Source organism: Nonomuraea sp. NPDC050383 (assembly GCF_044459125.1).
Classification (GTDB): Bacteria; Actinomycetota; Actinomycetes; order Streptosporangiales; family Streptosporangiaceae; genus Nonomuraea.
In genome coordinates this window covers 73,050-298,819 of record NZ_JBITIP010000005.1, presented here as the reverse complement: position 1 = coordinate 298,819, position 225,770 = coordinate 73,050, and the positions used below count along the sequence as shown (strand labels likewise).

At 72.3% G+C, this 225,770-nt stretch carries 210 protein-coding genes and 2 tRNA genes (2 of these 212 cut by a window edge); 119 read left to right on the top strand and 93 right to left on the bottom strand.

Going from position 1 to position 225,770, the window contains the following annotated elements; translation table 11 throughout:
- On the bottom strand, positions 1-78 hold the start of the coding sequence (locus tag ACIBG4_RS15525; protein ID WP_397202322.1) for an acyl-CoA desaturase. The gene continues 861 nt to the left of window position 1, outside the view; 78 of the gene's 939 nt are visible here — the first part of the coding sequence; the start codon lies at positions 76-78; its stop codon lies off the left edge, out of view.
- A 294-nt stretch (positions 79-372) separates the two neighbouring features.
- Between ACIBG4_RS15525 and ACIBG4_RS15520 the strand changes: the two genes are divergently transcribed.
- From ACIBG4_RS15520 to ACIBG4_RS15465, 12 genes are all read left to right on the top strand, one after another.
- Positions 373-444: transfer RNA gene (locus ACIBG4_RS15520), tRNA-Gln, on the top strand.
- Positions 445-567: 123 nt separating this feature from the next.
- Positions 568-2,061: a bifunctional UDP-N-acetylglucosamine diphosphorylase/glucosamine-1-phosphate N-acetyltransferase GlmU gene (glmU, locus tag ACIBG4_RS15515; protein WP_397202321.1), complete on the top strand. Its 1,494-nt coding sequence runs from the start codon at positions 568-570 to the stop codon at positions 2,059-2,061.
- A gap of 64 nt (positions 2,062-2,125) precedes the next feature.
- Positions 2,126-3,103 carry a ribose-phosphate diphosphokinase gene (locus tag ACIBG4_RS15510; RefSeq protein WP_310709653.1) on the top strand — a complete coding sequence of 326 codons (978 nt, stop codon included), beginning with the start codon at positions 2,126-2,128 and terminating at the stop codon, positions 3,101-3,103.
- A gap of 132 nt (positions 3,104-3,235) precedes the next feature.
- Positions 3,236-3,841, top strand: coding sequence for a 50S ribosomal protein L25/general stress protein Ctc (locus tag ACIBG4_RS15505; protein ID WP_310709654.1), 606 nt, complete (start codon positions 3,236-3,238; stop codon positions 3,839-3,841).
- 124 nt (positions 3,842-3,965) lie between these two features.
- Positions 3,966-4,550 (top strand): aminoacyl-tRNA hydrolase, encoded by a 585-nt coding sequence (gene pth, locus ACIBG4_RS15500; protein WP_310709655.1) that lies wholly within the window; start codon positions 3,966-3,968, stop codon positions 4,548-4,550.
- A 113-nt stretch (positions 4,551-4,663) separates the two neighbouring features.
- Positions 4,664-6,103: a sugar transferase gene (locus ACIBG4_RS15495; protein ID WP_397202501.1), complete on the top strand. Its 1,440-nt coding sequence runs from the start codon at positions 4,664-4,666 to the stop codon at positions 6,101-6,103.
- Positions 6,103-6,942 carry a 3'(2'),5'-bisphosphate nucleotidase CysQ gene (locus tag ACIBG4_RS15490; protein WP_397202320.1) on the top strand — a complete coding sequence of 280 codons (840 nt, stop codon included), beginning with the start codon at positions 6,103-6,105 and terminating at the stop codon, positions 6,940-6,942. The genes ACIBG4_RS15495 and ACIBG4_RS15490 overlap by 1 nt, the downstream gene beginning before the upstream one ends.
- Before the next feature lie 18 nt (positions 6,943-6,960).
- The gene (gene cysD / locus ACIBG4_RS15485; RefSeq protein WP_310709658.1) at positions 6,961-7,875 is read left to right on the top strand and encodes a sulfate adenylyltransferase subunit CysD; all 915 of its coding nucleotides are present in this window, start codon (positions 6,961-6,963) and stop codon (positions 7,873-7,875) included.
- 4 nt (positions 7,876-7,879) lie between these two features.
- A complete protein-coding gene (gene cysN / locus ACIBG4_RS15480) occupies positions 7,880-9,142 on the top strand; it encodes a sulfate adenylyltransferase subunit CysN (RefSeq protein ID WP_397202319.1) in 1,263 nt (420 codons plus the stop codon).
- Positions 9,143-9,327: 185 nt separating this feature from the next.
- Complete coding sequence (locus tag ACIBG4_RS15475) at positions 9,328-10,209, top strand: sulfotransferase (RefSeq protein ID WP_310709660.1); 882 nt, start codon at positions 9,328-9,330, stop codon at positions 10,207-10,209.
- Positions 10,206-11,144, top strand: a complete 939-nt coding sequence (locus ACIBG4_RS15470) for a glycosyltransferase family 2 protein (RefSeq protein ID WP_397202318.1) — start codon at positions 10,206-10,208, stop codon at positions 11,142-11,144. The genes ACIBG4_RS15475 and ACIBG4_RS15470 overlap by 4 nt, the downstream gene beginning before the upstream one ends.
- 56 nt (positions 11,145-11,200) lie before the next feature.
- The gene (locus ACIBG4_RS15465) at positions 11,201-12,043 is read left to right on the top strand and encodes a WecB/TagA/CpsF family glycosyltransferase (RefSeq protein ID WP_397202317.1); all 843 of its coding nucleotides are present in this window, start codon (positions 11,201-11,203) and stop codon (positions 12,041-12,043) included.
- On the opposite strand, the gene ACIBG4_RS15460 is transcribed toward ACIBG4_RS15465, so the two are convergent.
- From ACIBG4_RS15460 to ACIBG4_RS15435, 6 genes are read right to left on the bottom strand one after another with little or no spacing between them, the layout of a single operon-like run.
- The gene (locus ACIBG4_RS15460; protein ID WP_397202316.1) at positions 12,030-12,929 is read right to left on the bottom strand and encodes a sulfotransferase; all 900 of its coding nucleotides are present in this window, start codon (positions 12,927-12,929) and stop codon (positions 12,030-12,032) included. The genes ACIBG4_RS15465 and ACIBG4_RS15460 overlap by 14 nt on opposite strands.
- Positions 12,926-14,230, bottom strand: coding sequence for a lipopolysaccharide biosynthesis protein (locus tag ACIBG4_RS15455; protein ID WP_397202315.1), 1,305 nt, complete (start codon positions 14,228-14,230; stop codon positions 12,926-12,928). The genes ACIBG4_RS15460 and ACIBG4_RS15455 overlap by 4 nt, the downstream gene beginning before the upstream one ends.
- Complete coding sequence (locus ACIBG4_RS15450; protein ID WP_397202314.1) at positions 14,218-15,072, bottom strand: sulfotransferase family protein; 855 nt, start codon at positions 15,070-15,072, stop codon at positions 14,218-14,220. Before ACIBG4_RS15450 ends, ACIBG4_RS15455 begins: the two co-directional genes overlap by 13 nt.
- Positions 15,069-15,992 carry a hypothetical protein gene (locus ACIBG4_RS15445; RefSeq protein ID WP_397202313.1) on the bottom strand — a complete coding sequence of 308 codons (924 nt, stop codon included), beginning with the start codon at positions 15,990-15,992 and terminating at the stop codon, positions 15,069-15,071. The genes ACIBG4_RS15450 and ACIBG4_RS15445 overlap by 4 nt, the downstream gene beginning before the upstream one ends.
- Positions 15,989-17,257: a hypothetical protein gene (locus ACIBG4_RS15440; protein ID WP_310709667.1), complete on the bottom strand. Its 1,269-nt coding sequence runs from the start codon at positions 17,255-17,257 to the stop codon at positions 15,989-15,991. Before ACIBG4_RS15440 ends, ACIBG4_RS15445 begins: the two co-directional genes overlap by 4 nt.
- Positions 17,254-19,770 (bottom strand): Wzz/FepE/Etk N-terminal domain-containing protein, encoded by a 2,517-nt coding sequence (locus ACIBG4_RS15435; RefSeq protein WP_397202312.1) that lies wholly within the window; start codon positions 19,768-19,770, stop codon positions 17,254-17,256. The genes ACIBG4_RS15440 and ACIBG4_RS15435 overlap by 4 nt, the downstream gene beginning before the upstream one ends.
- A gap of 406 nt (positions 19,771-20,176) precedes the next feature.
- Between ACIBG4_RS15435 and ACIBG4_RS15430 the strand changes: the two genes are divergently transcribed.
- Positions 20,177-21,277, top strand: coding sequence for a glycoside hydrolase family 26 protein (locus tag ACIBG4_RS15430; protein ID WP_397202311.1), 1,101 nt, complete (start codon positions 20,177-20,179; stop codon positions 21,275-21,277).
- Here the strand turns inward: ACIBG4_RS15430 and ACIBG4_RS15425 are convergent.
- The 3 genes from ACIBG4_RS15425 to ACIBG4_RS15415 all read right to left on the bottom strand — a co-directional run bounded on the left by ACIBG4_RS15425 (position 21,222) and on the right by ACIBG4_RS15415 (position 24,100).
- Positions 21,222-22,103 carry a sulfite exporter TauE/SafE family protein gene (locus ACIBG4_RS15425; RefSeq protein ID WP_310709670.1) on the bottom strand — a complete coding sequence of 294 codons (882 nt, stop codon included), beginning with the start codon at positions 22,101-22,103 and terminating at the stop codon, positions 21,222-21,224. The two genes, ACIBG4_RS15430 and ACIBG4_RS15425, sit on opposite strands and share 56 nt — an antisense overlap.
- Positions 22,100-23,314, bottom strand: coding sequence for an adenylyl-sulfate kinase (gene cysC, locus ACIBG4_RS15420; RefSeq protein ID WP_397202310.1), 1,215 nt, complete (start codon positions 23,312-23,314; stop codon positions 22,100-22,102). The genes ACIBG4_RS15425 and cysC overlap by 4 nt, the downstream gene beginning before the upstream one ends.
- 69 nt (positions 23,315-23,383) lie before the next feature.
- On the bottom strand, positions 23,384-24,100 hold the full coding sequence (locus ACIBG4_RS15415) for a class I SAM-dependent methyltransferase (protein ID WP_397202309.1): 717 nt from the start codon (positions 24,098-24,100) through the stop codon (positions 23,384-23,386).
- A 100-nt stretch (positions 24,101-24,200) separates the two neighbouring features.
- Here ACIBG4_RS15415 and ACIBG4_RS15410 point away from each other — a divergent pair, with 100 nt between their 5' ends.
- From ACIBG4_RS15410 to ACIBG4_RS15320, 19 genes are all read left to right on the top strand, one after another.
- Complete coding sequence (locus ACIBG4_RS15410; RefSeq protein WP_310709673.1) at positions 24,201-24,593, top strand: signal peptidase I; 393 nt, start codon at positions 24,201-24,203, stop codon at positions 24,591-24,593.
- Positions 24,594-24,658: 65 nt separating this feature from the next.
- Entirely contained in the window at positions 24,659-28,147 is a 3,489-nt protein-coding gene (gene mfd, locus ACIBG4_RS15405; RefSeq protein ID WP_397202308.1) for a transcription-repair coupling factor, read from the top strand.
- A 29-nt stretch (positions 28,148-28,176) separates the two neighbouring features.
- A complete protein-coding gene (locus ACIBG4_RS15400; RefSeq protein WP_397202307.1) occupies positions 28,177-28,812 on the top strand; it encodes a hypothetical protein in 636 nt (211 codons plus the stop codon).
- Positions 28,813-28,815: 3 nt separating this feature from the next.
- On the top strand, positions 28,816-29,751 hold the full coding sequence (locus tag ACIBG4_RS15395; RefSeq protein ID WP_397202306.1) for a MazG family protein: 936 nt from the start codon (positions 28,816-28,818) through the stop codon (positions 29,749-29,751).
- A gap of 91 nt (positions 29,752-29,842) precedes the next feature.
- Positions 29,843-32,047 (top strand): WD40 repeat domain-containing serine/threonine protein kinase, encoded by a 2,205-nt coding sequence (locus ACIBG4_RS15390; RefSeq protein ID WP_397202305.1) that lies wholly within the window; start codon positions 29,843-29,845, stop codon positions 32,045-32,047.
- 41 nt (positions 32,048-32,088) lie between these two features.
- Positions 32,089-33,366 (top strand): phosphopyruvate hydratase, encoded by a 1,278-nt coding sequence (eno, locus tag ACIBG4_RS15385; RefSeq protein WP_397202304.1) that lies wholly within the window; start codon positions 32,089-32,091, stop codon positions 33,364-33,366.
- Between the two features lie 89 nt (positions 33,367-33,455).
- Positions 33,456-33,878, top strand: a complete 423-nt coding sequence (locus ACIBG4_RS15380; protein ID WP_310709679.1) for a septum formation initiator family protein — start codon at positions 33,456-33,458, stop codon at positions 33,876-33,878.
- Positions 33,865-34,389: a DUF501 domain-containing protein gene (locus tag ACIBG4_RS15375; RefSeq protein WP_397202303.1), complete on the top strand. Its 525-nt coding sequence runs from the start codon at positions 33,865-33,867 to the stop codon at positions 34,387-34,389. Before ACIBG4_RS15380 ends, ACIBG4_RS15375 begins: the two co-directional genes overlap by 14 nt.
- Positions 34,380-35,324 (top strand): Ppx/GppA phosphatase family protein, encoded by a 945-nt coding sequence (locus ACIBG4_RS15370; protein ID WP_310709681.1) that lies wholly within the window; start codon positions 34,380-34,382, stop codon positions 35,322-35,324. The genes ACIBG4_RS15375 and ACIBG4_RS15370 overlap by 10 nt, the downstream gene beginning before the upstream one ends.
- Positions 35,325-35,497: 173 nt before the next feature.
- On the top strand, positions 35,498-36,958 hold the full coding sequence (locus ACIBG4_RS15365; protein WP_397202302.1) for a hypothetical protein: 1,461 nt from the start codon (positions 35,498-35,500) through the stop codon (positions 36,956-36,958).
- Positions 36,959-37,061: 103 nt separating this feature from the next.
- Positions 37,062-37,388, top strand: a complete 327-nt coding sequence (locus tag ACIBG4_RS15360; RefSeq protein WP_310709683.1) for a PadR family transcriptional regulator — start codon at positions 37,062-37,064, stop codon at positions 37,386-37,388.
- A complete protein-coding gene (locus ACIBG4_RS15355) occupies positions 37,385-38,359 on the top strand; it encodes a hypothetical protein (protein ID WP_397202301.1) in 975 nt (324 codons plus the stop codon). The genes ACIBG4_RS15360 and ACIBG4_RS15355 overlap by 4 nt, the downstream gene beginning before the upstream one ends.
- Before the next feature lie 18 nt (positions 38,360-38,377).
- Positions 38,378-39,172 (top strand): uracil-DNA glycosylase, encoded by a 795-nt coding sequence (locus ACIBG4_RS15350; RefSeq protein WP_310709685.1) that lies wholly within the window; start codon positions 38,378-38,380, stop codon positions 39,170-39,172.
- A 92-nt stretch (positions 39,173-39,264) separates the two neighbouring features.
- Complete coding sequence (locus ACIBG4_RS15345) at positions 39,265-40,581, top strand: NAD(P)/FAD-dependent oxidoreductase (protein ID WP_397202300.1); 1,317 nt, start codon at positions 39,265-39,267, stop codon at positions 40,579-40,581.
- Positions 40,582-40,663: 82 nt separating this feature from the next.
- On the top strand, positions 40,664-41,176 hold the full coding sequence (locus ACIBG4_RS15340; protein WP_310709687.1) for an ACT domain-containing protein: 513 nt from the start codon (positions 40,664-40,666) through the stop codon (positions 41,174-41,176).
- A 261-nt stretch (positions 41,177-41,437) separates the two neighbouring features.
- Positions 41,438-41,510: transfer RNA gene (locus tag ACIBG4_RS15335), tRNA-Leu, on the top strand.
- 169 nt (positions 41,511-41,679) lie between these two features.
- Complete coding sequence (locus tag ACIBG4_RS15330) at positions 41,680-42,471, top strand: Bax inhibitor-1/YccA family protein (RefSeq protein ID WP_397202299.1); 792 nt, start codon at positions 41,680-41,682, stop codon at positions 42,469-42,471.
- 174 nt (positions 42,472-42,645) lie between these two features.
- Positions 42,646-42,879: a DUF4287 domain-containing protein gene (locus tag ACIBG4_RS15325; protein ID WP_310709768.1), complete on the top strand. Its 234-nt coding sequence runs from the start codon at positions 42,646-42,648 to the stop codon at positions 42,877-42,879.
- A gap of 61 nt (positions 42,880-42,940) precedes the next feature.
- On the top strand, positions 42,941-43,351 hold the full coding sequence (locus tag ACIBG4_RS15320) for a PPOX class F420-dependent oxidoreductase (protein ID WP_355439860.1): 411 nt from the start codon (positions 42,941-42,943) through the stop codon (positions 43,349-43,351).
- Between the two features lie 52 nt (positions 43,352-43,403).
- On the opposite strand, the gene ACIBG4_RS15315 is transcribed toward ACIBG4_RS15320, so the two are convergent.
- The 3 genes from ACIBG4_RS15315 to ACIBG4_RS15305 form a co-directional block, all read right to left on the bottom strand.
- Positions 43,404-44,621: an acetyl-CoA C-acetyltransferase gene (locus ACIBG4_RS15315; protein ID WP_397202298.1), complete on the bottom strand. Its 1,218-nt coding sequence runs from the start codon at positions 44,619-44,621 to the stop codon at positions 43,404-43,406.
- Positions 44,622-44,733: 112 nt separating this feature from the next.
- Positions 44,734-46,101, bottom strand: coding sequence for a PQQ-binding-like beta-propeller repeat protein (locus ACIBG4_RS15310; protein WP_397202297.1), 1,368 nt, complete (start codon positions 46,099-46,101; stop codon positions 44,734-44,736).
- Positions 46,102-46,160: 59 nt separating this feature from the next.
- Positions 46,161-47,144 carry an SGNH/GDSL hydrolase family protein gene (locus tag ACIBG4_RS15305; protein WP_397202296.1) on the bottom strand — a complete coding sequence of 328 codons (984 nt, stop codon included), beginning with the start codon at positions 47,142-47,144 and terminating at the stop codon, positions 46,161-46,163.
- Between the two features lie 128 nt (positions 47,145-47,272).
- On the opposite strand from ACIBG4_RS15305, the gene ACIBG4_RS15300 reads away from it, so the two are divergent.
- Positions 47,273-48,643, top strand: a complete 1,371-nt coding sequence (locus ACIBG4_RS15300; protein WP_397202295.1) for a cystathionine beta-synthase — start codon at positions 47,273-47,275, stop codon at positions 48,641-48,643.
- Between the two features lie 97 nt (positions 48,644-48,740).
- On the opposite strand, the gene ACIBG4_RS15295 is transcribed toward ACIBG4_RS15300, so the two are convergent.
- Positions 48,741-49,601 carry an NAD(P)-dependent oxidoreductase gene (locus tag ACIBG4_RS15295; protein ID WP_397202294.1) on the bottom strand — a complete coding sequence of 287 codons (861 nt, stop codon included), beginning with the start codon at positions 49,599-49,601 and terminating at the stop codon, positions 48,741-48,743.
- Between the two features lie 66 nt (positions 49,602-49,667).
- Here ACIBG4_RS15295 and ACIBG4_RS15290 point away from each other — a divergent pair, with 66 nt between their 5' ends.
- Positions 49,668-52,736 (top strand): AfsR/SARP family transcriptional regulator, encoded by a 3,069-nt coding sequence (locus tag ACIBG4_RS15290; protein ID WP_397202293.1) that lies wholly within the window; start codon positions 49,668-49,670, stop codon positions 52,734-52,736.
- 12 nt (positions 52,737-52,748) lie between these two features.
- Here the strand turns inward: ACIBG4_RS15290 and ACIBG4_RS15285 are convergent, their stop codons facing one another.
- Positions 52,749-53,891: a sensor histidine kinase gene (locus tag ACIBG4_RS15285; RefSeq protein WP_397202292.1), complete on the bottom strand. Its 1,143-nt coding sequence runs from the start codon at positions 53,889-53,891 to the stop codon at positions 52,749-52,751.
- 139 nt (positions 53,892-54,030) lie between these two features.
- On the opposite strand from ACIBG4_RS15285, the gene ACIBG4_RS15280 reads away from it, so the two are divergent.
- Together ACIBG4_RS15280 and ACIBG4_RS15275 are read left to right on the top strand one after the other, a co-directional pair.
- Positions 54,031-54,267 carry a hypothetical protein gene (locus ACIBG4_RS15280; RefSeq protein ID WP_397202291.1) on the top strand — a complete coding sequence of 79 codons (237 nt, stop codon included), beginning with the start codon at positions 54,031-54,033 and terminating at the stop codon, positions 54,265-54,267.
- A gap of 35 nt (positions 54,268-54,302) precedes the next feature.
- Complete coding sequence (locus ACIBG4_RS15275) at positions 54,303-55,442, top strand: cystathionine gamma-synthase (RefSeq protein ID WP_397202290.1); 1,140 nt, start codon at positions 54,303-54,305, stop codon at positions 55,440-55,442.
- 75 nt (positions 55,443-55,517) lie between these two features.
- On the opposite strand, the gene ACIBG4_RS15270 is transcribed toward ACIBG4_RS15275, so the two are convergent.
- Positions 55,518-55,946, bottom strand: coding sequence for a DUF2269 family protein (locus ACIBG4_RS15270; protein WP_310709699.1), 429 nt, complete (start codon positions 55,944-55,946; stop codon positions 55,518-55,520).
- A 10-nt stretch (positions 55,947-55,956) separates the two neighbouring features.
- On the bottom strand, positions 55,957-56,091 hold the full coding sequence (locus ACIBG4_RS15265) for a hypothetical protein (RefSeq protein WP_397202289.1): 135 nt from the start codon (positions 56,089-56,091) through the stop codon (positions 55,957-55,959).
- Positions 56,092-56,240: 149 nt separating this feature from the next.
- On the opposite strand from ACIBG4_RS15265, the gene ACIBG4_RS15260 reads away from it, so the two are divergent.
- On the top strand, positions 56,241-56,663 hold the full coding sequence (locus ACIBG4_RS15260) for a DUF6292 family protein (protein ID WP_310709701.1): 423 nt from the start codon (positions 56,241-56,243) through the stop codon (positions 56,661-56,663).
- Between the two features lie 23 nt (positions 56,664-56,686).
- Here the strand turns inward: ACIBG4_RS15260 and ACIBG4_RS15255 are convergent, their stop codons facing one another.
- From ACIBG4_RS15255 to ACIBG4_RS15245, 3 genes are all read right to left on the bottom strand, one after another.
- Complete coding sequence (locus tag ACIBG4_RS15255) at positions 56,687-58,654, bottom strand: hypothetical protein (RefSeq protein ID WP_355439831.1); 1,968 nt, start codon at positions 58,652-58,654, stop codon at positions 56,687-56,689.
- Positions 58,655-58,684: 30 nt separating this feature from the next.
- Entirely contained in the window at positions 58,685-59,452 is a 768-nt protein-coding gene (locus ACIBG4_RS15250) for a hypothetical protein (protein ID WP_397202288.1), read from the bottom strand.
- A gap of 63 nt (positions 59,453-59,515) precedes the next feature.
- Positions 59,516-60,937, bottom strand: coding sequence for a sigma 54-interacting transcriptional regulator (locus ACIBG4_RS15245; RefSeq protein WP_397202500.1), 1,422 nt, complete (start codon positions 60,935-60,937; stop codon positions 59,516-59,518).
- 141 nt (positions 60,938-61,078) lie between these two features.
- Here ACIBG4_RS15245 and ACIBG4_RS15240 point away from each other — a divergent pair, with 141 nt between their 5' ends.
- Positions 61,079-62,272 carry an FIST N-terminal domain-containing protein gene (locus ACIBG4_RS15240; protein ID WP_310709770.1) on the top strand — a complete coding sequence of 398 codons (1,194 nt, stop codon included), beginning with the start codon at positions 61,079-61,081 and terminating at the stop codon, positions 62,270-62,272.
- A 90-nt stretch (positions 62,273-62,362) separates the two neighbouring features.
- On the opposite strand, the gene ACIBG4_RS15235 is transcribed toward ACIBG4_RS15240, so the two are convergent.
- Entirely contained in the window at positions 62,363-63,409 is a 1,047-nt protein-coding gene (locus tag ACIBG4_RS15235; RefSeq protein ID WP_397202287.1) for a hypothetical protein, read from the bottom strand.
- A gap of 162 nt (positions 63,410-63,571) precedes the next feature.
- Here ACIBG4_RS15235 and ACIBG4_RS15230 point away from each other — a divergent pair, with 162 nt between their 5' ends.
- Together ACIBG4_RS15230 and ACIBG4_RS15225 are read left to right on the top strand one after the other, a co-directional pair.
- Positions 63,572-64,123, top strand: a complete 552-nt coding sequence (locus ACIBG4_RS15230) for an RNA polymerase sigma factor (protein WP_397202286.1) — start codon at positions 63,572-63,574, stop codon at positions 64,121-64,123.
- Positions 64,120-64,707: a hypothetical protein gene (locus ACIBG4_RS15225; RefSeq protein ID WP_397202285.1), complete on the top strand. Its 588-nt coding sequence runs from the start codon at positions 64,120-64,122 to the stop codon at positions 64,705-64,707. The genes ACIBG4_RS15230 and ACIBG4_RS15225 overlap by 4 nt, the downstream gene beginning before the upstream one ends.
- 44 nt (positions 64,708-64,751) lie before the next feature.
- Here ACIBG4_RS15225 and ACIBG4_RS15220 read toward each other — a convergent pair whose 3' ends face one another.
- Both ACIBG4_RS15220 and hppD read right to left on the bottom strand, forming a co-directional pair.
- The gene (locus ACIBG4_RS15220) at positions 64,752-66,191 is read right to left on the bottom strand and encodes a M1 family metallopeptidase (RefSeq protein ID WP_397202284.1); all 1,440 of its coding nucleotides are present in this window, start codon (positions 66,189-66,191) and stop codon (positions 64,752-64,754) included.
- Between the two features lie 99 nt (positions 66,192-66,290).
- Positions 66,291-67,373, bottom strand: a complete 1,083-nt coding sequence (gene hppD, locus ACIBG4_RS15215; protein ID WP_310709708.1) for a 4-hydroxyphenylpyruvate dioxygenase — start codon at positions 67,371-67,373, stop codon at positions 66,291-66,293.
- A 130-nt stretch (positions 67,374-67,503) separates the two neighbouring features.
- On the opposite strand from hppD, the gene ACIBG4_RS15210 reads away from it, so the two are divergent.
- Both ACIBG4_RS15210 and ACIBG4_RS15205 read left to right on the top strand, forming a co-directional pair.
- Positions 67,504-68,001 (top strand): Lrp/AsnC family transcriptional regulator, encoded by a 498-nt coding sequence (locus ACIBG4_RS15210; RefSeq protein WP_310709709.1) that lies wholly within the window; start codon positions 67,504-67,506, stop codon positions 67,999-68,001.
- An 87-nt stretch (positions 68,002-68,088) separates the two neighbouring features.
- Complete coding sequence (locus ACIBG4_RS15205; protein ID WP_397202283.1) at positions 68,089-70,227, top strand: transglycosylase domain-containing protein; 2,139 nt, start codon at positions 68,089-68,091, stop codon at positions 70,225-70,227.
- Here ACIBG4_RS15205 and ACIBG4_RS15200 read toward each other — a convergent pair.
- Complete coding sequence (locus ACIBG4_RS15200) at positions 70,213-72,192, bottom strand: thioredoxin domain-containing protein (RefSeq protein WP_397202282.1); 1,980 nt, start codon at positions 72,190-72,192, stop codon at positions 70,213-70,215. The two genes, ACIBG4_RS15205 and ACIBG4_RS15200, sit on opposite strands and share 15 nt — an antisense overlap.
- 103 nt (positions 72,193-72,295) lie before the next feature.
- Here ACIBG4_RS15200 and ACIBG4_RS15195 point away from each other — a divergent pair, with 103 nt between their 5' ends.
- Positions 72,296-73,474 carry a hypothetical protein gene (locus ACIBG4_RS15195; protein WP_397202281.1) on the top strand — a complete coding sequence of 393 codons (1,179 nt, stop codon included), beginning with the start codon at positions 72,296-72,298 and terminating at the stop codon, positions 73,472-73,474.
- A gap of 23 nt (positions 73,475-73,497) precedes the next feature.
- On the opposite strand, the gene ACIBG4_RS15190 is transcribed toward ACIBG4_RS15195, so the two are convergent.
- From ACIBG4_RS15190 to mca, 3 genes are all read right to left on the bottom strand, one after another.
- Entirely contained in the window at positions 73,498-73,788 is a 291-nt protein-coding gene (locus tag ACIBG4_RS15190) for a GNAT family N-acetyltransferase (protein ID WP_355439802.1), read from the bottom strand.
- Entirely contained in the window at positions 73,789-73,959 is a 171-nt protein-coding gene (locus ACIBG4_RS15185; protein ID WP_397202280.1) for a hypothetical protein, read from the bottom strand. It abuts the gene before it with no gap.
- Positions 73,960-74,046: 87 nt separating this feature from the next.
- Entirely contained in the window at positions 74,047-74,934 is an 888-nt protein-coding gene (gene mca, locus ACIBG4_RS15180) for a mycothiol conjugate amidase Mca (RefSeq protein ID WP_310709715.1), read from the bottom strand.
- Between the two features lie 134 nt (positions 74,935-75,068).
- Here mca and ACIBG4_RS15175 point away from each other — a divergent pair, with 134 nt between their 5' ends.
- From ACIBG4_RS15175 to ACIBG4_RS15135, 9 genes are all read left to right on the top strand, one after another.
- Entirely contained in the window at positions 75,069-75,488 is a 420-nt protein-coding gene (locus tag ACIBG4_RS15175; RefSeq protein ID WP_310709716.1) for a DUF4307 domain-containing protein, read from the top strand.
- Positions 75,489-75,593: 105 nt separating this feature from the next.
- Positions 75,594-76,094 (top strand): transcription elongation factor GreA, encoded by a 501-nt coding sequence (greA, locus tag ACIBG4_RS15170; protein WP_049557273.1) that lies wholly within the window; start codon positions 75,594-75,596, stop codon positions 76,092-76,094.
- Between the two features lie 191 nt (positions 76,095-76,285).
- Positions 76,286-77,443: a C40 family peptidase gene (locus tag ACIBG4_RS15165; RefSeq protein WP_397202279.1), complete on the top strand. Its 1,158-nt coding sequence runs from the start codon at positions 76,286-76,288 to the stop codon at positions 77,441-77,443.
- A 68-nt stretch (positions 77,444-77,511) separates the two neighbouring features.
- Positions 77,512-78,033, top strand: coding sequence for a hypothetical protein (locus ACIBG4_RS15160; RefSeq protein WP_310709718.1), 522 nt, complete (start codon positions 77,512-77,514; stop codon positions 78,031-78,033).
- A gap of 250 nt (positions 78,034-78,283) precedes the next feature.
- Complete coding sequence (locus ACIBG4_RS15155; RefSeq protein WP_397202278.1) at positions 78,284-80,077, top strand: phosphoenolpyruvate carboxykinase (GTP); 1,794 nt, start codon at positions 78,284-78,286, stop codon at positions 80,075-80,077.
- Positions 80,078-80,182: 105 nt separating this feature from the next.
- On the top strand, positions 80,183-81,010 hold the full coding sequence (locus ACIBG4_RS15150; RefSeq protein ID WP_397202277.1) for an amidohydrolase family protein: 828 nt from the start codon (positions 80,183-80,185) through the stop codon (positions 81,008-81,010).
- Between the two features lie 142 nt (positions 81,011-81,152).
- A complete protein-coding gene (locus ACIBG4_RS15145; RefSeq protein ID WP_397202276.1) occupies positions 81,153-81,674 on the top strand; it encodes a hypothetical protein in 522 nt (173 codons plus the stop codon).
- Between the two features lie 55 nt (positions 81,675-81,729).
- Positions 81,730-82,491, top strand: coding sequence for an isoprenyl transferase (locus ACIBG4_RS15140; RefSeq protein ID WP_310709722.1), 762 nt, complete (start codon positions 81,730-81,732; stop codon positions 82,489-82,491).
- 207 nt (positions 82,492-82,698) lie between these two features.
- Positions 82,699-84,018, top strand: coding sequence for a PhoH family protein (locus tag ACIBG4_RS15135; RefSeq protein WP_310709723.1), 1,320 nt, complete (start codon positions 82,699-82,701; stop codon positions 84,016-84,018).
- 15 nt (positions 84,019-84,033) lie between these two features.
- On the opposite strand, the gene ACIBG4_RS15130 is transcribed toward ACIBG4_RS15135, so the two are convergent.
- From ACIBG4_RS15130 to ACIBG4_RS15120, 3 genes are read right to left on the bottom strand one after another with little or no spacing between them, the layout of a single operon-like run.
- Positions 84,034-84,597 carry a hypothetical protein gene (locus ACIBG4_RS15130; RefSeq protein WP_310709724.1) on the bottom strand — a complete coding sequence of 188 codons (564 nt, stop codon included), beginning with the start codon at positions 84,595-84,597 and terminating at the stop codon, positions 84,034-84,036.
- Positions 84,594-86,030 (bottom strand): ATP-binding protein, encoded by a 1,437-nt coding sequence (locus ACIBG4_RS15125; protein WP_397202275.1) that lies wholly within the window; start codon positions 86,028-86,030, stop codon positions 84,594-84,596. Before ACIBG4_RS15125 ends, ACIBG4_RS15130 begins: the two co-directional genes overlap by 4 nt.
- Positions 86,027-86,701, bottom strand: a complete 675-nt coding sequence (locus ACIBG4_RS15120) for a response regulator transcription factor (RefSeq protein WP_175603042.1) — start codon at positions 86,699-86,701, stop codon at positions 86,027-86,029. Before ACIBG4_RS15120 ends, ACIBG4_RS15125 begins: the two co-directional genes overlap by 4 nt.
- A gap of 273 nt (positions 86,702-86,974) precedes the next feature.
- On the opposite strand from ACIBG4_RS15120, the gene ACIBG4_RS15115 reads away from it, so the two are divergent.
- Positions 86,975-87,676 carry a lytic transglycosylase domain-containing protein gene (locus tag ACIBG4_RS15115; RefSeq protein ID WP_397202274.1) on the top strand — a complete coding sequence of 234 codons (702 nt, stop codon included), beginning with the start codon at positions 86,975-86,977 and terminating at the stop codon, positions 87,674-87,676.
- A 71-nt stretch (positions 87,677-87,747) separates the two neighbouring features.
- Positions 87,748-89,745, top strand: coding sequence for a glycosyltransferase family 2 protein (locus ACIBG4_RS15110; protein WP_397202273.1), 1,998 nt, complete (start codon positions 87,748-87,750; stop codon positions 89,743-89,745).
- Between the two features lie 7 nt (positions 89,746-89,752).
- On the opposite strand, the gene ACIBG4_RS15105 is transcribed toward ACIBG4_RS15110, so the two are convergent.
- Genes ACIBG4_RS15105 through ACIBG4_RS15085 form a run of 5 tightly spaced genes read right to left on the bottom strand, consistent with a single transcriptional unit; the run spans position 89,753 to position 95,970 of the window.
- Positions 89,753-90,949, bottom strand: a complete 1,197-nt coding sequence (locus ACIBG4_RS15105) for a tannase/feruloyl esterase family alpha/beta hydrolase (protein WP_397202272.1) — start codon at positions 90,947-90,949, stop codon at positions 89,753-89,755.
- Positions 90,949-91,971, bottom strand: coding sequence for an alpha/beta hydrolase (locus ACIBG4_RS15100; protein ID WP_355439770.1), 1,023 nt, complete (start codon positions 91,969-91,971; stop codon positions 90,949-90,951). The genes ACIBG4_RS15105 and ACIBG4_RS15100 overlap by 1 nt, the downstream gene beginning before the upstream one ends.
- Complete coding sequence (locus tag ACIBG4_RS15095) at positions 91,968-93,239, bottom strand: MFS transporter (RefSeq protein ID WP_397202271.1); 1,272 nt, start codon at positions 93,237-93,239, stop codon at positions 91,968-91,970. The genes ACIBG4_RS15100 and ACIBG4_RS15095 overlap by 4 nt, the downstream gene beginning before the upstream one ends.
- Before the next feature lie 54 nt (positions 93,240-93,293).
- A complete protein-coding gene (locus tag ACIBG4_RS15090) occupies positions 93,294-95,198 on the bottom strand; it encodes a helix-turn-helix domain-containing protein (RefSeq protein ID WP_397202270.1) in 1,905 nt (634 codons plus the stop codon).
- Between the two features lie 10 nt (positions 95,199-95,208).
- Positions 95,209-95,970, bottom strand: a complete 762-nt coding sequence (locus ACIBG4_RS15085) for a 3-hydroxybutyrate dehydrogenase (RefSeq protein WP_397202269.1) — start codon at positions 95,968-95,970, stop codon at positions 95,209-95,211.
- A 245-nt stretch (positions 95,971-96,215) separates the two neighbouring features.
- On the opposite strand from ACIBG4_RS15085, the gene trpD reads away from it, so the two are divergent.
- Positions 96,216-97,247, top strand: a complete 1,032-nt coding sequence (gene trpD / locus ACIBG4_RS15080) for an anthranilate phosphoribosyltransferase (protein WP_397202268.1) — start codon at positions 96,216-96,218, stop codon at positions 97,245-97,247.
- A 10-nt stretch (positions 97,248-97,257) separates the two neighbouring features.
- Here trpD and ACIBG4_RS15075 read toward each other — a convergent pair whose 3' ends face one another.
- From ACIBG4_RS15075 to ACIBG4_RS15065, 3 genes are read right to left on the bottom strand one after another with little or no spacing between them, the layout of a single operon-like run.
- Positions 97,258-98,652 carry a class II fumarate hydratase gene (locus ACIBG4_RS15075; RefSeq protein WP_397202267.1) on the bottom strand — a complete coding sequence of 465 codons (1,395 nt, stop codon included), beginning with the start codon at positions 98,650-98,652 and terminating at the stop codon, positions 97,258-97,260.
- Positions 98,653-98,706: 54 nt separating this feature from the next.
- Positions 98,707-100,281 (bottom strand): protein kinase, encoded by a 1,575-nt coding sequence (locus tag ACIBG4_RS15070; RefSeq protein ID WP_397202266.1) that lies wholly within the window; start codon positions 100,279-100,281, stop codon positions 98,707-98,709.
- A 34-nt stretch (positions 100,282-100,315) separates the two neighbouring features.
- The gene (locus ACIBG4_RS15065; protein ID WP_397202265.1) at positions 100,316-101,446 is read right to left on the bottom strand and encodes a serine/threonine-protein kinase; all 1,131 of its coding nucleotides are present in this window, start codon (positions 101,444-101,446) and stop codon (positions 100,316-100,318) included.
- A gap of 689 nt (positions 101,447-102,135) precedes the next feature.
- On the opposite strand from ACIBG4_RS15065, the gene ACIBG4_RS15060 reads away from it, so the two are divergent.
- Positions 102,136-102,327 carry a DUF5999 family protein gene (locus tag ACIBG4_RS15060; RefSeq protein ID WP_310709737.1) on the top strand — a complete coding sequence of 64 codons (192 nt, stop codon included), beginning with the start codon at positions 102,136-102,138 and terminating at the stop codon, positions 102,325-102,327.
- Between the two features lie 90 nt (positions 102,328-102,417).
- On the opposite strand, the gene ACIBG4_RS15055 is transcribed toward ACIBG4_RS15060, so the two are convergent.
- Positions 102,418-104,070 (bottom strand): fumarate hydratase, encoded by a 1,653-nt coding sequence (locus tag ACIBG4_RS15055; protein WP_397202264.1) that lies wholly within the window; start codon positions 104,068-104,070, stop codon positions 102,418-102,420.
- 70 nt (positions 104,071-104,140) lie between these two features.
- Positions 104,141-105,037, bottom strand: coding sequence for a DMT family transporter (locus ACIBG4_RS15050; protein ID WP_397202263.1), 897 nt, complete (start codon positions 105,035-105,037; stop codon positions 104,141-104,143).
- A gap of 67 nt (positions 105,038-105,104) precedes the next feature.
- Between ACIBG4_RS15050 and ACIBG4_RS15045 the strand changes: the two genes are divergently transcribed.
- A complete protein-coding gene (locus tag ACIBG4_RS15045) occupies positions 105,105-106,505 on the top strand; it encodes a PLP-dependent aminotransferase family protein (RefSeq protein WP_397202262.1) in 1,401 nt (466 codons plus the stop codon).
- A gap of 49 nt (positions 106,506-106,554) precedes the next feature.
- On the top strand, positions 106,555-107,514 hold the full coding sequence (locus ACIBG4_RS15040; protein ID WP_397202261.1) for a Gfo/Idh/MocA family oxidoreductase: 960 nt from the start codon (positions 106,555-106,557) through the stop codon (positions 107,512-107,514).
- On the opposite strand, the gene ACIBG4_RS15035 is transcribed toward ACIBG4_RS15040, so the two are convergent.
- Together ACIBG4_RS15035 and ACIBG4_RS15030 are read right to left on the bottom strand one after the other, a co-directional pair.
- Positions 107,511-108,668: an MFS transporter gene (locus ACIBG4_RS15035; protein WP_397202260.1), complete on the bottom strand. Its 1,158-nt coding sequence runs from the start codon at positions 108,666-108,668 to the stop codon at positions 107,511-107,513. The genes ACIBG4_RS15040 and ACIBG4_RS15035 overlap by 4 nt on opposite strands.
- A gap of 45 nt (positions 108,669-108,713) precedes the next feature.
- Positions 108,714-109,361 carry a DUF998 domain-containing protein gene (locus ACIBG4_RS15030; RefSeq protein ID WP_397202259.1) on the bottom strand — a complete coding sequence of 216 codons (648 nt, stop codon included), beginning with the start codon at positions 109,359-109,361 and terminating at the stop codon, positions 108,714-108,716.
- Positions 109,362-109,641: 280 nt separating this feature from the next.
- Between ACIBG4_RS15030 and ACIBG4_RS15025 the strand changes: the two genes are divergently transcribed.
- On the top strand, positions 109,642-110,289 hold the full coding sequence (locus tag ACIBG4_RS15025) for a DUF1707 domain-containing protein (protein WP_310709744.1): 648 nt from the start codon (positions 109,642-109,644) through the stop codon (positions 110,287-110,289).
- 23 nt (positions 110,290-110,312) lie between these two features.
- Here ACIBG4_RS15025 and glpX read toward each other — a convergent pair whose 3' ends face one another.
- On the bottom strand, positions 110,313-111,347 hold the full coding sequence (gene glpX / locus ACIBG4_RS15020; protein ID WP_397202258.1) for a class II fructose-bisphosphatase: 1,035 nt from the start codon (positions 111,345-111,347) through the stop codon (positions 110,313-110,315).
- An 82-nt stretch (positions 111,348-111,429) separates the two neighbouring features.
- Between glpX and ACIBG4_RS15015 the strand changes: the two genes are divergently transcribed.
- The 3 genes from ACIBG4_RS15015 to ACIBG4_RS15005 are packed head-to-tail and all read left to right on the top strand — an operon-like array spanning position 111,430 to position 112,867.
- The gene (locus tag ACIBG4_RS15015) at positions 111,430-112,041 is read left to right on the top strand and encodes a TetR/AcrR family transcriptional regulator (RefSeq protein ID WP_310709746.1); all 612 of its coding nucleotides are present in this window, start codon (positions 111,430-111,432) and stop codon (positions 112,039-112,041) included.
- Between the two features lie 11 nt (positions 112,042-112,052).
- A complete protein-coding gene (locus tag ACIBG4_RS15010) occupies positions 112,053-112,583 on the top strand; it encodes a DUF4245 domain-containing protein (RefSeq protein WP_397202257.1) in 531 nt (176 codons plus the stop codon).
- Positions 112,584-112,630: 47 nt separating this feature from the next.
- Positions 112,631-112,867: an exodeoxyribonuclease VII small subunit gene (locus ACIBG4_RS15005; protein ID WP_310709748.1), complete on the top strand. Its 237-nt coding sequence runs from the start codon at positions 112,631-112,633 to the stop codon at positions 112,865-112,867.
- A 37-nt stretch (positions 112,868-112,904) separates the two neighbouring features.
- Here the strand turns inward: ACIBG4_RS15005 and ACIBG4_RS15000 are convergent, their stop codons facing one another.
- Complete coding sequence (locus ACIBG4_RS15000) at positions 112,905-113,318, bottom strand: nitroreductase family deazaflavin-dependent oxidoreductase (protein ID WP_397202256.1); 414 nt, start codon at positions 113,316-113,318, stop codon at positions 112,905-112,907.
- Positions 113,319-113,411: 93 nt separating this feature from the next.
- On the opposite strand from ACIBG4_RS15000, the gene ACIBG4_RS14995 reads away from it, so the two are divergent.
- Positions 113,412-114,041 carry a TetR/AcrR family transcriptional regulator gene (locus ACIBG4_RS14995; protein WP_397202255.1) on the top strand — a complete coding sequence of 210 codons (630 nt, stop codon included), beginning with the start codon at positions 113,412-113,414 and terminating at the stop codon, positions 114,039-114,041.
- A 9-nt stretch (positions 114,042-114,050) separates the two neighbouring features.
- Here ACIBG4_RS14995 and xseA read toward each other — a convergent pair whose 3' ends face one another.
- Positions 114,051-115,403: an exodeoxyribonuclease VII large subunit gene (xseA, locus tag ACIBG4_RS14990; protein WP_397202254.1), complete on the bottom strand. Its 1,353-nt coding sequence runs from the start codon at positions 115,401-115,403 to the stop codon at positions 114,051-114,053.
- 26 nt (positions 115,404-115,429) lie between these two features.
- A complete protein-coding gene (locus ACIBG4_RS14985; RefSeq protein WP_397202253.1) occupies positions 115,430-116,581 on the bottom strand; it encodes a hypothetical protein in 1,152 nt (383 codons plus the stop codon).
- Between the two features lie 100 nt (positions 116,582-116,681).
- On the opposite strand from ACIBG4_RS14985, the gene ACIBG4_RS14980 reads away from it, so the two are divergent.
- Positions 116,682-117,641 (top strand): 4-hydroxy-3-methylbut-2-enyl diphosphate reductase, encoded by a 960-nt coding sequence (locus ACIBG4_RS14980; RefSeq protein WP_355452100.1) that lies wholly within the window; start codon positions 116,682-116,684, stop codon positions 117,639-117,641.
- A 133-nt stretch (positions 117,642-117,774) separates the two neighbouring features.
- Here the strand turns inward: ACIBG4_RS14980 and ACIBG4_RS14975 are convergent, their stop codons facing one another.
- Both ACIBG4_RS14975 and ACIBG4_RS14970 read right to left on the bottom strand, forming a co-directional pair.
- Positions 117,775-118,296 (bottom strand): DUF6542 domain-containing protein, encoded by a 522-nt coding sequence (locus tag ACIBG4_RS14975; RefSeq protein WP_310709754.1) that lies wholly within the window; start codon positions 118,294-118,296, stop codon positions 117,775-117,777.
- 13 nt (positions 118,297-118,309) lie between these two features.
- Positions 118,310-119,566 (bottom strand): DNA recombination protein RmuC, encoded by a 1,257-nt coding sequence (locus tag ACIBG4_RS14970; RefSeq protein WP_397202252.1) that lies wholly within the window; start codon positions 119,564-119,566, stop codon positions 118,310-118,312.
- An 80-nt stretch (positions 119,567-119,646) separates the two neighbouring features.
- Here ACIBG4_RS14970 and ACIBG4_RS14965 point away from each other — a divergent pair, with 80 nt between their 5' ends.
- The gene (locus ACIBG4_RS14965) at positions 119,647-120,381 is read left to right on the top strand and encodes a hypothetical protein (protein ID WP_310709756.1); all 735 of its coding nucleotides are present in this window, start codon (positions 119,647-119,649) and stop codon (positions 120,379-120,381) included.
- A gap of 82 nt (positions 120,382-120,463) precedes the next feature.
- A complete protein-coding gene (ychF, locus tag ACIBG4_RS14960; protein WP_310709757.1) occupies positions 120,464-121,540 on the top strand; it encodes a redox-regulated ATPase YchF in 1,077 nt (358 codons plus the stop codon).
- A 13-nt stretch (positions 121,541-121,553) separates the two neighbouring features.
- Here the strand turns inward: ychF and ACIBG4_RS14955 are convergent, their stop codons facing one another.
- Both ACIBG4_RS14955 and ACIBG4_RS14950 read right to left on the bottom strand, forming a co-directional pair.
- Positions 121,554-122,690: a tyrosine-type recombinase/integrase gene (locus ACIBG4_RS14955; RefSeq protein ID WP_397202251.1), complete on the bottom strand. Its 1,137-nt coding sequence runs from the start codon at positions 122,688-122,690 to the stop codon at positions 121,554-121,556.
- Between the two features lie 3 nt (positions 122,691-122,693).
- A complete protein-coding gene (locus tag ACIBG4_RS14950; protein WP_397202250.1) occupies positions 122,694-123,314 on the bottom strand; it encodes a hypothetical protein in 621 nt (206 codons plus the stop codon).
- A 68-nt stretch (positions 123,315-123,382) separates the two neighbouring features.
- Here ACIBG4_RS14950 and ACIBG4_RS14945 point away from each other — a divergent pair, with 68 nt between their 5' ends.
- From ACIBG4_RS14945 to ACIBG4_RS14915, 7 genes are all read left to right on the top strand, one after another.
- Positions 123,383-123,577: a helix-turn-helix transcriptional regulator gene (locus ACIBG4_RS14945; protein ID WP_397202249.1), complete on the top strand. Its 195-nt coding sequence runs from the start codon at positions 123,383-123,385 to the stop codon at positions 123,575-123,577.
- 118 nt (positions 123,578-123,695) lie between these two features.
- The gene (locus ACIBG4_RS14940; RefSeq protein WP_397202248.1) at positions 123,696-126,143 is read left to right on the top strand and encodes a phage/plasmid primase, P4 family; all 2,448 of its coding nucleotides are present in this window, start codon (positions 123,696-123,698) and stop codon (positions 126,141-126,143) included.
- Positions 126,144-126,325: 182 nt separating this feature from the next.
- Entirely contained in the window at positions 126,326-126,811 is a 486-nt protein-coding gene (locus ACIBG4_RS14935) for a hypothetical protein (RefSeq protein ID WP_397202247.1), read from the top strand.
- A gap of 4 nt (positions 126,812-126,815) precedes the next feature.
- Positions 126,816-127,235: a hypothetical protein gene (locus ACIBG4_RS14930; RefSeq protein ID WP_397202246.1), complete on the top strand. Its 420-nt coding sequence runs from the start codon at positions 126,816-126,818 to the stop codon at positions 127,233-127,235.
- 2 nt (positions 127,236-127,237) lie between these two features.
- On the top strand, positions 127,238-127,921 hold the full coding sequence (locus ACIBG4_RS14925) for a hypothetical protein (RefSeq protein ID WP_397202245.1): 684 nt from the start codon (positions 127,238-127,240) through the stop codon (positions 127,919-127,921).
- A gap of 99 nt (positions 127,922-128,020) precedes the next feature.
- A complete protein-coding gene (locus ACIBG4_RS14920; protein ID WP_397202244.1) occupies positions 128,021-128,371 on the top strand; it encodes a hypothetical protein in 351 nt (116 codons plus the stop codon).
- Between the two features lie 19 nt (positions 128,372-128,390).
- Positions 128,391-131,888, top strand: a complete 3,498-nt coding sequence (locus ACIBG4_RS14915) for a hypothetical protein (protein WP_397202243.1) — start codon at positions 128,391-128,393, stop codon at positions 131,886-131,888.
- Positions 131,889-131,972: 84 nt separating this feature from the next.
- Here the strand turns inward: ACIBG4_RS14915 and ACIBG4_RS14910 are convergent, their stop codons facing one another.
- Together ACIBG4_RS14910 and ACIBG4_RS14905 are read right to left on the bottom strand one after the other, a co-directional pair.
- Positions 131,973-132,212 (bottom strand): hypothetical protein, encoded by a 240-nt coding sequence (locus tag ACIBG4_RS14910; protein ID WP_397202242.1) that lies wholly within the window; start codon positions 132,210-132,212, stop codon positions 131,973-131,975.
- The gene (locus ACIBG4_RS14905; RefSeq protein ID WP_397202241.1) at positions 132,209-132,409 is read right to left on the bottom strand and encodes a hypothetical protein; all 201 of its coding nucleotides are present in this window, start codon (positions 132,407-132,409) and stop codon (positions 132,209-132,211) included. The genes ACIBG4_RS14910 and ACIBG4_RS14905 overlap by 4 nt, the downstream gene beginning before the upstream one ends.
- A gap of 182 nt (positions 132,410-132,591) precedes the next feature.
- Here ACIBG4_RS14905 and ACIBG4_RS14900 point away from each other — a divergent pair, with 182 nt between their 5' ends.
- Positions 132,592-132,840 (top strand): winged helix-turn-helix domain-containing protein, encoded by a 249-nt coding sequence (locus tag ACIBG4_RS14900; RefSeq protein ID WP_397202240.1) that lies wholly within the window; start codon positions 132,592-132,594, stop codon positions 132,838-132,840.
- On the opposite strand, the gene ACIBG4_RS14895 is transcribed toward ACIBG4_RS14900, so the two are convergent.
- From ACIBG4_RS14895 to ACIBG4_RS14875, 5 genes are all read right to left on the bottom strand, one after another.
- Positions 132,837-133,022: a hypothetical protein gene (locus ACIBG4_RS14895; protein ID WP_397202239.1), complete on the bottom strand. Its 186-nt coding sequence runs from the start codon at positions 133,020-133,022 to the stop codon at positions 132,837-132,839. The two genes, ACIBG4_RS14900 and ACIBG4_RS14895, sit on opposite strands and share 4 nt — an antisense overlap.
- A 129-nt stretch (positions 133,023-133,151) precedes the next feature.
- Positions 133,152-134,942 carry an FtsK/SpoIIIE domain-containing protein gene (locus tag ACIBG4_RS14890; protein WP_397202238.1) on the bottom strand — a complete coding sequence of 597 codons (1,791 nt, stop codon included), beginning with the start codon at positions 134,940-134,942 and terminating at the stop codon, positions 133,152-133,154.
- Positions 134,939-135,808, bottom strand: a complete 870-nt coding sequence (locus tag ACIBG4_RS14885) for a hypothetical protein (protein ID WP_397202237.1) — start codon at positions 135,806-135,808, stop codon at positions 134,939-134,941. The genes ACIBG4_RS14890 and ACIBG4_RS14885 overlap by 4 nt, the downstream gene beginning before the upstream one ends.
- Positions 135,802-136,149, bottom strand: coding sequence for a hypothetical protein (locus ACIBG4_RS14880; protein ID WP_397202236.1), 348 nt, complete (start codon positions 136,147-136,149; stop codon positions 135,802-135,804). Before ACIBG4_RS14880 ends, ACIBG4_RS14885 begins: the two co-directional genes overlap by 7 nt.
- A 74-nt stretch (positions 136,150-136,223) precedes the next feature.
- Positions 136,224-136,706: a DUF6907 domain-containing protein gene (locus ACIBG4_RS14875; RefSeq protein WP_397202235.1), complete on the bottom strand. Its 483-nt coding sequence runs from the start codon at positions 136,704-136,706 to the stop codon at positions 136,224-136,226.
- Between the two features lie 172 nt (positions 136,707-136,878).
- Between ACIBG4_RS14875 and ACIBG4_RS14870 the strand changes: the two genes are divergently transcribed.
- From ACIBG4_RS14870 to ACIBG4_RS14815, 12 genes are all read left to right on the top strand, one after another.
- Positions 136,879-137,127 (top strand): hypothetical protein, encoded by a 249-nt coding sequence (locus tag ACIBG4_RS14870; protein ID WP_397202234.1) that lies wholly within the window; start codon positions 136,879-136,881, stop codon positions 137,125-137,127.
- Between the two features lie 213 nt (positions 137,128-137,340).
- Complete coding sequence (locus ACIBG4_RS14865; RefSeq protein ID WP_397202233.1) at positions 137,341-137,991, top strand: flavin reductase family protein; 651 nt, start codon at positions 137,341-137,343, stop codon at positions 137,989-137,991.
- Between the two features lie 128 nt (positions 137,992-138,119).
- Positions 138,120-138,437 carry a hypothetical protein gene (locus ACIBG4_RS14860; RefSeq protein ID WP_310709759.1) on the top strand — a complete coding sequence of 106 codons (318 nt, stop codon included), beginning with the start codon at positions 138,120-138,122 and terminating at the stop codon, positions 138,435-138,437.
- An 847-nt stretch (positions 138,438-139,284) separates the two neighbouring features.
- Positions 139,285-140,001, top strand: coding sequence for a conjugal transfer protein (locus ACIBG4_RS14855; protein WP_310709760.1), 717 nt, complete (start codon positions 139,285-139,287; stop codon positions 139,999-140,001).
- A gap of 81 nt (positions 140,002-140,082) precedes the next feature.
- Entirely contained in the window at positions 140,083-140,328 is a 246-nt protein-coding gene (locus ACIBG4_RS14850; protein ID WP_205303807.1) for a hypothetical protein, read from the top strand.
- A gap of 55 nt (positions 140,329-140,383) precedes the next feature.
- Positions 140,384-143,584 carry a TcpE family conjugal transfer membrane protein gene (locus tag ACIBG4_RS14845; RefSeq protein WP_397202232.1) on the top strand — a complete coding sequence of 1,067 codons (3,201 nt, stop codon included), beginning with the start codon at positions 140,384-140,386 and terminating at the stop codon, positions 143,582-143,584.
- A 47-nt stretch (positions 143,585-143,631) separates the two neighbouring features.
- Complete coding sequence (locus ACIBG4_RS14840; protein ID WP_397202231.1) at positions 143,632-146,106, top strand: ATP-binding protein; 2,475 nt, start codon at positions 143,632-143,634, stop codon at positions 146,104-146,106.
- The gene (locus ACIBG4_RS14835; RefSeq protein WP_397202230.1) at positions 146,103-148,547 is read left to right on the top strand and encodes a type IV secretion system protein; all 2,445 of its coding nucleotides are present in this window, start codon (positions 146,103-146,105) and stop codon (positions 148,545-148,547) included. Before ACIBG4_RS14840 ends, ACIBG4_RS14835 begins: the two co-directional genes overlap by 4 nt.
- Before the next feature lie 2 nt (positions 148,548-148,549).
- A complete protein-coding gene (locus ACIBG4_RS14830) occupies positions 148,550-149,182 on the top strand; it encodes a hypothetical protein (protein ID WP_397202229.1) in 633 nt (210 codons plus the stop codon).
- Complete coding sequence (locus ACIBG4_RS14825; protein ID WP_397202228.1) at positions 149,179-150,267, top strand: NlpC/P60 family protein; 1,089 nt, start codon at positions 149,179-149,181, stop codon at positions 150,265-150,267. Before ACIBG4_RS14830 ends, ACIBG4_RS14825 begins: the two co-directional genes overlap by 4 nt.
- On the top strand, positions 150,264-150,656 hold the full coding sequence (locus tag ACIBG4_RS14820; RefSeq protein ID WP_357631933.1) for a (deoxy)nucleoside triphosphate pyrophosphohydrolase: 393 nt from the start codon (positions 150,264-150,266) through the stop codon (positions 150,654-150,656). The genes ACIBG4_RS14825 and ACIBG4_RS14820 overlap by 4 nt, the downstream gene beginning before the upstream one ends.
- A gap of 120 nt (positions 150,657-150,776) precedes the next feature.
- Positions 150,777-152,075 (top strand): hypothetical protein, encoded by a 1,299-nt coding sequence (locus ACIBG4_RS14815; protein ID WP_397202227.1) that lies wholly within the window; start codon positions 150,777-150,779, stop codon positions 152,073-152,075.
- A gap of 81 nt (positions 152,076-152,156) precedes the next feature.
- Here the strand turns inward: ACIBG4_RS14815 and ACIBG4_RS14810 are convergent, their stop codons facing one another.
- From ACIBG4_RS14810 to ACIBG4_RS14780, 7 genes are all read right to left on the bottom strand, one after another.
- Positions 152,157-152,909, bottom strand: coding sequence for a succinate dehydrogenase/fumarate reductase iron-sulfur subunit (locus tag ACIBG4_RS14810; RefSeq protein ID WP_310712822.1), 753 nt, complete (start codon positions 152,907-152,909; stop codon positions 152,157-152,159).
- A complete protein-coding gene (locus ACIBG4_RS14805) occupies positions 152,906-154,792 on the bottom strand; it encodes a fumarate reductase/succinate dehydrogenase flavoprotein subunit (RefSeq protein WP_397202226.1) in 1,887 nt (628 codons plus the stop codon). Before ACIBG4_RS14805 ends, ACIBG4_RS14810 begins: the two co-directional genes overlap by 4 nt.
- Positions 154,793-154,801: 9 nt before the next feature.
- Positions 154,802-155,593: a hypothetical protein gene (locus ACIBG4_RS14800; protein ID WP_310712825.1), complete on the bottom strand. Its 792-nt coding sequence runs from the start codon at positions 155,591-155,593 to the stop codon at positions 154,802-154,804.
- 195 nt (positions 155,594-155,788) lie between these two features.
- Positions 155,789-156,238 carry a response regulator gene (locus ACIBG4_RS14795; RefSeq protein ID WP_397202225.1) on the bottom strand — a complete coding sequence of 150 codons (450 nt, stop codon included), beginning with the start codon at positions 156,236-156,238 and terminating at the stop codon, positions 155,789-155,791.
- Positions 156,235-157,389, bottom strand: a complete 1,155-nt coding sequence (locus ACIBG4_RS14790) for an ATP-binding protein (RefSeq protein ID WP_397202224.1) — start codon at positions 157,387-157,389, stop codon at positions 156,235-156,237. The genes ACIBG4_RS14795 and ACIBG4_RS14790 overlap by 4 nt, the downstream gene beginning before the upstream one ends.
- Positions 157,386-158,522, bottom strand: coding sequence for a PP2C family protein-serine/threonine phosphatase (locus ACIBG4_RS14785; protein ID WP_397202223.1), 1,137 nt, complete (start codon positions 158,520-158,522; stop codon positions 157,386-157,388). The genes ACIBG4_RS14790 and ACIBG4_RS14785 overlap by 4 nt, the downstream gene beginning before the upstream one ends.
- Positions 158,523-158,557: 35 nt before the next feature.
- Positions 158,558-159,487, bottom strand: coding sequence for a LysR substrate-binding domain-containing protein (locus ACIBG4_RS14780; RefSeq protein WP_310712832.1), 930 nt, complete (start codon positions 159,485-159,487; stop codon positions 158,558-158,560).
- 134 nt (positions 159,488-159,621) lie between these two features.
- Between ACIBG4_RS14780 and ACIBG4_RS14775 the strand changes: the two genes are divergently transcribed.
- From ACIBG4_RS14775 to ACIBG4_RS14760, 4 genes are all read left to right on the top strand, one after another.
- Complete coding sequence (locus ACIBG4_RS14775) at positions 159,622-160,386, top strand: succinate dehydrogenase cytochrome b subunit (RefSeq protein ID WP_397202222.1); 765 nt, start codon at positions 159,622-159,624, stop codon at positions 160,384-160,386.
- Positions 160,383-162,308 (top strand): fumarate reductase/succinate dehydrogenase flavoprotein subunit, encoded by a 1,926-nt coding sequence (locus ACIBG4_RS14770; protein WP_397202221.1) that lies wholly within the window; start codon positions 160,383-160,385, stop codon positions 162,306-162,308. The genes ACIBG4_RS14775 and ACIBG4_RS14770 overlap by 4 nt, the downstream gene beginning before the upstream one ends.
- Positions 162,305-163,045, top strand: a complete 741-nt coding sequence (locus ACIBG4_RS14765) for a succinate dehydrogenase/fumarate reductase iron-sulfur subunit (RefSeq protein ID WP_355449561.1) — start codon at positions 162,305-162,307, stop codon at positions 163,043-163,045. The genes ACIBG4_RS14770 and ACIBG4_RS14765 overlap by 4 nt, the downstream gene beginning before the upstream one ends.
- Before the next feature lie 194 nt (positions 163,046-163,239).
- A complete protein-coding gene (locus tag ACIBG4_RS14760) occupies positions 163,240-164,607 on the top strand; it encodes an ATP-binding protein (protein WP_397202220.1) in 1,368 nt (455 codons plus the stop codon).
- Here ACIBG4_RS14760 and ACIBG4_RS14755 read toward each other — a convergent pair.
- Positions 164,604-165,236, bottom strand: a complete 633-nt coding sequence (locus tag ACIBG4_RS14755) for a phosphotransferase (protein WP_310712840.1) — start codon at positions 165,234-165,236, stop codon at positions 164,604-164,606. The two genes, ACIBG4_RS14760 and ACIBG4_RS14755, sit on opposite strands and share 4 nt — an antisense overlap.
- 135 nt (positions 165,237-165,371) lie before the next feature.
- On the opposite strand from ACIBG4_RS14755, the gene ACIBG4_RS14750 reads away from it, so the two are divergent.
- Together ACIBG4_RS14750 and ACIBG4_RS14745 are read left to right on the top strand one after the other, a co-directional pair.
- Positions 165,372-167,060, top strand: coding sequence for an ABC transporter ATP-binding protein (locus ACIBG4_RS14750; RefSeq protein WP_397202219.1), 1,689 nt, complete (start codon positions 165,372-165,374; stop codon positions 167,058-167,060).
- A 2-nt stretch (positions 167,061-167,062) separates the two neighbouring features.
- The gene (locus ACIBG4_RS14745; RefSeq protein ID WP_397202218.1) at positions 167,063-168,820 is read left to right on the top strand and encodes an ABC transporter ATP-binding protein; all 1,758 of its coding nucleotides are present in this window, start codon (positions 167,063-167,065) and stop codon (positions 168,818-168,820) included.
- 45 nt (positions 168,821-168,865) lie between these two features.
- Here ACIBG4_RS14745 and ACIBG4_RS14740 read toward each other — a convergent pair whose 3' ends face one another.
- The 4 genes from ACIBG4_RS14740 to ACIBG4_RS14725 form a co-directional block, all read right to left on the bottom strand.
- Entirely contained in the window at positions 168,866-169,999 is a 1,134-nt protein-coding gene (locus ACIBG4_RS14740) for a winged helix DNA-binding domain-containing protein (RefSeq protein WP_397202217.1), read from the bottom strand.
- A gap of 25 nt (positions 170,000-170,024) precedes the next feature.
- The gene (locus ACIBG4_RS14735) at positions 170,025-171,005 is read right to left on the bottom strand and encodes a helix-turn-helix transcriptional regulator (RefSeq protein ID WP_397202216.1); all 981 of its coding nucleotides are present in this window, start codon (positions 171,003-171,005) and stop codon (positions 170,025-170,027) included.
- Positions 171,006-171,103: 98 nt separating this feature from the next.
- Positions 171,104-172,225, bottom strand: coding sequence for an epoxide hydrolase family protein (locus ACIBG4_RS14730; protein WP_397202215.1), 1,122 nt, complete (start codon positions 172,223-172,225; stop codon positions 171,104-171,106).
- A 58-nt stretch (positions 172,226-172,283) separates the two neighbouring features.
- Positions 172,284-174,350 carry a prolyl oligopeptidase family serine peptidase gene (locus ACIBG4_RS14725; RefSeq protein WP_397202214.1) on the bottom strand — a complete coding sequence of 689 codons (2,067 nt, stop codon included), beginning with the start codon at positions 174,348-174,350 and terminating at the stop codon, positions 172,284-172,286.
- A gap of 45 nt (positions 174,351-174,395) precedes the next feature.
- On the opposite strand from ACIBG4_RS14725, the gene mshB reads away from it, so the two are divergent.
- The 3 genes from mshB to ACIBG4_RS14710 are packed head-to-tail and all read left to right on the top strand — an operon-like array spanning position 174,396 to position 176,263.
- Positions 174,396-175,301 (top strand): N-acetyl-1-D-myo-inositol-2-amino-2-deoxy-alpha-D-glucopyranoside deacetylase, encoded by a 906-nt coding sequence (gene mshB, locus ACIBG4_RS14720; protein WP_310712854.1) that lies wholly within the window; start codon positions 174,396-174,398, stop codon positions 175,299-175,301.
- An 11-nt stretch (positions 175,302-175,312) separates the two neighbouring features.
- The gene (locus tag ACIBG4_RS14715; protein WP_310712856.1) at positions 175,313-175,750 is read left to right on the top strand and encodes a DUF6113 family protein; all 438 of its coding nucleotides are present in this window, start codon (positions 175,313-175,315) and stop codon (positions 175,748-175,750) included.
- Positions 175,751-175,759: 9 nt separating this feature from the next.
- Entirely contained in the window at positions 175,760-176,263 is a 504-nt protein-coding gene (locus ACIBG4_RS14710; protein WP_397202213.1) for a flavin reductase family protein, read from the top strand.
- A gap of 254 nt (positions 176,264-176,517) precedes the next feature.
- Here ACIBG4_RS14710 and ACIBG4_RS14705 read toward each other — a convergent pair whose 3' ends face one another.
- Entirely contained in the window at positions 176,518-177,519 is a 1,002-nt protein-coding gene (locus tag ACIBG4_RS14705) for a hypothetical protein (protein ID WP_397202212.1), read from the bottom strand.
- A gap of 75 nt (positions 177,520-177,594) precedes the next feature.
- On the opposite strand from ACIBG4_RS14705, the gene ACIBG4_RS14700 reads away from it, so the two are divergent.
- The gene (locus ACIBG4_RS14700; protein WP_397202211.1) at positions 177,595-178,017 is read left to right on the top strand and encodes a hypothetical protein; all 423 of its coding nucleotides are present in this window, start codon (positions 177,595-177,597) and stop codon (positions 178,015-178,017) included.
- A gap of 82 nt (positions 178,018-178,099) precedes the next feature.
- Positions 178,100-179,128: an MBL fold metallo-hydrolase gene (locus tag ACIBG4_RS14695; RefSeq protein ID WP_397202210.1), complete on the top strand. Its 1,029-nt coding sequence runs from the start codon at positions 178,100-178,102 to the stop codon at positions 179,126-179,128.
- Here ACIBG4_RS14695 and ACIBG4_RS14690 read toward each other — a convergent pair.
- Positions 179,117-180,547: an MFS transporter gene (locus ACIBG4_RS14690; protein ID WP_397202209.1), complete on the bottom strand. Its 1,431-nt coding sequence runs from the start codon at positions 180,545-180,547 to the stop codon at positions 179,117-179,119. The genes ACIBG4_RS14695 and ACIBG4_RS14690 overlap by 12 nt on opposite strands.
- A gap of 149 nt (positions 180,548-180,696) precedes the next feature.
- Between ACIBG4_RS14690 and ACIBG4_RS14685 the strand changes: the two genes are divergently transcribed.
- Positions 180,697-181,329: a TetR/AcrR family transcriptional regulator gene (locus ACIBG4_RS14685; protein WP_397202208.1), complete on the top strand. Its 633-nt coding sequence runs from the start codon at positions 180,697-180,699 to the stop codon at positions 181,327-181,329.
- A gap of 43 nt (positions 181,330-181,372) precedes the next feature.
- Here the strand turns inward: ACIBG4_RS14685 and ACIBG4_RS14680 are convergent, their stop codons facing one another.
- From ACIBG4_RS14680 to ACIBG4_RS14645, 8 genes are all read right to left on the bottom strand, one after another.
- The gene (locus ACIBG4_RS14680; RefSeq protein WP_397202207.1) at positions 181,373-183,907 is read right to left on the bottom strand and encodes a penicillin acylase family protein; all 2,535 of its coding nucleotides are present in this window, start codon (positions 183,905-183,907) and stop codon (positions 181,373-181,375) included.
- 166 nt (positions 183,908-184,073) lie between these two features.
- Positions 184,074-185,273, bottom strand: coding sequence for a cysteine--tRNA ligase (locus tag ACIBG4_RS14675; RefSeq protein WP_397202206.1), 1,200 nt, complete (start codon positions 185,271-185,273; stop codon positions 184,074-184,076).
- 84 nt (positions 185,274-185,357) lie between these two features.
- Entirely contained in the window at positions 185,358-187,202 is a 1,845-nt protein-coding gene (locus tag ACIBG4_RS14670; RefSeq protein ID WP_397202205.1) for a sigma factor-like helix-turn-helix DNA-binding protein, read from the bottom strand.
- 48 nt (positions 187,203-187,250) lie between these two features.
- Entirely contained in the window at positions 187,251-189,071 is a 1,821-nt protein-coding gene (locus ACIBG4_RS14665) for a UvrD-helicase domain-containing protein (RefSeq protein WP_310712875.1), read from the bottom strand.
- Between the two features lie 6 nt (positions 189,072-189,077).
- The gene (locus tag ACIBG4_RS14660) at positions 189,078-191,186 is read right to left on the bottom strand and encodes a hypothetical protein (RefSeq protein WP_397202204.1); all 2,109 of its coding nucleotides are present in this window, start codon (positions 191,184-191,186) and stop codon (positions 189,078-189,080) included.
- Positions 191,187-191,338: 152 nt separating this feature from the next.
- The gene (locus ACIBG4_RS14655) at positions 191,339-192,142 is read right to left on the bottom strand and encodes a class I SAM-dependent methyltransferase (protein WP_397202203.1); all 804 of its coding nucleotides are present in this window, start codon (positions 192,140-192,142) and stop codon (positions 191,339-191,341) included.
- Between the two features lie 74 nt (positions 192,143-192,216).
- The gene (locus ACIBG4_RS14650) at positions 192,217-193,275 is read right to left on the bottom strand and encodes an ABC transporter substrate-binding protein (protein ID WP_355444838.1); all 1,059 of its coding nucleotides are present in this window, start codon (positions 193,273-193,275) and stop codon (positions 192,217-192,219) included.
- A 17-nt stretch (positions 193,276-193,292) separates the two neighbouring features.
- Entirely contained in the window at positions 193,293-193,523 is a 231-nt protein-coding gene (locus ACIBG4_RS14645; protein ID WP_310712881.1) for a hypothetical protein, read from the bottom strand.
- A gap of 105 nt (positions 193,524-193,628) precedes the next feature.
- Here ACIBG4_RS14645 and fdxA point away from each other — a divergent pair, with 105 nt between their 5' ends.
- The 3 genes from fdxA (at position 193,629) to ACIBG4_RS14630 (ending at position 195,909) form a co-directional block, all read left to right on the top strand.
- Entirely contained in the window at positions 193,629-193,955 is a 327-nt protein-coding gene (gene fdxA, locus ACIBG4_RS14640; protein ID WP_310713081.1) for a ferredoxin, read from the top strand.
- A gap of 110 nt (positions 193,956-194,065) precedes the next feature.
- A complete protein-coding gene (gene dapC / locus ACIBG4_RS14635; protein WP_397202202.1) occupies positions 194,066-195,136 on the top strand; it encodes a succinyldiaminopimelate transaminase in 1,071 nt (356 codons plus the stop codon).
- 119 nt (positions 195,137-195,255) lie between these two features.
- Positions 195,256-195,909: a DUF4178 domain-containing protein gene (locus ACIBG4_RS14630; RefSeq protein WP_397202201.1), complete on the top strand. Its 654-nt coding sequence runs from the start codon at positions 195,256-195,258 to the stop codon at positions 195,907-195,909.
- 15 nt (positions 195,910-195,924) lie between these two features.
- Here the strand turns inward: ACIBG4_RS14630 and ACIBG4_RS14625 are convergent, their stop codons facing one another.
- Positions 195,925-196,746, bottom strand: a complete 822-nt coding sequence (locus ACIBG4_RS14625; protein ID WP_310712887.1) for a hypothetical protein — start codon at positions 196,744-196,746, stop codon at positions 195,925-195,927.
- Positions 196,747-196,783: 37 nt separating this feature from the next.
- On the opposite strand from ACIBG4_RS14625, the gene ACIBG4_RS14620 reads away from it, so the two are divergent.
- The 4 genes from ACIBG4_RS14620 (at position 196,784) to ACIBG4_RS14605 (ending at position 200,354) form a co-directional block, all read left to right on the top strand.
- Complete coding sequence (locus ACIBG4_RS14620; protein WP_397202200.1) at positions 196,784-197,617, top strand: 2,3,4,5-tetrahydropyridine-2,6-dicarboxylate N-succinyltransferase; 834 nt, start codon at positions 196,784-196,786, stop codon at positions 197,615-197,617.
- Entirely contained in the window at positions 197,617-198,672 is a 1,056-nt protein-coding gene (gene dapE / locus ACIBG4_RS14615) for a succinyl-diaminopimelate desuccinylase (RefSeq protein WP_397202499.1), read from the top strand. The genes ACIBG4_RS14620 and dapE overlap by 1 nt, the downstream gene beginning before the upstream one ends.
- Positions 198,673-198,960: 288 nt before the next feature.
- Positions 198,961-199,758 (top strand): TIGR00730 family Rossman fold protein, encoded by a 798-nt coding sequence (locus ACIBG4_RS14610; RefSeq protein WP_397202199.1) that lies wholly within the window; start codon positions 198,961-198,963, stop codon positions 199,756-199,758.
- 11 nt (positions 199,759-199,769) lie between these two features.
- On the top strand, positions 199,770-200,354 hold the full coding sequence (locus tag ACIBG4_RS14605; RefSeq protein ID WP_310712893.1) for a TIGR00730 family Rossman fold protein: 585 nt from the start codon (positions 199,770-199,772) through the stop codon (positions 200,352-200,354).
- Positions 200,355-200,496: 142 nt separating this feature from the next.
- On the opposite strand, the gene ACIBG4_RS14600 is transcribed toward ACIBG4_RS14605, so the two are convergent.
- Positions 200,497-200,778 carry a hypothetical protein gene (locus tag ACIBG4_RS14600; protein WP_310712895.1) on the bottom strand — a complete coding sequence of 94 codons (282 nt, stop codon included), beginning with the start codon at positions 200,776-200,778 and terminating at the stop codon, positions 200,497-200,499.
- Between the two features lie 28 nt (positions 200,779-200,806).
- Between ACIBG4_RS14600 and ACIBG4_RS14595 the strand changes: the two genes are divergently transcribed.
- Positions 200,807-201,622 carry a hypothetical protein gene (locus ACIBG4_RS14595; RefSeq protein WP_397202198.1) on the top strand — a complete coding sequence of 272 codons (816 nt, stop codon included), beginning with the start codon at positions 200,807-200,809 and terminating at the stop codon, positions 201,620-201,622.
- Positions 201,619-202,194 carry a DNA-3-methyladenine glycosylase I gene (locus tag ACIBG4_RS14590; RefSeq protein ID WP_355444811.1) on the top strand — a complete coding sequence of 192 codons (576 nt, stop codon included), beginning with the start codon at positions 201,619-201,621 and terminating at the stop codon, positions 202,192-202,194. The genes ACIBG4_RS14595 and ACIBG4_RS14590 overlap by 4 nt, the downstream gene beginning before the upstream one ends.
- Here ACIBG4_RS14590 and ACIBG4_RS14585 read toward each other — a convergent pair.
- Positions 202,181-202,957 carry an enoyl-CoA hydratase-related protein gene (locus ACIBG4_RS14585; protein WP_397202197.1) on the bottom strand — a complete coding sequence of 259 codons (777 nt, stop codon included), beginning with the start codon at positions 202,955-202,957 and terminating at the stop codon, positions 202,181-202,183. The genes ACIBG4_RS14590 and ACIBG4_RS14585 overlap by 14 nt on opposite strands.
- Positions 202,954-203,730, bottom strand: coding sequence for a PaaX family transcriptional regulator C-terminal domain-containing protein (locus ACIBG4_RS14580; RefSeq protein WP_310712904.1), 777 nt, complete (start codon positions 203,728-203,730; stop codon positions 202,954-202,956). The genes ACIBG4_RS14585 and ACIBG4_RS14580 overlap by 4 nt, the downstream gene beginning before the upstream one ends.
- 181 nt (positions 203,731-203,911) lie before the next feature.
- Here ACIBG4_RS14580 and ACIBG4_RS14575 point away from each other — a divergent pair, with 181 nt between their 5' ends.
- A complete protein-coding gene (locus ACIBG4_RS14575) occupies positions 203,912-204,079 on the top strand; it encodes a DUF3117 domain-containing protein (RefSeq protein ID WP_020545024.1) in 168 nt (55 codons plus the stop codon).
- Positions 204,080-204,158: 79 nt separating this feature from the next.
- Positions 204,159-205,568, top strand: coding sequence for a leucyl aminopeptidase (locus tag ACIBG4_RS14570; RefSeq protein ID WP_397202196.1), 1,410 nt, complete (start codon positions 204,159-204,161; stop codon positions 205,566-205,568).
- A 54-nt stretch (positions 205,569-205,622) separates the two neighbouring features.
- On the opposite strand, the gene ACIBG4_RS14565 is transcribed toward ACIBG4_RS14570, so the two are convergent.
- On the bottom strand, positions 205,623-206,261 hold the full coding sequence (locus ACIBG4_RS14565; protein ID WP_310712916.1) for an O-methyltransferase: 639 nt from the start codon (positions 206,259-206,261) through the stop codon (positions 205,623-205,625).
- Between the two features lie 161 nt (positions 206,262-206,422).
- Between ACIBG4_RS14565 and sigE the strand changes: the two genes are divergently transcribed.
- From sigE to ACIBG4_RS14545, 4 genes are all read left to right on the top strand, one after another.
- Positions 206,423-207,079 (top strand): RNA polymerase sigma factor SigE, encoded by a 657-nt coding sequence (sigE, locus tag ACIBG4_RS14560; RefSeq protein ID WP_310712919.1) that lies wholly within the window; start codon positions 206,423-206,425, stop codon positions 207,077-207,079.
- Between the two features lie 22 nt (positions 207,080-207,101).
- The gene (locus ACIBG4_RS14555) at positions 207,102-207,608 is read left to right on the top strand and encodes a zf-HC2 domain-containing protein (RefSeq protein WP_355444796.1); all 507 of its coding nucleotides are present in this window, start codon (positions 207,102-207,104) and stop codon (positions 207,606-207,608) included.
- Positions 207,609-207,790: 182 nt separating this feature from the next.
- Complete coding sequence (locus tag ACIBG4_RS14550) at positions 207,791-209,851, top strand: trypsin-like peptidase domain-containing protein (RefSeq protein ID WP_397202195.1); 2,061 nt, start codon at positions 207,791-207,793, stop codon at positions 209,849-209,851.
- A gap of 144 nt (positions 209,852-209,995) precedes the next feature.
- Entirely contained in the window at positions 209,996-210,355 is a 360-nt protein-coding gene (locus ACIBG4_RS14545) for a sec-independent translocase (RefSeq protein WP_310712924.1), read from the top strand.
- A 156-nt stretch (positions 210,356-210,511) separates the two neighbouring features.
- On the opposite strand, the gene ACIBG4_RS14540 is transcribed toward ACIBG4_RS14545, so the two are convergent.
- The gene (locus ACIBG4_RS14540; protein WP_397202194.1) at positions 210,512-211,651 is read right to left on the bottom strand and encodes an Mrp/NBP35 family ATP-binding protein; all 1,140 of its coding nucleotides are present in this window, start codon (positions 211,649-211,651) and stop codon (positions 210,512-210,514) included.
- A gap of 171 nt (positions 211,652-211,822) precedes the next feature.
- Between ACIBG4_RS14540 and ACIBG4_RS14535 the strand changes: the two genes are divergently transcribed.
- The gene (locus ACIBG4_RS14535; protein WP_397202193.1) at positions 211,823-212,287 is read left to right on the top strand and encodes a MarR family winged helix-turn-helix transcriptional regulator; all 465 of its coding nucleotides are present in this window, start codon (positions 211,823-211,825) and stop codon (positions 212,285-212,287) included.
- On the opposite strand, the gene ACIBG4_RS14530 is transcribed toward ACIBG4_RS14535, so the two are convergent.
- Both ACIBG4_RS14530 and ACIBG4_RS14525 read right to left on the bottom strand, forming a co-directional pair.
- Positions 212,271-212,738, bottom strand: a complete 468-nt coding sequence (locus ACIBG4_RS14530; RefSeq protein WP_310712930.1) for a DUF1003 domain-containing protein — start codon at positions 212,736-212,738, stop codon at positions 212,271-212,273. The genes ACIBG4_RS14535 and ACIBG4_RS14530 overlap by 17 nt on opposite strands.
- 43 nt (positions 212,739-212,781) lie before the next feature.
- The gene (locus tag ACIBG4_RS14525) at positions 212,782-213,987 is read right to left on the bottom strand and encodes a magnesium transporter MgtE N-terminal domain-containing protein (RefSeq protein ID WP_397202192.1); all 1,206 of its coding nucleotides are present in this window, start codon (positions 213,985-213,987) and stop codon (positions 212,782-212,784) included.
- A gap of 96 nt (positions 213,988-214,083) precedes the next feature.
- Here ACIBG4_RS14525 and ACIBG4_RS14520 point away from each other — a divergent pair, with 96 nt between their 5' ends.
- Complete coding sequence (locus ACIBG4_RS14520) at positions 214,084-215,064, top strand: EamA family transporter (protein WP_397202191.1); 981 nt, start codon at positions 214,084-214,086, stop codon at positions 215,062-215,064.
- Between the two features lie 132 nt (positions 215,065-215,196).
- Here the strand turns inward: ACIBG4_RS14520 and ACIBG4_RS14515 are convergent, their stop codons facing one another.
- From ACIBG4_RS14515 to ACIBG4_RS14505, 3 genes are all read right to left on the bottom strand, one after another.
- The gene (locus tag ACIBG4_RS14515; RefSeq protein ID WP_355444777.1) at positions 215,197-215,568 is read right to left on the bottom strand and encodes a hypothetical protein; all 372 of its coding nucleotides are present in this window, start codon (positions 215,566-215,568) and stop codon (positions 215,197-215,199) included.
- 67 nt (positions 215,569-215,635) lie between these two features.
- Positions 215,636-216,835, bottom strand: a complete 1,200-nt coding sequence (locus tag ACIBG4_RS14510) for a cytochrome P450 (protein ID WP_397202190.1) — start codon at positions 216,833-216,835, stop codon at positions 215,636-215,638.
- 118 nt (positions 216,836-216,953) lie between these two features.
- Positions 216,954-217,523 (bottom strand): biotin transporter BioY, encoded by a 570-nt coding sequence (locus tag ACIBG4_RS14505; protein ID WP_397202189.1) that lies wholly within the window; start codon positions 217,521-217,523, stop codon positions 216,954-216,956.
- A 159-nt stretch (positions 217,524-217,682) separates the two neighbouring features.
- Here ACIBG4_RS14505 and ACIBG4_RS14500 point away from each other — a divergent pair, with 159 nt between their 5' ends.
- The gene (locus ACIBG4_RS14500) at positions 217,683-218,621 is read left to right on the top strand and encodes a CoA ester lyase (RefSeq protein ID WP_355444768.1); all 939 of its coding nucleotides are present in this window, start codon (positions 217,683-217,685) and stop codon (positions 218,619-218,621) included.
- A 6-nt stretch (positions 218,622-218,627) separates the two neighbouring features.
- Here the strand turns inward: ACIBG4_RS14500 and ACIBG4_RS14495 are convergent, their stop codons facing one another.
- Positions 218,628-219,176: a DUF6529 family protein gene (locus ACIBG4_RS14495; protein ID WP_397202188.1), complete on the bottom strand. Its 549-nt coding sequence runs from the start codon at positions 219,174-219,176 to the stop codon at positions 218,628-218,630.
- A complete protein-coding gene (locus ACIBG4_RS14490) occupies positions 219,173-219,907 on the bottom strand; it encodes a hypothetical protein (protein ID WP_397202187.1) in 735 nt (244 codons plus the stop codon). Before ACIBG4_RS14490 ends, ACIBG4_RS14495 begins: the two co-directional genes overlap by 4 nt.
- A 100-nt stretch (positions 219,908-220,007) precedes the next feature.
- Here ACIBG4_RS14490 and ACIBG4_RS14485 point away from each other — a divergent pair, with 100 nt between their 5' ends.
- Both ACIBG4_RS14485 and ACIBG4_RS14480 read left to right on the top strand, forming a co-directional pair.
- Positions 220,008-221,144: a lysostaphin resistance A-like protein gene (locus ACIBG4_RS14485; protein ID WP_397202186.1), complete on the top strand. Its 1,137-nt coding sequence runs from the start codon at positions 220,008-220,010 to the stop codon at positions 221,142-221,144.
- Positions 221,145-221,649: 505 nt separating this feature from the next.
- Entirely contained in the window at positions 221,650-224,724 is a 3,075-nt protein-coding gene (locus tag ACIBG4_RS14480; RefSeq protein WP_397202185.1) for a hypothetical protein, read from the top strand.
- A gap of 30 nt (positions 224,725-224,754) precedes the next feature.
- Here ACIBG4_RS14480 and ACIBG4_RS14475 read toward each other — a convergent pair whose 3' ends face one another.
- On the bottom strand, positions 224,755-225,147 hold the full coding sequence (locus ACIBG4_RS14475; protein ID WP_397202184.1) for an NUDIX domain-containing protein: 393 nt from the start codon (positions 225,145-225,147) through the stop codon (positions 224,755-224,757).
- 46 nt (positions 225,148-225,193) lie between these two features.
- On the opposite strand from ACIBG4_RS14475, the gene ACIBG4_RS14470 reads away from it, so the two are divergent.
- On the top strand, positions 225,194-225,770 hold the 5' portion of the coding sequence (locus ACIBG4_RS14470; RefSeq protein WP_355444751.1) for a DUF6758 family protein. The gene runs 77 nt beyond the window's last position; only the first 577 of its 654 coding nucleotides appear in the window; its start codon is at positions 225,194-225,196; the stop codon falls past the right edge of the window.

Below are 225,770 nucleotides of genomic sequence, written 5' to 3'. Positions count from 1 at the left end.
GAGCTCTGCCTTGCTTCGCGGTTCGGGTTCGGCGTCGGGCTTCGGTCCGGGGGTGGGACGTTCGGCGAGAACTGTCATGGGCTACCTCTCACGACCTGTATGACAATGAATGTCCGAGCTACGCAACCGTAACCTACGCCATCGTAAGTAAGGAAGTCCTAAGCCGCGAATGTGCGATGGGCAACGGTTCCTCGCCCGAGGTGAGTGGATTCCGTGGCTTGCGCGTTTTCGGTACATCTGCTAGCACCACGCTCTACCCGGGGCGGGTGGCCTCAATCGGGCGAGCGTGATCCAGGCGTTGCCCATGCGGGCGCGCGACGGGGGGCGGGCTCGGTATCGTAGGTGTGTCGGATGCCACGCGCGTCCGATTAGTCCCGGATCGTCTAATCGGCAGGACAAGTGGTTTTGGTCCACTTTGTAGGGGTTCGAGTCCTCTTCCGGGAGCATTGAGGCACGCCCCTGCGCGGTGGACCGGGAGGCGGGCAGGTATCCTCGCGGTGTCGGGAGGGTAGCGGTGCGGTAGCCGCATCCAGCCCTGATCCGTCCAGCCACAGGGAGCCTCAGTCCGTGAGTGTGCCGCGCCCGGCAGCCGTCATCGTCCTCGCCGCAGGCGAGGGCACCCGGATGAAGAGCCAGACCCCGAAAGTCCTCCACGAGGTGTGCGGCCGAGCCCTGCTCGACCACATGCTCACCGCCGCCCGGGACCTCGGTCCCGAGCGCCTGATCGTCGTCATCGGCCACGCGCGTGAGCGCGTCGGCGCCCACCTCGCCGAGACCAGCCCCGACGCGCTGGCCGTCGTCCAGCGCGAGCAGCGCGGCACCGGCCACGCCGTCCGCACCGTGCTCGACGAGGTCGGCGCGATCGACGGCACGGTCCTCGTCACCTACGGCGACGTGCCGCTGCTGCGCGCCGAGACCCTCGCCGCGCTGCTGGCGCGCCACGCCGCCGACCGCAACGCCGTCACCGTCCTCACCGCCGAGGTGCCCGACCCGACCGGGTACGGCCGCATCGTCCGTGACCCGGCGGGCGCCGTCCTTGCGATCGTCGAGGAGAAGGACGCCACCGACGAGCAGCGCGCCATCAGGGAGATGAACTCCGGCATCTACGCCTTCGACGGAGCCCTCCTGGCCGACGCCGTCAAGCGGGTGTCCACCGACAACGCCCAGGGCGAGGAGTACCTCACCGACGTGCTGTCCATCCTCCGCGAGGACGGCCACCGGGTGGGCGCCCACACCGCCGCGGACTTCGCCGAGGTCGAGGGCGTCAACGACCGCGTCCAGCTCGCCCAGGTCCGCAAGCTGCTCAACCAGCGGTTGCTGGAGCGGCACATGCGCGCCGGCGTCACCGTCGTGGACCCGGCCAGCACCTGGATCGACGCGGACGTGGAGATCGAGCCCGACACGGTCGTCCACCCCGGTACCCAGCTCCACGGCCGCACCGTCATCGAGTCCGGCGCGGAGGTCGGCCCCGCCACCACGCTGACCTCCACCCGGGTCGGCGCGGGAGCCGTCGTGCGCAACGCCGTCTGCGACTCCGCGGTCGTCGGCCCGGGGGCCAGCGTCGGGCCGTACGCCTACCTGCGCCCCGGCACGGTCCTCGGCCGCGGCTCCAAGGCCGGCACGTTCGTGGAGATGAAGAACACCCAGGTCGGCGAGCGCTCCAAGGTGCCCCACCTGTCCTACGCGGGCGACGCCACGATCGGCGACGACGTCAACATCGGCGCGGCCGTGGTGTTCGTCAACTACGACGGCGTCAACAAGCACCGCAGCACCGTGCGCGACGGCGCGTTCGTCGGCTGCGACAGCATGCTCGTGGCGCCGGTGACCATCGGCGACGGCGCCTACACGGCGGCGGGCTCGGTGATCGACGGCGACGTGCCGCCGGGCGCGATCGGCGTGGCCCGCGCCCGCCAGCGCAACATCGAGGGATGGGTCCTGCGCAGGCGCGCGGGCACGAAGTCGGCCGCGGCGGCACAGCGCGCCCTGGCCGAGCAGGAGCAGGTCGGCCGGGCGCCGGGCGACCAGCAGCATCAGCAGCATCAGCAGGAGAGTGGGGCATGACCGAGCTTGTCGAGGTCATCAACGAACACAGCACCGTGGTCATGAGACCGACGAAGGAGAGCTCGTGACCAGCATCAAGCAGCCCGGCGAGAAGAACCTCATGCTTTTCTCCGGCCGGGCCTACCCGGAGCTGGCCGAGGAGGTCGCCGAGCACGTCGGCGTCTCGCTCACGCCGACCAAGCTGATCGACTTCGCCAACGGCGAGATCTACGCCCGCTACCTCGAATCCGTCCGCGGCTGCGACGCCTTCGTGATCCAGAGCCACACCGGCCCGATCAACAAGTGGATCATGGAACAGCTCATCATGGTCGACGCGCTCAAGCGGGCCTCCGCCAAGCGCATCACCGTGGTCATGCCGTTCTTCGGCTACGCGCGCCAGGACAAGAAGGGCCGCGGGCGCGAGCCCATCACCGCGCGCCTGATGGCCGACCTGTTCAAGACCGCGGGCGCCGACCGGCTCATGTCGATCGACCTGCACACCTCGCAGATCCAGGGCTTCTTCGACGGCCCGGTGGACCACCTGTTCGCCATGCCCGTCCTGGAGAGCTACCTGAAGAACAAGCTCGACCTGGCCACCACCACGGTCGTCTCGCCCGACACCGGCCGCGTCCGGCTGTCGGAACGCTGGGCCGACACGCTGGGCACGCCGCTCGCGTTCATCCACAAGCGGCGCGACCTCGACGTGGCCAACTCCGTGAAGGTCAACGAGGTCGTCGGCAAGGTCCGGGGCCGCACCTGCGTGCTCATCGACGACATGATCGACACCGCCGGCACGATCTGCAAGGCGGCCGACGCCCTCTACGAGCAGGGCGCCACCAACGTGATCGTCGCCGCCACCCACGCGGTCTTCTCCGACCCGGCCGTCGACCGGCTGAAGAACTCCCGCATCAGCGAGGTCATCGTGAGCAACACGCTCCCGCTGTCGCAGGCCGCCCGCTTCGACAAGCTCACCGTGCTGTCCATCGCGCCGCTCATCGCACGGGCCATCACCGAGGTCTTCACCGACGGCTCGGTCACCAGTTTGTTCGAGGGCGACACCTGAGGTGCCCCGCCGGGCGGAGCCCGGCCTGTTTCAACACGGTAAGCTGAGTCGGTCGCGCTCGTAACGCCTTCCGCTAGGGCGGGTGAGGGTGAGCGCCACAGATCCGATTCCCATGCATCCCTAGGAGATGTCGTGTCCGAAGTACGTATTGCCGCCGAGCAGCGCTCCACGTTCGGCAAGGGCGCCGCCCGCAAGATCCGCCGCGCCGCCAAGGTGCCGGCCGTCCTCTACGGGCACGGCATCGAGCCCAAGCACCTGACCCTGCCCGGTCACGAGGTCCTCCTCGCCCTGCGCACGCCCAACGTGCTGATCCGCCTCCACGGCGAGGGCGTGGACGAGCTGGCCCTGCCCAAGGGCGTGCAGCGCGACCCGATCAAGGGCTTCGTCGAGCACGTCGACCTGCTGCTGGTCAAGCGCGGCGAGAAGGTCACCGTCGAGATCCCGGTCACCACGATCGGCGACGTCAACTCCGAGGGCATCCTGGACCTCCAGATGACCTCCGTCGCCGTCGAGGCCGAGGCCACCCACATCCCGACCGGTGTCGACGTCGACATCGAGGGCCTGCAGGTCGGCACAGCCATCACCGCCGGTGAGCTGAAGCTGCCCAAGGGCGCCACGCTGATCGCCGACCCGGAGGCCGTCATCCTCCAGGTCAGCGCCAAGCAGGCCGAGGCCCCCGCCGAGGAGGGCGCCGAGGGCGAGGCCGCCGAGGGCGAGAGCGCCGAAGCCGCCGAGTAGTCGCCGGTCGACGGGGCGGCCGGCGCGTCCGGCCGCCCCGTCCCGCGCCTCGACCCCGATCCCCGAGCCCCGAGCCGGGGGCGTCCCCGCGCCCGCAAGCCGTGTTCGCGCCTGAGGAGACTTCATGGACCGCTGGCTCATCGCCGGGCTGGGCAATCCCGGCGCCGAATACGCGGGCAACCGGCACAACGCCGGCTTCATGGTGCTCGACGAGCTGGCCGCACGGGCCGGCGGCAGGTTCAAGGCGCACAAGAGCCGGGCCGAGGTGCTGGAGACCCGCGCCGCGATCCTGGCCAAGCCGCTCACCTACATGAACCTGTCGGGCGGTCCCGTCAAGGCGCTGTGCGACTTCTACAAGATCGGCCCTGACCGGCTGATCGTCGTCCACGACGAGCTGGACGTGCCCTACGGCGCGCTACGCGCCAAGCTCGGCGGCGGCGACAACGGCCACAACGGCCTCAAGTCCATCACCAAGTCGCTGGCCACCCGCGACTACCTGCGCGTCCGCTTCGGCATCGGCCGCCCGCCGGGCCGCATGGACGCCGCCGCCTTCGTCCTCCGCGACTTCGCCACCGCCGAGCGCAAGGACCTCCCCTTCCTCGTGGACCGCGCCGCCGACGTGGTCGAGTCGCTCATGGAACGCGGGCTCGAAGTAACCCAGAACGAGTTTCATCGGGCAGATCTCAAGATTTCCGGCCCTCCACGCTGATCCCCACATAGGTCCGTTCGCGACACTGCCCAGGTGCCTGGCGCTACTATCTGGTGACTGTCGGTTACGGACGCATCACGGGGAGGCGCGAGGTGAGCGACGGCGAGGGGCTGCTGACCGTCGTCGGGTTCGGGCCTGACTCCTCGTGGAGGGTGAGCCCGCGGCTGCCCGCCTGGGTGCGGGCCTACCGGGCGCGGGCCTTCGCGGCCGATCTGCTGGGCGCCGCCGCGGGCTCGGCCGGGGCCTTCTTCCTGCGCTTCGGCGAGCTGACCCCCTACGCCGCGCCCTACCTCCTCGTCAGCGCGCTGCTGCCCGGGCTGTGGATCTGCGCGGTCGCGCTCAACCGGGCGTACGAGCCGCGCATGATCGGCATCGGCTCCGACGAGTTCCGCCGCGTCGTGCAGTGCGGCGTCGCGCTGACCGCCGCCACGGCCATCGGCTCCTACCTCACCAAGACCGACGTCGCCCGCGGCTACGTCGTCCTCGCGCTGCCCCTGGTCACGCTGTTCACGCTGCTGCTCAGGTACGGCCTCCGCCGCTCGCTGCACCGTCGCCGGGCCCGGGGCTCCTGCATGCGCAGGGTCGTCGCCGTGGGCCACGCCGCCTCGGTCGCCGAGCTGGTGCAGCTCTTCCGGCGCGAGCGCTACCACGGCATGGAGATCGTCGCCGCCTGCCTGCCGGCCGAGGTGCCGGGTGGCCGGGTGGCCGGGGTGCCCGTCGCCGGCGACTTCAGCGACGTGCCCATCGTCGTCGACCAGGCCGCCGCCGACACGGTGGCCGTACTGGCGTGCCCCGAGATGGACGGGGTGGCGCTGCGCCGGCTGGCCTGGCGGCTGGAGCGCACCCACACCGAGCTGGTGGTCGCGCCGGCGCTGATGGAGGTGGCCGGGCCGCGCACCACGATCAGGCCCGTCGCCGGGCTCCCGCTGCTGCACGTCGAGCATCCGGAGCTCACCGGCGCCCGCCAGCTCGTCAAGAACGCCTTCGACCGGCTGGTGGCCGCGGCGCTGCTCGTCCTGCTGTCCCCGCTGCTGCTCACGCTGGCCGTGGCGGTCCGCGCCACCAGCCCGGGTCCGGCGCTGTTCCGGCAGACCCGCGTCGGCAGGGACGGCAGGCCGTTCACGATTGTGAAGTTCCGCACGATGCGGCGCGGCTCCGAGCGCCAGAAGATCACCCTCGTCAGCGACGCCGACGGCGTGCTGTTCAAGATCCGCAACGATCCGCGGGTCACCACGCTGGGCTCCCTCATGCGCCGCCACTCCCTCGACGAGCTGCCCCAGCTCGTCAACGTGGTCCTCGGGCACATGTCGCTCGTCGGCCCCCGCCCGCCCCTCCCCGAAGAGGTCGACCGTTACGGCGACGACGTGCGCCGCCGGCTGCTCGTCCGCCCCGGACTCACGGGCCTGTGGCAGGTGAGCGGCAGATCCGACCTGTCGTGGGAGGAATCCGTCCGCCTCGACCTGCGTTACGTGGAGAACTGGTCCCTCATGCTCGACCTCCAGATCCTGTGGAAGACTTGGTCGGCCGTCGCCCGCGGGCAAGGAGCTTACTGATGACGATTCGCGACGACCACGCCCTCGCCGCTGACCTGGCCACCGAGGCGGGCGAGCGGCTGCTGGCGCTCCGCGCCCGCGAGGGCTTCGACGACCCCGCGGGGTTGCGCGCCCTCGGCGACCGGGCCTCCCACGTGTTCCTCATGGAGTCGCTGGCGCGGCTGCGCCCGAGCGACTGCGTGCTGTCGGAGGAGTCCAGCCGCGAGGACCGGCTCGACCCGCGCCGGCTGAGCGCGCCCCGCGTGTGGATCGTGGATCCGCTGGACGGGACACGGGAGTTCTCGGAGCGGCGAGCCGGCCCCGGAAGCGGCAGCTTGCGTGACCAGGACGGGGCCGAAGGGAGCGCGACCATCAGCCCGGAGGAGGGCAGGTCAGACTGGGCCGTGCACGTCGCTCTCTGGGAGGGTGACCGGCTCACCGCCGGCGCCGTGGCGCTGCCCGCCCAGGGCCGCACGCTCAGCACCGCCGAGCCGCCCAAGCTGCCCACCCTGGAGCGCGGCAGGTTCCGCATCGCGGTCAGCCGCACCCGCCCGCCGGAGTTCGTCCAGAAGCTCGCCTACCTCGTCGGCGCCGACCTCGTGCCCATCGGCTCGGCCGGGGCGAAGATCTCCGCGGTGCTCACCGGCGACGTCGAGGCGTACGTCCACGCGGGCGGTCAGTACGAGTGGGACTCCGCCGCCCCGGTGGCCGTCGCACAGGCCGCAGGAGCTCACACCAGTCGCATCGACGGCACGCCGCTCACCTACAACAGGGCGGACCCCTCGCTACCGGATATTCTTGTTTCCCTACCGGACTTGGCGTCAACCCTGCTCGCCGGGATCCGGGACCTGCACCGCTAACCGCCGGAGGAAGCTCCCATGCTCCAGCGCGACTACACGACGTCGCAGCTCGACGTGCTCGAGGCCGAAGCCATCCACATCATGCGCGAAGTCGCGGCGGAGTTCGAGCGTCCCTGTCTGCTCTTCTCCGGCGGCAAGGACTCCATCGTCATGCTGCGCATCGCCGAGAAGGCGTTCTGGCCGGCGGCGATCCCGTTCCCGCTCATGCACGTCGACACCGGTCACAACTTCGACGAGGTCATCGAGTTCCGCGACCGCCGCTCCCAGGAGCTCGGCGCGCGGCTCATCGTGGCCAGCGTGCAGGACTCGATCGACGCGGGCCGCGTGGTCGAGGACACCGGCCGGCGCGCCTCGCGCAACCGGCTGCAGACCACCACGCTGCTCGACGCCATCGAGGAGCACGAGTTCGACGCGGTCTTCGGCGGCGCCCGGCGCGACGAGGAGAAGGCCCGGGCCAAGGAGCGGGTGTTCTCCTTCCGCGACGACTTCGGTCAGTGGGACCCGAAGAACCAGCGCCCCGAGCTGTGGAACCTCTACAACTCCCGCATCCGCAAGGGCGAGCACATCCGCGTCTTCCCGCTGTCCAACTGGACCGAGCTCGACATCTGGGACTACATCCGGCGCGAGGGCATCGAGATCCCGTCGATCTACTTCGCCCACACCCGCAAGGTGTTCGAGCGCGACGGCATGCTGCTGCCCGACGCCGACGTCGTCCAGCGCGGCGACGACGAGGCGCTGTTCGAGGCCGTGGTGCGCTACCGCACCGTCGGCGACATGACCTGCACCGGAGCGGTGCAGTCCACGGCCGCCACGGTCGAGGAGATCATCGAAGAGATCGCGGCCACCCGGATCACCGAGCGCGGGGCCACCAGGGCCGACGACCGCGCCTCGGAGGCCGCCATGGAGGATCGCAAGCGGGAAGGCTACTTCTAGACCGATGGACATTCTGCGTTTCGCCACGGCGGGAAGCGTCGACGACGGCAAGTCCACCCTGATCGGGCGCCTGCTCTTCGACTCCAAGGCCATCTTCGAGGACCAGTTGGAGGCCGTCGAGCGCACCTCGCGCGACCGCGGCACCGAGTACACCGACCTGTCGCTGCTCACCGACGGCCTGCGGGCCGAGCGCGAGCAGGGCATCACGATCGACGTGGCCTACCGCTACTTCGCCACGCCGCGCCGCAAGTTCATCATCGCCGACACGCCCGGGCACATCCAGTACACCCGGAACATGGTCACCGGCGCCTCCACCGCCGACCTGGCGATCATCCTCATCGACGCCCGCAAGGGCGTGCTGGAGCAGTCGCGCCGCCACGCCTTCCTGACCTCGCTGCTGCGGGTGCCGCACCTGGTGCTGGCGGTCAACAAGATGGACCTGGTCGACTACTCCGAGGAGCGGTTCGACGAGATCCGCGAGGAGTTCACCGCGTTCGCCTCCAAGCTCAACGTGAACGACCTGACGTTCATCCCGATCTCCGCGCTCAACGGCGACAACGTCGTCTCCCGGTCGGAGAACATGCCCTGGTACAACGGCTCGTCGCTGCTGCACCACCTGGAGAACGTGCACATCGCCTCCGACCGCAACCTGGTCGACGTGCGCTTCCCCGTCCAGTACGTCATCCGCCCGCAGCGGGCCACCGACCATGCCTTCCACGACTACCGGGGCTACGCCGGCCAGGTCGCGGGCGGCGTGCTGAAGCCGGGCGACGAGGTCGTGCACCTGCCCTCGGGCCTGAGCACCCGGATCGCCTCCATCGACACCTTCGACGGACCGGTGGAGGAGGCGTTCCCCCCGATGTCGGTCACGCTGCGCTTCGAGGACGACCTCGACATCTCGCGCGGCGACATGATCGCCCGTCCGAACAACCAGCCGCACGCGGCCCAGGACCTCGAAGCCATGGTCTGCTGGATGGCCGACACCGTCAAGCTGGCGCCCCGCAGCAAGCTCACCATCAAGCACACCACCCGCACAGCGCGGGCGCTCGTGCGCGACCTGCACTACCGGCTCGACGTCAACACGCTGCACCGCGACGAGGAGGCCACCTCGCTCGGCCTCAACGAGATCGGCCGCGTGACACTGCGGGTGACGCAGCCGCTGTTCGTCGACGACTACGCGCGCAACCGGCTGACCGGCGGCTTCATCCTGGTGGACGAGGCCACCAACGGCACGGTGGCCGCCGGCATGATCATCGACGCCCACTGATCCACCGGCTGCCTCCGGCCCCCGCCCGCACAGGCGGGGGCCGGTGCCGTCTCCGGGCCCGGTTAGATCTTTTGGGCTTTCACTGACGCTACCGTTACTCTCCGCGCTAGTCTCGCCACGTTCCGTGTAACGACTAGTACAGGAAAGCCCATTCCCCCGTGACTCACCCTTCGACAGCCCCCCGGGTGGTCTTCCTGGGAGGCCTCGGCCGCAGCGGCACCACGCTCCTGGAGAGGCTGCTGGGAGAGCTGCCCGGCGTGGCGCCCCTCGGTGAGGTGGTCCACCTGTGGGCCCGTGGCGTCCTGGCCGGCGAGCTGTGCGGCTGCGGCCGGCCCTTCGGCGCCTGCCCGTTCTGGACGGCCGTCGGCGACCGGGCCTTCGGCGGCTGGACGCGACCGCTCGCCGAGCGGGTGCTCTCCCTGCGCCACCGCATCGACCGGACCCGCCGCGTCCTCAGCATCGGCCACCCCGACCTCGACGAGTACGTCCGCGCCTACCGCCGCGTCCACGACGCCGCCGCGCAGGTCGCCGGCGCGAGCGTCGTCATCGACTCCAGCAAGCACGCCTCCCTGGCCCACTGCCTGGCCGAGGGCGGGGCGAGCATCCACGTCGTCCACGTGGTGCGCGACCCCCGGGCCGTCGCCCACTCCTGGCGCAGGGCCGTACGCCGGCCCGAGGACGGGCGACCGATGACCCGCTGGGGCCCCGCCCGCACCGCCTTCCACTGGACCGCCCAGAACATCGCCCTGGACCTTCTCGCCCGCCGGGGCGAGCCGGCCGTCCAGGTCACCCGGCTGCGCTACGAGGACCTCGTCGCCGCGCCGGAGGCCACGCTGAAGGGGCTCGCGCAGCGGCTCGGCCTGCCGGCAGAGTTCCCGTTCGTCACCGGGTCCACGGCGCACATCACGACGGCCCACACGGTGTCGGGCAACCCCATGCGGTTCGCCGTGGGGCCGGTCGGGCTGGCGTTCGACGACTCGTGGCGCTCCGGCGCCCACCGCGGGCTGGTCGCCGCCCTCACCTGGCCCCTGCGATCCCGGTACGGCTACCACGGGGTGACCGCGTGACCCGGCCGCCCGCTCCCGGCGGGACCCCCACCGGGACGCCGTCGGTCGGCGTGGTGATCCCCACGCGCGGCGACCGGCCCGGACACCTGTTCGCCGCCGTACGGGCGGCACTGGCGCAGGACCACCCGGGGCGGATCTCGGTGGTCGTGGTGGCCGACGGCGCGAACCCGGAGACGGTCCTCGACGGGCTCGCCGGCCTTCGCGACGCTCACGACCTCCGGGTGCTCCCCAACGGCCTCACTCCTGGCCTGCCCGGCGCCCGCAACACCGGCATCGCCGCCTCCGACACCGATCTCGTCGCCTTCTGCGACGACGACGACCAGTGGCTGCCCGGCAAGCTCACCGCCCAGATCCGCCTCCTCGCCGAGACGGGGGCCGAGTTCGCGAGCTGCGGCATCGAGGTCGAGCACGGCGGGCACCGGGTGCCGCGGCTGGCCGGCACCACCACCGTGACCGAGGCCGACCTGCTCCGCTCCCGCATGGTGATGGTGCACTCCTCCACGTTCCTGTTCAGGCGGGGCGGGCTGTGGGTGGACGAGAGCGCCCCCGGCGGCCAGAACGAGGACTGGGACCTCGCCCTGCGCGCCGCCCGCCGTCATCCCATCGCCCACGTCGACCGACCCCTCGTCCGCGTCCACTGGGGCGCGTCCCACTACGTGGCCCGCTGGAGCGAGCGCATCGCCGGGCTGGAGTGGATGCTGGCCCGGCACGCCGGCCTGTCCGCCGACCCGCGCGGCGCGGCCCGGGTCTACGGGCAGCTCGCCTTCCACCACGCCGCCCTGGGTCACCGGCGCGAGGCCGGGCGCTGGGCCATGCGGGCGTTCGGCGCCCGGCCGGCCGAGCCGCGCGCTCCCATCGCCCTCGCGGTGGCGGCCGGGCTCATCCCGGCGGCGACGGTGCTGACCCTGCTGCACGGCCGGGGGCACGGCATTTGACGGGCGGTGACGGCGTACCGCGGGTGCCCGGCAGGGTGGCCGTCGGAGGGGTCACGGTGGACGCCCTCAGCGAGTCGCAGGTCGTCGCCAGGGTGGTGGCCGGGCTGGCGGCGGGGCGGGGCGGGCGCATCGTCACGCCCAACGTCGACATCTGCCGCTCCGCCGCCGCCGACCCCGCGCTGAGAGACCTCGTCAACAGCGCCGACCTGGTCGTGGCCGACGGGATGCCCCTGGTGTGGGCGGCCCGGCTGCTGGGCACCCCGCTGCCCGAGCGGGTCACCGGGGCCGACCTGATCTGGTCGCTGAGCGGGCCGGCCGCCGAGCACGGGTGGCCGGTGTACCTGCTCGGAGGGCCCCCGGGCGTCGCCGTGTCGGCGGCGCGCGCCCTCGTGCGCCGCCTTCCCCGGCTGCGGGTCTGCGGGGTGGAGTCCCCGCCGTACGCCTTCGACCGCACCGCCGCCGGGCGGGCCCGCGTGCTGCGCAGGGTGGTGGCGGCGCGACCCCGGATCGTGTTCGTGGGGCTCGGCTTCCCGCGCCAGGACCGGCTCGTCTCGCTGCTGCGCGAGCGGCTCCCGGACGCGTGGTTCGTCGGCTGCGGGGCGGCCATCGCGTTCGCGGCGGGCGCGGTGCCGCGGGCGCCGGGCTGGATGCGGACCGCCGGGCTGGAGTGGACGTTCCGCCTGCTGACGGAGCCCGGCCGGCTGGCACGCCGTTACCTGGTCGACGACCTGCCCTTCGCCGCCCGCCTCCTCGCGGGGAGCCTCCTCGCCCGCCGCCCGCCAGCCTCCTCGCCGGCAGCGCCTTCGCCGGCAGCGCCTTCGCCGGCGGGGTCCTCGCCGGCCGCCCGGCCGCCTGACGACCCGGCACGCCTGGCGGGCGGGGTCGTCAGGCGGTGGTGAGGGCGCGGACGCGGGTCACGTCCTCCGGCGTCAGCCCCTGGGCGGCCCTGGACAGCGCCTGGCGGGAGTCCATCCTGCGGTACGCCGTCCGCGACAGCCCCGACCAGGCGAACCCCCGCTCCCGGCCGCCGCCCCCGGTGCAGGCCCGCGCCACCCGGCGCTCCACGGCCGGCGACCAGGTCAGGCCCGCGTGCCCGTACAGGCGCCGGAAGCCCGCCACGGGATCGGCGGCCAGCGACTCGTACGTGACGACCAGGATGCCCGGCATGCGGGCGAGGATCCGATGCGTCGCCCGCCACAGCGCGGCGGCCCGGGCGACCCGGTCCGGCGAGCCGGCGAGCGGGCCCAGCTCCAGCAGCTCGGGATGGTCGCGGACGAGGAGCGGCTGGCCGAGGAGCTCGTGGAAGGAGACCGTCCAGCCGAGCCGCTGCCAGCTCGCCACGAAGGAGACCGGGTCGCGTTCGAGCGCCACCACCGTGCAGCCGAGCCGCGCGGCGAACCAGGCCGCCGACAGCACCGCGAACGGGTCGTCGAGCAGCGCCCGCCGCCCCGCCAGGCGGCCCAGCGTGAACGCCGTGCCGTACTTGAGCATCCGCGCCAGGTCGTACGGCGAGCGGTTGGCGCGCAGCTCGGCGCCGAACCGGTAGCGCAGGGCGACCGTGTCGCGGAAGGCGGGCAGCCAGTCGTGGGCGTTGTCGTCGCAGATGTACTGGAACCGGTGCGTGACCGTGGCCCGCAGGACGCCGGGGGAGTGCCCGGGCGGGTGCTGGGGGTTGAGCGGCTCGTTGACGTAGACCGCCCCGCGACCGGCCGTGAGCATCTTGCCCGTCCAGCTCGTGCCGCTCCTCGGCAGGCCGGTGACGAGGATCGGCGGCCCGGCCGTCACGCGGCGGCCCAGGAGCGCACCCGCAGGGCGGTCAGGGTGTGGCGGCCGAAGGGGTGCAGGCCGTAGCGGCGGTGGAGCCGCCACAGCGGCAGGAGGTTCTTCACCAGCGTGCCGCCCGACCAGCCGAGGGCCGCCCCGAGCGCCCCGTGACCGGGGATCAGCGCCACGTCGAGGGCGATCGTCACGGCCGTGGCGGCGACCAGGTTGACCAGGCTGGCCGTGGTGTGCCCGGCGGCGGTCAGTACCACGTCCACCATGCCGCAGGCCGTCGCCACCATCATCGTGGCGGCCAGCACGAGCGCGACCGGCACCGCCGAGGAGTACGCGGGGCCGAACAGGCCGAGCGCCCACGGCGCGAGCGCCGCGTACCCCAGCCAGACCGGCCACGTCACCAGCACCAGCCACGCCGTCGTCGCCTGGTACAGCTCCCGGGCGCGTGCCAGCTCGCCCTCGGCCATCGCCCGCACCAGCCGGGCCTGTACGGCCTGCGCCATGCCCTGGCCGGCGAGCTGGCCGACGACCTTGAACCGGGTGGCGGCGGTGTAGACGGCGGCCTGGGCGGGACCGCCGAGCAGGGCGACGACCACGATGTCGAGCCGCTGGAACACCGCCTGCACCGCCCCGGCCACCGCCCGCGGCGCCGTGTGCCGCCACAGGTCGCGGGCCGTGCCCGGCAGGTACGGGGTGCGCGGCGCCCGACCGCGCACCCCGAACGCGGACAGGACCAGCACGGGGGCGTACGGAAGCGCCCACGCGAGCGGCAGCCAGCCGGGAGCGGCGGCGAGGGCGGCGGCGGCCACCAGCGTGAGCTGGGCGACCGGCAGCATGAGGCCGTCGAGGAGCACGGTGGGCCGCATCGCGCCGAACCCGCGGGTGGCGGCCAGCAGCACGTCGCCCGCGACGATGACCGGGAGCGCCAGCGCGAGAAGCCCCAGCCGGGGGAGCAGGACGGCGGCGGCGAGAGCGGACACCACCGCGCACGGCACCAACGCCGCCCGGATATATCCGGATATGCCGCGGTAGTCGTAGGTCGCGGCCCGGGCGATGAAGAACACCAGCCCGTTGCCCGCGTCCAGCTTGGCCATCCCGGCCGCCATGAGGGCCAGCGCCGTGGCAGTGAAGAACGCCCCGGCCTGCTCGGCCGTGAACGCCCTGGTGACGATCACGACGAGCAGGAACTGGGCCAGCGCGCCCGCGGCGGCCCCGGCCAGGCCCGCGGCGCCCGCCCGCGCCACCCGCCCCATCGGCGACGCCCCGCCCAGCCGGGGACGGCCGACGGCCTGCGGTGTCAGCGACGCCACGACGGGTCACCGCCCAGCCAGCGCACGAGCCGCGTGTCGTACACCTCGAAGTGGTCGAGCAGCCGCCGCCGCACCGACTCGGGCAGGGACTTGGGCCTGGACCGGCCGTTGTGCCGTTCGAAGACCGGATAGCCCAGATGCGGCACCTCCAGGAACTCCAGCACCCGCTCGTAGGTGCGCTCCGGCTCGGCGAAGAACTCGTGGCTGTCCAGCACCAGGATCCGCTCGCGCCCGAGCAGCGGCTCCAGCCGGTCGAGCTGCTCGGCGTAGCGGCCCCGGGCCAGGTAGGCGTGGTGGCGGTGCGAGTGGTGGACGGAGTACGGCCGCGCCCGCAGGCTCTCCTCCGCCCCGGCCAGCCGCCCGGCCTCCAGCTCCACCGCGTACTCGAAGTGCGACTCCGTCTCGAACCCCCGCGCCAGCTCGTGCGCGTGCGCCGAGCAGGCCCGCTCGACCGGGTCGCGCACCAGGACGACCAGCTTCACGCCGGGCAGGTCGGCGGCGATGCGCTCGCCGGCCAGCGGATGGAACAGGTAGTACGGCGACGACTCGAACGCCCTGGGCCGGCCGCCGTACCTGCCGGCCAGTACGGCCGCGCCGGCCCGCAGCGGGAAGTGCGCCCGGTACCACGCCAGGCCGCGATCGTAGCCGACGTCGAAGTAGTGGACGCCCTTGTGCAGCACCGGCTTGAGCAGCAGCGGGTGCTGCGCCAGCGCCCGGTACAGGGACGTGGTGCCGCACCGCTGCGCCCCCACGACGAGGAACGACGGCAGCAGCCGCGCCCCGGCCGTCAGCCGGCCGGCGGTGCGCGACACGGCCAGTACGGCCTGCTTCCCGGTCTTCACGGCAGCAGCTCCTGGTGGTCGACGAGCGGGCTGAGCCACGCGTCCGGCGGGCCGAGCGGGCTGTGGCCGTCGGCGGCGTGCCGGTCGGCCAGCTTGATGAGGTACAGCAGCGCCGTCCGCCGTGCCTGCGCGCCGGACAGGCCGTACGGAGCCAGCAGCCGTACGGCCTGCGCCAGGCAGGCACGCGCCGCCGTCGCCGGGTCCATGCGGCGCAGGGCCCGCTGGAAGAAGTGGTGGACCGCGTCGAACCCGTACGGCACGCCCACCTCGTACCGCTCCCAGTCCCACACCAGGAGCCGCCCGTCGGCGGAGGGCGCGATGTTCCACGGCGACAGGTCACCGTGCCAGGCGGCACCCTCCGTGGCGCCGGTGGCGGCGATCTCCTGGACGGCGTCCCGGAGCAGCTCCCCGGGCACCCGCCCCCGGCCGGGACGGAGCGCCGGGCCCCGGCGCACGGGCAGCGGGGAGACGGCGAGCAGCTCCAGGCAGCGCCAGCGACCGTGGTGCAGCACGGTGGGCGCGACGACGGTCTTGAGCGGCACGGCGGCCAGCTTCCGCAGCGCCGCCGCCTCGTTGGCGACGAGCGCGGCGGTCCGCTCGGTGTCGCCCACCTTCACGTACGCGAGGAGCTCGCCGCCGGAACGGGCCTCCAGGACCGGCTTGCGGTTGGCCCGCCGGGCGGGCCGCACGTGCAGCACCGTCTCGACGGGCACGCCGAAGACCTCGCCCAGATGGGCCGAGATCGACCCCTCGACGGACACCACCAGCCGCCGGCCGACGTGCCACCAGCGGCGGGGCGCCAGGCGGCGGGGCAGCAGCGGATGGGGCAGCAGGCTGTGGGCCCGGGGGGAGCCGGAGCCGGGGTAGAGCAGCCGGACCGTCTCGTCGAGGTAGCCCAGGCGCATCTTGGCGTCGTTCACGAGGTGTTCCTCCACAGCAGGGCGAAGGAGATGAGATAGAGGATGAGGGGGGTGACCAGGCCGTCGTAGACGAGCATGTAGAGCAGGACCAGGGCCATGACCAGCACCCCGGCCAGGCCGACGGGGCTTCGGTCGGTCCAGTGGCGGCGGATCGCGCCGACGAAGAACGCCACGTACAGGGCCGCCCCGGTGAATCCCTGCGTGATGACGAGCAGCCAGAGCTGCCCGTCGCTGCCTAACGGCGGATGGCCGCAGTCCGTGCACCAGGCGGTCCTGCCGGTCGTGATCGTGCGGTGGTTGCCCAGGGCGTTGCGGGTGTTGCCGTAGCCGATGACGGGGGAGTGGGCGGCGGCCCTGATCGTCGCCGTCACCGTGAATGCCCGGATGTCGTTGGAGTGGGGGTTGTCCAGCCGCTGGCTCACCAGCCCCGACAGCGGGCTCAGCGCGAACACCAGCGCCCCGGCCACCGCGGCCCCGCACAGCGCCGGCCGGGCCCGGCCGCCCACGCGCAGGATCACGTACAGGGCGGTCACGCCGAGCCCGATCCACAGGCCCCGGTTGAGCGAGTAGACGATGGGGACGGCGGCCAGCGCCACCAGCGCCACAGCCGCCACCCTGCGGGCCCGGCCGCCGTTCACCCACCAGCCGACCACGAACCAGATCAGCAGCACCGACACGTTGCTGCCCCAGGCGTTGGCCCACTCGAACGGCGCCTCCGGGCGCGGCGAGGCGTAACCGAGCACCTTCTGGGTCTGGGCGGCGGTGGGGTGGACGAGGTTCTGGACGAACGCGTTGCCGCCGATCCAGTCGGGCAGCAGCAGCTCCACCGGCGAGGTGAACGCGAACCCGGGCGCGAGCACGCCCAGCAGCCCGCCCGCCACGGTCACGACGAACAGCACGCCGAGCATCCGCACCAGCCTGAGCTGCGGCAGCTCCCGCTCGGTGAGATTGCCCAGGTAGAGCACCATGACCAGCAGGGCGAGGTAGAGGGCCAGCCGCATCACGTACCCGACGACCCGGCCCGCGCCCAGTTCGCCGTAGGTGCCGGGGGGCGACTCGGACAGCATGAGGGCGCTGAGCCCGTAGCCGGCGAGCAGCAGCAGCCACAGCCCGAACCCGCGTGGCACCCGGATCGGCCGGCGCCGCCACAGGATGACGGCCATCGGCACGGCCAGCACGACCACCGAGAGCCCGCCGAACCCCAGCGCCCACCACACGGGATAGCCGAGCAGCAACGCGCCGACGGGCCACGCGGGCCCTCTCACGAGGACAGGCCGGGCGGACGGGGCCGCTCCCACGGGGGCCCGGCGTCGGCCACCACACCCGGCTGGATCCCCTGCTCGGTCCCGCGCTGGATCCCGTGCTCGGCCACGTGCCGCATCCCGTGCTCGGTCATGTGCTGGGTCATGTGCTCGGGCGCGTGCTCGGAGGTCGGTCCGGTCTCGCGCTCCGCCGAGTGGCGGGAGACGCGGTCCGTCAGGCGGTCCGTCCATCGGTCGGCGGCCGGCCCGGTCGCGTGGTGGGCTCCCGGACGCCGGTCGGCCGCTCGGGGGTCCGGTTTCGCCCGCCGGTCCGCCGCCGCGCCCGGGTCGACGGCCTCCGGGCCCCCGAAGGGGGTCGTACCGGGGTCGGTCGCCCACGGCCGAGGCAGGGGCGCCGGGCGGAGGTGGGGCATGTCGGGATCGGTTGCCCCGGGTTGCCGCAAGCTCGCCGCGCCCGGGTCGGGTGCTCCTCCCGGTCCCCGGCGACCGGACGGGTCAGGGTCGGTCGTGCCCGGCCGGCGCAGGGGTGTGACGCTCCGGTCGGTCGTTCCGCGCTGCCGGATGCCCCCCACACTCGGGTCGGTCGTCCCTCGCTGCCGGATGCTCGGGGCGCTCGGGTCGGTCGCTCCCAGCCGTCGGAGGCCGGATGGGGCGGAGCCGGGCGGCTCCGGGCGGCGGAGGACCGTCGCGTCCGGGTCGGTCGGAGGGCCGCCGTCGGTGAGGGCCGACGGTGAGTCACTCCTGGAGCCCGCGACCAGCTTGCCGAGTGCCGTCCGCGAGTCGGCCGGAGCGGGCGCCGGGGACGCGGGCTCGCCGGGTGTCGTCACCACGCCGATGACCGGCACCTGGTGCCTGCCGAGGTGGCGCGCGGCGTCCAGCACCTGTGCCGAGGTGGTCCGGCCGAGCGCGACCAGCAGCAGCGCGGCGTCGGCCCGGGCCAGGTCGCCCGTGTCGGACCCGTCGAGGACCGACAACAGCGTGCTCGCCGACAGGGAGGACGTCACGGTCGTCGTGGAGAGTCCGGCGGGGACGGCGCGTACCAGGAGCCGCTTGCCGGGGCACGCGGCGACGGCGGCGGAGGCCAGCTCGTGCAGCGCGTCGGCGAGCTCCGTGCCGTCCCCGTCCTCGCCCTGCCTCCCGGCTCCGCCTCCGGCCCGCTGCCCGCGCGCCCCTTCCGCACCTCCGCGGCCTGCACCTCCGCGGTCCGCACCCCTGCGGTCCGCGCCGCCATGGTCGGCATTCCTCCGGTGGGTGCCTTCTCCGGCGGCGCCGTGACCCGCGCTCGCCCGACGTGAGTTTTCGAAGGCCGGGCCCGTTCCGGCGCCGCCGTCGTCGTCGGCCCACATGCCCCGGTCCGTGCCGGCACGGCGGCTGCCTCCCACGCCCCTGCTCCGCCCCGTGCCGGTACGGCGGCTGCTCTCCGTGTCCCGGTCCGGGCCGGTGCGGCCGTCGCCGTCCGCCCACATGCCCCGGTCCGTGCTCGTGCGGCGGCCGCTCTCGGTGTCCCGGCCCGGGCCGGCGCGGCGGCTGCTCTGCAAGCCCGTGCTCCAGTTCGCGCCAGGGCGGGCGGCGTCCTCGGACCCCGTGCCCTCCGCCCCCGCGGAGTCCGTGCCCGCGCGGCGGGTGCCGTCCGGGCTCGTGCGGCCCGCGTGAGGCAGCGCGGCGACCACCGGGAGGCCCGTCAGGCGCTCGACGTCGGCCGGTGTGCGCAAGCGCGTGTCGAGGCGGTCGCGGGCCGTGGCGGCGCCCGCCCCCAGCAGGAGCCCGAGCATGAGGCCCGTCCCCAGGAACAGCGGCAGGCTCGGCCACGCCGGGTCGGTGGGCGGCACGGCTTCGCTGATCACCGAGCCGGGCGTCACGGTCGTCGTCTTCAGCCCGTCGTACTTGAGCGTCAGGGTGTACGCCTGCCGGTTGAGCACGCTCTGCCGGTGGCTCGCCAGGGTGTGCTCGGCGGTGCCCTTGCGGAGCGTCGCCAACTGCCTGGTGACGACGGCGAGCGAGGAGTTGACCTGCTTGAGCTTGGCCAGCATGGCCTTCTGCTGGAGCGCCAGCGCGGCCTGTGCGGTGGCGGCGCGGTTGGCGAGGTAGGCCTCGGCGTAGGCGCGCGACTGGGCCGCCGCGGCGGCCGGGGTTCCCGCGGTGACGGACAGCGACAGCACGGCGGAGTTGGGCGGCACGGCCACCTCGACCGGCTCCAGCGCGGGGGCCTTCAGCAGCCCGGCGGCCCGGGCGGCGACGACGGCGGAGCCGGCGACCTGGGCCTCGGTGTCGAGGTTGAGCGGCTCGCGCTGCCGGTTGGTCACCTGGTTGCCCTGCTCCTGGAGGCCGACGGCGGCGACGAGCACCTGCGTGGTCGCGTTGTAGGCGGGCGGGGTCAGCCGCATCAGCCCCAGCCCCGCCGTGCCGCCCGCCAGCACGAACCCGGCGAAGATCAGCCGGCGTCTGCGCAGCAGCGACAGGTGCTCCCCCAGATCGGTGCCGGACCGGCGGGCCGGGAGATCCGGCGGCAGGCTCATGAGGCTCCCTGGAATGAGTGCTGTGCGTGGTGGCGCGGAGACGGTGCGTCACGGCCGGAGGGGTGTGTCCACTATAGGCGGGACGAATTCCCCCCAAGTCGAATACGCAAGATTTCCTGCGTTACAGCGGGCGATTCGCCCCTCTATAAAGCGATATATGGCATCTAAATGACGGGCTGATACCTGGGATCACCAGCGGGAACGCCCGCACCGGCTGACGTTCATGAGAATCACATGGCATGGTTCAGGTTTGATGTGTCGGGGGTCTTCCGGGGAGAGGGGGCGTACGGTCGTGCTGCCAGCTGGCATTTCGCGTATTTCATGTATTTCGCGGGTTTTCTCGTATGAATGGCGAAGAACGGGCACCGGGAGGGGTAAGGGGGGCGGCGCTGGGACCCGTGCCGGCGTGGTGGTGCTGCTTGCGGTGATCCTGGCCGCCTGCTCGGGTACGGGGACGGGCTCGGGGGCGCGCACGGCCGGGGACCCGGTCATGACCGCCGGCACGAGTACGGCCGGTACGGACGCGGGCGGCACATCGGCCGGTCCGGCCTCGCCCCGGGCCGGGGCGACCCCGGCCTGCGCGGTGACCGACAAGCTCATCCCGTCCTGCGGCGCCTGGTGGGGCGTGGCGCCGGAGATCTTCACCGGCGCGCCCGTGGACAAGGCGCTGCACGGCGCGGAGACCCGCATGGGCGCCAGGGCGGACGTGGTGCACGTCTACCACCGGGGCAAGGACCTGTTCCCCACGGAGCGGGAGATCCGGATGGCCCGCGACCCGGCCGGCCCCCGGCTGCTGCTGGTCAACTGGAAGCCGTCGGTGGACCGCACCTGGGCGGAGATCGCCGACGGCGCCATCGACGGCCGGATCGACCGGCTGGCGGCGCACATCCGGCGGGCGTTCCCCGAGCGGTTCTTCCTGACCATCCACCACGAGCCGGAGGACGACGTGCGGCCCGGGCCGGGGTCGGGGATGGAGGCGGCCGACTACGCGGCCATGTACCGCCACGTGGTGCTGCGGCTGCGCGAGAAGGGGGTGCGCAACGCGGTGACGGTCATGACGTACATGGGGGCGCCGAACTGGGCGGCGAAGCCCTGGTTCGAGGAGCTGTACCCGGGCGACGACGTGGTCGACTGGGTGGCGATGGACCCGTACGCCGACGACCGGGTGCGCGACTTCGACGGCCTGGTCAACAAGACCCGGCCGGAGTACTCCCGCTGGCCGGGCTTCTACCGGTGGACGCAGCTGCGCTTCCCGGGCAAGCCGGTGATGGTGGCCGAGTGGGGGGCGTTCCTGCGGGGCGAGGACCGGGCGTTCCAGCGGGCCTTCTTCGAGTCCGTACGCGCCCAGGTGTGGCACTACCCGCAGATCAAGGCGCTGGTGTACTTCGACTCGCCGCGGGCGCCGCGCGGGGACACCCGCTTCGACGCCGAGCCGGCGGCCGCCCGGGCCTTCAGCGAGCTCGCGCGAGATCCGCACTTCCGCTCGACGCCCGTGCCGCCGCTCTGACCTGCCACACCCGGCCGCCGACCGTGACGGCGACGGCGGCGGCCAGTGCCCAGAGGGTGGCCACGTTGCCGACGTTCAGCAGCTTGAGCGCGGAGGCGAGCAGCACGATCGCGAGCAGGGCCCTGATGAGGCCGCCGGGCGCCCGGGAGGAGATCCGGGCGCCGAGGTAGACGCCGGGGATCGAGCCGATGAGCAGCGAGACCGTGAGGTGGAGCTGGAAGTCGCCGAAGAGCAGATGGCCGACCGCGGCCGAGGTGACCAGCGGCACGGCCTGCACCAGGTCGGTGCCGACGAGCTGGTTGGCCTTGAGCATGGGGTAGAGCGCGATGAGCGCCACGATGATGAGCGACCCGGATCCGACCGACGACACGCCGACGATCAGGCCACCTACCGTACCGACCAGTAGGGTCGGGATCGGGCGTACGACGATCTCGTTCGCCTCGGCCGCGCCGCCCCGGCCGCCCATCAGCGTCTTGGCGGCCAGGCCCGCGACCGCGAGCAGCAGCGCGACACCGAGGGCGTACTTCACCCCGTCGCCGACCGCGAACGCCCGCGCCACGAACACCCCGGCGAACGCCGCCGGCACCGACCCGGCGCACAGCCAGCCGACCAGGCGCAGGTTGACCGTGCCGCGGCGCAGGTGCACGACGCTGCCGACCGGCTTCATCACCGCCGAGGCCACCAGGTCGCTGGAGACCGCGGCGAGCGGCGGCACATTGAAGAAGAGCATCATCATCGGGGTCATGAGGGCGCCGCCGCCCATGCCGGTCAGGCCGACGACGACGGCGACGAGAAAGGATCCCGCGATCAGGGGAAGGTCGATCAACGGACCCATCCTCCGCTCCGCAGCGCTCCCAGCACCTGGGAGACGGCCGCCTCGATCGAGATGTGCGTGGTGTCGATGGCGAGGTCGGCGTCGTCCGGCTCCTCGTACGGGTCGGAGACGCCGGTGAACTCGGGGATGATCCCGGCCCGGGCCTTGGCGTACAGGCCCTTGCGGTCGCGCCGCTCGCACTCCTCCAGCGGGGTGGCGACGTGGACGAGCAGGAAGTCGGCGCCCACGGACTCGACCATCTCCCGCACCTCCTCGCGGGTGGCCGCGTAGGGGGCGATGGGGGCGCAGATGGCGAGGCCGCCGTGGCGGGCGGCCTCGGCGGCGACGAAGCCGATGCGCCGGATGTTGAGGTCGCGGTCGGCCTTGGAGAACGTCAGGCCCTTGGACAGCAGCGAGCGCACCACGTCGCCGTCGAGGTGGGTGACGGTGCGGCTGCCGAGCTCCAGCAGCGCGTCGCGCAGGCCGCGCGCGATCGTGGACTTTCCGGAGCCGGACAGGCCGGTGAAGAAGACCACGAGACCGCGCCGGTGCGGCGGCCCGGGAATGCTCACCGGCTCGGGGCCGGCCAGGTGCTCGGTCGCGCCGTAGGCGGTGGCGACGTGCTCGCGCAGCTCCAGGTCGAGCTCGGGCTCCTCGCGCGGCGCGAGCGGCACCGGCACGACGAGCGTGTCCTCGGGGAGCCGGTCCTTGGCCTTCAGCGCCGCCCGGACCACGGCGGGGCCGGGCTCGCCGTACGCGAGAGGGAGGAGCACGATCACCGCGTCGAGCTCCTTGGCGGTGGCGGTCACCTCGGCGAGGTCGTCGAGCGGCCCGCGCATGGTGACGACCAGCGACGGACGGCCGCCGAGCAGCTCGCGCACCTCCGCGGGAGTGCGCCGCAGCCGGGCGAACGGGCCGTGCTCGGCGGCGCCGAGACCGCGGAGCGGACCGGCGGCCAGGCCGTCGTGACCGCGCTCGGTCACGGTCAGCACGGCGAGTGGCGCGCCTTCCGGGTCGAGCAGCGTGACCTCGTCACCCGGGGCGACCTCGTCGGGCAGGTGCAGCGTGACGGGCGCCGGCCAGGGGGTGCCGTCGGCCAGGGTGCCGCGCTCGTGGACGGCGTGCAGGTCGTCGTGGCCGAGGAAGCCCGTCAGCGGCTCGAACGCCCCCGACAGCAGCAGCTCCAGGTCGGCCAGCTCCCGCGCCCCGGGGGTCCACTCCACGTCTCCGCCATCCCAACTATTCCGATTGAATTGGTAGGAAAGGAGTCTAGCGGGTGTCCGCGTGCGTCGCTAGATGAGCCGGGCGAAGTGGTTCTGCGGCTTCTTGATGACCATGGTGATCTCGTCGTGCGCCGAAGGGCAGCGACCCCGCGTCAGCCTGTCGGCCAGCGCCACCGCACCGCGTCCGAAGGCGTTCATCGCGGGCGCGCTCGTCGCCGTCTCGTCGTCGGTGATCATGAGCCCCCGGCTGAGGCAGAAGGCGTGGATGCCGTCGCGCGAGGTCAGCGGCTCGTACACGGCCGGCAGCGGACCCGGCGTGCCGTCGGCCACCAGGTGGCGCCACAGCGGACGGCGCAGCCACCCCGGGGTGAGGCGGTCGCACAGGCCGTAGGCGGAGCGGCGGTCGCGCATGCGCAGCAGGATCAGCCCGCCCGGCCGCAGGGCCTGGAGCAGCCGGTCGAGCACCAGCTCGGCGTGGTGGATGCGCTCCAGCAGGAACGAGACCCGGACGACGTCGAACGACCTCGGGCGGATCGGCGCCGAGCGCAGGTCGCCCAGCACGCACGTGGACAGGTCGGCGCGCTCCGCGGCCGCGCTCCTGATCACCGGCAGGTCCTCGTCGATCCCGGTGAGACGCGCCTCGATCCAGTCGGGCGCCGCCGCCTCGTCGCGCAGGCAGCCCGCCACCAACACGTCGAGGCGGCGGCCGAGCTGCTCGGCCCACAGCTCGCGCAGGCGCTGGTCGAAGACGTCGCGGCGCGGGGCGACCGGCCGCAGATCAGACATGCTACTCACAGTAGTCATCATATGACGCGTGGTGGCGGGCCCGGCGTTCCCCCACCTCGCCCCGCCGTGCCGCCCGGGGGCGCTGCTAGCGTGCCGCTCCATGGGGGACGAGGTGTACGTGGGGAACGCGGGCGTCGACGGGGCGGCGGACCACGGCTGGCTGCTCGGCCACTTCAAGCCGTACGGCGACCCGCGGCACAGCGAGGACGTCGAGATCAAGTGGGGCGTCCACCCGGCCGGCGAGGAGCGGGCCTCGTGGGTGACCGGGGAGCGGCGCACGGCGCTGCTCGTCCTGATCAGCGGCAGGTTCCGGGTGGAGCTGCCCGGCCGCAGCGTCCTGCTGGAGCGCAGGGGCGACTACGTGGTGTGGGGCCGCGGGGTGGACCACTCCTGGCGTGCCGAGGAGGAGTCCGTGGTGCTGACCGTTCGCTGGCCGTCCGTGCCCGGGTACGCGGTCACCGACGGCCCGCCGCCAAGTACTCTTGATGGCTGAGACCCCCGCGACCCGACCCGGCCGGGGGTAGTCGTGTTGCCGTCGTGGGGCTGTGGGCGTATCTGATGAGTCTTTCCGGGCTGCTTGACCTTGTTGCCGCCGACCCTAAGCTGACCGCCGCCCTGGATGAGGGCGGCGACGTCGCGCTGGTCGCTCCCGCCGCGCTGCGCCCGTTCGCCGTGGCCGCGCTGTCCGGGCACGACCAGCGCGCGGTGCTCGCCGTCACCGCGACCGGCCGTGAGGCCGAGGACCTGGCCGCCGCGCTGACCAGCCTCGTCGACCCCTCGGCCGTCGCGGTCTTCCCCGGCTGGGAGACGCTGCCGCACGAGCGGCTCTCGCCGCGCAGCGACACCGTGGGCCAGCGGCTCGCGGTGCTCAGGAGGCTGGCGCACCCGATCAAGGGCGACCCGGCGGCCGGCCCGCTCAGCGTGGTCGTGGCGCCCGTACGCGCCCTGCTCCAGCCGCTCATGAAGGGGCTCGGCGACCTGGCGCCCGTCCGGCTGCGGGCGGGCGACGACGCCGACCTCGAGGACGTGGTGGCGCGGCTGGTCGACAACGGCTACCACCGCGTCGACATGGTGGAGCGGCGCGGCGAGGTCGCGGTGCGCGGCGGCCTGCTCGACGTCTTCCCGCCGACCGAGGAGCATCCGCTGCGCCTGGAGTTCTGGGGCGACACGGTCGAGGAGATCCGCTGGTTCAAGGTGGCCGACCAGCGCTCCTTGGAGGCGGCCGAGGGCGGCCTGTTCGCGCCGCCCTGCCGCGAGCTGCTGCTGACCCCCGAGGTGCGGGCGCGGGCCCGGGAGCTGGCCGCGCAGTACCCCGCGCTGGCCGAGGTGCTCGACCAGCTCGCCGAGGGCATGCCGGTCGAGGGCATGGAGGCGTTCGCGCCGGTCCTGGCGGGCGAGATGGACCTGCTGCTCGACCACCTGCCCGCCCGGTCCGCGGTGTTCGTCTGCGACCCCGAGCGCATCAGGGGGCGGGCCGAGGAGCTGGTGCATACCTCCCAGGAGTTCCTGGAGGCGTCCTGGATCACCGCGGCGGCGGGCGGCGAGGCGCCGATCGACCTCGGCGCGGCGGCCTTCCGCACGCTCGACGAGGTCCGCCTGCACGCCGACGTGCTGGGCCAGCCGTGGTGGTCGATGGCGCCGTTCGGCGACGGGGTCGAGCTGGACGCCCACGACTCCGAGGCGTACCGGGGCGACACCGCGAGGGCGCTGGCCGACGTCAAGGGCTGGCTCGCCGAGGACAAGGCGGTCGTGCTGCTCAGTGAGGGGCACGGCCCGGCCGAGCGCATGGTCGAGGTGCTCAAGGGCGTCGACGTGCCGGCCAGGCTCCACACCCACCTCGACCAGCCGCCGGAGCCCAAGGTCGTGCACGTCAGCACCGGCCTCATCGAGCACGGCTTCGTCACGCCCGGCCTGGCCGTGCTCACCCACCTCGACCTGGTCGGCCAGAAGGCATCCACCAAGGACATGCGGCGCCTGCCGTCCCGCCGCCGCAACATGGTGGACCCGCTCCAGCTCAAGGTCGGCGACCATGTCGTCCACGAGCAGCACGGCGTGGGCCGCTACGTCGAGATGGTCCAGCGCACCGTCCAGGGCGCCACCCGCGAGTACCTCGTCATCGAGTACGCCAAGGGCGACCGCCTGTACGTGCCCACCGACCAGCTCGACGAGGTCACCCGCTACGTCGGCGGCGAGGCGCCCACCCTCAACCGGATGGGCGGCGCCGACTGGGCCAAGGCCAAGTCCCGCGCCAAGAAGGCCGTCAAGGAGATCGCCGGCGAGCTGATCCGCCTCTACTCCGCGCGCATGGCCTCACCCGGCCACGCCTTCGGCGCCGACACGCCGTGGCAGCGCGAGATGGAGGACGCCTTCCCCTACGCCGAGACCGGTGACCAGCTCGAAGCCATCGACGAGGTCAAGCGCGACATGGAGCGCGGCGTCCCGATGGACCGGCTGATCTGCGGCGACGTCGGCTACGGCAAGACCGAGATCGCCGTGCGCGCCGCCTTCAAGGCCGTGCAGGACGGCAAGCAGGTGGCCGTGCTCGTGCCTACCACGCTGCTGGTCCAGCAGCACCTGTCGACGTTCACCGAGCGCTTCTCCAGCTTCCCGATCACCATCAAGCCGGTCTCCCGCTTCCAGACCGACGCCGAGGTCAAGGGCACCCTGGAAGGGCTCCGCGGAGGCGCCGTGGACGTGGTCATCGGCACCCACCGGCTGCTCAGCCCGGAGGTGCGGTTCAAGGACCTCGGGCTGATCATCATCGACGAGGAGCAGCGGTTCGGCGTCGAGCACAAGGAGGCCATGAAGCATCTGCGCACCCAGGTCGACGTGCTGGCCATGTCCGCCACGCCGATCCCGCGCACGCTGGAGATGGGCCTGACCGGCATCCGTGAGATGTCCACCATCCTCACCCCGCCGGAGGAGCGGCACCCGATCCTGACCTTCGTCGGGCCGTACGACGAGAAGCAGATCACGGCGGCGATCCGGCGCGAGCTGATGCGCGACGGCCAGATCTTCTTCGTGCACAACCGTGTGGCCTCCATCAACAAGGTCGCCGCGCGGCTGCGGGAGATGGTGCCCGAGGCGCGGATCGCGGTGGCCCACGGCCAGATGAACGAGCACCAGCTCGAAAAGATCATGGTGGGCTTCTGGGAGCGGGAGTACGACCTGCTCGTCTCCACCACGATCGTGGAGTCCGGGCTGGACGTGCCCAACGCCAACACGCTGATCGTGGACCGGGCCGACAACTACGGCCTGTCGCAGCTCCACCAGATCCGCGGCCGCGTCGGGCGGGGCAGGGAGCGGGGTTACGCGTACTTCCTGTACCCGCCGGAGAAGCCGCTCACCGAGACCGCCCACGAGCGCCTGGCGACCATCGCGCAGCACACCGAGATGGGCGCCGGCATGTACGTCGCGATGAAGGACCTGGAGATCCGCGGCGCCGGCAACGTGCTGGGCGCCGAGCAGTCCGGGTTCATCGCGGGCGTCGGCTTCGACCTGTACGTCCGGCTCATGGCCGAGGCCGTGGAGGAGCAGAAGGCCAAGCTGTCCGGTGTGGAGGCGCAGGAGGAGCACCACGACGTCAAGGTCGAGCTGCCCATCAACGCGCACATCCCGCACGACTACGTCACCTCCGAGCGGCTGCGGCTGGAGGCGTACAAGCGGATCGCCGCGATCACCACGGAGATCCACATCCACGAGGTGCGGGAGGAGCTGACCGACCGCTACGGCAGGCCGCCCGTCGAGGTGGAGAACCTGCTGGAGGTCGCCCGCTTCCGCATCAGGGCGCGCCAGGCCGGGCTCACCGACGTCACCCTGCAGGGACAGAACATCAAGTTCGGCCCGGCCCGGCTGCGCGAGTCGCAGCAGGTGCGGCTCGACCGCCTCTACAAGAAGGCCATCTACAAGCAGGCGGCCGAGACGCTGCTCGTGCCCGTGCCCAAGACCAAGCCGCTGGGCGGGCAGCCGCTGCGCGACCTGGACCTGCTCAAGTGGTGCGGTGATCTCGTCGAGGCGATGTTCCTGGAGCCCATGAGGGTAAGCTAGCGCCGGGTTTTTGTCGGAAAGGGACGTAAGTGAAGTCGATTCGAATGGCTGTGGCCGCCGCAGCGGCAGGGGCGAGCCTCGTCGCGCTGACCGCCTGCTCCGCGCCCATGGAGGCCGGCGCCGCGGCCGTCGTCGGGAACGAGCGCATCTCGGCGGGCGATCTCAAGCGCAACGTCAAGGAGTACGACGCCGCGCTGGCCAGGACCGGCCTCAGCGCGCAGTCGCTCGGCATCCCCGGCTCCACCACCGAGGTGGTGCTCTACCAGCTCGCCAACATCGAGCAGGCCGAGCAGCTCGTGCAGAAGGGCAAGGTCAACGTCACCGAGGGCGAGGTCGACCGGGCCATCACGGGCGCCACCCAGCAGGGCGGCAGCTTCGAGCAGTACATGGTCTCCCAGGGCATGGCGCCCAGCATGGGCCGCCGGTTCATGCGCATCTCGGTGGGCCTGCAGAAGCTGCTCTCCCAGTACGGCGGCGGCACCGACCAGGCGGCCCAGCAGCGCGGCAGCGAGCGGATCCAGAAGGAGGCCGCGACCATCCCGATCACCTACAGCCCCCGCTACGGGGTGCTGAACGCGCAGCGGTCGCAGGAGAACCCCGCCCTGTTCGTCGACGGCGGCCGGTTCGGCAAGGCAGTGCCGCAGAACAGCGCGCAGCAGGGCTGACCCGTGCCCCTGGTCGTCGTCACCACCTCGCCCCGGGTCGCGCCGGGGCTGCTCAGCCACCAGGCGTGGCAGGCACTGCGGTCCGGCCGGGTGCTCGCCGGGTCGCCGGCGCACCCGCAGCTCCCGTACCTGGCCGAGGCCGGGATCGAGGTGACGGTCGTCGCGCCCGACGCCCACCGGCTGGCCCGTGAGGCCGCCGAGGGGACCGTGGTGTGGCTGGCCGAGGACGACGAGGACTTCATGCGCGCGCTCGGCCACGCCGCGATCGCGCTGGAGGACCCGCCGCTGATCGAGGTCGTGCCCGGCTCGTACGACCTGCCGGGCGCCCGGGTGCTCGACCTGGTCGCGGTGATGGACCGGCTGAGGACCGAGTGCCCGTGGGACCGCAAGCAGACCCACGAGTCGCTGGTGCCGTACCTGCTCGAAGAGGCGTACGAGGTGCTGGAGACCATCGAGCAGGGCGACCACGCGGCGCTGCGCGAGGAGCTGGGCGACCTGCTGCTCCAGGTGGTGTTCCACGCGCGGGTGGCCGAGGGCTTCGACGTGGACGACGTGGCCGCCGGCATCGTCGAGAAGCTCGTGCGGCGGCATCCGCACGTGTTCGGCTCGGTGCGGGCCGACAGCGCCGACGAGGTCAACGACAACTGGGAGGCCATCAAGGCCGCCGAGCGGGCCGCCAGGGACGAGGAGCCGTCCGTGCTGGACGGGGTCCCGCTGGGCCAGCCGTCGCTGTCGCTGGCGGCCCAGCTCCTGCGGCGCGCCGGGCGCGGGGGCGCCCCCGACGCCTTGGCCGCCGCTGTCGGCCAGGGCCTCGGCCGGGAGCTGTTCGACCTGGTACGCCGTGCGCAGGACGCGGGCGTGGACGCCGAGGCGGAGCTGCGCGCGGCGGCCCGCTCCTACCGCGACCGGGTACGCGCCTGGGAGTCCTCCCCGTCCTGACCCATCCCTCCGTTCCCGTTGGATCACGCGATCCGGTGGCGCCGGACTGCGGTGAAATGTCAGGATCGCGGGGTTACGGGGGTGATGCGGGGTGCCTGAGCCACGCGTGCTGCACGCCGACGAGCCACGGGAGATCGGCGGCTACCGCCTTCTGGGCGGCCTGGGCGACGGCGGTCAGGGGTCCGTGTACCTGGGGGAGGACGCCGGGGGCCGCCTGGTCGCGGTCAAGGTCCTGCACGCCCGGCTCATGGGGAACGACCGGGCCACGCGCCGGTTCCTCCAGGAATGCGTCATCGCCGGCCGCGTCGCCGCCTTCTGCACCGCCAGGGTGATCGACTCCGGGCTGGCCGCCGGCCGGCCGTACATCGTGAGCGAGTACGTCCCCGGCCCGTCGCTGCGGGAGCTGGTGGCGGAGGAGGGCCCTCGGACGGGCGGGGCGCTCGACCGGCTGGCCGTCGGCACCGTGGCCGCCCTGGGCGCCATCCACCGGGCCGGGATCGTCCATCGCGACTTCAAGCCGGCCAACGTCCTGTGCGGCCCCGACGGGCCCCGGGTCATCGACTTCGGCATCGCGAAGGGCGTGGAGGCGGCCACCTCGGCGAGCACGGTCGTCGGGACGCCGGGCTACATGGCGCCCGAGCAGATCGCCGGTGACCCGGCCACGCCCGCCTCGGACCTGTTCGCCTGGGCCGCCACGATGGCGTACGCCGCCACGGGGCGGACCCTGTTCGCGGGGGAGTCGATCCCCGCGGTGATGCACCGGATCCTCACCGAGCAGCCCGACCTGTCCGGGGTGGACGAGCCGCTCCGCTCGCTGCTGGCCGCCTGCCTGGACAAGCGGCCCGCCGCCCGTCCCTCCGCCGCCGACGCGCTGTCCGCGCTGATGGAGGGCGGCCTGATGGAGGGTGCCCAGGCGGAGGGTGAGCCGGTACTGGAGCGGACGCTGCTGGAGGGCACCCCGTTCGAGGGCGCCGCCGGTCGGCGTCACGGGCCGCGCGGGACATCACGGGACGACGGGAACTCCCCGTCCGGGAACCCCCCGTCCGGGAAGCCCCGTGCCGGAAGGCCGCGTGCCGGGGAGCTCCGTGCCGGGGACCCGGAACGGGGTCAGGGGTTGGTAGTGAGCCGGCGCGGCCGGGCGCTGGCCGTGGGCGGGCTGGCCGTGCTCGTGCTCGGCGGCGTGGCACTGGGGCTGACCTGGAACGGGAGCGCGCCCGGGAGCGGACCGGTGTCCGCCGCCTCCACCGCCGGTCGCGGCAGGCCGGACGGGCCCGGCGTCGCCGAGGCGTACGGCCCGGCGTCGGGTGTCGCGCTGGGCGGGCGGGAGGCCGTCGCGCTCGCGGTCGGCGAGATGGGCGGCCGGGCCGTCGTGGCCGCCGCGCGGGAAGGGGAGCCCGTCCAGGTGTGGGACGCCGCCACGGGCAGAGGGCTGGCCACCGCGCCGGAGACGGCTCGGGGCGTGACCTCGCTGGCCTTCGCCGAGGTGGGCGGCGCCCCCACGGTGGTGTGGGCGGCCCGGGACGGCCGCGTCTCACGCTGGACCCCGGCGCTCACGCCCGCCGGACCCACCGCGTCCCCTGTCGCGGAGGAGGCTTCCGGCGCGTCGGCCGGGGCGGGCGGCGCGGTGCGGGCCTTCACAGCCTGTACCAGCGGCCGCCCCCAGGCCGCCGCGACCGCGGCCGTGATGGCCGTCGTGGGCCGCGCGGAGGGCCCCGCCGTGGCGGTCGGCTGCGCCGGCGGCATGGTACGGGCGTGGGACCTGCTGAGCGGGCGCAAGTCCGGCCTGTTCCTCGCCGGCGAAGCCGCGATCACCGGTGTGGCCTGGCCGGGCAGCGGTTCGCGAGTGGTGTTCGGCACGGCCGCGACCCACTTCCAGATCGGCGACCTGTGGGGCCGGGCGAACCCCGTCAAGGTCCACGTGGGCGGCCCGGTCTCCCACGTCGTCAGCCGGGGCGGGCTCGTCGCGGCGAGCGTCGAGGGGAGGGGCGGCGCCACGGTGTACGACGTGACGGGCCGGGAGGTGTGCCGGGTCTCCGCGGAGGAGGCTCCGGGCCCGGCCACGCTGGCGCTCACCGAGGCCGGAGGGCGCGCCCTGCTCGCCGGAGCCGTCGCGGCGGGTGGAGGGCTGCGCGTCTGGGACGCCCGTACCTGTGAGCGGGTCGCCACGCTCCTGCCCTCCGGCGCCGTCACGGCCCTCGCCACCGGCTCTCTCGACGGGAGTCCGGGCCTGGTCGCGGCCGTCGGCGGAACGGTGCGCGCGTGGACCCTGCGGGCCGGGAGGCAAGGGTACCGATAGGCTCTGAAGGCATATCGCCTTTCGACTTAGGAGCGCATCCCGTGGCTACCATCGAGGTCGTTTACGCCCGCGAGATCCTCGACTCCCGCGGCAACCCCACGGTGGAGGTCGAGGTCGTCCTCGACGACGGCAGCAGCGGCCGGGCGGCCGTGCCGAGCGGCGCGTCCACCGGTCAGTTCGAGGCCGTGGAGCTGCGCGACGGCGACGAGCGTTACGGCGGCAAGGGTGTGGAGAAGGCCGTGCTCGCCGTCACCGACGAGATCTTCGACGAGATCCACGGCGTCGAGGCCGAGGACCAGCGCATCATCGACCAGATCATGATCGACCTGGACGCGACGCCGAACAAGTCCAAGCTGGGCGCCAACGCCATCCTGGGCGTCTCCCTGGCCGTGGCCAAGGCCGCCGCCGACAGCGCCGAGCTGCCGCTGTTCCGCTACCTCGGCGGCCCCAACGCCCACGTGCTGCCCGTGCCGATGATGAACATCCTCAACGGCGGCGCCCACGCCGACACCAACGTCGACATCCAGGAGTTCATGATCGCGCCGATCGGTGCCGAGACGTTCCGCGAGGCGGTTCGCATGGGCACCGAGGTCTACCACACGCTCAAGAAGGTGCTGAAGGAGAAGGGCTACGCCACGGGCCTCGGCGACGAGGGCGGCTTCGCCCCCAACCTGCCGTCCAACCGTGACGCCCTCGATCTCATCCTGGTCGCCATCGAGCGGGCCGGCTACACGCCGGGCGAGGACGTCGCGCTGGCGCTGGACGTGGCCGCCTCCGAGTTCCACAAGGACGGCGTCTACACGATCGACGGCAAGGGCCTGTCGGCCCAGGAGCTGATCGCCTTCTACACCGACCTCGTCGACAACTACCCGCTGGTCTCCATCGAGGACCCGCTGGACGAGGAGGACTGGGAGGGCTGGAAGGCCATCACCGAGGCCCTCGGCGACCGGGTCCAGCTCGTCGGCGACGACCTGTTCGTGACCAACCCCGAGCGGCTGGAGCGCGGCATCCGGAGCGGCACCGCCAACGCGCTGCTGGTCAAGGTCAACCAGATCGGCACCCTGTCGGAGACGCTCGACGCCGTCGACCTGGCCCACCGCAACGGCTACCGCTGCATGATGAGCCACCGCTCCGGCGAGACCGAGGACACGACGATCGCCGACCTCGCCGTGGCCGTCAACTGCGGCCAGATCAAGACCGGCGCCCCGGCCCGCTCCGACCGCGTGGCCAAGTACAACCAGCTGCTCCGCATCGAGGAGCTGCTGGACGACGCCGCTCGCTACGCGGGTCGCGGGGCGTTCCCGCGTTTTCGCCGCTAGTTTCGGGTACGGTCCCCGCGGCCGCCGATCGACCGCGGGCCCATGACCGGGCCCGCCGCGCGGGCGCGACGTGAGGGGGTGCGCAGAGCATGGCGAAGAGACCGCAGCTGACCGGCCGGGCCGCCATTCTCGCGGTCGTGGTGTGCGCGATCGCGATGAGCCTGGCCTACCCCGTGCGCGAGTACATCGCCCAGCGCCGCGCCATCGCGCAGTTGCAGGCGGAGAAGGCGCGGGTCGAGGCGGACCGGCGGACGCTGGAGGCGCGGGTGCAGCAGATCCGCGACCCCAACTGGATCAAGCGGACGGCCAAGGAGCGGCTGCACTACTGCGGCGCGGGCGAGAAGTGCTACGTGGTGATGGACGCCGACGAGGGCAGGACGCCGGCCACGGTGAAGCAGCCCGCCGCGCCGCCGCCGTGGTACCAGACGCTGTGGCAGTCCGTCGAGGCGGCCGACTCGGGCACGGGCCACCAGGTGGGCACACGGGAGAAGGAGAGCGTTGGAAAGCCCTGAGAACGAGGCCGGCACCGGCCGGGTCGCCGAGCGGGACCTGGAGGCGGTGCGCCGGCAGCTCGGCAGGCCGCCCCGGGGAGCGCGCGGGGTGGCGCACCGCTGCCCGTGCGGCAACCCCGACGTGGTGGAGACCGCGCCGCGCCTGCCGGACGGCTCGCCGTTCCCGACCCTGTACTACCTGACCTGCCCGCGGGCCGCCTCGGCGATCGGCACGCTGGAGGGCTCGGGCCTGATGCGGGAGATGCAGGCCCGCCTGGCCGACGCCCCGGAGCTGGCCGCCGCCTACCAGGCCGCCCACGACGACTACATCGCCAGGCGCGACAAGGCGGCCGAGGACGAGGGCATGGAGCCGCTTCCTCGTGGCATGCAGAGCACCGGGGGCATGCCGTCGCGGGTCAAGTGCCTGCACGCGCTCGTCGCGCACGAGCTGGCGGTCCCCGGGAGCAACCCGTTCGGCAGGGAGGCGCTCGATGCCCTCCCCGACTGGTGGAGTGACGGACCATGCGTGTAGCCGCCATCGACTGCGGCACCAATTCCGTACGCCTGCTCATCGCGGACGTCTCCGACGACAAGCTCACGGACGTGGAGCGGCGGATGGAGATCGTGCGCCTGGGGCAGGGCGTCGACCGTACCGGCCGGCTGGCCGCCGACGCGCTGGAGCGCACGTTCGCCGCGATGCGCGGCTATCGGGAGCTGATCGACCGGCACGGCGCCGAGCGCACGAGGGTCGTGGCGACGAGCGCGACGCGTGACGCGGCCAACCGTGACGAGTTCACGGCCGGGGTGCGGGAGATCTTCGGGGTGGACCCGGAGGTCGTGACCGGCTCGGAGGAGGCGGAGCTGTCGTTCACGGGTGCGACCAGGGGGCTGGTGCATCTGTCGCGCGAGACCGAGGTGCCCGAGGGGCCGATGCCTCCGTACCTGGTGGTGGACATCGGCGGCGGCTCGACGGAGTTCGTCGTCGGCTCCGCGCACGCGGAGGCCGCGATCTCGGTGGACATCGGCTGCGTGCGGCTCACGGAGCGGCACCTGCGCGACGCCGGCGACCCGCCGTCGGCGCGGGCGCTGGAGGCCGTGGTGGCCGACATCGACGACGCGCTCGACAAGGTGACCGACGCGGTCCCGGTGGAGCGGGCGCACACGCTGGTGGGCCTGGCGGGGTCAGTGACGACCGTCGCGGGCATCGCCCTGGACCTGCCGGCGTACGACCCGGCGCGCATCCATCACTCCCGTATCGGCGCCGAGCGGGTTCACGAGGTGACGCGGCGACTGCTCGCGATGACCCATGGTGAGCGAGCCGCGATTCCGGTGATGCATCCGGGACGTGTCGACGTCATCGGCGTGGGCGCGCTCATCCTCGACCGGATCGTCCGGCGTTTTGCGTTTGCCCAGGTCGTGGTGAGCGAACACGACATTCTGGACGGAATTGCTTGGTCGCTGGCCTGAAACGCCGCTAAATCCGGACATTTCATCTTCGCGTTCGTGTTGAGCGTGCAATCAGTTTTGTGCTTAGGTAAAGGGGCAAAACGGGGGCTTTGCCATATTGCCGTGCATAGGTATGCCGGCGTGGCGACCGTTCCCGAGCGCGTCTTTTCCCTCACGGAATGGAGCACTCTCACATGAAGTCCTCTCCCTTAGCACGCAAGGCAGCGGCGTTCGGCGCCTCCGCCACCGTGCTGGCGGGCATGGTCGCGGCGCTGGTCGCCAGCCCGGCCCAGGCCGCCACCCCGGTCGCGACGGCGGCGCCCGCCGCCGGTACGGCGGGTCTGTCCGCCGCCGCGACCGCCACGAAGTCCGCCCCCAAGGTCTCGGTCTCCACGCCGAGGGCCTCGAAGGCCGACTACGAGGGTTCCTGTCCGGTGAACGTGACCTTCTCCAGCAAGATCAAGGTCGCGGTCAAGGGCAAGACCACGCTGGCCTACCGCTGGCTCCACGGTGACGGCTCCAAGGGCAAGATCAAGACGGTCAAGCTCAAGGGCCACGGCGCCAAGTACGTCAAGGTCAGCGAGAAGCTCTCGTTCAAGGAGAACGTCAAGGGCTGGGAGGCCGTCCAGGTCCTCGGCCCGCGCAAGGCGGTCTCCAAGAAGGGCTACTTCTCGGTCTCCTGCCAGAGCCCGATCGTCATCGAGGAGGAGCAGGGCCCGGAGGTCTCGGCGCGCGTCTGGGCGAGCCCGAGCTCCTACGTCGGCGCCTGCACCCCCGGTGACAAGATCGACTTCACCGGCCGGATCAAGGTCAGCGACCCCACCTGGGTCAAGTACCGCTGGGTCCTGAACGGCAAGGTCGTCGACTACGGCCGCACCAAGGTCTACAGCAGCAAGACGGTCGGCTTCGGCATCTCCCCGCGGGAGAGCCAGCGCGGCTACGCGCAGCTGGAGATCCTCGGCCCGGACCGCACCTCCTCCAACCGGGCCTACTACAAGGTCTGGTGCAAGGACGATGCCCCGGCCACCCGCGTCTCGGTGTCCAGCCTGGTCACCGCGACGAACAACGTCGGTTGCAAGGTCAGCGCCCACGCCACCGTGAGCTCCACCGGCCGCGCCCGCGTCGAGTACGTGTGGTCGATCAACGGCAAGGCCCTGCCCAAGGAGGACGTGTACTTCTCCGGCGCCGGCTCGCGCACCGTCACGCTCTCCGACCAGCTGCTGGCCGACAACGCGACCAAGGGCGGCAAGATCACGCTGACGGCCTCCGGGGCGGGCAGCACCGACTCGATCACGCAGTCCTACGCCGCGTGCGAGACGCCCAAGCCCACCGTGTCGGTGTCGGCGGTCTCCCAGACCGGCCAGCGCAACGACATGTGCGCTGACAAGCGTGGCCCCGGCGTGGACTTTAAGGCCACCCTCACCAGCACGGGTGCGACCACCGTCAAGTACTACTGGCTGGTCAACGGCGAGAAGGACGGCGGCGAGCTCACCCGCGAGGTGAACGGCAGCCTGGACGTGACCTGGGGCATCGGCGGCACGCACAATGCCTCCGAGACCAAGGGCAACATCCAGCTCGTGGTCGTGAGCCCGACCTCCGTCACCTCGGGCAACGCCGCCTTCTCGGCGGTCTGCCCGAAGCCGGTGGCCGGCTGAACGGCTCGGCACACCGGTTGACCTAGACCGGATGGCGTCCCCGCGGCGCCATCCGGTTTTTTCTTGTTGGTAGTACCGCGCAAAACACAGTAGTGTGCAGCGCGTGGATAGCACCCAGCTCCTCAAGGGCGTGCTCGACCTGGCCGTCCTCGCGGTGCTCGCCGAGCGCGACGGCTACGGCTACGACGTCGTGCGTCGGCTGCGCGAAGCCGGCCTGGAGGAGGTGGGCGACGCCTCGGTCTACGGCACGCTCCGCAGGCTCTTCAAGGCGGGCGCGCTCAACTCCTACGTGGTGGCCTCCGACGAGGGGCCGCACCGCAAGTACTACGGGCTGAACGACACCGGCAGGCGCATGTACGCCTCCTACGCCGGGATCTGGGGCTCGTTCGCCGCCACCATGGCATCCCTGCTCAAGGAGGGACACGCATGACAAGCATCGCAGAGTACGCGCAGGCCGTACGGGATGCCCTGGCCGACCACCCGGACCGGGAGGAGTTGCTGGAGGACCTGGACGACCACCTGGCGGAGATCGCGGCCGAGTCGGACGCGACGCTGGAGGAGCGGCTCGGACCGCCCGCCGCGTACGCGGAGGAGCTCGCGGCCGCCTACGGGGGCCGGCCGGCGAGCGGCCAGAGGCGCAGGCTGGACCTTCGCCGGCGGTCGGCGGATCTCCATGCCCTCCTGCTCCGGAAGGCGCCCTACCGCGCTCTCGCGGGCTTCCTGCCCGACTTACGGCCGGGCTGGTGGGTGCTGCGCGGCTACGTGCTCGCCATGCTCCTGGCCAACCTCGCCACCGACGAGCACGTCGCCCCCGACAAACCCGGCGAGTGGGTGCTCGTGGCCGCGGCCGTCTGGGCCTCGGTCTGGCTCGGGAGGCGGGGCCGCGGCCGGGTGGTGCTCCCGGTGGCGCTGGCCGCCAACGTGGTGACCGGGGTGGCGCTGCTGGCCGGGTACGCGGTCGCCATGCACCTCGCCGGTTCGAGTGACAGGCTGGAGGCCATCGGGTCGGACCGGGTCATGATGGAGACCGTCTCAGGGGTGGACGGCGAGGTCTACAACATCAAGCCGTACGCCAAGGACGGCACGCCGCTGACCGACGTCTACCTCTACGACCAGGACGGCAACCCGGTCATCACCCATCCCGAGAGCTACGGCTACTCGGTCGACCGCTCCTGCGGCGAGCCCATCCTCAACCGCTACCCCCTGCCGCTGGTCGCCGACGAGACCACCACCGAGGAGCCCGGAGTCACGCGCTCGGCCCCGTGCCCCTCCGTCTCGCAGGCGCAGCGGATGCCGTCCGCGCAGCCCGAGGTCACGGCCAGTGAAACGGTCGCACCGACCCCCGGAGAGCCGACCCCCGGCAAGCCCACCGCCACGCCCACGCCGAAGCGGTCCCACTGATCGGGCACCATCGGAGGCATGAGCTTCGTACCTCCCGGCACCGGCTGGCCCGGCGACCCGGCGGCCGCTGACACCCCGGTCGCCCAGGACCCCGCGGACGTGCGCCGCCTCGCCGCCACCAGTCCCACCCTCGCGGAGCTCACGGCCCGGCAGTCCGTCTGCCGGGCCTGTCCCCGCCTGGTGGAGTGGCGTGAAGAGGTCGCCCGGGTGAGGCGGCGCGCGTTCGCGGACGAGACGTACTGGGGGCGGCCGGTCCCCGGCTGGGGGGACGAGGAGCCGGGCATCCTCATCACCGGCCTCGCCCCGGCCGCGCACGGGGGCAACCGGACCGGCCGCATCTTCACCGGCGACCGCAGCGGCGACTGGCTGTTCGCCTCGCTGCACCGCTGCGGCCTGGCCGCGCGCGGGACGAGCACGCACGCGGGCGACGGGCAGCGGCTGATCGGCACCCGCGTGGTGGCCTCGGTGCGGTGCGCGCCGCCCGCCAACAAGCCCACGCCGGAGGAGAAGGCCGCCTGCTTCCCGTGGCTGGCGCGGGAGATCGGCATGGTCGCGCCGTCCGTGCGCGTGGTCGTGGCGCTCGGCGGCTACGCCTGGCAGGCCGGGTGGCCCGCGCTGAGGGAGGCCGGCTACACCCTGCCGCGCGTCAGGCCGCCGTTCGGGCACGGGGCCGAGGCGGTGATCGCGTACGAGGGGACGCCGGTGACGCTGCTCGGCTGCTACCACCCGAGCCAGCAGAACACCTTCACCGGCCGCGTGACGGCACAGATGCTCGACGACGTCTTCCTCCGGGCCCGAGAGCTCTCAGTGTGACGCGTTGCATTGCTCACGGATTGGAGTTATCGGGTCCACTTGACGTAGGCTTGTGAATGAATTCACAAGCTCCGCGAGGGATGGGCCTCAGGATGAACAAGCACATCTTGATCGTCGGTGGCGGTTACGTCGGCCTCTACACCGCTCTGCGCCTCCAGCGCAAGCTCGGCCGAGAGCTGCGCAACGGCGAGGCGAGCATCACGATCATCGACCCCCAGTCCTACATGACCTACCAGCCGTTCCTGCCCGAGGCGGCGGCGGGCAACCTGTCGCCGCGGCACATGGTCGCGCCCCTGCGCCGGGTCCTGCCCAAGGCGCGGATCCTCAACGGCACGGTGACGGAGGTGGACCACGCCGCCCGCGTGGTCACCTTCCAGCCCGCCGAGGGCGGGGCGCGCAAGGTCTCCTACGACGTCATCGTGATGGCCGCCGGCTCGATCTCGCGGACGCTGCCGATCCCCGGGCTCACCGACATCGGCATCGGCTTCAAGACCGTCGGCGAGGCCATCGCGCTGCGCAACCGCGTCCTGCACCTGCTCGACGTGGCCGAGTCCACCGACGACCCCGAGGTGCGCCGCCGGGCGCTCACCTTCGTCGTGGTCGGCGCCGGCTTCGCGGGCGTCGAGGCGCTGGCCGAGCTGGAGGACATGGCCAAGGACTCCACCCGCTACTACCGCAACATCAGCCCAGCCGACATCCGCTGGGTGCTGGTCGAGGCCACGAACCGGGTGCTGCCCGAGGTCGGGCCCGAGATGGGCAAGTGGACGCTGGAGCAGCTGCGCGAGCGCGGCATCGACGTCAAGCTGGACACGCGCCTGGAGTCGTGCGTCGACGGCCACGTCGTGCTCTCCGACGGCGCGGAGTTCGAGGCGGACACCCTCGTCTGGACCGCCGGCGTCAAGCCCAGCGTGGTCGTCAACTCCACCGACCTCCCGCTCGACGAGCGCGGCCGGATCAAGACCACCGCCGCGCTGAGCGTCGCCGGCACGAGGGACGCCTTCGCCGCCGGTGACATCGCGGGAGTGCCCGACGTCACCAACCCCGGCCAGTACTGCGCGCCCAACGCCCAGCACGCGGTGCGGCAGGCGAAGGTCCTCGCCGACAACCTCATCCGCCACCTTCGCGGGGAGCAACTGGTCGACTACCGCCACAAGTATGTGGGATCGGTCGCCGGTCTCGGCCTGCACCAGGGTGTGGCGAACGTCTACGGCGTCAAGCTTCGCGGATTCCCTGCGTGGTTCATGCACCGCACCTACCATCTGTCGCGGGTGCCGACGCTGAACCGCAAGGTCCGTGTCGTCGTCGACTGGACCCTGGCGTTGTTCTTCAAGCGGGAGACGATCTCGCTCGGCGAGGTCGAGCACCCGCGTGACGGGTTCCGGGCCGCCGTGGCGACGATGCGTCACTGAGCCCAGTACGGCAGCGCCCCGGTGCACCACGCACCGGGGCGTTCCGGCGCCCCCGACCTGGCGACTGAAAGGGGACCCGCGGGTGGCGCTCTCAGCGGTGACCGTGCTCGGGATAGACCGGCCCGGAGTCATCGCCGCGATCACCGGCTCGCTCGCCGAGTGCGGTGCCAACATCACCGATTCGACGATGACGCTGCTCGGCGGCCACATCGCGATGATGTTCCTGGTCTCCGGCCGCCTCGGCGCCGAAGAGATCACCGAACGGCTGCGCACCTCCGACCTCGTGGTGACCGCCGCCGCGGTGGAGGCCCGCCGCCACTTCGGCTGCGTGTCCACCGGCCACGGCCACGTGCTGACCCTCCACGGCCCCGACCGGCCGGGGATCATCTCCGCCGTCAGCGCCGTCCTCGCCGCCGTCGGCGGCAACATCACCGGCATGAGCACCCGCCTGACCGGGCGCCTCTACGTGCTCATCGCGGACGTCGACCTGCCCCGCGCGGTCGACACCGGCGCGCTCGCGCGCGATCTGGCGAAGGTCGGATCCGGCCTCGGCTCCGAGATCACCTTCCGCCCCGCCGAACCGGCCCACTCGTGATCGGGCGCTCCGGAACACCCGGCGGCACCGGCCTTCGATGCCCTCACCTGCACTGCTTGCGAGGAACGAGAGATCCCGTCACCATCGAAGCCGATGCCTCCTTAGCCGGGGGTATTCCGCACCTACGGGACCACTTGATGGGGCTGCCCTTCCTGGACACAACGTCAGGAGCTCTATCACTTGACCACACACTTCACAGTTGTGACGCATGATGCGAAGTTGTGCTCAACGGAAGCATGGTCCGTTTCGTATGATTGCGGCGCCCCCGTAGCCCAATGGCAGAGGCAAACCCCTTAAAAGGGTTGACGTGCGGGTTCGAATCCCGCCGGGGGCACCTGCGTCTACCACGGGAAATGCGTTTCTCCGGCGATACCGGACCCGGGAACTCGCCGGGTGGCACGTTCGTTGTCCCTCCTGGTTGAAGTCTCGAAACTACATAGATCTGAGCGTGAGCCGACCCAGGCGGCGACCCGTCCCATAGGCTCGGCGCACAGGAGGCAGCGATGGAGAGCAAGAACCCGGTTTTCAGCAGGACACGACAGCAGTCAGCCGGGTGGGGCGCCCCCACCCCGACTCCCGGCCAGTTGCAGAACATGTACGACTCCCCGTCGTACGCTCCCCCCGTCAGGCCCGCCTTCCGCACGATGACGCTCGACGACGTCGTGGTCCGCGGGTTCATGACCCTCGGCACGCTGGTCGTGGGCGCGGCCGCCGCCTGGTACTTCAAGGTCCCGACGGGCGTGGCCGTCGTCGCCGCCATCGTCGCGCTGGTCCTCGGCCTGGTGGCGTCCTTCAAGCAGAGCGTCAACCCCGCTCTGATCCTCGGCTACGCGCTCTTCGAGGGCGTGTTCCTCGGCGCGATCAGCCGGGTGTTCGAGCTGTACATCCCCGGCATCGTGATCCAGGCGGTCCTCGGCACGGCACTGGCCTTCGGCGCCGTCCTGACGGTGTACGCGCTGCGGATCGTGCGCGTCACGCCCAAGCTCGTGAAGTTCGTCGTCGCCGCGGGTATCGCGGCCCTGGCCCTGGTGCTGGTCAACCTCGTGGTCGGCATCTTCAACGACGGCGGCCTCGGCCTGCGCACCGACAGCCCGCTCGGCTGGGGCTTCAGCCTCCTGATGATCCTGCTGGGCTGCTTCTTCCTCCTGCTCGACTTCGACTCCATCGAGCAGGGCGTCCGCGAGGGCGCTCCGGAGAAGTTCGCCTGGCAGTGCGCGTTCGGCCTCACGCTGAGCCTCGTGTGGATCTACCTTGAGGTGCTGCGCTTCATCAGCTACTTCACCAACAGCGACTGACCACCCGCGCCGGCGGTGTCCGGCCGGTAGAAGGGGCTCCGCCGATCCGGCGGGGCCCCTTCTGTGTCGCTGAATGATGAACCCCGCGTAACGAACTGGTGGCGACTTGGGGGTTGCGATCACGGAAGAGGTGTTGCAGTGTCAAGCAAAGGACCTTATTCCGTGGAGGTGCCCATGTCCTTGAACCACTCACCGGAGACGCAGACAAAGCTGATCGCCAGAGTCCCATCGATAACGGGACGCGAACTCCCCGAGTGGTTCCTAGCCATCGACAACGGCCCGTCGTTCCTCAGGTGTGACGAGCGGGCCAACTGGCTCGCCGACGAGCACGGGCTGACACACGGCTACGCCGCGGCCATCGTCCACGAGCACGAGCGCCACCGCCGTAACCGGATGGGCTTCATCTAGAGGGCCCCAAGTCCAGAGCGACGCGCCCGTGCCTACGGTCCGGGCGCGTCATCATGGATGGATGGATCTGGACAAGGCACGAGACTTCCTGCGGCGGGCGCACCACGCCGTCCTCCACACCCGGCACGCCGACGGGCGTCCGCAGCTCTCTCCGGTGACGGTCGGCGTGGACGCCGAGGGGCACCTCGTGATCAGCACGCGCGAGACGGCGGTCAAGACACGGAACGTCCGCCGCGACCCGCACGTGTCGATCTGCGCGTTCACCGACGCCTTCTTCGGCGACTGGGTGCAGGTGGACGGCACCGCGGAGGTCGTCAGCCTGCCGGAGGCCATGGACCACCTGGTCTCCTACTACCGGGACATCTCCGGCGAGCATCCCGACTGGGACGACTACCGCGCGGCCATGGTCCGCGACCGCCGCGTCGTCCTCCGGATCACGCCCACCCGCGCCGGGCCTGACGTGCACGGCTGAGCGGCTCTCCCGGCCGCCCGGCACCCCGGTGCCGGGCGGTCGGCGCGCGTCCCTACGAGAGGCGCTCCAGGACCATGGCCATGCCCTGGCCGCCGCCCACGCACATCGTCTCCAGGCCGATCGTCCTGTCGTGGTGCTGGAGGCTGTTGACGAGCGTGGAGGTGATCCGGGCGCCGGTCATGCCGAACGGGTGTCCCACCGCGATGGCGCCGCCGTTGACGTTGAGCCGGTCGAGGTCGATCCCCAGGTCCCGGTACGACGGGATGACCTGGGCCGCGAACGCCTCGTTGATCTCCACGAGGTCCACGTCCTCGATCGCCATCCCGGCGCGCGCCAGCGCCTGCCGCGACGCCTCGACCGGCCCCAGGCCCATGATCTCGGGCGACAGCCCCGTCACGCCGGTCGAGACGATGCGGGCCAGCGGCGTGATGCCCAGCTCGGCGGCCTTGACGTCGCTCATGATGATCACCGCGGCGGCGCCGTCGTTGAGGGGGCAGCAGTTGCCGGCGGTCACCGTGCCGTCGGGGCGGAAGGCCGGCTTGAGCCCGGCCACGCCCTCGTAGGTGGTGCCGGGCCGCGGCCCGTCGTCCTTGCTCACCACGGTGCCGTCGGGCAGCGTCACCGGGGTGATGTCCTTCTGCCAGAAGCCGTCGGCCAGCGCCTTCTCGGCGAGGTTCTGCGAGCGGACGCCGAACTCGTCCTGCTCGCGGCGGGTGACGCCCTTGATCTGGGCGAGGTTCTCGGCCGTCTGGCCCATGGCGATGTAGATGTCGGGCACCTGGTCGTCCTCGCGCGGGTCGTGCCAGGCGCGGCCGCCCTCGCCGAACGCCTTCGTCCGCGCCACCGCGTCGCCGAAGACGGGGTTCTGCGTCTCCGGGAGCGAGTCGGAGTTGCCCTTGACGAACCGCGACACCATCTCCACGCCCGCCGAGACGAACACGTCACCCTCGCCCGCCTTGATGGCGTGGAAGGCCATCCGCGTGGTCTGGAGCGAGGAGGAGCAGTAGCGGGTGATCGTGGTGCCGGGCACGTTGTCCAGGCCGAGCAGGACGGCGACCACGCGGGCCATGTTGAAGCCCTGCTCGCCGCCGGGCAGGCCGCAGCCCAGCATGATGTCGTCGATGGTCGCGGGGTCGAGCTGCGGCACCTTGGCCAGCGCCGCCCTGATCATCTGCACGGTGATGTCGTCGGGCCGGAGGTCCTTGAGCGACCCCTTGAAGGCACGCCCGATGGGCGAGCGGGCGGTGGCGACGATGACTGCCTCGGGCATGTGGCCCCTCCTTTGTCAGCACTCTAACCAGAACTATATTCCAGCGCTGTCGGGGAGCCAGATGCCGTCGGCCGTAGGGATCTCTGCTGTTTTTACCGTCCTGCGAAGTTCGTCAGCCGTACATGCCGGGTGCCGGGGCGGTGTTGTCGTTGACGGCGTGCATGCCGCCCTTCTCGTCGCGCCACAGCCGCCAGCCGTTCTGGCTGCCGGTGAACCACGACGGCGGCGCCTGCGTCCCGGAGGTCCGCTTGCCCGTCGCGAGGTCGTACTCGCACAGGGCCGCCACCGAGTAGAACCCGGCCGGCTGGCCGCGCAGCGGCAGCGGCTTGGGGTCGGTGACGCAGAACGACCAGCCGTGCTCCTCCTCGACCGGCACGGGCCGGCCGGTGGCGAGGTCGTAGACGGTGCCCTTGGCGTCGTGCTTGAGGAAGCCCAGCTTCTCCAGGCGGTCGGGGAAGGCCAGCCACCAGCCCGAGCCGGGCACCTCGGCGGCGCCGATCTGGCCGACCACCCGCCCCGTGCCGGCGTCGAGCCGGGCGAAGCCGCCGTAGCCGCCCCGCTGGTCGACCGGGCGCACCACCGGCGCGAAGCCGGGGTTGCCGCTGGGGTAGACGCGGACCACCGACGGCCGCATCCAGTTGACCGTGCCGTCCGCGATCTTCACCGAGAACAGGCCGAACGTGGAGATCTTCTTCGTGCGCGGGTTGGTGTAGGGGGCGACGTAGCCGACCAGGTCGGGCCCCGCCGCGCCGAACGCCCAGCCGCCCGACAGGTCGATGCCCGGGCCGAGCGCCTGCTCGATCGGCTGCTGCCACTGCGGCCTGCCGGTCTTCAGCTCGTACGACTCGATCACCGGATCGGCGGCGAGCCGCAGCATGAGCACCCGCTCGTCGTCGGACCACTCGACCTCGGCGATGCCCGGCAGCTTCCACTTGAGCGCGCCGGTGGCCGGGTCGAGCACGACCACGCGGGCCGACGACAGCGCGGTGTTCTCCGCCAGGCACACGTACGGGCCGCAGCGCTGCGGGCCGAACGTGGAGTGGATGGGCCGCGTCCACCGCTGCGCGCCGGTGCGGGCGTCGCGGGCGACGAGCGTGGAGGTCCAGTGGCCCTTGTGGGCGGGGTCGAGCGCCACGACCACGGACTCGCGCCCGCCGCCCTTCCCGGGGAAGTCCACGAGCGCCGGTGCGGAGACGCCCATGCCGGGCAGCCGGCCCGCCATCGTGGCCGGGTGCGCCCACAGCCGCCTGCCGTCGGACAGGCCGAGGGCGACGGTCTCCAGCGTGCCGTCGGGCTTCATCGAGGTGGCAGCGGCGACCCCGCCGGCGGTGACCATCCGGCTGACGACGTTGGCCTGGGTGTCGTGCCAGGCCGGGAAGGCCGCCGTGGCCGCGTCGCTGCCGGAGCAGCCGGCCAGGGCCGTGGTCACGGCGAGGACGCCGGAGAGGGCGAGGGCGGGTTGCGCGAGAGGCCGGAGCACGGGCCATCCACTCCAAAGGGGACGAGGGGTGACGGCCCCGGAGCGGAGAGTGACCGGTGTCAGGCGTCGTTGACCATCTCGCCGGGGCGGCGGCGGAACAACGTCACCCATCTGCCATAGGGACCCGTCGCCCGCCCCGCGACCCGGGTCGCGGAAACCTCGGTGCCGGACTCCTCCGCGGCCGTGGCCGCCGCGAGGTAAATCGGTTGCAGTCCTTCGCCACGCGCGGGTCGCGGCTCGGGCCACAACCCCAACGCAGTGCATACAGAAGGTAGCACCGCGTAAGCGGCCGAGGCGTAACCTCGGTCAGATGGATGGAAACGATCCGGTCCGAACATCTCGCCCGGATTTGTGGCGAATTCCGGCCCCAGGAGGTCGGCGAACGCCACCGTACGGCCGCCCGCGTCCACCACCGCCACCATCTGCGCCGCGGCGAGCTGCCGGCTCCAGCGCCTCGTCACCCAGCGCAGGGGCTGCGCGATGGGCCGTACGGTGCCGAGATCCGGGCAGGTGCCGACGACCACCTCCGCGCCCGCCTCGCGCAGCCGCCGCACCGCCTTGACCAGGTGGCGCACGGCCATCGCCGGCGGCGTCTGCGTCACCACGTCGTTCGCGCCGACGAAGATGACCGCCACGTCCGGGTCGAGGCGCAGGGCCCGGTCCACCTGCTCGACCAGGGCGGCCGACGGCGCGCCCGACTTGCCGAGCACGTCCAGCCGTACCGGCCGCTCGGCCACGTGCGCCAGGCTGTTGGCGAGCAGCACACCGGGAGTCCTGTCCGGCGAGCTCACGCCGAGCCCGATGGAGGTGGAGTCGCCCAGCATCACCAGCCGCAGCGGCGGGCCGGTGTACGGGCCGTAGACGCCGTCGGAGGGCAGCCCGTCCAGGCCGTGCGGCTGGCCGATCACCTTGCGCGCCACCAGGCTCTCCACGATCAGCAGCCCGTACGCGGTGGCCCCCAGGGCCGTCAGACCGCCGCCTCCGAGCGCCGCCGCGATGGCGATCTTCCGGGCGGCTCGCGCCACCCCCGCTGCCCAGACCATGTGGGTTCTCCCCTCATCCGAACTCGGCGGTAGCGTTTGCTTGAAAACTAGCCGAGCGCCCGCCACCCCCACGGGATCCCGGCGACGGGCAAGCTGATCAAGCTTTTGCAAAGAAGGTGAACACCTCGGTGCGCGTACACGATTCCCTGGTCGAGCTCATGGGCAACACTCCGCTCGTCAGGCTGCACAAGGTTTCCGCGGGGGTGCCCGCCCAGGTGCTCGCCAAGGTCGAGTACTTCAACCCCGGCGGCTCGGTCAAGGACCGGATCGCCGTCCGCATGATCGAGGCCGCCGAGGCGTCCGGCGAGCTGCGGCCCGGAGGCGTCATCGTCGAGCCGACCTCGGGCAACACGGGGGTCGGGCTGGCCATCGTGGCCCAGCAGAAGGGCTACCGGTGCCTGTTCGTGGTGCCGGACAAGGTGGCCCAGGACAAGATCGCCGTGCTGCGGGCCTACGGCGCCGAGGTGGTGGTCTGCCCGACCGCCGTCGCGCCCGACCACCCCGAGTCGTACTACTCGGTGTCCGACCGGCTGGCGCGGGAGATCCCCAACGCCTGGAAGCCCGACCAGTACTCCAACGTCAACAACCCCGACTCCCACTACCACTCGACCGGGCCCGAGCTGTGGGAGCAGACCGAGGGCAGGATCACCCACTTCGTGGCCGGCATCGGCACGGGGGGCACGATCAGCGGCACCGGCCGCTACCTCAAGAAGATCTCCGGGGGCAAGGTCAAGATCATCGGAGCCGACCCGGAGGGCTCGGTCTACTCCGGCGGTTCCGGCCGGCCGTACCTCGTGGAGGGCGTCGGCGAGGACATCTGGCCCGCCACGTACGACACGAAGATCTGCGACGAGATCATCGCGGTCTCCGACAAGGACTCCTTCACCATGACCCGCCGCCTCGCCCGCGAGGAGGGGCTGCTCGTGGGCGGCTCGTGCGGCATGGCCGTGGTCGCGGCGCTCCAGGTGGCGGCCAAGGCGGGGCCCGACGACGTGGTGGTCGTGCTGCTGCCCGACGGCGGCCGCGGCTACCTGTCCAAGATCTTCAACGACGACTGGATGGCCGACTACGGGTTCCTGACCGAGTCCTCCGACGAGGGCCTGGTGGGCGACGTGCTCGCCCGCAAGGGAGCCGGGCTGCCGGAGTTCGTGCACGCGCACCCGCACGAGTCGGTCGGCACGGCCATCTCGATCATGCGCGAGTACTCCGTCTCGCAGCTCCCGGTCATGAAGGAGGAGCCGCCGGTCATGGCGGCCGAGGTCGTCGGCTCGATCGTCGAGCGTGACCTGCTGGACGCCCTCTACCGCGGCAAGCTGTCGTCCGACGACTCGATCTCCGAGCACATGTCGGCGCCGCTGCCGACGCTCGGCAGCGGCGAGCCGGTGGCGCGGGCGGTCGAGGCGCTGGAGAAGGCCGACGCCGCCGTGGTGCTGGAAGACGGCAAGCCCGCCGGGCTCATCACCCGCCAGGACCTGCTCGCCTTCCTCGCCAACCACTGACCGAGCCGACCACTGACCGAGCCGACCACTGACCTGATCGGTCACCGACCCACCAGGTCACCGACCGATCAGGTCACCGACCGATCAGGTACGGCCGTCACGGCTTCCTGATCGACTCGAACACGGTGCCCAGGCCCTCGTGGCCGCGCCCCTCGGCGACGGCGCGCTCGAAGAGCTCCTTGAGCGCGCCGGGCACCGTGGTCTCCAGCCCCGCGTCACGCAGCGCGTGCACGGCGTGGTCCAGGCCGACGGCCTGCATGAGGAGGCTGTTGAGCTCGCCCGGGTACACCCCGGCCGTGATCTCCTCGGCCAGGATCTTCGCGAACCCCATCGGGCCCTCGCCGCCCAGCAGCGTGAACATCTCCCGGGCGTACGGCAGGAAGCGCGCCGGCTCCACCCCGGCCGTGCCGAGCAGCGCGACGGCGTGCATGTAGCTGGTCAGGCTGGACCAGAAGACCAGGAGCTGCGCCTGGTAGAACATCATCGCCAGGCCCTCGTCGGCGCCCATGTAGTGGACGTCCCCGAGCGCTCCCAGCGTCTCGGCGTGCCGGTCCACGGCCTCCTGGGGGCCGCTGTAGAAGACGTACGAGCCGGGCCTGCCGATGCCGGGCGGCGGCACCATGATCCCGGCCGTCACCAGGACGCCGCCCCGCCCGGTCACCCACCGCGCCGCGGCGCGCAACTCCTCCGGGGTGCCGGAGCTGAGGTTCACCAGCACCTTCCCGTCGAGCCTCAGGTCGCCGAGGCTGTCGTACATCGCCTGGTAGTCGAGCTGGCTGATCACCAGCAGCTCGCCCGAGTCACCGGGGGAGGCGGCCAGCCTGGCCCCCTTCGCCACCAGCGGCTCGGCCTTGCTCGCCGTGCGGTTCCACACCGTCACGTCGTGGCCGGCTTCCAGGAACGTCGACGCCATGGTCGAACCCATCGGCCCGAGGCCGATCACTGTCACATCAGTCATGCGGCCCACCCTGCGCCGGGCCGCCACGGAATTCCTTCGGGGCGACTACGGGTTGGGACTGTCGTGGTGCGTTTCGGAGTGCTCGGCCCGCTCGCGGTGTGGGCGCAGGACGGCGGCCCGGTCCGGGTGGCCGAGCCGAAGGTGCGTGCCCTGCTGGCCGACCTCCTGGCGCACGGAGGCGGCCCGGTGCCGCCCGACCGGCTCATCGACGACCTGTGGGGCGAGCGGCCGCCGCGCAACCCGGCCGGGACGCTCCAGGCCCGGGTCTCGCAGCTCCGGCGGGCGCTCGGCGACGCGGGGCTGATCACGTACGGGCCGGCCGGCTACCGCCTCGCACCGGCGGACACGGACGCGTCCCGCTTCCTCGCCCTCCTCGCCGGCCCTCCCGCCCGTCCCGGGGCCGGCCCTCCCGCCCGTCCCGGGCTCCTGCGGCTCGCCGACGGGCCGCGCGGGGACCAGGGGACCGCCTGGTTGCGGGAACGGCTGGCGCGGCTGGACGAGGCGCTGGGGCTGTGGCGTGGGCCGGCCTACGCCGAGTTCGCCGACGCGGGCTTCGCGCGGCCGGAGATCGCGCGCCTGGAGGAGGCGCGGCTGTCGGCGCTCGAAGAGCAGGCGGAGGTCCGCCTGGCGCTCGGCGGCGACGCCGACCTGGCGGGCCTGGTGGCGCTCCACCCGCTGCGCGAACGGCTGCGCGGGCTGCACATCCTCGCCCTCTACCGGCGCGGCCGGCAGAGCGAGGCCCTGGCCAGCTACGGGGAGCTGCGGGAGTTGCTGGCCGAGGAGCTGGGGCTGGACCCGTCGCCGGAGCTGTCGGCGCTGCACCAGGCGATCCTCCGCCACGACCCCGCCCTGTCCGTCCCCGTTTCCGCCTCCGTCGCGGGCCCAGGGCAGGCCACCCCGAAGGAGCCTGTGACCAACCTGCCAGCCCCTCTCGCCGATCTTGTAGGCCGGGACGGAGAACTGGCCGCCGTACGCGACCTGCTCGCCGTGGGCCGCCTGGTGACGCTCACCGGGCCGGGCGGCGTGGGCAAGACCCGCCTCGCCCTGGAGGCCGCCCGCGCCCTCGCCGGAACGGATCTCCCGGACGGCGTGTGGCTGGTCGAGCTGGCGGGGGCCGCGGACGTGGCGGAGGCGGTGGCGGCCGTGCTGGGCGTGCGCGACGACGGCGCGGAGCCGCTGGCCCCGAGGCTGGCGCGGGCACTGTCCGGAAAGCGGGCCCTGCTCGTGCTCGACAACTGCGAGCACGTCGTGGCGGACGCCGCCGGCCTGGCGGCGCGGCTGCTGAAGGCCGCGCCCGGTCTGCGCGTCCTCGCCACCAGCCAGGAGCCCCTGGAGGTCACGGGGGAGCGGCTGCTGCCCGTGCCGCCGCTGCCCGAGCCCGAGGCCGTGCGGCTGTTCACGGCCCGCGCCGGGGTCGAGCCGGACGCCGCCGTCGCCACCATCTGCCGCCGGCTCGACGGTATCCCCCTCGCGCTGGAGCTGGCGGCGACGCGGGTGCGCGCGCTGGGCGTCGAGGGCGTGGCCGAGCGGCTCGACGACCGGTTCAGGCTGCTCAGCGCGGGCATGCGCGACGCCCCCGCCCGCCAGCGGACGCTGCGCGCCGCGATCGACTGGAGCTGGGAGCTGCTGACCGCCCCGGAGCGGGTCGTCCTGCGCCGGCTGGCCGTGCACGCCGACGGCTGCACGCTGGAGGCCGCCGAGGAGGTCTGCGCCGAGCCCGGCGTCGACGTGCTCGACGCCGTCGCGCGGCTCGTGGACCGGTCGCTGGTCGTGGTGACGCCGGGGCCGCGCTACCGGCTGCTGGAGTCGGTCGCCGCCTACTGCGCCGAGCGGCTCGCCGAGGCCGGCGAGCTGGAGGCGATCAGGGAGCGGCACGCGCGCCACTACACGGAGCTGGCCGTACGGGCGGAGCTGCGCGGCCCGCGCCAGCTCGCCTGGCTGGACCGGCTCGACCTCGAAACCGCCAACCTCCGGCTCGCCCTGGCCGGACCCGAGCCGTTGCGCCTGGTCAACGCGCTGGCCTGGTACTGGTACCTGCGTGGCCGGCTGGGCGAGGCCCGCAGGTCGCTGACCGCCGCGCTCGCCCGCCACGACGGTCGGTCCGGGGGCGCGTCCGGTGAGGCGGCCGTGGCGTCCGTGTGGCTGGCCGGGATGACGCTGCTCAGCGGCGAGACGCCGCCCGCCGTCCGTCAGGCCGGCCTCGACGCCTCCGGCCGGGCGTTCGCCTCCTGGTTCCTCGCCCACGTCCAGTGGGCGTACGGCGACCACGAGGAGCGCCGGGCCGCCGCCGACCGGGCGCTGGCCGCGTACGAGGAGCTGGGCGACCGGTGGGGCGTCGCCGCCGCGCTCTCCCTGCGCGCCAAGCTGGCCCAGGTCCGGTGCGACCTGGAGGCGATGCGGCGCGACGGGGAGCGCAGCCTCGCGCTGTTCACCGAGCTGGGCGACGACTGGGGCCGGATGGAGGCCATGGACGCGCTCGACCGGCGCGCCGAGACACGCGGCGACTACGCGGAGGCGGCACGGCTGCGGGAGGAGGAGCTGCGCCTGGCCGAGCGGCTCGGCTTCGAGGTGCCGTTCAAGCTGTCCGCGCTGGGCAGGATCGCGCTGCTGGCCGGCGACTACGCCACCGCCGACGACCTCCACGAGCGGGCCAGGCGGCTGGCCGTGGCGCAGTCGTACAAGTCGGCCGAGGAGTCCGCGGTGCTCGGCCTGGCCATGAGCGCCAGGCGGCAGGGCCGGTACACGGAGGCGGAGGCGCTGCTGACGCCGTGGCTCGGCTGGCTCCGGGAGGTGCGCGGGACGGCCGGCGTCGCGTTCGTCCTGGCCGAGCTGGGCTTCGCCGCCGAGCAGCGCGGCGACGCCGCGACGGCGCTGGCCAGGCAGCGGGCCGGTCACGAGGCGGCCCTGGCCAGCGGCGACCCGCGGGCGGTGGCCCTGGCTCTGGAGGGGCTGGCGGGCGCGGTGTCGCTCGCGGGTGACCACGCCGAGGCGGCCCGCCTGCTGGACGCGGCGTCGGCCATGAGACGGGAGGCGGGCACGCCGCGGCCCGCCGCCGAGCGGCTCGACGTGGACCGGATCGCCGCCCGGGTCCACGAGGCGCTCGGTGAGACCGCGTGGGAGCACGCCCACGCCTAGCGGACGGCCTTGTCAGGGCAGGGGGAACTCGGCCACCACTTCCCAGGCGCCCTCCGGGGTCGGGCCCGCGTACAGCCTGCCGCCGAGCGCCTCCACCCGCTCGGACATCCCGACCAGCCCGAACCCGCCGCCCAGCCGGGAGAGCCGCGGGTCGGACGCCGACCCGAAGTTGCTGACCCGCAGCACCGCGACCCGGTCCGCCAGCCGCAGGGCCGCCTCGATCCACGACGCCCCCGGCGCGTGCTTGCGGATGTTGGTGAGCGCCTCGCGCAGCACCCGGTGCAGCGTGGTCATCACTTCCGGCGGCAGCGTGTGGTCGTCGATGCCCTGCCCGATCTCGAACGCCACCCGCTGTCCGTTCACGGAGAACCGCTCGGTCAGGTGACGCAGGTCGGCCAGCGACGTGCCGGGCGTGCGGGCCGCCTCCTCCTGCGCCCGCAGGACCGTGACCAGGCGCCGCATGGCGCCGAGCGCGTCGCCGCCGGCCCCGGCGATGGCGTCCAGGGCGGGCACCACGGCCTCCGGCTTCGTCTCCGCGACCGTGCGGGCCGCCTGGGCCTGGACCACGATGCCGGTGATGTGGTGGGCGACGAGGTCGTGCAGCTCCCGGGCCAGCTCCAGGCGCTCGGCCCGCCGTACGGCGTGGACGGCCTCGTCGCGGCGCTCCTGCTGGAAACGGAGGTAGCCGCCGATGCCGGTGGCCGTGGACCAGCCCGCGAACAGCAGGAAGGAGAACGCCAGCCCGCTCCCGTCGGACAGGCGCCAGCCGCCCTCGGCCATCAGCACGACCAGCGCGACGACGCACAGCACCGCCGCCCGCCGCACCGGATCCACGTGGCGCAGCACACCGATCGTGAGGACCAGCAGCGCGCCGGTCTCCGCCGATCCGGGCGCACCCGGCGTCGCGGTGACCGCGAGGACCACCGTGACGGCCACCGACATGCCCGCCAGCGCCGCGAACCCCTCCAGCCGCCACCGGCGCCGCAGCGCCACCGCGACGATGCCCGCGGCCCCGGTGATGGGGACGAGCCACTGCGGGCCGCCGTCCTTGGCCGCCACGGCCATGTCCACCAGCAGCATCATGCCGAGCCAGCCGACCACGGCGATCTCGCTCAGCCGCCTGATCCAGTACACGATGCGCCTGCCGTCCCCCACGCCATGGAGCCTAAGCCGGAAGTCGGAGTGCCCGTATCGGCCGTTCGGCCGAGCGGCGGCGGCCAGGACCGGCCCTTCAGCGGAGGCGGCGGCCGGCGCCCGCGGCGCATGCTGGACACGTCGGAAGGGGGACGAGGCCATGGTGGTCATCGGATTCACGCTGCTGGGGTTGGGACTGGTCGTCGGGCTGCTGCTCGCGGTGGCCGACCCGGTGCTGCTCTCGCGCATCAACGGGGAGCACACCGGCCAGGACGACGCGGGGACGGGCAGCGGCCGGTACATCCCGGTGCCGCGCCGCGAGCCGCGCGTGGAGGCGGAGGTCGTCCGGCTGGCGGACCCGGCGCGCGACGACCGGCACGAGCCCGCCGCCGCCTGAGCCGGTCGCGGGGCGAGTCCGTTACCGTGGGGCCTATGACGAACGGTTTCGAAACCCTGGCGATCCACGCAGGTCAGGAGCCCGACCCGCTGACCGGCGCGGTCGTCCCGCCCATCTACGCGACGTCCACCTACAAGCAGGACGGCGTCGGCGGCCTGCGTTCCGGATATGAATACAGCCGCTCGGCCAACCCCACGCGCACGGCGCTGGAGGAGGCCCTGGCGGCGGTCGAGGGCGGCGCGCGCGGGCTGGCCTTCGCCTCGGGCCTGGCGGCCGAGGACACGCTGCTGCGCACGGTCTGCCGGCCCCAGGACCACGTCATCATCCCGAACGACGCCTACGGCGGCACGTACCGGCTGTTCGCCAAGGTCAACGCCCGCTGGGACCTGCACTTCGACCCGGTGCCGCTCGGCGACCTCGACGCCGTGGCCGCGGCGATGACGCAGAAGACGCGGATCGTGTGGCTGGAGACGCCGACCAACCCGCTGCTCGGCATCGCCGACATCGCGGCCCTGGCCCAGCTCGCCCACGACAACGGGTCCCTGCTGGTCGTGGACAACACCTTCGCCTCGCCGTACCTGCAGCAGCCGCTCGCGCTGGGCGCCGACGTGGTCGTCCACTCCACCACCAAGTACATCGGCGGCCACTCCGACGTGGTGGGCGGGGCGCTCGTCGCGGCCGACCGCGGGCTCGGCGACGAGCTGGCCTACCACCAGAACGCCATGGGCTCGGTCGCGGGGCCGTTCGACGCCTGGCTCACGCTGCGCGGCCTGAAGACGCTCGGCGTGCGGATGGACCGCCACTGCGACAACGCCGAGCGCGTCGTCGACCTCCTGCGCGCCCACCCGCGCGTCACCCACGTCCTCTACCCGGGGCTGGAGGAGCACCCGGGGCACGAGGCCGCCGCCAAGCAGATGAAGAGGTTCGGCGGCATGGTGTCGTTCCGGGTCGCGGGCGGCGAGGAGGAGGCCGTCGCGGTGTGCAACCGGGCCGAGCTGTTCACGCTGGGCGAGTCGCTGGGCGGCGTCGAGTCGCTGATCGAGCACCCCGGCCGCATGACGCACGCCTCCGCGGCCGGCTCGCCGCTGGAGGTGCCCGGCGACCTCGTGCGGCTGTCGGTCGGCATCGAGACGATCGACGACTTGCTCGCCGACCTGAGCCGCGCGCTGGGCTGACCGCCCGGCCCGGCGGGAGCCGTCCGGGTCGGCGCCACCATCAGGCCGCCCAGGTCGGCACCATCCTCAGGCCGTCTAGGTCGGCACCACCATCAGGAAGAGGATGACCAGCCAGATCACCGCCAGCAGCCCGCTGATGGCGGCGATCCGGCCGTTCTGGACCTTGGCGTCGTCGTCCGTCTCGGTGCTCGCGAGCATCCGGACGGCGGAGCGCAGATCCCGGTCGATGATGACGATCAGCACGATGGCGACGATGAACAGCGTCATCGACGCCGTCATGTACCACTTGCCGAGCACGCCCCCGCCCATGACCGCGCCGAGCGCGATCCCGAACACCAGCACGCCCAGCGCGCCGATGCCGTAGACACGGGTCGTGCGCTGGATGCTCTGCAGGACGGGCACGTTCTTGGTGCGGATGGCGCGGGGCGCGGCCATGGTCACCGCGGTGAGCGGGCCCACGGTGAAGATGGCGAAGCCGATGTGCAGCCAGAGAAGCAACGACATGCCGCTGAGACTAGTCCCCGGCGATCTCGATCGTGGGCTCGACACCCAGCGGTGCCTCGACGCCGTCTTTGCCGTCCGGGGAGCAGTGCATGACGAGCTCGGTGACGGCCACGGCCACCACCATGAGCGTGATCAACACAATCATGGGCAACATCTGACTCCCCTCCTTCCCCGTCGTGGACGTAAATATCGTCCGTAATGACTAGACGGTGTGGCAACGGAATAAGTTCGGCGCGGGTATGGTTGGGGACCGTCCCACTTTTCTCACCCTTTGGACACATGGGGGTGTCTTCCGTGACCATCAGGCACGTCGAGCCGTATACCGATGAGTGGCTGAAGCAGCCGGTCTGCTACGCGCGCCTCGTCGTCGAGCAGCTCGGCGCCGAGGTCTCCGACTGGTGGGAGGGTCCCTGCGACCCCCGCGCCGTCACCGTCCGGCTCGCCGACGGCACGGCACTGGTGTGGGACGAGGAGAGCGGCTGGCGGCTCGGCCGCTACGTCGCCGGCGAACCCGGCCGGCACACCGAGCTCACCGGCGTCCGTTACCTCGGCGGCGGGCTGCTGCCCCGGCCGGAGCGGGTGCCGGCGGCGCTCGCCGACGCCCGCGAGGGCGTGGGCTCCAGCACCGCCTGGCGCCCCTGCTACCGCTCCCACCGCAACTGCCGCGACGGCTTCGACGTCGCCCTCGACTTCTACACCCGGCTCATCGACGCCTGACCTCCCTCGCGGGGGCGGCCGGGTCAGCGGGCGCGGCGCAGCCGCAGGAAGTCGCTGACCACGTACTCGCCGAGCCGCTCGGCGTCGGGGGAGAAGACCCGCCCGCCGTTCCTGCGGGCCACCTCCTCCACGAACTCCTTCAGCCGCTCGTCGGCCGCCAGCATGAAGACGTTGAGCGTGGCCCGCCGCCTGGTCATCTTGTCGACCTCGGCCAGCGTCAGCTCCAGCGTCTCGGCGGAGGGCGGCCACTCGAACGCCGACTGCCCGTTGCGCATCAGGTGCGCCGTCGGCTCGCCGTCCGTCACCACCAGTACCACCGGCTCGAAGTCGGGGTGCCGGTCGAGGTGGCGGCCCGCGATGAGCAGCGCGTGGTGCAGGTTGGTGCCCTGCACCATGTCCCAGTCGAGACCCGCGAGCTCGTCCGGCTGGAGCACGCGCGCGTAGTTGGAGAACCCGATGATCTGCACCGCGTCCTGCGGGAATTTCGAGGCCACCAGCGCCTGCAGGGCCAGCGCGGTCTGCTTGGCCGCGGCCCAGGTGCCGCGCAGCGCCATCGAGTAGGACAGGTCCACCAGCAGGCAGACGGCCGCCGCGCTGCGCCGCTCGGTCTCGGCCACCTCGAAGTCGTCCACCGACAGGCGCACCGCGCTCCCCGGCGACCCCTCGGCCCGCCGCAGGCCGCCGTTGCGCACGCCGTTGACCAGCGTGCGGACCACGTCGATGGGCTGCTCGTCGCCGAAGCGCCACGGCCGTGACGAGCCGGTCAGCTCGCCCGCCGAGCCCGCGTCGTGCAGGTCGTGGTCGCCGCGCCGGCCCGCGTCGAGCGAGGAGAACACCCGGCGCAGCGCCGTCTCGCCGAGCCGCCGCACCGCCTTGGGGGTGAGCTCCAGCTTGCCGCGGCGGCGCAGCAGGTAGCCCTGCTCCTCCAGCTCCCGCTCGATCCGCCGCAGCGCCTCCAGGTCGTCCACCGCCGAGCGTCCGAGCGCGCGCCGGACCGCGGCCTCGTCGATGTCGTCGAGCCGGGCCCCCGGGTAGTCCTGCCGCAGCGCTGACTCCAGCCGCGTCAGGTCGGCCAGCTCCTCCAGCGCCGTCACGGCGTCGCCCATCGCCAGCGGCTCCTCGCCGCCCAGCCGCTCGGGGGTGTCCCAGGCCAGGTCGGGGCGGCGGGCGTAGAGGGACTCGCCGAGGCGGCGCATCTGGTCCGACAGCCCGGCCTGGTCGAGCGTCTGGTTGATCAGGTTGTTGAGCTCCTCGCGCTGGCCGGGCGTCATCGAGGCCAGCATCCGCTGCGTGGCGGCGGCGCGGCGGGCCAGGATGTCGACCAGCTCCTCCAGGTCGCGCGGGCGCTCGGGGAACAGGTCGCCGTACTCCTCCATGAACGCGTCGAAGTCGGCCTGTGTGTGCTCGCCCCGGGCGTCCTTGTCGAGCATGTCGTTGAGGCCGGCCATCATCTGCCGGACCCGCTCCATGGCCGCCGGGTCGGGGTCGGCCAGCGCGTCGCGCATCCCACGGAACTGGGTGTCGAGCACCTCGCGCCGCAGCAGGTCGCGCAGCTCCTCGAACGTCTGCCGCGCGGCGGTGGAGCGCCACTCGTACGAGCTCAGCTCCTGGATGGCGCTCGCCGTGTCGTCGGGCAGCCCGTCGAGCTCGCTCTCGCGCAGCCGGGCGTCGTCGGACGGGTCGGGGAACAGCTCGGCCCGCTCCTGGCCGATGGCCTTGTCGAGCAGGGCGCGGGCGTGTTCGAGGGTGCCGTCGAGGCGGCCGCTGTCGCGCAGCTCGCGGCGGCGGCGGCGCACCTCGCGCAGCATGTCGTCGAGGCCCCTGCGGTCGTTCGCGCCCGGCAGGCCCCGCTTGAGCAGGTCACGCAGGGCATGGACGGGGGTGGAGCCGGACAGGATGGCGTCGCCCATCTCGTCCAGCGCCGCCCGCACGTCGTACGGCGGGGCCAGGGGGTCGGGGCCGTCGTGGTACTCGCCATAGCGGTAGGCCATCACGGACCCACGCTAACCCCACGAGCCCGTTCACGCGTCCCCGTAGACCTCCCAGACCTGCTGGACCTCCTCGGAGAGGGGCACGTAGTCGACCCGGACCGCCACCGGGTGCCGTACGCCCCTCAGCGCCCTGGCCAGGTCGGCCCCCGTGCACGCCTTCCGGCCGAGGCCGTTCGCGTCCGCGTTGACGGGCTCGCCGGTCAGCCAGCCGTCGCGGCACCCCCGGGTCACGCGGCTGAAGGCCGCCGCCCGGGTGTAGCCGAGCCGCACCGTACGGCCGGCGCGGGTGAACAGCACGGCCGAGTCCCCGGCCGGCCGGAGCGTGCCCCGCACCACCCGGGAGGGCGACGGCTGGACCAGGACCTCGCTGACCGTGACCGCCCGGCCGTCGCGGTGCTCGACGTGGACCGGCACCGGGCCGCCGCGCAGGCTCTCGGTCAGGTCGCCCGGAGCGCACCGGGTGGTGCCGCGTCCCCTGCCGTCGATCGCGATCTGGCCCTCGGTCTCCTTGAGGTCGCAGGCCACGGTGACGCGGCGGTAGGCGGCCCCGGTGTAGTCGAGCGTGAGCCGCCGGGCCCCGGCGATGGCGGTGAAGCGGTGCAGCGGCTTGCGGTAGGTGGCCGCGCGGGGCGTGACGCGCAGCCTGCCGGCGCCGTCGGCCCACGCGTAGCCGAACACCGCCTCGGTCTTCGCCTCGGCCTGTGCGGGGCGGGTGGCCGCGGTGGCGGCGGCCGGCGCCGCGGGCGCGCAGAGCAGACCGCACAGGGCCAGGACGGCGACATGGACGAACGGGCGCATGGGACGGTTCCCCCCGGTCAGAGTGATGGACACCCACTCTGACGCGGGAGGGACGTCAGATGTTCACGTCCGGTAGACGGTCACCCCGTCGAGGTCGTCCTTCGACAGCCGCCGCATGAGGTACAGGCCCTCCAGGGCGAACTCCAGCGCCGCGGCGGCGTGCCCCGGCGACTCCTCGCCCGTGCCCATGCCGAGCCGCGACATGATCTTGGCCAGGCCGTCGACCGGGCCGATGCGGTGCAGCAGCTCGCCGGCCGGCACCAGCTCGCCCGACTCCACCTGGTTGCCCTGGGAGAACTTCTCGATCAGCGCGGACAGGTCCATGCCGCCCAGCCGGCTGCGGAACGTCTCCGCCGTGGCCCGGCGCAGCAGGTGGGCGAGGATCTCGGTCTCCCGGCCCTCCTCGCTGACCTCGAACTCCACCTTGCCGCGCAGGCTGTGGACGACGCAGGACAGGTCGCACACCCGGGTGACGGCCCGGTCCTCGCCGGTGATCGCGGCCCTGCGCACGGCGGAGGCGGCGGCGGTCTCGGCGGCGGCGATGGAGAAGCGCGCCGAGACGCCCGAGCGGGCGTCCACGGAGGTGGACTCGCGGACCAGCCGGGTGAACCGGGCGATGGTCTCGACGAGGTGCTCCGGCACGTCGGCACCGATGTCGGGCACCGACTCCTGCCGGATCAGCGCCAGCTCGTCCTCGACCGTCGTCGGGTAGTGGGTGCGGACCTCCGCGCCGAACCGGTCCTTCAGCGGCGTGATGATCCGGCCCCGGTTGGTGTAGTCCTCGGGGTTGGCGCTGGCGATGAGCAGGACGTCCAGCGGGAGCCGCAGGTTGTAGCCGCGGACCTGGATGTCGCGCTCCTCCAGCACGTTGAGCAGCGCCACCTGGATGCGCTCGGCCAGGTCGGGCAGCTCGTTGACGGAGAAGACGCCGCGGTTGGTGCGCGGGACCAGTCCGTAGTGGACGGTCTCCGGGTCGCCCAGCCGCCTCCCCTCGGCGATCTTGATGGGGTCGACGTCGCCGATCAGGTCGCCCACCGACGTGTCGGGCGTGGCGAGCTTCTCGCCGTAGCGCTCGTCGCGGTGCTTCCACGCGACGGGCAGCTCGTCGCCCAGCTCCTCGGCGAGGGCCCGGCAGCGCGTGCAGACCGGCGCGTACGGGTGGTCGTTGATCTCGCAGCCCTCGACGACCGGCGTCCACTCGTCGAGCAGGCCCGTCACCGTGCGGATCAGCCGGGTCTTGCCCTGGCCGCGCTCACCGAGCAGGACCAGGTCGTGCCCGGCGAGCAGAGCCCGCTCAAGGTGCGGCAGGACGGTGTCGTCGAAGCCCACGATGCCGGGAAAGCGGGGCTCGCCCGCGCGCAGTCTGGCCAGCAGGTTCTCGCGGACCTCTGCTTTCACGGTGCGATGAACGTGACCGCTTTCTCGCAACTCGCGGAGATTTAGAGGCTGATGCACGGGATCGAGACTACGTCCCCCGCGACGAATGCGGCAGAGGTTTCGCGTCCGGCGCAGATTACGGATCTTGCTGATTGAGTGACGCGTCGTGTGCGTGCTTGTTCCTTTAGTGGGGAGAATCGGAGCCTAGGGAACTTGGAGCTGCCGAGGGAGGCGGGAAGCGTGGCCCTGATGACGAGCCGCTTCGCGGACGGCCTCGCCGTGGGTGCGGACCTGGAGGAGACGGACCTGGAGAAGCTCGCCGAGCGTGCGGTGGGACAGGCGCTGTCCCGGCTCGGCGACCAGGCGGACCTGGTCTGTTTCTTCATCTGCGGTGACGACCCCGACGACGTCGCACGGGCCGGGCAGCGGGCGATGGCGCTCGCGCCCGACGCGCACGTGATCGGCTGCAGTGCCACAGGAGTGATCGGAGACGGGCAGGGAGTGGAGCTGAAGCCGTCCGTGAGCGCGTGGGCGGCCACGCTGGGGCAGGCGCGGCTGACGCCGTTCGCCCTGGAGACGCTGAACGCGGAGGACCGGTTCGTGGTGGTCGGGCTGCCCGACCGGGGCCCCGACGACCACGTGGCGATCCTGCTGGCCGACCCCTACTCGTTCCCGACGGACGCGTTCGTCGAGCGGTCGGCGGACGTGCTCGGCGACCTCCCGCTGATCGGCGGCCTGGCCAACGGCTCACACGGGCGCGGCTCCGTGCGGCTGTTCGCCGACGGCGAGATCTACACCGAGGGCGCGATCGGCGTGCTGCTCAGCGGTCCCGTGCGGATCAGCACCGTCGTCAGCCAGGGGTGCCGGCCCATCGGCCCGTCCATGGTCGTCACCCGCGCCGAGGACAACCTCCTGCTGGAGCTGGCCGGGCAGCCCGCCCTGGCGCGCCTGGAGGACATCGTCAGCGAGCTCGACGAGGACGACCGCGAGCTGGTCGCCGCCGGCCTGCAGATCGGGCTGGCCATCGACGAGTACGCCGAGCGCCACGAACGCGGCGACTTCCTCATCCGGGGTGTGATCGGCATCGACCCGGAGCGGGAGGCCGTGGCCATCGGCGACATCGTGGAGATCGGGCGTACCGTCCGCTTCCAGGTGCGCGACGCCGCCACGGCCGACGAGGACCTGTACGACCTGCTGGAAGCCCACCGGGCCGAGTTCGGGCAGGCGGACGGTGCGCTGCTGTTCTCCTGCAACGGGCGCGGGTCGGCCATGTTCGGCAGCGCCGACCACGACCCGGTGGCGCTGCGCGACACGCTGGGCCCGATCGGCATGGCCGGGTTCTTCGCGGCCGGGGAGGTGGGACCGGTCGGCGGCCACAACCACGTGCACGCCTTCACGGCGTCGGTGCTGGTCTTCTCACCGGGTACGGCAGACGGGGCGTGATCCGGGCGACCGACGTCGGCGGCGCCGGACCGCGCCGGGCCAGGACGCCGGGCCGGCCGGCGCGGCGGCGCTGATCCTGGCGGGCGACCGTTACGGCACCAGCCCCCAGGTGGTGGCCAGCCGTTCGGCCACGGCCTCCTGCCGGGGGCGGTAGACGGCGAGGAACCGCGCGCCGCACTCCAGGTCGTCCAGCGCGGAGGCGATCTCCCGGCGCAGGTACCGCTCGGCCTCGCGGGCCGGCAGGACCTGGCGAGACTCGTCCGACACGTCGGCGGGGGAGCGCCTCTGCACCCGCTTCCCCTCGCGGTGCCGGGCGGCGGACTTCTCCAGCCGCTCCAGGAGCGCGGCGAACCGGTCGCGCTCCGAGGTGGCCACCTCGGAGGGTGCCGTGGCGGTGACCTCGTACCCCTTGGCGGTGAGGCAGTAGGCGTAGGAGCCCGCCAGGGCGATCAGTCCCGGGTCGGTGTCCAGCTCGTTCTTCCAGGCCCGTCCGAGCGCCCGGACGTACTGCCGGCGCAGGTGGGCCGCGTCGGTGACGTCCCGGCCGAGGACCTGCTTGACGGTGATGACGTAGCACTCGGCGCCGGCGGCGGCGTAGGCGTCCGTGCCCGCCGCGCCGTGCGTCCTGGTGCGGGCCGGCCCGGGAGTCTCGGGCGGCGGCTCCACGGCGAGGGGCGTGCCGACGGCCGGTGGCTCCACGGCGAGGGGCGTGCCGACGGCCGGCGGCTCGGGCGCGTGCGTCCGGGTGGGCGTGGCGTCCGCGGTGGCGGCTGGCGCGGAGGGGGATGTCACGGGCGTCTCGGCGGCCGGGAGATCGGCCTGCGGGGGAAGGGTCTCCGGGACGTGGGCGAGCGGGTCGTTCGGACGGGCGAGCGCGGCGAAGACCCCGTAGCCGTACCGCGAGCGGTACGCGCGCATCGCCGCCCGGTCGCCCCCGCGGCGCCGCTGCTCGTCGGCGGCCGGCGGCGCGGGAGTCCCCGGTACGGCCGGCGCGTACGCGAAGCCTCGCCCCTTCATGCACGCGGCCATGACCTGCTGCTGCCGCCCCAGCACGCCCGGGGCCGGAGGCGGCGCGGGCACGAGGCCGCAACCGGTCGCCATGGCGGCGACGCCCAGGAGGGCCACGATCTTGCGCATGACGGCCAGGGTAGGGGCTCCCGCGCCCGGCCCCGGCACGGTCCGCACCCGTCAGCGGCCGACAGGCGGTGATTCGTGTCGTAGATCACAACTGTCAGGCTTGTAACGCTTCGGTGGGCTCCTTCCAAGCAGGGGTGTAGATCGACGAAGGGAGCTTGGCCGGTGCGTCGCAAACAGGCGGAGATCGCCACGGATCCCGTGGCCTTCGAAGCCTTCTACCGGCGGCACGTCGACGCGGTCACCCGCTTCCTCGCCCGCCGGGTCGAGGACCCTCACACCGTCGCCGACCTGGTGGCCGAGGTGTTCGTGGCGGTGCTCGACTCCGCCCACACCTACCGGGCGGGCCTGGGCAGCGAGATCGCGTGGCTGTACGGCGTGGCGAGGAACACGCTCTCGGCCGAGCGGCGCCGCGCGTTCAGGGAGTCGAGGCTGGCCGACCGCGTGGGCGGCCGGCGGCTGCTGGACGCCGACGACGTCGTGCGCCTGGAGGAGCGGATCGACGCGGAGAGCAGGGCCAGGCGGGCCTTCGAGGCCATGGCCGGGCTGCCCGAGGGGGAGCGGGCCGTGATGGAGTTGATCGCCATCGACCAGCTCACCGTCACGGAGGCCGCGCAGGCCCTCGGCATCCGGCAGGGGACCGCCCGGGTCCGGCTGCACCGCGCGCGCCGTGCGCTGCGCGACGTTCCCCTCGTCATGGAAGGAACCACAGGATGAGTTTCGAGGAGCGCCTGCTGATGGAGCTGAAAGCCGAAGTCGCCGCCCGCGGGGTGGAGCACCGCCGCCGGGTGACCGTCCGCCGTCTGTTCGCGGGGGCGGCGGTGGCCGGGCTGGCCGCCGCGGCCGCCCTGGCCGTGCCGCTGCTGACCGGCACCGAATCCCCGGCGTACGCGGTGACGAAGAACACCGACGGCACGATCGGCATCGAGATCAAGGAGTTCAGAGACGCGGACAAGCTGGAGAAGGACCTGGCACGGCTGGGCGTCACGGCCGACGTGACGTACGTCAAGCCCGGCACCTGGTGCAGGCGTGACAGGGGCCGCGTCGTGCCGGGGGACAAGGCCGCCCACGTGCGGGCTGGAGGGGTGGACATCGAGCCCCGGTACATCGCGAAAGGCCAGACGCTGCTGCTGGAGTTCACCATGAACGAGGATCAGACCTCCGGCCCGGTGAAGCCACAGGTCCTGTGGCAGTTCTCGGGACGGGTGATCGACGGCCCGGTCAAGCCGTGCGTCGTGGTGCAGGACCCGAGCTGGAACGACATCGGCGGCCCCGAGGGACGGCCGCCCGCCGGTAGCTGACCCCGCGGCCGGCGCGGGCGGGCCGGGGCCGGGCCGCGGGTCGCTCAGGACTCGGGGCGGCTGGGCTGGAAGAGCCAGGCGTCGAACAGCGAGTCGAGCTGCTTGCCCGACAGCTTCTCGGCCAGCGCGATGAACTCGGGAGTGGTGGCGTTGCCGTACTTGTGGTCGGCCACCCACGTCCGCAGCAGCGTGAAGAACGTCTGGTCGCCCACGGCCCGGCGCACCGCCTGGAGCGTCATGGCGCCCCGCCGGTAGACCGACTGGTTGAACAGGTCGTCCGGCTTGGCCCGGCCCGGAGGGTACTTCCAGACCGGGTCGTTCTTGACGGCGTACTGCCGGCGGAACATCGTGTCGGCCGTGGCCCCGCCGGTGTGCTCGGACCACAGCCACTCGGCGTAGGTGGCGAAGCCCTCGTTGAGCCAGAGGTCCTTCCAGCGCTTGATGCTGACGCTGTCGCCGAACCACTGGTGGGCCAGCTCGTGGGCGATGATGCTCGTGTCCGGGTCGAAGCCGCCGTACATCGGCTTGGTCTGGTTCTCCAGGGCGTAGCCCGCGGAGTAGTTGTCGACGACGCCGCCGGTCGAGGAGAACGGATAGGGGCCGAAGAGCTTGCTCCAGTAGTCGGTGACCTCGCCGGAGACGCGGTAGAGCTTGCCGAGCGCGTTGCGGTAGGCGGGGTCGACGGCGGCGATGTTCGGGATGCCGCCGGCGGTCCTGCCCTGGCGCAGGTCGAACTTGCCGAGTGTCGCCGTGGCCAGGTAGGTGGCCATCGGGTGGGTCTCGCGCCAGGTGAACGTGGTGCGCCCGCCCGGGGCCGCCTTCTTGCCGGTCAGCTCGCCGTTGGCCAGGGCGGTCAGGCCCTGCGGCACGGTGATCTGGAAGTCGAAGGTGGCCTTGTCGGCGGGGTGGTCGTTGTTGGGGAACCAGGTCTTGGAGCCGGAGGGCTCGGAGGCCACGAACGCGCCGTCGGTGGTGGGGATGAACCCGTAGGTGCCGAGGTTGGACGGGTCCTTGACCGGCTTGGGCTGGCCCGCGTAGGTGATCTTGACCGTGAAGCGGGCGCCGTCGGCCAGCGGGGTCTGCGGGGTGACGGTCAGCTCGTCGCCCTCGCGCGAGAAGGCGGCCTTGGCGCCGTCGACGGTGGCCTCGCTCACCTCCAGCCCCGACAGGTCCAGGTTGAAGCGCGACAGCCGCTGGGTGGCCGTGGCGTCGATCGTGGTGACCCCGTCGAGGTGCTTGGTGGACGGGGTGTAGCCGATCGTGACGCCGTAGTGGCCGACGTCGTAGCCGCCGTTGCCGTCGAGCGGGAAGTCGCTGTCGCCGATGCCCGGCGCGCCGGCGTCGGCGCCGCTCGCCGCGACGGGCGTGCCCTTGCCCGAGGTGTCGGGGTGGGCCGGGCCGGCCGCGGCGTCGCCGCTCTGTGAGCAGGCGGGCAGCGTCAGGAGCGCGACCAGCGCGGCGCTCGCCTGGCGGGTGAACCTCATGACGTCGCGCTCCCCCTTCGTAGCGTGACACGTAGCTTACGCGGTGTCACGAGCGCGCGGGGAGCTCGCCGGACCTCGGCGCGGTCGCGCTCGGACGTCTCAGAGGTTACCCCGGCGCTCCTGCTCCCGCTCGATGGCCTCGAAGAGGGCCTTGAAGTTGCCCTTGCCGAATCCCAGCGAGCCGTGCCGCTCGATCAGCTCGAAGAAGACGGTGGGCCGGTCCTGCACCGGCTTGGTGAAGATCTGCAGCAGGTAGCCGTCCTCGTCCCGGTCCACCAGGATCCGGCGCTTCTTGAGCTCCTCGATCGGCGCCCGCACCTGCCCGATGCGCTCACGCAACTCGGGATCGTCGTAGTACGAGTCGGGCGTGTCGAGGAACTGCACGCCGGCCGCCCGCATGTGGTCGACCGTGGTGAGGATGTCGTTGGTGGCCAGCGCGATGTGCTGCACGCCGGGGCCGCCGTAGAACTCCAGGTACTCGTCGATCTGCGACTTCTTGCGGCTGACGGCCGGCTCGTTCAGCGGGAACTTGACCTTGCGGGTGCCGTCGGCCACGACCTTCGACATGAGCGCGGAGTACTCGGTGGCGATGTCGTCGCCGACGAACTCCGCCATGTTGGTGAAGCCCATGACGCGGCGGTAGAACTCCACCCACTCGTCCATCCTGCCGAGCTCGACGTTGCCGACGCAGTGGTCGACGGCCTGGAACAGCCGCCCGTTCTTCACCGCGGGCGCGGCCACGAGCGGCTCGGTGGCCTGGTAGCCCGGCAGGTAGACGCCGCCGTAGTTGGACCTGTCCACGAGCGTGTGACGGGTCTCGCCGTAGGTGGCGATCGCGGCGAGCACCACCTTGCCGCGCTCGTCCTCCAGCGTGTACGGCTCGACGAGCCCCCGGGCGCCCTGCCGTACGGCGTGGGCGTAGGCCGACTCCACGTCCGGCACGTCGAGCGCGAGGTCGATCACCCCGTCGCCGTGCTCGGCCACGTGCCGGGCCATGTCGGTGCCGGGCCTGATCGAGGAGCGGAGCTCGAACCGGGCGGAGCCCGAGGTCAGGACGTAGCCGACCTCGTCGCGGCTGCCGTTCTCCGGCCCGCGGTAGGCCACCAGCCGCATGCCGAAGGCGGTCGAGTAGTAGTGCGCCGCCTGCTTGGCGTTGCCCACGGCGAACACCACGGCGTCCATCCCGTTAACCGGAAAAGCATCAGTCATGCCACTAAATCTCGACTTACCTGAGCTGGTTGTGCAAGAGTTACCTGAAACACTGAACAATCTGTCCAGCACAGCCGCGAAACGTCCGGAGTTCCTGTACACCATGACGATCGACGATCTCGACGCCCGTCTCATCGCGCTGCTGGCCGCCGAGCCGCGCCTCGGCGTGCTGGAGAGCTCGCGCCGCCTCGGCGTGGCCCGCGGCACCGTCCAGGCCCGGCTCGACCGGCTGATGGCCAGGGGAGTGATCACCGGGTTCGGGCCGGACGTGTCGCCCGTGGCGCTCGGTTACACCGTCACCGCGTTCGTCACGCTGGAGATCAGGCAGGAGGCCGGGCACGACCCGGTGTCGCACGGTCTGGCGCGCATCCCCGAGGTGCTGGAGGTCCACACGATCACCGGCGGCAGCGACCTGCTCTGCCGGGTCGTGGCGCGTACCAACGCCGATCTCCAGCGGGTCATCGACGAGATCGTGGACGTGCGGGGCGTGCGTCGCACCTCGTCCGTCATCGCCCTGGACACACCCGTCCCGTACCGGGTGCTGCCGCTCGTGGCGGACGTTCCGCGCCGCGCGGGGGACCAGTACGTACGATCACGGTAGGGACGAGGCACCGTCACCGGTCGTCTACCCTTTACGTTCGCCCAGCATACGGGGGTTTGCGAGGTGCGGAGCGGTGGTGGGAACGGCATGCGGAAACGACGGATCCTGCGTCGGCTGCTGATCGCCGGCGGCGTGGGGATCATCCTCGCGGTCGCCGCGTTCGGCGTGGCGTGGGCCATGACGCCCATCCCGGACAGCACGCAGAAGCAGGCCACGGCGCAGGGGTCCGTCATCTACTACCGCGACGGCAAGAGCGTCATCGCCCGGCAGGGCGTCGACCGCCGCAACGTCGAGCTGGCCAAGGTGCCGCAGCACGTGCGCGACGCCGTCATCGCGGCCGAGAACCGCTCCTTCTACGAGGACGCCGGCGTCTCGGTCAAGGGCACCGGCCGCGCCCTGTGGTCCACGCTCACCGGCCAGCAGCTCCAGGGCGGCTCCACGATCACCCAGCAGCTCGTCCGCAACTACTACAGCGGTCTCAGCCAGGAGCGCTCCGTCACCCGCAAGATCAAAGAGATCATGATCTCGATCAAGGTGGACCAGTCCAAGTCCAAGGACTGGGTGCTGGAGCAGTACCTCAACACCATCTACTTCGGCCGCGGCGCCAACGGCGTCCAGGCCGCCGCACAGGCGTACTTCGGCAAGGACGTCGGCAAGCTCAGCGTGGCCGAGGGCGCCTACCTGGCCTCGGTGATCCAGCAGCCCAGCCGCTTCGCCGACCCCAAGGGCGCCGACCTGGAGGCCGCCCAGGCCCGCTGGCGGTCGGTCGTCGAGGCGATGCGCCAGAGCGGCACGCTCGGCGCGCAGGAGGCCGCGGCCCAGACGTTCCCGGTGCTGAAGGCGCCGAAGAAGCCGTTCGTGCTCCGGGGCCAGGCGCAGTACATGCTGGACCAGGTCACCGCCGAGCTCAACCGGCGCGGCTACAGCGACGAGGACATCAGCAGCGGCGGCCTGCGGGTCGTCACCACCTTCGACAAGAAGCTCATGCAGGCGGCCGAGAAGGCCGTCAAGAACACGGTGCCCGCCGCCACCCCGAAGCAGGTCCGCACCGGCCTGGCGGCCGTCGACCCGTCCAACGGCGAGGTCGTCGCCTTCTACGGCGGCAACCCCAAGCTCACCGGGTACGACAACGCCTTCTCCGCCAAGGTGCCGGCCGGCTCCACGTTCAAGGCGTACACGCTGGCCGCCGCGCTCAACAACGGCCTGGAGCTGTCCACCCTGGTCAACGGCAACTCGCCGATGCGCGTGGCCTCCGACCCGACGCACCCGATCCCCAACGACAGCGGCCGCTCGTACGGGACGATCGACCTGGTCCGCGCCACCCAGAACTCCGTCAACACCGCGTTCGTGGACCTCGGCCAGAAGGTCGGCCTCGACAAGGTGGCCGCCACCGCCGAGGCGGCCGGCATCCCCGTGGCGCAGCTCCAGCCGCACCAGGCCGCCGCGACCTTCCCGCTCGGCGTCGCCTCGGTCAGCGCCGTGCAGAACGCCTCCGGCTTCTCCACCTTCGCCAACAAGGGCGTCCACGTGGAGGCGCACGTGGTCAAGTCCGTCACCGACGCCAAGGGCGCCAAGGACGTGATCAAGCCGGCCTCCGCGCGGGCCGTGGCCGAGCAGGCCGCCGCCGACGCCACGTACGCGCTCCAGCAGGTCGTCAAGTACGGCACCGGCACCGCCGCCCGGCTCTACGACCGCCCGGTGGCCGGCAAGACCGGCACCACGGACGAGTCCAAGTCGGTCTGGTTCAACGGGTTCACGCCGCAGCTCGCGGTCGCCGTCGACATGTTCCGCTCGGACAACAAGACCGTCACGGTCCCGGGCTACGGCGTGCAGTTCGGCGGGCAGCTCCCCGCGCAGGTGTGGCGGGCGTTCATGACCGAGGCCATGCGCGGCAAGCCCGTCGAGGAGTTCCCCGAGCCGTCCGACTACGGCTACACCTCCCCGTACGACAACAACCCGTACGACAACCGGTACGACAACCCGTACGCCCCCCGCGACCCGCAGAGCCCCTACGACGGCTGGGACCAGCCCGACCCCCGGCAGCCGACCGGGCCGGACGAGACCACGGGGCCCCGGTTCACCGAGCCGCCGCAGACGCAGGTCCCGGACGACACGCAGGGCCCGCCCGACCTCGGCGACGACGGCGGCCGGTCCACCGACCAGGGCACCCTGGTCCCGACCACGGAGCCCGACGGACAGGGCCCCGTGCGCTCACCCGCCGGCTAGCTCGCGGCGCAGCTCCTCGGGCGTCGTGACCGGCATGCGGCAGGTGAAGCCCCGGCACACGTACGCGGCCGGCGCCCCGCCGACGAGCCCGCGCCCCTCCAGCAGCGCCGGGCCGCCCGCCACCGCCGCGGCCCCGTCCCCCTCCCCGGGCGTGCCCAGGGCGACGACCAGGCCCGGCACGTCCGCCAGCATCGCCTCGCGGTGCAGCGCCCGCGTGCGCGGGTCGGCCGGCGCGCCCACGACCGCCACCTCCACCGGCCCGTCCAGGGCGGCCCGCGCCACCGCGAGCCCCCACCCGGCGAACCGCGCGTGCCCGCCGGCCAGCACCGACACCGTGCCCAGCGCGGAGTGCGCCGCCTCCCGGTGCCGCGTCGAGCCGGTCAGCGCCGCGTACGACAGCAGCGCGCCCGCGGCGGCGTACTGCCCCGACGGCGTGGCGTTGTCCGTCGGGTCCTGGGGCCGCTGGAAGAGCCGCTCGGCGTCGTCGGCGGTGTCGTAGAAGCCGCCCGTCCCGTCGCCGAAGCGGTCGAGGACGGCGTCGAGCAGCGTCCCGGCCAGCCGGAACCACCGGGTCTCCCCGGTCGCCCCGTAGAGCGCGAGCAGCCCCTCGGCCACGTTGGCGTAGTCCTCCAGCACGCCCGCGTTCGCGCCCGCCCGGCCGTCGCGCGAGGTGCGCAGCAGCCTGCCGTCGCGGACGTGGACGCGGTCGAGCAGGCCGGCCGCCGCCGTGGCAGCCTCGACGAGGTCGGGCCGGTCGAACACCGCGCCGGTCTCGGCCAGCGCCGCGACGGCCAGGCCGTTCCACGAGGCCACGATCTTGTCGTCGCGGCCCGGGCGCACCCGCGACTCACGGGCGGCCAGCAGCCGGGCGCGCACCGAGTCGAGGCGGGCGACGTCGTCCGGGTCCTCCAGGAGCTGGAGCACCGACGTGCCGTGCTCGAACGTGCCGGTGACCTCGAACACCCGGGCCGCCCAGGCGCCGTCGTCCTCGCCGAGCACCTCGCGCAGCTGCTCGGGGGTCCAGACGTAGAACCTGCCCTCCTCGCCCTCACTGTCGGCGTCGAGCGCCGAGGCGAAGCCGCCCTCCGGGGTGCGCATCTCGCGCAGCAGCCAGTCGGCGGTCTCCAGCGCGATCCGCCGGGCCCGCTCGCCGCCGCCCGCCTTCCACCAGTGCGTGTAGACGCGCATGAGCAGCGCGTTGTCGTAGAGCATCTTCTCGAAGTGCGGCACGACCCACCGCGCGTCCACGCTGTAGCGGGCGAACCCGCCGCCGAGCTGGTCGTAGATGCCGCCCCGGGACATCGCGTCCAGCGTCTTCCCGCTCATCCCGCGCTCGCCCGAGCGCAGCAGGAACTCCAGCACCATCGACGGCGGGAACTTGGGCGCCCCGCCGAACCCGCCGTGCCCGGCGTCGAAGGAGGCCCGCAGGTTGTCCATGGCCCGGTCCAGCGCGTCCGCCCCGGGCAGCGGCCCGGTGGGCAGCGTCGTCCCCTGGGTCAGCGCGGAGACCACCTGGGAGCCCTGCCGCAGCACCCCTTCGCGGTTGCCCGTCCACGCCTGGTCGACGGCCGCCAGCAGCCGCTGGAACTCGTGGCGCGGGAAGTAGGTGCCGCAGTAGAACGGATGGCCGTCCGGCGTGGCGAACACCGTCATGGGCCAGCCGCCCTGGCCCGTCATGGCCTGCGTGGCGCCCATGTAGACGGCGTCCACGTCGGGGCGCTCCTCGCGGTCCACCTTGACGTTGACGAAGCGCTCGTTCATCAGCCGGGCCGTCTCGGAGTCCTCGAAGCTCTCGTGCGCCATGACGTGGCACCAGTGGCACGCCGAGTAGCCGACGCTCACCAGCAGCGGGACGTCACGCCGCCGCGCCTCGGCGAAGGCCTCCTCGCCCCACGGGTGCCAGTCGACGGGGTTGTCCGCGTGTTGCAGCAGGTACGGGCTCGTCGAGTCCTTCAAGCGGTTCATCAAGACCTCCCCGGATCACCCTACGGGCCCACCTGCCCCCGGCGCCCGCGCGCATAACCGGATGGGTACGCGCCCGGCGGCGTGGAGGCGTAGGTTACGGAGAGTGGACTTGGAGTTCGTCTGCGCCCACGCGGGGCGCCGTGCCACGGCCCTGACCCGCAGGGACGTCGCGCGGGCGCTGCTGTCCGTGCCCTCCGGCCTGGCCCTGGTGGCGCTGCCGGACCTGCGGCGCGCGATGCTCGCCGCGGGCAACGCCCTGTCGCCGGTCTTCTGGGAATCGGCCCGGCGGACGCTCATGCTCATCGAGTCCGGCCAGGCCACGGTGGGTGAGGTGCAGCGCTGGGTCGAGTCCACCGGCACCGAGCCGATCCTCCTGATGCCGACGCTCCAGACGCCCGACTACTTCATCTGGCCGGAGGAGGACGAGCGGGGGCCGGTCAGCCAGGAGATGTACTCCCGGCTCGTACGCCACCTGGAGGAGCGCGTGGAGGCCGGTGACATCGACTCCGACGCGCTGCTCAGGGGCGACCCGCGGGCCCGGCGCGCCTACGAGGAGATGCAGGAGCGGTGGCTGAACACGCCGCTGCCCGACGGCCGGGTGCCGGGGTTCGAGGTCAACGACGAGCAGGACGAGGAGCTGATGGCCTTCTGCGACGAGCAGCAGGTCAACGCGCTGAGCGAGCTGCGGCGCGTCCTGGGCGGCATGCCGAGGCGTGCGGAGCTGCCGGCCGCCGACCTGGAGGCGGCCGCGACGCGGCTCCGGGTGCTGCTCGGCCAGCCGGGCTACCCGGCCAACGTGCTGCGGGCCTGCGCCGGGTTCGAGAGCCTGCCGATGCCCGACGACGACACGGAGCTGTGGCTGTCGGTGGTCGCGGGCATCGCCGGGCCCGTCTCCGACCTCTCGGAGGACGACGACACCGTCGAGGAGTTCACCGACCTGGAGGGCGAGCTGCGGCACGAGGACACCGTGCTGGCCGAGCTGTGCGCCATCCAGCTCGCCGACTGGCTCGGGGCGGTGACCGCGCTGACCCGGCTCGGTCCGGGCGTGCTGGCCTCGCCCGAGCGGATCGCGCGGCTCATCGCCGAGTCGCCGGACATCGACACCGGCGAGATCGACATGAGCGACCCCGACGAGCTGCGCGCCGGCGAGCGGCTCTTCACGCCGGTGGTCACGCTGTGGGGGCATCTCGGCATCGTGGACGCCGACGACGTGCTGACGCCGCTCGGCTGGTGGGGGCTCCCGCTGGCGCTCGAACGCGCCTGGTCGCGCAAGGAATGGTGAGCCCTGCCGTGGCGGGCGGCGCGCTAGGACACCTTGGCGTCCACCAGATCCTGGTACTCGGGGTGGCGCTCGATGTACTTGACGACGTACGGGCAGAGCGGCACGACCCGCAGGCCCGTGTCGCGGCTCAGGTCGAGGGCGTGGCCGACCAGCCGGCCCGCGAGGCCCTGCCCCTCGTGCTCCGGCCGCACCTCGGTGTGGGTGAGCACGATCTTCTCGGGCAGCAGCCGGTAGTCGGCGAACCCGGCGACCTCACCGTCCACAAGGATCTCGAACCGGCTCCGCGCCGGGTTGTCGACCACGTCGATCGCCATCTACTCGGCCTTCTTTCCCTCGTCGGTGGTGTCGCCCTCGTGTGGCACCTTGATCTTCGACATCTGCTTGTTCATCGACTTGATCAGGACGTAGAGGGCGACCCCGATGAGGGCCACGACGGTGAAGCCGAGCAGGCCGGGGCTGACATCGCCAGCTGCGAGAACAGTCACCCTTCCAGTCTGCCACCGGGGGGCCGTGGTCCGGCCCCCGGTCCTGACCGCGCCGGACCGCGGCCCGGGCCGGAGCCGTGGGCCGGGTCAGGAGTGCGCGGGCGAGACGGCCTCGTCGGCGTGGATGCCGGCGAACAGGTCGTCCTCGGGCAGCTCGGTGTCGACCAGCGAGCGGGCCAGGTGGTAGTCCTCGGTGGGCCAGATCTCCTGCTGGAGCTCGCGCGGGCAGACGAACCAGAAGCCGTCGGGGTCCACCTGGGTGGCGTGCGCGAGCAGCGCCTGGTCACGGATCTCGAAGTAGTCGGCGCACGGCACGCGCGTGGTCACCGGCCACTTGGCGGGGCGGTCCTCCCAGCGGGCGATCCAGTCGCTGTAGGGGGAGCCCAGGCCGCGCTGGGTCATGACCTCGTGCAGCGCCTCGAACCGCTCCTTGGTGAAGCCCATCTGGTAGTAGAGCTTGAGCGGCTGCCACGGCTCGCCGGCGCCGGGATAGCGGTCGGGGTCGCCGGCGGCGTCGAACGCCTCCACCGACACCCGGTTGGTCATGATGTGGTCGGGGTGCGGGTAGCCGCCGTCGTCGTCGTAGGTGATGATCACATGCGGCCTGAACTCGCGCACGGCCGCCACCAGCGGCGCGGCGGCGTCCTCCAGCTTCTGCAGGGCGAAGCAGCCCTCGGGCAGCTCCTCCTCCTCGCTCTCGGGCAGCCCCGAGTCGACGAAACCGAGGAACCGCTGCTCGACGCCGAGGATCTCACGGGCCCGCTCCATCTCGGCGCGGCGCACCTCGCCGATGTTGGCCACGATCTCGGGGCGGTCCATCTTCGGGTTGAGCACCGATCCGCGCTCGCCTCCCGTGAGCGTACAGACCAGCACCTCCACGCCTTCGCGGACGTAACGGGCCATCGTCGCCGCGCCCTTGCTGGACTCGTCGTCAGGGTGGGCATGGACGGCCATCAGCCTCAGCGGTGCACTCACGGGCTCGATGTCTCCTCAGTCGGACCGAACAGGCGTCCAGACAGGTTAGTTTCTGCTGGGCGGTCGCGAGGGCGTGGCCCCCGCGGGCGACAATTGTCTCGGATAACGCTGAAGGAGTGCAGGGAGATTCCGCCATGGCCACCAGAGATGTCGGGAACGGGCCTGTTCTCGGCACACCCGACGACTACCCGGACCGTCCCAAACGAGGGGGCCGTCTCGTCGTGCACGTCGTGATCGGCGTGCTGGTGGCCATCATCGCGGGCGGATGGGGCTACGTGATGTGGTCGATGACCGGCAGCTCGTCCGGCGCCGTGGCGCAGGTCGTGTCGTTCACGGTGCAGCCGAGCCAGGCCGAGATCGTCTTCACCCTCGACAAGCCGGCCGATCGCGCGGCCGTCTGCCAGATCAGGGCCCTGGACGCCAAGCATGGCGAGGTGGGCACCAAGGACGTAAGAATCGGGCCGGGAGAGGGTACTAAGCAGCTCAAGGAGCGGCTGGAGACCAGCGCTGAGGCCGCTTCGGTCCACATCCAGTACTGCAATCTCATAGAATAAGACGTTTGGGGAAGCGTTGGTGCGGCCGGGCTTGTTAGCCTTTCGCAATTCGACCGCACGGGCGTCCCCAGAGTTCCAGGGCCCCTAGGCAAGCAAGGAGAACCCGTGGCCGACTCTCGCGATGAGAACGTCACATGGCTGACGCAGGAGGCGTACGACCGCCTGAAGGCGGAGTACGAATATCTCTCGGGCCCAGGGCGCGTCGACATCGCCAAGAAGATCGAGGCCGCCCGCGAAGAGGGTGATCTGAAGGAGAACGGCGGTTACCACGCCGCCAAGGACGAGCAGGGCAAGATGGAGGCCCGCATCTTCCACCTCCGCCAGATCCTGGACAGTGCGCAGGTCGGGGAGGCTCCGAAGACCGAGGGCGTCGTGGGCCCCGGCATGACCGTGACGATCCGGTTCGTCGGCGACGACGACGAGGTGACCTTCCTGCTCGCCTCCCGCGAGGAGAGCGGCGCGCCCATCGACGTGTACTCGCCCAAGTCCCCGCTGGGAGCGGCGATCAACGGCAAGAAGATCGGCGAGAAGGCGACCTACAGCATGCCCAACGGCCGTCAGAACACGGTCGAGATCCTCGAGGCCGTGCCGTACATCGGCAACTGACTCCCGGAGAGACGCACCGCCGGGCCCACGACGGCCCGGCGGAGCCTTCTGCTGCCCTGGGGCTGCGCCGCGGCTCGGCCATCCGCCAGGACCTGAGCTACCTGCTGCGCTCCGAGGCGCCTGGAGGTCCTCACCACCCGTACGGGCCGCACGGCCCGTACGGGCGTCCGCCCCGTGTCCGGCGTGACCACGTGCGGCTGGTGCCGTTCATCGTGGTGGCGCTGGTCGCGGTGCTGACCGCCGACGTGCTGCTCCTGGTCCAGCCCGGGGGGCAGCGGCAGCCCGTGCGGCAGGGGCAGGCGGCGGCGACGGCGCCCGCGCAGACCCGGCCCTCGCCCGGGGAGACGCTGGTCGCCGAGTCCGGCCCGGCTCCCGAGGTCAAGCCGCTGGGCACGCTGCACAAGCCCAACCTGTTCGTCGTCACCCGCAAGCCGTTCACCACGAAGCTGCTGGAGAAGGTGGCGCGGTTATCCGGCGTGCGGGCGCTGGAGCTGGCCGACGCGGCGTCCATCACGCTCGACGGCAAGCGCGTGCAGACCCTCGCCGTCGACCCCTCGACGTTCCGCTCCTACACGCCGAAGGTGACGGCGGCCTCCGACGCCCTGTGGAAGAACGTGGCGTCGGGCGATGTGGCGGTCTCGTTCGTGCTCGGCAACGACGGCGGCCTGTCGCTGCACAGCCGGGTGAGCGGCCCGGCGGGCCCGCTGCGCATCGGCGCCTACGCGACGACGGGCTTCGGCGCGGTGGACGCCGTCGTGTCCAAGCAGACGGGACGGGCGCTCGGCCTGCCCCGCGACAACGCGCTGATCGTCAGCGCTCCCAGGACCAACTCCGCGAAGCTGCGCGACGCCCTGCTCAAGGTCCTGCCGAAGGGCACGCAGGTGGCCATGGTCAACCCGGTGCTGCCCCCGGCCAAGAAGCAGGCGAAGGTGTGGGCGGCCGGCGCGTTCATGTCGGTCGACCAGATCACGGTGGCGCTGCGGGCGGCGGCCTCCAAGCTCGGCCGGCCGTACGTGTGGGGGGCCGAGGGTCCCGACACGTTCGACTGCTCTGGTCTGGTGCAGTGGGCCTACGCGCAGGCGGGCGTCAGGATGCCGCGCGTGACGCACCAGCAGTGGGTGACGGGCCCCCAGGTGCCGCTCTCGCAGGCGCAGCCGGGCGACCTCATCTTCTGGCGCAGCGACCCGACCAACCCGGGCTACATCTCGCACGTGGCCATCTACTGGGGCAACGGCAAGATGATCCAGGCCCCGCGCACGGGTGACGTGGTGAAGATCAGTCCGGTGCACACCCGCAACCTCGCCGGGGTCGTGCGCGTCAGTCCTGTCCTGGCCGGCAGGGTCAGGTAACCGTACGGTCATCAGCTTCATACCCTTCGGTGCGTGCGCCTGCCGAGCAATGGTGTAATTCTGATTACATGGAAAGCGGAGAAAGCACAGCACAGGTACGCGCGTGGTTCACCGGCCGCCTGCCGGAGGGCTGGTTCGCCGGCGCGCCCGAGGTCTTCCGCGACCGCGAGGAGATCGCGGTGATCGGCACGCTGCCCGAGCCGTCCGGCGACGTGCCCGAGGAGGAGCGCGCGGCGCTGGTAGACGGGCTCGTCCGGCGGTTCAGGGAGGAGACCCGGGAGCGCCGCGTCGAGATCGCCCGCGAGGCCGAGCGCAGGTTCCGCCAGAAGATCTCCTGGGGCGTCTCCTGCGGCGGGGAGACTGTGATGTTCACCACTCTGTCCGTGCCGGTGATGACCAGGCTCCGGCAGTCGGAGCGCCAGGTTCTCGACACGCTCGTGGCCGCCGGCGTGGCCCGCAGCCGCAGCGACGCGCTCGCCTGGTGCGTGCGCCTGGTCGGAAAGCACACCGACACCTGGCTGGCCGATCTCAGGGACGCCCTGCGCCACGTCGACCGCGTCCGCTCCTCCGGGCCCGACGTCGAATCCTGAGACCACGCAGCGAAAAAGAGTCGGGAAATGGTTTATACCACTCCGGAAATTGGTTTAGACCATGCTCCGGAAGCCGGTTGAAGTGCCGGAGGCCATTCTTTTAAAACGGTTCCCGCTGGGTAGGCTCCCCGAATCGTCAAGGCCCCTGCCTGCGGCGACGCTCACGTGAACAGGTCTATGCCAATTGGCTTTCGCGTGGCTTCGTCGTTAATGATGACTGGGCCCTGAAGACTCTGGAGGAGCCGTAGCCGTGTCGCTTTCCATCGATGTATCCGCCCCGACGAGCAATGCCGAATTGGCCGCCTGGGTGAACGAGGTGGCCGCCCTGACCCAGCCCGACCGGATCGAGTGGTGCGACGGCTCGGAGGCGGAATGGACCCGCCTGACCAACCTGCTGGTCGAGCAGGGCACGTTCACCCGCCTGGCCAAGCGGCCCAACAGCTTCCACGCCACGTCGGACCCGAGCGACGTCGCGCGGGTGGAGGACCGCACGTTCATCTGCTCGGAGCGCGAGGAGGACGCCGGGCCGACGAACAACTGGGTCGCGCCCGCGGAGATGCGCGCCACCTTCGGCGAGCTCTTCAAGGGCTGCATGCGCGGCCGGACCATGTACGTGGTGCCCTTCTGCATGGGCCCGCTCGGCGGCGAGATCTCGCAGCTCGGCGTGGAGATCACCGACTCCCCGTACGTCGCCGTCTCGATGCGGATCATGACCCGGATGGGCGAGAGGGCGCTCCGGCTCATCGAGGAGCGCGACCAGTTCGTGCGCTGCGTCCACAGTGTCGGCGCGCCGCTGGAGCCGGGCCAGGAGGACGTGCCCTGGCCGTGCAACTCCACCAAGTACATCAGCCACTTCCCCGAGACCCGCGAGATCTGGTCGTACGGCTCCGGCTACGGCGGCAACGCGCTGCTCGGCAAGAAGTGCTACGCCCTGCGCATCGCCAGCACCATGGCCCGCGACGAGGGCTGGATGGCCGAGCACATGCTCATCCTCAAGCTCACGCCGCCCGCCGGCGAGGTGCGCTACATCGCCGCCGCGTTCCCGAGCGCCTGCGGCAAGACCAACCTCGCCATGCTCCAGCCCACGATCCCCGGCTGGAAGGTGGAGACCGTCGGCGACGACATCGCGTGGATGCGGTTCGGCAAGGACGGCACGCTGCGCGCGATCAACCCGGAGGCCGGGTTCTTCGGCGTGGCGCCCGGCACCGGCGAGGTCACCAACGCCAACGCGGTCAAGACGCTCTGGGGCAACAGCATCTTCACCAACGTCGCCCTCACCGACGACGGCGACGTGTGGTGGGAGGGCCTCACCGACGAGCCCCCGGCGCACCTCACCGACTGGAAGGGCCGCTCCTGGACGCCGGACAGCGAGGAGCCCGCCGCCCACCCGAACGCCCGGTTCACCACGCCCGCCGCCCAGTGCCCGACCATCGCGCGCGAGTGGCAGGACCCCGAGGGCGTGCCCATCTCGGCGATCCTGTTCGGCGGGCGCCGCGCCACCGCGGTTCCGCTCGTGACCGAGTCGCTGAGCTGGGAGCACGGCGTCTTCCTCGGAGCCAACGTCGCCTCCGAGAAGACCGCCGCGGCCGAGGGCAAGGTCGGCGAGCTGCGCTACGACCCGTTCGCGATGCTGCCGTTCTGCGGCTACAACATGGGCGACTACTTCGGCCACTGGCTGGAGATCGGCCGGCGCGAGGGCGCGCGGCTGCCGCGCATCTACTACGTCAACTGGTTCCGCAAGGACGCCGGCGGCCGGTTCGTCTGGCCGGGCTTCGGCGAGAACAGCCGCGTGCTCAAGTGGATCGTGGAGCGCCTCAACGGCGAGGCCGGGGCCGTGTCCACGCCGATCGGCCTGGTCCCCGAGACGCTCGACACCGAGGGCCTGGACCTGTCCGAGGAGGACCTGCGCATGCTGCTCTCGGTCGAGCCGGAGGTGTGGCGGGACGAGGCCGCCCAGATCCGCGCCCACTTCGACACCTTCGGCGAGCACCTGCCGAAGGAGCTGTGGGACCAGTACAACGCGCTGCTGGACCGCCTGTCGTAACGCCGCCCACAGGTGCCTCGCGGCCGGCCCGTCAACGGCGACGGGCCGGCCGCGTGATCGTGCGGCCCCTTGCCGGGCGGGGCCAGACATCCTAGGTTCTGGGGCGTGATCGTGGACGCGCACCAGCACTTCTGGGACCTTGAGACCGGCTCCTACCCGTGGCTGACGCCGGAGCACGGCGTGTTGTACCGCACGTACCGGCCGGCGGACCTGGCGCCCGAACTGGCCGCGGCCGGGGTGGACGCCACCGTGCTGGTGCAGGCGGCCGACTCGTACGAGGAGACCGACGCCCTGCTGGCGCTGGCCGACGCCCACGACTTCGTCGCCGCGGTGGTCGGCTGGGTGCCGCTGACCCGGCCCGACGAGACCGCCGAGGCCATCGAGCGCTATGCCAGACATCCGAAGTTTCGGGGAGTTCGGCACCTCATCCACGACGAGCCGGACCCCGACTGGGTGGTCCAGGAGACGGTGCTGGAGTCGCTCGGGCTGCTGGCGGAGGCGGGGCTGACCTTCGACGTGGTCTCCCAGCTGCCCCGGCACCTCGACCACGTGGTCACGCTGGCCGAGCGCCATCCCACCCTGCGCGTCGTCGTGGACCACCTGTCCAAGCCGCGCGTCAGGGAGCACCTCTGGGAGCCGTGGGCGTCCCAGATCACGCGGGCGGCGGCGCTGCCCAACGTGTACGCCAAGGTGTCCGGGCTCGTCACCGAGGCCGACCACGAGAGCTGGACCGTGGAGGACCTGCGGCCGTACGTGGACCACGCGGTGCGGGTTTTCGGCCCCGAGCGGCTGATGGCCGGCAGCGACTGGCCGGTGGCGCTGCTCGCCGCCGACTACGGGACGGTCTGGCAGGTGACGTCGTCCCTGCTGGGAGGCACGGACCGGGAGCTCGTGCTGGGAGAAACAGCGCGGCGTTTTTACGCATTCGAGTGATCTTCCCCCCGGCATTATGGCTGGGTGTTTTCTTGGGTTTAGGGAACTTTGGGGTGGAAAAGCTGCGGATGTGGGGGGACTACGCTGCGTCGATGGATCTTTCCTTACCGTCACGCCCGTCGCGTGCACGGACAGCGTCGGCATGCCCTACGAGGTCACCCTGGAGCTGTCGCGCGACGGCACGCCGTACGGCGTCGTGGGGGAGCGGTGCGGCTGGCTGCTGCGACGGCTGGCGCACGGCGTGGACGAGGCCCGAGCGGGGCGCGGGGCGGCCGGGCGGTGGCCGGACCCCGATGACCGATTCCCCGACGAGGATCCGGACAGCGAGCTGTTCGTGTTCCGGTATCGTACGAGGTCAGCCGTGGTGGGAGGAGGCGAGCTGCGCTGCCAGCTCCGCACGATCCCGCTGTGGGTGCCCGGGCGTGGCCGGCCGGGGCGGTGGCGGCTGACGCGCCGCGCCTTCGTCGAGGCGTGGGGCACGGGGGGCGTCGGCATGCGTGCCGTGCTGACCTCGGCGGAGCTCGCCGGCTTCGTGCACGCGCTCGTCGCCGAGGCCGACGGGTGTCTCGCCACGACCGTGCCGAGACGGCGGACGCCCCGCCGTTCGGCCGAAGATCTCAACGGGAATCCCAATGAGGGAGCAGGCACGGGCGAAACGCGGTGATAATTGCCTGTTAGGTCATTCGACCAAAGGCACAGCACCGCTGGGGAGGGACTCCGTGGGCCTGCGCGACCTGGTCTACCGGCTGTACGAACGCCGGTTGGAGGCCAAGCTGTCCAAGGACAGCGGTCCCCGGCATGTCGGGGTCATCATCGACGGCAACCGCCGCTGGGCACGCGCCATGGGCATGCGCGACGTCTCCAGGGGCCACCGCAAGGGTGCGGACAAGATCTCCGAGCTGCTCACCTGGTGCCGGGAGTCCGGCGTCGAGGTGGTCACGGTGTGGATGCTGTCCAACGACAACCTCAACCGGCCCAGCGAGGAGCTGGAGCCGCTCCTGCGGATCATCGAGGACGTCACGCAGGAGCTCGTGGAGCAGGGCTGGCGGATCAGCCCGGTCGGGGCGCTCGATCTGCTCCCCGACAGGACCGCCAATGTCCTAAAAAACGCGAAAGAAGCGACATCGCACCGTCCTGGCCTGATTGTGAACGTTGCAGTTGGGTATGGAGGAAGACGTGAGATTGCCGATGCGGTGCGCTCACTCCTCCAGGAGCAAGCCAGCAAGGGGGCCAGCATCGAGGACCTCGTCGAGGTACTCGATGTGGAGCACATCGCGGAGCATCTCTACACTCGCGGCCAGCCCGACCCGGACCTTCTCATCCGGACCTCGGGCGAGCAGCGGCTGTCCGGCTTCATGCTCTGGCAGAGCGCTCACTCCGAGTTCTACTTCCACGAGGCTTACTGGCCTGACTTCCGCAGGGTCGACTTCCTGCGGGCGCTGCGCGACTACGCCGCGAGGCACCGGCGTTACGGTTCCTGACCCGACATCTGGGTATCCAAGACGTAACGTTGGAAGTGTCCGGTCACAGACCGGACACTCCGGAGAGGGCCCCATCCTTGCGCCAAGACTTGCCGAGGGGGCCGGAATTCGGCGTCGCCGGCACGTCGCGGCCGAGGACACGGGTCCGGTCCGATTCCCACCTCGTCTGCAGGGTGCCCCCCGCCAGGGGCGCCCGGGGGAGAACGTGTGGCAGTGTCCTCGAGCAACCCGTCCACCCAGTCCGGCAAGCGCACGTACGTGCTGGACACCTCGGTGCTCCTCGCCGACCCGGCGGCGATGACCCGCTTCGCCGAGCATGAGGTCGTCCTCCCGATCGTGGTCATCACGGAGCTGGAGGGGAAGCGGCACCATCCCGAGCTGGGCTACTTCGCGCGCAAGGCCCTGCGCTACCTCGACGACCTGCGCGTCAGACACGGCCGGTTGGACGAGCCGATGCCGGCGGGGGACGGCACCATCAGGGTGGAGCTCAACCACAGCGACCCGTCCATCCTGCCCGTGGGCTTCCGCCTGGGCGACAACGACACCCGCATCCTCACGGTGGCCCGCGCGCTGGCCGCCGAGGGCTGTGACGTCGTGCTGGTGTCCAAGGACCTGCCCATGCGGGTCAAGGCAGCCTCGATCGGCCTGGCCGCGGAGGAGTACCGCGCCGAGCTGGTCGTCGAGTCGGGCTGGACCGGGATGGCCGAGATCCAGGTGACCGACGAGGACGTTCAGACCCTCTTCGACCAGGGCTCGGCCGAGGTGGAGGAGGCCAGGGAGCTGCCCGCCCACACGGGCCTGCGGCTGCTGTCGAACAAGGGCTCGGCGCTCGGCCGGGTGCTGCCCGACAAGTCGGTACGGCTGGTGCGCGGCGACCGCGAGGTGTTCGGCCTGCACGGCCGCTCGGCCGAGCAGCGGATCGCGCTCGACCTGCTGATGGACCCGGAGATCGGCATCGTGTCGCTCGGCGGCCGGGCCGGCACCGGCAAGTCCGCGCTGGCGCTCTGCGCGGGCCTGGAGGCCGTCCTGGAGCGCCGCCAGCACCGCAAGGTGATCGTCTTCCGGCCGATCTACGCGGTGGGCGGCCAGGAGCTGGGCTACCTGCCCGGCACCGAGGGCGAGAAGATGGGCCCGTGGGGCCAGGCGGTCTACGACACCCTGGGCGCGATCACCTCACCGGAGGTGATCGAGGAGGTGCACGACCGCGGGATGCTGGAGGTGCTGCCGCTCACCCACATCCGCGGCCGGTCGCTGCACGACGCGTTCGTGATCGTGGACGAGGCCCAGTCGCTGGAGCGCGGGGTGCTGCTGACGGTGCTCAGCCGCATCGGCGCCAACTCCCGCGTGGTGCTCACCCACGACATCGCCCAGCGCGACAACCTGCGCGTCGGCCGGCACGACGGCGTCGTGGCCGTGGTGGAGAAGCTCAAGGGCCACCCGCTGTTCGCCCACGTGACGCTGACGCGGTCGGAGCGCTCGCCGATCGCCGCCCTGGTGACGGAGATGCTGGAGGACATCAACCTCTAGGTCGCCTCAGGCGGGTCACTTCAGGTCGCCGCAGATGAACCGCCCCTCCACCTTGGAGGGGCGGTTCTCGTACCTGTGGACGATCTTGACCTGCTCGAACGCGGCGTCCTGCTGGGCCGTGCACACGATCTGGGCCTTGGCGGGCCGCGACAGGGTGCCCTCGCCCTTGACGATCACAGTGAGCGTCGAGGTGCGGGGCAGCTTGACCTCGTCGCGCCGGATCGGGTTGAGGGAGTCCTCGATGCCCTCCAGGGTGAACCCGCGCAGCGCCGTGTCACGGCCGCCGAGCGGCTGCGTGGAGGCCGCGAACAGGGCCGTCAGGAGGCTCTCGACGGTGTCCGACTCGACGTCGGCCGGCTCCAGCGTCAGCTTGCCGCCCTTGATCAGGTAGATGGTCTTGGACGGCGGAGGCACCGCGACCGTCGGCGGCCCGGCCACCTCCCGCACGTCGGTCGGCGAGATGCCGCAGGCGGACACGGGCACCAGCAGGGCGCCCGTGAGGAGCGCCAGGGCGCCCCGTGCGCCGCGTGGGCGCAGCAGGCCCCGGCCAGGGGTCGTCCGTGCCGTGCGGCCCCTCATGCGCGCGGCAGCCAGACCGTGAAGAGCGTGCCCGGCGACTGCGGGCGCACGGAGATCGTGCCGCCGTGGAGCTGCGCGTTGGCCCGCGCGATGGACAGGCCTAGGCCGCTGCCCTGGCTGCGGGTCCGCCCGGCGCCCGCCTTGAAGAACCGGTCGAAGACATGGGGCAGTGCCTCGGGCGGGATGCCCTTGCCGTGGTCGCGCACCTTCACCTCCAGGCCGTTCTCCGTGCCCCGGGCGCTCACCAGCACCGGCGCCCGGCCGTGCTTGAGCGCGTTGCCGACCAGGTTGGCCACGATGATGTCGAACCTGCGCGGGTCCAGGTTGACCGTCAGGCCCGGCGGTACGCTCACCTGCACGTCCTCGTCCCAGCCGCGCACCTCCAGGCAGCCCTGGACGGCGTCGGACACGTTGACCGGCTCCAGGTTGAGCGTGGCCGTGCCCGCGTCGAACCGGCTGATCTCGATGAGGTGCTCGATCAGCTCGCGCAGCCGCTCGATCTCCCTGAGCACGAGCCGGACGGCCTGTGCCGTGTCCTCCGGGAGCCGCTCCGCCTCGTCGTTGAGCACGTCCGCCACGGCCGTCATCGCGGTCAGCGGCGTGCGCAGCTCGTGGGAGACGTCCGCGACGAACCGGCGCGACATGGCCTCCAGCGCCCGCAGCTCCGACACGCTCAGCTCCAGTGCCGCCGCCGCGTCGTTGAAGCGGGAGGTCAGCTCGGCCAGCTCGTCCTGCCCGTGGACCGGCAGGCGGGTGTCGAGCCGGCCCTGTCCGAGCGCCTGGGCCGCCGCGCTCAGCCGCCGGACCGGGAGCAGCACCTGCCGGGCCGACAGCAGGGCCACGACGAGGGCGATCGCGACGATGCTGGCGCCGCCCTGGGTGAGCTTGCCGCGCAGCGCCGCGAGCTGGCTCTGCTCGTCACGCAGCGGGAAGAAGACGAAGGTACGCAGCCCGGTCGGCTCGGCGGTGGAGCCGGCGCGCCGGTAGACCTCGGAGCCGACGACGAGCCACAGCTCGTTGCCGATCACCCTGAGCTGGGTGACGACGTTCTGCTTGGCCCGGCCGTACAGCTCGTTGGGCACGTCGTCCATGGTCAGCGGGCCGTCGGCGTAGAGCAGGTCGCGGTACTCGACGACGACGCTGCGTCCGGGGCCGTCGAGCGCCTGGCCGAGCTGCTCCAGGTTCTGCGCGGTGGGCGACGCCTCGCCCTGCCGCAGCCTGCCGATCGGGAAGGTGATGCGGTCGAGCTCGCGGCTGACCACGTCCACGGCGGTGTCCTCGGCCCGCTCGACCAGCGCGGTCTTGGCCAGCTCGAAGCCGATGGTCGCGACGAGCACCGAGGCGGTGACGGCGACCAGGGTGAAGGTGATGACGAGCCGCGCGCGCAGGCCGATGGGCAGTCTGATCAGCCGTCCGAGACGGTTCCTGATCATGGAGGGCTGAACCGGTAGCCGAACCCGCGCACGGTGTGGATGAACACCGGCTCGGCCGGCTTCGGCTCGATCTTCGCGCGTACCCGCTGGACGCAGGCGTCCACCAGGCGGGAGTCGGCGACGTGCGTGTGGTCCCAGACCTCCCGCAGGAGGTAGCGCCGGTTGAGCACTTGGCCGGGGTGGCGCACCAGCTCCAGCAGCAGCCGCAGCTCGGTCGGGGTCAGGTGGATCTCCTTGCCGGCCAGCGTGACCTTCAGCGCGCCCCGGTCGATCACGAGGTCGCCGAACGTGATGCGGTCCGAGGCCGCCGACTCGGCGCGGCGCAGGATGGCGCGGATGCGGGCGTCGAGCACGCGCGGCTCGACGGGCTTGACCACGTAGTCGTCGGCCCCGGCCTCCAGGCCGACCACGATGTCGAGGTCGTCGCCGCGGGCGGTGAGCAGGATCACGGGGAGCTGGTCGAGCCGGCGGATGCGGCGGCACACCTCGACCCCGTCGATGCCGGGGAGCATGACGTCGAGGATGGCGATCTCGGGCCGGCGCGACCGGATGTGGTCCAGGCCCTCCTCGCCGGTGGCGTAGGAGGTGACGGAGTGTCCCTGCCGCGTCAGTGCCAGCTCCAGGGCTGTACGCACGGAGGCGTCGTCTTCGATGAGGAGGATGCCGGCCACCTGCACATTATTCGTCCAGATATGGGATGCATCTGACGTGCGTCATAGAACTGTGACATGTCACGCACACGACCACAAAAAACGCCCGTCAGCCTCTAGGCCGCCTCTGCTCACCGGAAAGCCACGGTAACGTGTGATGAAAATCACACCGTGTGGGAAACGGCACGCCAGGTGGCTGGTGGGACCAGAGTTGTCCTGCCGAATGTCCCGTTTCGGTTGCGGACCACCCCCCAGGACAGGGCAAGCTCATTGCTCGTGAGCCCAGGACCGCAGTTGAGTGAGCGTCGCGCTCCCGAAACCCCCCGCTCGGCACGCCGACCGGCCCGTTCCTCGAGGCTGACCCCCAAGCGGGTGCTCGGCGTCGGCCTGGCGGTCGTGATCGTCGTCGGCGGCGGCGGCTTCGTCGCCTACCGCGCCGTCCAGAACGCCGACGCGCCCCGCACCCCCTTGTCCCTGACCGACATGGGCAACATCGCCAGTGGCGACTTCGGCGGGTCCGACCCCAAGACCGACGCGCTCAAGGAGGCCGCCGTCCAGGCCTACCGGGCCGACAAGCTGAAGGACGGGCGCTCCGGCAAGCCGTCCGGCTTCGACTGGGTCGAGGTCAAGAAGAAGGCCCCGGGCGGCGGCGGCTTCCCGCCCGCCAACTTCCCGCCCGGCAGCACCCCCTCACCGGGCAGCAACAAGGCCATCGCGCGGGCCATGCTGGCCGGTGCGGGCTTCGGCGCCGACCAGTGGGGCTGCCTCGAACGGCTCTGGCAGAAGGAGAGCGGCTGGAACGAGCGGGCGATGAACCGCTACTCCGGCGCGTACGGCATCCCGCAGTCCCTGCCCGGCAGCAAGATGGCCTCGGCCGGCGGCGACTGGCAGACCAACGCCGCCACCCAGATCAAGTGGGGCCTCGGCTACATCAAGGGCCGCTACGGCTCGCCGTGCGGCGCGTGGGGACACTCCCAGTCCACGGGTTGGTACTGACAGGTCATCCTTTTCCTCAGCAATCGGCAAGCCTGCGGGTCCGATCATGAGGGCGGGCGCACGCTGACCGCATGGCTGTGAAGGTCAGTGTGATCGTCGATGTCCACAACCCGGGTGATACGGCCGACCCGTGCCTGCGCTCCGTCCTGGGCCAGTCGCTGCCGGCCGACGACTACGAAGTGATCTTCGTGGACGACGGGTCCGCCGACGGGATCGCCGAGCGGCTCGACACGGTCGCCGCGGTGCGCCGCAACGTCCGCGTCCTGCACCTGCCGCACAGCGGCTCCCCGATGCGGGGCCGCAACGTCGGCATCGCGGCGGCCAAGGGCGAGTACGTCTACCTGATGTCCCAGTGCGACCGGCTGGAGCGCGAGGCGCTGGAACGCATGTACGAGCGGGCCGTGGAGACGGACGCCGACGTGCTGGTCGGCCGGCTGGCCCGCGACACGGGGCCGCCCATGAGCGCCTTCCAGCAGAGCCGGGCCCGCGCCGACATCCTGCGCGACCGGCTCTTCTCCCTCCTCACCCCGCACAAGCTCTACCGCCGGGCGTTCCTGGAGCAGCACGGCCTCGGCTTCGCCGCGCCGGGCGGCCAGCTCGCCGAGCAGGCGTTCTCCGTGCGGGCCTACCTCAACGCCAAGGTCGTCGCCATCCTCGCCGAGCAGGTCTGCTGCCACCTCGGCGAGTGGCCCGAGCCCGAGGAGGACCCGGGGACGATCGTGACGGAGCTGCGCGAGCTGCTGGACGACATCGACTCCTGCATCGGCGAGGGCCGCCACCGCGACCGCATGTACGCCTACTGGTTCCGCTCCACCGCGCTGCGCCCGTTCCTCACCAGCAGGTTCGCCGGCTCCTCCATCGACCGGGGCATGCACTTCACCATCCTCAGGGAGCTGGTGCTGGAGCGCTTCCCCGAGCGGCTGGACCGCTACCTGCCCGTGCACCTGCGCGTCGTGGCGGCGCTCCTGCGCTCCGGCCGGCTCGACCAGCTCGTCCTGCTGGCCAACTCCACCCGCCGCGCCGGGCTGGGCGCCGACCTTACCGAGGTCCGCTGGGACGGCCACGTGCTCGTGCTCGCGCTGACCGTCGAGGTGCTGGGCGGCGACGGGCGGCCCACCGTCTTCCGCGCCGACGGCGACCGGCTGCACTGGATCCCGCCCCGCTCGGTCGACCCCTCGCTGCTCCCGGACGGCGTCACCGACGTCACCTCCGCGGTCGAGCGGGCCCGCATCGAGGTCTACGTCCGGCACGCCGAGACGGGCGTCATCCACTTCCTGCCGGTCGCGTACCGGGTCGAGCGCGTCCAGGAAGGCCGCCGCCACACCCGCGTGCGCATCGTCGGCGAGGCCCGCGTGGACGCCACCGAGGCCGCCATGGGCCGGCCGCTGAGGTCCGGCCAGTGGGAGGTGCACGTCCGCATGTACGGCGGCGCGCACCAGGCCAGGGCCCGGGTACGCCGCCCGGAGGGGCCGCTCAACTGCCTCGGCGTGCTGGCCGAGCGGCCGAAGACGCGCCTGGTGGTGCCCTGCTGGACCGACGAGGGCGAGCTGGGCCTGGCCGTCGAGCCGCGCTCCTTCGCCGAGTCCATCGCCCTGGTCTCGCCGGGCGTCACCGTCCGGCGGCAGGAGGGCAGCCTGTACGTGGTGCTGCCGGTGCCGTACGTGCCGCCGAGCGGGGGGCCGCCGCTGGAGCTGGTGCTGCGCGGCACCGGGCGCAGGACGCGCGAGGTGAGCGCGCCCGCCCTCGTCGAGCCGGGCTTGACGGAGCGCACCGCCGGCCAGCTCGTGGCCAGGCTGCCGGTCAGGCGGATGTTCGCGCCGCCGGACGTGCTCGGGCCGGGCCGGTGGCTGCCGTCGCTGCGCGGCGCGGAGGAGGAGATCGGGCTCCGGTTCGGGCTGGAGATCCGGCGCGGCGCGGTCATGGTCCGCCCGACCGCCGCCGTGGCGCCGCCCCGCCGCTCGCCGCTCGGCCGCGACACGGCCCTGCACCGGATCGGCCGGCGCCTGCCCTTCGCCCGCAACCTCGTACGGCTGGCACGCGCGGGCAGGCACCGCTACCTCAAGGACTGACGGCCCCCTACCGGCCCGTCCACTCCTCCAGCTCGGCGAAGGCGTCGCGGAAGACCGGCAGCATTGGCCTGAGCCGGTCCGGGTAGACGTCCACCAGGCTGTCGAGGTGGTTGCCGCCCTCCACGCGGTGGTAGCGGAAGGGCCGGTGCGGGCCCACCATCCGGGCGTACACGTCCGAGTCGCGCTCGATGGGCAGCAGCGAGTCGAGCGTGCCGTGCAGCGTGATCAGCGGCTTGGTGATCCGCCCGGTCAGCGCGATCTTGGCGAGCGCCGCGTAAGGCCGGCGCGCGTCGTAGTCGTAGTCGGCCGGGGCGCCGTCGTAGGCCGGGTCCAGCTCCTTCTGGTAGAGCTGCTGGGTGAGCTCCCAGTAGTACTGCCGGTGGAACCGCCACAGGAACTCCGAGCCGGCCGCGAAGCCCGCCTCCCGCACCCCGGCCTCGTCCGGGTACGCCTTCAGCGCCGCCGGCAGGAAGTTCAGCAGGTTGTCGCCCTTGACCCGCCAGAGCGTGCCCTCCCAGTCGATGCCGCCGTCGTAGAGCCACCCGCGGTTCTCCAGCTGCCACCTGACCAGGTAGCCGCCGTTGGAGATGCCCGCCATGTACGTGCGCCGCGGCGCCTTGCCGTACCGCTGGGCGGCGACGGCCTTGGCGGCGACCGTGAGCTGGGTGACGCGCTCGTTCCACTCGGCGATGGCGTCGCCGGGGCGGCGGCCGTCGGTGTGGAACTCCAGGCCGGTGTTGCCCTTGTCGGTGGCCGCGAAGGCGTACCCCTTGGACAGCACCCAGTCGGAGATCGTGAAGTCGTTGGCGTACTGCTCCCGGTTGCCGGGGGTGCCGGTGACGACCAGGCCGCCGTTCCAGTGCTCGGGGAGCCTGATGACGAACTGGGCGTCGTGGTTCCAGCCGTGGGTGGGGTTGGTGGTGGAGGTGTCGGGGAAGTAGCCGTCGATCTGGACGCCGGGGACGCCGGTGGGGTTGACGGTGGCGGCCGAGTGCAGGCCGGCCCAGTCGGCGGGGTCGGTGTGGCCGGTTCGGGTGGTGCCGGCGGTGGTGAGATCGTCGAGCGTGGCCGTGACGGTCCGCTCGGCGCCCGGCACGGTGAGCGTCCCGGCCCGCCCGGCCGCCGGGGCGGCCGGTGACGCCGGGCTGAGCAGGCTCGCGACGAGGCTGAGGGCCCCGGCGGCGAGCTGGTAGTGGGCGAGCATCAGGACTCCTGGAGGTGCCGGGCCAGCAGGCGCCGGAAGTCGTCGGGGCGTTCCAGGTGGGGGCTGTGGCCGCACTTGTCCAGCACCGCCTCGCGGTACGGGCCGTAGCGGCCGAGAACGGCCCGGGTCTGGGTGACCATGGGCTGCGCCGGCGTGCCGGGGGAGCCGGGCACCACGCCGATGGCGCCGAGGTGGGCCAGGTCGAACAGCGAGGTGTCGGAGACGATGACGTCGTCGGCCCCGCGGATCCACAGGATGGGCGGCTTCGGGCTGATCTCGTGGAGGTCGTCCAGGCGGAAGCGGGTGGGCGCCGCGGCGTTGAGCACCCCCTGGGTGCCCGGGGCGACGCCCGGCCACGCGGGCGAGGTGGCCGCGTCGCCCGGGTAGTGGCCGTCGCCGACCCGGGTGGTGAGCATGGCGGCGACGTACCGGTCCTCGTCCTCCACCGGGCTCGCCACGTACGCGGAGCGGAACACCGAGCGCGGCGAGGCGGGGTCCTCGTCCGACAGGTCGCCACGCCGCAGCCGGGCCACGAACTCCTGGTTGACCGCCCCCGCCCCCGACCCGGCGCCGTCGGGATGGGTCAGCGTGCCGTCAGGGCCCTCGGTGCCGCCGAACCCGTAGGGGGAGATCGGGTTGACCAGCGTGACCGACCGGACGGCGGCGGGCCGGTCGCGCAGCGCCTGGAGGACGACGCCGCCGCCGAGGCTCCAGCCGACGAGGTGGACGGCGGGCAGCTCCAGCGCGTCCACCAGCTCCAGCAGGTCGTCGGAGTAGTCCCGCAGGCCGCGCGTGGCGTCCACGGGCTCCGGGTCGGTGTCGCCGAAGCCGCGCAGGTCCACCGCGAGCGGCCGGAAGCCGTCCGGCAGCGCGGCCATGCTCGTGTGCCAGAACGCGGAGGAGGAGACGTTGCCGTGGACGAACAGGACCGGCTCGCCGGCCCGGCCCTCGACGGTCACGACGTGCTGGGTGAGCCTCGGCGTCGTGACCTTCACGGACGTGAACTCCGGGGAGGCGCTCACGCGCGGACCTTCTCGGCCAGGTCGCGGCCCTGGGTCTCGCGGGCGGCGAAGACGGCGATCAGCGTGAGCACCGACGCCGCGCCGAGGTACACGGAGATCGGCAGGGAGTTGCCGAAGTCCTTGAGCAGGGCGACCGCGATGAGCGGGGCCAGCGCCCCGGCCACGATCGCCGACAGCTGCGCGCCGATCGACACCCCGGTGTACCTCATCCGGGTGCCGAACAGCTCGGAGAAGAACGCCGCCTGCGGGCCGTACATCATGCCGTGGAAGATCAGGCCCACGGTGACGGCCAGCGTGATCGCCAGGAAGTTGCCCGTGTCGATGAGCGGGAAGAACGCGAAGATCCACAGCCCGATCCCGGCGGCGCCGGCGATGTAGAGCGGCCGGCGGCCGAGCCGGTCCGACAGGGCCCCCCACATGGGGATCGTGATGAAGTGGATCGCCGAGCCGATCAGCACGGCGTTGAGCACGGTCGAGTTGGCGATCCCGGTGCTCTTGGCGTAGGTGATGACGAAGACCGTGATCAGGTAGAACGAGATGTTCTCCGCCAGCCGCGCGCCGATGGCGATGAGCACGTCGCGCCAGTGGTGGCGCAGCACGCCGATGATCGGCGCCGTCTCCTCCGGCTCGGCCTGCTGGAACACCGGCGACTCGGTGATCGACAGCCTGATCCACAGCCCGATCAGCACCAGCACGCCCGACAGCAGGAACGGCACGCGCCAGCCCCAGCTCAGGAACGCCGCGTCCGACTGCGTGGCGGCGAGGATCGCCAGCACGCCGGTGGCGAGCAGGTTGCCGCCGGGCGCGCCCGCCTGCGGCCAGGAGGCCCAGAAGCCGCGCCGGCTCGCCTCGCCGTGCTCGGAGACGATCAGGACCGCGCCGCCCCACTCGCCGCCGAGCGCGAAGCCCTGCACCAGCCGCAGCACCGTGAGCAGCACCGGCGCCGCGGCGCCGACGGTCGCGTACGTGGGCAGGCAGCCGATGAGGAACGTGGCGGCGCCCATCATGAGCAGACTGACCACCAGGAGGGTCTTGCGGCCGAACCGGTCACCGTAGTGGCCGAAGATCAGGCCGCCGAGGGGGCGGGCGACGAATCCGACGGCGAGGGTGAGGAACGCGAGGAGGGTGCCGGTCAGCGGATCGGCCTCGGGGAAGAACAGCTTGTTGAACACGAGGGCGGCTGCCGAGCCGTACAGGAAGAAGTCGTACCACTCGATGGTGGTGCCGATCAGGCTGGCGCCGACGACCCTTTTGATGGAAGTGGCCATGCCGTCACGCTAGGGAGTGACGGGAGTCACTTATATGGGGGCGAAGCCCACAGTCTACGGCGCCGATGTGTGGCCGAGGCGGTGCAGGCGGAGCGCGAGCTGGATCTCCAGCGCCCGCTCCGGCTCCGACCAGCCGTCGCCGAGGAGCTTGCCGATGCGGTCGAGCCGCTGGGTGACGGTGTTGACGTGGATGTGCATGACCTCGGCCGTGCGGGACGGGGAGCAGCCCGTGCCGAAGTAGGCGGCCAGCGTGCCGGTCAGCGCGGTGCCCCGGCGGGCGTCGTAGTCGACGACGGGGCCGAGCGCCGAGCGGACGAAGCCGTGCACGTCGCGGCCCTCGCCGATGAGCAGGCCGACGAAGCCCAGCTCGGCGGCGCTCGCGCCGTCGCCGGCGCGGCCCAGCGCGATCAGCGCCTCCGCGCACCGCCGCGCCTCCCGGTAGGCCCCGGCCACGTCACCGGCCCTGTCACCGGCCCTGTCACCCGCCACGTCGCCCGCCATGGCGCCCACCCGTGAGGCGCCCGCCGTCGCCGGCGTGCCCAGCGAGGCGCTCAGCTCGGCGGCGACGCGCTGAGCGAGCGCGCCCGCGTCGTCGCCGGGCAGGAGCAGCACGACCTCGCCGGCCCGCCCCGCGGCCAGCCCATGACGCACCGCGGCGTGCGACGACGCCCAGAACGCGGCCCGCTCCCGCTGCCCGTCGTGCCGGGCGGCCACGACCACGTGCGGCGCGCCCAGGTCCACGCCCAGCCGCCGCGCCCGGTCCGTCAGGCCGGGTGTGCCGGGCCGGGAGATCAGGTCGTCCAGCAGCTCGCCCCGCACCCGCCCCTCGGCCTCGGCCACGCTGCGGCGGAACAGCAGCAGCAGCGCGCACACCAGCGCCGCCCGCTCCAGGATCCGCTCGTCGGCGTCGTCGCTGCGCAGGACCAGCGTGCACAGCGGCTCCCCGCCGACGTCCACCGACGCGATCCGCAGGTCACCCCTGCGCACCGTACGGCCCAGCGCCCGCGACGCCTGCGCGGCCTCGAACACGCCCGCGTCCAGCTCCCCCACGGCCCCGTCGAGCGGCCCCGCGATCGGCCTGCCCAGGTCGTCGAGCACGGCCAGCGAGCCGCCCAGCACGTCGGTCACCACGGCCGCCACGTCCTCGATGCCGCCGCCGCGCAGGACCAGCGACGTCATGCGGTCGTGCGCGAGCGCGGCCCGCTCCACGGCCTCGGCGTGCGCCCGGGCGGTGCGATGGGCGCTGGACAGCTCCTCCAGCGCGTTGCGCGTCTCCTGGAGCAGCCGGGCGTTGTCGATGGCGACCGCCGCGTGCGCCGCCAGGCTCGCCAGCAGCGACACCTCCTCCTGGTGGAAGGGCCGGGCACTGCGGTCGGCGGCCATCAGCACGCCGATCACCCGCTGTCCCAGCCGCAGCGGAACGCCGAGGATCGCGACCAGGCCCTCTTCCTTGACGGCCTCGTCGATGTCGTCCTTGTGACGGAACCTGGCGTCGGCGAAGTAGTCGGCCGTGGCGTACGGGGTGGCCGACTGCGCCACCAGCCCGCCGAGCCCGGCCCCCATGGCCAGCCGCAGCGCGCGGAACTTCGCCGAGATCGACCCGTCGGTGACCCGCATGTACGTGTCGCCCCGCTCCGGGTCGTGCAGGGTCATGTACGCCGTGTCGGTGCCCAGGAGCTGCCTGGCCCGGTGGACGATCGCCTCCAGCACCGCGTCCAGGTCGCGCAGCGCGGCCAGGTCGCCGGCCGTGTCGTACAGGGCGGACAGCTCGGCCTCGCGCCTGGCCCGCCGTCTCAGCAGCGCCCGCACCCTGAGCGCCTCGATCTTGGCGCGTTCGAGCTCCTCGATCGTCGCCGCGTCGGCCCCCTCGGCGCGGGCCTGGATGATCGGCCCCTCGAACTCCACGGCCGACGCCTCACGGGCGAGCAGCTCCAGGAAGTGGGTGGCGGGCGTGTTCATGACGTCGGGGCTACCGCGCCGTCCAGCCGCCGTCGACGGGCAGCGAGACGCCCGTGATGAACGAGCCGCTCGGGCCGCACAGGTACGCGACCAGCTCGGCCACCTCCTCCGGCTCGATGAGGCGCTTGATCGCCGCGGGTCTCAGCATGACGTCCTCGACGACCTTACCCGGGTCGATGCCGTGGGCCCTGGCCTGGTCGGCGATCTGGTCCTCCACGAGCTGCGTGCGCACGTACCCGGGGCAGACGCAGGTCGAGGTCACGCCGTGCGGGCCGCCCTCCAGCGCGATCGTCTTGGACAGGCCCTCCAGCGCGTGCTTGGCCGTCGTGTACGCCGACTTGTACGGCGAGGCGCGCAGCCCGTGGACCGACGAGATGTTGACGAACCGGCCCCACTCCCGGGCGTACATGCCGGGCAGCACCCGCCGCGCGATGCGGAACGGCGCCTCCACCATGACGCGCAGCATGGTGGAGAAGATCTCCGGCGGGAACTCCTCGATGGGCGCCACGTGCTGGAACCCGGCGTTGTTGACCACGATGTCCACGTCGGCGGGCAGCGCCTCGGCGAATCCCGGATCGCCCAGGTCGGCCACCACGGCCGTGCCGCCCACCTCGGCGGCCACCTTCCCGGCCGCGTCCGCCCTGCGGTCGACGACGAGCACGTGCGCTCCCGCGGCGGCCAGCCGCCGCGCGCAGGCGGCCCCGATGCCGCCGCCCGCCCCGGTCACCAGCGCGGTCCGCCCCGTCAGCGCACCGGTCAGTTCGTTCGCCATACCTCCGACCCTAAGCGCTGCGCCGCGGCCGCATGATGGGGCCCGGCTACACAGATCACCATCGCCGTATGTGGGCCGGCCCGGCTGATACAGTTTGCCCCATGACCGCGTACGCGCAGCAGTGGTGGCCCGCCTCCTAGGCGGACCCGCACGCGCATACGCACCCCGGCCGCCTCGACGAGGCGGCCGCCCGCATGTCCGGGACGCCCCCCGTCGAGCACCTCGACCAGCGAAAGGGCGTTCACATGACGATCACCTGGGCCTCCCTGCTCGGCTCGCTCCTCGACGGCTCCTCCCTCCGGGCGCACCAGACCGCGTGGGCGATGGACCAGATCATGTCCGGCGCGGCCACGGACGCCCAGATCGCCGGCTTCGCCGTGGCCCTGCGCGCCAAGGGCGAGACCGTGGACGAGGTGACGGGCCTGGCCGACGGCATGCTGGCCCGCTCGTACGCGATCAGGGTGCCGGGCGAGACGGTGGACCTCGTCGGCACCGGCGGCGACCGGGCGGGCACGGTCAACATCTCCACCATGGCCGCCGTCGTGACCGCGGCGGCCGGGGCCCGCGTGGTCAAGCACGGCGGCCGGGCCTCCTCCTCGACCACGGGCGCGGCCGACGTGCTGGAGGCGCTGGGCGTGCGCGTCGAGCTGCCGCCGGCCGAGGTCGTGCGGATCGCGGAGGAGGTGGGCATCACCTTCTGCTTCGCCGGGGCCTTCCACCCGGCGATGAGACACGCCTCGCCCGTCCGGCGCCAGCTCGGCGTGCCCACGTTCTTCAACTTCCTCGGCCCGCTCACCAACCCGGCGCTGCCCGCCGCGCAGGCCGTGGGTGTCGCGGACGCGCGCATGGCGCCGGTGATCGCTGGCGTGCTCGCCCGGCGCGGCTGCTCCTCGCTCGTCTTCCGCGGCGACGACGGCCTCGACGAGCTGACCACCACCGGCCCGTCCACGATCTGGGTGGTACGCCGGGGCAAGGTCACCGCGACCCCGTTCGACCCCGCCGACCTCGGCATCCCGCGGGCCCGTCCGGAGGACCTGCGCGGCGGCGACGCCGAGCACAACGCCGCGGTCGCCCGCGCGGTGCTGGCGGGCGAGCCGGGACCGGTGCTCGACATCGTGCTGCTCAACGCCGCCGCCGCGCTCGTGGCCGCCGAAGGGGCCCCGCCCGCCGCCGACCTCGTCCCGTCCCTGGGAGCGGCCCGCAAGCGCGCGGCCGACGCCGTCGAGTCCGGGGCCGCGGCCGCGCTGCTGGCCCGCTGGGCCCGCGCCACCGGCTGAGCGGCGCCGGTCAGTCCTTGCCGGAGTTCGTCATGGCCAGCACGTCGAGGACCGCGTCGAGCTGCTCCTCGGTGATCTTGCCGGACGCGACGTGGCCGCGCTCGACGACCACCTCCCGGACGGTCTTGCGCTCGGCCAGGGCCTGCTTGGCGATGCGCGCCGCCTCCTCGTAGCCCACGTACCGGTTGAGCGGGGTGACGATCGACGGCGAGGACTCCGCGTACTCGCGCAGCCGCTCGACGTTGGCCGTGATGCCCGCCACGCAGCGGTCGGCGAGCAGCCGCGACACGTTCGCGAGCAGCCGGATCGACTCCAGGATGTTGCGCGCGATCACCGGGAGCTGCACGTTGAGCTCGAACGTCCCCGAGGCGCCCGCGAACGTGATGGCGGCGTCGTTGCCGATGACCTGCGCCGCCACCATGGCCGTGGCCTCGGGGATCACCGGGTTGACCTTGCCCGGCATGATGGACGAGCCCGGCTGGAGGTCGGGCAGGTTGATCTCGCCGAGCCCGGCGCGCGGCCCGGAGCCCATCCAGCGCAGGTCGTTGGCGATCTTGTTGAGGGACACGGCCACGACCTTGAGCTGGCCCGACAGCTCGACGATCGAGTCCTGCGCGCTCTGCGCCTCGAAGTGGTCCAGCGCCTCGCGGAACGGGATGCCGGTCGCCTCGCGCAGCTTGGCGATGGCCTTCTCGGCGAAGCCCGGCGGGGTGTTGATGCCGGTGCCCACGGCCGTGCCGCCCAGCGGCAGCTCCAGCACGTGCCCGAGCGCCGACTTCACCCGCACCAGCCCGTGCTCGATCTGCGAGGCGTAGCCGCCGAACTCCTGCCCGAGCGTCACCGGCGTCGCGTCCATCAGGTGGGTCCGCCCGGACTTCACCACCTGGTCGAACTGGAGGGCCTTGGCCCGCAGGCTCGCCGCCAGGTGCTCCAGCGAGGGCATCAGGTGGTAGGTCACCTCGGTCGCCGCCGCCACGTGGATGGAGGTGGGGAAGACGTCGTTGGACGACTGCGAGGCGTTCACGTGGTCGTTGGGATGGACGGGCCGGCCCAGCCGCTCCTGCGCGAGGTGGGCGACCACCTCGTTGGCGTTCATGTTGGACGAGGTGCCGGAGCCGGTCTGGAAGACGTCGATCGGGAAGTGGTCGTCGTGCTCGTTCTCGGCGACGTCGGCCGCGGCCTGCGCGATGGCCTCGGCCAGGTCCTTGTCCAGAACGCCCAGCTCGGCGTTGACCTCGGCGGCCACGGCCTTGATGAGGCCGAGCGCGGCGATGTGCGACGGCTCCAGGGGCCGTCCGGAGATCGGGAAGTTCTCGACCGCCCGCTGGGTCTGCGCGCGCCACCTGGCTCCGGCGGGCACGCGCACCTCGCCCATCGAGTCTGTTTCGATGCGGAACTCGCTCATGCCCCCAGTCTGTCCCACACCGGACGTCTCAATCGGGGGCGCCGGGGTGCCGGATCAGCTCGACAGGATGGCCACGATGAGGATCGCGATCATCACGGCGGCCGCGGCGGCCACCGCCATGAGGACGAGCATGCCCGTGCGGTTGCCGGCGGGACGCTCCTCGGGCCCGGCGATGGCGAACAGGTCGGTGCCGAGCCCCTTGGAGTCGGGCCGCTCCGTGGCCATCCCCTGCGGCCCGTAGGGTGCCGGGCCCGGCTGATGGGGGCCGGGGGGAGGACCCTGGTAGGGGCCCTGACCGGAGATCGGCTGCTGGGGGTACTGGCCGGGCCGGCCCTGCGGCACAGGGCGGGCGGGCTGCTGGCCCGGAGCCGGCGGGTAGACCTGCTGACCGGGGGGAGCGCTGTGGGGCCGGGGCGTCTGGATCCGCTGGGTCTGGAGGGACCCCTCGTCGGCGGGCGGCCCCTGCTGGGGGCGGCCCGGGAGCGGGGTCTTGGGGCGCATCAGGCTGACCGTGCGCTCGGAGTCGGGCACCGCACGGCCCGCCCCCTGGGCGCCGGGCCGTTGAGGGCCGGGCTGCTGGGAACCGGCCTGCTGGGCGGCGGGCTGCTGAGGTCCGGCCTGCTGAGGGCCGGGCTGCTGAGGTCCGGCCTGCTGGGGACCGGCCTGAGGACGCGCGCCCGCTCCCCGCTGAGGGCCGGACGCCGGCGAGCCCGGCGTCCTTGAGCCGCTGGCGGGGTTGGTGGCGTCGGGCACGGAGGCCTCCTGGCCGGTCAGGGCCTCGGCGGTGATGACCGGCATCTCGTGGGTGGGGGTGTCGGCGACCATCCGCAGCATGGTCTCGGCCTTGGCCGCGCTCAGCCGCTTCCTGTGGTCCTTGTTCAGCAGCCCGGTCAGCACAGGCCCGAGCTGGCCCGCCTGGGTGGGCGGGTCGGCGTTCTCGCTCAGCAGCGCCGCGAGTGTCTCCGCGATCGAGGCCCGCTCGTACGCGGGACGCCCCTCGACGGCGAAGTACAGCGTCGCCCCGAGCGACCAGATGTCGGACTCGGGACCGGTGTACTCGCCCCTGGCGCGCTCCGGAGCGGTGTAGCCGGGGGAGCCGATCACCATGCCGGTCTTGGTGAGCCTGGGGTCGCCCTCGGCCTTGGCGATGCCGAAGTCGGTCAGCACCACGCGACCGGTCTCGGTGATGAGCACGTTGCCCGGTTTGACGTCGCGGTGCGTGATGCCCTGGGCGTGCGCGGCCCGCAGCGCGCCGAGCAGGTCGACGCCGAGCTCGGCGACCAGCCGGGGCGGCAGCGGCCCCTCCTCGTCGATCACCTGCTCCAGGGAGCGGGCCTCGACCAGCTCCATGATGATCCACGGGCTGCCGTCCTCGATGAGCACGTCGTGGATGGCGGCGACGGCCGGGTGGCTGATGCGCGCCGCGATGCGGCCCTCGCGGACCATGCGCTCGCGCAGCTCGGCCCGCTGCTCCTCGGTGAGTCCGGAGTCCTGCCGGATCTCCTTGACCGCCACCTCGCGGCCGAGGGCGCGGTCCCTGGCGCGCCACACCGTCCCCATCGTCCCTCGCCCGAGCGGAGAGATGAGCTCGTAGCGCTCGGCGAGCAGGCGTGTCTGGTGTTCCGGCATGAGAAGAAGATATCTATTTCGCTTGGAAAGTGCTTTAGCCTCGCTTGCGAAGTTCCCTTGGCCAGAACCTTCGAGGAAGGCACAACTTTATCACCGCCGTCATGACGCGGGCATAGATCGTCGGAGTCGCGGGCCGCTGCTCCACCCGCCGGCGATGGACGCCTTCGCCGGGCCGGCGCTCCTGCCTGGGCGAGGGCACCGTGACCGGGGCGGCCAGGATGTCGGCCCGCTGCATGGCGTCGGCTCTGTGCAGCCCGCGATGCGCGGGCCGGCGTGGGAAAGAGGCCGCGGTCGCCGCCTGTGCCGCTCGTACGGGCCTGCGGGAGGCCAGTGGCTCCTCGGCCGAGCCGCCCGCCGCCACGCGCGCCAGCATGAGCGAGGCGCGCACGGAGTCGAGGCGGGTCTCCGGGTCGATCCGGAGCAGCGCGTCGAGCACGGGCGCGAGCGGGCCCGCCTTGGTCATCGGGATGGGCTCGCCGCTGGTCAGCGCCGCCAGGGCCGCGGCGGCCGTACGGCGGCCGTGCAGGCCCCTGCCCTCGACGGCGGTGTAGAGCGTCGCGCCGAGCGACCACAGGTCGCCGGCGGGGCTGGCCTTGGCGCCGAGCACCCGCTCCGGCGCGATGTAGCCCGCCGAGCCCAGCACGATGCCCGCCTGCGTGATCGAGACGTCGCCCTCCAGCGCCGCCAGGCCGAAGTCGGTGAGCACGGCCCGGTCGTCGGTGACGAGCACGTTGCTGGGCTTCACGTCGCGGTGCAGGATGCCCTTGGCGTGCACGGCCCGCAGCGCGCCGAGGATCTGCCGGCCGATCTCCGCCGCCCGGCGCGGATGGAGCGGTCCCTCCTGCTGGATGAGCTGCTCCAGCGACCTCGCCTGCAGCAGCTCCATGACGATCCACGGCCGGTCGTCCTCGGTCACGACGTCGAACACCGTGATGACCGACGGGTGCGCCACCATCGCCGTGGCCCGGCCCTCGCGCTCGGTGCGGGCGCACAGCTCCGCCCGCAGCTCCTCGTCGAGGACCGTCGGCAGGCGTACCTCCTTGACCGCGACGTAGCGGTCGAGCAGCTCGTCGTGCGCCCGCCACACGGTGCCCATGCCGCCGCGTCCGACCGGCTCCAGGAGCCGGTAGCGCGCGGCGAGAAGGTAACCGGAGGGCGCACGCATGCCTGGCAGCTTACCTATTTGTGTAAACCGACCAGTAGAGGCCCGGCCGATAAAATGTTGCGAATCCAAGTCAACCCGTCTGACTCGCCCCGTCAGCGAGCCTGCTCGGCGCGCCCATGGACGCGCGAAGTGTCGTGCCGTCCACATGGTGGGGGCCCGGCCGCCGCGCCGCAAGGGATGCGCGCGCCGCCGCGTGTACGTGCCCGCCGCGGACCCCGGTCCCGTACGCCGTGACTCCCGACTGTTCCGCACCCGATGCGGAATGGCATTTCCCCAGCTCCGAGCCCCTTTCCGGGATGGCTTCCCCAGGTCCGGAGAAAAGCGCATTACGCCGATAAAGGGGGCTCAGTCAGCACGGGAAGGGGTGCGCCGGGAACTCTGGGGTGCGGTAGGCCGGTTGTAAGGGTGTCGTAAGGGGGTGGGTGCAGAGTGAAGCTACTAACGAGGCGACTCCCCAAGAATCCGGAAAGTGACCGCCACGATCGGCAGAATGGGGAGCACGCGTCGGAGGCACGACCAAGTCAGCGATCATGACGGCTTCACCCGAAGGACGTGATGAGGATGCGCCAGACCCAGGTTCACCCCCGGCCGAGGAAGCCGGCCGGCCCCTCCCTCGACCTTCGCACTCCGTCGGGGCGCAAGCTGCCCTTCTGAAACCCATCGCAGGAGCGTCATCTGAGAGGTGCACGATGTGCTGCAGTCACTTCCCCGTCTGCCCCGCCGCTGTATCGCCCGACCGTGAGGCGGCCCATGTGATCTCGGCCCACCCCGACCAGGGCTGGAGCCTGCTCTGCAACGGCGTCGTGCTCTTCGAGGACACCGGCCTGCTGCTGCCCGACGGCAGCGTCGTGGCCCCCCACCGAGCCGCCGTCCTGGCCTGACCCGCCTCCCCGCGCCGCCTTCGGTGACCCCGGAAACGCCGAAGGCCCCGGCCGGTCGACGTGCCCGGCGGGGCCTCCTCGCGGCTCAGGTCAGCGGCGGCCGATCGACAGCACCGGCCCCGTGCGATCGTCGAAGAAGTCGTCGCCCTTGTCGTCCACGACGATGAACGCGGGGAAGTCCTCCACCTCGATCTTCCACACCGCCTCCATGCCCAGCTCCGGATACTCCAGGACCTCCACCTTCCTGATGCAGTCCTGCGCCAGCCGCGCCGCCGGCCCGCCGATGGAGCCCAGGTAGAAGCCGCCGTGCCGCTGGCACGCCTCGGTCACCTGGCGCGACCTGTTGCCCTTGGCGAGCATGACCATCGAGCCCCCGGCCGCCTGGAAGCGCTCCACGTAGGAGTCCATCCGCCCCGCCGTCGTCGGCCCGAACGAGCCCGACGCGTAGCCCTCGGGCGTCTTGGCCGGCCCCGCGTAGTAGACGGCGTGGTCCTTCAGGTACTGCGGCATCTCGCCACCGTCGTCGAGCAGCTCGGCGATCTTGGCGTGCGCGATGTCGCGAGCGACGACGAGCGGGCCGGTCAGCGAGAGGCGCGTCTTGACCGGGTACTTGGTGAGCTGGGCGAGGATCTCCGGCATGGGCCGGTTGAGGTCGACCTTGACGACGTCGTCCGACAGGTGGTCGTCGGTCGTCTCCGGCAGGAAGCGGGCCGGGTCGGTTTCCAGCTGCTCCAGGAAGACGCCCTCCGGCGTGATCTTCGCCAGGGCCTGCCGGTCGGCCGAGCAGGAGACGGCGATGGCGACCGGGCAGGAGGCGCCGTGGCGGGGCAGCCGGATGACGCGCACGTCGTGGCAGAAGTACTTGCCGCCGAACTGGGCGCCGATGCCGAGCTTCTGGGTCAGCTCGAAGACCTTGGCCTCCAGCTCCAGGTCGCGGAAGCCGTGCCCGGACGGCGATCCCTCGGTGGGGATGGAGTCGAGGTAGCGGGCGCTGGCGTACTTGGCCGTCTTCAGCGCGTACTCGGCGGAGGTGCCGCCGACGACGATCGCCAGATGGTACGGCGGGCAGGCCGCGGTGCCGAGTGAGCGGATCTTCTCCTCCAGGAAGGCCAGCATGCGCTTCTCGTTGAGCACCGCCTTGGTCTCCTGGTAGAGGAACGACTTGTTGGCCGAGCCGCCGCCCTTGGCCATGAACAGCAGCTTGTACTCGTCGGGGTGGCCGTGGGGGTCCTCGGCGTAGAGCTCGATCTGGGCGGGCAGGTTGTTGCCCGTGTTCTTCTCCTCCCACATGGTCAGCGGGGCCATCTGGGAGTAGCGCAGGTTGAGCCGGGTGTAGGCGTCGTACACGCCGCGCGCGACGTGCTCGGCGTCGCGGCCGTCGGTCAGCACGTGGCGGCCGCGCTTGCCCATGACGATCGCGGTGCCGGTGTCCTGGCACATGGGCAGCACGCCGCCGGCCGAGATCGAGGCGTTCTTCAGCAGGTCGAGCGCCACGAACCGGTCGTTGCCGCTGGACTCCGGGTCATCGATGATCTTGCGGAGCTGGGCCAGGTGGGACGAGCGCAGGAAGTGGGAGATGTCGTGCACGGCCGTCTCGGTGAGCAGCCGCAGCGCCTCGGGGTCGACCTCCAGGAACGTGCGGCCGGCCGCCTCGACTCTCCGCACCCCCTCCGAGGTGATCAGCCGGTACGTGGTGTCGTCGGCGCCCAGCGGGAGAAGATCGGTGTAGTCGAACTCGGCCATGCCCATCCTTTCGATTTCCCAAAGCGTACGCCCACGCGAGGCCGGCTCCCGCCCGGCCTCCGGCCCGGGCTCACGTGCGCTCGGCGGCGAGGTCCGGCACGGGGACGGGCCCGGGAGCGGGCGGCGCGGGGCGGCGGGCGGTGAGGCCGACGAGGATGCCGCACACCACCAGCCCCGCGCCCAGCAGGTCGTAGCCGGACGGCGTCGCGATGCCCAGCACCGCGCCGGTCGCGATGGCCCCCACCGGGATGAGGCCCGCGAACAGCCCGGCCCGCCCCGGACCGAGCTGCGGAAGCGCCGTGTACCACAGGAAGAACGCCACCACGGTGACCACGAAGGCCAGGTAGGCGAACCCGGCCGCCTCCGCGACGGTCGGCACCCGGAGCATGTCCGTGCCCTCCCGCACCACCCCGATCACGGTCAGCAGGGGCACGGCCAGCGCGGTCGAGTACGCGCTCACCCGTACCGCACCCAGCTTGGGCAGCAGCGGGAGGGCCAGCAGCGAGAAGGCGATCTCCCCGGCGAACGCGCCGAGCGCCCACAGCAGGCCGTGCAGGTTGCCGCTGCCGAGCCCGGTGGCCAGCGTCGCGCCCGCCACGACCACGCCCGCCCCCGCCAGCAGCCGGGGCGCGGGCCGCCCGCCCGCCAGCGCCAGGGCCAGCGGCACGGCGCCCAGCACGGTGCCGACCAGCGCGGGCCCGGCGGCGCCGGCCGACTCGGTCACGCACACGTTGAACAGCGCCAGCCCCGTCAGCGACAGCGCGCCGAGCAGCCCCCACTCCCGCGGCGTCAGCCGGACGAACCGCAGCCCCATGGCCCGGGTCATGACCAGCAGCACGACGGCGGCGAGCAGGTAGCGCACCGCCTGCCCGCCGTACACGGGATAGTCCTTGACCAGGCCGGACACTCCGGCCAGCGTTCCCACGAGGAACATGGCGCTCGCGGCGCTCACGACACCTTTGCCCATGTACGAGCATGCTAGGGAGACAATGGCTCTCCCAAACAGTCCAATCTGCCGCCGCGAATGAGGACCAATGGCCGATCTGTACGTACCGGTGGATCACGAGCGGGGTGGCGTGGCCGCGCAGGTGGCCTCCGGCCTGCGGGAGGCGGTCCGGTCGGGCCGGCTGGCGCCCGGTGACCGGCTCCCGTCCAGCCGTGACCTGGCCACCGACCTCGGGGTGTCGCGCGGGGTCGTGGTGGAGGCGTACGAGCAGCTCGTCGCGGAGGGCTTCCTCGTCTCGCGCGTCGGCTCCGGCACCCGCGTGGCGCCGGCCGCGGCCGCCTGTCAGCGCGGGCCCGGCGGCGAGGAGCAGGTGCCGTACCACGACCACCGGAGCAGGGCGACCTCGCCCGACCTCGGCCACTTCCCGCGCGAGCGCTGGCTGGCGGCGCTGCGGCAGGCCCTGGCCACCATCCCGTCCGACGCCCTCGACTACGGCGACCCGGGCGGCATCCCGGAGCTGCGCGAGGAGCTGGCCGGCTACCTGCGGCGGGTGCGCGCGGCGGACGTGGAGCCGGAGAACCTCGTCATCGTGGGCGGCGTCGCCCAGGGCCTCAGCCTGGTTCTGCACGTGCTCGCCGCGCAGGCGACCCGCACGCCGCAGGGCGACGGGTTCGGGCTGGCCGTGGAGGACCCGACCAGCCACCGGCAGATCCCCCTGCTGCGCCGCGCGGGCGCCGAGCTGCTGCCCGTGCCGGTCGACGGGCAGGGCCTCGACGTCGCCGCGCTGCGCGACCGCCCGGCCCGCGCGGCGCTGGTCACACCGGCCCACCAGTACCCGACGGGCGTGGTGCTGTCGCCCTGCAGGCGGGCCGCGCTCGTGGAGTGGGCGCAGGACGCCGACGCGATCGTGCTGGAGGACGACTACGACGCCGAGTTCCGCTTCGACCGCGACCCGGTGGGCTGCCTGCAGGGCCTCGCGCCCGACCGGGTGGTGCTGGCCGGCAGCGTCAGCAAGGCGCTGGCACCGGGGCTGCGGCTCGGCTGGGTGGTGGCTCCGCCATCGCTGGCGGGGGCGGTACGGCTGGCGCGGGGCGAGTTCGACCTGGGCTCGCCGGTGATCGAGCAGTACGCCCTGGCCGGCTTCCTGCGCACCGGCGGCTACGACCGGCACCTGCGCCGCATGCGCCGCGAGTACCGCAGCCGCAGGGACGCCCTGGTCAGGGCGCTGGCGGAGCACCTCCCCGAGGTCCGGGTCCGGGGCATCGAGGCGGGTCTGCACGCCTACCTCGACCTGCCGGCCGGCTGGGACGAGCACCAGGTGGTGGAGGCCGCCCGCGAGCTGGGCCTGGCCATGGAGGCCGTGGGCCCGATGCGCTTCACACCGGGCGGCCCGGCGGTGGCCGCGGGCTTCTCCCGGCTGCCGGCGCACCGGGCGGAGCGGGCCGTACGAGGGCTGAAGGTCCGAATGTCAGGACAAACTATTGACTGAGGCGCGCGGGCTCGCCTACAAAGAGAGCGACCGTCACCTTGGAGGCGCGATGCGTGTGGGACTGCTGGGCCTGGGCCGGATCGGGGCCTTCCACGCCGAGACCCTGGCCGCGCACCCGCTGGTGGACGAGCTGATCGTGGCCGATCCCGTGCGCACGTCGCCGTACGGCAGGCCGGGCGACCCGTTCGAGGCCGACGCCGTGGTCATCGCCACCCCCACCGGCACGCACGCCGACCTGCTCCTGGAGGCGTGCCGCAGGGGCGTCCCCGCGTTCTGCGAGAAGCCGGTGGCGGGCGACGTCGAGCGGACCCTGGAGGTGCTCCGGGCGGCCCGCGGGCACCGGGTGCGGATCGGCTTCCAGCGCAGGTTCGACGCCGGGTACGTGAGCGCGGCGACGGCGCTGCGCGGCGGCGAGCTGGGAGAGCTGCACCGGGTCCACCTGATCACCGCCGACCCGGCGCCGCCGCCCGCCGAGTACATCCCGCTGTCCGGCGGCATCTTCCGCGACTGCCATATCCACGACTTCGACATCCTGCGCTGGGTGACCGGCCGCGAGGTCGCGACCGTCTACGCGACCGGCGCCAACCGGGGCGCCCCGTTCTTCGCCGCGGCGGGCGACGTGGACACCAGCGCGGCGCTGCTCACCCTCGACGACGGCACGCTCGCCACCGTGCAGGGCTCGCGCTACAACGGCGCCGGGTACGACGTGCGCATGGAGCTGGCCGGCAGCAAGGGCACGCACGTCGTGGGGCTGAGCCCGCGGGCGCCGCTGCGCTCCTCGGAGGGGCTGGAGCCCTCGCAGGAGCCGTGGCCGGACTTCATCGCCCGCTTCCGGCAGGCGTACGTCGACGAGATCGACGGCTTCCTGCGCGGCGACCCCCGCCTGTGTCCCATCGAGGACGCGCTGGAGGCCCTGTACGTCGCCGAGGCCGCGGAGCTGTCACGCCGCGAGCGCCGCCCGGTCGAGGTGGCCGAGGTACGGCGCGGATCCCAGGCCGAAGCGCGCTAGGCCGGCGTCTTGACCGCGGGCTCGAAGCCCCGGGCCAGCACGATGATCACGCCCGCCAGCAGGAACGGCGCGGCGAACGCGATCCGCATGTCGAAGGAGTCGGCCAGGCCGCCCACCAGGGCCGCGCCGACGATGAAGCCCACGTAGTTGAACAGGTTGACCCGGGCGATGGCCACGCCCGTGCCCGCCGGGTCCAGCCGCCCCGCCGCCGAGAACGACTGCGGCGCCACCACCGACAGTCCCACGCCGGTCAGCCCGAACGCCACGATGGCCAGCGGCTGGCTCGGCGAGAGCACGATGCCGAGGAAGCCGAGCGTCGCGATCGCGCCGCCGATCCGCACGATGGCCGCCGGGCCGTACCTGCGCACCGCCAGGTCGCCGCCGAGCCGTATGGCCAGCGTCGTGGCCTGGTAAGCGGCGTAGGCCAGCGGTACCACGCCGGGGGTGGCGGCCAGGACGTCCTTCATGAAGACCGTGCTGAAGTTCGAGACCGCGGCGTCGCCGACGTACAGGAAGCCCATCGCCAGGCAGAGCGGGATGATCGGCCGCCACGGGAACCGGCCGCCGGCCGTCTCCTCCGTGTGCTCGACCTTCTCCTCCTCGACGGTGCAGAGCCTCGGCCCGGCGTAGAGCGAGGCCGCCACGGCCAGCACCATCGGCACGCTCATGACCACCGCGAGGTCGAGCCCGGCCGCGGCCGACGCCCACAGCGCGCCGAGCAGGCTGAACACGCTCCACACGCAGTGGAAGCCGTTCAGCACGGCCCTGCCGTACCTCCGCTCGACCGCCACGCCCTGCATGTTGATGCCCGCGTCCACCGCTCCGACCGCCAGCCCGAACAGCAGCAGCGCGACCAGCAGCAGCGGCACGCTCGGGGCGAGACCGGCGAGCACCACGGCGACGGCGACGGCCGGCTGCGCGGCCCGCAGCAGCGGCTTGCTGCCCAGACGCGCGGCGAACGAGCCGGCGGCGACGCTTCCGACGCCCGCGAAGACCGGGACGACGAGCAGGAGCAGGGTGAGCGTGCCCTCGTCGAGCTCGTGCCGGTGCTGCAGGGCGGCGACCTGCGTCAGCAGGGTCGCGAACGACAGTCCCTGCACGGCGTAGGCGACGAACGTGGCGATGCGGGCCTGACGATCACGGGGGGTCGGCACGGCGGCCTCCAGGTGGGGGGTCAGCAAACGTGAGGCGCGGTCAGGTTAGCGCTCGACCGGCCCTTTCGCCAGGGCACACGCACCCAGAGCCACCACGGCGGCCACCTCCGTGACCGCCAGGCCACGCTCCACCAGGCCACGCTCCACCAGGCCGAGCGGCATCACCTGCCACCACGCCAGCCCGCCGCGCGCCCCCACCAGCACCACCGCGACGATCCCCGCCACCCACAACGCCGAGCCGAGGCCGAAGCCGAAGGCCGCCAGCGCGGGGCCGCGCCGCCCGGTGTGCCGCCACGGGCGGGCGATGACCAGCGCCGCCACCGGCAGGCTCAGGAACGCCACCAGGCTCCCCACCCGGTGGATGCTGCCGCTCAGGCTCGGCCCGACGGACCAGTCGTGCTTGGGGAACCAGGCCGTCACCAGCAGCCCCGCGCTCCACGCCATCAGCGCCAGCGTGCCGAACACCCCCGCCAGCCGCGTGCGGGCCAGCGCGACGCCGATGGCCGCCGACCCGGCCGCGAGCAGCGCCACGCCGAGGCCGAAGACCCAGCCGTAGGCGCCGAGGCCGTGCTCACTGATGGTCCTGCGCAGGGGATTGATCTCGCCCAGCCCGGCGCCGACCACGTCCAGGCCGGCGATCACCACCACGCCGGCGCCCACCGCGCCGAGACCCCATCCCGCCGCCTGCCGCACCAGCCACTCCCTCCGCGCCGCCGCGGGCTCCTCTGCGGGCGCTCTTCCGGTCGGCTCTTCCGGTCAACGGGCCGGCCCGCCGCCAGATTCCGTACCTCCGCACCGCATGACCGTCCTTCGCGCCGCATGAGCGTTTTTCGGGCCGCATGACTGTTTTTCGGGCCGCATGACCGTCCTTCGGGCCGCATGACCGTACGAAACCGGGACTCGTACGGAGTCGTCACCTTGGCCGGACCGGCGGTGGCGAGCGAACGGGCCTTCCGCCGGATATCGTCGAGATGTGAACGAGCGCCCGGGAGCCTGGCTGCCCCGCCTGCAGGAGGTCGGCGAGCGACTGGCCGAGGAGTGGATCAGCGCCCGGCGTCCCGCCAGGCCCGACAACCCGCAGCCGCACGAGCTGCGCGCCTCCGACGACGACCGCGAGCGCATCGCGCAGGTCCTCCAGGACGCCCACGCCGACGGCCGGCTCGCGCTCGACGAGCTGGAGGAGCGGCTCGGCGTCGTCTACTCCGCGCGTACCCTCGGCGACCTCGCCGGCCTCACCGCCGACCTGCTGCCGGAGGAGGAGCAGCCGCTGCGGCTCGACGGCCGGCCGGTGTCGGCGTTCTTCAAGCAGGAGCAGCGCGGCGGCCGCTGGGTGGTGCCGGCCGAGCTGGACGTGACCGCCATGTTCGGCACCACCAAGCTCGACCTGCGCGACGCCATCCTGCAGAACCAGCGGATCGTCATCAACGCCACGCTCGTCTTCGGCGGGCTGGAGATCCACGTCCCGGAAGACCTGGAGGTCATCCGGGTGACCAAGGACAAGACCGTGCGGCTGACCAAGCAGCCCACCGAGCCCGGCGCGCCCGTGGTGGAGGTGCGCACCACCAACTTCGCCGGCGAGGTCAAGGTCAAGGAGCCGCCCCGCCGCAAGCGGCGCCGCTGACACCGCCGGCTCCCCGGGGCGGCTCAGCCCGCGGTGTCGAAGTTGATCGCGCTGTAGGCCCGGAGCTTCCAGAGCTGGTGCTCGCTGTCGACCTTGCGGATCGTGCCCGAGCGCCCGCGCATCACCAGCGAGCTGGTCATCGCCACGCCCTTGCTGAACCGCACGCCCTGCATCAGCTCACCCTGCGTGATGCCCGTCGCGGCGAAGAACACGTCGTCGGAGCTGACCAGGTCGTTGGTGGTGAGCACCTGACCGAGGTCGTGCCCGGCGTCGATGGCCCGCTGCCGCTCGGCGTCGTCGCGCGGCCACAGCTTGCCCTGGATCACGCCGCCGAGGCACTTGAGCGCGCACGCCGCCACGATGCCCTCGGGAGTGCCGCCGATGCCCATCATCAGGTCGATGCCCGTGCCCACGCGGCCCGCCATGATGGCGCCCGCCACGTCGCCGTCCACGATGAACTTGATGCGCGCCCCGGTCTCCCGGATCTCCTTGACGAGCTGCTCGTGCCGGGGCCGGTCGAGCACCACCACCGTGACGTCGGAGGCCGAGCAGCCCTTGGCCCGCGCCACGGCCTGGATGTTGGCCGAGACCGGAGCCTCGATGTCCACCACGTCGGCCGCCTCCGGCCCGGTGACCAGCTTCTCCATGTAGAACACCGCCGACGGGTCGTACATCGAGCCGCGCTCGCTCACCGCGATCACCGACACCGCGTCGGGCATGCCGAGCGCCGTCAGCCGGGTGCCGTCGATGGGGTCGACCGCCACGTCGCACTCGGGGCCGCTGCTGTCGCCGACCTGCTCGCCGTTGAACAGCATGGGGGCGTCGTCCTTCTCACCCTCGCCGATGACGACCACGCCGTTCATGGAGACCGTGTTGATCAGCTGGCGCATCGCGTTGACCGCGGCGCCGTCCGCCCCGTTCTTGTCACCCCGCCCGACCCAGCGGGCCGCGGCCATCGCGGCCGCCTCGGTGACGCGTACCAGCTCCAGTGCGAGGTTGCGGTCGGGGGCGTGCTCGCCCGTCGCCAGAGCTGGGGGTACGGACGTCTGATCGGACATGATGGCAGGCCCTCCTCGTGGACAACTGAGTCGATGGTAGTTGTCCATGTATCCCCGGACAGCGGAGGATAATGTGCCTGCCATGAGCAGCGATGTGGAACAGCCGGTCACAGCCCGCACCTCCGAGCGGGGCGCCGCCACGCGCACGGCGCTACTCAAGGCCGCCCGGGAGGTCTTCGTCTCCAAGGGCTTCGCCGAGGCGGGCGTCACCGACGTCGTGGGCCGGGCCGACGCCAGCGTGGGCAGCCTCTACCATCACTTCTCCGGCAAGGCCGACCTCTACCTCACGCTGTTCGAGGAGTTCCAGGCCAAGCAGGCCCAGCGCACCAGCCAGGCCGCCCGCGAGGCGCGCGCCGAGGGTGAGACCGACCCGATGCGGGTGTTCATCCGCGCCGCCCGCGCCTACCTCGACGGGTGCCTGGAGGAGCGGGAGGTGGCCGCGCTGTTCCTGCGCGGTGACGGGCCGCCCGGCTTCGAGGTGGTCATGCGCGACCGGCTGCGCAAGTGGGCGGAGCGCAACGCCGCCCTGTTCGACGACGACGAGGGAGCCCTGGTCGTGGTGATCACCGGCGCGCTCGCGGCGGCGGTGTCGGAGGTGGTGCGCACCGGCGACCGGAAGCTCGCCGAGGACGTGCTCGCCATCATCGGGCAGATCCGACCGGCCGCTTCGGCGACCGGCACCACCAGCGGGTAACCTCGCGAAGTGTGCGACGGTTCACCGATGGGTTCTACGGCTACGCGGTAGCGCTGTTCGTCTGCCTGGGGGCGGCGGGCCTGTTCCTGCTGGTCGCCCCACAGAGCCGGCAGGAGCACATCCCGAGGCGCGAGTACACGATCACCGTCGCCAACTTCGGCCACGCCGTGCCGTACCAGGTGTGGGCGCCCAGGCAGGACCCGGCCGGCTGGGTCCCCAACAGCAACCGCATCGCCAAGGGCGAGAACGGCGCGCAGGTCCTCTACCTCGGCTACGCCACGGCCAAGCGGGAGCACGCCATGCTGGCCCAGAGCGACGAGAAGCCGGCCGCCGGGTTCGCAAGCCGCATGGCCAACACTGACAAGGCGATCGGCACCCAGCAGGTGGCCGGGCAGCCGTGGGAGCGGCGCTTCCGCGAGGACAAGAAGCAGCGGTCGCTGGTCCGCGTGCTGCCGGACGTGACACTGGTCGTCACGGGCACGGCCGACTGGCCCGAGCTGGGCGAGCTGGCCGCCACGCTCCAGCAGCGCCCGAAGAGCTGAGCGGCGGGTCGGGCACGCCCACGTCCCGGTGACCCTAGGGTGGTGACGTGGCAGACGAGAAGGCACCCTCATACGAGCAGGCCCGCGAGGAGCTGACCGAGGTGGTGCGCCGCCTGGAGACCGGCGGGCTCACCCTGGAGCAGTCGATCGAGCTCTGGGAGCGGGGCGAGAAGCTGGCCGCCATCTGCGAGGAGTGGTTGCAGGGGGCCAGGGTCAAGCTCGCCGCCGCGATGGCCCGCCGCACCGACGCGGGGGCGGCCCGCGACGACGACGCCCCCTTCTAGCCTTCCTCGTCCCCTGGCCTCCGGTCCTCGTGCCGGGTCAGGCGGGCTGGAGGTCCAGAGCGACGACGGGGATGCGGCGCTCGGTCTTGGCCTGGTACTCGGCGAAGCCCGGGGCGACCTCCACCATGCGCGCGTAGAGCCGGTCGCGCTCGTCGCCCTCCACGATCTCCGCCCTGGCCTGGTACGTCTCCGTGCCGATCTCGACCGTGACCGACGGGTTGGCCTCCAGGTTGAGGTACCAGGCGGGGTGGTGGTCGGCGCCCGCGTAGGACGCGACGACGACGATCCGCTCGCCGTCCTTGAGGTACATCACCGGCGAGGTGACCTGCTTGCCGCTCTTCCGGCCCGTGGTGGTCAGCAGCACCAGGTTGCCGCCCTCGAACATGCCGCCGACCTTCCCGCCGTTGGCGCGGAACTCCTCGATCACCTGCTGGTTGAAATCGCTGGCCATGACTGCGCTCCTTGTACCGGAAAAGTCTCGCTTGAGTGGAGCACAGCCTAAGCGGAGAAAATTCCGGTTACAAGCCGGAGGTATGCTCGCGGCGTGTGCGGACGCGAGCTCCTCCCCGTGGTCGGGCAGCTCCAGCCCGAGCGCGCCGACGCTGCCCGCAACCGCCGGCGGATCATCGACGTGGCCGCCCGGCTCATCGCCGAGTGCGGCGCCCGGCAGCTCTCCCTGGACGAGGTCGCCCGCGAGGCAGGCGTCGGCGTGGGCACCGTCTACCGCCGCTTCGGCGACAGGACCGGGCTGCTGTGGGCGCTCATCGACGAGCAGGAGCGGCGCTTCCAGGCCGCGTTCATGACCGGGCCGCCGCCGATGGGGCCCGGAGCGCCGCCTGCCGCGCGCGTCCGCGCCTTCCTGCGGGCGCTGGTGGACCGGATCGTGGCGCAGCAGGACATGTTCCTGCAGTTGGAGATCGGGCCGGCCAAGGGGCGCTTCAGCGGACCGTACCGGATCCACCACACGCACCTGGCCACGCTGGTCGCCCAGGCGTGTCCGGACCTCGACGCCGGCTTCCTCGCCGACGCGCTGCTGGCCCCGGCCAACGCCCACCTGATCCGCTTCCAGCTGGACGAGCGGGGCATGTCGGTCGAGGCCGTCAAGTCGGGATTCGACGCGCTGGCCGAAACCCTTCTCCGTGCCGGCCCGTGCCCGCATGCGACGGACGGATAGCGGCGCGCGTCAGCTCGCGCCGGCGGGCGGCTTCGCGGTCCGGGGCTTGCGCGCCCTGGCCGGCTTGGGCGCGTCCGTGACCTCGCCGGGGGAGTCGTCCTCCTCCTGCGACAGGGTCTCCTCCTGCGACAGGGTCTCTTCCGGCGACACGGTTTCCTCCGGCGACAGGGCGCGGACCGTGAGCCGGTCGTCGGTGAGGCGGACCGTCAGCAGCGCCCCCGGCGAGACGTCCTTGGCCAGGCGCACCACGTCGCCCGAGGGGTGCTGGACGATGGCGTAGCCGCGTTCGAGCGTGGCGGCCGGCGACAGCGCCACGAGGCGGGCCCGCAGGTGCGACAGCGAGTCCTCGGCCCGGTCCAGCGAGCTCGCGAGCGAGCGCCGGGCGCGGTCGCGCAGCGCCTCGGCCTGCTCCGCCCGTCGTTCGAGCTCCCGTACCGGGTCGGCCAGCGACGGCCGTGAGCGGACCGAGGTGAGCCACGACATCTCCCGGTCGAGCCAGCCGCCCACCACTCGCCGCCCGCGGTCGCGGAGCTGGCGCACCAGTGTGAGCTGCTCGCCGACGTCCGGCACCACTTTCTTCGCGGCGTCGGTGGGCGTGGAGGCCCGCACGTCGGCCACCAGGTCCAGCAGCGGACTGTCCTGCTCGTGCCCGATCGCGCTCACCACAGGGGTACGGCAGGCGGCCACGGCCCGTACCAGCGTCTCGTCCGAGAACGGCAGCAGGTCCTCCAGCGAGCCGCCCCCACGGGCGATGACGATCACTTCCACCGACGAGTCGGCGTCCAGCTTGCGCAGCGCCTCGGTGACCTCGCCCACCGCGTACGGGCCCTGGACGGCCACCTCCTCGACCTTGAAGCGCACGGCCGGCCAGCGGCGCCGGGAGTTCTCCAGCACGTCGCGCTCGGCCGCCGAGTCACGCCCGCAGATCAGCCCCACCGTGCCCGGCAGGAACGGCAGCCGCCGCTTCCGGTCGGCGTTGAACAGCCCCTCGGCGGCCAGCAACTGGCGCAGCCGCTCCAGCCGGGCCAGCAGCTCGCCCACGCCGACCGGCCTGATCTCCAGCGCGGTGAAGGCGAAGGACCCTCTGTTGACCCAGAAGTCAGGCTTGACGTGGACCACCACGCGGGCGCCGTCGGCCGGGCGCGGCACGGCCGCCTCGTACACGCCACGCGGAGCGGTGACCCGCGCGGACACGTTGGCCACCGGGTCGCGCAGCGTCAGGAACACCGTGCCGCCGCGCGCGCTCAGGTCGGTGATCTGGCCCTCGACCCACACCGTGCCCAGCTTGCCGATCCAGCCGCCCACCATCTGCAGGACGGTGCGGATCGGCAGCGGGGACTCGGGCGAGGTCTTCGTGCTCATGCCGGAAGACTACGGGGCCGTGGCGGCTATTCCCCGTCCTGGAGCTTGGCCAGCCGGTTCTCGAACATCCTGATCACCTCGGGCCGGGCGGCCGTGGCCTGCTCGTACGTCAGCAGACCGGTGATCTGCTCGGCCGACTTGCCGCGCATCCTGGCGCGCAGCGAGGCCACGGTCAGGTCCGCGTAGCCGGGAAGCGGCTCGGACGGGGACGCGGCGCCGGGCTCGATGCCGGCCACGGCCTCGGGGGTCGCGGCGGCGGCCTCCGCGAGCGCACCGGCAGGCTCGGCGGCGGGCTCGGCCGCCGGGGCGCTCTTGGCGGCCTTCGGCTTGGCCTGCGCCCGGGGCTTGGCGGTGCGCTTGGCGGCGGCGGGCTTCGCCGCGAGCTCGTCGGAGGGCTCGGCGGCGGGCTCGGCTTCGGCCTTCGGCTTGGCGGTGCGCCTGGTCGTGCTCTTCGGCTTCGCCTCAGCCTTGGGCTCGGCCTCGGCCTTGACCTCAGCCTTGGGCTCAGCCTCGGCCTTGACCTCGGCCTCGGGCTCGGTCTTGGCCTCGGGGGACGGCTCGGGCTCGACGCTGACCGGCTTGACGGCCTCGGCGGGCTCCGTGCCCGCGGTGGGCTCGGCCGCGGCGGCCGGCTCAGGCGCGGCGGCGGGCTCCGGGGCGACGGCGGGCTCGGCGGTCGCGCTCTCCGGCCTGGTCACGGTCTCCGGCGCGGCCACGGACTCGGACGTAACGGGCTCGGCCGCGGTGGAGGAGGTGGTGGTCTCGGCGGCCGGCTTGGCCGGGGCGAAGATGACCGGCTCGGGCTTGGCCTTGGCGGCGCCGTCGGCCTTCGCGGTGCCCTTCTCGGTGCCGGCCTTCTCCGCGGTGCCCTTCTCGGTGCCGTTCTTCTCGGCGGCGCTCGACGGGCGCGGTGCGAAGATGACGGGCTCCTTGCGAGCGGGCCGCTCCTCCTCGGCCGGCGCGGCGACCTCACCGGCGACCGGGGCGCGCGTCTCGGCGTCCTCCTCCTTCTCCCTGGAGCCCAGCCCCTTGATGGAGTTCTTCATCCGGTCCACCAGCAGCAACGCCTGCCCGGCGGCGCTCAACGTGGACTGGACGACGATGAGAGGAAGCTCCTTGGCCTTCTCCTTGTCGGTGACGGTCTTGGCGATGTTGCGTATCACGTCGCTGAGGGACATGACGTCTCCCTGGGAGGTCTGTATCGGAGGGCCAGTGTGGCAAACGGCGAGCGGGCGTGCACGCGCCGTCCTGCCCGTCCTCCACGTAGCATTACCAAGTATGGAGCCCAGTACTTCCCGCAGAGTCCTCGTAGCCAAGCCCCGTGGCTACTGCGCCGGTGTCGATCGGGCCGTAGTGGCGGTCGAGAAGGCTCTGGAGCAGTACGGCGCGCCCGTCTACGTCCGTAAGCAGATCGTCCACAACACCCACGTCGTCAAGACGCTGGAGGCCAAGGGCGCCATCTTCGTCGAGGAGACCGAGCAGGTGCCCGAGGGCGAGATCGTGGTGTTCTCCGCCCACGGCGTCTCCCCGGCCGTCCACGGCGAGGCGAAGCAGCGCGGGCTGCGCACCATCGACGCCACCTGCCCGCTGGTCACCAAGGTGCACAACGAGGCCAAGCGGTTCGCCGCCCAGGACTACGACATCCTGCTGATCGGCCACGAGGGCCACGAGGAGGTGGAGGGCACCTCCGGCGAGGCGCCCGACCACATCCAGCTCGTCGACGGCCTCGACTCGGTGGACAAGGTCCAGGTGAAGGACCCGGCCAAGCTGGTCTGGCTGTCGCAGACCACGCTGTCGGTCGACGAGACCACCGAGACGGTCTCCCGGCTCAAGGAGCGCTTCCCGACGCTGATCGACCCTCCGAGCGACGACATCTGCTACGCCACCCAGAACCGCCAGGTGGCGGTGAAGGAGATCGCCGCCGCCTCCGAGCTGGTGATCGTCGTCGGCTCCGACAACTCCTCCAACTCCAAGCGCCTGGTCGAGGTGGCCAAGGACCACGGCGCCGACGCCGCCTACCTGGTCGACAACGCCTCGCTCATCCGCGACGAGTGGCTGGAGGGCGTCACCACCGTCGGCGTGACGAGCGGTGCCTCGGTGCCCGAAGAGCTGGTGGACGAGGTGCTCGCGCACCTGGCCCGGCACGGCTTCGGCGACGTGGAGCAGGTCGAGTCGGTGCAGGAGAGCATGCGCTTCGCGCTGCCCCACGAGCTTCGCAAGGACCTGCGCGCCTCCTGAGCCCGGCTCCGAGCCTCTCCGCGAGCCGGTCCCGCGGGGGCCGATCCCATAGGTCGGCCCCGGTAGGTCGGTCCCGGTAGGTCGGCCCCCGGTAGGTCGGTCCGCGGGCGGCCCCGCAAGCCGATCCCGCGGGTCAGTCCTCGGTCTGCGTGCGCGGCGAGCCGTAGACCCGGGGCTCGAAGTAGCCCTCCGGCTCGGGCGCGTACGCCTGCCGGCGGGACGGGCGGGCCGTCTCGGCGCCCGCCCGCAGCTCCTCGCGCAGCTCGCGCACGTTGTCGCGCAGCCCGCGCCGCAGCGCGACCCCGAGGACCACGGCCGAGCCCGCGAACAGCCAGGGCGCGCCCGCCGACAGCGACGTGTACAGCCCGAGGGCGAGCGACTGCGCCAGCGAGGCGGACCCGAGCGCGTGGACCAGCTCGACAACGAGCGTCGCCGCGAAGAACACCAGCGGCGGCGTCACCACCAGCGACAGCAGCTCACGCCGGTTGACCAGCAGCGCGCCGAGCAGGCTGGCGGCCACGAACACCACGCCGACCACGACCGGCAGGTCCAGCTGCCAGGCCACCGCGTAGGCGGCCACGGTGGCGGCCAGGGCGAGCACGATGGCGCCGCGGGCGGTCAGTCTGACGCCCGAACGCCTGCCCTTCTCACTCACTGGCCCCGCCCCCTTACTGCGATCCGTTGGCCAACTTACCGTTGACCGGGGAAATCAGAGACGGGGTTTCCAGCAGTTCGGGTGAGGCGAGGGGCCTCGGCAGCCCCTCCAGCATCACGGGGGAGTCGAGGTCGCCGTCCACGACGCCCAGATCGTGTAGTTTGCGCGCGCTGACGAGCACCCGGCTCTCAAGGGATCCCACGGTCTTGTTGTACGCCTCGACGGCCCGGGTGAGGGACTTGCCCAAGGTATCGACGTTCCTTCCCAGCGAGGACAGCCGCTCGTACAGCTCCTTGCCCAGCTCGAACACGGCACGGGCGTTGTCGCTGAGCGCGGCCTGCTGCCAGGCGTAGTGCGCGGTGCGCAGCATCGTGATGAGCGTGGTCGGGGTGGCGATGTGCACCCGGCGGGTCATCGCGTACTCCAGCAGCGCGGGGTCGCGCTCCAGCGCGGGGGCGAGGAACGCCTCACCGGGGATGAACAGGACGACGAACTCCGGCGACGGGTTGAACGCCTGCCAGTAGGACTTGGCCGCCAGCCGGTCGACGTGCTCGCGGATGTGCCGGGCGTGAGCGTCGAGGCGTACGGAGGCCAGCGACTCGTCGGACGCCTCGGCGGCCTCCAGGTAGGCGGCCAGCGACACCTTGGAGTCGACGACGATGTTCTTGCCCCCGGCCAGCCGCACCACCATGTCGGGCCGCATCGCGCCCTCGGTGACCTGCTCGTCGAAGTCGCAGTGGCGCTGCATGCCGGCGATCTCGGCGACCCGGCGCAGTTGGAGCTCCCCCCACCGGCCGCGCGCCTCCGGACGTTGCAGGGCGCGCACGAGTGCGGTGGTCTGCGAGCGCAGCTCCTGGCTGCTCTGCCGGACGAACTCCATCTGCTTGGCCAGCTCGGCGCGGGCGGCCCGCTGCCCGGCCTCGGTGTCGCGCAGCTGCGCCTCGACGCGGGCGAGCGCGTCCTTCAACGGCTCGACCAGGTGCTCGACCGCCTGCCTGCGCTGGTCGAGGTCGCCGGACGCCTCGGCGCGCGTGGCGGCGAGCCGCGTCTCGGCCAGCTCCAGGAACCGCAGGTTGTTGACGTCGAGGGCCCGCGACGACAGGGCCTGGAAGCGCTCGGTGAGCTGGTCCTCGACGTAGGCGAGCTTGTCGCCGGCGGTCCTGGCCCGCGCCTCCGCCTCGGCGATCCGCACCGCCGTTCTCGTACGGGCGACCAGGAAGCCGACGACGAGCCCGAGGGCGAGTCCGATGAGCAGCGAGACGACGTCCACCCACGGATGATGGCAGGATCGTCCGCGCTGATCCGCCAGACACGCTTGCGCGAGCCTTGACTGTCACGCAGAGTACCCACATGACTACAGGAATGCGTACGGCGGTGTCGCTCGCCGTGGCTGCCGTCGCGGTGGCGGGCGTGGTCGTCCTGGCGGGAACGGCGGTCCGCACGGGCGCGCCCGGCCCCGAGGCGGCCAGGCCGCCTCTCCGGTGGGTGCCGGGCGCCTGTGTCAGCGGCTCGGGTCACGGTTACGTCCTGACGCCGTGCAACGGGGGGCAGTACGAGGTGCTGGCGGTCGCCGCGGATCCGCCCGGCCACGGCGGCTGTCCCGACGACACCGACGACGTCGTGCGGATCGGCGACGGGCGCACGGCCTGCGTCCGCTCCTTCCTCGACCCGCACCTGGGCGCGCCGGGCGCCGGCGGCGGCGTGCTCAGGACCGGCGACTGCGTCACGCTCGACGGCCGCGAGCGGTCCTGCGCGGGACGCGGCTGGTACGGCAGGGCGCTGGCGATCGAGCCGGCGGCCGCCACCTGCCCCTCGGGCACGCTGGACACGGTCGGCACCGGCCCCGTGGCCTGCCTGGGCGCCGGTGGCCAGGTGCTCGACCGCGGCATGTGCGTGGCCCGGCCGCGCGACGACACGGTGAACCGCTCGGCGATCACCCGGGTGGGATGCCGCTCAGGCGACGCGTGGGCGCGGGTGACCTCGTTCGAGACCAGGCCGGGGAGCTGCCCGAAGGGCTCGCAGCGCTACCTGCGGGCGCCGGGGGCCTACCGTCCGGTGACCTGCCTGCGTCTCGTCAGCGAGTAAACTCGCTGGACGTGAGCGAGCGTAGTGAGGCAACCACCACCAGCAGCGGCCGGGGGCTCGTGCGGCCGGTTAAGGAGCACGCATGAGCCTGTCCATCGGCATCGTCGGCCTGCCCAACGTGGGCAAGTCCACGCTGTTCAACGCGCTGACCAAGACCGGCAACGCGCTGGCCGCCAACTACCCGTTCGCCACCATCGAGCCCAACGTGGGCATCGTCGGCGTGCCCGACGACCGGCTGCCCAAGCTGGCCGAGATCTTCGGCTCGGCCCGCGTGCTGCCCGCCAAGGTGGAGTTCGTCGACATCGCGGGCCTGGTCAAGGGGGCCTCCGAGGGGCAGGGCCGGGGCAACCAGTTCCTCGCCAACATCCGCGACACCGACGCCATCTGCCAGGTGATCCGGGTCTTCAACGACCCCGACGTGACGCACGTCGACGGCGAGATCTCGCCGAAGCGCGACATCGAGACGATCAACACCGAGCTGATCATGGCCGACCTGCAGACGGTCGAGAAGGCCATCCCGCGCCTGCAGAAGGAGGCGCGCAACAACAAGGACAAGAAGGCCTCCCTGGAGGCCGCCGAGGGCGCCCTGAAGGTCCTGGAGACCGGCAAGACCATCTTCGAGAGCGGGCTCGGCGGCGAGGAGCTGCGCGAGCTCCACCTGCTGACGGCCAAGCCGTTCCTGTACGTCTTCAACCTCGACGCCGACGAGCTGACCGACGCCGACCTGCGGGCGCAGCTCTCGGAGCTGGTCGCCCCGGCCGAGGCGGTGTTCCTCGACGCCAAGATCGAGTCCGAGCTGGTGGAGCTCGACGACGAGGAGGCGCTGGAGCTGCTCCAGTCGGTGGGCCAGGAGGAGTCGGGCCTGTCCCAGCTCGCCCGGGTCGGCTTCGAGACGCTCGGCCTGCAGACCTACCTCACGGCCGGGCCCAAGGAGACCAGGGCCTGGACGATCAAGAAGGGTGCCACCGCGCCCGAGGCGGCCGGGGTCATCCACACCGACTTCCAGCGCGGCTTCATCAAGGCCGAGGTCGTCTCGTTCGACGACCTGGTGGAGACCGGCTCGATCGCCAAGGCCCGCTCGCTGGGCAAGGCGCGCATCGAGGGCAAGGACTACGTCATGCGCGACGGCGACGTGGTGGAGTTCCGCTTCAACGTGTGATTGATCTTGTTTTCTAGTGGCTGACCTGGGGCGGAGCGGTTCCGCCGTCCGTCCCAGTCCGCACAGAGTCCGCATGATCTTGAAATGCGGCGTCGATCGCTCGGCGAGTCCGGTCCTCAGAGTCCGGGAACAAGTGCGCGTAGACGTTCAAGGTCATGGCCGCGTTCGTGTGTCCCAGACGCTCGGAAACCACCTTCACCGACTCGCCGGCGGCGATGAGCGCAGAGGCGTACGCGTGACGTAGAGCGTGCGGACCCGTACCGGCTGGCAGGCCCGCCGCTGTCACTGCACGCCGCCACACGTTGTCCATGAAGTGCGTGTAGGTGATCGGGCCGCCCTGGGGCGCCGTGAACACGAAGCCGTCGTGCTCGGCGGGGAAGTCCCGGAGATGCTGCGCTAGGGCGTCTATGACGACCTGGGGGAGCGGGACGGTCCTGTAGGAGCTGGCCGTCTTGAGCTCGCACACGCGGACGCCCTGTCCTGTCGTCTGCTGGACTTGCTGCTCGACGTCGAGGGTCCGTTTGAAGAAGTTGATGTGCCGCACCTGCACGCCGAACAGCTCGCCAGGTCGTAACCCGGTGCCGGCCCCGACGACGACAAGGGCGCGATACCGGTTCGGCATGTGCTCGGCGAGCGCGAGCACCTGAGCAACAGAGAGCGGAGCAATCTTCTTGCGAGGGATGGCCGGAAGGTCGATGTCCTCGCACGGCGTACGCGCGATCTTCCGATCCTTCGCCGCCGCACGGAACACCGCGGCCACCGTGTTGAAGACCGTGCGCACCGTCGAGGGCGCGAGCTTGTGGGTCTTCGTGAGCCCTGTCGCCCAGCTCTGCACGTTCGACGTGGTGATGGACGACAGCCGCCTCTTTCCGAACGCGGGGTAGGCGTACCGGCGTAGGTGCTGCTCGACCGCCTTGGCCGTGCTCGGCCGGTGCGGCTTGGCCGCACGCCACTGCTCGGCGTACGTCTGGAACGTCTCGCGGCCGGCCTTCGGATCGACGTACTGCCCGGTGACGATGCTCGCGGTCACCTCATCAAGCCACCGCTGACCGTCGACCTTCTTGTCGAAGTGCCGGGCGTGCTCCTTGCCCTCAGCGTCCCGATACCTGGCTCGCCACTTCCCGTCAGGGCGTTTCTTGATGCTAGCCACAGATCAACTACCCTTCCCTCGCTTCGCTGGCGGGAGGAACTTGCGGATGCGCGCCTCTCTCAGCCAGTTGTGGACGGTGCCCACGCTCACGCCTGCGTCGGCCGCCATCGCGCCGGCGGGATGCGGCACCGCCTTGCTCCAGGTGCGGTAATGCTCAGCGACAAGGCGCGAGAAGTCCTCAGGGTCCATGCCCGGCGCGCGCTTCAGCGGTGGGAGCTGGTCTATCTCCTCCCGAACCTCGGTGGCGCTGATGTTGATGGAGTTCTCCAACTCCGCGACAGGCACCTTGCGAAGCACCTCGGCGGTGATCGCATCACCCACCAGCATCACGGCTGAGAGCACGTACCGCCCAGCCTCGTTCCTGGTGTAGCCGGCGGCGATCCCGGCGCCAGGCACCGTCACGTTCAAGCCCCAGATGCGCCAGAGGTCACCCCCGAAGTCCTGCCTCAGCTTCTGCTCCAAGTCCCGGAGGTGGTAGTCGCCCGTCTCCGGATCCTCTTCGGGGTCGTCAGGGTGCCAATCGCTGATGAGCCAACGGTGCTTCATGACTCTGACCGTACGGCATTGAGCGTTGAGTGTGTACTGCGCGCGGGCAATGTCGTTGAACTCCCGCAGGAGTTGCATCCTGATGATGATTGCGCTTAGCTTGCGATGAAACACCTGCGGAACTTGCATTGAAAGGTGAGCGCAGCATGGACAAGGACCCCTTCCGCACGAGCGAGGAAGTCGCGGCGCGGTACTGCACGTCACCCTCCACGGTGCGGTATTGGCGCCACGCTGGCATCGGACCGCGGGGCGTGAAGATCGGCAGGAAGGTGCTCTACCGCGAGTCCGAGCTTCAGCGTTGGGAGAGCGAGCGCGAGGCCATGGAGAGCGGGGCGGCCTGATGCCCCGCGAGAAGCCGAACGGGCCCGCGGCGACCATCCGCGAGCCCGTCCCAGACCTCACGCCCCTCAGCGTGTCTACCGCGATGGTAGCGCTGCAGGGGCTCGCACAGGAGCACGCGTGAACCACCTGCACGACGCCGCCCGCCAGGCCCACGCTGCCGGCCTGTGCGTCATCCCCGCCGCCACGACCGGCACCAAGCAGCCCTACCCGGACGGCCCCTCTTGGAAGGCGTACCAGGCCCGCCCCTCCACCCTCGACCAGCTCGACGCGTGGTTCGGCGGCGGCCGGTACGACGGCATGGGCGTGGTGACCGGGGCCGTCTCCGGCAACCTGGAGATGCTGGAGTTCGAGGGCCGGGCCATGGCCGAGGGTGTCGCTCGTGAGTTCTCCGAGATCGCCGCCGCTTCCGGGCTCGGCGACCTGTGGCGCAAGGTGACCAGCGGCTACGCCGAACAGACGCCGTCCGCCGGGATCCACGTCCTGTACCGCGTCGACGGCGACGTGGCCGGGAACACCAAGCTCGCCTCCCGGCCTGCCACCGCCGAGGAGCTCGCCGAGAACCCCAAGGAGAAGATCAAGGTTCTCATCGAGACGCGCGGCGAAGGCGGGTTCGTCGTCGTCGCCCCGTCTGCCGGCCGCACCCACCCGAGCGGCGCCGCGTGGACGCTCATCAGCGGCGGGTTCGCCACGATCGCCACCATCACCCCGGCTGAACGGGACGCGCTTCACCACCTGGCGGGCGCGCTCGACCAGATGCCCGCCGCCGAGCAGACCGTCAAGGCCCTGCCGTTCACCCAGCCCGCCCGCGTCGACGACGACGGCAGTGTGCGGCCGGGCGACGACTTCAACGAGCGCGCCACGTGGGACGACATCATCGGCGCGCGCGGCTGGACGCGGCTCTACACCGACCGGCAGGGCGTCACCTACTGGTGCCGACCCGGCAAGACGTTCGGCATCTCGGCGACGACCGGCCGCGGCGGCATGGACAACCTGTATGTCTTCAGCACCTCGACTGATTTCGACGCCGAGAGGCCGTACGACAAGTTCGGCGCCTACGTGCTGCTCACCCAGGGCTCGACCAGCGCCGCCGCCATCAGCGCTGCCGCCAAGGACCTCGCCGGGCAGGGGTACGGCCGCCGCGGCGCCGACCGCGACGACTTCCGCGACCTGATCGCGCCCGGCGTCGACGGCAACCTCGCCACCGTCCACCAGCTGCACCCCGCGCCCGCGGCCGGCCCCGGCGCCCAGCATCGCGGGCACCTGCGCATGGCCGAGCGGTTCGTCGCCGAGCACGCCGACGCCCTGCGCTACGTCCACGGCATCGGCTGGCACCGCTGGGACGGCACCCGATGGGCCGCCGACGACCAGCGCGCCGACATCCAGGCCGCCGTCGCGACCACCAAGAACGCCCTGAGCGAGGCCATCACCCTTAAGGGCCAGGACCGCGACGACCTGCTCAAGGACGCCCGCAAGGCCGAGAACGCGTCCGGCGCCGAGGGCATGCTGAAGTTCGCCGCCGCGCTCCCGCCCATCACGACCGCCTCCAGCGCCCTGGACGCCGACCCGTACCTGTTTAACACCCCTGGCGGGACCCTCGACCTGAAGACCGGCACCATCCGGCCGAACGATCGCGCCGACCTGATCACCAAGGTCGCCGGCGCCGCTCCCCGGCTCGACCACAGCAGCGAGTGGGCCGCGTTCCTCGCCCGCATCCTGCCCGACCCCGAGGTCCGCGCGTTCGTGCAGCGCGTCTTCGGTTACGCAATGCTCGGCAAGGTCACCGAACACGTGATGCTGATCTTCACCGGGACCGGGGCCAACGGCAAGGGCACCACCCGCGACGCGCTCATGGCCGCCTTCGGCGACTACGGCATCGAGATCGACCCCGCGATGCTCATGGAGTCCAAGCACGAGCGGCACGGCGCCTTCAAGATGCGGTTACGGGGCGCCCGCCTGGTCTTCTGCTCCGAGACGGAGAAGGGCCGGCGCTTCGCCGAGGCCACCATGAAGCGGCTCGTCGGCGGCGACCCCATCGAGGCGAACCTGATGCACAAGAACCCCATCACGTTCCTGCCGTCGCACACCCTGATCATGCTGACGAACCACCTGCCCGCCGTATCCGGCGACGACCCGGCCGTGTGGCGCCGCCTGCTCGTCGTCCCCTTCGACGTCGTGATCCCCGCGAGCGAGCAGGACGGCGGCTTGCCCGACCGGCTCAAGGCGGACACCCCCGCCATCCTCGCCTGGGCCTACCAGGGGTGGCTGGACTACCAGCGGCAGGGCCTCAATCCACCCGACGCCGTACGGAAGCGCACGGAGGCGTACCAGGCCGACAGCGACGCCCTGGGCCGGTTCCTTGACGAGCGCACGATCAAGACCCCGCATGGCCACGTGAAGGCGCGGGAGCTGTTCACAGCCTGGACTCAATGGTGCTACGCGAACGGCGAGGACACGGGCTCGGAGAAGGCGTTCGCCGAGTCGATGGGCCAGCGCGGACACGAGAAGAAGCGCGGCGCCGGCGGGTTCGCCTATCGGGGCTTACTGCTGACGGCCGATGACTGCTAGGAACGCGCTGACCTGCGGAAGTGCAGGGTCGTGCAGGGTTCTCCGTTAATCGCCCATGGGCGCGCGCGTGGAGAGTTTCGGAAAACCCTGCACGACCCTACACACCCCCTCTGACCTGCAAAAAGACCAGGAAGACCCTACACACCCCGCCTGACCAGCGAAAACACCGGATAGGACCTGTCGTGACCCCCTCAGCGATTGCCCTTCTCGACCAGGCCACCGCCGCCACCCACCACTCCCTCGCCGCCCTCCACCACACCGCCCGACGCTTCAACGGCACCACCGGCGCAGCCACCCCCGGCGCCATCGGCAAGCAGATGGTCACCCGCCTCCACAACGGCCTCCACAGCGCCCACATCGGCTTCTGCCCCCACCTCACCGCCACCGCCCCACAGCCCGCCATCTGGACGCCCTGGGCCTCCGGGCTCATCCGCTGCGCCTCCTGCATGACCCGAACCGTCCGCCGTACCCGAGGCACCGCAGAAGACCACAAATGCGACCACTGCCGGCGCCGCGCCATCACCATGCACTTCGTCGGCCTCCAGCTCCCCGCCGTCGTCCTCAACCTCCCTGACCGCGCGCTCGCGCTCCCGCCCGTCCAGATCGACTACAGCCTCTGCGCCACCTGCAAGCAGCTCGACCAGCAGCCCGTCAAGGCCAGCGCCTAGCGACATGGACACCTCGGTGAGCGGCCACCAGCCCCGCCCCGGCCACCCCCCACAGCCTGGCCGGGTCGCCGCCCCTCCGGTGCCCGCCGAGTACGCCATGCCCGTCTGGCGCATCCTCCGCGCCGAGCTCGCCCGCCACCGCGCCGCCGGCGCCCAAGTCCCGCCCGGCCTCGCCGCCTGGCTCGACCAGCTGCGCGCCGCCGCCCTCACCCAGGCCATCCCCCCTTCCGGACATCCCCCCGCCCCGCCTCCGGACATCGGCGCAGACTGCGAGCACGTCTCCACAGACCGCCTCGCCGGCCTGCTCGACGTCACCGACCGGCACGCCCGCCGCCTCATGACCGAGGCCGGCTACCGGCAGACACGACGAGGCGCGTGGAGAGCCGCCGACGCCGCCGCCCTCGTGGCAGCCAGAAGGAGATGACCGTGGCCGTACCCAAGCCGCTTCCCCCCACCAACGAGGATTCCGCCATCCAGGCCGGGTTCGCCGCCCAGGAAACCTACGCGCACACCCTCGAAGACATCCGGCTCAACCAGCACACCTCACCCCTCGCCAAGGCCGAAGCCATCAACAACGCCTACGAGGCGCACGTCGCTGAGCTGGACCGTCTGTTCACCGACCTGCGCAGCCGCCGAGTCGCCCGCCTCGAATACCTGCAATCGCAGATCCCCGTCGGCGCCGGCGTCGACAACACCACCTCACCCGCCGACGCCGCTGTCCTCAACGCCGCGTTCCGGGCCGCGCTCGACCAGGTGCGCGCCGCCAACCGTGGCCAGCGGATCGACATGATGAAGCAGGGCCTGGCCTACAACGACCAGACCCTGGTACGCGCCGCCGTCACCTACGCCCACGAGACCAGCGACCAAGACCTCATGGACACATGGGCGGAGCACACAGGCACCGGCGACCTCGTCGCAGAGATGCGCAACATGGTCGACCTGGTCGTGGGACACGCCTTCGAGCGCCTCTGGGAAACCCAGGCGTTCCGCCACCCCGAGAAGCCGCGAGAGGTGGGCGACCTGGCCAGGCTCCGCGAGCAGGCAGCCAAGACCGAGCGCGCGATGACCGAGACGAGGCAGCGCGAGCGCCGGCGGAACTACCTCGCGTGAGCGTCCGCCCGCCCGCACAGCCACCTGGGGAGGGACCCCTGAGGGGCCAATCCAGAGACCGCGGGGGAGCGTTTGCGCTGGCGCCGCAGCTGAACGGCTTTGCGCGAGGCGCCGGTGGTGCTGGCGGTGGCGCTGATCTGGGGTTTCTCGGACGAATCTACGGAAGGTGCGATGGAGTTGAACAGGGAATTGGGGCAGGCCGCGGTCGCTTGGGCGGGGCTGGCCGGCGCGGTGGACGCTCTCGACGCTCACGACCTGGGGGCGTTGCACGAGATGCTGAAGTACTGGCGGGCGACCTTGCCGGGCTCGGTGGTGGCCTTGGTGGATGTGCTCGATCGGGCTCGAGAGGCGACCGTGGCAGTGATGGCGGACCGGCATGGCGCCACGGTGGCGGAGGTTGAGGCGCTTATCGCTGAGGTGCTGGCGGCTGGGGGCGGCGCGGATGGCTGATAGGACCGTGAGCGTCCGCTTGCGTTTGAACACGCAGGGCTTCACCTCTGGCACGACGGCTGTCAAGGGTGATCTGCGGGGACTGAACCGGGAACTGACGACGTCGTCGGGGTTCGCAGCCGGGTTCCGCAAGAAGTTGGAGGCCGCGACTGCGGCGCTGCCGAAGATCGAGATCGACGCGGACTCGTCGCCTGCTGAGGTCAAGTTGGCCCAGGTTCGGCACGAGTTGGAGAAGCTCGGCAAGCAGACCATCGGCGTCGACATCGACCCGCATCACGCGCTGATGGAGATGCAGCGGCTTCATGGCGAGTTGCTCTTGTTGGAGGAGGGCGCCTCGTTCGAGGTGCGGGCCGGGATCCAGCAGGCGACTGAGGACCTGGCGGCCGTGGAGGCTGAGGTGCGGCGCCTGGACGGGCGCGACGTCAAGCTCCACGTGGACGCCGACAGCAAGGAAGCGCTCGCTGACCTGGGGAAGGTCACCCTCGCGCTCGGTGCCCTCGGCACGGCCACGCCCGTGCTTGGCGCTGTCGCGGCGGGCGCGGTCAGCATGGGCGGCGCGTTCGCCGCTGCCGGCGCCGGTGTGGCGGGCTTCAAGGTGGTCGTCGCGGCCACGATGGACCGGGTCAAGGAAGCGGTGGAGTCGGCCGACTTCTCCAAGCTGAGCCCGGAGGAGTACAAGCTCGCGCAGAAGTGGGCCGAGTTCTCCGACGTCTACCTCGGCTGGCAGCGCTCGCTCAACCCTGAGGTGGTCCCGGCCATCGCGGGCGGGCTCGACCTGATGTCGACGACGCTGCCGAAGATTTCGCCGCTGGTGGCGGGCACGGCGTCGTCGTTCGTCGGACTGGAGAAGAACGCGCAGGCCGCGTTGAACGGGCCGTTCTGGACCCAGTTCCTGCACAATCTGGGCGTGGCCGCGCCGACCGCGGTGAGCGGCTTCGGCAACAGCCTCCTCAACGTCGGCACCGGCGTCGCCGGCATCATCGACGCGTTCCTGCCGTTCACCCCCACCGTGGTGGGCGGGGTCGAGGCTGCGACCCGGGCGTTCGCGGACTGGGGCCAGCAGCTCGACACGAGCCCCGAGTTCCGCGAGTTCGTCCAGTTCGTGAAGGAGAATGCGCCGGAGGCGTGGGAGCTCGTCAAGAACCTCGCCTCCGCGCTCGGCAACGTGGGCGAGGCGGTGATCCCGCTCGGCGTCGGCTCGATGTCTGGGCTGAACCTGCTTGCCTCGATCGTCGCCGGGATGGACCCCGAGCACATCCGGCTGATCGCGCTCGCCATCCTGGCCGTCAAGGGCGCCCAGGCCGGGCTGAAGGTGGCCAGCTTCTGGTCGGACCTCACCGGCAAGCTCGGCGGGCTCGGCGGCGCCGCGGACACAGCCAAGGGCAAGCTCGGCGGTCTGGGCAGCACGTTGCAGGCGGGCGGGGTCGCCGCCGCGGTGGCGGCGATCGCGGTCGGCGCGGACCAGTTGAGCGACTCGCTGATGGGCCTCAATCCGAACCTCGACAAGCTGTCGCGTGGGCTGGCCGATTTCGGCGCCGGCGGTAAGCCCTCGGCCGAGTTGCTGGATCAGCTCAAGCCGAAGATCGCCGGTGTGTCGAATCAGGTCGAGACGCTCATCGACAGCGCGGTACGGCTCACGGCGGACGACCCGTTCAACAAGGCCACCAACAGCGTGGCCGGGTTCGTCGACTCGTTCGACGTGGTCACGATCGACAACGGCCGCCAGGCGATCGACAACGTGGACGCCGGTCTGGCCCGCCTGGTGGAGGGCGGCCGGCCGGAGGAGGCGGCTCGTTCGTTCGAGATGCTCGCGCTGCGAGCGTCGGAGGCGGGCGTGCCTACGGCGCGGTTGAAGGAGTTGTTCCCGGAGTACGCGAACGCGGTGGCGGCGGCCGAGCAGGCTACGGCGGCGGCGAACGGCTCGTTGGGGCAGATGGGCCAGTCGGCCGGCGCGGCGGCGGCGAGCGTGTCCACGTTGCACAGCGCTCTGGGGCAGCTGGTCGGGCTGACGACGAACGCCATGTCCGCGGAGATCAGCTACAAGCGGGCGGTCGACGACGCCACCGCGGCGGTCAAGACCAACGGCGAGGCGACGTCGACCAGCACTGAGAAGGGCCGAGCCAACCGCGAGGCGCTGATCAATCTGGCGCAGTCGGCCAACAGCTACCGGCAGGCGCTCATCGACCAGGGCACCCCGCTGTCGGAGGTGACGGCCAAGCTCGGCACGCAGCGGACCGCGTTCATCCAGCTCGCGGAGAAGATGGGCTTCTCCAAGACGCAGGCCAAGGGCCTGGCCGACCAGCTCGGCCTGATCCCGGGCAACGTCAAGACGGATGTGAAGACGCCGGGCGGCAAGGAAGCGCTGGGCCTGATCCAGGAGTATCAGCGCAAGCTGAACGAGCTGGACGGCAAGGTCGTCTCGACCCGGGTGCGGACCATCTACGACAGTCCGTCGGGGCGTGCGGCGATCGAGCAGAAGAACCGCGCGATGGGCGGCATCGAACGCTACGCCTCGGGCGGGGTGCAGCGGTTCGCCGCCGGCGGGAAGTACAGTCCGCCGCCGCACATCGCCACCAAGCCGACCATCCTCTACGGGGAGGGATCGGCTCCCGAGGCGTTCATCCCGTTCGACCCCAAGTACCGGAGCCGGGCGATCTCCCTGCTCGGCGAGGTGGCCGGCGACTTCGGCCTGGAGGTGTACAACAAGCAGGCCGCGACCACGGTCACCAATCTGACCACGAGCGTCGACGGCGCCAACGTGACGATCTCGACGTCGCTCGACTCGGCCACGTCGATGCTGGGTGACACGCTCGGCGCGGCCGGGTCTCTCACCGGCGCGGTGTCCAGCGTCGGCGAGGTGGGCGGGCAGATGGTCGAGGCGTGGCAGTCGGGATCGCAGACGGTCGGCGACTCCGTGGGCGTCCTGGGCGACCAGGTGACGGCCGCTGCCAACCTGATCGTCGAGGCGGCGACCAAGCTGCGGGACGCGGCCATGGACGTGGCCGGGGCGATCGGTCAGGCTCGCACCTCCTCGACGTCGTCCAAGTCGAAGTCGAAGTCGGGCACCGGCGGCTCCGAGGGGTCGATCATCCCGCCGAAGCCGGGCACCGGCGGTTCTGAGGGGAGCGTCATCCCGCCGAAGCCCGGCAGCAAGGCGTCGAGCACCGGCCGGGGTTCGCTGGGCAGTGTGATCCCGCCGGCGCCGGCGCCGCACGGCGGGTCTCTCGGCTCTGTGATCCCGCCGGCGCCGGGCCGCGGGTCGCTCGGCTCCGTGATCCCACCTTCTCCAGGGGCGACGAATCACTCCCGCGTGTCGGCTCCGCAGAGGATGTCCGCGTCGATGATCGCGCCTATGGCCACTGCGGACACCGGCGGTTCGGCCGCGAGTTCAGGAAGCGGTGCGGCCGGCCGGTCCGGGTCTTTGATCAACGTAGAGAACCTGAACGTCACCAACCGGGCAGACGCGGACGCGACGGCCGCTTACCTGTATGCGCGGCTCGGCTCGAAGGGTCCGTGACACAGATCGGCCCCGCCCGATACCCCCCAAGGTCGGGCGGGGCCGCCGGCCCGGCGCGCGCAGTCCACGCCGGGAGCCTGGGCACTACCAGAGGTAGTGCAGATACACCTGGAATGCGGGCAGCATGAGGCGCATGTCCTTCAGCTCGCCGTTAAGCAGATCGACCACGGCTTCGAGGATCTTCATGCCGTCCGGGCCGGTGACCTGCACGGAGCGGCGCGAGTGCCGCACGCCGCCCTCGTAGATCCAATACCAGCCGTCCCCGTCTTGGACGAGCCGGTATGTGCCGGTCCTGGGCACCCACCACCGCGAGCTCGGGCTCACGGCAGGTCTCCCGTCCAGATCTGGAGCTCGCGGGTGAGGGCCGCGTGAGAGCGCAGGATCGCCCCCTGCACGTGGGCCTGCTCTGGGGTGGAAGCGGTGGCGGTCTCTTGGCTGCTGCGGTGCTTGAGGTGGTGGATCCCGTCAGCGTCGGTCTCAACGTCGCACTCGGGAATCTGGAGCGGGTTACGCTCGCTCATGGGTCGGACCTCCATCGTCCGATCGAGGGCCCGTTCCTCGCGTTCACTCCGCGGGGGCGGGCCCGAACTATGTCCGCGCTCAGTCTGCACCCCACTGCTACACACTGCTACCCCTGCTACATAGTGCAGTGTGCTGCAACCTGCTGGAATGGCCATCACCGCAGGTCAGTAGCGTGCAGTGCATGGAACTTCGCCCGGACGCCTACGTGTGGCGACAGGTTGCGGACGAGCTGATAAGCCGGATCAAGGCAGGCCAGTACCAGCCGGGCATGCCGATCCCGGCCGAGCGGCGTCTCGCCGACGAGCTGGGCGTGTCGATCGGCTCGGTGCGGCGGGCGATCGGCGTGCTGCGCGACGAGGGCTGGGTGAGCGTCCTGCCGCAGAAAGGCGTGTACGTCCGGCCAGCAGACGACTGGCCGGACGAGGCTTAACGCGCGAGCGAGCCCTTGCCGCCGCATCGCCGGCAGATGCCGTACGCCCGGCCGTTGAGGCGCGACGTCTTGCGGCCGGAGCCCTTGCAGGCGCGGCAGGACTTCTTCGGGTGGCGGGCCCGGTCCCACGCCACGTAGAGGACGAGCACGGTGACGGTGACGATGACGAGCAGGAGTTCCATAGGGGGCGCCCCTTCCAGGAGCCGATTTCGTGGGGGGCCGGATCGGGTCTACCGCCCCTACCGTGCAGGTCAGCGACGGTAGAGGCCGGGTAGACCCTGATCGGCGGGTAGAGCCTGGGTAGACCCGGCTCAGGCGGCGGCGAACAGCGCTGCGATGTCCTGGCGGCGGTAGCCGTTGCGGTTGACGCCGTCGATCTTCACGTCTCGCGGGGTGACGCCGTACGGCTTGAGCACCTCGGCGATCCGGGCCGCGGTCCAGCCGGGGCCGAGCGCCTCGACCAGGTCCGCGGTGTGCATCCGGTCGGCCTGGTCGAACGCGGCAAGGATCGCCTCGACGGGGTCCGCCTCGACCACACCCTGTTCCTGCGGGGGCAGCGTGCCGGCCGCGCGCCGCAGCTCGTACGCGACCGTGGCGACGTCGACCAGGTCGGAGCCCTCGTCGTTGAGGAAGTAGCTGCGGAGCTTGACCGGGTCGGAGCCGTCCGCGTCCAGGATGCCGACGCCGCGGTGTGAGCGCGGGATCTCCGAGGCGTCGTAGCCAGCGCCGGCGGCGCCCTGGCCGAGCACGGCGTTGGAGGCCGTCTTGTCCGGGCAGCGCATCGCCCACCGCAGCGAGCAGACGCCCTTCAGCGGTCCGGGGATGGCGTCGACCGTCATCCGCTGCGAGGCGAGCACCAGCAGCACGCCGGCCGCCGGGCCGCGCGCCGCGATGTCGACCATGGCCTCCACGATCTCCTCGCCGAGCGGCGAGGAGACGTAGTACCTGGTCTCATCGACCACCGTGAGCTCGACGTCGACGCCGAACCGGCGGCACAACTCAGGCGTGAGCTTGGTCGAGCCGCCGTTCTCGTCCAGCAGGTCGAACACCCGCTCCATCTGGTCTTGCATCTTCTTCAGGTGGGCGAGCAGCGCGGGCGCGTTCCGCTTGACCGCCGTGTGCGCGATGCGCCTCCACGGCCGGTGGTCGCCGGCGCCCTTGCCGTCGAAGAGGTGAATCTTCGGCGTGACCGCCAGCGCCGCGGCGCCGATGATGCCGTTCACGGCGGCGGACTTGCCGGCCCGCGGCTCGCCGGCCACCAGCAGCGAGGCGTCGACCAGGCGCAGCCGCTCAGGCTGGCCGCGGCCGTTCACCCCGGCCGGCACCCCGGCCCAGAAGTCCATGGGCTCGGTACGGCCGAGCAGCGGCGAGGGGTACACCTTCAGGAACGGATCGGACTTGGCCACGTACACCACCAGCCTGCCGGCGTGCTCATCGACCAGGTCGAACACCACCTGGGACTCGCCGACGCCGAGCGCGCTCGCGAAGTCGGCTTCCTTGCCGAGGCAGTGCCGGGCGCGCTGGCCGGGCGGCAGCTGCAGGACGGTGGACCAGCCGCCGTCCTGCGTCAACACGGGGGACGCCAGGCACATCCCGTCGGCCTTGCCGAGCTTGGCGGCGATCGCCGCGCGCACCACCGTGTTTTCCTGCGGGGTGCCGCCCTTCCTGCCGGGCAGCTTGAACGGCGTCGGCCGGCCCGCGAGCCGCTTGCGCGCCTCGACGAGCGAGCCCGTGGCGGCCACCGCGGCGACCGCGAGATACGGGGCGCGGGGATCCCACAGCGCGGTCGCGGTTGCCGTCGAGGCGAGGTAGCCGAGCCCCGCCATCCAGGCGGTACGGCGGCGGCGGGTGCGGACCTTCTCCCGGAACACGTAGTCGTCGGTGCCCGCGTAGTCGTCGGCCCGGATCCACTTCCACGCCACCCGCGCCAGCGACGACGTGCCGGCCACGGGCGCGCTGCCGACGCTGTAGACGAGCTTCACCGAGCGGCGGCCGTACTTGCCGTGCCGGAGGGCCCGGACGGCGCGGCGGGCGCGGCCGGGCGGCTTGGCCCAGAACCCGGCCGGCGTCTGCGGGCGGGAGAAGACGTCGGTGGCCGTCACGATCCCACCGCCGCGAGCTGGTCGAGGTACGCCCGTACCTCGCGTGCCCGGTCCGTACCTACGCCGAGCCGCGACTTGATCTCGCGCACCGCCGGCGTCTGCCCGCCGCGCAGCTCCTCGGAGAACTCCTCGACGGCCCGGCGCACGATCGGCGGCGGCTCCGGTACGGCCGTACCCGCCCGTACCTCATCGTCGGTCGCAGGAGGCTCGCCGCCCCCGCTCTTGCCCGGCTTCCCGGCGTCGGGAACCCGCGTGAGCTGGGCAGGTACGGGCGGGTACACGGCAGGTACAGGGAAAGGGAACCGCAGAACCGAGGGCACCTCCTCGCCCTGCGGCGGCGTGATCTCGGGCGGGTTCTCGACTCGCTCGACGTCAACCGTGGGCCTCTCGCCCATGGTTGCGGGTACGGCAGGTACGCCCTCAGGTACGGTCTCGACTTCGTCCCGGGCGGCCACGCTCAACAGGTGCGCCAGGCCGCCCAGCGCGACCGGCGGGACGATCGACACGGCGACGACGAGCAGCCACGCCGCGCCGCCGAGCACGATCACGTGCGCCTCGATGAGGTGGTAGACGGCGTTGGCGACCACCGACACCGCGACCGCGGCGAGGGCGTGGCCGAACGCGTGCCGGCGCACCTCCGCCGAGTACGCCAGCTTGTTCGTGGCGATCCGGGTCGCGGCGACGCCGTAGGCGTCGACCGTGAGCGGCAGCAGCCACGACAGGCGCAGCTCGACGCCGAACGCTCCGGCGCTGGCCGTCCACCCGGCCAGGTCGCCGAGCCCGGCCTGAGCGGTGAACGACGCGATGACCGTGGAGGCGGCCACGAGCACCACCGAGATGATGAGGATCCAGTCGCGCTTCACCACTGTGTGCTCCGCGGCGCGTGGGGGCCCTTGGAGCCGCGGGCGAGGGCGGAGACGAAGTCGGCGACGGTGTGCAGGGTGAGCAGGCGGAGGATGTCGGCGAGCGCGGTGGCGGCCGGCAGCGGGATGTCGAGGGTGTTGGCGGGCGCCCAGTCGGGGCCGTAGAGCACCTTCAGGTGGGGCTGGGCGCCCGGGCCGGCGACGACGTAGCGGATCTCGACGCCCTGGCGGTCGCCCTCGATGTCGGCGATCACCTGGAAGTGCAGGTCGGGCCCGCTGGCGTGGTCGTGCTCGCACCACGGCAGGGGGCACGGGCGGGCGGTTGGCGGTACGTTGTGGGACACGATTCGTCTCCTGTGTAGGCAGGTGATGGGTCGAGGCCCGGCCGGGAACGTCACTTCCCGGCCGGGCCGTTCTGCTATCGGGACGCCGCGCGGGCGGCGGACACCGCGTTGATGAGCCCGTAGGCCACCTGGAGAGCCTCCTCCAAGCTGATCTCGGCCTCCTGGTCGCCGCGGTCGGTGCAGACCGCGAGCGCGACCCTGGCGGCCTCGCCGGGCTCCTGGCGGAGCTGGGCGACGACGTCGCCGAACCGGTCGCCCTGGGCGATGGATGACTCGGCCAGGTCCCGCATCGCGCCCTCGTGCTCGACGTCGACGCCGTTGGAGTGGTCGGTCATGCACCACGGCGGGCACCCCGCCGTCGCGGCGGCCGGGGCGGTGTGGGCCGGCGGCACGTCCCGGCGGCCGCAGCCCGAGCAGGCGTAGACCGGCTGGCCGTCCTTGACGTCGACGAAGACCGCCGGGAGACCAGCCATGCGGCAGATCGCGCACACCCACGCCAGGAGCCGAAAGGCGGGGACGGCGATCGGGCCGGCCGGGGCGATCGTAAGCTGGGTCATTGGATCTCTTCCTGTGCGAGCAGGTGGTGATCAAGGGCTCGTCAGGTGGTCGCACACCCGACGAGCCCGCTACTTTCATAGCCAACAGAGTTGACACTAGGACCAGAAACGGGGCGGCGTCAACAATGTAGGCAACCCTTGTTTGCGGCCAAAGTTGTGGGACGATGGCGGCATGGCTAAAGATGAGATCCCGGAACTCCGTACCCTGCGCGAGGAGTACGACCGAGCGCGGACGGCGTTGTTCGCCGGCATCTACAAGCACCTCGCCCTCGGCGAGGGCTTGTCTCGAATCGGGCGGAGCGTCGACTGGTCGCGCGAGTACATCGCCCGCATCCGGGACGGCAAGGTGAAGGAAGCGACGGACGCAGTCCGCACCCAGTCCGCAGGATCATCGAAAACGCCCGAACACGATCAACGCTAGCCAACGCACGAAGGCGCAGGTCAAGCTAGGTGTCCGGGCGTTTACGCAGGTCAGCGATTCGAGGCAGAACTTCCGCTTCAACGTGTGATGGACCCCTGGGGCCTCTGCGGTCGTACGTGATGCGAGGTCCGATTTCCACCGGCGTCCCGCGCCCGGATCGGGGAGAGTCGTCCCGACTCGACCTCGATCCGGGAAAGCTGAGGACCAGCAAGAATGCACACGATCTCCGACCTGAAGGTGCTCTACTTCGGGACTCCGGTGGTGCTGATCGGCTCACGCAACGAGGACGGCTCGCCCAACCTGATGCCGATGTCGTCGGCCTGGTGGCTGGGCGACCACGCCATGCTGGGAGTGGGCAACAGCTCCCAGACCGCGGCCAACCTCGCCCGTGAGCGGGAGTGCGTGCTCAACCTCGTGCCGTCCACCCTCGTGGACGCCGTCGACCGGCTCGCGCTGCTGACCGCGAACCCGGCGGTCTCCCCCCGCCGGGTGGAGCAGGGCTACCGGCACGAGCGCGGCAAGTTCGCGGTGGCGGGGCTGACCGAGCAGGCGGCCGACCTGGTGAAGGCGCCGCGGGTGCTGGAGTGCCCGGTGCAGCTCGAATGCGTCGTGGAGGAGGCCCACGCGTTCGGCGGCCCGGACGGGAACGCGACCGCCTTCCAGGTCAGGGTGGTGCGCGCGCACGTGGAGGAGGAGCTGATCATCCCCGGGACGCACTACGTGGACCCGGTCGGGTGGGACCCGCTGATCATGAAGTTCTGCGAGTTCTTCGGCGGCGGTTCCAACCTGCGGCCGTCGCGCCTGGCCGAGGGCTGGCAGATGCCGCACCAGCTGGAACGGGCGGGGAGCGGCACGCTCGGCTGACGGCTCGGTTCCCGGGAGGACGGCGGCTCCTGGAAGGACTCGTGGTCGTGGAAAGATGAGACGTCAACCGCATGGGGCACCTGCGCGTCGAATCGTCACGGCGTTCACGCTGACTCGGGAGGGCCCTCATGATCCGTCGCATCATCCGGAAACGACGTCCCGCACCCTCGCTCACGGGCATCACCCTTGAGGAGGAGCTCGCCCTGCTCAGGGTGGAGCTCATGTACGGCCTGCGCGTCAACCGCGAGGCGTACCTGCGCAGGAAGGCGGACGAGCGGGAGGAACTGGCCGCGCGGATGCGCGATCGCGACGCCACCGCCATGCTCGCCGAGCTGCGGGGCACCCTCGAGCGCACGGTGCCCCGCCGTGACCTGCCCGCCCCGGCGGGAGACCACCTGCGCGCCCTGCGCGGCATCTCCTCCCCGGGCGACCACGAGCGGGCCTGAGGCGGCCCGCGTCCACGCGGGGTCCCGCGAGTCGGCCTGAGGCGGCCCGCGTCCACGCGGCCCCGTGAATCGGTCTGAGGCGGCCCGGTGTGAGGCGCTCGGCGTGTGCGCGGGGAGCGCCGGGAGCCCGCCTGAGCACCCTGGCGTGTACGCGGAGCGCGTAACGCCATCCTGGTGACCACCTGTCGCTCGGCAGCGGCGGTGACGGTGCCGCACGCCCGTCGGGGCGTGCGGCTGGGCGTCTTATACCAAATGCGCAGGTCGCGACAGTCCCTGCGCCCTTTGGACAGGAACCTCTGGCCACCGGGTAATGCGACAGAAGGTGTCTGGCCTGGTCAAAAGCCTATTCCGGACGTTTGCCGCAAGAACCAACACTCCGGCGTGTCATGCGTACTCGGTTTGCCCCCGGGCGGCGATGCCTGCAGCATGGGCGTGGCTTTCCTGGAACAATGGCGGAGACCGGATAGGGTGACTGCTTCACCACGGATGATGGGGATCGGCAACGGACGACACCGCGCCAGCCGGGGGGATTGGCGCGAGCGGAGGCGTGATGGCTCGTAGGTCAACCGTCCAGCACGGTCCTCGGATCGCTGGCGACCCCGAGCTTTCGGCACGCCCGGATCTCGCCGACTACGATCCGCCGCCCTCGCGGCGGCCCCGTCGCGGGCGCTGGTCGGGTGGTGGCGGACGCTGGCTGGTCTGGATGGGCCGCGCCATTCTCTGGGCGCTTATCGTGGTAATCGTGGTCAATGGGGTCCGTGCACCATTTGAGCGATTCACCCAGGAAAACGCCCCTGCTCCGAATGCGGTGACCGAGACCGGCAACGGATTCCCGACCCAGCGTGGCATGGCGTTCGCCGCCCAGTTCGCGGGCGTCTATCTGAATTTCAGTCCCGCCGATGCCACGAGCAGGCAGGGCAAACTCGCCGCGTTCCTGGCCGAGGGCATGGCGCCCCAGCTCGGCTGGGACGGCAACGGCAAGTTCGCCGCCGTCGCCATCCAGCCGTACGACATCCAGGCCAGCGACGCCAGCAACGCCGTCGTCGCGGTCGCCTTCCAGTCGGGCACGCGCAGGATGCTGCTGTCCGTGCCGATCTACTACTCCGGCGACGACGCCGGCGGCAGGTTCGTCGTCTCGGGCAGGCCGGCGATCCTGCCCGCGCCCGCGCCCGCCGACCTTCCGCAGGTCGCCGCGGCCGAGACCGACGACGTCGCGGAGGCCGAGCTCAAGCCCCAGCTGGAGGGCTTCTTCAAGAGCTACGCCTCAGGGGACACCGAGGGGTTGCAGCGTTATCTCGCCGTCGGCACGACCCTGCCGAGCTTCGGTGGGGCGTTCACCTTCGGCGGGTTGCAGGAGCTCGTGGTGCCTGTGGGGGGTGCCACCCGAGAGGTCGAGGCAGTGGTGGTGTGGGTCGTGCCCGGCGCCACACCGACGGCCGAACCCACGGCCGACGCGAGCGCGGCGGCCGGCCGCATCGAGCAGGGCTACCGCCTCACCGTCGAGAAGCAGGGCGACAAGTGGTACGTCAAGGACATCCGCGGCGCCGGTCGGGCCGTTGGATAGACGCACGACCGCGCTGCTGATCGGCACCCCCCGGGAGGACAAGAAGTGATCTTGAAAACCATAGTGCTCAACCTGATCGAGATGACGCCGTCGCCCGCTCCGACCGGCGTCAACACCGAAGGGCTCGCCGACTTCCTGCGCGCCTTCTTCGCCCCGCTTTTCCTCGTCGTCGTGTCGGTGGTCGCGCTGTTCTTCCTCTTCACCCGCGAGATCACCCGGTTCGTACAGTTCCTGATCCTGGCCGTGGCCATCGGCGTGATCTTCTACGTGCCCAACATCATCGAGGTGACGGCCAAGGCGATCGCGGGTGCCCTAGGCATCAAGTAGAGGATTGAGACCGCTCCATGGCGGTCATGAACGAGCGGGTGGAGAGGAGGACCGCGTGGACCTGCCCACGTACACGAATATCTGGCGCATCGAGAAGCGGCTCTACAAGCTGTACGACCTACGGCTGCCGATGCCGCTGCCCATTGTCTGGATAGGCGTGTTCGTCGGAGTGTTCGTGCCGTGGTCGCTCCTGCTGGTGCTCGTCGGCGTCCCCGTGGCGATGCCGTGGCACGTGCTGTTCCTGGTGCCGCCGGGCATCGTCACCTGGCTGTCCACCCGTCCCGTCATCGAGGGCAAGCGCCTGACCGAGCTGCTGGAGTCGCAGCTGCGCTACCTCGGGCAGCCGCGCGCCTGGTACCGCCTGGCGCCCATGTCCGAGCCCGAGGCGATCACCTTCTCCGGCCGCGTCTGGCACACCGCGCCCGTCCCGGTACGCGTGAAGAAGGCGCGCAAGGCGCGCGCCGCCCAGCGCGGGTCCCGGGTCGTCGAGGCGCCCGCCGGGCCGCGCGCGGTGCGTCCCGCCGTCGCGGCCGCGGCCGCCGCCGCCGCGCAGGCCCCGGTCGCCGAGCCCACGTCCGCCACCGCCGTCGCCGCCACCCGTACCGGCCGGGCCGCCCGCGGCGCCGCCTCCCGGCGCGGCACGGCCCCCGCCCTCGGCACCGCCGCCGCGGTCGCCGCCGCTCGCGAGGAGCCGGTGACCGTGCAGGGCGAGTCCTCCACGGTCACGCTGCGGGGCGACGTCACGGTCGGAGGCGACGTCACGGTACGCGGTGACGTCCACGTGGAGGGAGAGGTCACCGTACGCGGAGAGCCGGCGCCCGTTCGCTGGGGCGAGCTGTACGGCGACGAGGCGGCACGGCAGGACGCCGGGTCCACGCCTGAGGGCGGGCCCGGGGAGGGCGACGTCAGTTCCGCCGACCCGGGCGAGACGCGAACCGGCCGGCCCGCCCGCCGGACCGCGGCCGAGACGTCGCAGCCGGTCCGTGAGCGCCGGACCGACCCGCAGCCGGTACGCCCACCCGCCCAGGGTGAGGAGCGGGAGTCCGGCGCGCGGCGTGAGAAGCGGTCCGGGGCCCGGCAGGAGCCCGTGGTGGGCAAGCCCATCGACACGGAGGCCCTTCGCCGGCTGCGCAAGCTCGCGGCCAGCGCCGACCCGCAGCCCTCCGCGCCCACCCGTGGTGCCTCACCCGCGCTCCCTGGCCCCCAGACCGGGGCCGCCCCCCAGCCCGATCTTCCTGCGCCGCCCACTCTGCGCACACCGCCCAACCCCCGCACCGACCTCCCCGCACCGCCGCGCTCCAACGGGTCTGCCGTGGAGAGCGGCGCCGCGGACCTTGGCCCCGGCGCGGAGGCAGGGGACGATCGTCGTCTCACGGGTGAGCGTCCGGGGGATGACGAGGCGGCCCGCATGCAACACCGCAAGGGGCAACCGCCCAGGCAGGTGTGGCCGCCGCTCGGTCCCGACTCCGAGCCGGTCCGTCTCATCCCACCGGTTCTCGGCCGTTCCGAGGCCGAGCCCGAGCAGGGGCAGGCCGACACCGAGCCCGAGCAGGCCACGACCGAGCAGGCCACGACCGAGCAGGAGCACCGCGAGTCGGAGGCCGAGCAGGAGCGGGCTCACCCCGAGACCGGGCACGCCCAGCCGGAGAGCGACAGGGCCGAGTCTGCTCACGCGGAAGCTGAGCACGCCGAGGCTGGGCAGGAGCAGGGGGCGGCCGTCGCGCAGGCGCGCGCAGAAGGGGCTGCCACTCCGGTGACGGCTCCCGAGGAGGAAGCGGCCGACGAAGGGCCCACGGCGGTCGAGACGGGTGCGTCCAGGACGGCCGTCTCCCAGACGACGGTGTCCGAGACCGTTGCGTCGGAGACGGCGATGTCCGAGAGCGTTGCGTCCGAGAGCGTTGCGTCCGATACGGCGATGTCCGGGACGGTCGCGTCTGAGACGGCGGTGTCCGAGACGGTCGCGTCTGAGCGGGGCGCGTCTGAGAGCGGCCTGCGCGAGAGTGCTGGTCGTGAGGGCGGGTCGCGCGAGTCCGCCACGCGTGAAACCGGACCTCGTGAAACCGGACCTCGTGAAACCGGACCTCGTGAAACCGGACCCCGTACGGCCGCACCTCGTGAGGCCGGTCCCCGTGCGGCCGGACCTCGTGAGACCGCCCCCCAGGAGACCGCCCCCCAGGAGACCGCCCCCCAGGAGACCGCCCCCCAGGAGACCGCCCCCCAGGAGGCCGCCTCCCGTGAGGGCGGGCTTGGGCAAGGGGCTGGGCAGCGCGTCGTGGGGGCGGCCGGGAGCCGGGAAGGGCGGGTGCGGAGGGTCGAGTCCGTCGTCGGGCGCGACTCCGGCGGGTGGCGGCGCATCGCGCAGGTCGTCGTCGGCGGCGGCGGTGTGCGCAGCGACGGGTCCGAGATCGACGAGGCCCGCGCCCGCGCCGTCTTCAGCGGCAGCCGCCGCATCGTGGTGCTCGGCTGCACCGGCGGCGCCGGGCAGAGCACGACCGCGCTGATGCTGGGCCACACCCTGGCCCGCCACCGCGACGACAAGGTGATCGCCGTCGACGCCAACACCGGCGGCGAGACCATGACGAGCAGGGTGACCCCCGAGACGCCCGAGACGCTGGCCTCGCTGCTGGCCGGGCTGGATCATGTCGGCGGCTACCTGTCGATGCGGGGCTACACCACCCGCACCGCCTCCGGGCTGGAGGTGATCGGGGCCGACACCGACGCGGACGCGGAGCGGCGGATGTCGGACCGCACGCTGTTCTCCGACCACCGCCTCGGCCAGGCCATCCACCTGCTCGACCGTCACTACAAGCTGACCGTCGTCGACCCGGCCGCCGCGCTGGCCGCCCGCGTCCTGCCGTACGCGGACCAGCTCGTGCTCGTGGTCCCCGCGAGCGAGGAGGCCGCGGAGGCGGTGGCGATGACGTACGAGTGGCTGGACGGGCACGGCTGCGCGGACCTGCGCAGGCGGGCCGTCATGGTGGTCAACGGGGTGAGCAGGCGCTCGATGTCCGACGTCGAGCAGGCGGAGGCGGTGGCCCGCGGCAGGTGCCGGGCCATCGTCCGGGTCCCCTGGGAGGACGACCTGGCGCCGGGGGGCGCGGGGATCGCCGACCCGGGGCAGTTGCGCGCGGCCGGTCGCCGGGCCTACCTGGCCCTCGCCGGCGTGGTGGTCGCGGGCTTCGCGGCACAGTCCGTCCGAGTGAGCGAAGAGGAGTTGGCGAGTGACCCCCCCGGCACGAGAATCGGTGAGCGTTAAGTGAACGAGCGAGCGTGGACGCCCGGCTCATGCGCCGAGGGGGTGGCATGAGCCGGGCGTCCAGAGCGCACCAGCGCCTCGCGGTCCGTTACTTCGACGACCGCATCCTGCTCACGGACACCAGCGCATGGGCGTACTTCCGCCTGCCGACGGTCAGCTACGAGTTCGTCACGCCCGAGGAACGCGAGGCGCTGGCCACCAACATCACGATCGCGCTGGCCGCGATCAGGATGCCGGACGCCGAGGTCCACCTGCGGGTGGCGCACCGCACGTACCCCGCGGCGGAGTGGGCGATGACGCTGAACGGCACGTCCGACGAGGGGCCGGGCTGGCGCGACTACCTGGAGGAGATGTACCGGCACGTCTGGGCGAAGGACTTCTGGACGAAAGAGGTGTACCTCGGCGTCCGGCTCGGCCCGCGCGGCCGGCAGATCGGCGGCGGCGTGCTGTCGCAGCTGTTCGGCTTCTACCAGCGCACCGAGAAGGTGCTGGGCATCGCCGACGACCACGTGCCGGACAGTGAGATCGCCCGCTGGACGGAGCAGGCCGAGCGGCTCGGCAGGGCGCTGGCCTCCAGCGCCCTGTACGCCCGTCACGCCACCTCCGTCGAGGTGGCGTGGCTGTTCCAGCACGCGGCGGCGGGCGGCATCGGTGATCCGCCGCCGTCGGCCAGCTCGAAGCGGCGCTGGGGCAGGGGCGAGATCGAGTCGCTGGTGGAGGGTGAGATCCACAACGGCCGGTCGTTGCTGCGGATCGTGCAGCCGCAGGGCGACTCGTACGTGGCGCACCTGTCGTTCGCCCGCTTCCCCGACCTCATGCCGTTCCCGGACGGCGAGCCGTGGATGCACTTCGCCGACCAGCTCCCGTTCCCGGTGGAGATCTCGTCACGGATGCGGCTGATCCCGCCGGTGAAGGCGTCCAAGGACGTCGCGCGCAAGCTGGCGCACGCCCGCGACATGGACATCCACATCCGCGAGGCGGGCGCGGAGGCGCCGATCGCGCTGGCGGAGCAGATCGACGCGGCCCGCATGCTGGAGCACGGCATCACCAAGGAGCGGCTGCCCTTCGTGTACGGCTGGCACCGCCTCATCGTGTCGGCCCCGACCGAGGACATCTGCGTGCAGCGGGTGGAGGCGGTCGTCGAGCACTACCGCGACATGGGCATCGACGTGGTCAACTCGACGGGCGACCAGTTCTCGCTGTTCTGCGAGGCGCTGCCGGGCGAGAAGGTGCGGGTCAACGCCTACGCCCAGCGCCAGCCGCTGCGTACGATCGCGGGCGGCATGTCCACGGCGACGGTCGACCTCGGCGACCGGCTCGGCGAGGGCAGCGAGGGCTGGCACGGCCCGTACATCGGCGAGACCGTGGGCCGGGCGCGCAGCATCGTCCACTTCGACCCGCTGGTCGCGGCGACCCGCAACCGGCCGACGGCCATCGCGATCACCGGCGAGCCGGGCGGCGGCAAGACGACGCTCGCGCTGTTGATGATCTACCAGATGGCCCTGCGCGGCGTCACGGTGGCGGTGATCGATCCGAAGGGCGACGCCGAGTCGCTGGTGCAGCTCCTGCAGAAGCGGGGGCGCAGGGCGCGGATCATCCCGCTCGGCTCGGCCGCGCCGGGCCTGCTGGACCCGTTCTCGTTCGGCGACGACATCGCGGCCAAGAAGACCATGGCCACGGAGACGCTGCGCCTGCTGCTGCCGCGCATGTCGGAGGAGCGGGAGTCGGCCATGATCCAGGCCGTCGCCGCCGTGTCCAACGCGCCGGACCCGTCGCTGGGCAAGGTCGTGGAGTTCCTGGAGCAGTCGGAGGACGCGGCCTCCAAGAACCTCGGGGCCGTGCTCCGCTCGATGTCGGAGATGCACCTGGCGCGGTTGTGCTTCGACCCGTCGGGCGGCGACCAGATCGACAGCGAGGGCTGGACGACCGTGTTCACGCTGGGCGGGCTGACGCTGCCGGACGCGGCCACCACCCGCGACGACTACTCCTACGAGCAGCGGCTGTCGGTGGCGCTGCTCTACCTGGTGTCGCAGTTCGCGCGGCGGCTGATGAACGGGCTCGACCGCCGCGCCCCGAAGGCGATCTTCCTGGACGAGGCGTGGGCGATCACGTCGACGCCCGAGGGCGCCAAGCTGGTGCCCGAGGTCAGCCGGATGGGCCGGTCTCGTAACACCGCGCTCGTCCTGGTCTCGCAGAACGCCGGCGACCTGCTGAACGAGCAGGTGACCAACTGCCTGTCGTCGGTGTTCGCGTTCCGGTCCACCGAGCGGGTCGAGGTGGACCACGTCATGTCCCTGCTCGGGGTGGAGCCGTCGGAGGAGCACAAGGCGGTGCTGCGCTCGCTCGGCAACGGCGAGTGCGTGTTCCGTGATCTGGACGGCCGGGCCGGCCGCATCGCAGTGGACCTGATCTCGGAGGAGCTGCTGCGCTGGCTCGACACGAATCCGACGCACGACAAACCCGGCGACAGCGGGCATGATCTTCAAGGGGGAGTGGGCCGAGCGCAGGAGGTACGGTCATGAAGGTCCGGCTACCCAGGCGGCTCGCGCTCGCGCTGGCCCTGATCGCGGGCATCCTCGTGGTCCCGCTCGTGGTGGGTGGCATGTCGCCGGCCGCCGCGGCCCCGTGCGACCTGTCGCCGGCGCTCACCCCCGAGGTGATCGGCAGCGGCGTCGACGGCATGATCTCACCGCCGCCTCCCGAGGGCACGGTCCCGGCGGCGACCACGAACTACGCGCAGTTCGGCATGAGCGGCCAGTTCTGGCACACGTACGGGCTGGGCTGCTCCGACATCGTCGCCGTCCTGGGCAACGGCTGGGCCAACACGGTCTTCCTGTGGGCCAAGGCGATCGACCGGGTGACGATCACCACCTACCAGGCCGCCGCCACGGAGGGGCCGCTCCAGTCCATCAAGAACGTGGTGGACGACATCGTCACGAACCTGTCGGAGGCGATGTACTGGCCGTTCCTGCGCCCGATCGTGATCCTCGGCGCGATCTGGCTGGCCTGGTACGGGCTGATCCGCAAGCGCGCCACGACGACGGCCGAGGGCGTCATCTGGATGGTGCTGGCCGTCACGGTCGCGACCTGGTTCTTCAGCCGGCCGGGCGACTTCACGGGCCTCGGCAAGATCGTCACGGACAAGACCGGCGAGGTGGTCAACTCTGCCTTCTCCGGTCTGCCCGGCGCGGGCGGCGCCTCCTGCCTGCCCGGTCCCGGCCAGACCAACCCGCAGGTGAAGGCCGGCGGCTACGGCCAGACGGGCACCCCGGGGGTCGACCAGAACGCCGACGCCCTGTGGTCGACGCTCGTCTGCAAGCCGTGGCTGGTGGGCCTGTTCGGCACGGCCGACCCGAACGCGCCCGTGGTGCGCGACTACGGCCGGCTCATGCTGGAGACGCAGGCTATCCCGGCGCCGACGGCGGGCCAGCAGGCCGCCGACCCGGCGGCGCACCAGGCGAAGTACGCCGAGATCGCGGAGAAGCTCCAGAGCGACCCACGCTTCGCGATCTTCCAGGGCAAGGACTGGACGTCGCGGCTCGGCGTGGCCATCGGCGCGCTGATCGCCGCCCTGGTCGCGGGCGTGCTCATCTTCCTGGTGGCGGTGTCGCTGCTGGTGCTGAAGGTCGGCTTCCTGCTGTTGCTGATCATGGGACCGGTGTTCCTGCTGATCGGCGTGCATCCGGGCAGCGGGCGCATCATCGCGATGCGCTGGGTGGAGATGCTCGTCGGCACGCTGCTGCGGCAGGCCGTGCTCGCGCTGGTGCTCGGCGTGCTCGTGTACGGCTATGCGCTGATCATCTCCACGGCGATGCCGTGGGGGCTGCAGATCCTGTTCATGGCCCTGCTGACGATCGCGGTGTTCTTCTACCGCAGGCCGTTCCAGCACCTGTTCGCCTCGATGAACGGCCACACGCTGGCCACCCGCATGCTCGGCGAGGCGGCCAGCTCCCGCACGCTGGAGCGGTCGGCCGTGGCGCTGCCGCCGGTGGCCTCGGCCCGCATCGGGCGCTGGGGCGTGCGCAAGGCGGAGCCGCTCATCCAGGCCGCCGCGACCGGCGCGGCGGCGGGGTCGGCGGCGGCCTCGGCCGTGGCGCAGGGCCGGGCCCGCGGCGAGGAGGCGGCGGCCGGTGGCGGGCAGCAGGGCACGCGGGTGCCCGCCACGGCGGCTCCGCTGGCCACCGACCAGCAGGGCGGCAAGGCGGCGTCCCGGCAGGTGCCGGCGCCGCGTCCGGGCTCGGCGCCGCCGCTCAACCTCGGCGGGACGCCGGCCCGCACGCGGGGCGCCGCGACCCCGGGCGGAGCTCGGGCGGCGGGCGGCGCGGCCGGTGGTGCGACGGGTGGCGCCTCGGGCGGTGCGTCGGGCGGGTCGGGCCCGCGCGTGTCCGGTGGGACCGGTCCGCGGGTGTCGGGCGGCGCGGGCGCGGTGTCCCGGCTGGCGGGAGCGGGTGGCGGCGGCAACCGCGGTGGCGGCGGCAACACCGGCGGTGACGGCGGTGGCGCAGGCTCATCAGGTGGCTCGTCAGGCGGTGGTGGCTGGTTCGGCGGCCGGTCCGGTGGTGGCTGGGCGTCGCGCGGCGGCGGCTCGGGCGGCTCGGGCGGCTCCGGCGGCGGGATCTTCGGAGGCTCGGGGTCCGGCGGGTCACGGTCCGGCGGGTCACGGTCCGGAGGCTCGGGCGGCGGGCTGTTCGGCGGCGGGTCGAGGTCGCGAGGGTCCGGCGGTTCCGGCGGGTCGCGTTCGGGCGGCTCCCGGTGGGGCGACTCGGGCGGCCGGCGGTCGTCGAGCAGCGGCTCCTCGGGCGGCGGGATCTTCGGCGGGTCGTCGCGGCCGGCCGACGCGCCGCGAAGCCGCGCGGAGGAGCCGCCGCCGCTGTGGCTGCCCAGCCGCCGCGGCAACGGCTCCGGCGGTCACGAGCCGGACGTGCCGTTCTGGCTCAAGCCCGGCGGTCAGGACAGGGACTGACGATGGCCCTGCCCGGTGACAAGCGGGGGCTGGCGTTCGCCGCCATCGTGGTGGTGATCGCCGCCGTCGGCCTCTACGTGACGATGTGGCCCGGCTCCGGCGAATCCGCCGAGGAGAAGCCGGTCGCCGGCCGTACGCCGAGCGGCGTGGTGACCGTGCCGCGCAGCACGCCCCTGGCGACGGCCAGCGACGCCCCGTTCGACATCTACGCGTACCTGCCGATGTCGAAGGAGCAGCTCGCGGCGTCGGCCGACCTGGCCGAGCGGTTCACCGCCGCGTACGGCACCTTCCGCTACGACGAGGACCCGGCGGCGTACGCCGACCGGGTCAAGGCGTTCGCCACGGCGGACCTCGGCGCCGTCCTGGCACGCACCCTCACCTCGCCCGGCACGGTCGAGCGCAACCGCGCCGACGAGGTGGTGTCCACGGCCACGGCCAAGGTGAAGGAGATCAGGTCGGTGGAGAAGACGTCTGTGGTCCTCGTCGTCACCGGCACGCAGCAGATCACCGCCAAGAGCGGGAACAAGCAGCTCACCGACGACTACGCGGTGACGGTGAGCGAGATGGGCACCGACTGGCGGGTGTTCGACCTGCAACCCGCCGGAGAGGGCCAGGACGGGGACACCACGGGGTGAACCTCTCACGTACCCGCGTGGCCCTGGCACTCGGCGCGGCCGGGGCGGTCCTGCTCGCGCTGGTCATCGTGTCGCCGATGCTCATGACCTCGATCCCGTCGTTCATCGGCAACGGCGGGGAGCAGCCCGACTGCGGGAGCGAGGCGAAGGCGCAGGAGGCGTCCGACTCGGCCGCCTCGGACATCCCGCCCGACTACCTGGAGCTGTACAAGAAGAACGGCGAGAAGCTGGGCGTGCAGTGGACGATCCTGGCGGCCGTGGGCAAGCGCGAGACCGACCACGGCCGGTCCGACCTGCCCGGCGTCAAGAGCGGCACCAACTACGCGGGCGCGGCCGGGCCGATGCAGTTCCTCATCAGCACGTGGGGCGGCAAGGCCAGGGTCCCGATGTCGTCGCAGGTCAACGGCTACGCCTCCGACGGCGACGGTGACGGGATCGGCGACATCTACAACCCGGCCGACGCGATCCTCGGCGCGGCCAAGATGCTCAAGCGCAACGGCGCGCCGGAGAACGTGCGGCGGGCGCTGTTCGTCTACAACCGGGCCTGGTGGTACGTGGACCAGGTCGAGGAGATCGCCCGCCGCTACGCCAAGTCGGGCGAGGTCCAGGAGCCGCCGGAGGCCGACGGCGCCTGCGACGACCCGCTGGTGGAGGCGGCGCCGAGCGAGGTGGTGGGTAAGATCCTGGCGTTCGCGCTGAAGCAGCGGGGCAAGCCGTACCTGTGGGGCGGCACGGGTCCTGACGCGTTCGACTGCTCGGGGATCATCTACGCGGCCTACCAGGCCGCGGGGTTGCACATCCCGCGCACCACGTTCCAGCAGTGGCCGTACGGCGTGAAGGTGTCGCAGGGCGACGAGCAGCCGGGCGACCTGGTGTTCTTCAACGCGGGGCCGGGCACATCGCCCGATAACCCGGGACATGTGGGGATGGTCGTGTCGAAGGGGAAGATGATCGAGGCGCGGTGCCGGCTGTGCGGGCCGATCAAGGTGACGGCGTACGAGTCGCGTACGAACATCGTGGGCTTCACCCGGCCGCTGCAGAACCCGGACACCCTCGAGCAGCTCAAGAAACTGCGGACGCTATGACGGTGGTCGTGGTGGCGGCGGTGATCGTCGATGCGCGGAGGCGGGTGCTCGCCGCGCAGCGTGCCGAGCCGCCCGCGCTGGCCGGCGGCTGGGAGTTCCCGGGCGGCAAGGTGGACCCGGGCGAGAGCGAGGCCGAGGCGCTCGTGCGCGAGTGCCGGGAGGAGCTCGGCGTGGAGGTCGCCGTGGGGGAGCGGGTCGGCGGCGACTGGGCGCTGGCCGAGGGCTACGTCATGCGGGTGTGGCTCTGCTCCTTGGCCGCCGGCACGCCGGAGGCCAAGGAGCACCTGGCGCTGCGGTGGCTGGCGCCCGGCGAGTACTTCGACGTGGCCTGGCTGGGGGCGGACCTGCCGGTCATGCGGGCGGTCGAGGAGGTTCTGCGCGCAGGTTAGCCGGGATTTGTCAGGGAATCTGGCGGTACTTCCGTCTTTACTGTGCCTTTTACCGGGCTAAGATTCCTTTGACGATTAAGATCCTCATGACCATGGTTTCGGATCGTGCGGAGGGCACAGGTGGCACGCACGCGAGCGACGGCTGTCTCCGCGATGGTCCTTTCGCTGGGCCTGACCGGCATCGGCGCCGCGCCGTTCGTCATCCAGAGCGCCAGCGCCTCGGTGTCGGCCTACGATCCCGCCGTCGATCCGTGCGACACCGACCAGTTCTGCGAGAGCTCCCCAGAGGTCACGATCACGGTCACCACCACGCTGCCCACGCCTGAGGAGCAGCCGGAGACCACGATCACCAAGACCATCACCAAGTCGCCGCCCGCCACCAAGACGGCCCAGCCGACGCCGAAGAAGACCAGGACCAGCACGGCTCCCACCCCGCCGCCCAGCACCCCGGACCAGACCCTCCCGCCGGTGGTCCCGCCGCCGCAGACGTCGGCCTCGGTGGAGGATCCGCTCGCGTCGCCGAGCGAGGAGCCCACGGAGGAGCAGAGCCTGCTGTTGCCGAGCGTCGCCGGCACCGACACCCCCACGGCGACGCCGACGACCACCCCGCAGGAGACCTCGACGAGCGAGTCGGTCCAGCTCGAGGTGCGCGCCGCGACTCCGGAGTTCGACCAGGCCGAGATGACGCGCAAGCTCAGCATCCCGGCGCTGGTCATGGTGCTGCTGGTGCTGTTCGCGGTGCTGATCTTCGAGGGGCGGCTGCGCCGGATGGCGCACGCGGCGGCCGTCCGCAGGGCCGGCCCGCAGGTGCCCCGGCCCGACCTGGGCGGCCCGGGGTACCCCGGCGGCTATCCGCCCGGCGGGCCCTACCCGAGTGGTTACCCCATGGGTCCCGGCTACCCGCCGCCCGCCGGTTACCCCGCGGGTCCCGGTTACGCCGCCGCGGGTCCGCACGGCTACCCGGGTACGACGGCGTACGCGCCGATCCTCAGCTTCGTGCCGGTCCAGACGTATCCCGGCGGCCCGCTCCAGTACGGGGCCGTCTACCAGGACCCGAACACGTACGGCGGGCCCGACGCGGGTGTTCCCGTGCTGCCCGGCCTGCCCAGTCCTCCGCCCGAGCCGGCCGCCGAGCCGGTGGTGCTCTACAGCAACGAGCCGGTCGAGGAGGAGCGCCACGGGGCGTACCGGGCGCCGTTCGAGCCGCTGGTCCCGCCGGAGCAGCCGCCGGCCGACATCCCGGCGGGCGGCGCCGCGCCGTTCGAGGCGCCGCCGGAGCACCCCGTGAGCTCGGCCTCGGCCGCCGAGACGGGCGACGCGGAGCCCTGGCAGGCGCCCGCGGCCGGCCCCGACCCCAACGCGACGCTGATCGAGTTCCTGCCGGACGAGGACGGCGGCAAGCACCGCCGCAAGCACTGAGCGCTCCGCGCGAGACCCTGACCCAAACGCCGAGGCGGCCGGTGGAATCCCACCGGCCGCCTCGGCGCTTTCAGACGCGGGTCACTTCGGGCGACGGAAGATCTTGTTGCCGAGCCACACCAGCGGGTCGTACTTGCGGTCCACCACGCGCTCCTTCATCGGGATCAGCGCGTTGTCGGTGATCTTGATGTGCTCGGGGCAGACCTCGGTGCAGCACTTGGTGATGTTGCAGTAGCCGAGCCCGTGCTCCTCCTGCGCCGACTCCTGGCGCTCGGCCACGTCGTACGGGTGCATGTCGAGCTCCGCGATGCGCATGAGGAAGCGCGGCCCCGCGAAGGACGTCTTGTTCTCCTCGTGGTCACGGATGACGTGGCAGACGTTGTTGCACATGAAGCACTCGATGCACTTGCGGAACTCCTGGGACCGCTCGACGTCGATCTGCTTCATGCGGTACTCGCCCGGCCGTACCCCCGACGGGGGCGTGAACGAGGGGATCTCCCGCGCCTTCTGGTAGTTGAACGAGACGTCCGTGACCAGGTCCTTGATGACGGGGAAGGTCCGCATCGGGGTGACCGTGATCGTCTCGTCCTCCTCGAAGGTGGACATCCGGGTCATGCAGCCCAGCCGCGGCTTGCCGTTGATCTCCATGGAGCAGGAGCCGCACTTGCCGGCCTTGCAGTTCCAGCGGACCGCCAGGTCGGGCGCCTGGGTGGCCTGGAGGCGATGGATGATGTCGAGGACGACCTCGCCCTCGTTCACCTCGACGGTGAAGTCCTCGAGCTTGCCCTCTCCGCCCTCACCGCGCCAGACTTTGAACTTCGCCTTGTAGCTCATCTCGAAATCCCGTCGAACTCTGTCATCTCTTCGTCGGTGAGGTACTTCTTCAGCTCGTCGCGCTCGAACAGCGTGATCAGGTCGTCGCGCATCGCCGGCTGGGTCTTCTCCTCGACCGTGACCGAGGAGCCGTCGGCCGTGGAGCAGACGAGCAGCTTGCGGCGCCACGCGGGGTTCATGCCGGGGAAGTCGTCGCGGGTGTGACCGCCGCGGCTCTCCTCGCGCAGCAGCGCGGCGCGGGCCACACACTCGGAGACCAGGACCATGTTGCGCAGGTCGAGCGCCAGGTGCCAGCCGGGGTTGTAGATCCGGGACCCGGCGGCGCCGACGAGGCGGACCCGCTCCTTGAGCTTCTCGACGACCTCCAGGGCCTCGGAGACCTCCTCGGCCTTGCGGATGATGCCGACCAGCTCGTTCATCGTGCGCTGGAGCTCGTGGTGCACCTCGTACGGGTTCTCGCCGGCGCGCTGCAGCGGGGCCAGCGCCTCCTCCCGGGCCTCGTCCACCAGCTCCTGGACGACCTTGGGCCGGGCGGGCAGCGCGTCCACGTACGCGGCGGCGCCCGCGCCCGCGCGCCGGCCGAAGACCAGCAGGTCGGACAGGGAGTTGCCGCCGAGGCGGTTGGAGCCGTGCATGCCGCCGGAGACCTCGCCCGCGGCGAACAGGCCGGGCACGGCGGCGGCGCCCGTGTCGGCGTCGACCTCGACGCCGCCCATGATGTAGTGGCAGGTCGGGCCCACCTGCATGGGCTCGGCGGTGATGTCGACGTCGGCCAGCTCTTTGAACTGGTGGTACATCGACGGCAGCCGCCGCCTGATCTCCTCGGCCGGCAGGCGGGTGGAGACGTCGAGGAAGACGCCGCCCTGGGGTGAGCCGCGCCCCGCCTTCACCTCGGAGTTGATGGCGCGGGCCACCTCGTCACGGGGCAGCAGCTCCGGGGGCCGCCGGTTGTTGGCCTGGTCGGTGTACCAGCGGTCGCCCTCCTCCTCGGTGGTGGCGTACTTGTCCTTGAACACCTCGGGGATGTAGTTGAACATGAAGCGCTCGCCGTCGGAGTTGCGCAGCACGCCGCCGTCGCCGCGGACCGACTCGGTGACGAGGATGCCGCGCACGGACGGCGGCCAGACCATCCCCGTGGGGTGGAACTGGATGAACTCCATGTTGATGAGGTTGGCCCCCGCCAGCAGCGCCAGGGCGTGGCCGTCGCCGGTGTACTCCCAGGAGTTGGAGGTCACCACGTACGACTTGCCGATGCCGCCGGTGGCGAGCACCACGGCCGGGGCGTCGAGGACGACGAGGTTGCCGCTCTCGCGCCAGTAGCCGAAGGCCCCCGAGATGCGCTCGCCGTCCTTGAGCAGGCGGGTGATCGTGCACTCGGCGAAGACCTTGATGTAGGCCTCGTAGTCGCCGTGCTGCTCGTAGTCCTCCTGCTGGAGGGCGACGACGCGCTGCTGGAGGGTGCGGATCAGCTCCAGGCCGGTGCGGTCGCCGACGTGCGCCAGGCGCGGGTACTCGTGGCCGCCGAAGTTGCGCTGGCTGATCTTGCCGTCCTTGGTGCGGTCGAACAGCGCGCCCCACGCCTCCAGCTCCCAGACCCGGTCGGGGGCCTCCTTGGCGTGCAGCTCGGCCATCCGCCAGTTGTTCAGGAACTTGCCGCCGCGCATGGTGTCACGGAAGTGCACCATCCAGTTGTCGTCGGAGTTGACGTTGCCCATCGCGGCGGCGGCCCCGCCCTCGGCCATGACCGTGTGGGCCTTGCCGAACAGCGACTTGCACACGATGGCGGTGCGCTTGCCCTGCTGGCGGGCCTCGATGGCGGCCCGAAGCCCGGCGCCGCCCGCGCCGATGACGACGACGTCGTATTCGTGACGCTCGATTTCCACTGAGATTCCTTACGCGTACGGGAAGGCGATGATGCCCTTGGCGACCAGGCGGACGTAGAAGTCGGCGCCCATGACGGAGAACATCGAGGCCCACGCGAGGGGCTGGTGCTTGGCGTTGAGCTTGGAGACGAAGGTCCAGGCGCGGTAGCGGAGCGGGTGACGGGAGAAGTGGTTCAGCCGGCCCGCGGTGATGTGCCGGCACGAGTGGCACGACAGCGTGTACGCGGCGATCAGGACGGCGTTGAGCAGCAGGATCCAGGAGCCGAGGCCGTTCGGCCGGTGGACGAGCGCGAGGATCGCGTCGTAGGCGAGGATGGCGCCGATGACGATGGCACCGTAGAAGAAGTACCGGTGGATGTTCTGGATGATCAGCGGGAAGCGGGTCTCGCCGGTGTACTTGCCGTGCGGCTCCTGGACGGCGCACGCGGGCGGCGACAGCCAGAACGAGCGGTAGTAGGACTTGCGGTAGTAGTAGCACGTCAGCCGGAACCCGCCGGGCAGGCCGAGGATCAGCAGGCCGGGCGGCAGCGTGTACCAGTCGCCGAAGGGCGCCAGGCCGAAGAGCCTCGCCCCCTCGGGGCAGGAGGTCGCCAGGCAGGGCGAGGAGAACGGCGCGATGTACTCCGGCCCCGGCACGTAGTACGGGGTGTCGAAGATGGCCCACACGCCGTAGACGAGGAAGGCGCTGAGCCCCAGGAAGGTCAGCAGCGGGGCCAGCCACCATCGGTCTGTGCGCAGTGTGCGCACCTTGATCTGCGCACGTTGCCTTCTGACGGGCGCGTCGGGCGTCGTCTGGCTCATCGGGGACCTCTCCACCTCCCGCGGACCCTTCACTCGCCTGGGGTCCGGGTCGTTCGCTGTTGCGCGCGGCGCGGGGCGTCGTCTCCGCTCGGGCGCGCATTGGTGGGGGATACGTTACGACGCCCGCAGGAGCATTTGTGACAAGGGTCACTCACTTTTTCGATGACCCGCTGTGATTCCTGTCACGTCCACGCGTCAGAGGCGCTTCCCCAGGTGCGGCAACTTAACCACCGTGACGAAAAAATCATCTATTTGTCGGACAACTCGGATGAATTGCTCGAAATCCACTGGTTTGGAGACGTAGGCGTTGGCGTGCAGCCGGTAGCCCTGGAGGATGTCCTCCTCGGCCTCGGACGTCGTCAGGATGACCACCGGGATGGTGCGCAGGTCGGGGTCGGCCTTCACCTCGCGCAGCACCTCCATCCCGTCCATGCGCGGCAGGTTGAGGTCGAGCAGCACCAGGTCGGGCCGCGGCACGTCCTGGTAGCCCTCCTCGCGGCGCAGGAAGGCCATCGCCTGCTCGCCGTCGTTCACCACGTGCAGGCGGTTGCTCACCTTGTTGTACTCGAACGCCTCCCGCGTCAGCAGGATGTCGCCCTGGTCGTCCTCCACCAGCAGCACCTCGATCGGGCGGCCGGCGCTCATGCGTCGTCACCCGCCGCGGGCAGCGTCCAGCGGAAGGTGGCGCCGGGCCCCTCGGCGTCGCCGTCGAGCCAGAGCCGGCCGCCGTGATAGTCGACGATCTTGCGGCAGAGCGCCAGCCCGATGCCCGTTCCCGGGTAGACGTCGCGCGGGTGCAGGCGCTGGAAGATCAGGAAGATCCGGTCGGCGTACTTGCCCTCGATCCCGATCCCGTTGTCCGAGCAGCTGAACTCCCACACGTCGTCCTTCCGCACGGCCTCGATCCGGACGCGGGGCGGCTCCGCGGAGCGGAACTTGACGGCGTTCTCGACGAGGTTCTGGAAGAGCTGTGTGAGCTGGTGCCGGTTGCCGAGCACGCGGGGGAGCGGGCCCGCCGTGACGGTCGCGTCCGTCTCCTCCAGGGCCGCCGACAGGTTGTCCAGGGCCGCGGACAGCGCCGGGCCCGAGTCGACGGGCGTCCGCTCCCCGCTCACCCGGCCCACCCGCGAGAAGTCGAGCAGGTCGTTGATGAGGAGCTGCATGCGCTTGGCGCCGTCCACCGCGTAGTGGATGTACTGCCTGGCGCGCTCGTCGAGCCGGTCGCCGTAACGCTGGTCGAGCATCTGCGTGAAGCTGGCGATCTTGCGGAGCGGCTCCTGGAGGTCGTGGCTGGCCACGTAGGCGAACTGCTCCAGCTCGCCGTTCGAGCGGCGCAGCTCGACCGCCTGCTCCTCGGCGCGGCGCCAGGCGGTGACGATGCGCTCGCGCATGGCGTCGACGTGGCCGGACAGCTCCGCCAGCTCCGCCGGGTGCTCGACGGCCGGGCGGTGGTCGTAGTCGCCGGCCGCGACCTGGCGCACCTGCTCGGTGAGCTTGGCGATGGGCTTCAGGACGACGTACCTGACGACGCAGCCCAGCACCACGCCGGTCACCAGCAGGATCAGCAGCAGCACGATCAGCGCCACATACAGCCTGCCGAGGTGCTCCTCCACCTCGGGGCGGGGCCGGGCCGCGCGGACCTGGTCGATGAGCAGGATCGTGTACACGATGGCGGCAGCGAACGCGAGCGTGACGACCGAGCCGACGACCGCGAACCAGCGGCCCATCGGCAGGCTGCCCAGCCCGGTGGTCACGCGGGGCGGCGGCAGCGGCCGGATGCCCGACACGTCGCTCATGCCGCCCCCTTCCTGAGGAGCACCATGGCGAGGTCGTCGTCCGGGACGCCCACGTGGCGGATGAGCCGGTCGAGGTCGATGGAGCCGTGCTCGCGTACGAGCTCGACCAGGCCCTCGACGCCGAGCGGCAGGTCGTCCTCGCCGGCCGCGGCCTCGATGAGGCCGTCGGTGTACATCATGATCGCCCAATCCTCTCCGAGAGGAACATCGATGACCTTCCACTCGGCGTCGGAGAAGATGCCGAGCGGCGGCCCGGACGGCGTTCCGTCCACCACGGCCACCGCGCCGTCGCGCACCAGCACGGGCGGCGGGTGGCCCACCACCCGCATCCGGGCATGACGCAGGTCGGGGGTGATCGTGGCCATGCACAGCGTGGTGAAGATCTCCGGAGCCTTGCGCTCGGCCCGCAGCAGCGCGTCGAGCGTGTGCAGCAGCCGCTCGCCGGTCTGCCCGGCCAGCACGAGCGTGCGCCAGGCGATGCGCAGGGCGACGCCGAGCGCCGCCTCGTCGGGGCCGTGGCCGCACACGTCGCCGACCACGACGTGGATCGCGCCGTCGGAGGTCTGCACCGTGTCGAGGAAGTCGCCCGCCAGCAGCGTGCCCTGGTTGCCGGGCAGGTAGCGGGTGGAGTGCTCGACCGCGTCGGTGCGCAGCAGCGCGACGGGCAGCAGGCCGCGCTCCAGCCGGGCGTTCTCCTTGGCGATGAGCTCGGCCTCGACCAGGCGGATCTGGGCCAGGTCGGCCCGCTTGCGCTCCATCGCGTAGCGGATCGCCCGGGCCAGCAGCCGGGCGTCGATGTCCTGCTTGACGAGGTAGTCCTGGGCGCCGGCCTGCACCGCGGCGACGCCCACGTGCGCGTCGCGCAGGCCGGTCAGCACGAGCACGGCCGCGTGCGGCGCGAGGCGCAGCACCTCCTCCAGCGCCTCCAGGCCCGAGGCGTCCGGCAGCGTCAGGTCGACCAGCACGCACTGGATCGCGGTGGTCAGCTTCGGCCTGGTCTCGCGGAGGTTGCGCACCCAGGTGATCCTCGGCGGCGCCTCCGCCTCCTTGAGCAGCTCCTCCACCAGGAAGGCGTCACCGTCGTCGTCCTCGACGAGGAGCAGCGTCAATGTCTCGGATAGCGTCGCCGTCACACGTGGGCCTCTTCGCAGGGTGGAACTGTTGCAGCTCATTGTGCGATGAGCTCGACCCCTTGCGGAAGCGTCCCCTCGTGTCCCGCTTCGACCACGAACGCCAGGAGCGTGGCCCGGAACGCCTGCGCGGCCCTGGTCGGCTCCACGTCCCGGCGGTGCGCCAGCGCCACCGTACGGCTGAGCCCCGGCGGCGTGAGCGGCGTGCCGGTCAGCCCCGGCCGCCCGTCGAGCACCATCGAGGGCACGACCGCCACCCCCAGCCCCGCCTCCACGAAGCGCAGCACCGCGTCCATCTCGCCGCCCTGGACGGCCAGCCGCGGCTCGAACCCCGCCTGCCGGCAGGCGGCCAGCGTGGCCTCCCGCAGGTCGTAGCCCCGCCGGAACATCACCATCGGGCGGCCGCGCAGATCCTCGATGCGCAGGTGCGGCTTGCGCAGCGGCTCGTGGGAGGAGGTCACCACGACCAGGTTCTCCCGCAGAAGCTCCTCGGTGACCAGCGCCGGGTCGTCGCCCTGCAACGGCATGATGATCAGGGACAGATCGATCTGGCCGCGGGCCAGCGCCCTGACCAGGTCCCGCGAGCCGCCCTCCTCGACCAGCAGCTCGATGCCCGGGTAGTCACGGTGGAAGCGGGCCAGCGCGTCGGCCAGCAGCCCCGTGCACAGCGACGGCGTCGCGCCGAGCCGTACGCGGCCCTTGCGCAGACCGGCCAGCTCGGCGACCTCCTGGCGGGCGGTCTCGGCGTCGGCCAGCATCCGGCGGGCCAGAGGCAGCAGCGCCTCGCCGGCGGCCGTCAGGGTCACGTTGCCGCGCGCCCGGGAGAACAGCGGCGCGCCGAGATCGGTCTCCAGCGCCTTGATCTGCTTGCTGAGCGAAGGCTGGGCGACCCGCATCCGCTCGGCCGCCTGGGTGAAGTGCCTGGTCTCGGCCACCGCGACGAAGTAGGAGAGCTGCTGCAACTGCATGTGATATTCCTCGCACTGACCTGGGCTGTTTCCGCACGCCGGCCGTGCAAACCAGACATCATAGCCGCAGGCTATGGAAACCAGGCCCGTCATGACTTGGACGGATCATCGCTGGATACCTAGCGTCAGAGAACGTGACTGCCACGATAGAGCGCGGCGCCGCCACCGCGCCTGTTAGCTCCCCCAAGTCCGCTCCACCGGCGAAGAAGCCCGCCGCCCGGAGGCCGCAGAAGTTCCTGGCCTCCTCCAACGGCAAGAAGGCCGTCATGGCTGTGACCGGCGCCGTGATGGTCTCCTTCCTCATCCTCCACATGCTGGGCAACCTCAAGATCTTCTTGGGGCGCGAGTCGTTCAACGACTACGCCGACGCGCTGCGCACGCTGCTGGAGCCCATCGCCCCGTACCGGACGGTGCTGACGATCCTCGAGATCGGCCTCGTCGTGTCCGTGGTCCTGCACATGTGGGCCGCGATCTCTCTCGCCAGACGGGCGCACCGCGCGCGGCCGGTGAAGTACGTCGCCAAGAAGTCGCAGGCCGGTGGCTACGCCACGCACATCATGCGGTTCGGCGGCCTCACGATCCTGCTCTTCCTCGTCTGGCACCTGCTGGACCTGACCTTCGGCGTGGTCAACCCCAAGGGCTTCGACTCCGCCCCGGCCGACCGGATGATCGCCGGGTTCGCCGCGTCGCGCTGGTGGGTGACGCTGATCTACCTCGTGGCCGTCGTCATGGTGGGCCTGCACCTGCGGCACGGCATCTGGAGCGCCTTCCAGACGCTCGGCTGGGCCAACCGCGCCCGCTACCGCGCGCTGCGCGCCACCGCCTCCGTCGTGTCCGCCGTCCTCGTCGTCGGCTTCCTCGCCCCGCCGCTCGCCATCACCTTCGGAGTCGTCAAGTGAACTACGTAGAGGGTCCGGAGATCCGGGACACCAAGGCGCCCGAGGGCCCCATCGAGGAGCGGTGGGAGAAGCGCAAGTTCTCGGCCAAGCTCGTCAACCCGGCCAACAAGCGCAAGCTCAACATCATCGTGGTCGGCACCGGCCTGGCCGGCGGCTCGGCCGCCGCGACGCTCGGCGAGCTGGGCTACAACGTCAAGTCGTTCTGCTACCAGGACTCGCCCCGGCGCGCCCACTCCATCGCCGCCCAGGGCGGCATCAACGCCGCCAAGAACTACCGCGGCGACGGCGACTCCATCTACCGGCTGTTCTACGACACCGTGAAGGGCGGCGACTTCCGCGCCCGCGAGTCGAACGTCTACCGCCTGGCCCAGGTCTCGGTGAACATCATCGACCAGGCCGTGGCCCAGGGCGTCCCGTTCGCCCGCGAGTACGGCGGCCTGCTCGACACCCGGTCGTTCGGCGGCGCCCAGGTCTCGCGTACCTTCTACGCCCGCGGCCAGACGGGCCAGCAGCTCCTGCTCGGCGCCTACCAGGCGCTGGAGCGGCAGGTGGCGGCCGGGACCGTGGAGATGTTCACCCGCCACGAGATGCTCGACCTGATCGTCGCCGACGGGCGGGCCCGCGGCGTCATCGTGCGCGACATGGTGACCGGCGAGATCGAGCGGCACGTCGCCGACGCGGTCGTGCTGGCCACCGGCGGCTACGGCAACGTGTTCTTCCTGTCCACCAACGCCAAGGGCTGCAACACCACGGCCATCTGGCGGGCCCACGAGCGCGGCGCGTACTTCGCCAACCCCTGCTACACGCAGATCCACCCGACCTGCATCCCGGTGTCCGGCGAGTACCAGTCGAAGCTGACGCTGATGTCGGAGTCGCTGCGCAACGACGGCCGCGTGTGGGTGCCGCTGCGCAAGGGCGACGACCGCGTGCCCGGCGACATCCCCGAGGACGAGCGCGACTACTACCTGGAGCGCATCTACCCGGCCTTCGGCAACCTCGTGCCCCGCGACATCGCCTCCCGCGCCGCCAAGAACGTCTGCGACGAGGGCCGCGGCGTCGGCCCCGGCGGCCTCGGCGTGTACCTCGACTTCCGTGACGCCATCAACCGGCTCGGCCGGGACGCCGTGGAGAAGAAGTACGGCAACCTGTTCGAGATGTACGAGCGCATCACCGGCGAGAACCCGTACGACACGCCGATGCGCATCTACCCGGCGGTCCACTACACGATGGGCGGCCTGTGGGTGGACTACGACCTGCAGTCCACGATCCCCGGCCTGTTCGTGATCGGCGAGGCGAACTTCTCCGACCACGGCGCCAACCGGCTCGGCGCCTCCGCGCTGATGCAGGGCCTGGCGGACGGCTACTTCGTGCTGCCCACGACCATCGGCGACTACCTGGCGGCCGGCCCGTTCGGCGAGGTCGACGAGGAGGCCGTGGCCGAGGCCGAGGTCAAGGTCCGGTCCAAGATCGAGCGCCTGATGTCGGTCAACGGCAACCGCACCCCCGACTCCTTCCACCGCGAGCTGGGCAAGCTCATGTGGGACTACTGCGGCATGGAGCGCACCGAGGAGTCGCTGCGCAAGGCCCTGGAGCGCATCCCCGAGCTGCGCCGGGAGTTCTGGGAGAACGTCAAGGTCAGCGGCACCCCCGGGGAGCTCAACCAGGTGCTGGAGAAGGCCGGCCGCGTCGCCGACTTCTTCGACCTGGCCGAGCTCATGTGCCTGGACGCCCTGGTGCGGACCGAGTCGTGCGGCGGCCACTTCCGGGCCGAGTCGCAGGACGCCGACGGCGAGGCGCTGCGCGACGACGAGCACTTCGCGCACGTGTCGGCGTGGGAGCACTCCCCGGACGGCGCGCCGGTGCTGCACAAGGAACCGCTCGAGTACGAGTACGTCAAGATGACCCAGCGGAGCTACAAGTGAACCTGACACTGAAGGTCTGGCGGCAGAGCGGCCCCTCCGACGCCGGGCGCATGGTGACGTACAAGGTCGAGGACGTCTCGCCTGACATGTCGTTCCTGGAGATGCTGGACGTCCTCAACGAGCGGCTGATCCTGGAGGGCGACGACCCGGTCGCCTTCGACCACGACTGCCGCGAGGGCATCTGCGGCATGTGCGGCATGGTCATCAACGGCGTCGCGCACGGCGAGCAGCGGGCCACCACGACCTGCCAGCTCCACATGCGGCACTTCGAGGACGGCGCCACCGTCACCATCGAGCCGTGGCGGGCCGCGCCGTTCCCGGTCGTGAAGGACCTCGTCGTGGACCGGTCGGCGTTCGACCGGATCATCCAGGCGGGCGGCTTCGTCTCGGTGCCGGCCGGCTCGGCCCCGGACGCCCACAGCGTGCCGGTCCGCAAGGAGGACGCCGACGACGCCTTCGACGCGGCCACCTGCATCGGCTGCGGCGCCTGTGTCGCGGCCTGCCCGAACGGCTCCGCCTCCCTCTTCACCGCCGCCAAGATCACCCACCTGAGCCTGCTGCCCCAGGGCCAGCCGGAGCGCCTGACCCGCGCCAAGGCCATGGTGGACCAGATGGACGCGGAGGGCTTCGGCGGCTGCACCAACACCGGCGAGTGCACCGCGGTGTGCCCCAAGGGCATCCCGCTGGACACGATCGCCCAGATGAACAGCGACTACCTCCAGGCCAACTCGAAGTAGTCACCCGCGCGCCACGTCGGACGTCGTCGGCGTGGCGCGAGTATTTGTACGTTGGCAAGCGTACAAATTAGTATGTGTAGATGCGTAAGCCTGAGCGTGTGTTGTCGAGAGACCAGGAGTGGTCCGCACTCGCCGCGTTCCTCTCCCACCCGGATCGCTGTCTCCGCCTTGGAGTCGTGTCCGGGCGCCGCCGCGTGGGCAAGAGTTTTCTGCTCCGCGCCCTCGCCGAAGTCAGCGGCGGTCTCTACGTCTCCGCCGTTGCGGAGGAAGGCGTCATCGCCGCCCGGCGCAGATTCGCCGCGGACATCGCGCGGTACGCCGGAATCGGGCCGGAGCTCTTCGCGGACGCGGACTGGGAGTCCCTGCTGACCACCGCGCTCGACCTCACCGCCCGTCAAGGCCGTGGGCTGCTGGTCATCGACGAGTTGCCGTACTGGATGGCCCACTCGCCGCAGATCCCCGGGCTGCTCCAGCTGCTCTACGACCGGTCACAGGCCGGGCAGGGGCCGGGTGGCCGGGTGCTCATATGCGGCTCGGCCATGTCGGTCATGAACGAGCTGCTGTCAGGCACCAAGGCCCTCCGGGGCCGCGCGGCCATCGACCTTCGCCTGCGACCGTTCGACCTGCCCACCACGGCGGAGCACTGGGGGATCGTCGATCCCGCTGCCGCATTTCGGGTGCACGCGATTCTGGGCGGATCGCCCGGCTACCGTAACCTCGCCAACGTGAGCCCTCCCCAGAGCGTCGCGGAGCTGGAGGGCTGGGCGGCGGCAACCGTGCTCGACGCGCGCCAGGCGCTGTACTCCGGCAGTGAGGCAGAGTACCTCCTGCGGGAGGATCCCAGATTCACCGGCAGCGCGCTGCACTATGCGATCATCAACGCCGTCGCGAACGGCGCGACGAGTCCGGCGAAGATCGGCGCCCTGCTGGAGCAGTCGCGATCGGCGATGGGCCGCCCGATCGAGGCCCTGGTGAGCGCCGGCTATCTGCGCTACGAGTCCGATCCCCTGTGGGAGAGGCGGCCTGTGATTTCGGTCGTCGATCCCATCGTCCGCTTCCACAACCTGATCACGGTTCCGCAGCGTGACCTCGTGGAGACGGGACGGTCCGCTGAGGCATGGCGCCGGTCGCGGCCGACGTTCGTCTCCCGAGTCCTGGGACCGCACTTCGAGGAGTGCGCGCGGGCCTGGCTCCGTGCCCATCCCCGGCTCTCGGGCGACGCGAGCCAGGTGACGGCGACTGTGGTCAACGACCGGACGGGGCAGGCCAAGCACGAGATCGACGTCGTCGCGTTCGACAAGAGGTCCGGCCGGGCCGTCATCGGCCTCATCGGTGAGGCCAAGGCGACAGTGGTCAAGCGCGGCACCGCGGACCTGGACCGGCTGGAGAACATGAAGGAACTGCTGACCAGGCAGGGCCACGACACCTCACGCTCGACCCTCGCGATCTTCTCGATGGAAGGCTTTCATGCGGATCTGCTCGCCGCCGCCGGACGCAGGGACGACGTTCTGCTGGTCGATCTGCCGACCCTGTTCGGCCAGGGCGGACCGGCGGGCGGCTAGGCGGTCCAGGCGGAGGTCGTGTCGAGGCGGTCGCGCCAGAGCTTCTCGCCGCCGCCTCCCGGCTCCCAGCGGGCCGTGAAGTCCAGCAGGTCGCGGCAGCGGGTCAGCATCGCCGCGTGCCGGTCGCCCCACGACGGCACCTCCGGGCCGCCCTGCCGGCGGTACGCCTCGAAGAAGCGCGGCAGCAGCGGCACGTGCTCCGGATGGTGCGTGCGGACGATCCACTCGCACCACGACAGGTCCTCGACCGGCGGGCCCGGATGCGCCCACTCCCAGTCGAGGATCGCCACCGGCTCGAACGTCACCGGGTCGAACAGCATGTTCTGCGGGCCGTAGTCGCCGTGGACGATCCCCAGCCGGTGGATGCCGGCCAGCGCCCTCCCGCAGGCGGCCAGCACCTCGGCGGCCCGGCCGTCGTCCAGCAGATCCTGGCCGTGCTCCCCGGGCACGAAACGGGTCGTCACGCTCGTCGGCGTGATCTTGTGGACGCGCGGCACCGGCAGACGGCCCCTCAACCGGCGCAGGAACCTGCTCTCCGTGCGCAGCCGGACCTCCGCCTCGGGGCCCTCGTAACACTTCACGACGAGCGCGCCGTCGCCCACCGTGCTGTTGGTGTACCCGTGCCTCACAGAGACCGATTCTGGCCTACCGCCACGCCGGGCGCACCGGCCGGCTCGGGTTGACTATGACGGCCCTGGGAGAAACGTTCCACAGAGTGAAAATGGTTTGCCGCGCGTCGAACCGTTTGTCAACCTTGACTGGCCATGCGCTCCCTTCCTGAAGCCGATCCCGGCACGCCCGACGTCCGCGGCCCGCTCCGCTACCTGTGGTGGAACGCGCGCCGCCAGTTCCCGTCCCTGCTGGGCGGCATCGGCTTCGCTACCGTCTGGTGGCTCGTGCAGGCCCTCGTGCCGGCCGTCCTCGGGAAGGGCGTCGACGCCGTCACCGCCAAGGACGCCCGGTCGCTGGTGCTCTGGTCGCTCGCCCTGCTGGGGCTCGGCCTGGTCCAGGCGTACACCGGGATCATGCGGCACCGGCTGGCCGTCTACAACTGGCTGGCCGCCGCGTACCGGACGGTCCAGGTGACCGCCCGACAGGCCGCCCGGCTCGGCGCCACGCTGCCCAAGCGGGTCTCGACGGGCGAGGTCGTCAGCGTCGGCAACTCCGACATCGCGCACATCGGCAACTCGATGGACATCCTGCTGCGGGGCACCGGCTCGATCGTGGCGATCGTCACCGTGACCGTGATCCTCATCTCGACCTCGCTGCCGCTGGGGCTCATGGTGCTCGTCGGCGTGCCGATCATGGCCGTGGCCGTCGGGCCGCTGTTACGGCCGCTGCACAGCCGGCAGAAGGCCCAGCGCGACCTGTCCGGCGACCTGTCCACCAGGGCCGCCGACATCGTGGCCGGCCTGCGGGTGCTGCGTGGCATCGGCGGTGAGCGGGTGTTCGCCGAGCGCTACCGCGAGGAGTCGCAGCGCGTCCGCCACGCCGGGGTCGCCGTCTCCCGGGTGGAGTCGCTGCTGGAAGGCGCGCAGATCCTGCTGCCCGGCCTGCTCATCGCGGCCGTCACCGGCGTCGGCGCCTCCTTCGCGCTCGACGGGGAGATCTCCGCCGGCCAGCTCGTCGCCTTCTACGGTTACGCGGTGTTCCTGATCGGCCCCATGCGCACGCTCACCGAGGCCGCGGACAAGCTCACCAAGGGCCACGTGGCCGCCCGCCGGGTGGTGCGGATCCTGTCGATGGAGCCGGAGGTGTCCGGCGGCACCGGGACCAGCGCGGGCGGCGTGCTGCGCGACACGTTCAGCGGCGTCACCCTCCAGCCGGGCACGTTCACCGCCGTGGCCGCCGCCGCGCCGGAGGACGCGATCGCCATCGCCGACCGGCTCGGCCGCTACACCGGCGGCGACGTCACCTTCGGCGAGGCCGAGCTGGCCGCCCTGCCGATCGACGAGGTCCGCTCCCGCATCCTGGTCGCCGACAACGGCGCCCGCCTGTTCACGGGCCGGCTCCGCGACGAGCTGGACGTCCGCGGCCACGCCTCCGACGACGACGTACGACGGGCGCTGCGGGCGGCCTGCGCCGAGGACATCGTGGAGGCGCTGCCCGACGGGCTGGAGGCGTCCGTGACCGAGGGCGGCCGGGAGTTCTCCGGCGGCCAGCAGCAGCGGCTGCGGCTGGCCCGCGCCCTGGTCGCCGACCCGGAGGTGCTCATCCTGGTCGAGCCGACCAGCGCCGTGGACGCCCACAGCGAGGCCCGCATCGCCGACCGGCTGACCCGGGCGCGGGCCGGCCGTACGACGCTGGTGTGCACCACCAGCCCGCTGGTGCTCGACCGCACCGACCACGTGATCTACGTCGAGGACGGCAGGGTGCTCGCCGAGGGCACCCACCGGGAGCTCCTGGAGTCCTCGCCCAGCTACGCCGCCACCGTGACCCGAGGGGAGGACTGACGATGGCCCGCGAGATCCTGCCGGTCGCCGACCAGGCGCGGGTGCGCGCCTACGCCCGGCGGCTGACACTGAGGTACCCGCGCCGGCTGGCCACCGCCCTCGCCCTGCACGGGCTGGCCGCCGTCGCCGGGCTGGCCGTGCCGTGGCAGCTCGGCCAGCTGGTCCAGGACGTCGAGAAGGGAGCCGGCGTCAACGTCGTGCTCGTCGCGGGCGGCATCGGCGCCTTCCTGCTGCTCCAGGGCGTGCTGGTCCGCTTCGCGGTGCTGGCCTCGGCCCGGCTCGGCGAGAAGGTCCTGGCCGAGCTGCGTGAGGAGTTCGTCGAGCGGGTGCTCGCCCTGCCCCTGTCCACGGTGGAGCGGGCCGGCTCCGGCGACCTGATCACGCGCACGTCCCGCGACGTCGACTCGCTGTCCAGGACCGTGCGGCACGCCGTGCCCGAGACGCTGATCGCGGTCGTCACGTTCGCGATCACCATGGGCGCGCTCATCCTGGTCGGACCGCTGCTCATGCTGCCGATGCTGGTGGCCGCGCCGCTGCTGTGGTTCGCCACCCGCTGGTACCTCGGGCGGGCCCGCGACGGCTACCTGCGCGAGAACGCCGCCTACGCCGACATGACCGAGGGCCTGGCCGAGACCGTGCAGGGCGCCAGGGCCGTGGAGGCGCTCGGCCTCCAGGGGCGCCGGCGCGAGCGGACCGACCGCGACATCGCCCGCTCCTTCGCGGCCGAGCGCTACACGCTGGGCCTGCGCACGGTCTGGTTCCCGACCGTGGAGCTGGGCTACGTCGTTCCCGTCGTGTCCACGCTGCTCGTCGGCGGCCTGTTCTACATCGACGGCTGGGTCACGCTGGCCCAGGTCACCGCCGCCACCCTGTACGCCCAGCAGCTCATCGACCCGCTCGACCGGTTCCTCATGTGGATCGACGAGCTCCAGGTCGGCGGGGCGGCCATGGCCCGGCTGCTCGGCGTCGCGGAGGTGCGCGACGACCGCGCCCCCTCCGGCGCGCGGCCCTCCGGCGAGCTGATCGAGGCCGACGACGTCCGCTACGCCTACCGGCAGGGGCGCGACGTGCTGCACGGCGTGTCCCTCACCGTACGGCCCGGCGAGCGGCTGGCCATGGTGGGGCCGTCGGGCGCGGGCAAGTCAACGCTGGGCAGGCTGCTGGCCGGCATCCACGGCCCGCGCGAGGGCACCGTGTCGGTGGGCGGCGTCCCGCTGGTGGAGCTGCCGCTGGACGACCTGCGCGGGCACGTCGCGCTGGTCACCCAGGAGCACCACGTGTTCAAGGGCACGATCCGCGACAACCTGCTCATCGCCCGGCCGGAGGCCGACGACGAGGCCGTGCGCGACGCGCTCGCGGCCGTGGAGGCGCTGGACTGGCTCCTCGCCCTGCCGGACGGCCTGGACACGGTCGTGGGCTCCGGCGGGGCGGCCGTCTCGCCGGCGCACGCGCAGCAGCTCGCGCTGGCCCGGCTCGTGCTGGCCGACCCGCACACGCTGGTCCTCGACGAGGCCACCTCGCTGATCGACCCGCGCGCCGCCCGGCACCTGGAGCGCTCGCTCGCGGCGGTGCTGGACGGGCGCACGGTCATCGCGATCGCGCACCGCCTCTACACGGCGCACGACGCGGACCGGGTCGCGGTGGTGGAGGACGGGCGGATCACCGAGCTGGGCCCGCACGAGGAGCTGGTGGCGGCGGGCGGCTCGTACGCGGCGCTGTGGAGCAGCTGGCACGGCGCCCCGGCCCGCACGAGCGGCTGAGGGCCGGGCCCGCGCCCCGGCCCGTACGCGCGGCTGAGGCCCGCCTCAGTCCATGGGCCGGAGGCGGAGGTCGTGCGTCGGCGCGGCGGCGGCGAAGCGGAGCAGGCGCTCGCCCTCCTCGGCGACGGCGGCCTCCTCCGCACCCGTCACAGGCGTGAAGAGGCGGACCTCCAGCGTCGCCGTCCCCTTCGCCCGCCGGATCTCCCACAGCCCGCGCACGAACCCGTCCACCAGCAGCGCCGGGTACACCCCGATGTGCCGGCGGCCCTCATCGGTCATCAGCCGCCGCCGGTCGGCGTGGCCCAGCGCCACGTTGTCGAGCGCGGCCAGGAACCGGACCGGGGCGGGGGTGTCCGGGTCGGGCCGGGGCGCCTCCGGCAGGTCGAGCAGCTCGGCGCCCTCCTCGTTCCGGAACACCGCCAGCCGGGGCCGCAGCTCGTCGGCGACCGCCCGCAGCCGGGTCAGCCCGCTCCACGCCTGCGCGTCCTTGACCGTGGCCGGGCCGAAGGCCGCGAGGTAGCGCAGCAGCAGCTCGCGCGCCCTGTCCACAGCTTCGCCAGCGGCCCCGTCCGCGGCCCCGTTGGGGGTCGCGTGCGCGGTCGTGGCCGGCGGGGCGCCGAGCCAGTCGTCCGCCAGCGTGAACGGCGTCGGCCCGCGCCGCCCCCAGGTCCCGTCGGGCGGCGGGTGCACGACCGGCAGCAGCCCCTGCACCGAGCGGGCCAGCGCGACGGGATCCGCCCCCGGCCACCGCTCGGCCAGCGCCCTGCCCAGCTCCGGCCGGGTCAGAACGCCGCCGGAGAGCAGCCCCCGCGCGGTCGCGGCCAGCTCGGCGGGGTCCACGCCCGGCGTCGCCCGGCCGAACGCGCCCCTGCGCCACCGCTCCAGCATCGGTTCCAGCAGCGGACGCAGCCACCGGTAGTCGGCCGCGCTCACGAGGTGCTGGGTGCCCCGGTACAGGGTCGCCCGCACGACCCGGCGCTCGTACAGCAGCGTCGTCAGGTCGTCGTGCCGGAAGCCCGTGACACGACTCCACAGGCCGACGTACGGCGGGTCGGGGTCCTGGGCCTGGAGGCCGGCCAGCCGCTCGACCACCTCCAGCGCCGGCGCGCCGGTACGCGCCAGCAGGAGCTGGCGCTCCAGCGTGGCCCTGTTGAGGGCTCGCCGGGAAAGGACGTCCATCGATCTCCTCATCCGTCTTGGCGCGTCATCCGTCTTGGCGGGGCCGGTGCGACGGCCAGGCAGCGCGCTGGAGGCGCCCCGTGAGGGTGCGCAGGCGCTCCAGCAGCTCCGGAGGCTCCCGCACGTCGAACTCGAACCCGAACGTGGCCACCCACACCGCCAGGTGGTCGAGGCTGTCGGAGCCGATCCGCAGCACACACGTGCGCTCGTCGAGCGGCTCCACCACGCCGAGCGTGACCGGCACCTCGCCGGCCACCTCCACCGCCGGTGCGCACATGGTCACGACCGCCTGGTAGCGGTGCAGCCGGGTGGCCGTGGACAGGGTGAGGTAGCGCGCCACGTCCTCGTCGGGCAGCGGGCGCGGCACGAAGCGAGGGCCGTTCGGCACCCGAAGGGACATGCGGTCCACCCGGTACGTGCGCCAGTCATACCGAGTCGTGTCCCAGCCGAGCAGGTACCACCGCCGGCCGCCGCTGACCAGCCGGTACGGCTCGGCGTCGCGCACGCTCTCCTCGCCCTCGCGCGCGACGTACCCGAACCGCAGCCGCTCCCGGTCGCGCACCGCCGCGGCGATGGCGGTCAGCGTCGCGGGGTCCACCGTGGGACCGGCGGCCGGCATGGTCACCATCGCGGCGCCGAGCGTCCCCACCTGGTGGCGCAGCCGCGAGGGGAGGACCTGGTCCAGCTTGGCCAGGGCGCGCACGGACGTCTCGGCGATGCCGGTGACCGCGCCGCCCGCGGCCGTGCCCAGCGCCACCGCCACGGCCACCGCCTCCTCGTCGTCGAGCAACAGCGGTGGCAGGGCGCCGCCGCTGCCCATCTGGTAGCCGCCGCCCACCCCGCCCACCGCGTCGATGGGGTAGCCGAGCCGGCGCAGCTTGCCGACGTCACGCCGCAGCGTCCGTGGACTGACCCCGAGCCGCCCGGCCAGCTCCGCCCCCGGCCAGTAGGCGCGTCCCTGCAGCAGGCCCAGCAGGCGGAGCAGCCGGGCTGAGGTCTCCAGCACACGACGACTCTGCCATTGATCGCGGCCGGTACCTGACCGCGATCAACGCCGGGTCTCGGGGCGGCCGGCGTCGGTCGCGGGCCCGATCGGCGTCCGGCTCAGGTCAGGGCGCGGAAGAACGCCCGGACGTCCTCGGCGAACACCCCCGGCTCCTCCATGGCGAGGAAGTGGCCGCCGGTGTCCTGCTGCGACCAGCGCACGATCGCGTGGTCGCGCTCGGCGTACGGCCGGATGCCGTACTCGTTCGTCCTCGCCAGCAGCACGCCCGTGGGGACGGTGCCGCGCGGCCGGGGCTCCCAGCCCGCCGGGTCGTTGACCTGCTCGTAGTAGATCTGCGCCGCCGAGCCGGCCGTGCCCGTCAGCCAGTAGAGGGTGACGTTGGTGAGGAACAGGTCGCGGTCCACCGGGCCGCCCGCCCAGCGATGGAACATCTCCGCGATCCAGGCGAGCTGCGCGGCCGGGGAGTCGGTCAGGCCGTACGCGAGGGTCTGCGGCGAGCGCGCCTGGATCGCGACGTACCCGGCGGTCGCCTCGTCCAGCGCGGCGGCCCGCTCGCGCTCCACGTCCGTCAGCCGGGCGTCCTCCTCCTCGTCGCCCGCCGGGAACGACAGGATGCCGGTGAGGTGGACGCCGGTGACCCGTCCGGGAGCCAGGCGGCCCATCTCCGGGGCGACGAACGCGCCGGTGTCCCCGCCGTGCACTCCGTACCGGTCGTAGCCGAGGATCTCCATCAGCCGCGTGAACGCCCCGGCGACGCGGCCGGCGGTCCAGCCCGGCTCGGCGAGCGGCGACGAGAACGCGAACCCGGGGATCGAGGGGATCACCAGGTGGAAGTCCTTGCGCAACGGCTCGACCACCTCCAGGAACTCCACGAAGGACATCGGCCAGCCGTGGAGCAGCACGAGCGGCAGCGCGCCGGGATCGTCCGAGCGGACGTGGGCGAAGTGCACGCTCTGGCCATCGAGGACGGTCGTGAACTGCGGCAGCGCGTTGAGCCGCCGCTCCTGGGCGCGCCAGTCGAACTCCGACCGCCAGTAGGCGGCCAGTTCCTTCGCGTGGTCCACGGGAGTGCCGCGGGTCCAGCCGGTGCCGGGCAGGCCGGCGGGCCAGCGGGTGGCGTCCAGCCGGCGCCGGAGCTCGTCGAGCTCGGCCTCGGGGACGTCGATGTGAAAGGGGACGGGCGCGGGCACGCTCGCGTGAGAAGAGGTCGGTGAAGACATGGCCGCGACCCTAGGAAGGATCGCGGCCACCTTCTGTCCTCCGGTGCCGGGGCCGGTGTCAGCCGCCCAGCGCGCGCTTCAGGAAGTCGACCTGGAGCAGCAGCAGGTTCTCCGCGACGACCTCCTGCGGCGTCATGTGGGTGACGCCCGACAGCGGCAGCACGGTGTGCTGGCGGCCCGCCGCGAGCAGCGCGGACGACAGGCGCAGCGTGTGGGCGGCCACCACGTTGTCGTCGGCCAGGCCGTGCACGAGCAGCAGGGGCCGCTCCAGCTTGGCCGCGTCGCCGAACAGCGAGGAGTTGTCGTACACGTCCGGCTGCTCGTCCGGGTGGCCCAGGTAGCGCTCGGTGTAGCAGGTGTCGTACAGCCGCCAGTCGGTCACCGGCGCCCCCGCGACGGCCGCGTGGAACACGTCCGGCCGGCGCAGCACCGCCAGCGCCGCCAGGTAGCCGCCGAACGACCAGCCGCGGATCGCCACCCGCCCGAGGTCGAGGTCGTCGGGGTACTGCTGGGCCACGCCGTGCAGCGCGTCGATCTGGTCCTCCAGGGCCGGGGTCGCCAGGTCGTCGAGCACCTCGCGCTCGAACGCCGGCCCCCTGCCGGGCGTGCCGCGGCCGTCGGCCACGATGACCGCGAACCCCTGCTCGGCGAACCACTGGCTCTCCAGGTAGCCGCCCCGCCGGTTGAGCACGCGCTGGGCGTGCGGCCCGCCGTACGGGTCCATGAGGACGGGCAGCCGCCCCGAGCCCGGCTCGTGCCAGGAGGGCAGCACCACGGCGGTGGCCAGCTCGCGGCGGCCGGAACGGCCGAGCGAGACCCGCAGGTCCAGGCCGGGGCGCTCGGCCACGGACGGGATCGGGATGGCCATGCCGTCGCGGCGCACGACCGTCGTGGACACGCCCTCCGCGTCGAGGCTCTGCTCGGTGAGCACGCCGACGCCGCCGGCCATCCGCCCCGAGAACACCCCGGAACGGGTCGAGACCGGCAGCAGCGAGTGGCCGTCCCACGTCCAGAGCTGGATCTCGGTCGGGTCGCCGCTGGCGCTGAACAGCACGCTGTCGTGGTCGACGTCGAGCACGGCCCGCACCTGCAGCGTGGGCGGCGTGACCGCGCGGTCGCCGACGAACAGGCGGTGGCCGCCGTCGGCGGAGGCCACCCACACCAGCGAGCCGTCGTCCAGGTGGGCCGGCACGCCGTTGACGATGTCCACCCAGGCGGGGTCCGTGTCCTCGCGCACCAGCGTCGAGGCGCCCGTCGCCGGATCCACCTCGAACAGCCGCAGCGCCTTCTGGTGGCGCGGCATCGTCACGATCGACAGCGCGTGGGAGTCCCAGGCGGCCGTGGTCAGGTACTCGTCCTCGAACGGCACCGCCACCCGCGAGCCGTCGAGCCCGAGCACGAACAGCTCGGTCACCGCGTTGGGCGTGCCGGCGGCCGGGTAGCGCTGGGCCGTCGGAGTCCGGTCGGGGTTGGCCGGGTCGGCGATGTACCAGGTGTGGACCGGAGCCTCGTCGGCCCGCTCCACCAGGAGCGCGTCGCCGCCGGGCGACCACCAGTGGCCGCGCATCCGGTCCATCTCCTCGGCCGCGATGAACTCCGCCAGCCCGTAGGTCACGGTGGGGGACTCCGGCGTCGCCAGCGCGCGGTCCTCGCCCGAGGCGAGGTCCTGGACGCGCAGCGCGCCCTCGGACACGTACGCGACGTGCCGGCCGTCCGGGGACAGGCGCGGGTCGATCACCGCGCCCGGCGCGTCAAGGCGGCGCGACCGGCCGCTCGCCAGCTCCGTCACGTACAGGCCGCCCGCCAGGGCGAACACGGCGGCCGTCACCGCGGCGTCGGTGCTGTAGGCGACCACGCCGCCCGCCTGCTCACGGCTGCGCTCGCGCCGGGCGCGCTCCTCGGGCGGCAGGTCGCCCTCGTCGGCGTCGAGGGCACGCGGGTCGACGACCAGCCGCTCGACGTGGGTCTCGGTGTCGAGCTCCCACAGGCAGGTGACCGGGTCGGTGCCGGCCTTCGTCCGCAGGAACACCACCCTGGAGCCGTCGGGGGAGATCGTGAAGCCCCTGGGCACCCCGAGGGTGAACCGGCGGGTCCTGGCCGACAGACGCGGGAAGCTCTCACTCATGGGCCCAATCCTGCCAGGAGGCGGCTGTTGGTTACGCTCTGACTCATGACCGATCGACGGCTGCTGCTCGTTCACGCTCACCCCGACGACGAGTCGATCGGCACCGGCGCCACCATGGCCCGCTACGTGGCCGAGGGCGTCCACGTCACGCTCGTGACGTGCACGCTCGGCGAGGAGGGCGAGGTCATCCCCGGCCACCTCGCGCACCTGGCCGCCGACCGCGACGACGCGCTCGGGCCACACCGGATCGGCGAGCTGGCCGCGGCGTGCGCGGCGCTGGGGGTGCACGACCACCGCTTCCTCGGCGGTCCGGGACGCTGGCGCGACTCGGGGATGATGGGCGTCGCCTCGAACGACCGTCCCACCGCGTTCTGGCAGGCCGACCTGGACGAGGCCGCCGGGGAGCTGGTCAAGGTCATCCGCGAGGTGCGGCCCCAGGTGCTCGTGACGTACGACGCCAACGGCTTCTACGGGCACCCCGACCACATCCAGGCGCACCGGGTGTCGTGGCGGGCGTTCGCGCTGGCCGCGGACGCGGGGTTCGGGGAGGGCGAGCCGTGGCAGATCGCCAAGCTGTACCACACGGCCGCGGCCAGGTCCGTGATGCGGCGCACGGCCGAGGCGCTGCGCGAGACGCGCTCGGGCTTCATCGCCGAGGACGTGGACGACGTGCCGTTCGGCAGCCCCGACGAGGCGATCACCACGGAGATCGACGCGCGGCCGTGGGTGGGGGCCAAGCTGGCGGCCCTGCGGGCCCACGAGACGCAGGTCACGGTGCGGGAGCCGTGGTTCGCGCTGTCGAACGGGATCGGGCAGGAGGCGCTCGGGGTCGAGCACTTCGTGCTGGCCATCGGGGTGCCGGGGCCCGCGCTGCCGGGCGCCCCGGCCGAGGCGGGCGGCCTCGGGGAGCCCCACAACCGCGAGAACGACCTGTTCGCCGGGATCCACTAACCTCATCACCCATGGAGGAAGGCGGCTTCGACACGGAGCGACGCGGCCAGGGTGAGTCGGCGCTGGGAGGCGCGGCCTACGGCATGCTGTTCGTGCTGGGGGTGGTCATGGGCGTCGTCGGCGGGTTCACGCAGGCCGCCTGGCACGCCGGCCCCGTCCCGGTCGCGGCGATCGGCTGGCTGCTGGTGCTGTTCGCCGTGTGCCTGGGGGCGGGCAGGATGCTGCGGTCCCGGGCCGGTGCGGCGGTGACGGCCGCGGGCTGGCTGCTGGTGTCGATGCCGTTCTCGTTCCCGCTCTCGCAGGGCGATCTGGTCATCTCGGGGGGCGCCGCCGGCTATGTCTACCTGTACGGGGGCATGGTCGCGGTGGTGGCCGCCTTCCTGCTGTCGCCGGCGTCGTCGCGCGGCTCGTGGCTGCTGCGCGGGCAGGTGCCGCGAAACCCGACGTAAAGTACATCCGTGCACCATGATTCCCTCAAGCGGCACGTGGACCGGCAGACGTACCGGAAGGTCGTCGGGAGGTTCGCCACCGGAGTCGCGGTCGTCACGACCCGCGTCGGCGAGGTGGATCACGCGATGACCGTCAACTCGTTCACGTCCGTGTCGCTGGATCCCCTGCTGGTGCTCTTCTGCGCCGAGAAGGTGGCCCGCTTCCACGCGGCGGTGCTGGAGGCGGGGGTGTGGGGGGTGTCGGTGCTCCCGGCGTCCATGGAGGACACCTCACGCTTCTTCGCCCACCGCGGCCGTGCGCTCGACGGCCAGCTCGCCCGCTGGCCGCACCACCGGTCGCCGGCGGGGGTGGCACTGTTCGACGGGGCGATCGCGACACTGGAGGCGACGACGTCGGCGGTCCATCCGGGCGGCGACCACTCGATCATCGTCGGCACGGTGACCCATCTCGGCAGCCCTTCCGACGGCGCTCCCCTTCTGTACCACGACGGCCGGTACAGCTCCCTCTCCTGACTACGGCACAGCTCTTACAGCCCAACTTTTACGGCAGAGCACGGGAGGGCCCGGTCGCCGCACGTGGCGGGCGTCCGTCCAGGGGTACGCTCCTCCGGCGTGCGGGGCCGGGCGCCGCTACGCGCGCGACGTGAGCCGCCACCGTGGCGGTCCTTGGCCGGGGATGTCTCTCGGGACACCCCGAACCCACCCCGGAGTAGCCGGTGCCGGTATCAAGGGCCGGGTCCTCCGGGGTGGTGGTCATGGGGAAGGGTTCACTGCGGTGGCGCCTGGGTGGGCGGGGCGGTCGTCGTGGCCGCCTGCGGTGTGGTTTCCGGCGTGGGCGACACGGACGGAGGCTCCGCGGGGGGCTCCGTGGCCGGTGGGCAGGCGGGCACGGGCTCCGCCGGGACAGAGCCCGTGTCGGTGGGCGTGATTGTGTCGGTGGGCGTGAGCGTGTCCGTCGGTCCGCCCGTGTCCGTGGGCGAGACCGTGTCGGCCGGCGGCGTGGCGGCCGTGTCCGTCGGCGTCGGGGCCTCCGGGGCCTCCGGGGCCGGCGTGGCCGAGGGCGGCGTGAGCGACGGCGTCGTGGACGTGGATACGCCCTCCGACGGCACCTCCGGCACGGGCGTCTCCGTGGACGGCCGGCATGTGAACGTCACCGTGGCCGTCACCGTCTCGGCGGGCGCGGTCTGGGTGACCGTCTCGGCCGGGGCCGTGACGGTCGTCGTGACCTGCTCCGTGGCGGTCTCCGTCGCCGTGATCGTGACGGTGCCGGCGGGCTCCGGGGTGGCGGTGACCGTCACCGTCTCCGCGGGGGCAGCCGTGGGAGTGGCCGTCACGGTCCGCGTGGGCCACGGCAGGGCTTTGGCCTTCACCTTCGGCTTGCCCCGTACCTTGTACGTGCCCTTGCCGAGCTTCTTGGTGACCTGCCCGGCGCCGGTGGTCACGGGCAGCTCGGTGGTGGCCGTCCTGCAGGACCTGCCTCTGCACACCTTCTGCCTGACGGTGAAGCGGGCCGCGCCGTCGTACGTGATGGAGACGTTCAGATGGGAAACGCCGTCCTTCTTGACGACCTTCGTCTTCGCGGTGTACGTCCCGACTGTGGGCGTCGAGGACGACGAGGGAGTGGGCGTGGCGGTGGACGCCACCACCACGCGGAGAGGGGGGTCGGATAAGCCCAGGGGATCGGTCGCTGAAGTCTGCGTGATGGCGATGCCGCCGGCGCCGGCCAAGGCCAGCGCACCGAGCAGCGCGCCCAGGGTCGTCAATCTCATGATCCTGCTCTCAGGGGAGATTTCAGGACTCAGATCATTATTCCGACTTGTCAAGATTGGTCAAGACTGAGACGTATGAACGGGCGCTATCGGTTCCGGCGGGTGGCGAACTATGTCAATCTCTCCACTCCGCTCGGTCTGCTCATCTCCGTCATCGGCGGAGCCTCCAGGCAGCCCGGACCCAACGGGCTCATCCTCGCTCACGGCTACCGCTACCGCTTCCCCATCGCGGGCGCGTTCACCGTGGGCAACGTCGTCCTCACCCGAAGGCCCGAGCTCGACGAGCGGCTCGTCCTGCACGAGGGGCGGCACGCCACCCAGTGGGCCTGGTGCGCGGGACTGCCCATGCTGCCGCTGTACGTGGTCTCCATGCTGGTCTCGGTGGTCGTGTGCGGGCATCAGGCGTCGTACAACGTGTTCGAGCGCCTGGCGGGGCTCGACGACGGCGGCTACCCGCACGCGCCCCCACGCTGGCGCAGACGCCCGCCCGTGCTCTGAACGCGAGCACCACCGGACCCGCGGGCGCGCAGGTGAGAAGCGGCATACGTGACTGATCCGTCACCCAGGGCAGGAGCGGATCATGACGAGTTCCCCCGTTCCTCCGCGAAAGTGGCCGGACAGCTTCAAGGACCGACTCACCGCCCCCCTCCCCGAATACCGGGAGCTGCTGAGCGTCACCTGGAACGGAGGTCTGCGCCCCGATGTCGGCGACGCCGACCTCATCCCGGTGCGCCGCGAGGGCGGCCTGCCCCGCCCGGCCGACGGCGAGACCATGGTGACGTGGGTGGGCCACTCGACGTTCGTGGTGCAGGTCGAGGGCTTGACGATCCTGACGGACCCGGTGTGGTCGCGCAAGATCCCCGGCGTGCGGGGACGCCTCACGCCTCCGGGGGTGGCCTGGAGCGACCTGCCGAAGATCGACGCCGTCGTGATCAGTCACAACCACTACGACCATCTGGACGCCCCCACGGTGCGCAAGCTGCCGAGGAACACGCCGATGTTCGTCCCCGCCCGGCTGAAGCCCTGGTTCGACCGGCGCGGCTTCACCGACGTGACCGAGCTCGACTGGTGGGAGTCCGCCACCGTCGGCGGCGTCACGCTCGACTTCGTCCCGGCCCACCACTGGAGCCGGCGCGGCGTCTTCGACACCTGCCGGACGCTGTGGGGCGGGTGGGTGATCGGCGGCTCCGTCTACTTCGCCGGCGACACCGGGTACGGCGAGCGGCTGGCACAGATCGGCGAGCGCTACCCGGGACTCGACCTGGCCCTCATGCCGGTGGGCGGGTACGACCCGCACTGGTTCGCCAAGGCCGCCCACGTCGACCCGGCGGAGGCCGTGCGCGGCTGCCTGGACGTGGGGGCCCGGCGGATGGCCACCATGCACTGGGGGACGTTCGTCCTGTCGAGTGAGCCGCTGCTGGCGCCGATCGAGCGGGCGCGTCAGGAGTGGGAGGCTCACGGCCTGGCCCGCGACGACCTGTGGGACCTCGCGGTAGGCGAATCCCGCACCTTCATCCCGGCCGGCGGCAAGGAGCCCGTGCCGGTGCCGGAGGTCGGCGGAGACCGGCCGTCGGAGGTCGGCGGGGAGCGCGTCGAGCTACGGGTGTGACCGGGCCGGCCGGGACGCCTCCCGGGCGGGGCGGGGCTGGGGCTCGGGGGCGGGAGTGGCCGCGGCGGGAGTGGCCGCGGCGGTGGCTTCCCGGCGTTCGGGCAGGTGGATGAGGCGCCAGGCGATCAGGGCTCCGGCGGTGTAGGCGGCGCCGACCAGGAGGAACGACAGAGCCGCTCCGGCGGTCCAGCCGGGGGTGACGGCCAGCACGGCGCCGATGGAGGCGATGCCGAGCAGGGAGCCGATCTGCCTGTTGGCGTTGAGGACCGAACCGGCGGTGTTGGCGTGGCGGGTGCCCGCCGCGTTCACCGTGGCCGCCGTCAAGGCGGGGGCGATGAAGCCGCCCGCGACGCCGGTCAGGCCGAGGGCGACGGCCAGTGCCCAGTACGGGGTGGAGGGCGACAGCGCGACCAGGGCCAGCGAGGCCGCTCCCGCGACCAGGAAGGAGCCGGCCAGCAGCGGACCGGCCGCGATGCGCCCGGAGACGCGGGCGAAGACGATGTTGCTGACCGGGATGAAGATCGTCAGAGGCAGGATCTCCAGCCCGGCCTGGAGCGGGGTCGCGCCGCGGGCGTGCTGGACGTACAGGCCGAGCATGAACAGTGACCCGTAGAAGGCGGCGTTGAACAGGAAGCCCACGGCGTTGGCGCCGGCGAAGCGGGCGCCGCGGAACAGCGCCCACGGCATCACCTGGTTGTCGGTGCGGCGCTCGCGGCCGATGAGCACGACGGCGGCGATCGCGGCGGCGGCGACGGCGCCGATCACCGGGGCCGCGTCCCAGCCGAGCTGCGGCCCCTCGATCAGCGCGAAGCTGATGCCCGCCAGCCCCACGATGACGGCGGCGTGCCCGGGAGCCGCCAGCGGCCGGGCCTCGCCCTCTGTCCGGGCGATGTACCGGCGGGTCAGGAGCATGCCCGCGATGCCGATCGGCAGGTTGATCAGGAAGATGCTCGGCCAGCCGAACGCGCCGACCATGATGCCGCCGACCGTCGGGCCAAGCGCCATGGACGAGGAGACGATCGCCGACCAGACGCCCAGCACCTTGGTGCGTTCGCGCGCGTCCGGGAAGGCGCGCACCAGGAGCGCGAGGGAGCTCGGCATGAACAGCGCCGCCCCGGCCCCCTGCAGGAGCCGCGCCGCGATCAGCACCTCGATGCCCGGTGCCGCCGCGGAGGCCAGCGACGCGACCCCGAAGATCCCCATGCCCCACAGGTAGACCCGTCTCGCGCCGACCCGGTTCGCCAGGCCGCCGGCCAGCATCAGCAGGGCGGCGAAGGTGAGGACGTAGCCGTCCACGGCCCAGGTGAGCTGGGAGAGGGAGGCGTGCAGGCGTTCCTGGATCGTGGGCCCGGCGACCTGCATGACGGTGGTGTCCAGGCTGGCCATGACGAACCCGGCGGCCAGCGCGGTGATCTTCATCGGGCCTGACGGAATCCTGGGCATGATCGACCTCGCGTTCCCGAAGCTAAATGGACACTTTCTGTCCAGATCCGGACGCTAGTACAATCGGACGCAACCTGTCCACTTAAATCGGACCAGATCGGTCCACTTGTCGCTAGGCTGGCGGCATGACGGCAACAGCACTCGCGGTGGACCGGCTCCTGGACGACGGCTCCGGCCGACGCCCGCGCGCCGACGCCCGGCGCAACGTGGAGCGCCTCGTGGTCGCCGCCCGTCAGGCCGCCGCCGAGGGCGGCGAGATCACCGCCCACGAGATCGCGCGCCGCGCCGGTGTGGGCATCGGCACGTTCTACCGCCGGGTCGGCTCACCCGAGGCCCTGCTGGAGGCGGTCCTCAGCGAGGTGCTGGGGGAGATCGTCGCCAAGGGCGACGAGGGCATGGCCGATCCGGACCCCTGGGCGGGCTTCACGACGTTCGCCCTGTCCTACATTCGCCTTCGCAACGAGCTGTGCGACGTCAACAAGCGCCTCGGCGACGTCCTTGACCATTCCCGGGCCGAGCTGCGCGACCGCATCCGGCTCCTGGTGGAGCGCGCCCAGCGGGCCGGAGTGATGCGTGCGGACGTGACCTGGGAGGACGTGGCGTTCCTCATGGTGGCCGCGTCCTCCACCGGACCCCACACCCTGGGCCTCCAGGCGGGCGCCCGCCAGTGGGACCGCAACCTCCAGGTCGTCCTGGACGGCCTGCGGACCCCCGATCCCGGCATCCTCCCCGGCGAGCCGCCCGCCCTGGCCCGCTGACCGGCCGTCGCCAGACCCGGCCGGGCCGTCAACGACGACCGGGTCAGGGGCGCAGGCGAAGGGTGTGGACGGCGGCCTGTTTGACCGAGTCCGGCTTGGAGCGCATCGGCAGCAGCTCGCCCCTGGCCCAGGTCTCCGCCTGGTCCCAGTAGTTGGCGTGGAAGGCGTGACCCGAGGCGCCCGTCAGGTTGATCCAGCGGGACTTGTCCAGGTCCGCCAGGTCCACCACCATCCGCATCGACGGCACCGACGTGACCGCGTACCCCTTGGCGACGTTCCAGCCGGTGGCGTCCACCGCGTCCTTGCCGCCCGCCACCCTGAGCGGGCCCCGGTTGAACAGCGCCTCCACCGGCGCGATGCCCGAGGTGCCGAGCGAGGCGTTGGTGAGCGTGAGCCGGTGCAGGTCGCCCCAGCGCCAGGCGCGGACGTCGGGGCCGAGCAGCTCCGACACCTCCTGGTAGGCGTCGGCCATGGCCTGCCGCAGGATGTCGTCGCGGGTCTCCGTGCGGCCCTTGGTGGTGGTGTCGTCCCAGAACGGGTCGTCGGGCGTGTCGAGCAGCCGCCGCACCACCACGTACCACCGGTCGCCGCCGCTCGCGCGGGCGCCCTCGGGGAGGTCGTCGTCGAAGGTGGCGCTCAGCAGGTGGCGCCAGACGGCGTTGAAGTACGCGGCGGGCGCGGAGTCGACGCCCTGCGAGCCGTCCCAGTCCTTCAGCAGCTCCCTGGCCTGCACGGCGGCCCCGGCGAGCTCCACGTCCATGAGGGCCGGCACCAGGGTCTCCGCCAGGCCGTTGCGGGTGTCCTGCTGGATCGAGGACATGGTCGAGGCGTCCACGTCGCCCTTGGCGATGGCCTCCCGCAGCCGGTCGGTGATGCGCTGCGAGCGGTAGCCGTACGACCAGTCCTTGGTCAGCAGCGGCTGGTAGCGGCGCGGGTCGATGACGGCGTTGTTGGCCGTGACGATGTAGCCCTCGGGCGGGTTCTCCACCGACGGGAGGCGGTCGTACGGGATGGGCGCGGTCTTCCAGTCGTACTCGCCCGTCCAGCCGGGCACGGGCCAGGTGCCGTCGCCCTTCTCGCGCACCGGGATCCGGCCGGGCGCCTGGTAGCCGATGTTGCCGGACGTGTCGGCGTACACGAGGTTCTGCGCGGGCACCTCGAACAGCGCGGCCGCCGCCCGGAACTCGTGCCAGTCGCTCGCCTCGTTGAGCGCGAAGATCGCGTCGGCGGTGCGGCCGGGCATCAGCGCGGTCCACTGGAGCGCCACCGCGTTCGCGCCGGCCGACGGCTTGACGTCGCCCATGACCTCGTTGATCAGCGGCCCGTGCCTGGTGCTGCGCACCTCGATGGTGACGGTGTCGCCGCCCGCCACCTTGATCTTCTCCTGCCGCTTCTCCAGCTTGACCTGCTCGCCCTGGTACAGGTACGTGTCACCCGTCACCTGCTCCAGGAACAGGTCGGCCACGTCCGGCCCCAGGTTGGTGAACCCCCAGGCGATCTTGTCGGTGTGGCCGATGACGACGCCGGGGACGCCCGAGAAGGTGAAGCCCGTCACGTCGTACGAGCACCGCTCCGACAGCTCGCGGCAGTGCAGCCCGGTCTGGTACCAGACCGACGGCATCGCGGCGGACAGGTGCGGGTCGTTGGCGAGCAGGGGCTTGCCGCTCCTGGTGTGCTCGCCGGAGACCACCCACGAGTTCGAGCCGATGCCGTCGCGCTCGGCGGTGCTCATCGTGCCGGGCACGGCGTCCAGCGTCCGCGCGGCCTGGGCGAGCGCGGCGGCGGCCGGTCCGTGAGGACGCGTGCCCGCGCGCAGGCGCGGCGCGGCCGTCTGGTCGAACCGGTCCTGCCGGATCGCGCCCCGCGTGACGATCGGCGCGTGCTCGTCGAACGGGTATCCCGGGTAGAGCTGCTCGACCCGGTCACGCGGCAGCCTGGTGAGGGCGAGCGCGCGGTCGATCTCGTCCTCCATGTTGGAGCGCAGGTCCCAGGCCATGGCCTTGAGCCAGGCGACGGAGTCGAGGGCCGTCCACGGCTCCGGCTCGGCGTCGACGCCGGTCGCCTTGAGCACGGAGTACTCGAGGCTGCGGTCGGAGGCGTTGGGGTTGGCCTTGAGCCAGGCGTTCACGCCCTTGGCGTACGCGTCGAGGTAGCGCCGGGTGCGCTCGGACAGCTCGGACAGCTCCTGCTCGGCCACCCTGCGCCAGCCCATGGTGCGGATCGCCTTGTCGCTGTCGAGCGTCGCCTCGCCGAACAGCTCCGACAGCCGCCCGGCGGTGACGTGCCGCCGGAAGTCCATCTCCCAGAACCGGTCCTGCGCGTGCACGAACCCCTGCGCCATGAACAGGTCCTCGGAGGTGTCCGCGTAGATCTGCGGAATTCCTGATTTATCGCGATAAATCTCTACATTCCCGGTTAAGCCGGGCAGCCGGAGCGACCCGTCCACCTGAGGGTAGGACTTCCGTACGGTGTGGACGACGACGCCCGTCAGCACCAGCGCGAGGGCGAGGAGAACGGTCAGCGCCCGCGCCAGCCAGCGCAACGGCCAGGGCAGCCAGGCGTAGGGCCTCAACCTCACGAATACCTCCGATCCTCCGCGTCCTCCCGCGCCGGACCCTTAGTCTGACAGCCCCTGATCACTCCTCTCGCCCGGCTCGCACCGGCTCCGGAAGCTCCCGAATCCGCCTGTCACGGCGCATTCATTCATGATCACGTTCCGTGCGGGAGCGCTCGGGGCGAGGGTCTCAGCGGCTCCTGCCGATGTCGCTGGACAGGTCGAGCCCGAGCACCTGGTCCACGTGCAGGAACGACTCGAACTTCGTCCCCGGCGGCACCGACGCGTCGTCCGCCAGCTCCCGCAGCGCCCGCAGTGCGCCCGGAGTGTCCAGGTCGTCGTCGAGCGCGGCCTCGACGCGCTTGACGTACTCGGCGGCCATGGGCGCGCTGGGCGACTCCGACCACTCCGCCACCAGGGTCCGCCAGTGGCGTACGGCGCGGTCGGCGGCACGCAGGGAGTCCCAGGTGAGGACGATCGGCCGCCGGTAGTGGTGCTCCAGGAACGCCATCCGCACGGCCAGCGGATCCAGCCCGGCACCCACGACCTCGGCCAGCGACACCCCGCCGCCCCCGGCGTCCCCCGTGTCCGGCGGCGGCGCTTCGCCCTCCCGCGCGTGCTCGCCCGGCTCGCGGTCGTCGAAGCGCACGTCCGCCGCGTGGACCCGGTGCCGCGCCACCTCGCGCCCGGCCGCCGCGTCGGACTGGGCGCGCTCACGATCCTCGTACGGCCGACGCGGCCCGGCCCCGCCCACGTGGACGTCGACGCGCCCCCCGAGCAGGCCCAGCGCCACGGCCGAGCACACCACGTGCGGACCCGGCACGCCCCGCCCCCAGGGCGAGTCCCAGGACGGCTCGCCGCCCGAAGGAAGCCACAGCACCCAGTCGGCGGAGGAGCGCCCGCCCTCGGAACGCTCACCGGCGGGCAGCGGCGGCAGACCGGGGAACGAGCCGGCGTCGAAGAACACCGGCCCCTCCGGCGCCACGTAGGCGTGCCCCCTCTCCACCAGCGCACCGACGAGCTCGACCACGTACGGGATCGTCTCGGCCACGGACGGCGCGTGCTCGGCCGGCCGGCAGTTCAGCGCGGCGGCGTCCCGGAGCGCCTGCGTGCCGGCCTCCCCGGGACCGCGCGGCGAGCAGGCCACCACCCGCACCCTGCCGCGTTCGAGGATCCGCCGGATCAGGTCCGCCAGCAGGAGCGACCGCAGCTCACCGAGTCCGGGCCGCCCGTCCGGCCGCCCGCCGGGAAAGCCGCCGGCGCCCCCGTCCGGCCCCGGCCGCCCGTCCGGCCGGCTGGTCACGGCGGTCCCGCACGCGTACGTCCGCAGTGCCCGCCCGGCGGCGATCTCCTCGACCGTCCCGGTCCCGCTGTCGTGGATCCGTAGCATGGCTCCGAGCCTAACCGGCCCGCCCGGACCCGGAGATCACCGCGCCGCCCCGCACCGGGCCCGGGGAGGCCGGCACACGAGCGCTCAGCCGCCCAGGAAGCCGAGGATGTCGCGGTCGCCGCGCTCCCGCAGCCGGGCCAGCACCTCGTCGCGCGTCGCCGTGTCCGGCAGCCCCACCCGGGCGCCGATCAGCCGCAGCCCCTCCGCCTCGGAGGTCACCGGCGCGGTGTAGCCGATGAGGTAGAGCGCCCGGTTCAGCGGCGGCATCGTCACCGGCGCGGCCGGCAGGTAGCGCGTCAGCAGCTCGCCGCCGTCGGACACGGTCAGGAAGACGTGGTCGCCCTCGCCGGCCTTGAAGTCGGCCAGCACGTTGCGGATCGACCCCATGGTGGGCTGGTTGTGCCAGCTCACCACCACGTCCCCGGACGGCGTGGACGCGGTGAGCTGCCCGCCGGGAGCCATGCCCAGGTACGCCGCGAACCCGGTCGGCAGCGGCGAGCCCGACCCGCGCAGGTGCTCGGCGTTGACGTCGACCCGGTGCCACCACCGCCCGTCGCGGCTGCGGAAGCTGCGGCGCGTCAGCGAGACGTCCTTGCGCGGCTGGTACGGCTCCGCCGCGCCGCCGGCGGGCGCGGTGCCGGCCACCCGGATCCAGCCCCGCTGGGTCCGCTCGAACCCCGGTCCGCCCGAGTAGGCGCGGACCGAGCTCTCGCTGACGTCGTAGCGGGAGGTGAGGTTGGTGACGATGGTGCTGACCGACGCCTCGCCGCCGGCCCGCTCGATCTCGCGGGCGATCATCTCCCGGATGCCGAGGTACTCGTCGCCGCCCCACCGGGTCAGCCCGTACTTGTTGCGGTCGACCCGCAGGAACCGGTCGTCGGCGGTGAGCTGGTTGCGGATGCCGACGAGGCTGTAGTCCTCGCCGATGCGCTCCTGGATCTCCTCCGGCGGCAGCGGCTTGCCGGCCACGGCCAGGACGGCCTCGGCCTTCTCGTTGATGCTGCGCGGCCACGGCACCACGTGCTGCTCCAGCACGCGCAGCTGCGGCACGGACTTGATCCAGCGCTCGGCGACATCCTCGCGGACCCCGAGCTGGGCGACCATGGTGACGGCCTCGGCGAGCGGTCGCGGGCCGTCGGTGAAGAGCTGGCGCGTCTTCTCCCGCAGCTCCTCGGCGCCGCCGGCGACGAGCCAGCCCTCGGACTGCTCGTAGCCGGTCAGCAGCGTCCGCACGAACCTCCAGGCCGGGATGCCGAGCGTCCGCAGCTCCGCGCGGTGCCACGGCACGGCCGCGGCGAGGTCGTCGGACGGCACGGCGGATCCGAGCCGTCCGCGGAGCCAGGTGACGTGCGCGACGAGCGGCACCGCGTCGGGACCGCCGAGCCAGGCCTCCACGTGGTCGCGCAGGTCCCGCTCGATCTGCCTGATGCGCTCCCGGGTGACCGAGAAGCGCTGCGCCAGCTCGTCCAGGGTGACCCGCTGGACCGCGTAGAGCCGGTCGCGGGCGATGGCCCGCTGCCGGTCGTCCATGGCCCTGAACAGGCCGTCGACGAGGTCGGGCAGCGGCTTGTCGCGCCGGACGGGGACGGCCGGCGCGTCGGCGGGCTCCAGCAGGCGCTCGAACACCCCGCCGAACAGCTTCTGGACCACGTCCTTGCCCAGCATCTCCGGCGTGCGCTCGGCCTCGGCCGGGTCGGAGAAGCGCAGCAGCGGCAGGATGTCGCCGAGCAGCAGGTGGCCCCAGCAGGCCACGGCGAGGTCGGCGAGGTGGCCGGCGACGCCCTGGGTGCCGATGACGGCGCAGGCGCGGTCGAGCGGGATCGCCTGCCACCAGGCCTCTGGCAGCTGGGGATCTTCCACGATGGGCGCGACCTGACCAGGAGAGGTCCAGCGCACAGGTGGCGCGAGGTCGCTCAGGCTGAGGTTCATTCGGGTCCAACCGGCAATGGGAAGAAATCCGCAGTTCAGACTATGTGCTCAGAACGACAGAAATGGGCTGCCCCTTCCTGAGTGGGAGACGTAAAGGATCGATCGCGCGCGCGTGCACGCCACGTACAGCATGCCGCGTTCGCGCTGGAGCGCGCGGGCCCGGGCCGCCGGGTCGTCGGGCGGCGTCTCGGGCACCACGCCCTCGGCCACACCGATGACCGCCACCCTCTCGAACTCCAGGCCCTTCAGGTTCTGGAACGTCGACACCCGCACCTCCCGGTCGCCGAGCGCCCGCCGGGCCTCCCGCACCAGCGCGGGCGTGCGCGCGGCCACGGCGATCTCACCGGGCGGCACCCCCTCGGCGAGCCAGGCGCCGACCGTTCCGGCCAGGCCGGCGAGCTCCGCCTCGGGCGACTCGTAGGCCAGCACCACCGGTCGTCCGCCGTCGCGCGTCGCGCGCAGGCCGTACAACGGAGACATACCCTTGACCAGCCCGTCCACCGGCCCGCCGCCCCGCAACCGGACCGCGAACGTCAGCAGCTCCTGCGGCAGCCGGTGGGAGACCCGCAGCGTGCGCTGCTCGGCCGGGATGCCGAGCGCGCCGAGGGCCACGCTCGTGTCGGTCACCCGCTGGTGCGGGTCGCCGACGATGAACAGGTCGTCGTGCGTGTGCGGCGCGGCCGCCCGCAGCAGCCGCCACTGCGCGGGGCTGTAGTCCTGCGCGTCGTCCACGACGATGTGACGGTACGGCTTGCGTCCCGGATCGACGTCGTCAAGCAGGTCACCCGTCGTCCTCGACAGCAGCCGGAGCGCCTCGTCGGTCAGCTCGGCCAGCGTCCGGGCCCCCGGCCCGATCAGCGCGGGACGGCGGCCCTCGGCGTCGCTCACGATGCGCATGGCCAGCCGCTCGGGGTTGTCCACCTCGACCCGCTTGCGCACGGACTCGTCGGCGATGAGCGTGTCCAGCCGGGCCGACAGGTCCTCGCCCAGGCTCTGGGAGAACGTCACCAGCAGCACCGGCCCCTTGCCCCGCGCGGCCAGATGGGCGGCCCGGTGCAGCGCCACGAGCGTCTTGCCGGTGCCCGGACCACCGATGACCAGCAGCGGCTGCTCATAGCGGGGGGCGTGGGCCAGCCGGTGCTGCGGCGGGTGCAGGAACGTGCACCACTCCGGCGCGCTCAGCACCCGGTCCAGCTCCACCTTGTCGGCGACGAACGCCGCCCGGTCCGGGCTGCGGCGCAGGGCGGCGTGCAGGTCCTCCGTGTCGATCTGGCGCGGCTCCTCGTCCACGGCGCGCCAGCCGTCGAGCTCCCGCCACGCCTCCGACAGGGTTCCGCCACGGGCCAGCACGGACAGGGGGGCGTGCTGGGTGGGCGGCAGGAGGGGTTCGAGCGCGTCCACGTCGGCCTCGGTGGTGATCAGCCGGATCAGGGGCAGCGCCCGCACGTCGATGCCCAGCGCGAGCAGGTCGCCGTCGCAGATCGGGTCGAACAGCCGCGCCGGGCCCGCCGACCTGCGCAGCGCCGGCTCCACCCGTTCCAGCGCGTCGGCGTCCCACTCCTCCACGACGCCCAGGACGGGGTTGATGCCGAAGCGGTGCCGCCGGGCGTGCGACCACGCCTCGGCGTCGGGCAGCACCGTGCGCAGCCAGTACACGTCCCGCTGCCGCACCACGACGCCGCGATGGCCCTCGCCCAGGCGCAGCGTCGCCACCCGCGCGTCACGCGCGCCCCGCACCCGCTCGGGGTGCGGGCCGCCCGCCACGTTCAGCAGGAACCGGCGTAACGCGACCACGGCGTCCCTGCGCACCGGCGGAGCCAGTGCGCTGAGCCGCCCGGGGAACCCGGGGCCGATCGCGAGCCGCGGCACGCCGGCTCAGTCCAACAGGGCGAGCAGGTCGCGGTCGCCGCGCTCGCGCAGCCGGTTCAGCAGATCCGGCAGGGCCACGGGCCCCGTCAGGCCGATCCGGGTGGCGATCACCCGGGCGGCCTGGTCGCGGGTGCCGCCCGGAGCGGTGTAGCCGACCAGGCGGAGCGCCTTGGTGATCTTCTCGGCGCCCTGCGCGGCCACCGGCAGGTGCCTGGCCCGCAGCACGCCCTCGTCCGACAGTGTGAGGAACAGGTGGCCGCCCTCCTTCGCGCCGACGTCCACCAGCAGCCGCTCCACCGACTCCAGCACCGGTCTGCCGTGCCAGGTCATCGTCAGCTCTCCTGCCGCGCTGCGCACCGTCCGCGTCTCGCCGGGCGACAGCCCCAGGTACGCGGCGAACCCGGTCGGCAGCGCGCACTCGCCCCCGCCGAGCTGCTCCGCCGTCACGTCCACGCGCAGCCACCACCTGCCGTCCGGCTGCCGGAAGCAGCGCCGTGTCTGTGAGACGTCCTTCAGCGGCTGGTACGGCTTGCCGCCCCCCTGCTCGCCCCCGTGCTGCTCGCTCCCGTGCTGGCCGGCCTCGTGCGGACCGGCCTCGTGCGGCCCGGCTTCTTGCGGGCCGGCGGCGGGAGGCTCGTCCACGTGGTGCTCGCCGGACCCGCCGTTGCTCTCCCCGGGCGCCGGCGTGGCCGGCATGAACGCCTGGAACATGGACGGTCCGGGCGGTCCGGGCGGTCCGGGCTGCGCGGGCGGTCTGGGCTTCCGGACGGGGAGCTCGGGCGCGGGGGACGCCGGTGGGGCGGCCGGCACGCCGTTGGCGGCGGGCACGGCTGCCTGCGGGGGCCGGGGCGGCAGGGTGGCCAGCACGAACTGCCAGGCCGGCACCTCCAGCGCCTTGATCTCCTTGGCGTGCCAGGGCGCGGCTCCGATGACCCGGTCGCGGGGCGCGGCGGGGCCGATCGTCCTGCGCAGCTCGTCCAGGTGCTCCCGGTACGGGGCCGCCTCGTCGCTGGCCAGCCACTGGTCGAGGCGGGCCCGCAGCCGCTCCTCGGTCTCGGAGATCTCGGTCGGTGGCACGGCGAACAGCTTGGCGAGCTGGTCCACGGCGGACGGCTCGTCGGTGAAGACCCGGTTCTGCGCGACGGCCCAGCTCTTGTCGTCGAGCCCGGCGAAGGCCGCCTCGATCAGCTGGGACAGGTCCCGCGCCGCCTGCCCGCCCTCGGCCTCCGGCTCGTCGTCCTCGGTCTCGTCGTCCTCCGTCGCGGGGCCGTCGCCCTCCTGCCGGCGGTCGTCGAGCTCGACGTCCTGCGGCTCCTCTTCCTGCGGCTCCACGGCCTCAGGCTCTTCCGCGTGCGCCTCCGCGGCCTCGTGATCCGCGGCCTCGTGATCCACGGGTTCGGGCTCCGCGATCTCTTCGGCCTCGGAGTCCGCGACCTCGTCCACGATCTCCGGCACATCGGGCCCGGCCTCAGCCTCAGCCGCCTCAGCCTCGGCCTCGACGGCCTCCAGCTCAGCCTCGACGGCCTCCGGCTCGGGCTCCTCGGACTCGGCGGCGTCCACGGCCTCGACCGGCGCCTCCACCGGCTCGGGCGCGGGCCCGCCCACGACGGGCTCTGCCACGACGGGCGAGGCGACGGCGGGCGAGGCGGCGGCGGGCACGGGCGGCACGACGGATGCGGCCGGCACGACGGACGCGGCAGCGGTGGAGGGCAGAGGGGACACCCGGGCGAACACCGCGGAGAACAGCGTCCCCAGCACCGCCCGCGCCTGGATGAACGGCTGGTCCACCAGCTCCCGGCCGGTCAGGGCGAGCAGTCCCGCCCACGAGCCGGCGCGGTCGAGTGCGATGGCGACGTGCGGCTCGTCCGCCTCCTCGGGATCCAGCACGTGCAGCGCGGGCAGGATGTCACCCACGGCGGCGGCGGGCCACTGCTCCAGCGCGATCTCCGTGAGCAGCTCTCCCAGCGCCTCCGGCCCGATGACCGCGAGGACGCGGGGCAGCGGCAGGCTGCGCCACCAGGCGTCCGGAAGGTCCGGCTGCCCGGTGAGCAGCGTGATCGTGGACGCGTCGCTCCACCTCAACGGTGGTACGAGGTCGCTCAGGCAGAAGTTCATCCCGTTCCGTTCACCGGCCCCTCACGCCGCCGTGTCGTCGCAAGGCTCGTCAAGCTGATCAAAACGTGCGTATCGCGGTGCGGGCACAGTCTCGCCGCCCACGGAACAGACCATAGTCCGGCAAAACAGCCCTACGCATCATGGACTACGCATCAGCGCCGGACAGCGGCGAAGCGCAGGCGCACGTAATCCGCCATCCAGCCCGTCTCCCTGCGCAGCGCGGGCGCGGCCAGCTCGTTGACCCGCCCCAGCAGCGGCGCGACGACCTCCGGAGGCAGCCCCTCGATGACCGAGGAGGCGAACATCCGCACCCAGTCGGCGGCTCCGCCGGGGCACTCCTCAAGGGGCGTGGGACGGTCGAAGTACTCCAGCAGCCGCACCACGAAGCCCTCCTGCTCCAGGCGGCGGGCGTACTCGGCGGGCGTGGGGAAGTACCAGGGCAGGTCGGGCTCGCGCAGCCCGTACTCGCGCCAGGCCGTCAGCATGGCGGCGGTCAGCTCGGCGCAGTTGCCCGCCCCGCCCATCTCGGCGACGAACCGGCCCCCCGGGACCAGGGCCTCGCGGACGTTGGCGATGACGGTGGCCGGGTCGCGGCTCATCCAGTGGAGCGCGGCGTTGGAGAAGACGGCGTCGTAGGCCTGGACGACGGTGAAGTCGTGGCCGTCGCCGATGATGAAGTCGATGCCGGGGTGCTGCGCGAGCGCCTTCTCGATCATGGCGGGGGAGCCGTCGATGCCGAGCACCTCGGCGCCGCGCGCGGCGATCTGGGCCGTCAGCACGCCGGTGCCGCAGCCGAGGTCGAGCACGCGCTCCCCGGGCCGCGGATCCAGCAGGTCGACCAGGGGAGCGCCCTGGGTGGAGACGTAGCCGAAACTGCCGTCGTAGGCGCGACTGCTCCACCGCTCCAAGCTCGGTGCGTCATATCGCAAGACGATCAGCTCACATTCGTCAGACATCGGGCCCCCGTGGCCGTGCTGTCCGTTCACTTTAGAGGCTGAGCGTCGCTATGACATACCGAGTCACATCGGTCTCACCGGACGCTCTTTGTCCATTCTCTCTTCAGGTAGGACTTTCCCGCGTCGGTTTGCGGGATCGTGAGCAGGACCGGCGGTCCGGGCGGGACGGGCAGCTTGGCGGCCTGCTCGGTGTCGAGCTTGCCGCGCATGAGCATGGCCTCCGCGCGCGCCGGCCGGGCGTACCCGCGCTGCAGCAGATTCTGGCCCTCGTCGGAGAAGAGGAACTCCTCCCACAGCCGGGCCGCGGCCGGGTGCGGCGCGGTCTTGGAGATGGCCTGCACGTGGTACGAGCCGAGCGGGGCGTCCTTCGGGATCGTGACCCTCCATCCGTCGGGGTTCTGCGCGGCGCGGCGGGCGTTGACGTGGTCCCAGCTCACGATCACGTTCGCCTTGGCGGGCTCGGTGAGCCGCCCGGCGTGCCCGAGCCTGCCGAACAGCTCCACCCCGCGCCGCGGGTGGGGCGTGCCGCGCTCCAGCGAGGCCGCCATGACGCCGTCGAAGGCCGCCTCCGCGCGCAGCGGGTCGCCGTCGAGCGCGACCGTGTAGCCGGGCTTGGTGAGGTCGGCGAACGAGGTGGGCGCGGGGACGCGCGGGTCGTAGCCGATCGACATGTACGAGCCGTAGGCGGCGTACCAGGCGCCGGTCGGGTCCTTGACGTCGTCCGGCAGGTCCTGCCAGCCCGCCACCTTGTACGGCGAGAAGTGGCCGGCGTGGGCCACCGCCACGTCCAGCGTGAGGTCGTACACGTCGGGCTTGGGCTGCACCGCCGCCTGGAGCTGGCGGGCGCTGCTGGCGTTCGGCTCCAGCTCGTTCACCTTGACGCCGTACTTGTCGGTGAAGGCGGCGAGGATGCCCCCGTAGTTCACCCAGTCGTGGGGGAGCCCGATCACGGTGAGCGACCCCTCCTGGCGGGCCGCCGCCACGAGCCGGTCCATGTCGCCGAAGCCCTCCTTGAGGGAGAGGGCCCGCGCGTTCACCGGCGGGAGCGGCTTGGACGGCGTGCTGGTGGTGGACGCGCCGCACCCGGCGCTGACGAGGATGGCTGCCGCGGCGGCACACATACGTACGGTCACACGGCGAATACTCGCCGCTACGGACGCCCAGGTCGAGGAGGCGCGGCCGGTACGATCCTGGCCGCCACCAGACTCTCCTCGGAGATCTCCACGAGCGTGCCGTCCCTTTTACGCACCCGCAACACGCCGTGCTCCCACGATTCCAGGACGCCGACCGCGTCGCTGAACCCGCCGGGAACCCGTCTGCGCGTGGTGATCCGGGCGCCCACGTCGGCACTTGTGACGCTGATCACCAGACGAGCGGCCATGAGTTTGCCACCCTCCGTTTCGGCCAGCCGACAAGCACGGCAATACTAGGGCCTAGCAAACCGCGGTCAGATTCAGCCATGGTGGCGGAGAAGAAGGAGCTCGAGGTGACCTACGTCATCGCGCAGCCTTGCGTGGACGTCCTGGACAAGGCGTGCATCGAGGAGTGCCCCGTCGACTGCATCTACGAGGGCGAGCGCATGTTGTACATCCACCCGGACGAGTGCGTGGACTGCGGGGCGTGCGAGCCGGTGTGCCCCGTCGAGGCCATCTTCTATGAGGACGACCTTCCTGAGCAGTGGAAGGACTTCTACAAGGCCAATGTCGACTTCTTCGAGGACCTGGGCTCGCCCGGCGGCGCCTCGAAGGTCGGCAAGATCGAGAAGGACCACCCGGTCGTCGCGGCGCTGCCGCCTCAGGGTGAGGGCGACTAGCCGCCCGTACGCCGTGGGCGGTCGCCCGGCCGGCCCGGCGCCACGGTGTGCGCCGGTGCCGTGACGTGCGCCGTCGCGGTACCGCCGGCACCACCGAGACCTGGAGTTCCGTGAACACCCTGCCCGACTTTCCGTGGGACAAGCTGGAGCCCTACAAGGAGCGCGCCCGTGCCCATCCCGACGGGGTCGTCGACCTGTCGATCGGTACCCCGGTCGACCCGGTGCCCCCGGCGGTACAGGAGGCGCTGACCGCGGCCTCCGACAGCCCCGGCTATCCGATGACGCACGGCACCCGGCGGCTGCGCGAGGCGGCGGCGGGCTGGCTGCGGCGCAGGCACGAGGTCACGGTGGACCAGCACGACGTGCTGCCGCTGATCGGGTCCAAGGAGTTCGTCGCCTGGCTGCCGACCTATCTCGGCGCCAAGCGGGTGGTGCTGCCCGAGCTGGCCTATCCCACGTACGACGTGGGCGCGCGGCTGGCGGGCGCCTCGACGCTGGCCTCGGACGGCCTGCTGGCGCTCGGCCCCGAGCGCCCCGACCTGGTGTGGATCAACTCGCCGGGCAACCCCACGGGCCGCGTGCTCCCGGCCGAGCACCTGCGCAAGGTGGTGGCCTGGGCCCGCGAGCGCGGCACGGTCGTGGCCTCCGACGAGTGCTACATCGAGCTGGGCTGGGAGGAGCGACCGGTCTCCATCCTGCACCCCGACGTCTGCGGCGGCTCCCACGAGGGGCTGCTCGCCGTCCACTCGCTCTCCAAGCGGTCCAACCTGGCCGGCTACCGAGCGGGTTTCGTCACGGGCGACCCGGCGCTGGTGAAGCGCCTGCTGGAGGTCCGCAAGCACGCGGGCATGATCATGCCGGCCCCGGTGCAGGCGGCGATGGCCGCCGCGCTGGCCGACGACGGGCACGCCGACGAGCAGCGGGAGCTCTACGCGGCCCGCCGCGCGCGGCTGCGCCCGGCGCTGGAGGCGGCCGGCTGGCGCATCGACCATTCGACAGCCGGTCTCTACTTCTGGGCGTCCAACGGAGAAAAATCGTGGGATCAGGTCGGCAAGCTCGCTGATATCGGTATTTTGGTCGCGCCAGGGGAATTCTACGGAGCGGCGGGCGGGCAGCACGTGCGCATCGCGGTGACCGCCACCGACGAGCGCGTCGATGCGGCGGTACGCCGCCTCCAGTAGGATCCCGGCACAGCCCGCCCCGCCGGCGGGCGCGTACATGTCAATAAGGGCGTTACTCAGGGCGTTGACAAAGGCGCTCGCCGAGACAGACCGCGAGTGGAGCGAGCTGAGCTATGGGCATGACCGCCATGGTCGTACTCGGACTGAGCATCGCCACCGTCCTCCTGCTGCTGCTGGTGGCCTTCCTGGTCGTCATGCGCCAGGGCAGGAAGGGCCGGACTGCCGAGCCGCCGGTCGAGGTCGCTCCCCTCGAGACCCCGTTGCCGGCGCCGGTGGGCGTGGTGCTGTATGCCGGGTCCGACTACGCCGACCCCCGCACGATCAAGGTCGGCGACGGGATCGAGGTCCACGGCTCGCCCGCGCGCGTGCTAGGCGCCGTGTTCGTCTCCTGGCAGGGGCACGAGTGGACGGAGTTCCTCCTGCGCGACGTCGCCCGCCGCCGGCAGTGGCTGTCGGTCGAGGTGCGCCAGGGCGACCCGCCGCACCTGGAGGTGTTCATGTGGACCGAGGTGCCCACGCAGGGCATGGTCCCCGCCAAGAGCATGCTCATCATGGAGGGCGTCGAGTTCTTCCCCATCGAGCGCGGCACGGCGGCCTTCCGGTGCGAGGGCGACACCGGCCTGCCGGAGCGCGGCCTGCTCGACTTCGCCGACTACCGGGCCTCCGACGGCAGGCTGCTGTCCTTCGAGCGGATCCAGGGCGGCTCGTGGACCGCCAGCTACGCCAGCCCGCTGGCCCCCGGCTCCATCGCCATCGTCAGCCGCGCCACCTGACCCGGGCGCGTCCGGCTACGACAGCTCCACCTGGGCGTCGCCGGCCTTGCCGCCGGCCTTCCAGCCCTCCACGTTCGCGTCGTTCTTCCACACCGCGCCGCTGAACCCCACCCGGCTCAGTCCGTACTTCTGCGCGTACGCCACCGACCAGGCCGCGATCAGCCATCCGCGGCGCGTGCTCGTGACGGCCGGGTCGCCGATGGCCCGCGCGAGCTGGCGGCGCGCCTCGGTGGCCTTGGGCTTCGGCGGCGCCGTCTCCCCCTTGGCCGGCGGGTACCAGCAGTGGAGGGCGCGCGGCACCCGGCCGGTGAACGTCGCGGCGAGGATCTTGGCGTCCTCCTCGTGCGGGGCGTAGGCGTAGCCGCCCGCCGAGCGCTGCACCTCCTGGGCGGCCTCGGCCAGCGGGATCTTCCGGTAGTTCTTGACCTTCACCAGTGCCGCGAAGAACTTGTTGGTCGCGTAGACCGGGTCCATGAGCTGCTTCTTCTTGCCCCAGCCCTGCGACTCGCGCTGCTGGAACACCCCGACCGAGTCGCGGTCGCCGCCGGGCAGGTTGTAGAGCTTGGACTCCTGGAGCGCCGTGGCGTAAGCGATCACCACGGCCCGCTCGGGCAGCCTGCGGCGCGCCGCGACGGCGGCGATGGTGGCCGCGATCTGCGCCTGCTCGATGTCGAGGTCGAGGACGCCCTCCGGGGTGCGCACGCTGCAGTAGGCCTCCGGAGGGGCGAGCGGCTGCGCCTTGCTGAGCAGCTTGAACAGGCCCACGGAGATCGCCACCGCGAGCACGACGACGATGGCCGCGATCGTGATGACACCGCGGGAGAAGCGCACGCGCACTCTGGAAAACCTACCCGGCCGGATAAGCTCCGTGGCCATGAGTGACCAGAGCACGTCGTCACCGATCCCACCGGCGGTCGACGCCCTGTGGGAGCTGCGCGCGGAGCTGTCGCCCCAGGACAGCGAGGCGCGCGCCGTGGTGGTGGGCGCGATCGACCTGCTCGACACCGGCAAGGCGCGGGTGGCCGAGGTGTCGGACGGCGAGGTGGTGGTGGACGAGCGGGCCAGGCGGGCGATCCTGCTCGCCTTCAAGGTGCTCGGCATGGCCCGGTCGCAGGTGGGCGACTTCCAGCACATCGACCGGGTGCCGCTCAAGACCACGTTCGACGGGGTGCGCGTGGTGCCCGGCGCGATCGCCCGCTGGGGCTCGTACGCCGCGCCCGGTGTGGTGCTGATGCCGTCGTTCGTCAACATCGGCGCCCACGTCGGGTCCGGCACGATGGTCGACACGTGGGCCACGGTCGGATCGTGCGCCCAGATCGGCGCCAACGTGCACCTGTCGGGCGGCGTGGGCATCGGCGGGGTGCTGGAGCCGCCCGGGGCGCTTCCGGTGGTCGTGGAGGACGACGCGCTGGTCGGCAGCCGCGCCATGCTCGTCGAGGGCGCCCGGGTGGGACGTGGCGCGGTCGTCGGGGCGGGCACGATCCTGTCGGCGTCGATACCCGTGATAGACGTGGAGACGGGCGAGGAGCTGGCCCGTGGCCGGGTGCCCGACTGGTGCGTGGCCGTCGGCGGCACCCGTCAGAAGGAGTTCCCCGGCGGCACGTTCGGCCTGCCGTGCGTGCTGGTGATCAAGCGGCTGGAGCCGGGGCAGCGGCACGACAAGGCGGCGCTCAACGAGGCGCTGCGCGAGCACGGGGTGAACACGTGATGCTGGACCTGACCCAGGACGTCCGCGACCTGACCGCGGCGATCGTCGACATCGAGTCGGTGAGCGGCGACGAGCGGGAGCTGGCCGACGCGGTGGAGGGGGCGCTCGGCGCGCTGCCGCACCTGAAGGTCGACCGGTCCGGCGAGACGGTCGTCGCCCGCACCACGCTCGGGCGGGGCGAGCGCGTGCTGATCGCCGGGCATCTCGACACCGTCCCCATCCACGCCAACCTGCCGAGCCGCGTCGAGGGCGACCTCCTCCACGGCTGCGGCACCTCCGACATGAAGGCGGGCGTCGCCGTCGCGCTGAAGCTCGCCGCGGCGCTCCCCGCGCCCAACCGCGACGTCACGTACGTCTTCTACGACTGCGAGGAGGTCGAGGCCGAGCGCAACGGGCTCAACCGGGTCGCCCGCGACCACGCCGACTGGCTCGCCGCCGACTTCGCCGTGCTGATGGAGCCGACGGACGGGGTGATCGAGGGCGGCTGCCAGGGCACGCTACGGGCCGAGGTGCTGGTCACGGGCAAGCGTTCGCACAGCGCCCGGTCATGGTTCGGGGTCAACGCCATCCACGGCATCGAGCCGGTCCTGGCCCGGCTGAACGCCTACCAGGCGCGCCGGCCGGTCGTCGACGGGCTGGAGTACCACGAGGGGCTGAACGCCGTCGGGGTGCGCGGCGGGGTCGCGGGCAACGTCATCCCGGACACGTGCGTGGTCACGGTCAACTACCGCTTCGCGCCCGACCTCACCGAGGACCAGGCGCGGGCGCACGTGCGCGAGGTGTTCGACGGGTTCGAGGTGAGCTTCACCGACGGGGCCCCGGCCGCCCGGCCGGGTCTGACGCACCCGGTGGCGGCGGCCTTCGCCGCGGCCGTGGGCGGCGAGCCGCGGGCCAAGCTCGGCTGGACGGACGTGGCGCGGTTCTCGGCGCTGGGCATCCCGGCCGTCAACTACGGCCCCGGCGACCCGAACCTGGCGCACCAGCAGGGGGAGTACGTCTCCCGGCAGAAGATCGTGGAGAGCGAGCGGGCGATGCTCGACTGGCTCTCGGCCTGACACGAGACCCCGGAACATGAAAGTGGCTTTCCTCGCCGGCCATTTGGCGGGGAAAGCCACTTTCAGTCCCGAGCAGCACCCTCGGCAGTTAGACGCAGGCGAGTCGAAATCCGGTTCCCCTCTTTTTTCATGATTTTTTGCCACCCCCCACACGGGCGTTGACCTGCTATTTTGCTCGGACGGCCCAGTCGGTGGGCCGTCCACGGCCCGGTCCGCGGGGAGGTGCGCCGGCGCCGGAGGGAACGGCCCCTGGTTCAGGGGCACAGAAGGAGGGCTAGCGTGATCCGCATGGATACGACACGTCGCGAGCGCCGTCAGGGCCAGGCCGTGGTCCGTGGCAGCCTCGTCCCCGAATCCACGCACGACCAGCGCCTGCTCGACCGGCAGGGCCCCGCCGACTGGGTCCACATGGACCCGTGGCGGGTGCTGCGGATCCAGGCGGAGTTCGTCGAGGGCTTCGGCCAGCTCGCCGAGCTGCCGCGGGCCGTCACGGTCTTCGGCTCCGCCCGCACCCCCGCCAACTCCGCCGAGTACGCCATGGGCCGCGCGCTCGGCCGGGCCATCGCCGAGGCCGGCTACGCCGTCATCACCGGCGGCGGACCGGGCGTGATGGAGTCGGCCAACCGCGGCGCCTCCGAGGTCGACGGCGCCGTCTCGGTGGGACTCGGCATCGAGCTGCCGTTCGAGCAGCGCATGAACGAGTACGTGGACCTGGGCATCGAGTTCCGTTACTTCTTCGTCCGCAAGACCATGTTCGTGAAGTACTCGTGCGGCTTCATCGCCCTCCCCGGCGGCTTCGGCACGCTGGACGAGCTGTTCGAGGCTCTCACGCTGGTGCAGACGCACAAGGTCACCTCGTTCCCGGTCGTGCTCATGGGCTCGGAGTTCTGGGGCGGACTGATCGACTGGATCAAGAGCACGCTGCTGGGCACCGGCAAGATCGCCGAGCAGGACCTCGACCTGATCACCGTCACCGACGACGTGGACGAGGCCGTGCGCATCGTCGTGGAGTCCGACCAGGCGCGCTCCCGGCTGCGCCAGGAGGAGATCGAGGCGGCCGCGGGCCACACCGCCGAACCGCAATAAGCTGACATGCCGTGAATGTCTGCGTGTTCTGTGCGTCCAGTCAGAAGATCGACCCCAAGTACGTGGAGCTGGCGACGCATGCCGGCACCGAGCTGGCCAGACGTGGCCACACACTGGTCAGCGGCGGTGCCACCGTCTCCTGCATGGGCGCCGTCACCGCAGCCGCCCGGGCGGCGGGCGGGCGCACGATCGGCGTCATCCCTCAGGCGCTGGTGGACATCGAGATCGCCGACCGCGACTCCGACGAGCTGATCGTCACCCCCGGCATGCGCGAGCGCAAGGGCGTCATGGACGAGCGGTCCGACGCCTTCCTCGTGCTGCCGGGCGGCATCGGCACCCTGGAGGAGCTGTTCGAGATCTGGACGGCCCGCGTCCTGGGCATCCACGACAGGCCCCTGGTCATCCTCGACCCGTGGGGTCTGTACGCGCCGCTGCGCGCGCTCGTGGAGCACATGTACGACGAGGGGTTCACCCGGGCGAACGTCTTCGACGCGATCTCGTGGACGACGTCGGTGGAGGAGGCGCTCGACCACATCGAGAGCCGCGCCCAGCCGGTGCGCCCCACGGCGGAGGAGCTGGGCGAGGCCACGGGCTGAAACCAGGACCCGCAGATCACGGAGCGTCGGGCCCCGGCGTTCAGGGCCCGGGTGTTCAGGGCCCGGATGTTCGGGGCCCAGGTGTTCGGGGCCGGTGCTTTCAGTCCGGCGCTTTCAGTCCGGTGCCTTCAGGCCGGCGTTTTCAGGCCAGGGCGCGGCGGGCCAGGGCCGGGGGGCGGCGGCCGGCCAGCGACTCCGTCATCTCCAGCGCCAGGCGTACCTGGTCGGTGTGCTCGGTGACGAACACCCGCGCGCCGTGCCAGCAGTAGACGGCCGCCGCGGCGAGCGCGGCATCGAGCTCCGGTGGCAGGGTGACCAGCACGGTCGCGCCCGCCCGCGCCAGCGCCGCGGCCTCGGCGGGCGAGCCCGCGGGGGTCCAGGCGGGGTCCGGAGACGCACCGGGTGCGACAACTGCGGGACTCATGCCTCGATGGTATGAGTACGATGCCCATGTGCTGGTCATCCTCGCCATCGCGGCGCTCGCCATCCTGGCCTGCGTGGTGCTGGTCTCCCTTGGCAGGGGCGGTGAGCTGACCGAGTTCCCGCCGGACGTGCCGCCCCTCGACCTGCCCGAGGCCACGCGGCTCACGGCTGTCGACTTCATGGCGCTTCAGCTTCCGGTCAACATCGTCGGCTATCACACACAGAGCGTCGACGAGACGTTGCGCAGAGCCGCCAGCGCGATCAGCGCCCGCGACACGCGCATCGCCGTGCTGGAGCAGCGAGTCTCGGAGCTGATGTCGAGCCGCCTGTACGCGCGCCAGGAGCTGTACGCCTCGCCCGGCGGCGCGCCACGGACCGACCATGAGCCCGACGGCCCCGCCGAGCTGCCCAGCCTGCCCGAGGACGGCGACCCGATCGCCGCCCAGGCCGACGACCCGATCGCCGCTCAGCCGGAGCCGATCGCGGTCCCGGCCGCCGAGGTGGCGCCCGCGGAAGAGCCGGGCACGCCCGCCGCGGACGGCGTTCCGACGGATGCGAACGGCGTTCCCCCCGAGCCCCGGCCAGAGCCCGAGCCCGAGCCCGGCGAGAAGGCCGCGCACACCGGCGAAGAGACCACGGACACGAGCGAGGAGCCCGCGGACCCCCACGAGGAGACCGCGGACACGCGCGAGGAGACTTCGGGCCCGCGCGACGAGGCCGCGGACACGCGCGACGAGACGGCGGACACGCGCGACGAGACGGCTGACACGCACGAGGAGGCCGCCCGCACGCGGGTGGAGCCGGTGCGGGCGGTGGCGGGCAAGGAGGGGGACGAGCGCGCGTGACCGAGCTGATCCGCTGTACCTGGCCGGGCCTGGCCGATCCCCTCTACACGGCCTACCACGACGAGGAGTGGGGCCGCCCCGTCCACGGTGACGACAAGGTGTTCGAGCGGGTGGCGCTGGAGGCGTTCCAGTCCGGGCTGTCGTGGCTGACGATCCTGCGCAAGCGGGAGAACTTCCGCGCCGCCTTCGACGGCTTCGCCATCCCCAAGGTCGCCGCGTACACCGAGAAGGACGTCGAGAGGCTGCTCGGCGACGCCGGGATCGTCCGCAACCGCGCCAAGGTCGAGGCCGTGATCAACAACGCCCGCGTCGCGCTCGACCTGCCCGGCGGGCTGTCCGAGCTGGTGTGGCGGCACGCCGACCCGGGCGCCCCGACGCCGAGGACGATGGCCGACGTGCCCGCCGTCACGCCGGGCTCCAAGGCGCTGGCCAAGGAGCTGAAGCGGCACGGGTTCAGATTCGTCGGCCCGACCACCGCCTACGCGCTCATGCAGGCGATCGGCCTGGTCAACGACCACATCGAGGGCTGCCTGGCGCGCACCCCGGCGACGGGCGTGCTCAGCGGCCGGTGAACGACGGGCGCTCCTTGGCCAGGAAGGCCCGGGTGGCGTCGCGGTGGTCGCGGGTGGCGGCGCACTCGTCCTGCAGGACCGCCTCCAGCTCCAGCGCCTCCGGCAGCGTGTGCGTGGCGGCGTAGGCCAGCGCCCGCTTGGTGGCCGCGTATGCGCGCGTGGGCCCCTGCGCGAGCCGTACCGCCAGCTCCCCGGCGGCCTTGAGCACGTCGTCCGGCGGCACCACCCGGGTGACGAGCCCCAGCTCCAGCGCCCGCGCGGCGTCGACCGGCTCGCCGAGCAGCATCAGCTCGGCGGCGCGCCCCGCGCCGACGAGGCGTTGCAGCGTCCAGGACGCCCCCGAGTCGGGCGCGAGCCCGATGCCGGAGAACGCGAGCGCGAACTTGGCCCGCTCCGAGGCGATCCGCAGGTCGCAGGCGAAGGCGAGTGAGGCGCCCGCCCCCGCGGCGACGCCGTTGACGGCGGCCACCACCGGCTTGGCCATGGTGGTGATGAGCTCCACCAGCGGGTTGTAGTGCTCGCGCACGGTGCCGGCCAGCCCGCGCCCGGCCTCCAGGTTGTCGGCGTGCTCGCGCAGGTCCTGGCCGGCGCAGAAGGCCCGGCCGGAGCCGGTCAGCAGCACCGCCCGCACCTGGTCGTCGCCGGCCGCCCGGCGCAGCGCCTCCAGCAGGGCCGACTTCACCTCGGCCGTCAGCGAGTTCATCGCCTCGGGCCGGTCGAGCGTGACGGTGGCGACGGAGTCGGTCAGGTCATAGCGGATCACGGCAGCTCCCTGTCGACGAACGCGGCGGCTGAGGGCAGCAGGCGGGACGCCTCCTGCTCGAAGTACGCTCTGGCCTGCTCACCGGGCCAGCCGGCCGGCAGCAGCTCGGGCGGCAGGCCGGGGTCGCGGAAGAGGAAGTTGCGCCACCCGTGCACGAGCCTGCTCCTCGTCGCGAACACCTGGTCGTCCGGCGCCCCGCCCGGCAGCGCCCCGACCAGCGTGGCAGCCTCCGTCAGCCATCGCTCGTACGCCTCGCCGACGGCGTCCAGATCCCAGATCCGGGCCACCAGCTCGCGGGGGTCGCCCTCCAGCGCCGCGTCGAACCTGTCGGCACGCAGCCCCTCACTGGCGAGCAGGTGGTCCACCTCCCGGGAGGAGCGCGGCCCGGCCCAGGTGGTCTCCGACAAGGGCGCGTACCCGAGAAACGCGAGAACGGCCTTGACCCGGTCCCTGCGCGGCCGATCCCTCATCGGTTCCAGAACGATCAGGTGCCACCGTCCGTGCCAGGCCGGTGTTCCCGCTCGGTAAATTCTCGACGCTGCGTCGTCCAGTCTTCTGACGCACTTCGGCGTGAGCCCGTAGCCGGCCCCCTGGGGCAATCTGACGGGCTCCAGCCAGCCCTGCCTGACCATGCGGGAAACGGCGGTCCGCACGGCGGGAGCGGCGATCTCCAGGGGTTTCATGAGGCGTACGAGAGCCGCCACGGAGGCCTGTCCGCCGCGCGGGCGCAGGTGGTCTCCATAGAGGTCGAACAGGGCGGCGCGTGCGTGCACGCTGTCCAGTTTGGACGTCTTCTCCACCCCCGACAACGCATTCTGGGAGGAGATCGTTACCCATGAGCGCTCTCGATGCGGGAGAATAGGACATCACAGAAGACGTGAATGCGCCGCCCTCCCTAGCGGGCGGACTGAAAACCGCGGGCCGCGGGAGCCCAAGGCAGGAAGGGATGCACGCATGGCGGCGATGAAGCCGCGGACCGGCGATGGTCCGCTCGAGGTCACCAAGGAAGGGCGCGGCATTGTCATGCGGGTCCCTCTGGAGGGTGGTGGCCGGCTCGTCGTGGAGATTTCCGCAGACGAGGCCAAGGCGCTCGGCGAGGCGCTGAAGAACGTCGTCGGCTGAGAGCTCCCGAGTAAGACCTGGTCCGACGGCCCTGGCGTATCCGCGCGCCAGGGTCGCTGACGTTTGAGGAGAATGTTCCGTGCCCATTGAGACCACTGCATCGGTGGTCGCCGGCGTCCCGGACGACGCCGAGCTGCTGGCCGTCCCCTACACGCCCGAGCTGATTCCCGCCGTCGAGCTCGACCTGCCGGTGCCCCTGCCCGGCCTGCTGGCTCACTACGAGGCCAAGGGCGAGGCCGGCGAGATCGTCGAGGTCCCCGTGGCACGGGAGGGCGGCGTCGGGCGCGTCCTGCTGTACGGCGTCGGCGACGGCTCGCCGAAGGCGCTGCGCAAGGCGGCGGCGGGGCTGACCCGCAGGGTCAAGGGCCGCGAGGAGCTGACCGTGGTGGCGCCGGAGGGTGACGTCGCCGCGTTCGCCGAGGCCGCGCTGCTGGCCGCGTACTCCTTCCGCATCGGCCGGCCGGGCAAGCCGCCCGTGCGCTCGCTGCGGTTCGCGTTCGCCGACGAGCAGGCCGTACGGCGGGGCGAGACCGTCGCGCAGGCCGTGGCGCTGGCCCGTGACCTGGCCAACACGCCCGCGTCGGTCAAGACGCCCGCCTGGCTGGCCGAGCGCGCCGCCGAGCAGGGCGTGCCCGTGCGGGTGTGGGACGAGGAGCAGCTCCAGGCCGGCGGGTTCGGCGGCATCCTCGCCGTCGGCCGCGGCTCGGCCAACCCCCCTCGGCTCATCCAGCTCTCCTACGTTCCCGAGGGCACTCCCGAGCGGCACGTCGTGCTGGTGGGCAAGGGCATCACGTTCGACTCGGGCGGCCTGTCGCTCAAGCCGACCGAGAACATGAAGACCCAGAAGACCGACATGGCGGGCGGCGCCGTGGTGATCGCCGTCATCGGCGCGCTGGCGCGGCTGGGCGTCCCGGTCCGGGTCACCGGCCTGGTCGCCTCCGCCGAGAACATGCCGTCCGGCACCGCCCAGCGGCCCAGCGACGTCATCACCCACTACGGCGGCCGCACGGTCGAGGTGCTCAACACCGACGCCGAGGGACGGCTGGTGCTGGCCGACGCGCTGGCCTACGCCGACGCCGAGCTCGACCCCGACGCGGTCGTCGACATCGCCACGCTGACGGGCGCCATCACCGTCGCGCTCGGCCGCAACGTCGGGTCCGTCTACTCCACCGACGACGACCTCGCCCGCGCGCTCGTGGCCGCCGGCCGTGACAGCGACGACCGGCTGTGGCGGATGCCGCTCATCGACGAGTACGCGCCGGCCCTGGAGTCGCCGATCGCCGACCTGGCCAACGTGGAGAGCGGCAGCACCTACGGCGCCGGGTCCATCACGGCCGCGCTGTTCCTCAGGGAGTTCGCGGGCAAGAGGCCGTGGGCGCACCTCGACATCGCCGGAGTGGGCCGCAGCACGGTCGACGACGGGATCCTGACCAAGGGGGCCACGGGCTTCGGGGTGCGGGTCCTGCTGGAGTGGCTGACCCGCGCGTAGCCGCGCGGGGGCCGCGCCCGCGTGGGCCGAAGGGGCGGCGGGCGCGGGACGGCGCTAGTCGGCGATCTTGACGGCGGCGAGCAGCCCGTCGCCCAGCGGCATCAGCAGCGACCGGAGACGATCGTCGCCCTGCACCAGCTTCCCCAGCTCCCGCAGGGCGACCGTGTCGGGGTCGCGCTGGGTGGGGTCGGCCACGCGGTTGTGCCACAGCACGTTGTCGAAGGCCACGATGCCGCCCACGCGCAGCAGCCGGACCGCCTCGGCCAGGTAGTCGGCGTACTCCTGCTTGGCCCCGTCGGCGAAGACCATGTCGTAGCCGCCGTCCGACAGCCGGGGCAGCACGTCGAGCGCCCGGCCGGTGATCAGCCGCACCCGCCCGCCGGCGAAGCCCGCCTCGGCGAACGCCTGCCGCGCCAGCCGCTGGTGCTCGGGCTCCACGTCCACGCTGGTCAGCGTGCCGTCGGGGCGCATGCCGCGCAGCAGCCAGAGCCCCGAGACGCCGCAGCCGGTGCCGATCTCGACGACCGACTTGGCGTTGAGCGCCGTGGCGAGGAAGCAGAGCGCCGCCCCGCCCCCGGGAAGGATGGGCACGGCGCCCATCTCCAGGCCGCGCTGCCGCGCCGCGCGCAGGATCTCATCCTCGTGATGGAACTGCTCCGCATAGGCCAGAGTGGCCTCCACCTGACTGGTCATCGGCCTCCTCCCCCCACTTTCGTGCGATTGGTCACCGATCGCAGCCTAGGGGAGTAGCGCCAGGACGGGAACTCAGGAGCACCCTGAGGCGTTGCAGGTTTAAACGGGCTTTGCCGGTCCGGAAGGCAGGCAGTGCGCATGAGGGGACGAAAGCAGGCACTATGGCGGTAGCTGTGGTCCCAAAGAGAGGAGATCTGGTGGACGAACGCGACCACCAGGCCGATGCCTCCGTGTCTGATTGGACGCCTCCCACCTGGGAGGAAGTGGTGCGGACGCACTCCGCGCGCGTTTATCGGCTGGCGTACCGCCTGACCGGCAACGTCCATGACGCCGAGGACCTCACCCAGGAGGTCTTCGTACGGGTCTTCAGGTCGCTGTCGAGCTACACGCCCGGGACGTTCGAGGGCTGGCTGCACCGGATCACGACCAACCTGTTCCTCGACATGGCGCGGCGCAAGCAGCGCATCCGGTTCGAGGGACTGGCCGACGACGCCGCCGAGAGGCTGCGCGGCCGGGAGCCGTCACCGGCGCAGGCGTTCGACGACGCCCATCTCGAACCCGACATCCAGGCCGCGCTCGACGCGCTCGCCCCCGAGTTCCGCGCGGCGATCGTGCTGTGTGACATCGAGGGCCTGTCGTACGAGGAGATCGCGGCCACGCTCGGGGTCAAGCTGGGCACGGTCCGGAGCCGTATCCACCGTGGCCGGGCGCAGTTGCGCGAGGCGCTCGAACACCGAGCCCCGCGACACTCACAACTTCCCCCGCCTGTAGTCCCCCCGCCAGCATTCCCGTCGGGGCCCCGTGGGGAGGAAGTCTGATATGTCGCATCTTGGAGAACGCGTGTCCGCACTCGTGGACGGCGAGCTCAACCATGCCGAGCGCGATCGCGCGCTGGCTCATCTGACGTTCTGCGCCGACTGCAGGCGGGAGGTCGAGTCGATGCGGGCGCTGAAGTCGCGCCTGCGCTCGCTCGACGAGCTCGCCATGCCGGCCGACCTGACGATGTCGCTGCTGCGGATGGCCGAGCCGGGCGGCCCGCTGCCGCCCCGCGAGCGGCCCTTCCCGGCGCGGACCTTCGGAGGTGTCCCGCTGCCGGGCCCTCATTCCATCGCGCCCCTGGACAACCGCCCCCGCAGGGACGCGAACGGCGGCGTTTCCGGCCCCGGCCGCCGGGGTAGGCGGCGCGGCACGTACGTGGCGGTCGGCGTGGTCTCCGCGGCCGTCGCACTCGGCACCTTCTTCGCCGTGTCCGGCGCCGGGCAGACCAGCACGCCGCCGCCGGTCGAGCTGTTCCGGCAGAACACCCCCGCCTCAACCCAGGCCACTCCGCCCACCGCCACGCCCTGACCAGGACACGGCGGGCTGGGATACTCGGTGGCGTAGTCCACGGCGTCGGGGGCATACGATCGGAGTTCGGGGTTTTGGAGAGGAACCGCCGGTAGAAGCGTGGTTCCTGACCATTGCTTTACGACTCTCGTATGCCGATCGCACCAGGATTGCGGTGTCGAGCAAGGAGTGGTGAGACGTAGATGACCGACGAGAAGCGCCCGGGCGAAGGACGCATGCCGTCGGACTTCCCTGTGACTCAGGGGCGCCCGGAATTCCTGCCCGCGGACGGCCAGGCCGACCGGCCTGGCGGCGGGCCGGGAGCGCCCTCGTCCGGCTCACCGGGCTCCTGGGAACCACCGAGCTCCTCCGAATCACCGGGCGCCGCCTGGGGTTCACCCGCCTTCCCCGACTCGCAGGGCGCCTATGGCCGGCCGGAAGGCCCGCAGGAGCCGTACGGCTCGCAGGGGGCCTGGCGGGCAGCCTCCGGGCACCCCGGTGACGTGCCCGTCTTCGGCGCCCCTCAGGGCCCCTACGGGGGCCCTTCGCCCTCGTTCGGCGCTTCGGGTGACCGCGGTGACCGTGGTGGCGAGGCAGGGGACGGGGTGCCGTTCCAGGCTGCCTCGGGGGACGCCCGTGACGCCTCCGACGCCGGTCCGGGTGGCGACGCCCAGCGTGGCCGCTCGCCGTACGAGCCGAGCCGTGAGGCCCGGCAGGAGCCCGGGCCGGAAGGGCAGGAACGCGGGCAGGAGAGCGGTCAGGAAGGCGGCGCCCCCGGCGAGCCTCCCTTCGGACGCCCCGACGCGGGCGACCGGCCCTTCGGCCGGCCCGACGGTCCCGACACGCCGTTCGGCCGCCCTGACAGCGGCGATCCGTCGTTCGGACGCGCCGACGACTCGCCGTTCGGCCGTCCCGATGGCGGTGACCCGCCCCACGGGCGGGGCGACGCGGGCGAGGCGTCGTTCGGCGCCGAGGGCGGGTCGTCCACCCGCGCCTACGACAGCCCGTTCTTCGGCCCCTCGGCCGGCCCTGCGCCCTACGGCGGCGACACGCCCCCGCCGCCCCCGCGTCACGCGCTCGGGATGGGTCCCGGCTGGGCTCCACCGCCTCCCGGAGGCGGCGTCGCGGCGGCCCCCCGGCGTGGCCCCGGCATCGGCGTGCTCGTGGCGCTGGCCGTGGTCATCGCCCTGGTCGCCTCCGCGCTCGGCAGCATCGGCACCTACCTGCTGACCCGTTCCAACGGCACCGACCCGACCTACAGCCTCGGCCCCGCCCCGACCGGCGCCACCAACCGGGCGCCCGACTCGGTGGCCGGCGTGGCGGCGCGGGTGCTGCCCAGCGTCGTGTCGCTGGAGGTCGGCAACGGCAGCAACACCGAGGGCGCCACGGGCTCCGGGTTCCTGATCAAGAACGGCTACGTGGTGACCAACAACCACGTGGTCGCCATGGCCGCCAAGGGCGGCGAAATCAAGATCATGTTCTACAACCGCAAGACCACGACCGGCCGCATCGTCGGCCGGGACCCGGGCTCCGACCTGGCCGTGGTCAAGCCCGAGGACACCTTCGGCACGCCCGAGATCAACCTGGGCAACTCCGACCAGGTCGTGGTCGGCGACCCGGTGATCGCGGTCGGCTCGCCACTGGGCCTGTCCGGCACGGTCACCACGGGCATCGTCAGCTCCCTGAACCGGCCGGTCATCGCCGGCGACGAGAGCGGCGGCTCCGAGGAGCCCGCCTACATCAGCGCCATCCAGACCGACGCCGCCATCAACCCCGGCAACTCCGGCGGCCCCCTGGTCAACGGCAAGGGCGAGGTCGTGGGCGTCAACTCCGCGATCGCCACGCTGAGCCGCTCGCTCACCAACCAGAGCGGCAGCATCGGCCTCGGCTTCGCCATCCCGGTCAACCAGGCGCGGCGCGTGGCCGAGGAGCTGGTGACGAGCGGCAAGGCCAAGCGCCCCAAGATCGGCATCGTGCTCGACCCCGACTACAAGGGCCAGGGCGTCCGCATCGCCTCCGAGCCCGCCGAGGGCCGCCAGCCGGTCGACCCCGGCGGTCCCGCCGCCAAGGCCGGGCTGAAGGCGGGCGACGTCATCCTGGAGCTCGACGGGCTGCGCCTGCAGGACGGCAACGAGCTCATCGCGCTCGTCCGCAGCAAGTCGCCGGGCTCGCACATCACGGTCAAGTACCAGCGCGCCGGGCAGGAGCGCACGGCCACCCTCACGGTCACGGCCGACGCCGAGCCCGCCCCGACGCCGTCCTGAGCCGTACCGGGGCCGGTGACCGTACCTGGGGCACGGCCTCGGGTACGGTCACCGGGGCTGGGGGTCGATCCGAGCGCGGGAGCCTTTAGGCTGGGATACGCCGGGGTTGTCCTCGGAGTAGTTGGACTGCGCTAGGAGCTCACGGTGTTCGGACTCGGGTGGCTTGAGGTCGGGGCGCTGATCGTCATCGCGCTTCTCGTCTTCGGGCCCGACAAGCTGCCCCAGGCGGCGGCGCAGGCGGGCAAGACGCTGCGCAACCTGCGCCGGATGGCCAACAACGCGCGCGACGACCTGAGAGCCGGCCTGCCGCCGGAGTTCTCCGACTTCGACCCGGCCGACCTCAACCCGCGCACCTTCGTTCGCAAGCACCTGCTGGACGACGTCGAGGACGCCTGGAACGCCAAGCCGGGCGAGCTGGAGACGGCCACGGCCGCGCCCGTGCCGGAGCCGGTGGACGAGCTGGGCTACGGCCAGATCCCGCCGTACGACTCCGAGGCGACCTGACGCCGCTCGTCGGAGCCCGCCGAAACCCGGGACAACAGACGCCGGTCGTCGGAGCCCGCCCGAACCCGCGACAACAACCGCGACAACAACCCGCGACAGCCTGCGGAGACGCGGCGGGCCCGCTCGGTGTGAGCGGGCCCGGAGCGGGAGCGGGTGCTAGCCGCGGTTGGGGGACAGGCCGAGCTGGAGGCCCTTGAGGCTGGAGGACCGCTTGCTCAGCGTGCCCGCGATCGAGCGGAGCTCGGCCGCCGCCGCCGAGTCGGGGTCGGTCAGGACCAGCGGCTTGCCCTCGTCGCCGCCCTCGCGCAGCCGCAGGTCGATCGGCACCTGGCCGAGCAGCGGCACGCGGGCGCCGAGCGTGCGGGTCAGCGCGTCGGCGACCGTCTGGCCGCCTCCCTCGCCGAAGACCGCGATGCGCTCGTCGCAGTGCGGGCAGGGCAGCCACGCCATGTTCTCGATGACGCCGGCGATCTGCTGGTGGGTCTGGGCCGCGATCGACCCGGCCCGCTCGGCCACCTCGGCGGCGGCCATCTGCGGCGTCGTCACCACGAGGATCTCGGCGGACGGCAGGCGCTGGGCGACCGAGATGGCGATGTCCCCGGTGCCCGGAGGCAGGTCGAGGAGCAGGACGTCGAGGTCGCCCCAGTAGACGTCGGCGAGGAACTGGTGCAGCGCCCGGTCGAGCATCGGGCCGCGCCACACCACCGGGTCGTTGCCTGCCGGCTTGAACATGCCCACCGAGATGACCTTGATGTCATGCGCCATCGGCGGCATGATCATGTCTTCGACCTTGGTCGGCCGCTCGGAGGCGCCCAGCATGCGGGGAATGCTGTGGCCGTAGATGTCGGCGTCCACGATGCCGACCTTGAGGCCGCTCGCCGCCATGGAGGCGGCCAGGTTGACCGTGACCGACGACTTGCCGACGCCGCCCTTGCCGCTGGCCACCGCGAAGACCCGGGTCAGCGACCCCGGCTGGTTGAAGGGGATCTCCTTCTCGGGGCCGCGGTCGCCGCGCAGCTTGGTCTGGAGCTGCTTGCGCTGCTCCGTGCTCATGACGTCCAGTTCGATCTCGACGCCCGTGACACCGTCGAGCCGGGAGACCGCAGTGGTGACGTCACGGCGGATGGTGTCCTTCAGCGGACAGCCCGCGACCGTGAGAAAGACGCCGACGCGAACCACGCCGCCGGGCGCGAAGTCGATGCTCTTGACCATTCCGAGATCAGTGATCGGACGACGGATCTCGGGGTCGATGACGGTGGCGAGGGCGGCCGTCACCTGTTCCTGGGTTGGTGCCATCGAAGTCTCGGCACGAAGGGAGTGCCGTCCCTCCTTAGTGGTCTCTGTATGTCAGGCGCTGCACGCCGGTGAGGATGCCCCTCCATGGTATGAACCAGGGGCACGGCACGGTTAATCCGTGCCGCGTCGATGGCTGTATAGGTGTGCGTGCAACAAACTAAGGTTACTCCCGTGACTCTTCTGCGCGACGAGAGCCTCACCGCCGAGGAGCTGGCCGTCTGGCGGATGCTGCAGCGGGCGCAGGTGCGGATCACGCGCCATCTGGAGGCCGAACTGCTGGACGCCCACGACCTGCCGCTCGCGTCGTACGACGTGCTGTCGCAGCTCGCCGAGGCGCCCGGGCGGCGGCTGCGGATGAACGACCTGGCGGGCAGGGTGCTGCTGTCCCGCAGCGGCCTGACCCGGCTCATCGACCGGTTGCAGCGCGACGGGCTGGTGAGCCGGGAGGCGTGCGAGAGCGACGCCAGGGGGCTGTTCGCGGTGCTGACGGACGCGGGAGCCGCTCGGCTGGCCGAGGCCACGCCCACCTACCTGCGCGGTGTCCGCGCGCAGTTCCTCGACGTCCTGGGCCCCGGCGAGGTCACCCGGGTGCGGGAGCTCGCGGCGCGGCTGGCCGAGGTCACGGGCGCTCCCTGAGCTCCTCCAGCAGGTGCTGGAGCTCCGAGCGCAGGTAGTCGCGGGTGGCGACCTCGCTCAGCGCCATCCGCAGCGCGGCGATCTCCCGGGTCAGGTACTCGATCTCCGCCTGGTTGCGCTCGGCGGCCTCGCGGTCCTGCTCGTACTGGACCCGGTCGCGGTCGGCCTGCCGGTTCTGGGCGAGCAGGATGAGGGGCGCCGCGTACGAGGCCTGGAGCGACAGCATGAGCGTGAGGAAGATGAACGGGTACGGGTCGAAGGCCAGGTCGGCCGGGGCGACGGCGTTCCAGATGACCCAGACCGCCACGAACACCGTCATGTAGACGATGAACCGCGCGGTGCCGAGGAAGCGGGCGATCCGCTCCGACAGGCGGCCGAACGCCTCCGGGTCGTAGTGCGGGCGCAGCGTGCGGCGCAGGTCGCGCGGCTGGTCCAGCCGCTCGGCCGTCACGACGGCCCCCCGGCGCCGGAGAGCCGGGCGGGCCGGCGGGCGCTCATGGGTGCGCGCCTTCGCGCCAGTCGGCCGGGAGCATGTGGTCGAGCACGTCGTCCACGGTGACCGCGCCCACCAGCCGCCCCAGCTCGTCCACCACGGGCGCCGCCACCAGGTTGTAGCTGGCCAGGTAGCAGGCCACCTCGGGCAGTGTGAAACCCGGCCGGATGGGGTCGATCGACGGGTCGAGCACCGAGCCCAGCAGCGTGGAGGGCGGGTCGCGCAGCAGCCGCTGGAAGTGGCTGACGCCCAGGTACGCCCCCGTGGGCGTCTCGTTCGGCGGCCGGGTCACGTACACCTGGGCCGCGACGGACGGCGCGAGGTCCTTCTGCCGGATGTGCGCGAGCGCCTCGGCGACCGTGGCGGTCGGCGGCAGGATCACCGGCTCGCTGGTCATCAGGCCGCCGGCCGTGTCCTGCGGGTAGGTGAGCAGCCGCCGCACCGGCGCCGCCTCGCCCGGCTCCATCAGCGCCAGCAGGTGGGCGGCCTGGTCGGCGGGCAGGTCGTTGAGCAGGTCGGCGGCGTCGTCGGGGTCCATCTCCTCCAGGACGTCCGCGGCCCGCGCGGGTTCGAGGGTGCTGAGGATGCCGATCTGGTCGCGGGGAGGCAGCTCCTCCAGCACGTCGGCGAGCCGGTCGTCGTCGAGCGCGCGGGCGATCTCGATCCGCCGCTTGCCGGGCAGCTCGTGCAGGGCACTGGCCATGTCGGCGGCCCGCATCGACTCGAACGCGGCGATCAGCCCGGCGGCGCCCTGGTCCTTCTGGAGCTGGTCGAACCCGGACACCTCGCCCCAGTCCATGATCCGGGGGTCGCGCCGCCGCCTGCCCCGGTACACGGCGACCTTGGTGATCTCCCAGGCCGACGGCCTGGTCTCCTCCATGGCGACGTCGAAGACCGTCATCTGCTCGCCCCCGGCGCTCACCGTGCGGTCGAGCATCTCGCCGATGACGAGGGTCTCGGTCGCGCGCTTCTCGAAGCGGCGCAGGTTGAGCCGGCCCGTGAAGACGACCGCGCCTGCCTCGATGCCCCGTACGCGGGTGACGGGCAGGAAGACGCGGCGGCGCGGCTGCACCTCGACCACCATGCCGTGGACGGCGGGCGGCAGGGTCCCGCGCAGGCCCACCACGACGTCCCTGATCCGGCCGATCTGGTCGCCGGCCGGGTCGAAGACCGAGGTCCCGGCCAGGCGGGCCACGAAGATCTTCATACCGAGCAGGCTAACAGCCGGGCGACATTGCGCCCCGGACGCCCGGCATGTCAGTATCAAAAGATAAGAACGGTAATTACGGCGAACGGTGTGGGAATGAGATACACGGGACTCGCGATGGCGCTCGTCTCGGCGTGGTGCTTCGCGTTCTCCGGACCCATGGCCAAGTACCTGAACGCGGCCGGGCTGGCGCCCATGGAGGCGGTCTGGGTGCGGATGGCGGGCGCGGGGCTGCTGATGGTCGCCGTGCTGGCCGTGCTCAAGCCGTCCGCCCTGCGGATCCCGCGCTCGCGGCTGCCGTTCTTCGGGCTGTACGCCGTCGTGGCCGTCGCCGGGGTGCAGTCGCTGTACTTCGCCGCGCTCACCCGGCTGCCCGTGGGGATCGCGCTGCTGCTGGAGTACATGGCGCCGGTCATGGTCGTGGTCTGGGTGCGCTTCGTGCGCCGGATCCGGCTGCCGCGCTCCGCGTACCTGGGCGCGGTGACCGCCGTGGTGGGGCTCGGCATCGTGGTGGAGGTCTGGGACGGCCTGCGGCTGGACGCGCTGGGGCTGCTGCTGGCCCTGGTCGCCGGGGCGTGCTGCGCCGGATATTTCCTGATGAGCGATAGCTTCGGGGACGACGTGGATCCGCTGGGGCTCATCGCCTGGGGCATGCTGGGCGCCGCCGTGGTGCTCGTGCCATTCGCCCGGCCGTGGAGCATCCCCTGGGAGGCGTTCACCCGCTCGGTCGCTCCCGAGGGAGGCGGCCTCACCCTGCCGGCGTTCGGCGCGTACCTGTGGATGGTGCTGGTGGCGACCGTCGCGGCGTACATCCTGGGCGTCAACGCGGTGCGGCGCCTGTCGGCGGCCGTCGGCGCGACGGTGGCGTCGTTGGAGGTCATCGGCGGCGCGGTGGTGGCCTGGGCGCTGGTGGGCGAGGCGCTCGGGGCGTTCCAGATCATCGGCGGGCTGCTGGTGCTGTCCGGGGCGCTGCTCGCCCAGACGGCGGCCTCCCGCGGCGGGGCGCCGGCGACCGGGTCCGCGGCCCCGCAGTCGTCCGCCGAGGCCGGCCTGGCCCTGGACCGCGCACAGACCTGACCGCGCCCCGCCCGCCAGGGGGTCGGTACCTGGGCCGCGGCTGGAGCTGACCGGCCGCGACATGCTGGACGTCGCCCTGCGCGGGCGCCACGTCTTGGCGAACCGCCGAGGGACGACAGCCCGGAGGGCGGGTCAGGACTCCAGGGGTGTGAGGCGGAGGACCGTGGATTCCCGGGCCCAGCGGTCCGCCAGGTGGGCGCCGTCGCGCGCGTTGAGCCGCTCCTTGGCCAGCGCCGCGACCGCCTCCGGCTCCGCCCGCTGGTCGACGACCTGGACCGCCGCGTCGAACTCCACCAGCCGCGCCCCGTTGTCCTTGCTGCGCAGGGTGACCCGGACCCGGTCGAGACCGGCGAGTCCCGGAAGGTCCTGCTCGCCGCCGCCGGTCACGAGGTGGATGGCGCCGTCGTGCCAGGCGTGCCAGGCCAGGCGGGGGCGGTCGAGGCCGAGCCAGAGGACGCCGGACTTCTTCGCGCCCTCCTCGATGGCCGCGCGTGTGTCGCTCACGTCCCGACTGTAATCCAGCGCGGTGATCCGTTGGCAGATCGCGTGGCGGTCCCCCTGCCCAGCGACCTCACAGGGTCACGGGGAGCGACGTCAAACGCCACGTGCCAGGGTCGGGAGCGCGTCGCGCGCCCTCCGGGCCGGCCGCCAGCTCCGGGAGGCGGCGCAGCAGGGCCGACAGGGCCACACCGGTCTCCACGCGGGCCAGGGAGGCGCCCAGGCAGAAGTGGGCCCCGTGGGCGAACCCCAGGTGGGTCGCCTCCCGGGCCCGGGTGACGTCCAGCCGGTCCGGGTCCTCGAACACGCGCGGGTCCCGGTTGGCGGCGGCGACCGAGGCCGTCACGGCGTCCCCCGCGCGGATGGCCGCCCCGTACAGCTCGACGTCCTCGCTCGCGTAGCGGGGGACCGTCAGCAGGATCGGGCCGCACCAGCGGGTCAGCTCCTCGACGGCGCGGGGCATGAGGCCGGGGTCCGCGCGCAGTGCCCGGAGCTGGGCGGGCTCGGACAGCAGGACGTGGACGGCGTTCGCGATGAGGTTCGCCGGGGTCTGCCCGGCGAGGACCAGGTGCCAGACCAGCGTGACCAGCTCGGTGTCGCTGAGCCGGTCGCCGTCCTCCGCCTGCGCGCGGATGAGATCCGCCAGGAGGTCGGACGGCGCGTCGCCGGTCGGCGGGGCGGCGCGCCGGCGGGCGACCGCCTCCCTGGCGCCCGCCATGATCCCGGGGATGGCCGCGGCGAACCCCGGGCCCGCCCCCGCGGCGACGAGCGTGCCGAACTCGCGCCAGCGCGGCCGGTCCTCCTCCGGCACGCCCACCAGCTCGCAGATGACCTCCATCGGGAGCGGGGTCGCGAAGTGCCGCAGCAGGTCCACGACGCCGTCGCCGGCGTGGCCGGGCAGCTCGTCCAGCAGGCGCTCCACCACGCGCTCGATCGCGGGCCTGAGCGTCTCGGCCCGCCGCGCGGTGAACGCGGGCGCGACCAGCCGGCGCAGCCGCAGGTGTTCGGGTCCGTCCATCTCCGACATGGTCCGCATGTAGGGCAGGCAGTCCTCGGGAACGTCCGGCCGCAGGAAGCTGCCCGAGGTGATCGCGAACCGGGCGTCCGCCAGCATCGCGCGGGCGCCCTCGTGCCGGGTCAGCGTCCACAGCGGTGGGAGGCCCGGCGTCAGGACCCGGGCGATCGGCGAGCGCTCCCTGGCCCGGCCGTACGCGGTGAACGGGTCACCGACCACCTCGGGATCGGTGAGGTCGATCTCTGGGATGTCCGCCACGAAGCCTCCAGATGATGAGATCATATGGCCCGGCAATCTAGATGATGCGACCATCTGAAAGCAAGGCACGAGAAAGGCCGGGCTCCGAAGAGCCCGGCCTTCGCCGGTCGCGGCCCGTCTAGCGGCGGGCGAGCTTCCAGGCCAGCGGCAGCAGGCCGGCCGCCACAGCGATCTTGACGGCGTCGCCCAGGAGGAACTTGCCGGCGCCCTCCACCAGCGCCGTCCCCAGGTCCAGGCCGGTCACCGCCACGAGCACCGGCAGGCCGAACGCGTAGATGATGACGTTGCCCAGCGCCATCGTGCCGACCGTGCCGAGGACCGTGCGGTCGGCGCCGCGCTCGGCGAGCTTGCCGACGACGGCCGCCGCGGCGATGAAGCCCAGCACGTAGCCGAACGACGCCCCGCCCCAGCCCGAGCTGTGACCCGCGAACCACGGCACGCCCGCGATGCCGGCGACGAGGTAGAGGGCCATGCTGGCGGCGGCCCGGTTCATGCCGAGGGCCGCGCCCACCAGCAGGACGGCGAAGGTCTGGGCCGTCACGGGCACGGGCCAGAGAGGGACCGTGAGCTGGGCGGCCAGACCGGTCAGGCCCGCTCCTCCGACCACGAGGGCGACGTCGCGGACACGGCTGCCCGGCAGCAGGTCGGACAGGACGGCGGGGCGGATCGACACGGGGGCGGATGCCATCAGGGCTACACTCCTTCGCTTGGTCTTGCCCCTATTGTTGGCCGTCGCCCGCTTCGTGTCCTGCACCGGGTGTGCCAAGAACGACCCGACCGGTTTGTACGGGTGCGATAGAAGCCGGTCGCCGTGCCCCTCTCAGGCGGACCCACTAGCGTGTGCCGCATGCGCTCACGTCGTTCGGTTCTCGCGGTGCCCGGCAGCAACCCCCGGTTCCTGGAGAAGGCCCAGGGCCTGCCGGTGGACGAGGTGTTCCTCGACCTGGAGGACTCCGTCGCGCCGCTGGCCAAGGACCAGGCCCGCGCCAACGTCGTCACCGCGCTGCGCGAGGGCGACTGGACCGGCAAGACCCGCGTCGTCCGGGTCAACGACCTGTCGACGCAGTGGACGTACCGCGACGTGATCGGGGTCGTCGAGGGCGCGGGCGAGCACCTCGACTGCCTCATGCTGCCCAAGGTCCAGGACTCCACCGAGGTCGTCTGGCTGGACACGCTGCTCACCCAGATCGAGAAGGCCATGGGCTTCGAGGTGGGCCGCATCGGCATCGAGGCGCAGATCGAGAACGCCCGCGGGCTGGTCAACGTCGACACCATCGCGGGCAGCTCCCGGCGGCTGGAGACGCTGGTGTTCGGGCCCGCGGACTTCATGGCCTCGCTCAACATGCGGACCCTCGTCGTGGGCGAGCAGCCCCCCGGCTACACCGAGGGCGACGCCTACCACTACATCCTCATGCGGCTGCTCATGGCCGCCCGGACGCACGACCTCCAGGTGATCGACGGGCCGTACCTCCAGATCAAGGACGTCGAGGGGTTCACGCGGGTGGCCCGGCGGTCCGCCGCGCTCGGCTTCGACGGCAAGTGGGTGCTGCACCCGTCGCAGGTGGACGCGGCCAACGCGGTGTTCTCGCCCACCCAGGAGGACTACGACCACGCCGAGCTCATCCTGGAGGCGTACGAGCACTCCACGACGGTCGAGCGGCGCGGGGCCGTCATGCTGGGCGACGAGATGATCGACGAGGCGTCGCGCAAGATGGCGCTCGTCGTCGCCGCCAAGGGCCGCGCCGCCGGGCTGAGCCGTACGAAGACGTTCCAGCCCGGCGAGTGACTCCTGTCAGAAGGTGACCCCGACGCTGGTGAAGAACCAGAACGCCGAGGTCAGCCAGAGGCCCACCAGCGCCGTGAACACCAGCCCGCCCAGCACCGGCAGCGTCCAGCCCGGCGTTCCCCGCTTGGGCAGCGCCAGCATCTTGGCGGTGAAGAGGCCGTAGAAGAAGCAGCCGAGCAGCGAGTGGGCGAGCACCCGCGGCACGTCGTACTGGAGTCCCAGCGCGTACAGGCAGTGGAAGGCGACCGGGATCGTCAGGACGAACGCCAGCCGGCCCGACCAGCGGTGCACGGCCGGCGGGACGGGGACCCGCAGCCTGCCCCACATCGACAAAGCCGACACGATCTGCACGATCGCCAGCAGGAACGCGCCCGTCGTCAGCCACGCCTTCATCGGCAGCGCCCCCGAGAAGCCCGCCGGTCCCACCGCGAAGCCCGTGGGCGCGTGGACCCGCCCGTAGACGCCCAGCGCCACAGTGGCGAGCGCGCCCGCGAGCAGGGGAGTGAGGAGGACGGTCAGGCCGCCCGGCCGCCTGCGGCGCACGGTGGTGGTCATCGCATCTCCTCGATGAAGCCGTCGACGTCCTTCGGGTAGAGGGTGGCCTCGCCGGCGGTGACGGGCTCGGTCGGCCGCTCGCCGTCCAGCTCGGGCACCTGGATCTGCTCCTCGCCGGCGAACGCCGCGCCGACCTGGGTGAAGCCGCCCTGCGGCCGCTTCAGCACGATCCAGCCGGCCCGGATCTTCGCGCCGCGCACCTGCGCGGTCGCCCGGTACAGGCCCGACGGCTTCCTGACCACCGGCGCGTCGAACGTCCACCGCTTGCCGCCGACCTTCAGCCACCCCTTGGCCTTGCCGCCGCCCAGGGTGGCCCCGGCCGCCGCGCCGCCGAAGCCTACGAGGCCGACCTTCCCGCCGGCCGCGTCGCCCTTGAACCACGCCTCGGAACGGCCGTCGCAGAAGTACCCGATGGCCTTGTCGCCGCGGACCGAGATGGCGATGAGGCCGCCGTTGCGGTCCACGTGTCCGCCGTAGTCGGCCTTGATGGGGCCCTTGGCCGTACGGGTCGGCGACGGCGTGGCCCGCGGCGTGCCCTCGGCGGGCCGCGCGCTCTGGTCGTTCGCGGCGTTCTCCGGGCTCTTGGTGCTTTCCGGGCTCTTGGTGTTCCCGGTGGTGCTCGCGGTGGCGGTACGGTCCGCCGCGGGTGCCGCGGTGACGCTGGCGACACCGAGCCCCGCGGCGAGCACGGCGCCGGCCGCCAGGGTGAGGACAGGTCCCAGCCTTGACATTGGATCCGCTCCCAGGCTCGACATGCTGACACCACGAGCATCCGCCCAAAAGGACGAGCCGTCTGTGAAGTAATGCGCATCGGATGGACAGAATGTAAAGATGCAGGAGAACTCAGGACCCCAGCTTCCGTACGGCACGGAGCCGCCCGGACCCGTCCACCAGCCCTGGCGGGCGGGCTCCCCTGAGTCCGCCCCGCAGCCGCCCGCCCCGGCGGCTCCCCCCTACGGCGCACCGCCCTACCCCGCGCCGGCGGCTCCCCCCTACGGCGCGCCGCCCTACCCCGCCCATCCGGGCCACCCGGCCTACGGCGCTCCCCTGCCGCAGCCGGTGTCCTGGTTCGCCCCCACGCCCTCCGGCGCCCACTACGACCACCTGGCCAGGACGCCCCTCGCCCGCCCTTGGCGGCAGATCGTCGGGACGCTGGTGGTGGCCCTGGGGTTCCTGGTCGTGGGCGTCGTGGTGGTCCTGGCGGGCTCGGTGTTCGCCACGATCGCCGGGCTGCCGATGCCGATCACCGCGGACGAGTCGTTCGGCGACCCGGTGTTCGGGATGGCGGTGCTGCTGCTGTCGATCGCGGCCGTGCTGCCGCTGGTGTTCGGGACCGCCGCGCTGGTGCAGCAGCGCAGGCCCGGGACGCTGTCGTCGGTGGCCGGGCGGCTGCGCTGGCCGTGGCTGCTGACGTGCGCCGGGGTGGCCGTGCTCGCCCTGGTGCTGGGACAGGCCGCCCAGGCGGTGGCGCTCATGCTGTCGGGGGAGGACACCTCCGACATGTTCGGGTGGGCGGGCTGGCGCGAGTTCGTGCCCGCCCTGATCGTGATCGTGCTGCTGGTGCCCTTCCAGGCGGCGGCCGAGGAGTACATCTTCCGCGGGTGGGTGCTCCAGGCGCTGGGCGCGCACGTGCGCAACCCGGCGTGGGCGATCGTGCTGGGTGCCGCCCTGTTCGCGTCGCTGCACGGCTACACGGGGGCGGGGCTGTTCGACGTGTTCGCGTTCGGAGCGGTCATGGGGTGGCTGGCCGTACGGACCGGAGGGCTGGAGGCGCCGATCGCGCTGCACGTGGTCAACAACATGATGGCCTTCGGGCTGAGCGCGGCGGCGGGACAGCTCGACGACGCGCTGCGACAGGGTGCGGTGCCGTGGCAGGCGCTCGCGGGGACCGTGGTGCAGCTCGGGGTGTTCGCCGGCGGGGTTCTCTATCTCGCGAAAAAGCGGTCAATCAGCGTTATCTCTGGATAAATACGGCGAAGGGGCTGAGGAATCTCGCTAGAGAGGTCTCGCCATTCTGGCTTCGGCGTGCTGGTCTGGATGCTGTGGGGAGGCGAGGATGGCGGAGGTGATCATCTCTGTCCGGCGGGGTACGTGTCGACGCGTGCCGGCATTCCCGGGGACAGGCGCCTACAAGTGATCCCCAGCCCTGGAGCGGTCCGAATCGTCCGGCCGAATCCCGGAAATGCGGTTTTGTGCCCTGTTGATCAGGTTCGACCCGTTCGACGAGCTCGACTAGGAGGTGCGCCGCGTGGCCTCCGCTCCCAGCGATCCGCCACGGCGACCGCCGGGTGACGACGACCCTCACCCGGAATCCGCCCCGGACCCGTCCACCACGGCCCCATCCGCCACACCTACGCCCCCGTCGTCCCCGCCCCCGTCGGCATCGGCATCGGGGGAGCCGCGCATCAGGCACTCTCCGCCGGGCCCCACGGACGACCGGGCCCGTGGGTTACCGCTGGCGTCGCCCTGGGGGATGCCGCCGTTCTCGTCGCCCACTCCGGAGGACGAGGAGCCGGAGGAGCCGCCCCGGGGGCGCCGGCCGTACAGCTCGCCCACAGCAGAGCCGGAGGCGGAGCCGCGTCGCAGGCCCCGGCGGCTGGTGAACCGGCCCGACAAGCTGGTCGCCGGCGGCCCGCCCCGCCCCCAGCCCCATCGTCCTTCCCCGCGGGGCACGGACCCCGGCGCGGAAGGGCGGGACGACCTGCCGCCCGGCGTGGTGCCGGCGGGCGTGATCCCGCCCGAGGTGGTGGACCCGGGAGTGCTGCCGACCGGGGTGGTGCCGGGCTCCTGGTTCGAGAGGCGCGACGCGGCCCCGGGCGATGTGCCCGCCGCCGACGGCGGGCACGGTCCGGACGGTGACGAGGACGACGATCTCCCGTCCCGGGCGCGTCCGTACGTGGCCGCTCCGCTGCCCGTGATCGACGCCCCGCCCCCCGCCGGAGCCACCGCCGAGACCCGGCACGCCGATCGCGAGGAGGACGGCGGCGAGCCCGGGGATGAGCCCGGCGACCGGCCCGAGGACCGCCCCGAGGACCGGCCTGTGGATCGGCCCGAGGGCCGGCCTGTGGATCGGCCCGACGACCGGCCCGAGGAGAGGCCGGGTGACGAGGTCGAGGTGCGGCGGGTGGGCAGGCCGCCGGCCGGGCGCCCCACGAGGCCCGATCTGCTCGTCGCCTCCGGCCCGCCCCGCTCCGGCGCCCACGGCGGGCGGCACCACCGGGGGCCGGCGCCCTCGGCCGTGCGGCGAGCCGGCCCCGTGCGCGGGCGGCGCAGCATGGCCGCCCCCGTGGCCGTCGTCCTGGCGCTCGCGCTGGTCATCGCCGGCACCGTGATCGTGTGGCGGTGGAACGCCCCGGGCGAGCCCGCGCTGCGCCTGGCGGCCGGCACCGGGCGCTCCGGCGACGACCTGTTCACGGTCCCGTCCGCCGGCGACGGCTCCAACCAGGTGCTCAACGACATCGCCGCCGCCGGCAAGGCCGTGGTCGCCGTGGGCAGCGACACGACGAGCCCGACGCCGCGCCCGCTGTTCCTGTTCTCGCCGGACAGCGGCAGGACGTGGCGGCTCGGCAAGGTCAGCGGCGGCGCGACGACCTCGACGGTGCGGCGGGTCGTCGGCGGCGACGGCCGCTGGCTGGCCATCGGCGGCGACGTCAGCGGGGGCGTGAGCGGGGCCGGCGGTGGACCCGGTGGTGGACGGGGCCTGTGGACCAGCGCCGACGGCCTCGGCTGGGTGGCCGTGGAGGAGAGCGGCCTGGCGGCGTTCAGGGACGGTGACGTGGTGGCCGACGTCGCGCGGACCCGGTCGGGGTTCGTGGCGGTGGGAGGCACGGCCCGGGAGGACGGTGGCCTCGGCCCGGCGGCCTGGCGGTCGTCCGACGGCCGCGCCTGGCAGCGGACCGACCTGCGCGCTCTGGACACGTTCGACCTGCGAGCGGTCGTGGCCAGGGGGGACACGGTCATCGCCGTGGCCCGGCCGGCGCAGGGCGACGGCTCACGGGTGGTGCGCTCGGCCGACGGCGGGCGCACCTGGCGGGCGACGGGGTTCCAGCTCCCGGAGGCGATGCCGCGGGCCGGGTCGCTGGCCGTGCTCCCGGAGCGGTTCGTGCTCGTGCCCACCCGTCAGCGCACGATCGAGGGCGACGTGCGGGTGTACTGCTCGCCGAGCGGCGAGCAGTGGGCGCAGTGCGGCTCGATCGGCGGGCTCGGCGGCGAGAGCCCCGGCGTCGAGTCGGTGATCACCCATCCGGGCGGCGTCGCCGTGGTCGCGCAGGCGAAGCTCGACTCGTACGAGGTGCTGACCAGCCGCGACGCGCGTACCTGGACGAAACGCGCGGACCTGGCGGGGCTGCGGGGCGCCACGCTGCGCGGGGTCACGATCACGCAGTCGGGCACGCTGCTCGCGGGCGGCGACCAGGCGGCGGCGGACGTCGACAACCAGCTCGTCCTGCTGGCCGCGCCGCCGCGCGGCGAGGCGGCGCGCGTGCGGCTGGCCGAGGTGGAGGGCCTGTCGCGGATCGCCCGCCGCACCAACGGCCTGGCCGCCCACGAAGGCCGGTACGTCGCGGTCGGCAGCGCCTCCGGCGACGCCGGGATCTGGACCAGCCTCAACTGGAAGAGCTGGACCTCGATGAGCCTCGGCGGCCCCCGCGAGCAGGAGCTCGACGACGTCGTGCACGGCCGCCGCGGCTGGCTGGCGGCCGGCTCCACGCAGACCGGCATCGGCGTCACCGAGCCGCTGCTCGTCACCTCCGAGGACGGCCGCTCCTGGAAGCGGGTGCCGGCGGGCGGCGACCTGGCCCGCCCGCAGGACCACGCCCGCCTGGCCGTGACCGCGGTGGCGGCCGGCCCGGAGGGGTACGTGCTGGCCGGCGAGGACACCGGCGCCTCCGGCACGACCGGCCCCGCGCTGTGGTTCACCCGCGACCTGCGCAAGTTCACCCGTTCCCGCAAGCTGCCGCAGGGCGGCTCCGGCGTCCGCGTGCTGGACCTGGCGGCCACCGCGAACGGCTACGTGGCCGTCGGCGCGGCCGGCGGCGGCGACGGGGAGCGCGGCGTCGTCTGGGTGTCGGAGGACGGCGTCAACTGGAAGGCCCGCAAGCGGCTCGTGCCCGACGGGGCGGCCGCGGCCGGGCTCCGCCACGTCGCCGCGTACCAGGGCCGGATCGTCGCCATCGGGACGGCCCGGGCGCAGGGGGCCCGCCGGGCGTTCGCGGCCGTCTCGGAGGACGACGGCGCCACCTGGAGCACGTCGTGGCTGCCCGCCGAGCGGGCGGCGGACGTGTACGACCTGGCGGCGACGGACCAGGGGCTGGTTGCTGTCGGCTGGCACGGCACGCCGGGCGACGCCGACAGCGCCGCGTGGATCTCCCAGGACGGCGCGTCGTGGACCCGCTCGGACCTGACGAAGGACCGGCTGGGCGGACCCGGCATGCAGTGGCTGGCGGCGGTCACGGTGACCGGATCGGAGGTGGTGGGGCTCGGCCGCAGCACCACCTATGACGCCGACCACCTCATCCTGTGGACGTCCACCCTCACGTCCGGCCGCTGAGGTCCTGACCCGGCTCGACGGAGCGCCGGGTCAGGGCCACACCTCCCACTCGCGCAGGGCCTCGGTCAGTCCCTCGGTGAGCGGCAGCCGCACGAGGTCCCGCGGCGAGCACCAGCGCGCGTCGGCCGCGTCGTCGGCGGCGGCCAGCGTGCCGCCCGTCACGGTGGCGAGGTAGTCGCGGATCTCGTACGTCACCCCGCCCGGCCCGGGGCGGTCCACGACGCCCGCGAGGCGGCCCACGGCCACGCGCAGGCCCGTCTCCTCCAGCACCTCGCGCTCCAGCGCGGCGGCGTCCGTCTCGCCCGCCTCGACCCGGCCGCCCGGGATCGACCACAACCCCTCGCCCGGCGGGTGTCCGCGCCGCACGAGCAGCAGCCGGCCCCGCCCGTCCTTGATCACCGCGCCCACACAATTTACGCGCACCTGACCAAGATTACGGCGACTCGGCGGCGCCGCCCTTGACGACACCGTGCTTCACGACGCACCGTTGATAGCTGTGACAGCGGCTCCAACCTGCCCACGGTGCTTTGGCCCGCTTCACGGGCCCAACGTGTGGTCCAGCGCATGGCGGTGCGACGCGCACGGCGACGTCATGCCCTTCCAAGCCCCCCTCCCGCCCTCGGACGTGGCCGTCGGCGCGCTGCGCAAGAGCTCGGTCGTGCCCCTGTGGATCCCGTGGCCGCTGCCTGCCGGGTGGCTCGTCACCGGGTTCGCCGAGGCGGGCGACGAGCGCAGCGGCGGCCGGGCCGGCGTGGTCGCGCTCAGCGGACCCTCGCTCGCCCACGGACCGGCCGACATGCTCCTGATCGCGGAAGAGCCGGGCGTGGGGCTGGGGGCGGCGTTCGCCGGGCTGAGCGGGCCCGACCCGGGGGAGGGGTTCGACTCCGGGCCGCCGAACGCCAAGGTCGAGGTGCTGGGCCATCCGACCCCGCTGTGGTGCGTCGGCGCGGGCTCCGACCGGGCCGTCTACGCGGGCGAGGCGCTGGGCAACTGGCTGTGGGCGATCGCCTGGCCGGCCGACGCGGGCTGCGTGATCGCCCTGACCG

Bases quoted from the DNA above. Each gene is read 5' to 3' on its own strand.
- ACIBG4_RS14855 (WP_310709760.1), top strand. From the start codon at position 139,285: ATGGCGTTCGCCGCCCAGTTCGCGGGCGTCTATCTGAATTTCAGTCCC.
- ACIBG4_RS14865 (WP_397202233.1), top strand. From the start codon at position 137,341: ATGCACACGATCTCCGACCTGAAGGTGCTCTACTTCGGGACTCCGGTG.
- ACIBG4_RS14725 (WP_397202214.1), bottom strand. From the start codon at position 174,350: ATGAGTGAGAGCTTCCCGCGTCTGTCGGCCAGGACCCGCCGGTTCACC.
- ACIBG4_RS15125 (WP_397202275.1), bottom strand. From the start codon at position 86,030: ATGATCAGGAACCGTCTCGGACGGCTGATCAGACTGCCCATCGGCCTG.
- ACIBG4_RS14945 (WP_397202249.1), top strand. From the start codon at position 123,383: ATGGACAAGGACCCCTTCCGCACGAGCGAGGAAGTCGCGGCGCGGTAC.
- ACIBG4_RS14700 (WP_397202211.1), top strand. From the start codon at position 177,595: ATGAACGGGCGCTATCGGTTCCGGCGGGTGGCGAACTATGTCAATCTC.
- ACIBG4_RS14505 (WP_397202189.1), bottom strand. From the start codon at position 217,523: ATGGCATCCGCCCCCGTGTCGATCCGCCCCGCCGTCCTGTCCGACCTG.
- mshB (WP_310712854.1), top strand. From the start codon at position 174,396: ATGACCGATCGACGGCTGCTGCTCGTTCACGCTCACCCCGACGACGAG.
- ACIBG4_RS14695 (WP_397202210.1), top strand. From the start codon at position 178,100: ATGACGAGTTCCCCCGTTCCTCCGCGAAAGTGGCCGGACAGCTTCAAG.
- ACIBG4_RS14850 (WP_205303807.1), top strand. From the start codon at position 140,083: ATGACGCCGTCGCCCGCTCCGACCGGCGTCAACACCGAAGGGCTCGCC.
- ACIBG4_RS15070 (WP_397202266.1), bottom strand. From the start codon at position 100,281: ATGCCGGAACACCAGACACGCCTGCTCGCCGAGCGCTACGAGCTCATC.
- ACIBG4_RS14835 (WP_397202230.1), top strand. From the start codon at position 146,103: ATGAAGGTCCGGCTACCCAGGCGGCTCGCGCTCGCGCTGGCCCTGATC.
- ACIBG4_RS15220 (WP_397202284.1), bottom strand. From the start codon at position 66,191: ATGAGGTTCACCCGCCAGGCGAGCGCCGCGCTGGTCGCGCTCCTGACG.
- ACIBG4_RS14495 (WP_397202188.1), bottom strand. From the start codon at position 219,176: ATGACCACCACCGTGCGCCGCAGGCGGCCGGGCGGCCTGACCGTCCTC.
- ACIBG4_RS14620 (WP_397202200.1), top strand. From the start codon at position 196,784: ATGAGTGACCAGAGCACGTCGTCACCGATCCCACCGGCGGTCGACGCC.
- ACIBG4_RS14840 (WP_397202231.1), top strand. From the start codon at position 143,632: ATGAGCCGGGCGTCCAGAGCGCACCAGCGCCTCGCGGTCCGTTACTTC.
- ACIBG4_RS14745 (WP_397202218.1), top strand. From the start codon at position 167,063: ATGGCCCGCGAGATCCTGCCGGTCGCCGACCAGGCGCGGGTGCGCGCC.
- ACIBG4_RS15295 (WP_397202294.1), bottom strand. From the start codon at position 49,601: ATGACTGATGTGACAGTGATCGGCCTCGGGCCGATGGGTTCGACCATG.
- ACIBG4_RS15490 (WP_397202320.1), top strand. From the start codon at position 6,103: ATGACGATTCGCGACGACCACGCCCTCGCCGCTGACCTGGCCACCGAG.
- ACIBG4_RS14895 (WP_397202239.1), bottom strand. From the start codon at position 133,022: ATGGAACTCCTGCTCGTCATCGTCACCGTCACCGTGCTCGTCCTCTAC.
- ACIBG4_RS15190 (WP_355439802.1), bottom strand. From the start codon at position 73,788: ATGGCGATCGACGTGGTCGACAACCCGGCGCGGAGCCGGTTCGAGATC.
- ACIBG4_RS14780 (WP_310712832.1), bottom strand. From the start codon at position 159,487: ATGCAGTTGCAGCAGCTCTCCTACTTCGTCGCGGTGGCCGAGACCAGG.
- trpD (WP_397202268.1), top strand. From the start codon at position 96,216: ATGACGATCACCTGGGCCTCCCTGCTCGGCTCGCTCCTCGACGGCTCC.
- ACIBG4_RS14655 (WP_397202203.1), bottom strand. From the start codon at position 192,142: ATGTCTGACGAATGTGAGCTGATCGTCTTGCGATATGACGCACCGAGC.
- ACIBG4_RS15255 (WP_355439831.1), bottom strand. From the start codon at position 58,654: ATGGCCTACCGCTATGGCGAGTACCACGACGGCCCCGACCCCCTGGCC.
- ACIBG4_RS14630 (WP_397202201.1), top strand. From the start codon at position 195,256: ATGACCGCCATGGTCGTACTCGGACTGAGCATCGCCACCGTCCTCCTG.
- ACIBG4_RS15065 (WP_397202265.1), bottom strand. From the start codon at position 101,446: ATGCGTGCGCCCTCCGGTTACCTTCTCGCCGCGCGCTACCGGCTCCTG.
- ACIBG4_RS15145 (WP_397202276.1), top strand. From the start codon at position 81,153: ATGCCCTACGAGGTCACCCTGGAGCTGTCGCGCGACGGCACGCCGTAC.
- ACIBG4_RS15370 (WP_310709681.1), top strand. From the start codon at position 34,380: ATGCGTGTAGCCGCCATCGACTGCGGCACCAATTCCGTACGCCTGCTC.
- ACIBG4_RS15435 (WP_397202312.1), bottom strand. From the start codon at position 19,770: ATGAGCCTGCCGCCGGATCTCCCGGCCCGCCGGTCCGGCACCGATCTG.
- ACIBG4_RS15320 (WP_355439860.1), top strand. From the start codon at position 42,941: ATGGATCTGGACAAGGCACGAGACTTCCTGCGGCGGGCGCACCACGCC.
- cysD (WP_310709658.1), top strand. From the start codon at position 6,961: ATGCTCCAGCGCGACTACACGACGTCGCAGCTCGACGTGCTCGAGGCC.
- ACIBG4_RS14905 (WP_397202241.1), bottom strand. From the start codon at position 132,409: ATGAGCGAGCGTAACCCGCTCCAGATTCCCGAGTGCGACGTTGAGACC.
- ACIBG4_RS14965 (WP_310709756.1), top strand. From the start codon at position 119,647: ATGACTACAGGAATGCGTACGGCGGTGTCGCTCGCCGTGGCTGCCGTC.
- ACIBG4_RS14830 (WP_397202229.1), top strand. From the start codon at position 148,550: ATGGCCCTGCCCGGTGACAAGCGGGGGCTGGCGTTCGCCGCCATCGTG.
- ACIBG4_RS15250 (WP_397202288.1), bottom strand. From the start codon at position 59,452: ATGCGCCCGTTCGTCCATGTCGCCGTCCTGGCCCTGTGCGGTCTGCTC.
- ACIBG4_RS15085 (WP_397202269.1), bottom strand. From the start codon at position 95,970: ATGGCGAACGAACTGACCGGTGCGCTGACGGGGCGGACCGCGCTGGTG.
- ACIBG4_RS15075 (WP_397202267.1), bottom strand. From the start codon at position 98,652: ATGAGCGAGTTCCGCATCGAAACAGACTCGATGGGCGAGGTGCGCGTG.
- ACIBG4_RS14870 (WP_397202234.1), top strand. From the start codon at position 136,879: ATGGCTAAAGATGAGATCCCGGAACTCCGTACCCTGCGCGAGGAGTAC.
- ACIBG4_RS15175 (WP_310709716.1), top strand. From the start codon at position 75,069: ATGGCCACCAGAGATGTCGGGAACGGGCCTGTTCTCGGCACACCCGAC.
- pth (WP_310709655.1), top strand. From the start codon at position 3,966: ATGGACCGCTGGCTCATCGCCGGGCTGGGCAATCCCGGCGCCGAATAC.
- ACIBG4_RS15350 (WP_310709685.1), top strand. From the start codon at position 38,378: ATGAGCTTCGTACCTCCCGGCACCGGCTGGCCCGGCGACCCGGCGGCC.
- dapE (WP_397202499.1), top strand. From the start codon at position 197,617: ATGCTGGACCTGACCCAGGACGTCCGCGACCTGACCGCGGCGATCGTC.
- ACIBG4_RS15050 (WP_397202263.1), bottom strand. From the start codon at position 105,037: ATGGGCAAAGGTGTCGTGAGCGCCGCGAGCGCCATGTTCCTCGTGGGA.
- ACIBG4_RS15325 (WP_310709768.1), top strand. From the start codon at position 42,646: ATGTCCTTGAACCACTCACCGGAGACGCAGACAAAGCTGATCGCCAGA.
- ACIBG4_RS15380 (WP_310709679.1), top strand. From the start codon at position 33,456: ATGGCGAAGAGACCGCAGCTGACCGGCCGGGCCGCCATTCTCGCGGTC.
- ACIBG4_RS15060 (WP_310709737.1), top strand. From the start codon at position 102,136: ATGTGCTGCAGTCACTTCCCCGTCTGCCCCGCCGCTGTATCGCCCGAC.
- ACIBG4_RS14525 (WP_397202192.1), bottom strand. From the start codon at position 213,987: ATGAAGATCTTCGTGGCCCGCCTGGCCGGGACCTCGGTCTTCGACCCG.
- ACIBG4_RS14860 (WP_310709759.1), top strand. From the start codon at position 138,120: ATGATCCGTCGCATCATCCGGAAACGACGTCCCGCACCCTCGCTCACG.
- ACIBG4_RS15045 (WP_397202262.1), top strand. From the start codon at position 105,105: ATGGCCGATCTGTACGTACCGGTGGATCACGAGCGGGGTGGCGTGGCC.
- ACIBG4_RS14660 (WP_397202204.1), bottom strand. From the start codon at position 191,186: ATGAACTTCTGCCTGAGCGACCTCGTACCACCGTTGAGGTGGAGCGAC.
- ACIBG4_RS15205 (WP_397202283.1), top strand. From the start codon at position 68,089: ATGCGGAAACGACGGATCCTGCGTCGGCTGCTGATCGCCGGCGGCGTG.
- ACIBG4_RS14900 (WP_397202240.1), top strand. From the start codon at position 132,592: ATGGAACTTCGCCCGGACGCCTACGTGTGGCGACAGGTTGCGGACGAG.
- xseA (WP_397202254.1), bottom strand. From the start codon at position 115,403: ATGAGCACGAAGACCTCGCCCGAGTCCCCGCTGCCGATCCGCACCGTC.
- ACIBG4_RS15240 (WP_310709770.1), top strand. From the start codon at position 61,079: ATGACGAGCCGCTTCGCGGACGGCCTCGCCGTGGGTGCGGACCTGGAG.
- ACIBG4_RS14980 (WP_355452100.1), top strand. From the start codon at position 116,682: ATGGAGCCCAGTACTTCCCGCAGAGTCCTCGTAGCCAAGCCCCGTGGC.
- ACIBG4_RS14645 (WP_310712881.1), bottom strand. From the start codon at position 193,523: ATGGCCGCTCGTCTGGTGATCAGCGTCACAAGTGCCGACGTGGGCGCC.
- ACIBG4_RS14875 (WP_397202235.1), bottom strand. From the start codon at position 136,706: ATGACCCAGCTTACGATCGCCCCGGCCGGCCCGATCGCCGTCCCCGCC.
- ACIBG4_RS14715 (WP_310712856.1), top strand. From the start codon at position 175,313: ATGGAGGAAGGCGGCTTCGACACGGAGCGACGCGGCCAGGGTGAGTCG.
- ACIBG4_RS14500 (WP_355444768.1), top strand. From the start codon at position 217,683: ATGCGCTCACGTCGTTCGGTTCTCGCGGTGCCCGGCAGCAACCCCCGG.
- ACIBG4_RS14480 (WP_397202185.1), top strand. From the start codon at position 221,650: ATGCCGCCGTTCTCGTCGCCCACTCCGGAGGACGAGGAGCCGGAGGAG.
- ACIBG4_RS15270 (WP_310709699.1), bottom strand. From the start codon at position 55,946: ATGTCGTTGCTTCTCTGGCTGCACATCGGCTTCGCCATCTTCACCGTG.
- ACIBG4_RS14705 (WP_397202212.1), bottom strand. From the start codon at position 177,519: ATGAGATTGACGACCCTGGGCGCGCTGCTCGGTGCGCTGGCCTTGGCC.
- ACIBG4_RS14930 (WP_397202246.1), top strand. From the start codon at position 126,816: ATGGACACCTCGGTGAGCGGCCACCAGCCCCGCCCCGGCCACCCCCCA.
- ACIBG4_RS15130 (WP_310709724.1), bottom strand. From the start codon at position 84,597: ATGAGGGGCCGCACGGCACGGACGACCCCTGGCCGGGGCCTGCTGCGC.
- ACIBG4_RS15330 (WP_397202299.1), top strand. From the start codon at position 41,680: ATGGAGAGCAAGAACCCGGTTTTCAGCAGGACACGACAGCAGTCAGCC.
- ACIBG4_RS14550 (WP_397202195.1), top strand. From the start codon at position 207,791: ATGACCGACGAGAAGCGCCCGGGCGAAGGACGCATGCCGTCGGACTTC.
- ACIBG4_RS14795 (WP_397202225.1), bottom strand. From the start codon at position 156,238: ATGAGCGCCGGCCGCCCGATCGAGGTGCTGCTGGTGGAGGACGACCAG.
- ACIBG4_RS14490 (WP_397202187.1), bottom strand. From the start codon at position 219,907: ATGTCAAGGCTGGGACCTGTCCTCACCCTGGCGGCCGGCGCCGTGCTC.
- ACIBG4_RS15280 (WP_397202291.1), top strand. From the start codon at position 54,031: ATGGTGGTCATCGGATTCACGCTGCTGGGGTTGGGACTGGTCGTCGGG.
- ACIBG4_RS15315 (WP_397202298.1), bottom strand. From the start codon at position 44,621: ATGCCCGAGGCAGTCATCGTCGCCACCGCCCGCTCGCCCATCGGGCGT.
- ACIBG4_RS14790 (WP_397202224.1), bottom strand. From the start codon at position 157,389: ATGAGCGACGTGTCGGGCATCCGGCCGCTGCCGCCGCCCCGCGTGACC.
- cysN (WP_397202319.1), top strand. From the start codon at position 7,880: ATGGACATTCTGCGTTTCGCCACGGCGGGAAGCGTCGACGACGGCAAG.
- ACIBG4_RS14610 (WP_397202199.1), top strand. From the start codon at position 198,961: ATGGATACGACACGTCGCGAGCGCCGTCAGGGCCAGGCCGTGGTCCGT.
- ACIBG4_RS15235 (WP_397202287.1), bottom strand. From the start codon at position 63,409: ATGCGCAAGATCGTGGCCCTCCTGGGCGTCGCCGCCATGGCGACCGGT.
- ACIBG4_RS14730 (WP_397202215.1), bottom strand. From the start codon at position 172,225: ATGTCTTCACCGACCTCTTCTCACGCGAGCGTGCCCGCGCCCGTCCCC.
- ACIBG4_RS15055 (WP_397202264.1), bottom strand. From the start codon at position 104,070: ATGGCCGAGTTCGACTACACCGATCTTCTCCCGCTGGGCGCCGACGAC.
- ACIBG4_RS15305 (WP_397202296.1), bottom strand. From the start codon at position 47,144: ATGGTCTGGGCAGCGGGGGTGGCGCGAGCCGCCCGGAAGATCGCCATC.
- ACIBG4_RS14575 (WP_020545024.1), top strand. From the start codon at position 203,912: ATGGCGGCGATGAAGCCGCGGACCGGCGATGGTCCGCTCGAGGTCACC.
- sigE (WP_310712919.1), top strand. From the start codon at position 206,423: ATGGCGGTAGCTGTGGTCCCAAAGAGAGGAGATCTGGTGGACGAACGC.
- ACIBG4_RS14675 (WP_397202206.1), bottom strand. From the start codon at position 185,273: ATGCTACGGATCCACGACAGCGGGACCGGGACGGTCGAGGAGATCGCC.
- ACIBG4_RS15110 (WP_397202273.1), top strand. From the start codon at position 87,748: ATGGCTGTGAAGGTCAGTGTGATCGTCGATGTCCACAACCCGGGTGAT.
- ACIBG4_RS15415 (WP_397202309.1), bottom strand. From the start codon at position 24,100: ATGTCTGATCTGCGGCCGGTCGCCCCGCGCCGCGACGTCTTCGACCAG.
- ACIBG4_RS15160 (WP_310709718.1), top strand. From the start codon at position 77,512: ATGGAAAGCGGAGAAAGCACAGCACAGGTACGCGCGTGGTTCACCGGC.
- ACIBG4_RS15200 (WP_397202282.1), bottom strand. From the start codon at position 72,192: ATGAACCGCTTGAAGGACTCGACGAGCCCGTACCTGCTGCAACACGCG.
- ychF (WP_310709757.1), top strand. From the start codon at position 120,464: ATGAGCCTGTCCATCGGCATCGTCGGCCTGCCCAACGTGGGCAAGTCC.
- ACIBG4_RS14810 (WP_310712822.1), bottom strand. From the start codon at position 152,909: ATGAGCTACAAGGCGAAGTTCAAAGTCTGGCGCGGTGAGGGCGGAGAG.
- ACIBG4_RS15000 (WP_397202256.1), bottom strand. From the start codon at position 113,318: ATGGCCAGCGATTTCAACCAGCAGGTGATCGAGGAGTTCCGCGCCAAC.
- ACIBG4_RS14740 (WP_397202217.1), bottom strand. From the start codon at position 169,999: ATGGACGTCCTTTCCCGGCGAGCCCTCAACAGGGCCACGCTGGAGCGC.
- ACIBG4_RS14520 (WP_397202191.1), top strand. From the start codon at position 214,084: ATGAGATACACGGGACTCGCGATGGCGCTCGTCTCGGCGTGGTGCTTC.
- ACIBG4_RS15095 (WP_397202271.1), bottom strand. From the start codon at position 93,239: ATGGCCACTTCCATCAAAAGGGTCGTCGGCGCCAGCCTGATCGGCACC.
- ACIBG4_RS15105 (WP_397202272.1), bottom strand. From the start codon at position 90,949: ATGCTCGCCCACTACCAGCTCGCCGCCGGGGCCCTCAGCCTCGTCGCG.
- hppD (WP_310709708.1), bottom strand. From the start codon at position 67,373: ATGGACGCCGTGGTGTTCGCCGTGGGCAACGCCAAGCAGGCGGCGCAC.
- ACIBG4_RS14820 (WP_357631933.1), top strand. From the start codon at position 150,264: ATGACGGTGGTCGTGGTGGCGGCGGTGATCGTCGATGCGCGGAGGCGG.
- ACIBG4_RS15355 (WP_397202301.1), top strand. From the start codon at position 37,385: ATGACAAGCATCGCAGAGTACGCGCAGGCCGTACGGGATGCCCTGGCC.
- ACIBG4_RS14800 (WP_310712825.1), bottom strand. From the start codon at position 155,593: ATGAGCCAGACGACGCCCGACGCGCCCGTCAGAAGGCAACGTGCGCAG.
- ACIBG4_RS14750 (WP_397202219.1), top strand. From the start codon at position 165,372: ATGCGCTCCCTTCCTGAAGCCGATCCCGGCACGCCCGACGTCCGCGGC.
- ACIBG4_RS14670 (WP_397202205.1), bottom strand. From the start codon at position 187,202: ATGAACCTCAGCCTGAGCGACCTCGCGCCACCTGTGCGCTGGACCTCT.
- ACIBG4_RS15015 (WP_310709746.1), top strand. From the start codon at position 111,430: ATGAGCAGCGATGTGGAACAGCCGGTCACAGCCCGCACCTCCGAGCGG.
- ACIBG4_RS15090 (WP_397202270.1), bottom strand. From the start codon at position 95,198: ATGAACACGCCCGCCACCCACTTCCTGGAGCTGCTCGCCCGTGAGGCG.
- ACIBG4_RS15040 (WP_397202261.1), top strand. From the start codon at position 106,555: ATGCGTGTGGGACTGCTGGGCCTGGGCCGGATCGGGGCCTTCCACGCC.
- ACIBG4_RS15275 (WP_397202290.1), top strand. From the start codon at position 54,303: ATGACGAACGGTTTCGAAACCCTGGCGATCCACGCAGGTCAGGAGCCC.
- ACIBG4_RS15345 (WP_397202300.1), top strand. From the start codon at position 39,265: ATGAACAAGCACATCTTGATCGTCGGTGGCGGTTACGTCGGCCTCTAC.
- ACIBG4_RS14565 (WP_310712916.1), bottom strand. From the start codon at position 206,261: ATGACCAGTCAGGTGGAGGCCACTCTGGCCTATGCGGAGCAGTTCCAT.
- glpX (WP_397202258.1), bottom strand. From the start codon at position 111,347: ATGTCCGATCAGACGTCCGTACCCCCAGCTCTGGCGACGGGCGAGCAC.
- ACIBG4_RS15225 (WP_397202285.1), top strand. From the start codon at position 64,120: ATGAGTTTCGAGGAGCGCCTGCTGATGGAGCTGAAAGCCGAAGTCGCC.
- ACIBG4_RS14690 (WP_397202209.1), bottom strand. From the start codon at position 180,547: ATGAAGATCACCGCGCTGGCCGCCGGGTTCGTCATGGCCAGCCTGGAC.
- ACIBG4_RS14985 (WP_397202253.1), bottom strand. From the start codon at position 116,581: ATGTCCCTCAGCGACGTGATACGCAACATCGCCAAGACCGTCACCGAC.
- ACIBG4_RS15410 (WP_310709673.1), top strand. From the start codon at position 24,201: ATGGGGGACGAGGTGTACGTGGGGAACGCGGGCGTCGACGGGGCGGCG.
- ACIBG4_RS15365 (WP_397202302.1), top strand. From the start codon at position 35,498: ATGAAGTCCTCTCCCTTAGCACGCAAGGCAGCGGCGTTCGGCGCCTCC.
- ACIBG4_RS14685 (WP_397202208.1), top strand. From the start codon at position 180,697: ATGACGGCAACAGCACTCGCGGTGGACCGGCTCCTGGACGACGGCTCC.
- ACIBG4_RS14485 (WP_397202186.1), top strand. From the start codon at position 220,008: ATGCAGGAGAACTCAGGACCCCAGCTTCCGTACGGCACGGAGCCGCCC.
- mfd (WP_397202308.1), top strand. From the start codon at position 24,659: ATGAGTCTTTCCGGGCTGCTTGACCTTGTTGCCGCCGACCCTAAGCTG.
- ACIBG4_RS15265 (WP_397202289.1), bottom strand. From the start codon at position 56,091: ATGATTGTGTTGATCACGCTCATGGTGGTGGCCGTGGCCGTCACCGAG.
- ACIBG4_RS14600 (WP_310712895.1), bottom strand. From the start codon at position 200,778: ATGAGTCCCGCAGTTGTCGCACCCGGTGCGTCTCCGGACCCCGCCTGG.
- ACIBG4_RS14950 (WP_397202250.1), bottom strand. From the start codon at position 123,314: ATGCAACTCCTGCGGGAGTTCAACGACATTGCCCGCGCGCAGTACACA.
- ACIBG4_RS14540 (WP_397202194.1), bottom strand. From the start codon at position 211,651: ATGGCACCAACCCAGGAACAGGTGACGGCCGCCCTCGCCACCGTCATC.
- ACIBG4_RS15210 (WP_310709709.1), top strand. From the start codon at position 67,504: ATGACGATCGACGATCTCGACGCCCGTCTCATCGCGCTGCTGGCCGCC.